At 59.0% G+C, this 230,686-nt stretch carries 160 protein-coding genes, 2 tRNA genes and 3 pseudogenes (1 of these 165 cut by a window edge); 80 read left to right on the top strand and 85 right to left on the bottom strand.

From position 1 onward, the window contains the following. Nucleotides 1-383: 383 nt before the first annotated feature. Both JFU11_RS22580 and JFU11_RS22585 read right to left on the bottom strand, forming a co-directional pair. Nucleotides 384-457 (bottom strand) — tRNA-Cys (locus tag JFU11_RS22580). Nucleotides 458-751: 294 nt separating this feature from the next. Continuing rightward, nucleotides 752-1,656: pseudogene (locus JFU11_RS22585) on the bottom strand (AraC family transcriptional regulator). Between the two features lie 324 nt (nucleotides 1,657-1,980). Here JFU11_RS22585 and JFU11_RS22590 point away from each other — a divergent pair. Both JFU11_RS22590 and JFU11_RS22595 read left to right on the top strand, forming a co-directional pair. Further along, nucleotides 1,981-3,291 carry a sugar ABC transporter substrate-binding protein gene (locus JFU11_RS22590; protein ID WP_201062141.1) on the top strand — a complete coding sequence of 437 codons (1,311 nt, stop codon included), beginning with the start codon at nucleotides 1,981-1,983 and terminating at the stop codon, nucleotides 3,289-3,291. Nucleotides 3,292-3,480: 189 nt separating this feature from the next. Continuing rightward, nucleotides 3,481-4,254: an L-iditol 2-dehydrogenase gene (locus tag JFU11_RS22595; RefSeq protein WP_201062142.1), complete on the top strand. Its 774-nt coding sequence runs from the start codon at nucleotides 3,481-3,483 to the stop codon at nucleotides 4,252-4,254. Between the two features lie 98 nt (nucleotides 4,255-4,352). Here JFU11_RS22595 and JFU11_RS22600 read toward each other — a convergent pair whose 3' ends face one another. The 4 genes from JFU11_RS22600 to nirB form a co-directional block, all read right to left on the bottom strand. Beyond that, entirely contained in the window at nucleotides 4,353-5,966 is a 1,614-nt protein-coding gene (locus tag JFU11_RS22600) for a methyl-accepting chemotaxis protein (protein ID WP_201062143.1), read from the bottom strand. A 166-nt stretch (nucleotides 5,967-6,132) separates the two neighbouring features. Further along, nucleotides 6,133-6,573, bottom strand: coding sequence for a CBS domain-containing protein (locus JFU11_RS22605; protein ID WP_008071340.1), 441 nt, complete (start codon nucleotides 6,571-6,573; stop codon nucleotides 6,133-6,135). A gap of 31 nt (nucleotides 6,574-6,604) precedes the next feature. Then, a complete protein-coding gene (gene nirD, locus JFU11_RS22610) occupies nucleotides 6,605-6,991 on the bottom strand; it encodes a nitrite reductase small subunit NirD (RefSeq protein ID WP_123721826.1) in 387 nt (128 codons plus the stop codon). Beyond that, nucleotides 6,991-9,552: a nitrite reductase large subunit NirB gene (nirB, locus tag JFU11_RS22615; protein ID WP_201121370.1), complete on the bottom strand. Its 2,562-nt coding sequence runs from the start codon at nucleotides 9,550-9,552 to the stop codon at nucleotides 6,991-6,993. Before nirB ends, nirD begins: the two co-directional genes overlap by 1 nt. A 644-nt stretch (nucleotides 9,553-10,196) precedes the next feature. Here nirB and JFU11_RS22620 point away from each other — a divergent pair. Then, nucleotides 10,197-11,168, top strand: a complete 972-nt coding sequence (locus JFU11_RS22620) for a TerC family protein (RefSeq protein ID WP_274610051.1) — start codon at nucleotides 10,197-10,199, stop codon at nucleotides 11,166-11,168. A 143-nt stretch (nucleotides 11,169-11,311) separates the two neighbouring features. Further along, nucleotides 11,312-12,238: a bifunctional methylenetetrahydrofolate dehydrogenase/methenyltetrahydrofolate cyclohydrolase FolD gene (gene folD / locus JFU11_RS22625; RefSeq protein WP_187326457.1), complete on the top strand. Its 927-nt coding sequence runs from the start codon at nucleotides 11,312-11,314 to the stop codon at nucleotides 12,236-12,238. 186 nt (nucleotides 12,239-12,424) lie between these two features. Here folD and JFU11_RS22630 read toward each other — a convergent pair whose 3' ends face one another. Further along, a complete protein-coding gene (locus JFU11_RS22630; RefSeq protein WP_123721822.1) occupies nucleotides 12,425-12,946 on the bottom strand; it encodes an SgcJ/EcaC family oxidoreductase in 522 nt (173 codons plus the stop codon). Nucleotides 12,947-13,116: 170 nt separating this feature from the next. Here JFU11_RS22630 and JFU11_RS22635 point away from each other — a divergent pair, with 170 nt between their 5' ends. From JFU11_RS22635 to JFU11_RS22650, 4 genes are read left to right on the top strand one after another with little or no spacing between them, the layout of a single operon-like run. Then, nucleotides 13,117-14,301: a sensor histidine kinase gene (locus JFU11_RS22635; RefSeq protein ID WP_123721821.1), complete on the top strand. Its 1,185-nt coding sequence runs from the start codon at nucleotides 13,117-13,119 to the stop codon at nucleotides 14,299-14,301. Next, a complete protein-coding gene (locus JFU11_RS22640; RefSeq protein WP_123721820.1) occupies nucleotides 14,298-14,951 on the top strand; it encodes a response regulator transcription factor in 654 nt (217 codons plus the stop codon). Before JFU11_RS22635 ends, JFU11_RS22640 begins: the two co-directional genes overlap by 4 nt. Then, nucleotides 14,948-17,275, top strand: coding sequence for an ATP-binding protein (locus JFU11_RS22645; RefSeq protein ID WP_201062144.1), 2,328 nt, complete (start codon nucleotides 14,948-14,950; stop codon nucleotides 17,273-17,275). The genes JFU11_RS22640 and JFU11_RS22645 overlap by 4 nt, the downstream gene beginning before the upstream one ends. Further along, nucleotides 17,272-17,736, top strand: a complete 465-nt coding sequence (locus tag JFU11_RS22650) for a response regulator (RefSeq protein ID WP_007901111.1) — start codon at nucleotides 17,272-17,274, stop codon at nucleotides 17,734-17,736. The genes JFU11_RS22645 and JFU11_RS22650 overlap by 4 nt, the downstream gene beginning before the upstream one ends. On the opposite strand, the gene JFU11_RS22655 is transcribed toward JFU11_RS22650, so the two are convergent. Beyond that, the gene (locus tag JFU11_RS22655) at nucleotides 17,713-18,630 is read right to left on the bottom strand and encodes an alpha/beta hydrolase (protein ID WP_123721818.1); all 918 of its coding nucleotides are present in this window, start codon (nucleotides 18,628-18,630) and stop codon (nucleotides 17,713-17,715) included. The two genes, JFU11_RS22650 and JFU11_RS22655, sit on opposite strands and share 24 nt — an antisense overlap. A 275-nt stretch (nucleotides 18,631-18,905) precedes the next feature. Between JFU11_RS22655 and JFU11_RS22660 the strand changes: the two genes are divergently transcribed. Further along, complete coding sequence (locus JFU11_RS22660) at nucleotides 18,906-19,586, top strand: glutathione S-transferase family protein (protein WP_123721817.1); 681 nt, start codon at nucleotides 18,906-18,908, stop codon at nucleotides 19,584-19,586. Nucleotides 19,587-19,816: 230 nt separating this feature from the next. Here the strand turns inward: JFU11_RS22660 and JFU11_RS22665 are convergent, their stop codons facing one another. Beyond that, nucleotides 19,817-21,091 (bottom strand): glucarate dehydratase family protein, encoded by a 1,275-nt coding sequence (locus JFU11_RS22665; protein WP_201062145.1) that lies wholly within the window; start codon nucleotides 21,089-21,091, stop codon nucleotides 19,817-19,819. Continuing rightward, the gene (locus tag JFU11_RS22670) at nucleotides 21,088-22,485 is read right to left on the bottom strand and encodes an MFS transporter (protein WP_201062146.1); all 1,398 of its coding nucleotides are present in this window, start codon (nucleotides 22,483-22,485) and stop codon (nucleotides 21,088-21,090) included. The genes JFU11_RS22665 and JFU11_RS22670 overlap by 4 nt, the downstream gene beginning before the upstream one ends. A 106-nt stretch (nucleotides 22,486-22,591) precedes the next feature. On the opposite strand from JFU11_RS22670, the gene JFU11_RS22675 reads away from it, so the two are divergent. Continuing rightward, on the top strand, nucleotides 22,592-23,494 hold the full coding sequence (locus JFU11_RS22675) for a LysR substrate-binding domain-containing protein (protein ID WP_123721814.1): 903 nt from the start codon (nucleotides 22,592-22,594) through the stop codon (nucleotides 23,492-23,494). A gap of 149 nt (nucleotides 23,495-23,643) precedes the next feature. Here JFU11_RS22675 and JFU11_RS22680 read toward each other — a convergent pair whose 3' ends face one another. The 3 genes from JFU11_RS22680 to JFU11_RS22690 form a co-directional block, all read right to left on the bottom strand. Further along, on the bottom strand, nucleotides 23,644-23,973 hold the full coding sequence (locus tag JFU11_RS22680) for a hypothetical protein (RefSeq protein WP_201121371.1): 330 nt from the start codon (nucleotides 23,971-23,973) through the stop codon (nucleotides 23,644-23,646). A 75-nt stretch (nucleotides 23,974-24,048) separates the two neighbouring features. Then, on the bottom strand, nucleotides 24,049-24,726 hold the full coding sequence (locus JFU11_RS22685) for a phosphoribosyltransferase (protein WP_201062148.1): 678 nt from the start codon (nucleotides 24,724-24,726) through the stop codon (nucleotides 24,049-24,051). Between the two features lie 82 nt (nucleotides 24,727-24,808). Beyond that, nucleotides 24,809-25,696 carry a universal stress protein gene (locus JFU11_RS22690; protein WP_123721812.1) on the bottom strand — a complete coding sequence of 296 codons (888 nt, stop codon included), beginning with the start codon at nucleotides 25,694-25,696 and terminating at the stop codon, nucleotides 24,809-24,811. A gap of 367 nt (nucleotides 25,697-26,063) precedes the next feature. Between JFU11_RS22690 and JFU11_RS22695 the strand changes: the two genes are divergently transcribed. Together JFU11_RS22695 and JFU11_RS22700 are read left to right on the top strand one after the other, a co-directional pair. Continuing rightward, nucleotides 26,064-27,287 (top strand): DUF3422 domain-containing protein, encoded by a 1,224-nt coding sequence (locus tag JFU11_RS22695; protein WP_201062150.1) that lies wholly within the window; start codon nucleotides 26,064-26,066, stop codon nucleotides 27,285-27,287. Nucleotides 27,288-27,454: 167 nt separating this feature from the next. Continuing rightward, nucleotides 27,455-29,641, top strand: coding sequence for a TonB-dependent siderophore receptor (locus JFU11_RS22700; protein ID WP_201062151.1), 2,187 nt, complete (start codon nucleotides 27,455-27,457; stop codon nucleotides 29,639-29,641). Nucleotides 29,642-29,847: 206 nt separating this feature from the next. Here JFU11_RS22700 and JFU11_RS22705 read toward each other — a convergent pair whose 3' ends face one another. Further along, a complete protein-coding gene (locus JFU11_RS22705) occupies nucleotides 29,848-31,935 on the bottom strand; it encodes a TonB-dependent siderophore receptor (RefSeq protein WP_201121377.1) in 2,088 nt (695 codons plus the stop codon). A gap of 389 nt (nucleotides 31,936-32,324) precedes the next feature. Here JFU11_RS22705 and JFU11_RS22710 point away from each other — a divergent pair, with 389 nt between their 5' ends. Continuing rightward, nucleotides 32,325-33,371, top strand: a complete 1,047-nt coding sequence (locus tag JFU11_RS22710; RefSeq protein ID WP_201062153.1) for an aromatic ring-hydroxylating dioxygenase subunit alpha — start codon at nucleotides 32,325-32,327, stop codon at nucleotides 33,369-33,371. Next, nucleotides 33,368-34,318 carry a PDR/VanB family oxidoreductase gene (locus JFU11_RS22715; protein WP_201062154.1) on the top strand — a complete coding sequence of 317 codons (951 nt, stop codon included), beginning with the start codon at nucleotides 33,368-33,370 and terminating at the stop codon, nucleotides 34,316-34,318. The genes JFU11_RS22710 and JFU11_RS22715 overlap by 4 nt, the downstream gene beginning before the upstream one ends. An 11-nt stretch (nucleotides 34,319-34,329) precedes the next feature. Here JFU11_RS22715 and JFU11_RS22720 read toward each other — a convergent pair whose 3' ends face one another. From JFU11_RS22720 to JFU11_RS22740, 5 genes are all read right to left on the bottom strand, one after another. Continuing rightward, nucleotides 34,330-35,043, bottom strand: coding sequence for a GntR family transcriptional regulator (locus tag JFU11_RS22720; RefSeq protein WP_038983134.1), 714 nt, complete (start codon nucleotides 35,041-35,043; stop codon nucleotides 34,330-34,332). 80 nt (nucleotides 35,044-35,123) lie between these two features. Then, entirely contained in the window at nucleotides 35,124-36,365 is a 1,242-nt protein-coding gene (locus JFU11_RS22725; RefSeq protein ID WP_201062155.1) for a thiolase family protein, read from the bottom strand. Further along, the gene (locus tag JFU11_RS22730) at nucleotides 36,362-38,245 is read right to left on the bottom strand and encodes a feruloyl-CoA synthase (RefSeq protein ID WP_201062156.1); all 1,884 of its coding nucleotides are present in this window, start codon (nucleotides 38,243-38,245) and stop codon (nucleotides 36,362-36,364) included. The genes JFU11_RS22725 and JFU11_RS22730 overlap by 4 nt, the downstream gene beginning before the upstream one ends. 156 nt (nucleotides 38,246-38,401) lie before the next feature. Next, entirely contained in the window at nucleotides 38,402-39,850 is a 1,449-nt protein-coding gene (locus JFU11_RS22735; RefSeq protein ID WP_201062157.1) for an aldehyde dehydrogenase, read from the bottom strand. A 128-nt stretch (nucleotides 39,851-39,978) separates the two neighbouring features. Further along, nucleotides 39,979-40,809 (bottom strand): p-hydroxycinnamoyl CoA hydratase/lyase, encoded by an 831-nt coding sequence (locus JFU11_RS22740; RefSeq protein WP_007895816.1) that lies wholly within the window; start codon nucleotides 40,807-40,809, stop codon nucleotides 39,979-39,981. A 427-nt stretch (nucleotides 40,810-41,236) separates the two neighbouring features. Here JFU11_RS22740 and JFU11_RS22745 point away from each other — a divergent pair, with 427 nt between their 5' ends. Then, entirely contained in the window at nucleotides 41,237-41,725 is a 489-nt protein-coding gene (locus JFU11_RS22745) for a MarR family transcriptional regulator (RefSeq protein WP_052963799.1), read from the top strand. 59 nt (nucleotides 41,726-41,784) lie between these two features. On the opposite strand, the gene JFU11_RS22750 is transcribed toward JFU11_RS22745, so the two are convergent. Further along, complete coding sequence (locus JFU11_RS22750; RefSeq protein WP_201062158.1) at nucleotides 41,785-43,095, bottom strand: OprD family porin; 1,311 nt, start codon at nucleotides 43,093-43,095, stop codon at nucleotides 41,785-41,787. A gap of 335 nt (nucleotides 43,096-43,430) precedes the next feature. Between JFU11_RS22750 and mhpT the strand changes: the two genes are divergently transcribed. Further along, nucleotides 43,431-44,648: a 3-(3-hydroxy-phenyl)propionate transporter MhpT gene (gene mhpT / locus JFU11_RS22755; protein WP_201062159.1), complete on the top strand. Its 1,218-nt coding sequence runs from the start codon at nucleotides 43,431-43,433 to the stop codon at nucleotides 44,646-44,648. Nucleotides 44,649-44,873: 225 nt separating this feature from the next. Here mhpT and JFU11_RS22760 read toward each other — a convergent pair whose 3' ends face one another. The 6 genes from JFU11_RS22760 to JFU11_RS22785 form a co-directional block, all read right to left on the bottom strand. Continuing rightward, entirely contained in the window at nucleotides 44,874-47,297 is a 2,424-nt protein-coding gene (locus tag JFU11_RS22760; RefSeq protein ID WP_201062160.1) for an MMPL family transporter, read from the bottom strand. Nucleotides 47,298-47,349: 52 nt separating this feature from the next. Further along, entirely contained in the window at nucleotides 47,350-48,453 is a 1,104-nt protein-coding gene (locus JFU11_RS22765; protein ID WP_201062161.1) for a YCF48-related protein, read from the bottom strand. A gap of 69 nt (nucleotides 48,454-48,522) precedes the next feature. After that, nucleotides 48,523-49,884 carry a DUF1329 domain-containing protein gene (locus JFU11_RS22770; RefSeq protein WP_201062162.1) on the bottom strand — a complete coding sequence of 454 codons (1,362 nt, stop codon included), beginning with the start codon at nucleotides 49,882-49,884 and terminating at the stop codon, nucleotides 48,523-48,525. A 15-nt stretch (nucleotides 49,885-49,899) separates the two neighbouring features. Next, on the bottom strand, nucleotides 49,900-51,549 hold the full coding sequence (locus tag JFU11_RS22775; RefSeq protein WP_201062163.1) for a DUF1302 domain-containing protein: 1,650 nt from the start codon (nucleotides 51,547-51,549) through the stop codon (nucleotides 49,900-49,902). 101 nt (nucleotides 51,550-51,650) lie between these two features. Next, nucleotides 51,651-52,418 carry a coniferyl-alcohol dehydrogenase gene (locus tag JFU11_RS22780; RefSeq protein ID WP_123721798.1) on the bottom strand — a complete coding sequence of 256 codons (768 nt, stop codon included), beginning with the start codon at nucleotides 52,416-52,418 and terminating at the stop codon, nucleotides 51,651-51,653. Between the two features lie 59 nt (nucleotides 52,419-52,477). Then, the gene (locus JFU11_RS22785) at nucleotides 52,478-53,953 is read right to left on the bottom strand and encodes a benzaldehyde dehydrogenase (protein ID WP_123721797.1); all 1,476 of its coding nucleotides are present in this window, start codon (nucleotides 53,951-53,953) and stop codon (nucleotides 52,478-52,480) included. A gap of 287 nt (nucleotides 53,954-54,240) precedes the next feature. Between JFU11_RS22785 and JFU11_RS22790 the strand changes: the two genes are divergently transcribed. The 3 genes from JFU11_RS22790 to JFU11_RS22800 all read left to right on the top strand — a co-directional run bounded on the left by JFU11_RS22790 (nucleotide 54,241) and on the right by JFU11_RS22800 (nucleotide 58,016). After that, a complete protein-coding gene (locus JFU11_RS22790) occupies nucleotides 54,241-56,016 on the top strand; it encodes a sigma-54-dependent Fis family transcriptional regulator (protein ID WP_201062164.1) in 1,776 nt (591 codons plus the stop codon). Nucleotides 56,017-56,207: 191 nt separating this feature from the next. After that, nucleotides 56,208-57,116 (top strand): alpha/beta hydrolase, encoded by a 909-nt coding sequence (locus JFU11_RS22795; protein ID WP_201062165.1) that lies wholly within the window; start codon nucleotides 56,208-56,210, stop codon nucleotides 57,114-57,116. Between the two features lie 135 nt (nucleotides 57,117-57,251). Then, complete coding sequence (locus tag JFU11_RS22800) at nucleotides 57,252-58,016, top strand: ABC transporter substrate-binding protein (protein ID WP_201062166.1); 765 nt, start codon at nucleotides 57,252-57,254, stop codon at nucleotides 58,014-58,016. Nucleotides 58,017-58,069: 53 nt separating this feature from the next. Here JFU11_RS22800 and JFU11_RS22805 read toward each other — a convergent pair whose 3' ends face one another. The 4 genes from JFU11_RS22805 to JFU11_RS22820 are packed head-to-tail and all read right to left on the bottom strand — an operon-like array spanning nucleotide 58,070 to nucleotide 62,378. Next, nucleotides 58,070-59,605 carry an amino acid ABC transporter permease/ATP-binding protein gene (locus tag JFU11_RS22805; RefSeq protein ID WP_201062167.1) on the bottom strand — a complete coding sequence of 512 codons (1,536 nt, stop codon included), beginning with the start codon at nucleotides 59,603-59,605 and terminating at the stop codon, nucleotides 58,070-58,072. A gap of 49 nt (nucleotides 59,606-59,654) precedes the next feature. After that, entirely contained in the window at nucleotides 59,655-60,452 is a 798-nt protein-coding gene (locus tag JFU11_RS22810) for a transporter substrate-binding domain-containing protein (protein ID WP_123721792.1), read from the bottom strand. A 26-nt stretch (nucleotides 60,453-60,478) separates the two neighbouring features. Beyond that, nucleotides 60,479-61,528 (bottom strand): 2-oxoglutarate and iron-dependent oxygenase domain-containing protein, encoded by a 1,050-nt coding sequence (locus JFU11_RS22815; protein WP_123721791.1) that lies wholly within the window; start codon nucleotides 61,526-61,528, stop codon nucleotides 60,479-60,481. After that, on the bottom strand, nucleotides 61,521-62,378 hold the full coding sequence (locus tag JFU11_RS22820) for a TIM barrel protein (RefSeq protein WP_201062168.1): 858 nt from the start codon (nucleotides 62,376-62,378) through the stop codon (nucleotides 61,521-61,523). Before JFU11_RS22820 ends, JFU11_RS22815 begins: the two co-directional genes overlap by 8 nt. A 700-nt stretch (nucleotides 62,379-63,078) precedes the next feature. Between JFU11_RS22820 and JFU11_RS22825 the strand changes: the two genes are divergently transcribed. Further along, nucleotides 63,079-64,266, top strand: a complete 1,188-nt coding sequence (locus JFU11_RS22825) for a methyl-accepting chemotaxis protein (protein WP_201062169.1) — start codon at nucleotides 63,079-63,081, stop codon at nucleotides 64,264-64,266. Next, nucleotides 64,263-64,910, top strand: coding sequence for a hypothetical protein (locus JFU11_RS22830; RefSeq protein ID WP_201062170.1), 648 nt, complete (start codon nucleotides 64,263-64,265; stop codon nucleotides 64,908-64,910). Before JFU11_RS22825 ends, JFU11_RS22830 begins: the two co-directional genes overlap by 4 nt. Here JFU11_RS22830 and JFU11_RS22835 read toward each other — a convergent pair. Together JFU11_RS22835 and JFU11_RS22840 are read right to left on the bottom strand one after the other, a co-directional pair. Continuing rightward, a pseudogene (locus JFU11_RS22835) lies at nucleotides 64,888-65,259 on the bottom strand (TIM barrel protein); the annotation flags it as partial. The gene JFU11_RS22830 and the pseudogene JFU11_RS22835 sit on opposite strands and share 23 nt — an antisense overlap. Nucleotides 65,260-65,368: 109 nt before the next feature. Continuing rightward, the gene (locus JFU11_RS22840) at nucleotides 65,369-66,934 is read right to left on the bottom strand and encodes a carbohydrate porin (RefSeq protein WP_201062171.1); all 1,566 of its coding nucleotides are present in this window, start codon (nucleotides 66,932-66,934) and stop codon (nucleotides 65,369-65,371) included. A gap of 168 nt (nucleotides 66,935-67,102) precedes the next feature. Between JFU11_RS22840 and JFU11_RS22845 the strand changes: the two genes are divergently transcribed. The 20 genes from JFU11_RS22845 to JFU11_RS22940 all read left to right on the top strand — a co-directional run bounded on the left by JFU11_RS22845 (nucleotide 67,103) and on the right by JFU11_RS22940 (nucleotide 90,497). Then, the gene (locus JFU11_RS22845; RefSeq protein ID WP_201121379.1) at nucleotides 67,103-68,377 is read left to right on the top strand and encodes an ABC transporter substrate-binding protein; all 1,275 of its coding nucleotides are present in this window, start codon (nucleotides 67,103-67,105) and stop codon (nucleotides 68,375-68,377) included. A 21-nt stretch (nucleotides 68,378-68,398) separates the two neighbouring features. Continuing rightward, nucleotides 68,399-69,361, top strand: a complete 963-nt coding sequence (locus JFU11_RS22850) for a sugar ABC transporter permease (RefSeq protein ID WP_052963821.1) — start codon at nucleotides 68,399-68,401, stop codon at nucleotides 69,359-69,361. Continuing rightward, nucleotides 69,358-70,200, top strand: coding sequence for a carbohydrate ABC transporter permease (locus JFU11_RS22855; RefSeq protein WP_123721785.1), 843 nt, complete (start codon nucleotides 69,358-69,360; stop codon nucleotides 70,198-70,200). Before JFU11_RS22850 ends, JFU11_RS22855 begins: the two co-directional genes overlap by 4 nt. 27 nt (nucleotides 70,201-70,227) lie before the next feature. After that, nucleotides 70,228-71,373 (top strand): sn-glycerol-3-phosphate ABC transporter ATP-binding protein UgpC, encoded by a 1,146-nt coding sequence (gene ugpC / locus JFU11_RS22860; RefSeq protein ID WP_123721784.1) that lies wholly within the window; start codon nucleotides 70,228-70,230, stop codon nucleotides 71,371-71,373. Beyond that, the gene (locus JFU11_RS22865; protein WP_201121372.1) at nucleotides 71,370-72,872 is read left to right on the top strand and encodes a glycoside hydrolase family 32 protein; all 1,503 of its coding nucleotides are present in this window, start codon (nucleotides 71,370-71,372) and stop codon (nucleotides 72,870-72,872) included. The genes ugpC and JFU11_RS22865 overlap by 4 nt, the downstream gene beginning before the upstream one ends. Nucleotides 72,873-72,947: 75 nt before the next feature. After that, nucleotides 72,948-73,940 (top strand): LacI family DNA-binding transcriptional regulator, encoded by a 993-nt coding sequence (locus JFU11_RS22870; RefSeq protein WP_123721782.1) that lies wholly within the window; start codon nucleotides 72,948-72,950, stop codon nucleotides 73,938-73,940. 671 nt (nucleotides 73,941-74,611) lie between these two features. Continuing rightward, nucleotides 74,612-75,133, top strand: coding sequence for a transcription/translation regulatory transformer protein RfaH (gene rfaH, locus JFU11_RS22875; protein ID WP_123721781.1), 522 nt, complete (start codon nucleotides 74,612-74,614; stop codon nucleotides 75,131-75,133). 254 nt (nucleotides 75,134-75,387) lie between these two features. Then, nucleotides 75,388-76,542, top strand: coding sequence for an outer membrane beta-barrel protein (locus tag JFU11_RS22880; RefSeq protein ID WP_123721780.1), 1,155 nt, complete (start codon nucleotides 75,388-75,390; stop codon nucleotides 76,540-76,542). A 12-nt stretch (nucleotides 76,543-76,554) separates the two neighbouring features. Beyond that, nucleotides 76,555-77,088: a polysaccharide biosynthesis/export family protein gene (locus JFU11_RS22885; RefSeq protein ID WP_123721779.1), complete on the top strand. Its 534-nt coding sequence runs from the start codon at nucleotides 76,555-76,557 to the stop codon at nucleotides 77,086-77,088. 2 nt (nucleotides 77,089-77,090) lie between these two features. Beyond that, on the top strand, nucleotides 77,091-79,337 hold the full coding sequence (locus tag JFU11_RS22890; protein WP_201062175.1) for a polysaccharide biosynthesis tyrosine autokinase: 2,247 nt from the start codon (nucleotides 77,091-77,093) through the stop codon (nucleotides 79,335-79,337). Nucleotides 79,338-79,479: 142 nt separating this feature from the next. Continuing rightward, nucleotides 79,480-80,871: an undecaprenyl-phosphate glucose phosphotransferase gene (locus JFU11_RS22895; RefSeq protein ID WP_123721777.1), complete on the top strand. Its 1,392-nt coding sequence runs from the start codon at nucleotides 79,480-79,482 to the stop codon at nucleotides 80,869-80,871. Between the two features lie 11 nt (nucleotides 80,872-80,882). Next, nucleotides 80,883-81,590: a WecB/TagA/CpsF family glycosyltransferase gene (locus tag JFU11_RS22900; RefSeq protein ID WP_123721776.1), complete on the top strand. Its 708-nt coding sequence runs from the start codon at nucleotides 80,883-80,885 to the stop codon at nucleotides 81,588-81,590. A gap of 23 nt (nucleotides 81,591-81,613) precedes the next feature. Next, complete coding sequence (locus JFU11_RS22905; RefSeq protein ID WP_201062176.1) at nucleotides 81,614-82,693, top strand: glycosyltransferase; 1,080 nt, start codon at nucleotides 81,614-81,616, stop codon at nucleotides 82,691-82,693. After that, entirely contained in the window at nucleotides 82,690-83,802 is a 1,113-nt protein-coding gene (locus tag JFU11_RS22910) for a glycosyltransferase (protein ID WP_201062177.1), read from the top strand. The genes JFU11_RS22905 and JFU11_RS22910 overlap by 4 nt, the downstream gene beginning before the upstream one ends. Then, nucleotides 83,799-85,112 carry an O-antigen ligase family protein gene (locus JFU11_RS22915; protein WP_123721773.1) on the top strand — a complete coding sequence of 438 codons (1,314 nt, stop codon included), beginning with the start codon at nucleotides 83,799-83,801 and terminating at the stop codon, nucleotides 85,110-85,112. The genes JFU11_RS22910 and JFU11_RS22915 overlap by 4 nt, the downstream gene beginning before the upstream one ends. 17 nt (nucleotides 85,113-85,129) lie before the next feature. Continuing rightward, nucleotides 85,130-86,083: a glycosyltransferase family 2 protein gene (locus JFU11_RS22920; RefSeq protein ID WP_123721772.1), complete on the top strand. Its 954-nt coding sequence runs from the start codon at nucleotides 85,130-85,132 to the stop codon at nucleotides 86,081-86,083. 13 nt (nucleotides 86,084-86,096) lie between these two features. Then, entirely contained in the window at nucleotides 86,097-87,515 is a 1,419-nt protein-coding gene (locus JFU11_RS22925; protein WP_123721771.1) for an oligosaccharide flippase family protein, read from the top strand. Nucleotides 87,516-87,598: 83 nt separating this feature from the next. Next, complete coding sequence (galE, locus tag JFU11_RS22930) at nucleotides 87,599-88,663, top strand: UDP-glucose 4-epimerase GalE (RefSeq protein WP_201062178.1); 1,065 nt, start codon at nucleotides 87,599-87,601, stop codon at nucleotides 88,661-88,663. Then, complete coding sequence (locus JFU11_RS22935) at nucleotides 88,660-90,132, top strand: family 16 glycosylhydrolase (protein WP_201062179.1); 1,473 nt, start codon at nucleotides 88,660-88,662, stop codon at nucleotides 90,130-90,132. The genes galE and JFU11_RS22935 overlap by 4 nt, the downstream gene beginning before the upstream one ends. A gap of 71 nt (nucleotides 90,133-90,203) precedes the next feature. After that, nucleotides 90,204-90,497, top strand: coding sequence for a hypothetical protein (locus JFU11_RS22940; RefSeq protein WP_123721768.1), 294 nt, complete (start codon nucleotides 90,204-90,206; stop codon nucleotides 90,495-90,497). A 140-nt stretch (nucleotides 90,498-90,637) separates the two neighbouring features. Here JFU11_RS22940 and JFU11_RS22945 read toward each other — a convergent pair whose 3' ends face one another. The 11 genes from JFU11_RS22945 to JFU11_RS22995 form a co-directional block, all read right to left on the bottom strand. Continuing rightward, nucleotides 90,638-91,336 carry a lysophospholipid acyltransferase family protein gene (locus JFU11_RS22945; protein WP_123721767.1) on the bottom strand — a complete coding sequence of 233 codons (699 nt, stop codon included), beginning with the start codon at nucleotides 91,334-91,336 and terminating at the stop codon, nucleotides 90,638-90,640. Then, nucleotides 91,333-92,367, bottom strand: a complete 1,035-nt coding sequence (locus tag JFU11_RS22950; RefSeq protein ID WP_201062180.1) for a beta-ketoacyl synthase N-terminal-like domain-containing protein — start codon at nucleotides 92,365-92,367, stop codon at nucleotides 91,333-91,335. The genes JFU11_RS22945 and JFU11_RS22950 overlap by 4 nt, the downstream gene beginning before the upstream one ends. Then, nucleotides 92,364-93,575 carry a beta-ketoacyl-[acyl-carrier-protein] synthase family protein gene (locus JFU11_RS22955; protein ID WP_123721765.1) on the bottom strand — a complete coding sequence of 404 codons (1,212 nt, stop codon included), beginning with the start codon at nucleotides 93,573-93,575 and terminating at the stop codon, nucleotides 92,364-92,366. Before JFU11_RS22955 ends, JFU11_RS22950 begins: the two co-directional genes overlap by 4 nt. Continuing rightward, nucleotides 93,572-93,823 (bottom strand): acyl carrier protein, encoded by a 252-nt coding sequence (locus JFU11_RS22960; RefSeq protein WP_123721764.1) that lies wholly within the window; start codon nucleotides 93,821-93,823, stop codon nucleotides 93,572-93,574. The genes JFU11_RS22955 and JFU11_RS22960 overlap by 4 nt, the downstream gene beginning before the upstream one ends. Nucleotides 93,824-93,845: 22 nt before the next feature. Further along, a complete protein-coding gene (locus JFU11_RS22965) occupies nucleotides 93,846-94,460 on the bottom strand; it encodes an isoprenylcysteine carboxylmethyltransferase family protein (protein ID WP_148710206.1) in 615 nt (204 codons plus the stop codon). Further along, nucleotides 94,441-95,346, bottom strand: coding sequence for an NAD-dependent epimerase/dehydratase family protein (locus tag JFU11_RS22970; protein ID WP_201062181.1), 906 nt, complete (start codon nucleotides 95,344-95,346; stop codon nucleotides 94,441-94,443). The genes JFU11_RS22965 and JFU11_RS22970 overlap by 20 nt, the downstream gene beginning before the upstream one ends. Nucleotides 95,347-95,362: 16 nt before the next feature. Further along, complete coding sequence (locus tag JFU11_RS22975) at nucleotides 95,363-95,905, bottom strand: histidine phosphatase family protein (protein WP_187326456.1); 543 nt, start codon at nucleotides 95,903-95,905, stop codon at nucleotides 95,363-95,365. A 26-nt stretch (nucleotides 95,906-95,931) separates the two neighbouring features. Further along, a complete protein-coding gene (locus JFU11_RS22980; protein WP_123721760.1) occupies nucleotides 95,932-96,669 on the bottom strand; it encodes a hypothetical protein in 738 nt (245 codons plus the stop codon). Nucleotides 96,670-96,748: 79 nt separating this feature from the next. Beyond that, nucleotides 96,749-97,903, bottom strand: coding sequence for a pyridoxal phosphate-dependent aminotransferase family protein (locus JFU11_RS22985; protein WP_187326455.1), 1,155 nt, complete (start codon nucleotides 97,901-97,903; stop codon nucleotides 96,749-96,751). A gap of 7 nt (nucleotides 97,904-97,910) precedes the next feature. Beyond that, entirely contained in the window at nucleotides 97,911-98,957 is a 1,047-nt protein-coding gene (locus JFU11_RS22990; RefSeq protein ID WP_123721758.1) for a GNAT family N-acetyltransferase, read from the bottom strand. A gap of 33 nt (nucleotides 98,958-98,990) precedes the next feature. Continuing rightward, nucleotides 98,991-99,575, bottom strand: a complete 585-nt coding sequence (locus JFU11_RS22995; protein WP_201062182.1) for an acyl-homoserine-lactone synthase — start codon at nucleotides 99,573-99,575, stop codon at nucleotides 98,991-98,993. Nucleotides 99,576-100,016: 441 nt separating this feature from the next. On the opposite strand from JFU11_RS22995, the gene JFU11_RS23000 reads away from it, so the two are divergent. Beyond that, the gene (locus JFU11_RS23000) at nucleotides 100,017-100,730 is read left to right on the top strand and encodes an autoinducer binding domain-containing protein (protein WP_187326453.1); all 714 of its coding nucleotides are present in this window, start codon (nucleotides 100,017-100,019) and stop codon (nucleotides 100,728-100,730) included. Between the two features lie 272 nt (nucleotides 100,731-101,002). On the opposite strand, the gene JFU11_RS23005 is transcribed toward JFU11_RS23000, so the two are convergent. Continuing rightward, nucleotides 101,003-101,950, bottom strand: coding sequence for a proline iminopeptidase-family hydrolase (locus tag JFU11_RS23005; RefSeq protein ID WP_201062183.1), 948 nt, complete (start codon nucleotides 101,948-101,950; stop codon nucleotides 101,003-101,005). Nucleotides 101,951-102,043: 93 nt separating this feature from the next. Further along, nucleotides 102,044-102,802 (bottom strand): LuxR family transcriptional regulator, encoded by a 759-nt coding sequence (locus JFU11_RS23010; protein WP_123721755.1) that lies wholly within the window; start codon nucleotides 102,800-102,802, stop codon nucleotides 102,044-102,046. 180 nt (nucleotides 102,803-102,982) lie between these two features. Between JFU11_RS23010 and JFU11_RS23015 the strand changes: the two genes are divergently transcribed. Genes JFU11_RS23015 through JFU11_RS23040 form a run of 6 tightly spaced genes read left to right on the top strand, consistent with a single transcriptional unit; the run spans nucleotide 102,983 to nucleotide 109,171 of the window. Then, a complete protein-coding gene (locus JFU11_RS23015; protein ID WP_201062184.1) occupies nucleotides 102,983-103,870 on the top strand; it encodes a proline iminopeptidase-family hydrolase in 888 nt (295 codons plus the stop codon). 3 nt (nucleotides 103,871-103,873) lie between these two features. Beyond that, a complete protein-coding gene (locus tag JFU11_RS23020) occupies nucleotides 103,874-104,821 on the top strand; it encodes an ABC transporter permease (protein ID WP_123721753.1) in 948 nt (315 codons plus the stop codon). Beyond that, a complete protein-coding gene (locus JFU11_RS23025) occupies nucleotides 104,818-105,672 on the top strand; it encodes an ABC transporter permease (RefSeq protein ID WP_123721752.1) in 855 nt (284 codons plus the stop codon). Before JFU11_RS23020 ends, JFU11_RS23025 begins: the two co-directional genes overlap by 4 nt. After that, entirely contained in the window at nucleotides 105,669-106,655 is a 987-nt protein-coding gene (locus tag JFU11_RS23030; RefSeq protein WP_201062185.1) for an ABC transporter ATP-binding protein, read from the top strand. Before JFU11_RS23025 ends, JFU11_RS23030 begins: the two co-directional genes overlap by 4 nt. Then, nucleotides 106,652-107,623 carry an ABC transporter ATP-binding protein gene (locus tag JFU11_RS23035; RefSeq protein ID WP_123721750.1) on the top strand — a complete coding sequence of 324 codons (972 nt, stop codon included), beginning with the start codon at nucleotides 106,652-106,654 and terminating at the stop codon, nucleotides 107,621-107,623. Before JFU11_RS23030 ends, JFU11_RS23035 begins: the two co-directional genes overlap by 4 nt. 33 nt (nucleotides 107,624-107,656) lie before the next feature. Next, nucleotides 107,657-109,171 carry an ABC transporter substrate-binding protein gene (locus JFU11_RS23040; protein WP_123721749.1) on the top strand — a complete coding sequence of 505 codons (1,515 nt, stop codon included), beginning with the start codon at nucleotides 107,657-107,659 and terminating at the stop codon, nucleotides 109,169-109,171. Between the two features lie 144 nt (nucleotides 109,172-109,315). Here JFU11_RS23040 and JFU11_RS23045 read toward each other — a convergent pair whose 3' ends face one another. From JFU11_RS23045 to JFU11_RS23065, 5 genes are all read right to left on the bottom strand, one after another. Continuing rightward, entirely contained in the window at nucleotides 109,316-110,386 is a 1,071-nt protein-coding gene (locus tag JFU11_RS23045) for a 2,3-butanediol dehydrogenase (RefSeq protein WP_223570068.1), read from the bottom strand. A gap of 89 nt (nucleotides 110,387-110,475) precedes the next feature. Continuing rightward, complete coding sequence (locus JFU11_RS23050) at nucleotides 110,476-111,588, bottom strand: acetoin dehydrogenase dihydrolipoyllysine-residue acetyltransferase subunit (protein ID WP_201062186.1); 1,113 nt, start codon at nucleotides 111,586-111,588, stop codon at nucleotides 110,476-110,478. Then, on the bottom strand, nucleotides 111,585-112,604 hold the full coding sequence (locus tag JFU11_RS23055) for an alpha-ketoacid dehydrogenase subunit beta (protein WP_123721746.1): 1,020 nt from the start codon (nucleotides 112,602-112,604) through the stop codon (nucleotides 111,585-111,587). The genes JFU11_RS23050 and JFU11_RS23055 overlap by 4 nt, the downstream gene beginning before the upstream one ends. 32 nt (nucleotides 112,605-112,636) lie before the next feature. After that, entirely contained in the window at nucleotides 112,637-113,614 is a 978-nt protein-coding gene (locus JFU11_RS23060) for a thiamine pyrophosphate-dependent dehydrogenase E1 component subunit alpha (RefSeq protein ID WP_201062187.1), read from the bottom strand. Continuing rightward, nucleotides 113,592-114,692, bottom strand: a complete 1,101-nt coding sequence (locus JFU11_RS23065) for an NAD(+)/NADH kinase (RefSeq protein ID WP_201062188.1) — start codon at nucleotides 114,690-114,692, stop codon at nucleotides 113,592-113,594. The genes JFU11_RS23060 and JFU11_RS23065 overlap by 23 nt, the downstream gene beginning before the upstream one ends. Nucleotides 114,693-115,038: 346 nt before the next feature. Between JFU11_RS23065 and JFU11_RS23070 the strand changes: the two genes are divergently transcribed. Together JFU11_RS23070 and JFU11_RS23075 are read left to right on the top strand one after the other, a co-directional pair. Further along, a complete protein-coding gene (locus tag JFU11_RS23070; RefSeq protein WP_201062189.1) occupies nucleotides 115,039-116,925 on the top strand; it encodes a sigma-54-dependent Fis family transcriptional regulator in 1,887 nt (628 codons plus the stop codon). Nucleotides 116,926-117,035: 110 nt separating this feature from the next. After that, nucleotides 117,036-119,036: a U32 family peptidase gene (locus tag JFU11_RS23075; RefSeq protein WP_201062190.1), complete on the top strand. Its 2,001-nt coding sequence runs from the start codon at nucleotides 117,036-117,038 to the stop codon at nucleotides 119,034-119,036. Between the two features lie 187 nt (nucleotides 119,037-119,223). On the opposite strand, the gene JFU11_RS23080 is transcribed toward JFU11_RS23075, so the two are convergent. Next, a tRNA-Gln gene (locus tag JFU11_RS23080) sits at nucleotides 119,224-119,298 on the bottom strand. A gap of 177 nt (nucleotides 119,299-119,475) precedes the next feature. Here JFU11_RS23080 and JFU11_RS23085 point away from each other — a divergent pair. From JFU11_RS23085 to JFU11_RS23100, 4 genes are all read left to right on the top strand, one after another. Further along, complete coding sequence (locus JFU11_RS23085; RefSeq protein WP_201062191.1) at nucleotides 119,476-120,588, top strand: CapA family protein; 1,113 nt, start codon at nucleotides 119,476-119,478, stop codon at nucleotides 120,586-120,588. 86 nt (nucleotides 120,589-120,674) lie between these two features. Further along, nucleotides 120,675-122,414: a dipeptidase gene (locus JFU11_RS23090; protein ID WP_201062192.1), complete on the top strand. Its 1,740-nt coding sequence runs from the start codon at nucleotides 120,675-120,677 to the stop codon at nucleotides 122,412-122,414. 246 nt (nucleotides 122,415-122,660) lie between these two features. Further along, on the top strand, nucleotides 122,661-123,479 hold the full coding sequence (gene dapF / locus JFU11_RS23095) for a diaminopimelate epimerase (protein WP_201062193.1): 819 nt from the start codon (nucleotides 122,661-122,663) through the stop codon (nucleotides 123,477-123,479). A 97-nt stretch (nucleotides 123,480-123,576) separates the two neighbouring features. Beyond that, on the top strand, nucleotides 123,577-125,541 hold the full coding sequence (locus JFU11_RS23100; RefSeq protein ID WP_201121380.1) for a metallophosphoesterase: 1,965 nt from the start codon (nucleotides 123,577-123,579) through the stop codon (nucleotides 125,539-125,541). 80 nt (nucleotides 125,542-125,621) lie between these two features. On the opposite strand, the gene JFU11_RS23105 is transcribed toward JFU11_RS23100, so the two are convergent. After that, nucleotides 125,622-125,984, bottom strand: coding sequence for a DUF6124 family protein (locus JFU11_RS23105; RefSeq protein ID WP_123721737.1), 363 nt, complete (start codon nucleotides 125,982-125,984; stop codon nucleotides 125,622-125,624). Nucleotides 125,985-126,592: 608 nt separating this feature from the next. On the opposite strand from JFU11_RS23105, the gene JFU11_RS28180 reads away from it, so the two are divergent. The 3 genes from JFU11_RS28180 (at nucleotide 126,593) to JFU11_RS28185 (ending at nucleotide 140,139) form a co-directional block, all read left to right on the top strand. After that, entirely contained in the window at nucleotides 126,593-130,924 is a 4,332-nt protein-coding gene (locus JFU11_RS28180) for a DUF5801 repeats-in-toxin domain-containing protein (protein ID WP_201062195.1), read from the top strand. A gap of 303 nt (nucleotides 130,925-131,227) precedes the next feature. After that, on the top strand, nucleotides 131,228-133,936 hold the full coding sequence (locus JFU11_RS23115; RefSeq protein WP_201062196.1) for a hypothetical protein: 2,709 nt from the start codon (nucleotides 131,228-131,230) through the stop codon (nucleotides 133,934-133,936). Nucleotides 133,937-134,184: 248 nt separating this feature from the next. Next, the gene (locus JFU11_RS28185; protein WP_201062197.1) at nucleotides 134,185-140,139 is read left to right on the top strand and encodes a DUF5801 repeats-in-toxin domain-containing protein; all 5,955 of its coding nucleotides are present in this window, start codon (nucleotides 134,185-134,187) and stop codon (nucleotides 140,137-140,139) included. Between the two features lie 159 nt (nucleotides 140,140-140,298). On the opposite strand, the gene JFU11_RS23130 is transcribed toward JFU11_RS28185, so the two are convergent. The 7 genes from JFU11_RS23130 to JFU11_RS23155 form a co-directional block, all read right to left on the bottom strand. Next, nucleotides 140,299-141,042 carry a response regulator transcription factor gene (locus JFU11_RS23130; protein ID WP_201062198.1) on the bottom strand — a complete coding sequence of 248 codons (744 nt, stop codon included), beginning with the start codon at nucleotides 141,040-141,042 and terminating at the stop codon, nucleotides 140,299-140,301. A 118-nt stretch (nucleotides 141,043-141,160) separates the two neighbouring features. Next, a complete protein-coding gene (locus JFU11_RS28295) occupies nucleotides 141,161-141,283 on the bottom strand; it encodes a hypothetical protein (protein ID WP_261984293.1) in 123 nt (40 codons plus the stop codon). Nucleotides 141,284-141,755: 472 nt separating this feature from the next. Then, the gene (locus tag JFU11_RS23135; RefSeq protein WP_201062199.1) at nucleotides 141,756-143,135 is read right to left on the bottom strand and encodes a TolC family outer membrane protein; all 1,380 of its coding nucleotides are present in this window, start codon (nucleotides 143,133-143,135) and stop codon (nucleotides 141,756-141,758) included. Between the two features lie 2 nt (nucleotides 143,136-143,137). Beyond that, the gene (locus JFU11_RS23140; protein WP_123722441.1) at nucleotides 143,138-144,451 is read right to left on the bottom strand and encodes an HlyD family type I secretion periplasmic adaptor subunit; all 1,314 of its coding nucleotides are present in this window, start codon (nucleotides 144,449-144,451) and stop codon (nucleotides 143,138-143,140) included. Then, entirely contained in the window at nucleotides 144,432-146,216 is a 1,785-nt protein-coding gene (locus JFU11_RS23145) for a type I secretion system permease/ATPase (RefSeq protein ID WP_201062200.1), read from the bottom strand. Before JFU11_RS23145 ends, JFU11_RS23140 begins: the two co-directional genes overlap by 20 nt. 416 nt (nucleotides 146,217-146,632) lie before the next feature. After that, nucleotides 146,633-148,036: an MFS transporter gene (locus JFU11_RS23150; RefSeq protein ID WP_201062201.1), complete on the bottom strand. Its 1,404-nt coding sequence runs from the start codon at nucleotides 148,034-148,036 to the stop codon at nucleotides 146,633-146,635. Between the two features lie 256 nt (nucleotides 148,037-148,292). Then, nucleotides 148,293-148,556, bottom strand: coding sequence for a DUF2798 domain-containing protein (locus JFU11_RS23155; RefSeq protein WP_201062202.1), 264 nt, complete (start codon nucleotides 148,554-148,556; stop codon nucleotides 148,293-148,295). A 126-nt stretch (nucleotides 148,557-148,682) separates the two neighbouring features. Here JFU11_RS23155 and JFU11_RS23160 point away from each other — a divergent pair, with 126 nt between their 5' ends. Beyond that, nucleotides 148,683-149,609: a LysR family transcriptional regulator gene (locus tag JFU11_RS23160; RefSeq protein WP_201062203.1), complete on the top strand. Its 927-nt coding sequence runs from the start codon at nucleotides 148,683-148,685 to the stop codon at nucleotides 149,607-149,609. Between the two features lie 73 nt (nucleotides 149,610-149,682). On the opposite strand, the gene JFU11_RS23165 is transcribed toward JFU11_RS23160, so the two are convergent. Continuing rightward, a complete protein-coding gene (locus JFU11_RS23165) occupies nucleotides 149,683-150,690 on the bottom strand; it encodes an AraC family transcriptional regulator (protein WP_201062204.1) in 1,008 nt (335 codons plus the stop codon). Between the two features lie 131 nt (nucleotides 150,691-150,821). Here JFU11_RS23165 and JFU11_RS23170 point away from each other — a divergent pair, with 131 nt between their 5' ends. The 4 genes from JFU11_RS23170 (at nucleotide 150,822) to JFU11_RS23185 (ending at nucleotide 154,270) form a co-directional block, all read left to right on the top strand. Next, nucleotides 150,822-152,006, top strand: coding sequence for an acetyl-CoA C-acyltransferase family protein (locus JFU11_RS23170; protein WP_095053332.1), 1,185 nt, complete (start codon nucleotides 150,822-150,824; stop codon nucleotides 152,004-152,006). A 13-nt stretch (nucleotides 152,007-152,019) separates the two neighbouring features. Further along, nucleotides 152,020-152,871 carry a 3-hydroxybutyryl-CoA dehydrogenase gene (locus JFU11_RS23175; protein ID WP_123722434.1) on the top strand — a complete coding sequence of 284 codons (852 nt, stop codon included), beginning with the start codon at nucleotides 152,020-152,022 and terminating at the stop codon, nucleotides 152,869-152,871. Then, nucleotides 152,858-153,517: a TetR/AcrR family transcriptional regulator gene (locus JFU11_RS23180; RefSeq protein ID WP_201062205.1), complete on the top strand. Its 660-nt coding sequence runs from the start codon at nucleotides 152,858-152,860 to the stop codon at nucleotides 153,515-153,517. The genes JFU11_RS23175 and JFU11_RS23180 overlap by 14 nt, the downstream gene beginning before the upstream one ends. Nucleotides 153,518-153,589: 72 nt before the next feature. Beyond that, nucleotides 153,590-154,270 carry a class I SAM-dependent methyltransferase gene (locus JFU11_RS23185; protein WP_201062206.1) on the top strand — a complete coding sequence of 227 codons (681 nt, stop codon included), beginning with the start codon at nucleotides 153,590-153,592 and terminating at the stop codon, nucleotides 154,268-154,270. A gap of 144 nt (nucleotides 154,271-154,414) precedes the next feature. On the opposite strand, the gene JFU11_RS23190 is transcribed toward JFU11_RS23185, so the two are convergent. From JFU11_RS23190 to JFU11_RS23200, 3 genes are all read right to left on the bottom strand, one after another. After that, nucleotides 154,415-155,650, bottom strand: a complete 1,236-nt coding sequence (locus JFU11_RS23190) for a saccharopine dehydrogenase family protein (protein WP_123722431.1) — start codon at nucleotides 155,648-155,650, stop codon at nucleotides 154,415-154,417. Between the two features lie 27 nt (nucleotides 155,651-155,677). Further along, the gene (nspC, locus tag JFU11_RS23195) at nucleotides 155,678-156,775 is read right to left on the bottom strand and encodes a carboxynorspermidine decarboxylase (protein WP_048393627.1); all 1,098 of its coding nucleotides are present in this window, start codon (nucleotides 156,773-156,775) and stop codon (nucleotides 155,678-155,680) included. Between the two features lie 207 nt (nucleotides 156,776-156,982). Then, the gene (locus tag JFU11_RS23200; RefSeq protein ID WP_123722430.1) at nucleotides 156,983-157,180 is read right to left on the bottom strand and encodes a hypothetical protein; all 198 of its coding nucleotides are present in this window, start codon (nucleotides 157,178-157,180) and stop codon (nucleotides 156,983-156,985) included. A gap of 593 nt (nucleotides 157,181-157,773) precedes the next feature. On the opposite strand from JFU11_RS23200, the gene bcsQ reads away from it, so the two are divergent. Genes bcsQ through JFU11_RS23245 form a run of 9 tightly spaced genes read left to right on the top strand, consistent with a single transcriptional unit; the run spans nucleotide 157,774 to nucleotide 172,456 of the window. Beyond that, nucleotides 157,774-158,904, top strand: a complete 1,131-nt coding sequence (gene bcsQ / locus JFU11_RS23205; RefSeq protein ID WP_201062207.1) for a cellulose biosynthesis protein BcsQ — start codon at nucleotides 157,774-157,776, stop codon at nucleotides 158,902-158,904. Further along, nucleotides 158,901-161,132, top strand: a complete 2,232-nt coding sequence (gene bcsA / locus JFU11_RS23210) for a UDP-forming cellulose synthase catalytic subunit (RefSeq protein ID WP_123722428.1) — start codon at nucleotides 158,901-158,903, stop codon at nucleotides 161,130-161,132. Before bcsQ ends, bcsA begins: the two co-directional genes overlap by 4 nt. 41 nt (nucleotides 161,133-161,173) lie before the next feature. Continuing rightward, entirely contained in the window at nucleotides 161,174-163,432 is a 2,259-nt protein-coding gene (gene bcsB, locus JFU11_RS23215) for a cellulose biosynthesis cyclic di-GMP-binding regulatory protein BcsB (RefSeq protein WP_201121373.1), read from the top strand. Between the two features lie 7 nt (nucleotides 163,433-163,439). Further along, complete coding sequence (gene bcsZ / locus JFU11_RS23220) at nucleotides 163,440-164,681, top strand: cellulose synthase complex periplasmic endoglucanase BcsZ (protein WP_201062209.1); 1,242 nt, start codon at nucleotides 163,440-163,442, stop codon at nucleotides 164,679-164,681. Then, entirely contained in the window at nucleotides 164,657-168,520 is a 3,864-nt protein-coding gene (locus JFU11_RS23225; RefSeq protein ID WP_201062210.1) for a cellulose biosynthesis protein BcsC, read from the top strand. The genes bcsZ and JFU11_RS23225 overlap by 25 nt, the downstream gene beginning before the upstream one ends. A gap of 17 nt (nucleotides 168,521-168,537) precedes the next feature. Next, complete coding sequence (locus tag JFU11_RS23230) at nucleotides 168,538-169,206, top strand: SGNH/GDSL hydrolase family protein (RefSeq protein WP_201121374.1); 669 nt, start codon at nucleotides 168,538-168,540, stop codon at nucleotides 169,204-169,206. Next, on the top strand, nucleotides 169,203-169,877 hold the full coding sequence (locus tag JFU11_RS23235) for an alginate O-acetyltransferase AlgF (RefSeq protein WP_201062212.1): 675 nt from the start codon (nucleotides 169,203-169,205) through the stop codon (nucleotides 169,875-169,877). The genes JFU11_RS23230 and JFU11_RS23235 overlap by 4 nt, the downstream gene beginning before the upstream one ends. Nucleotides 169,878-169,895: 18 nt before the next feature. After that, nucleotides 169,896-171,305 carry an MBOAT family protein gene (locus JFU11_RS23240; RefSeq protein ID WP_201062213.1) on the top strand — a complete coding sequence of 470 codons (1,410 nt, stop codon included), beginning with the start codon at nucleotides 169,896-169,898 and terminating at the stop codon, nucleotides 171,303-171,305. Continuing rightward, nucleotides 171,305-172,456 carry a cell division protein FtsQ gene (locus JFU11_RS23245; protein ID WP_201121375.1) on the top strand — a complete coding sequence of 384 codons (1,152 nt, stop codon included), beginning with the start codon at nucleotides 171,305-171,307 and terminating at the stop codon, nucleotides 172,454-172,456. The genes JFU11_RS23240 and JFU11_RS23245 overlap by 1 nt, the downstream gene beginning before the upstream one ends. Before the next feature lie 115 nt (nucleotides 172,457-172,571). Here JFU11_RS23245 and glyA read toward each other — a convergent pair whose 3' ends face one another. Beyond that, nucleotides 172,572-173,810 (bottom strand): serine hydroxymethyltransferase, encoded by a 1,239-nt coding sequence (gene glyA / locus JFU11_RS23250; RefSeq protein WP_201062215.1) that lies wholly within the window; start codon nucleotides 173,808-173,810, stop codon nucleotides 172,572-172,574. Then, entirely contained in the window at nucleotides 173,807-175,012 is a 1,206-nt protein-coding gene (locus tag JFU11_RS23255) for a benzoate/H(+) symporter BenE family transporter (protein WP_201062216.1), read from the bottom strand. Before JFU11_RS23255 ends, glyA begins: the two co-directional genes overlap by 4 nt. Before the next feature lie 349 nt (nucleotides 175,013-175,361). Between JFU11_RS23255 and JFU11_RS23260 the strand changes: the two genes are divergently transcribed. Both JFU11_RS23260 and JFU11_RS28190 read left to right on the top strand, forming a co-directional pair. Then, nucleotides 175,362-176,750, top strand: coding sequence for a PLP-dependent aminotransferase family protein (locus tag JFU11_RS23260; protein ID WP_123722418.1), 1,389 nt, complete (start codon nucleotides 175,362-175,364; stop codon nucleotides 176,748-176,750). Between the two features lie 11 nt (nucleotides 176,751-176,761). Then, nucleotides 176,762-176,878: pseudogene (locus JFU11_RS28190) on the top strand (LysR family transcriptional regulator); the annotation flags it as partial. Here the strand turns inward: JFU11_RS28190 and JFU11_RS23265 are convergent. The 7 genes from JFU11_RS23265 to JFU11_RS23295 form a co-directional block, all read right to left on the bottom strand. Further along, nucleotides 176,853-179,852 (bottom strand): EAL domain-containing protein, encoded by a 3,000-nt coding sequence (locus tag JFU11_RS23265; protein ID WP_201121376.1) that lies wholly within the window; start codon nucleotides 179,850-179,852, stop codon nucleotides 176,853-176,855. The pseudogene JFU11_RS28190 and the gene JFU11_RS23265 sit on opposite strands and share 26 nt — an antisense overlap. Further along, on the bottom strand, nucleotides 179,840-180,859 hold the full coding sequence (locus JFU11_RS23270; RefSeq protein WP_201121383.1) for a substrate-binding domain-containing protein: 1,020 nt from the start codon (nucleotides 180,857-180,859) through the stop codon (nucleotides 179,840-179,842). Before JFU11_RS23270 ends, JFU11_RS23265 begins: the two co-directional genes overlap by 13 nt. 344 nt (nucleotides 180,860-181,203) lie before the next feature. Continuing rightward, nucleotides 181,204-183,327, bottom strand: coding sequence for a TonB-dependent siderophore receptor (locus tag JFU11_RS23275; protein WP_201062219.1), 2,124 nt, complete (start codon nucleotides 183,325-183,327; stop codon nucleotides 181,204-181,206). A 256-nt stretch (nucleotides 183,328-183,583) separates the two neighbouring features. Continuing rightward, nucleotides 183,584-184,687, bottom strand: a complete 1,104-nt coding sequence (locus JFU11_RS23280) for a GlxA family transcriptional regulator (RefSeq protein WP_123722414.1) — start codon at nucleotides 184,685-184,687, stop codon at nucleotides 183,584-183,586. A gap of 426 nt (nucleotides 184,688-185,113) precedes the next feature. Continuing rightward, entirely contained in the window at nucleotides 185,114-186,211 is a 1,098-nt protein-coding gene (locus tag JFU11_RS23285) for a GlxA family transcriptional regulator (RefSeq protein WP_123722413.1), read from the bottom strand. Between the two features lie 113 nt (nucleotides 186,212-186,324). Continuing rightward, on the bottom strand, nucleotides 186,325-187,731 hold the full coding sequence (gene gabP / locus JFU11_RS23290; protein WP_201062220.1) for a GABA permease: 1,407 nt from the start codon (nucleotides 187,729-187,731) through the stop codon (nucleotides 186,325-186,327). Nucleotides 187,732-188,176: 445 nt separating this feature from the next. After that, nucleotides 188,177-189,295 carry an NADH:flavin oxidoreductase gene (locus JFU11_RS23295; RefSeq protein WP_201062221.1) on the bottom strand — a complete coding sequence of 373 codons (1,119 nt, stop codon included), beginning with the start codon at nucleotides 189,293-189,295 and terminating at the stop codon, nucleotides 188,177-188,179. A 102-nt stretch (nucleotides 189,296-189,397) separates the two neighbouring features. On the opposite strand from JFU11_RS23295, the gene JFU11_RS23300 reads away from it, so the two are divergent. Next, nucleotides 189,398-189,781: a helix-turn-helix domain-containing protein gene (locus JFU11_RS23300; RefSeq protein ID WP_201062222.1), complete on the top strand. Its 384-nt coding sequence runs from the start codon at nucleotides 189,398-189,400 to the stop codon at nucleotides 189,779-189,781. 87 nt (nucleotides 189,782-189,868) lie between these two features. Here the strand turns inward: JFU11_RS23300 and JFU11_RS23305 are convergent, their stop codons facing one another. From JFU11_RS23305 to JFU11_RS23340, 8 genes are all read right to left on the bottom strand, one after another. Further along, nucleotides 189,869-191,281 carry an aldehyde dehydrogenase family protein gene (locus tag JFU11_RS23305; protein WP_201087474.1) on the bottom strand — a complete coding sequence of 471 codons (1,413 nt, stop codon included), beginning with the start codon at nucleotides 191,279-191,281 and terminating at the stop codon, nucleotides 189,869-189,871. A 10-nt stretch (nucleotides 191,282-191,291) separates the two neighbouring features. After that, nucleotides 191,292-192,335: a homoserine dehydrogenase gene (locus JFU11_RS23310; RefSeq protein ID WP_201062224.1), complete on the bottom strand. Its 1,044-nt coding sequence runs from the start codon at nucleotides 192,333-192,335 to the stop codon at nucleotides 191,292-191,294. 176 nt (nucleotides 192,336-192,511) lie between these two features. Beyond that, nucleotides 192,512-192,949, bottom strand: a complete 438-nt coding sequence (locus JFU11_RS23315; RefSeq protein ID WP_201062225.1) for an Lrp/AsnC family transcriptional regulator — start codon at nucleotides 192,947-192,949, stop codon at nucleotides 192,512-192,514. Between the two features lie 22 nt (nucleotides 192,950-192,971). Then, on the bottom strand, nucleotides 192,972-194,351 hold the full coding sequence (gene thrC, locus JFU11_RS23320) for a threonine synthase (RefSeq protein WP_201062226.1): 1,380 nt from the start codon (nucleotides 194,349-194,351) through the stop codon (nucleotides 192,972-192,974). A gap of 17 nt (nucleotides 194,352-194,368) precedes the next feature. Further along, nucleotides 194,369-195,259, bottom strand: coding sequence for a LysR substrate-binding domain-containing protein (locus JFU11_RS23325; RefSeq protein WP_201062227.1), 891 nt, complete (start codon nucleotides 195,257-195,259; stop codon nucleotides 194,369-194,371). A 60-nt stretch (nucleotides 195,260-195,319) separates the two neighbouring features. Then, nucleotides 195,320-196,750 (bottom strand): amino acid permease, encoded by a 1,431-nt coding sequence (locus JFU11_RS23330; RefSeq protein ID WP_201062228.1) that lies wholly within the window; start codon nucleotides 196,748-196,750, stop codon nucleotides 195,320-195,322. Between the two features lie 151 nt (nucleotides 196,751-196,901). Continuing rightward, entirely contained in the window at nucleotides 196,902-198,179 is a 1,278-nt protein-coding gene (locus JFU11_RS23335; protein WP_201062229.1) for a cystathionine gamma-synthase family protein, read from the bottom strand. A 226-nt stretch (nucleotides 198,180-198,405) separates the two neighbouring features. Then, nucleotides 198,406-199,338, bottom strand: a complete 933-nt coding sequence (locus JFU11_RS23340) for an AraC family transcriptional regulator (protein ID WP_201062230.1) — start codon at nucleotides 199,336-199,338, stop codon at nucleotides 198,406-198,408. A gap of 585 nt (nucleotides 199,339-199,923) precedes the next feature. On the opposite strand from JFU11_RS23340, the gene JFU11_RS23345 reads away from it, so the two are divergent. The 5 genes from JFU11_RS23345 (at nucleotide 199,924) to JFU11_RS28195 (ending at nucleotide 204,363) form a co-directional block, all read left to right on the top strand. Next, on the top strand, nucleotides 199,924-201,273 hold the full coding sequence (locus JFU11_RS23345; protein ID WP_123356819.1) for an MFS transporter: 1,350 nt from the start codon (nucleotides 199,924-199,926) through the stop codon (nucleotides 201,271-201,273). Between the two features lie 98 nt (nucleotides 201,274-201,371). Continuing rightward, nucleotides 201,372-202,064 carry a fumarylacetoacetate hydrolase family protein gene (locus JFU11_RS23350; RefSeq protein WP_201062231.1) on the top strand — a complete coding sequence of 231 codons (693 nt, stop codon included), beginning with the start codon at nucleotides 201,372-201,374 and terminating at the stop codon, nucleotides 202,062-202,064. Between the two features lie 41 nt (nucleotides 202,065-202,105). Beyond that, on the top strand, nucleotides 202,106-202,864 hold the full coding sequence (locus JFU11_RS23355) for an SDR family oxidoreductase (RefSeq protein ID WP_201062232.1): 759 nt from the start codon (nucleotides 202,106-202,108) through the stop codon (nucleotides 202,862-202,864). 32 nt (nucleotides 202,865-202,896) lie between these two features. After that, nucleotides 202,897-203,853: a 2-hydroxyacid dehydrogenase gene (locus JFU11_RS23360; RefSeq protein WP_201062233.1), complete on the top strand. Its 957-nt coding sequence runs from the start codon at nucleotides 202,897-202,899 to the stop codon at nucleotides 203,851-203,853. Nucleotides 203,854-204,063: 210 nt separating this feature from the next. After that, a complete protein-coding gene (locus JFU11_RS28195; protein ID WP_242483631.1) occupies nucleotides 204,064-204,363 on the top strand; it encodes a methyl-accepting chemotaxis protein in 300 nt (99 codons plus the stop codon). Between the two features lie 621 nt (nucleotides 204,364-204,984). Here JFU11_RS28195 and JFU11_RS23370 read toward each other — a convergent pair. The 3 genes from JFU11_RS23370 to fabD all read right to left on the bottom strand — a co-directional run bounded on the left by JFU11_RS23370 (nucleotide 204,985) and on the right by fabD (nucleotide 214,774). Then, nucleotides 204,985-205,392 carry a DUF3224 domain-containing protein gene (locus tag JFU11_RS23370; protein ID WP_201062234.1) on the bottom strand — a complete coding sequence of 136 codons (408 nt, stop codon included), beginning with the start codon at nucleotides 205,390-205,392 and terminating at the stop codon, nucleotides 204,985-204,987. Nucleotides 205,393-205,790: 398 nt separating this feature from the next. Next, a complete protein-coding gene (locus tag JFU11_RS23375) occupies nucleotides 205,791-212,750 on the bottom strand; it encodes a beta-ketoacyl synthase N-terminal-like domain-containing protein (protein ID WP_201062235.1) in 6,960 nt (2,319 codons plus the stop codon). Nucleotides 212,751-212,776: 26 nt separating this feature from the next. After that, on the bottom strand, nucleotides 212,777-214,774 hold the full coding sequence (gene fabD, locus JFU11_RS23380) for an ACP S-malonyltransferase (protein ID WP_201062236.1): 1,998 nt from the start codon (nucleotides 214,772-214,774) through the stop codon (nucleotides 212,777-212,779). Between the two features lie 202 nt (nucleotides 214,775-214,976). Here fabD and JFU11_RS23385 point away from each other — a divergent pair, with 202 nt between their 5' ends. Further along, nucleotides 214,977-215,843, top strand: a complete 867-nt coding sequence (locus JFU11_RS23385; RefSeq protein ID WP_201062237.1) for a class I SAM-dependent methyltransferase — start codon at nucleotides 214,977-214,979, stop codon at nucleotides 215,841-215,843. A gap of 37 nt (nucleotides 215,844-215,880) precedes the next feature. Here the strand turns inward: JFU11_RS23385 and JFU11_RS23390 are convergent, their stop codons facing one another. Then, complete coding sequence (locus JFU11_RS23390; RefSeq protein WP_201062238.1) at nucleotides 215,881-223,467, bottom strand: type I polyketide synthase; 7,587 nt, start codon at nucleotides 223,465-223,467, stop codon at nucleotides 215,881-215,883. A gap of 80 nt (nucleotides 223,468-223,547) precedes the next feature. Continuing rightward, nucleotides 223,548-230,686, bottom strand: partial view of an SDR family NAD(P)-dependent oxidoreductase gene (locus JFU11_RS23395; RefSeq protein ID WP_201062239.1) — the 3' portion only. 5,206 nt of this gene lie beyond the right edge of the window; 7,139 of the gene's 12,345 nt are visible here — the last part of the coding sequence; the start codon falls outside the window, past its right edge — the gene reads right to left on this strand; the stop codon is at nucleotides 223,548-223,550.

The raw sequence follows: 230,686 nt of genomic DNA on the forward strand, positions 1-230,686 counted from the left end.
AAGAGCTACACTATCGCAGTTTTTTTCAGACAATGTACAACTAGCGAATGTAACATTCTCCCGCGTAATGTATCGCTTTCTTATAAGGTCACTACACATTGTCAATTCAGTATCTAACGCACCGTCCGGAGAAAAATTTAAATTAATAATTCCATCACATCTCATAACTTCACCGCCTTCCATGTGTGAAATAAAGCCGTTTTGAAATGCGCCAATACGTTAACTGAGCATAGACCAAATCTTCATTTCTGCTGGGAACCGAAGCATTTGTATCGAACGGCAGCATAGGTAGTTGCGGAACACCTGACAAAATTGCGGAACACCACACTTTTTCGCAGACAAGAAAAAACCCCGTAGATCGTTGATCTACGGGGCTTTTATAGTGGAGGCCGAAGTCGGAATCGAACCGGCGTAGGTGGATTTGCAATCCACTGCATAACCATTTTGCTATTCGGCCTCAAACATCTGATGTCAGTAGCACAACACCAAACGTGTAAACTCGTATCTGGAAACAAGATTCTAATCTAGCTTCCAACCCTTTGAAATCTAAGGGGTTTTCGTGTTCCCTAAGCAGGAATGGACGCAATTCTGGACTGGTTCGAAAGGCATGTCAAGAACTGGAGGAAAAAAATTCGAGATGCGCGATCGCCAGTACCCGGTCGCTTTCGAGCCTAACACTTCAGCGCCACAAAAAACGCTACCTATCGCAAGATGAGTGTCAGCTTTTGTGCCCCATAAAGATCGCTGCCTTTTAATGACTGACCGCCACCACCCGTTGCAACCGCTGTCGATACTGACTGGGCGTCTCCTGCATTTCATGTCGGAAGTGTCGATTGAAATTCGACAGGTTGGCATACCCCACTTCAAAGCAGATATCTGCAACACTGAAGCTGCTTTGCGCCAGCAAACGGCAGGCACGCTGGACGCGCAGTTTGCGCGTCAGGTCGACGAAGGTATGGCCGGTGGCGCGTTTGAAAAATTTGGAAAGGCCGGTTCGTTCATGTCCAGGCGCTGAGCAATGACGGACATCCGCAACTCATCCGCGAGATCGTTGAGGATGTAGTCGAAGACAATACTCATGCGCTGGGCCGTCAATGCGTCGAGCATCGGCGCATATTGCAGGCTGGCGAGCGTCTGTCTTTCGCTTTCGGGAGCCGATGCCAGCAACTGCAGCAACGACAGGAACAGGCACAATCTCTGCAATCCTTCGCACTGGCCCATGTCTTCCAGCAGCCGGGCCGCTTTCTTGCGGGTAACGCCATGAAACTGGATGCCCTGGGCCGCTTGGCGAAACAGGCTTTGCAATTCGCTGAGTTCAGGGACCTTGTCGCGCAGTTGCATCAGCATCTGACCATCGAATTGCAACACGACGTCGCGGCCGGCAATCACCTCCCCTTTGCCTAGATCGCTGATCCAGTCGTGAGGCAGGCCAGGGCCGATCAGGGCGACATGGCCGGCCTCGAACAGGCCGATGTAGTCACCCGCCAATAGCCGGCCACTGCCTTCGCGAATCAGGTGGATCTCGAATTCCGGATGATGGTTCCAGCGAGCAAGGTCGAAGGGATAGTCATGCTCATACCAACGAAAGCTGTGCTGGGGCTCGTTTAGAATGACTTCAAGCGCTGGCGGCTTGTCTGCAGTTACATGATGGTTCATCACCCTGGCGATTCCATTTTTGTTGGTTTTATCAAGGCTACCGCGAAGCCCGGGACGAGTCGAAGCTGATTCGAAACGCTACGGCGCTGTTATCAGACTCGCCCTAAACGGACAGTAAGCCTAGCGCGCTGTATGGCGGCCACTGATACTTTTTTTCCATGGTCCTGCGCGGTTAAAAAAGTATCAGTGGCGCGTATGCCGTTCATTTGTTCACCGCTTGGGTTGCTGTAATCCTGTGGTCATCCCGTTGCGGCGATGACTCGCACAGTGGACTACAACAACAATAAGAGCCTCTGCCGCCCAAGGCGCAGAGCGGAGAACACGATGAAGATCATTCCAAGCGCGTTTTTTCTGTCCGCCGGCCTGTCCTCTGCCCTGCTCTGCCAGGCTGCCGAAACGGTGACCATCGCCACCGTGAACAACAGCGACATGATCCGCATGCAGCGGCTGTCCAAAACATTCGAACAGCAGCACCCGGACGTGAAGCTCAATTGGGTGGTACTCGAAGAGAACGTGTTGCGTCAGCGCCTGACCACTGACATTGCCACTCAGGGTGGTCAATTCGACGTGCTCACCATCGGCACTTACGAAACACCGCTGTGGGGCGCCAAGCATTGGCTGGAACCGATGAAAGATCTCCCCGCCAGCTATGACCTCGAGGATATTTTCCCCTCGGTTCGTCAGGGACTGTCAGTCAACGACACGCTCTATGCCCTGCCGTTCTATGGCGAAAGCACCATCACCTATTACCGTACCGATCTGTTCAAGAACGCCGGCCTGACCATGCCCGAGCACCCGACCTGGACGCAGCTCGGCGAGTTCGCCGGCAAGCTGCATCAGCCGGATAAAGAGCAGTATGGAATGTGCCTGCGTGGCAAGGCCGGTTGGGGTGAAAACATGGCCCTGCTGACCACCATGTCCAACGCTTTTGGCGCGCGCTGGTTCAACGAGCAGTGGCAGCCGCAACTCACCGGGCCGGAATGGACCGCTGCGGCCAACTTCTACGTCAACACCCTCAAGCAGTACGGCCCGCCGGGTGTTTCAAGCAATGGTTTCAACGAGACGCTGGCCCTGTTCAACAGCGGCAAATGCGCGATCTGGGTCGATGCCAGCGTCGCCGGTTCCTTCATCACCGACAAAACCCAAAGCAAAGTGGCTGACAACGTCGGCTTCGTCGCGGCGCCCACGCAAGTCACCGACAAGGGCTCGTCCTGGCTCTATGCCTGGTCGCTGGCTATTCCTGCGACGTCCAAGCACAAGGAAGCGGCCAAAGCCTTTGTGACTTGGGCGACCTCCAAGGAATACATCCAACTGGTCGCCGAGAAGGATGGCATCACCAACGTACCGCCGGGCACACGGATGTCCACCTACAGCGACGCCTACTTGCAGGCCGCGCCCTTCGCAAATGTCACGCTGAAAATGATGCAGCACGCCGACCCTGCGCACCCCTCAGTCCAACCGGTGCCCTACGTCGGTATCCAGTACGTGACCATTCCTGAGTTTCAGGCCATCGGCACGTCGGTCGGCAAGCTGCTGTCCGCGGCGCTCACCGGGCAGATGCCGGTGGAGCAGGCCCTGGCATCGGCCCAGCAAACCACCGAACGCGAGATGAAACGCGCTGGTTATCCCAAGTAGCAACGGCTTGGTGCAATCCCTGTGGGAGCGGGCTTGCCCGCGAAGAGGCCGGCACATTCAACATTGATGTCGTCTGACACGCCGCCTTCGCGGGCAAGCCCGCTCCCACAGGGTTCTTCGCAGACTGACGACCGCCTTTAGTGCCCTCAACGGGGGCGTCTCTATAGCTCTAATGAATGGATGGAAAAAATGAAACGTCTGGAAGGAAAAAGCGCCCTTATCACCGGTTCTGCCAGAGGCATCGGGAGAACGTTCGCGCAAGCCTATATCCGCGAAGGCGCGACGGTCGCGATCGCAGACATCAACCTGGAACGCGCGCAAGCCACCGCTGCCGAACTGGGGCCGAATGCCTATGCGGTCGAGATGGACGTGACCGATCAGCAATCAATCGACGGCGCCATCGCCGCGGTCATCGCCACCGCAGGCAAGCTCGATATCCTGATCAACAACGCGGCACTGTTTGATCTCGCGCCGATTACGGAGATTTCTCGCGACAGCTACGAACGGCTGTTCTCGATCAATGTGTCCGGCACCCTGTTTACGCTGCAGGCCGCGGCCAAGCAGATGATCAGCCAGGGCCACGGCGGCAAGATCATCAACATGGCCAGTCAGGCCGGTCGGCGCGGTGAAGCGCTTGTCGCGGTGTATTGCGCGACCAAAGCCGCGGTGATCAGCCTCACGCAATCGGCCGGTCTCAATCTCATTCCCCACAAGATCAATGTGAATGCCATCGCACCGGGTGTGGTGGACGGTGAGCATTGGGATGGCGTCGATGCGCTGTTCGCCAAATATGAAAACCGGCCGCTCGGGGAAAAGAAAAAGCTGGCGGGTCAGGAAGTCCCGTACGGACGCATGGGCACGGCACACGATCTTGTCGGTATGGCGATCTTTTTGGCATCGGCCGAGAGCGAGTACATCGTGGCGCAGACTTATAACGTCGATGGCGGCAACTGGATGAGCTGACGGGCATTGAACCCGACTTAAAGTCTGTACCGAAAAGGCCATGTCTACTGCACCGTAGACATGGCCTTCTTACGCTCAATCCAGGGTCAGCCCATGCCTCAAAGGCGAAACCGATCCACCGACTGCGAAAGCTGGCCCGCCAAAGTGGACAGCTCATCGGTGGTCGAGGCGGTCTGGTTGATGACCTTGCTGTTGCCTTCGGACATGCCGGCAATCATTTCCACCTGATGAGCGATTTCGTTACTGGCCAGGCTCTGTTCGCCGATCGTGCGGCTGATGTCATTGACCAGTTCAGTGGTGCTGAGCGTGGCCTGGAGAATTTCGCGAATGGCGCGCTCGACGTCGGCGGTTACCGCCATGCCTTTGTCGACCTGTGCAACGCCCGCCTCCATGCTGGTGACCGCCTCACGGGTGCTTTGCTGGATGCGCGCGACCATGGCGGCGATTTCCTGGGTGGAGGCGCTGGTGCGGCCCGCCAGGCTGCGCACCTCATCGGCCACCACGGCAAAACCACGACCCTGTTCACCAGCGCGAGCGGCCTCGATGGCGGCGTTAAGTGCCAACAGGTTGGTTTGATCGGCGATGCCCTTGATCACCTGAATGATGCTGAAAATCCCCTCGGACTCCTTGTCCAGGGTGCGGATCACCTGGGCCGACTGCTGCGCCGAACGTGCAATACCGTCCATGTCGCTGACCACCTGATGGATCACCCGACCGCCGTCTTTGGCCAGTTCCTCAGCCTGGTTGGCCATGTCCAGTGCACGCTCGGCATGCCGGGTGATTTCTTCGATGCTCGCGGTCATCTCACTGGCGGCCGCGGCCATGGTGCTGGCGGCGACGCTTTGCTGCTGGCTGCTGCCCGCGACCTGATGGCAGCCGCGGCTCAATTGCTGGCTCATGCCACTGACGCCGTGGGCGTTGCTGCGAACCACCTCGATCATGCCGCGCAGGTCGCGTTGCATGGTCGCCAGGCTGCGAATCAAGGTGCTGGCTTCGTCTTTGCGGGTGGGCTCAATAATAGGTTCGCTCAAGTTGCCATGGGCGATGCTTTCGGCAATACGACTGGCAATCTGCAACGGCCCCATGATGCTCAGGATGACCCAGCGCCCTTGGGCAAGCAGCAGTAACAAACTGGCGATGAGGACCGTGCCGAGAGTGAAATTGGCACTGCTGATAGCTTGCTGAGTGCCCGCACTGGTCTGTTGGGTGTTGGTTTCGATCAGCTCGCTGAGAGTGCCCATCTGGTCTTCCAGTTGGCTGAACGCGGTATTGAACGTGCCGAGTTGCTGCTGTGCGGTATCCGGATTTTCCAGCGCCAGCGCGACAATGCGTTCGGCGGCACTGATGTACGTATCAAGGCTAGGCTTGAGCTTGTCCAGTGCGGCCTTGAGGGTGGCGTTGACCGGCAACTTGAGGTTGTCACCGAGCACCTCACGAAAACGCGCCGCATGTTCATTGATGGAGCTGCGCGCCTCGGTTTTGCTGCTGTCGCTTTTACCCAGCCCGACCAGCATTGCCGAAAGCACATCCGCGCGCAGCGCATCGTGCATCATGTCGGCTTCGAGATGGTTGCGCAGCGCGGTCATGCTGACCTCGTTGTCACTCACCGCTTCAGCCATCCGGGTATTTCCCAGATAGCTGACCAGGCTCACGATCAGGGCGGTGAGCAAACTGGTGCCGATCAACAAAAACAAACGCAACTTTATGGACATTTGATAATTCCCCTGGCGGCATCTGCATGGTCGGCTGACTTGCTTTGCTCTTGGGGTTATCGACTGTTCCAATCGGTTACTTAGGCTTATTTCCATTTGAGCCGGTTTTTACGACCTGCGGTATGCCCTGTCGCGTTTGATCTTGTGATTGGCCGACGCAGCGTCCTCAGTGCCCGCGAATGTAATGCTCCAGTTGCCGAATCAAATCGGCCTGCTCGACGATGGCTTCCTTGACCAGATCGCCGATCGACAGCAGCCCGATCAGTTCGCCGCTCTCCAGCACGGGCAGATGGCGCAAATGACTGTCGGTCATGACTGCCATGCAGCGCTCGATGCTCTGCTGACTGTCGGCGGTCACCACCGGCGCGCTCATGATCTCGCGCACTGGCGTACCGACCGAAGAACGGCCCTGTAGAACCACCTTACGCGCATAGTCGCGCTCGCTGATGACGCCGACCACCTGCCCGTCTTCGATGACAGGCAACGCGCCGACGTTCTTCTCGGCCATCATTTTCAGGGCGTCGAGGACCATCTGGTCCGGCGCAATGCTGTGCACCTGCTGGTTTTGCACGACTTTCAGTTTCAGCAACTGTGCGGCTGTCTTCATCAACGTTCTCCGATACGGTTCAGGGCAGCAATCAAGCCGCCGCGACTTCCACGACGCCGGCGTTCAGGCGCACCGGCCATACGCGCAGGCGCTGCTCCGGGTACTCCAGGCAACTGCCGTCTTCAAGACGGAAATGCTGCTTGTAGATCGGCGACGCCACCACCAGATCACCTTTGAGGCTGCCGATCAGTCCGCGGCCGATGACGTTCGCGCCGGATTGCGGATCATGGTTGTCGATGGCGTAGAGAGTGCGACCTTCGGCCTGCGGCAGGTAGAACAGCGCCACCTGCGCGCCGTCGAGCCAGACGACGACGCCGGAGTTGCTGACCAGATCCTGCTGGCTGCACACCGCCTGCCAGGCTTGAGCATTGGCCGCCGTGACAAGGGCGTTGACACGCTGGGTATTGGACTGACTCATCAGGCATTCTCCTCGGTGACAGGGATAAGGTTGAGTTCGGCGGCCATGATCGGCCGGCGTTGACCGCGTTCCTGAACAAAATGGATGTCCGGGTCCGGGCGTTTATCGTTGACGAAGGTGCGGAAGCGCTTGAGTTTTTCCGGGTCTTTGAGGGCGCTGGCCCATTCGCATTCGTAGCGGTTGACCACCAGTTGCATCTGCGATTCGAGTTCTGCGCCGAGCCCTAGACTGTCGTTGATGATCACGTCCTTGAGGTAATCCAGGCCACCCTCCAGGCTTTCGCGCCAGACCGAGGTGCGCTGCAATTTGTCGGCGGTGCGGATGTAGAACATCAAGAACCGGTCGATGTAACGGATCAGGGTTTCATCGTCCAGGTCGGTGGCGAACAGCTCGGCGTGGCGTGGGCGCATGCCGCCATTACCGGCCACATAGAGGTTCCAGCCGTTCTCGGTGGCGATCACGCCCACGTCTTTGCTTTGCGCCTCGGCACATTCACGGGTGCAACCGGAGACCGCGAACTTGAGCTTGTGCGGCGAGCGCAGGCCTTTGTAGCGATCCTCGAGGGTCAGGGCCATTTTCACGCTGTCCTGCACGCCGTAACGGCACCAGGTGCTGCCCACGCAAGACTTCACCGTACGGGTCGATTTGCCATAGGCATGCCCGGTTTCGAAACCGGCCTCAATCAGCTCGGACCAGATGTCCGGCAACTGATGCAACTGCGCGCCGAACAGGTCGATCCGCTGGCCGCCGGTGATTTTGGTGTAGAGGTCGTATTTCTTCGCCACCACGCCGATCGCGATCAGTTTGTCGGCGGTGATCTCGCCCCCGGCGATGCGCGGCACTACCGAATAGGTACCGTTTTTCTGCATGTTGGCCATGAACGTGTCGTTGGTGTCCTGCAACGGCACCAGCGAGGCGTCCATGATCGGCTGGTTCCAGCACGAGGCGAGGATCGAGCCCACCGCCGGTTTGCACACGTCGCAACCGGTGTGGCCACGGCCGTGTTTGGCCAGCAGTTCTTCGAAGGTGATCACCCCTTCTACCCGCACCAGCGCGTAAAGCTCCTGACGGGTGTAGGCGAAGTGTTCGCACAGGCTCTTGTCGACACTGACGCCACGGGCAATCAATTCATGCTCGAACACTTGCTTGAGCAGCCCGGCACAACCACCGCAACCGGTGCAGGCCTTGGTCTGCGACTTGAGCAGGCCCAGGTCGGTGCAGCCACCGTCGATGGCCGAGCAGATCGAGCCCTTGGTGACGTTATGGCAAGAACACACCGTCGCCGCCTCAGGCAGCGCGCCCGGGCCCAAGGTTGGCGCACCGGTGGACGATGGCAGAATCAGGCTGGCAGGTTCCGACGGCAAGGCAATGCCGTTCTGCATGTATTGCAGCAAGGTGTCGTAATAGCTGTTGTCGCCGACCAGCACCGCGCCGAGCACGCGTTTGCTGTCAGCATCCACCACCAGGCGACGGTAGCTGGCCGTGGCTTCATCGATGAACTGATAGCTGCGCGCACCCGGCGTCTGGGCGTGAGCATCACCGATGGAGCCGACATCGACGCCGAGCAGTTTGAGCTTGGTCGACATGTCGGCGCCCTGGAACGGCTCCGCCACTTGATTACACAGCAGCGTCGCGACGCCACGGGCCATCTGATAACCGGGGGCGACCAGACCGAAGAGGCTGCCATTCCAAGCAGCGCACTCACCAATCGCATAGATATTCGGATCGCTGGTCAGGCACTGATCGTCAATCACCACGCCACCACGCGGACCGATGTCCAGCGCACATTGGCGGGCCAGCGCGTCTTGCGCGCGGATGCCGGCGGAGAACACGATCAGGTCGGCTTCGAGAAATTCGTCATTGGCAAAATTCATCCGGTAGCGGTACTGCTCGCCGGCACTGATCGACTGCGTGCCACGGGACAGATGCACACCCACGCCGAGCCGCTCGATTTGCGCTTTCAACGCCAAGCCACCCTGCTCGTCCAGCTGCACCGGCATCAGGCGTGGGGCAAATTCCACCACATGCGCTTCCAGGCCCAGGCTTTTCAGGGCATTGGCCGCTTCCAGACCGAGCAGACCACCGCCGACCACCACGCCACGCCGGGCATTGGCCGCCGCGGCACGAATCGCGTCGAGGTCTTCAAGGGTGCGATAGACCAGGCGCGAGTCGCCTTCTGCACCTTCAATAGGTGGCACGAAAGGATAAGAGCCGGTGGCCAGAACCAGTTTGTCGTACGAGACACAACCTTGTGCGGTGATCACCTGACGTCGCGCCCGGTCGATTTCCAGCACGGGCACGCCCAAATGCAGGGTGACGCCCGGCGTCTGATACAGAGAGGCTTCGCCCAGGGCCAGCGACTCGGCATCGCGACCGCCGAAATACTCGGACAGATGCACCCGGTCGTAGGCGCGCATCGGCTCTTCGCTGAAGACATGCAGGCGGTAATGGTCGAGGGCGCCGCGCTCGATGAGCTGCTCGACACAATGATGTCCGACCATGCCATTGCCGATCACGATCAGTGTTTGCAGTTTGTTCAACGCGGCAACATTGGAATTCATAGTAAGCACCCAGCCAAAGCCAATCACGGTTAAAAAAGCAAAAAAAACGCCTGAAACCTCTCGGTTTCAGGCGTCTTTGCCTGTTCTTCGCGGTGTTCGACCTGGCGCCTTCGCCTGATCCACCGATGTTGCCCACGACCTGCTCGGCCGGTCGATCTCCGTTGATCGAGTGGGCTGCCCATCTTTTTCAGATGTTGCTGAAGGGAGAATGCAGCCTTTGTGCCAGACTGCGGTGTATGACTTCCTCAGTTCGGGAAAACCGACCTCTGAACGATGGGAGAAGGTGATAAACACCGCGCCCCAGGCGGGTCTCATCAGGCGCGAGTCAACTTTGCAGGCCCCCGCGAGCGGGTGGGCAGACGTTGGAACAAAAGGAAGGAGTAGCTCAGGAAACCGCTTCGCACTGGTGCAAGTTGTCAGGCATGGCTCTTTAAAAGTGCATGCGGCGGTCAGCGCTCGCGGCGAGTTTGCCCCCAGCAGCCTCGCAACTTTTCCGCCAACAGAGCTGCATCGCGCTGAGAATCATCAGCGACACTTCGTAATTAACGAATTATTGGTAAGGAATATTCGATTTTTCTTCGCTGCAATCTCCCCGTTAGCATGACTCCGTCGGCTCCAGAACACCTCCAGACAGGGAGAACGACATGCAACCCCTGAACATTGGTGAACCCTGGATGTGGGTCGCCTTCATCTTCTTCGTCGTCGCCATGCTGGCTTTGGATCTGTTTGTCTTCGGCGGGCGGAAGGCGCATCGGGTATCGGTGCGCGAGGCGACGTGCTGGGTGATTGCATGGTGCGCGCTAACGCTAACCTTCGCAGGATTGCTCTGGTGGTACTTGAATGACGAGTTCGGGCCCGAGATCGCCCAGCGCAAAATCTTCGAATTTCTCACGGGCTATCTGATCGAGCAGTCGCTGTCGATCGACAACATGTTCATCTTCGTGATGATTTTCAGCTACTTCGCCGTACCGCCAGAGTTGCAGCGCCGAGTGTTGCTGTACGGTGTGCTTGGGGCAATCGTGATGCGGGGGGCGATGATTCTCGCCGGCGTGTGGCTGGTGTCGCAGTTCGCGTGGCTGCTGTATGTGTTCGGTGTGTTCCTGATCATCACCGGGATCAAAATGCTGACATTCGCCCATCAGCAGCCAGACCTCGATAAAAACCCTTTATTACGCTGGATACGCAGCCATCTGCGCGTCACCAATGAGTTTCATGGCGAACGTTTTTTTGTGGTGCAAGACGGTCGGCACTGGGTGACGCCGATGTTTCTGGTGCTGGTGCTGATCGAGGCCAGCGACCTGATGTTTGCGGTCGACAGCATCCCGGCGATCTTCGCCATCACCACCGATCCGTTCATTGTGTTCACGTCGAACATCTTCGCGATCATGGGCCTGCGTGCCCTGTACTTCCTGCTGGCCGACATGGCTGACCGCTTCCACCTGGTCAAATACGGTTTGGCGATCGTGCTGGTGTTCATTGGCGCCAAGATGACGCTGATGCCGTGGCTTCACATGCCGGTTGAATGGTCGCTGGCCGTTGTTGGCGGGATCATTCTGACTTCCGTGCTGTTGAGTCTGATCTTGACCCGCAAGGAGGATCAAATGCGATCCCTGTAGCGGCCGAATGCGATCTTTTGTCGTATTCGCCTGCCCTCACCTGATAATCTGAGCCCCCTTGCCTGCATGTCTCTGATGGATCATCGGCGCGCGAAGACGCGGTGATCACTTCACCCCTTTCAATCAAGACAACGGTGACTCTTTTGATCAGCAGCACCCCTGCATTTGCCCGCGATATCGACGGCAAAGCCATTTCTGCCCAGGTTCTCGACGAGGTCCGGGAAGAGGTTCTGGCCTTGGCCGGCCAGCAGATCTATCCCGCCCTGGCGGTCCTGTTGGTCGGCGACGACCCGGCCAGCCACGTTTATGTGCGCAACAAACTGCTGCGTGCCAAGGAAGTCGGCATCCGTTCCCTTGAATACCGTCTGCCGGAAACCGCCAGCCAGGCCCAGGTGCTGGAATTGATTGCGCAACTCAATGCCGATCCCACGGTGAATGGCATCCTGGTGCAACTGCCCTTGCCGGATGCTATCGATGAACAAGCAGTGATTCATGCCATCGACCCGATCAAGGACGTGGATGGTTTTCATCGGGAAAACGTCGGCGGGCTGGTGCAAGGCTTCGAGGTTCTGACCCCGTGCACGCCCAGCGGCTGCATGCGCCTGCTGCGCGAAACCTGCGGTGCTGACTTGAGCGGTTTGCACGCGGTGGTTATCGGCCGTTCGAACATTGTCGGTAAACCGATGGCGACCTTGCTGTTGCAGGCCAATTGCTCGGTTAGCGTGGTGCACTCGCGTAGCGTTGATGCCCCGGCGTTGTGCCGGTTGGCAGATATCGTGGTCGCGGCGGTGGGCCGGCCAGAATTGATCGACGCCAGTTGGCTCAAGCCCGGCGCGGTGGTGATCGATGTCGGCATCAACCGCATCGCCAGCGAGTCCGGCAACCGCCTGGTGGGCGATGTCGATTACGCCAGCGCCCGGACCGTCGCCCGTGCGATCACCCCGGTGCCCGGCGGCGTCGGGCCGATGACCATTGCCTACCTGCTGAAAAACACCCTGATCGCCAGCCACTTGCAACGCGCCGCGCTGGCCCGCGGGCAGCAGCCTGTGGACGACCTGGCGTTGAACTGAGCACACAATCAATTAAGACACGGACCCTGTGGGAGCGGGCTCGCCCGCGATGAGGGCGAGTCAGTCGATATCAATGTTGACTGATGCACCGCAATCGCGGGCAAGCCCGCTCCCACAGGGATCGTGCTTGACTGACATTGGGCTGTGTCTTGCACATTTTTTTGCGATTGGCCGTCGAAGACGCCGTTACTTCCCGGCGTGCAGCACTTGCGCTTGCGGCATCGCCGAAGAGTGGTGGTTGAGAATCTTCCACTGACCGCCCACTTGTTCATAGACGAACGTGTAACGGGCCTGCACCTGCCGGGTCTTGCCATCGGCCTCGGTCAGGAAAAAGGTGTAGACGCCGCTGTCCATCGCCACATTGGCGCCCAATGGACGGATCTCACGGTAGTTGATCTGCCCCACCGGCTTGAGCGCCATGAAGTGATCGAAGTAGTCCTTGATCTGCGCCGGGGTGGTGCGCACCTTATTGGAAACCGTTGGCTGCAGCACCGCGTTCGGCGCGTACAGGTCGACCACGCTCTGAACATTGCCGCTCTTCAACGCGCTATTCCATTGATCAAACAGTGCGGCGATTTCACGATCCTTCACGTTACCGGGCTGTTCGGCCACGCTGCTGTAAACGTAAGGCACTGCCTCCAACGCCTGGGCCAACGGGGCGGCCAGGGCGAACAACAGGGCAGCGATGGTTGAGGTCTTGAATTTCATTGCACTATTCCAATGGTGGTCGATGGCCATACTGTGCCGCTCGAAACGCCGCCCGCCATCGGCCAACCGGAGTCATTTGCCTATGCCATTCGGCAGATAGCGCCCTGCCCCGTTAACAAGGTTTAATGACGCCCCTGCCCGAACGGGCGTGCCTGCGCCGGAACCCGCCCATGCAAATTCCTGATCATGACCCCGGCAGCGCCCTGGCCATTCGCACCCAGTATCGGCAATCGCAAAGTCGCGCCGCGCGGCTGCGGCTGCTGGTGGATACCGGCCAGGAACTGACGCAACTGGCCCCCGAAGCGATGCGCCAACGCGTGCTGCAACGGGCCTGTGCCTTCCTCGCGATGGACCACGCGCTGTTGCTGGAATGGGACGAGGATGCGCAGGTCAGGACCACCGCCAGTCACGGCAACCGTGATCGTTTAAACAGCCTCGAACACCTGGCCAATACCGCGATGCGCACTCCGCAATGGCAGGAGCAGCCGAGCGCGATCCTGCCCAATGTGCTGCGGGTGCCTTTGCGCGGTGGCGATGGCACGGCCTTCGGTGCGTTGGTGCTGGCCAACAGTGTCAGCATCAGTGCGCCGGACACCGAGGACATCGAATCCCTGCAATTGCTCGCCACCCTGCTGGCCGCACACCTGGAAAACCAGCGTCTGCTGGATGCACTGGTCGCTCGCGAACGCACCATGTCCGATCTGGTGCATCGGCTGTTCAGGGCACAGGAAGACGAACGCAAACGCATGGCCTACGACCTGCACGACGGCCTGGCGCAAACCCTCGCCGGGTTGCATCAGCGCCTGCAAGGTTTTGCCGGTCGCTGCCCGCCACTGCCCGAGGAACTCGGTGCGGACTTACAGACGATTCTTGCGTTGGCCCAGCATTGTGTCGGTGAAGGCCGGCAATTGATCAGCGGCCTGCGCCCGACCGTGCTCGACGACTTTGGCTTGCTGAAGGCGGTCGACAAAGAAGCGGATCGCCTGCGTGACGCCGGGATCAAAGTGAACTGGAGTGCGCGTTGCGAAGCACGCTTGCCCAGCCAGGTGGAGATCGCCCTGTTCCGGATTGCTCAGGAAGGCATCAACAATATTCTCAAACATGCACAGGCCAGCCACGTGGTCTTGGCGCTGGAGTTGCACGAAGGACTGGCCTCGCTACGGGTGGACGATAACGGCAAAGGCTTTGCCATGGAACAACGACTCGACACCTGCGGCGCCCGGCACCTTGGGCTCGCCGCGATGCAGGAGCGTGCGAGCCTGCTGGAAGGTGATTTCACCTGCGTCAGCCATGCGCACCGCGGAACACAACTGCGCGCCACCGTGCCCTCCGACCTCAATGGAACAGCTCAATGACTGAAGTTTTACGTCTGGTTCTGGCGGACGATCATGAGGTCACCCGAACCGGCTTCGTCGCGCTGCTGGCGGGCCATCCGCAATTCGAAGTGGTCGGCCAGGCCCGCGATGGCCAGGAAGCAGTAGACGCGTGCGAGCGCCTGCTGCCCGACATCGTCATCCTCGACATTCGCATGCCCGTGCTCAACGGGTTGGGCGCGGCGCGGATTCTTCAGCAGCGGCTGCCGGCCCTGAAAGTGGTGATCTTCACCATGGACGACAGCCCGGATCACCTGGAAGCGGCGATGAATGCCGGTGCCGTGGGTTACCTGCTCAAAGACGCCAGTCGCGATGAAGTGATCAACGCCCTGCAACGCGTCGCCGCGGGTGAGGAAGCCCTCAATAGCGCCGTGAGCGCCCGTCTGCTACGGCGCATGACCGAACGCAACGCCAGTGGCGCCGCCCCTGCCGAAACCTTGACTGCCCGCGAACGCCAGGTCCTCGGATTGGTGGCCAGCGGTTTCAGCAACCGTGAAATCGGTGAAGAGCTCGGCATCACCACGGGAACGGCCAAGGCCCACGTGGAACGGGTCATCGGTAAACTCGGCGCCGCCGACCGAACCCAGGCCGCTGTCCGTGGCATCGCCTTGGGCCTGGTGACCCAGTCATGAAAGTTTCAAGCGCTCGACGCTGGGCCGACCTGCCGTTACGCGGCAAAGCCCTCGTGGTGATTTCTCTGCCGTTGGTGATCCTGTTGCTCTCGCTGGTGCTGATCTACATCACCGAGCGTCAGACCGCACGCGCGGAAGAGGACGTGCGCCGAGTGCTGCTGGTGCAAGGCGACATTCAGGCGGTGCACACCCTGCTCGCCGAGGCCGCCGCCAGCGTGCGCGGTTATCTGCTGACCCGCCGCGAGGATTTCCTGCCGGGTTATCGGCAAGCCAAGCCCTTGATCGAATCGGCCCTGCGCCGGCTCGACAGCAACGTTCGCGATGAGCGAGTGCGTAAACATCTGGAGGCGATCACGCCGCTGATCGACACCAAGGTCGAGGGTCTGGTTGAACTGCTCGATGATCGCAGCGCCACACCCGAGTCGATCACCACGATCCTGATCAACAACAAGCACATCCTCGACGAATTGCGCGAACGCATCAGCGCTATGCGCACCCTTGAAGACACGCTGCTGGCCGAACGTACTGCGGCGGCCGCCTCCACTCGACAACGCCTGTTGTTCTCTACCCTGCTGGCCGCCGCTTGCGGGCTGTTTGGCGCCATTGTGGCGGTACTGTTTCTGTCCAAGGGCATCGTTGCCCGGGTCAAACAGGTCCAGGGCAACGCACAGCGGCTGGCACTCGGTCAGCCGTTGCTGCCGCAACCGCCAGAGAATGATGAGATTGGTCAACTGGGCACTCGTCTGGTCGAAGCCGGGCTGTTGCTGGCCGAACGTGAACGGGCGTTGCGCGACAACGAAGAACGCCTGCGGCTGATCATCGACGGGGTGAAGGACTACGGTATTTTCGCCCTCGACACGCGGGGCTTCGTTACCAGTTGGAATGCGGGCGCCGAACGGATCAAGGGTTACACGGAGCAAGAAATCGTCGGCCAGCATTTCTCGGTGTTTTATCTGTCGCAAGAATGCCCGCAGCATCCCGACATGGCGCTACGCGAGGCCACTCGCGACGGTCATTACATGGAAGAGGCGTGGCGTTGTCGCAAAGATGGCAGCCGCTTCTGGGCCAGTGTGGTAATTACCGCGCAATACGACAGCAGTGGCGCCCTGCGCGGTTTTTCCAAGATCACCCGCGACATCACCGATCGCCGTGCGGCCGAGATCGCGCTGAGCACCGCACGGGAAGAAGCCGAGCGTGCCAGCCGCGCCAAAAGTGAATTTCTGTCGCGCATGAGCCACGAACTGCGTACCCCGCTCAACTCTATTCTCGGCTTCGCGCAACTGCTGGACATGGACTCGCCCAAGGGACAGCGGGCGCAGATCGGTCACATCCTGAGGGCCGGGCAACACCTGCTGACCTTGATCAACGAGGTGCTGGACATCGCCAAGATCGAGGCCGGGCGCCTGCCACTCAACGTTGAAGCCGTGCCCTTGGCGGTGGTGCTGCAAGAAGCCCTGACACTGGTGTCCCCAATGGCCTGCGACGCCGGCATTCAGCTGGTTGAGCTGCCGATGCTGGCCGCCGACAGCGGAATCGTCGCTGATCGGCAACGCCTGGTTCAGGTGCTGCTCAACCTGTTGTCCAACGCGATCAAATACAACCGGCCCCAGGGCCAGGTGCACATCGAAGTCAGGGTTATTCAACAGCGAATTGCCGTGTCGGTCTGCGATACCGGCAAGGGCATTGCGGCCGAGCGACTGGAGCAACTGTTCAAGCCGTTCGAGCGCCTGGAGACTGATCCGAACGTGGAAGGCACCGGCCTGGGCCTGGCCTTGAGCAAGAGTCTGCTGGAAATGATGAACGGCAGCCTGACCGTCAAAAGCCAGCCCGGCGCAGGCTCCAGCTTCACTCTGGAACTGCCCTTCGTGCGCCTGCAGCCAGCCATCGAACCGCCAGCGGCACGCATCAGCCACCCAACGGTTACGGCCGCCCTCACCGCCCCCGATTACCAGGGCAAAGTGCTGTGCATCGAAGACAATCTTTCGAGCCTGGCCCTGATCGAAACCCTGCTGCAACGACGACCGCACATCCAGTTGCTTTCAAGTATGCAGGGGCAAATGGGTCTGGACCTGGCTCGTCAACATGCGCCGCAGCTGATTTTGCTCGACGTGGCGCTGCCGGATCTTGATGGTTTCAATGTTCTGCATCGCTTGCGCCAGTCTTCAATCACCCGTGCCATTCCAGTGCTGATGATCACCGCCGATGCCAGCGACCTCACTCATCTGGCGTTGCTGGAAGCGGGAGCGACGGCGGTGCTGACCAAGCCGATTAACATCCCTTCATTCCTCGCCCATCTTGACCAGCATCTACCGGAGCCCGTGTGAACACTGACCTGCGCATTCTGATCATCGACGACCAACGGCCCAACCTCGATTTGATGGAGCAGCTGCTTGTCCGCGAAGGGCTGACCAATGTACTGAGCAGCACCCAGCCGCTGCGAACCCTGGACCTGTTCAACAGCTTCGAGCCTGACCTGGTGATTCTTGACCTGCACATGCCGGAGTTCGACGGCTTTGCCGTACTGGAACAACTCAACCGGCGCATCCCGACCGGCGAATACCTGCCGATCCTCGTGCTCACCGCTGACGCCACCCGCGATACCCGACTACGCGCGCTGGCCCTGGGCGCCAAAGACTTCATCAGCAAGCCACTGGATGCCCTGGAAACCATGCTGCGCGTCTGGAACCTGCTTGAAACCCGCGCGCTGTATAAAGCCTTGCGCACCCTGGTCCCGGCAGATCAGATCGAGTTGCTGCGCCAGTTAAAGCCGCACCCAGTTAGCTGACTGAAGGGGCGGAATCACTGACGCTTTGCTACTGAATGTCAGGTCACGGGGCTGGCTCGGTATTTTGGCGACCGGTTGCAGAAAGCCCAGCAAGGCCTGCTGGGTGTCATTCCAGGCCGTCGGGTGTTCCATATCGAGGAAGTGCCCGGCGTTCTTGATGGTCTGAAACTGAGCATGACGGCTATGAGCTGCAAAAAGACGGGCGTCTTCCACCGAGGTGTACTCATCCCGTTCGCCGTTGATAAACAGCAGCGGAACTTCGATGGCATCGGCACAGGAAACGTAGCAGTGAGTGTCCTGGGTCAGCACCTCATTGACGTGAAAATGCATCTGTTGGTATTCGTGTTCGTCCAGGCTACTGACATGGCGCTCATTGAAACGCTTGAACAGCGACGGCAGATGCTTGCCGATAGTGCTGTTGATCAAGCGCCCAACATTGCGCCGATCGCACGCCTGGAGAAAATCCCGGCCGCTCTCCAGATAATCGCGCATCGGTGTGTTGATCCGCGCAGCGAATGAACTGATCACCGCCTTTTCGATTCGTTGTGGGCGCTGCGCCAGCGCCAGCAAAGTCGCCGCCCCGCCCCAGGAAAAGGACAGTACATGCTGCACGCGAAAGTGCTCGATCAACTCCAGCAGGATTGCGGCCTCGTCTTCCTTGCGGATCGGCTGGTCATGCTGGTTGTGTTGTTTCGATTGCCCGGCGTAGGGCTGATCGTAGAGGACCACATTGAAACGTGGCCGCAGGTAACGCACCGTTTGAGCAAAGGATGCGGTCGTTGCCAGCGAGCCGTTGACCAGAATGATGGTCTTTTCGGCGGCGGAGTTGAGATAGTGCTCGGTATAAACCTTGTACTTCTTACCGATCTCGACGATGGCAGTCTTCAGCATCATTTCATTCTCTTCCTTGAACAAATTGGATCAACACCCAGCGTGAATGACTATCCGGCTTCCTCCGGGCAAGCCTGACAGCAAGAACCAGCGACAACGGTACAAGGGCGCTGAGATGAACGCCATGACCAACAAGTCACAAACCGACCAGTGGTTCACAGTTAAGCAGGGATTTTCCCGTCTGCAAGTACGCAGGCTTGAAAGTGGCGGCGCTGACGCCCTACCGACATCCGTCTATGATTGTTCATTACCCCCTCAATCCACCGAGGAGTTGAAAGATGTCGCTGACGCTTTACTACCATCCGCTGGCGTCGTTCTGCCACAAAGTGCTCATCGCGCTCTACGAAAACGGCACCGAATTCGAGAGAAGAATCATCGATCTCGGGGACGCTGCCGACAGCGCAGAACTTCGGGCATTGTGGCCAATCGGAAAGTTCCCGATTATTCGCGACCATGTTCACCAGCGGAATCTGCCGGAGTCCAGCATCATCATCGAGTACCTGGATCGACGGTATCCAGGCAAGCACAGACTGGTTCCAGACGATTGGGATAGCGCGCTGGAGGTCCGCTTATGGGATCGTTTCTTCGACCATTATGTACAAGTGCCGATGCAACAGATTGTCAGTGATCGACTACACGCGACCAACGGTGATTTGAGCAGAGAGCGGTCCACACTGGAAACGGCGTACGGCATGCTCGATCGCCGGATGGCGTCCAGAATCTGGGTGGCCAGCCCGGAGTTCAGCATGGCCGATTGCGCCGCCGCCCCGGCACTTTTCTATGCCAGCACGCTCGTGCCGTTCCCCGACGACTACGGCCACTTGAACGCCTATTTCGACAGGTTGGTACAGAGACCGTCATTTCAGCGGGTGATCGACGAAGCCAGGCCCTGGTTTTCGTTGTACCCGTTTGCGGATGCCATCGAGCAACGGTTTCGTGAGGCGCCGGACAATGCATGACCAGCAATTGGTTGTAATGCGATCCGTAGCAACTGCCAAAGCCTGCTTCGGCCTTGTAGCAGCTGGCGAAGCCTGCGTTCGGCTGCGAAGCAGTCGCAAAATCAGGCATTGCGGTCCATCAGGCACACTGTGCACTCAGGGTTTACGACTGCTACGCAGCCGAACGCAGGCTTCGCCAGCTGCTACAAGAAGTGGGTTGCGGCCGAAATGACTTAACTGACTATGCGAAATCAAAAACGCGGTTTGATCGTCTTCCAGTCCGGCTTGTAACGCTGCATCTGCTTCACGTCATCGCGCTGACGAATGCCGCAGGTCAGGTATTGATCATGCAGCTTGCCCAATTGATCGTGATCCAGCTCAAGGCCCAACCCTGGCGCACGGGTGATTTTCACGCAGCCATCGACGATGGGTAGCTTGCCGCCCTTGATCACCTCTTCGTCCGGTTCCTGCCAGGGGTAATGAGTGTCGCAGGCGTAATCGAGGTTGGGCACCGAGGCGGCGACATGCGCCATGGCCATCAGGCTGATGCCCAGGTGCGAATTGGAATGCATGGACACGCCAAGGCCGAAGGTGTCGCACATTTTCGCCAACGCCTGAGTGTCGCGCAGGCCACCCCAGTAATGATGGTCGGCGAGCACGATCTGCACGCTGTTCAGGGCCACGCTGCGGCGGAACTCATCAAAGTCAGTGACTACCATATTGGTCGCCAGCGGCAGACCGGTGCGTTTGTGCAACTCGGCCATGCCGTCGAGGCCCGGTGTCGGGTCTTCGTAATACTGCAGGTCATCACCCAGCAGTTCTGCCATGCGAATCGAGGTTTCCAGCGACCAGTTGCCGTTCGGGTCGATGCGCAGCGGGTAACCTGGAAAAGCTTTTTTCAGCGCCTTGATGCACGACACTTCGTGCTCCGGCGGCAGTGCCCCGGCCTTGAGCTTGATGCTCTTGAAACCGTAGGCCTCGATCATGCGCCGAGCCTGGGCGACGATCTGCTCTTCGTTCAGCGCCTCGCCCCAGCTGTCTGGTTTGTACGGTGAATCGATGTGTTGCGCGTACTTGAAGAACAGATAGGCGCTGAACGGCACCTCATCACGAATCGCCCCGCCCAGCAGGTCCACCAGCGGCACATTCAGGGAATGCGCCTGTAGATCGAGAAACGCCACTTCGAACGCCGAATATGCGTTGCTTACTGCTTTGCTGGCGTGAGAACCGGGCGCCAGTTCCGCACCGGCGATGCTCGGGGTTTTGTTTGCCGCCACGGTGGCCTGCACGATGGCGCGCAACTGGTTGAGGTTGAACGGGTCGAGACCGATCAACTGATTTTGCAATTGCTGTTGAATCGCCAGCGCCGGGGCGTCGCCGTAGCTTTCGCCCAGGCCGATGTAGCCATTGTCGCTCTCGATCTCGATGATCGAGCGCAGCGCGAAGGGTTCGTGAATACCGCTGGCATTGAGCAGCGGCGGATCACGGAAGGCGATGGGGGTGACGGTGACGCGTTTGATTTTCAAGAGGCAGCTCCCTTTGGCTCGGTATTCAAGGCTTGATGACTGACAGGTTTTTTCGGTGCCGCGGCGTCGACCGGTTCACCGGTGAGCGAACTGCGCGTGTCGCCACGCGGTGCAGTGCGGGCAAAAAAGATCACCACGGCCGCGACCAGCGAAGTGGCCGCCAGGCCGTACAAACCGCCTTCGATAGAACCGGTGGTCTGTTCCAGGAACCCGAACGCGGTTGGCGCCACAAAGCCGCCGAGATTGCCGATGGAGTTGATCAAAGCGATTACTGCCGCAGCGATGCGCGCATCCAGATAGCCTTGGGGAATCGGCCAGAACAATGCTGAAGCCGCCTTGAAACCAATGGCCGCAAAACAGATGGCGACGAAGGCGAAGATCGGCCCGCCGGTGGTCGACATGAACATGCCGAACGCAGCAATCACCAGCGTCACCGCCACCCAGGCTTGCTGGTATTTCCATTTACTGGCCATGGCGGCGAAGCCATACATCGCTAGGATAGAGATGATCCACGGGATCGAATTGAACAGGCCGACCTGGAAGTCGCCCAGGTTACCCATCTTCTTGATCATGCTGGGCAGCCAGAACGTGGCGCCATAAATCGTCAGGGCGATGGAAAAGTAAATAAAGCAGAACAGGGCAATCTGCCGGTCGGCCAGCAATTTGAACATCGACGGTTTGACCGTCTGCACGGCTTCGCGAGCCTGCTGTTCCAGGGCAATGGCGCTTACCAGTGCGTCCTTTTCTTCGACGCTCAGCCATTTCGCCTCGCGTGGATGGGATTGCAGCCAGAACCAGACAAACCCACAGAGCACGATGGAAGCAAAGCCTTCAATCAGGAACATCCACTGCCAGCCATGCAGGCTGAGACCGCTGACGTGCAGCAGCGCACCGGACACCGGACCAGAAATCACCGAGGCAATGGCCGAACCACTGAGGAAAATCGCCATGGCCTTGCCCCGCTCGGTCGACGGTAGCCATTGGGTGAAGTAATAAATGATGCCGGGGAAAAACCCCGCCTCGGCGGCGCCGAGAATGAAGCGCAGTACATAGAAGCTGGTTTCGCCGCGCACGAAGGCCATGGCCATCGCCGCCGCGCCCCAGGTGAACATGATGCGCGTCAGCCAGGCGCGAGCACCGTAGCGTTGCAGCAACATATTGGACGGTACTTCGAAGATCGCGTAACCGATGAAAAACAGCCCGGCGCCCAAGCCATAGGCCGCGGCGCCAATGCCCAGGTCGGTTTCCAGGTGACTGCGCACGAAGCCGATGTTGACCCGGTCGATGTAGTTGACGATGAACATCACCACAAACAGCGGCAGCACATGGCGCTTGACCTTGGCCGCTGCTCGGGCGAGGACTGTCGGGTCCGGCGGACTCTGATGGGTACTCAAGGGGCGACTCCCGTTCATTGTTTTTTTAGGGGAGAAACGATCATGGACGCGCCTATTGATCCCGTCTAATCTAACTTGGCACTCGATTGATACCCGGATTAGATCAATGTTCGAACTGACGCAACTGCGCTGCTTCACCACCGTGGCCACCGAACTCAACTTTCGCCGAGCCGCCGAACGGTTGAACATGACCCAACCGCCTCTTAGTCGCCAGATTCAATTGTTGGAGCACCACCTGGGCGTCGAGTTGTTCACCCGCAGCACGCGCAGCGTCGCCTTGACCGCCGCCGGTCGCGCCTTCTTCATCGAAGCGCAGAACCTGCTGGAGCGCGCTCAGCAAGCCGCCGTGACTGCCCGGCGTTTCGCCGAAGGCGACATCGGTACGGTCAACATCAGCTTCGTCGGCAGCGCCGTTTACGAGTTCCTGCCCAAGGTCATCGCTGAAGCGCGGCTCAAACAGCCTCAGGTCAAAATCGATCTGTCGGAGATGAACACCTACCAGCAACATGAAGCCCTTCGCGCCCGCCGGATCGACCTGGGCATCGTTCGCGCGCCGTTGCTGGAGCCGGGCTATGCCACCGAATGCCTGGTGCGTGAACCCTTCGTATTGGCCGTCCCCCACAATCATCGGCTGGCCAGCGCCGAAACCGTGTCCGTCAAAGACCTGGACGCACAACCCTTCCTCATGTACTCCCATGCGGCTTACCCGCCGTTCAACGAACTGCTGACCGGCATGCTTCGCTCGGCCCGCGTCGCCCCGGAATATGTGCAGTGGCTCGGCTCGTCCCTGACCATCCTGGCTCTGGTCAACGCCGGAATGGGCCTGGCGCTGGTGCCGCGTTGCGCCACCAGTGTCGTGTTCAAGAACGTGGTGTTTCGCGACATCGATCTGGGGGAAGGCGTGCAGAGTGAGCTGCACTTGATCTGGCGCGAGAACAACGACAACCCGGCGTTTGCGATGTTGCTGGAGGGGATTCGAAAGGCTGTCAGAGAGGGATGGGGGTTGTGAGTTGTCGGCGTATGTTACGAGCCCCCCGTAGGAGCTGCCGCAGGCTGCGATCTTTTGATCTTTCCAACGGGCGACTCGTTGTCTGAACAGACGCCAAAGGCAAAAGATCGCAGCCTTCGGCAGCTCCTACAAATTAGCCGCCCTCCAGGCTACCGTTGCGCCAGTTCATGCTTGATGCATTGCTCGTAATACGTTTGCTTGATGTCGGAAGGCTTGAGGCGTGAGGGACTGTTATAGGTTTGTTCCGTGATCCCCATGGCTGTCATGCGCATCCACGGCCGGGGAAATTTGCGCGCTTGCAGTTTCCTGCGCGCCCCGTAAAGCGTGAGCCCGGAAAGCTTTGACGCTTGTGCGCCGGCAGCTATGTCCGAGCCCCAGCTGCAGACGAAACGACTGTTCTTGCCCAGGTCTTTTGCCTGAGCCTCAAGCGAGAGAGTCACCAGGACAAACGTTGCAGCCATCCATACCAAAGTCCGCATATCGCCAATGCCTAACCTTCTGAAAAGAAAGCAAGTTTGACAACGAAACGGACATCGGGGGGCCAGCAGTTCGCCTCATTTCATCGCTGGCTCTCTTTGCCACGCCCGGTGCAGAAGATCGATGACTTCTTCGTCCGATGTCTGCGAAAAATCCTTGTACCAATGGCCGATCGAAATCAGCCAATCAGGGATCAGCGGGCAAATCAGCTCGTCCACTTCATCGCGCAGCGCCTCTGCCGTCTCAAGAGGTGCCACCGGCACGGCAACGACGATGCGAGAAGGCGCTTGCAGACGCACGGCCTGTATCGCGGCCATCATCGTGGCGCCTGTCGCCAGGCCGTCATCGATCAGAATCACCACCTGATCCTTGAGCGCCACAGGTGCGCGCGATGCCCGGTATATACGCTCGCGACGCAATAATTCCTGGGTTTCTCGTGCAGTAACGCCATCGAGCGTGCGTTGATCGATACCGTTCGCCCTCAGTACATCGTCATTGACAATTCGTATGTCGCCGCTGGCAATCGCGCCCATGGCGAGTTCCTGATGAGACGGTACTCCCAGCTTGCGCACCAGCATCAGGTCCAGGCGAACCTCCAGGGCCGTGGCCACTTCATAGGCGACCGGAACGCCGCCACGGGGCAAGGCAAGGACGATGACGTCGGCTCTTTTAGCGTATTTAAGCAACGGTTCCACCAGGCCTCGGCCGGCATCAACCCGGTCATGCAAGATGGTTTGCAATGAAGGACTAGTCATTTGAAAACCTCCCTGGGGCGGGAGCCCCAAAAAACGGGCGTTCGTTTGACGGCGGCCATCATTCCAATAGGGACGTGCGCCCCTAGACCGCCAGAATGCTGCAAGGCACCTGGTACAGAATATGTTCCGTCGTGCTGCCAAGCAGCCGCTCCAGACCACGGTATTGAGCTCTGCCCATCACGATCACATCCACTTGATGCTCATTGGTGAATTCGCTCAGTACTGATACAGGGTTCCCCATGATGAAATGCCGACAGTCAGCGGTCACACCGAACCGAGCGGCCAACTGGAGAAAAGACTTTTCCAGGTCGCTGCGCAACTCCCGGGTAAGCTCCGCGAGCGTCAGACCGCCGTCCATATCCGCCAGAAAGGCAGCCGAAATGTCACACGCGTACAGCAGATGCAGCTCGGCATTGCACTGCAGCGCAAGGCTCGACGCCTGCAGGATGATCCGGTCATTGAGTTCATTGTTCGAAGGCTCGGTGTCTGACACGTCAACCGCGGCCACCACCTTCTGCGGCAAGGCATGGCATTCACCCCCCACCAGATAAACCGGGACCGGGCAATGGCGCAACAAACGCCAATCCAGCGGCGTGAAGAACGCGCGCTTGAGCACGGGTTCATGCTGCACTTGCTTGATCAACAGATCGGGCTGCATTTGCGTGACATGGTCAAGGATGTCCTGACGCATGTTATCGGCCCATGCGACTTCGGTTGTCACCTCGATCCCCCGGCCTCGCATCTTTTCCGCCTGCTCATCGAGCCAGTCGCGGTGCTCCTGCAGGTAGGTCGCCCGGGCCATTTTGCGGTCGCCTTCTTCGAGCAGCGACAGAATGTCCAACGAGGGAATCAGGCCGGCAATGTGCAAGCTCGCCCCGCTGGCCTTGGCCAGGGCGGCGCCATGGTTTATCGCAGGCGAATGGCGCAGCAGCGGGTTGATGATCAGTAATAACCGTTGATACTGGCTCATGATCTGACTCCAGACAGGTTGATCCTCGACGCCGGCTCGAGAATCCAGCATCAGGCCCAGACTCCGCCATTAAAGCCTCTTAAGCGTTGATTTATATCAATTCCTTGAATGAGGCATTGCAGGGGCCACTTGAGAAGAATAGTTCACAACGGTGCTGTGCATCTCATGCCGGACTCATCCGTGATGGCCGTTCGCCTGAAAAGGTAGCACCGCTGATGTAGGCGGATACTCCGCCTTCGCGGGCAAGCCCGCTCCCACAGGTTCCGTGCTTGGCTGATTGGCATTGGGCACCGCCAGGTTTTGTTTGTGACTCGGGTATTCGTCATCCTGTCCCAAGAACAAACAACTCCAACATGGCCCAAACAGCATGCATCCGCAAAGACTGATCCTGCACAACGAGTTGCACGCGCGCCCTTCTCTGTATTTCGACGAGCCCGCCCATGTATTTCATATGGCGTTTCTGGCGAATGACGGGCAGTGCGACACTCTGCTGAGTCGCTGCTGCCCCGGCCCGGTCGACCCGGATGCGGCCCAGGGCATCACCGAACTGGAGGGCCATGCCTTAAAGTGGGAGCGGCACGCGGAGTTCCTGACGCTGACGCTGGTGGTACCCTCCTCCAGTCACGAGCCATGCTGGAGCCCGCCACCCAAAGCCTTGATGGACCGGGTCGAACCCTTCATGCAGCACATGATCAACGCTGTGCAGATTGTGGTGCGCACCGATACATCCTTCTCTGGCGATCTGTCTGTTTATGGATTCAAAGATCCTAGCGGCTCTTGCATCGGCGGTGGCGATGCGACGGTCTGGAGCGATTTTCGCCTGAGCGCCGACGGCACCAACCGTTTCCTGTTCATTAATAAACGCCTGAATGCGTATCGGCTGGGACGGATGATCCGCCGCCTGCTGGAAATCGAAACCTACCGAATGATGGCTTCGCTTTCACTCATCACCGCGAAAGCCTTGAGTACTCAGCTCAACGTCTTCGACAAGACCCTGGTAAACCTTTCGGAACGTAACGCCGGCCCCGATACCGGGAATGCGAAAGCGTTGCTGACCGACATTGCCAACCTGTCAGCGCAGGTGGTCAGCAGCAGCGCAAAAACCCGACACCGCTTCAGCGCCACCCAAGCCTATGCACAACTGGTTTTCGAACGTTTGGGCGAACTGCGCGAAAGCCACGTGGGTGATTGCCAGCGACTGGGTATCTTCATCGAAAGACGCTTTAAACCCACGGTCAGATACTGCGCCGTCACCGAACAACGCCTGGAGCAACTGGCCGAAAGCGTGGCCAACCTCGGGGACTTGTTGCAGGCCCGTGTGCAGGTCGAAATGGAAGAGCAGAACTCGGAAATCCTGAAGAGCCTGAACGCCCGCGCCGATACTCAAATCAAAATCCAGCGCGCGGTCGAAGGCTTGTCGATTATCGCCATCACCTATTACTTGTTGAGCCTGTTCAAGCTGCTCTACTCGGGATTGCACGTCATGGGCGCGGACATTTCCGCGAGAGACGCCATGCTGGCCATGACCCCGATCGCGCTCTGTGTCCTGCTGTTTATTTTGATCAGGATCAGGAAAGCCAAAGAACATTGACCCACCGTAAAGCGCCCCTGCGCGATAATTGCCGTATGCGCCAGGGGCCATGCACTACCAGCCCTCAGGGCACACATCGCCTTTTCCAGTTTTAACCGACTCTTTCCTGAAGCGCACCCGGGCATCTGTGCCCGCTAGCCCGGGAGCGCAGTCGTCGAGGAGTTTTCATGGATATGCTTTACCGGACCTCCCGCGAGGGAGTGACCGCCCCGCGGTTCGCGTTCAATCCCCTGAACCTGGGCCTGCTGCTGGCCAGCGCGATGCCTTCGGCCTGGGCCGCCACCGAACTGCCGGCGGTGACCGTCACCGGCGAAGACACCTCCGGTTATCAGGCCGAAAGCGCTTGGGTCGGTGGTTTCGAAGCGGCGCCATTGCTCGATACGCCGGCCTCGATTTCGGTGGTGAACGAAGCCTTGATCAAGGATCAGCAAGCCCGCCTGCTCAGCGAAGTGCTGCGCAACGACGCCTCGGTGGGTGAAAGCTACGCGCCGGTCGGTTACTACGAAAACTTCGTGGTGCGCGGTTTTTCCCTCAACTCCGCCAGCAGCTACAAGATCAACGGCCGCACCATCACCGGCGAGCAGAACGTCGGGCTGGAAAACAAACAGCAGGTGGAGTTGCTCAAGGGCCTTTCCGGTCTGCAAAGCGGCGTCAGCGAACCCGGCGGACTGGTCAACTATGTGACCAAGCGACCTGCCGATGTGCGTTCGGTCACCGTCTCCACCGATGATCGCGGCAGCGGTTACCTGGCCACCGACGTCGGTGGCTGGTTCGGCAGCGAACAGCAGTTCGGCCTGCGCGCAAACGTGGCCCATGAAGACCTTCACTCCTACGTCGAACACACCAACGGCCAGCGCGATTTCGCCTCGCTGGCCTTCGACTGGAACATCAGCCCCGATGCGCTGCTGCAACTGGATGCCGAGTACCAGACCAAGGAACAGCGCTCGGCACCGGGTTATCAATTGCTCGGCGGTTCCAGCCTGCCGCACCATGCCTCGCCGAAGAAGCTGCTGGCACACCAGAGCGGTTCGGAGCCGGTTACCACCGACGCGCTGAACCTCAACGGCAACTTCGAATACCGCTTCAGCGACCAGTGGAAAGGCAACCTCAGCGCTTCGCGCAGCCGGGTGGTGATCGATGACTACAGTTCGTTCGCCTGGGGCTGCTACGGCTCCGCCAGTTGCGCCAGCGCGGCAGTGCCGAACTACTTCAGCCCCGAGGGCGACTACGACATTTACGATTTCCGCAGCCCCGACGATACCCGCCGCAACGACGAGGTGCAGGCCACCCTCAGCGGCCGCTTCGAAACCGCCGGACTGGGCCACGAACTGAGCATCGGGACTAGCGCGTTCCGCCGCGTGGTGGACAAACGTGATGCCATCAACCAGATGATCGGCAGTGCCAACATCTATAGCGAGCCGGCTGATTTTGCTCGCTACGACGGGCCGCTCAACGATTCCTATCGACGCTTGGACAGCCGTCAGTACGGGTTGTTTTTCAATGACCGGATCAGCTTCAACGAGCAATGGCAGACCGTGCTCGGCGGGCGCGAAGTGGGCCTGGATGAAGAGACCTTCGACAGCCAGGGCGATACTACCCGGCACACCCAGCGCTATGTGTTCCTGCCCCAGGCCGCACTGATCTACAAGCCGCTGCAAAACCTGTCGCTGTACACCCGCTACAGCAAGGGCCTGTCCCTGGGCGGCGAAGCGGCGTGGTTCACCACCAATGCCTTTGAAATCCTCGCGCCCACCGTGTCGCGACAAATCGAGGCCGGCATCAAATACGACTGGCAGCGCATCAGCCTGGCCGCGGCGCTGTTCCAGATCCGTCAGGCCTATCAGTACTCACGACCGAATGACGACGGCACGTTCACGTTCACCCAACAGGGCGAACAGAAGAACACCGGGCTGGAGCTCTCGGCCAATGGCTGGGCCAGCCAGCGCCTGCAAATTTCTGCCAGTGTCGCGGCGATCCGCGCGCGGGTCACCGACAGCGGCACGCCAGCTTATGAAGGCCATCAGGCGATCAACGTTCCGACCCTGCGCGCCAACCTCTACGGCGACTACGCCCTGCCCTGGTTCGACGGCCTGGCGCTGCTCGGCGGAGTGCAGTACAGCGGCAGCAAGTACGCCAACCGCCAGGGAGAAGTGCAGACCGGTGCCTACGCCATTTTCAACATCGGCAGCCGCTACAGCACGCGCATCGACGGTTACGACACGGTGTTCCGCCTGACCGTGGACAATCTGTTCGACAAACGCTACTGGCGTGATGCCGGTGAGTACATGGGCGATGGCTACCTGTTCCAGGGCGCGCCATTGACCGCGCGGCTGAGCGCCTCGATCAACTTCTGAGTCACCGGAACGAAAGAAGCGGTCGAAGCCTGATGGTACGGAACCTGTGGGATCGGGCTTGCTCGCGAAAGCGTCAGGTCAGCCAACACTGATGTGTGACTGACACATCGCCTTCGCGAGCAAGCCCGCTCCCACATTTTGAATTGGGTTGCGCCGGCTACTTGGGCTCGACACACAGCCCAAGCATCGCCGTCAATGCACAGGGGTCAGAATGTCACACTGGCGCTGAGTCGTGCCGTGCGCGGCTCGCCGACATTAACCTGCAACTGGCTGCCGGTGGAGGACGGGTAGTACTGTTTGTCGAACAGGTTGTCGACGTTGAATTGCAGCGAAGTCTTGTACCCGAACATCGGCGATTCCCAACGCACGAAGGCATCGGCCACGGTGTAGCTGCTCAACCAGAAATCGTTGGCGTTGTTCGCCGCACGCTCGCCGACGTAACGCGCGCCAGCACCGGTATGCCAGGCCCCGAATTCCGCAGGGATGTTCAGGTGATGCGTGAGGTACAGGCTCGCGGTGTGCTTCGGTGCATTGGCGAGGCGGTGACCTTCGTCATCCGGATCGTCGAGAATTTCCGTGTGAGTGTAAGCGTAGGTGCCGATCAGGTCCCAGCGCTCAGCCACACGCCCGGTGATGTCCAATTCCAGACCCTGCGAACCGACCTTGCCCGCCGCCTCCGAGAGGCTGACGCCATTGATCGTCTGGCTGGTCACGACGTTTTTCTTGACGATGTCGAACAGCGCCAGGTTGATGTTCAGCCCCGGCAGCGGGTCGTACTTCGCGCCGACCTCGTAGCTGCGCCCCTCCTCCGGATCGAAGGTGTGGCCGGCATCGTCGACATCGGTATTGGGCTTGAACGAACGGCTGTAGTTGCCATAGAGCGACAAGGTATCGGTGGCTTTGTAGACCAGGCCCAAAAACGGCACGAAGGCATCGCCGTTATCGTCGCGGTTGACGGTGTAGCTGCTGCCGCGGCCCTGATCGCTGTACTGATCGTAATGCTGCTGGCGACCACCGAGGACCAGGATCCAGCGGTCATCGAGGTGCCAGTTATCCTTGAAGTACACCGAGCTGGAGGTCAGCTGGTTGCTCAAGTCGCTTTGGGCAGCACTGACGAGACTGGGCTCGGCCAGACGACCATAAACCGGTGACGTAATGTCGAAGCCTGCCCGTGCTGTATTACGGTAGGTTTTGCCGCGGAATTGGTCGGACGCTTCAGTATCCGCGCCGACCAGCAGGTCATGGCGTTGGCCGAACAGTTCCTGCTGGCCAATGAAATCCCAACTGGCGTAGCGGGTCTCATCGTCGTAGTGAGCGCCGTTGGCAGCACGTCGCAGATTGTTGCCGGTCAACGAACTCGGCTGGGCAATCGAGAGGCTGTAGCGGTCGTTGTTCCAGCCGTAGGTAACTCGGGTTTTCCAATCGTCATTCAACTGATACTCGAATCGCGCGGTGGCCACTTCACGGATACCGACGCTTTTGGCCCATTTTTCATCGAGGCGCTTGTCGTAGTCGATGTCCGCCGGATGACCGTTGGTGAACACGGTGCCGCGGTCGAAGGGATTGGAGTATTCGTTGTACTCGTAGCTCAGCGTCAAGCTGGCGCGGTCGCCGGTCCAGGTCAGCGACGGTGCGACCAACGTGCTCTCATTCACGCCGTAGTTGCGCCAGTAATCTTCATGGCCACGTTCAGCAATCAGGCGATAGGCCAGGCCCGTATCTCCCATCGGTCCGGTGGTATCCACTGCCATGGTGCCGCCGCCTTCGCTATAGGCCGAACCACTCAGGGTTGTGCTCTGGGTGTATTCAGGCTTCTTGCTGATCACATTGATCAATCCACCGGGCTCCAGCGCGCCGTACAGCATCGAAGCAGGCCCTTTGAGCACTTCGACACGATCCGTCGTCGCGCTGAAGTTGTGCCCCAGATTGGAACGCACGCCATCGCGCAGGATCGAGCCGTCATCGTTGGTGCCAAAACCGCGCTTGACCAGCGAATCCCGGGAGCCGCCCAGAGTGTTGCCCTGGCTGACGCCGCTGACGAACTTCATGGCGTCGGCCAGCGAGCGCACCTGATAGTCGGCCAGGGTTTGTTGGGTGACCACATTGATCGATTGCGCCTCTTCCTTGATCGGCACATTGCTTTTGCTCGCCGTGCTGGCTTGGGAGGTGGTGTAGCTCGTGTCTTGGCTGACGCGGCTCGCCTGAATATCAGTGGTCGGCAGTTCGATGGCTTGCTGTGCCCATAAAGGACTGGCAAACATAACGCAGGAGAGTGTCGGCAACGCGTGTTTCATGAAGACCTTGCGGCGGGCAAAGGGGTGAGGATGGCTCAAGACGTCGCGCTCAATGAGTTAGTAGTAATGATTCTCATTGTATGATGCGACGTATTTCCAGTAAATACCCTCAGTACTATTAACTAACGAGTTATTAATCCGCCGCGTAGATGATGGTTTGTGAGTCACCAACCGTCAGCATCAACTCAAGCCCGGAGCGTTTTTCGACAAGGCCCGTGCCGAAAAAAACAACCTTCCTCTGCGGTGGCCATCTGATCGACCGATAAATCGTCACAAGCCGACCAATGGATCCACTAAATCGTTAACAAACAGAATCAGTTTGACAAACACCCCATAAATCAACATTAATGGATCCACTAAATAACAACAAACAGCCTTGGAGAATCTCCATGTACCCCAAGAACACCTGGTACGTCGCCTGTACACCCGATGAAATCGCCGACAAGCCGCTAGGCCGTCAGATCTGTGGTGAAAAGATGGTTTTTTACCGCGGGCATGAAGGCAAGGTGGCAGCTGTCGAGGACTTCTGCCCCCATCGCGGCGCACCGCTGTCTTTGGGCTATGTGGAAAACGGCAATCTGGTGTGTGGCTATCACGGCCTGGTGATGGGCTGCGACGGCAAGACCGTGGAAATGCCCGGGCAACGGGTTCGCGGCTTTCCGTGCAACAAGACATTCGCCGTGGTCGAGCGTTACGGATTTATCTGGGTCTGGCCCGGCGATCAGGCGTTGGCCGACCCGGCGCTGATCCATCACCTGGAATGGGCGGTCAGCGATGAGTGGGCCTACGGCGGCGGTCTGTTCCACATCCAGTGCGACTATCGCCTGATGATCGACAACCTGATGGACCTGACTCACGAAACCTACGTTCACGCGTCCAGCATCGGCCAAAAGGAAATCGACGAAGCACCGCCGGTGACCACGGTCGACGGCGACGAGGTGGTCACTGCCCGCCACATGGAAAACATCATGGCCCCGCCCTTCTGGCGCATGGCCCTGCGCGGCAACAATCTGGCCGCCGATGTACCAGTGGATCGCTGGCAGATCTGCCGCTTCACCCCGCCCAGTCATGTGCTGATCGAAGTCGGTGTGGCCCATGCCGGAAAAGGTGGTTATCACGCTCCCCAACAGTTCAAGGCGTCGAGCATCGTCGTCGACTTCATCACCCCGGAAACCGAAACCTCGATCTGGTACTTCTGGGGCATGGCGCGCAATTTCAACCCGCAGGATGAAGCCTTGACCGCGAGCATTCGCGAGGGTCAGGGCAAGATTTTCAGCGAGGACCTGGAGATGCTCGAACGCCAGCAACAAAACCTGCTCAGCCACCCCCAGCGCAACTTGCTCAAGCTCAATATCGACGCCGGCGGCGTGCAGTCGCGCCGTGTTCTGGAGCGCCTTATCGCCCAGGAACAAACGCCGCAGGAGTCAATGCCATGATCGAAGTGCTGGTGGTATCCCGCAACAACGAAGCCCAGGACATCTGCAGCTACGAGCTGGCCAGTGTCGATGATCGACCGCTACCGACCTTCAGCGCCGGCGCGCATATCGATGTGCATCTGCCTGGCGGCTTGATCCGGCAATATTCCCTGTGCAACCACCCCGAGGAACGCCATCGCTACCTGATCGGCGTACTCAAGGACCCGACCTCTCGCGGTGGCTCACTGGCCATGCACCAGCAGATCCACCCCGGCACGCGGCTGTCTATCAGTGAGCCGCGCAACCTGTTTCCGTTGGCCCATGAAGCCACGCGCAGCCTGCTCTTCGCCGGCGGTATCGGCATTACCCCAATCCTCTGTATGGCCGAGCGCCTGGCCCACAGCGGCGCGGATTTCGAGCTGCACTACTGCGCCCGTTCGAGGGAGCGAGCGGCCTTTGTCGAACGCCTGCAACACTCGGCTTTTGCCGACCGGGTGTTCCTGCACTTCGATCAGGAACCCGACACTGCGCTGGACGCGGCCAAGGTCCTGGCCACGCCACACAATGACGTTCATTTGTATGTGTGTGGCCCCGGCGGTTTTATGCAGCATGTGCTGGACACGGCCAAGGCCAAAGGCTGGCAGGAGCAATGCCTGCATCGCGAGTACTTCGCGGCCAACCCTGTCGACACAGGCGCCGATGGCAGCTTCTCGATCAAGGTCGCCAGCAGCGGCCAGGTTTTCGAGGTGCCGGCCGACAAGAGCGTGGTGCAGGTGCTGCAAAACCAGGGCATCGAGATCGCCATTTCCTGCGAACAGGGCATTTGCGGCACCTGCCTGACTCGGGTTCTGGAGGGCGTGCCCGAACACCGTGACCTGTTCCTCACCGAGGATGAACAGGCCTGCAACGACCAATTCACCCCTTGCTGCTCGCGCTCGAAAACGCCGCTTCTGGTGCTGGATATCTGAAAGAGTCGCGCCTATTCCGAGCGGAGAATGACCTTCATCCGCTCTTCGGCCGTCGCCGAGCCGAAGATCTCGGCATAACGCAACGTGGCGTTGGCGTGCTCGCGCATGATGGCTTCGGCACGCGCGCCCTGGCGGTTGACCAGGGCATCGAACACCGAATGATGCTGCATGTGGGCGTAGTTGAAGCGTCGGTATTCCCGGACCATGTCGTTGCGGTCCACTGCCAGGGCTGTTACCGAAGCGAAGGGTAAATGATCATTGCGCGCCAGTGCGTCGGCGATCGCCGGGTTGTGGCTGCCTTCGACAATCACTTCGTGAAAACGCATGTTGAGATCGTGATAGACCTCCAGGTCCTCGATGGTCACAAACCCCTTGTCGAACAGCTGATCACCTTGCATCAGGCACTGTTCAAGGGTCGCGCGGGCCTCGTCCGATAGCCCGCGCTCGGCGGTCTGACGCGCCGCCAGACCTTCGAGTACACCTCGCACTTCAACCGCACCGGCAATGTCATCGGGGCTGACCGAACGCACCTGAAACCCGCGCCCGCCAAAACGCACCAGCAAGCCTTCCTGCTCCAGCGTGCGGAACGCCATGCGCACCGGCATTCGCGAAACACCGAACAATTGCGCCGTGGGAATTTCCATCAAGCGCTCGCCAGCCGCCAGCTCGCCCGAGGCGATCATCTTGCGCAACGCGACCAGCACCGTTTGACCGGGCTTACTCATCCAGGCAACTTCCAGAAAAGGTGGGTCTGCATAGTAACGCAAGACAGTGATGCAAGGATTGGGCTGACTGCAGTTCTACTTCAGCCTTGATACGCCGGGTTTTCGATCAGCAGAGCCATGCCCTGCCCGCCACCGACACACGCGGCCGCGATGCCATAACGCAGATTACCCTCACGCAATTGCCTGGCCAGGGTCAGCACCAGGCGCAAACCCGTGGCGGCCAAAGGATGCCCCAAAGCAATCGAGCCGCCGCGCCGGTTGAGCCGGTCACCGTCCAATTCCAGCACCTGAGCCACAGCCAGCACCTGAGCGGCCTGAGCCTCATTGATTTCCAGCAAGCCGATTTCACCAAGGGCCAAACCGCTACGTTGCAGCAGCAACTGGATGGCTGGCGCCGGCCCTATCCCCATGAATTCCGGTGCCACGCCCACCACGGCGCTGGCCAGCAAATGGGCCAACGCCGGACGCCGGGCGGCAGATGCTCGCCCTACCAGCGCAGCCGCCGCGCCATCAACCACCGCGCAACTGTTGCCGGCGGTTTGCACACCGCCGACATGCACAGCCCGCAACCGACCCAAGGCGTCCAGATCGGTGGGTCGCGGATGACTATCGCAAGTCACGCGGTCTACGCCCCGTGGCAACTGGATACTGCGTGGCTGATAGCCGGCCAGTTCAAAGCGCTCATTGCCGAGCGCTACCAGCTCCGGTTCAAACCAGCCATCGGCTTGGGCCTGCAGCGCCAATTGATGGCTGTCGAGGGCGAAGCGATCCACCTCTTCGCGGCTCAGGCCATGCCGCCGGGCCAGATTCTCGGCGGTGGCGATCATGTCTACGCCCGGGGCCGGGTCGTAGAGGGCTTCCCAGAGAAAGTCCTTGAATTCCACCCCCGCACCGAGCCGGAAACCACCTCGGTGGGTGTAGGCGGCAATCGGGTTGCGCGACATGGATTCGGCCGCCACGCACAGGGCCAACTGCACGCCATCATCCAGCTGCCTGGCGGCCTGCCGCAAGAGTTCGAAACCGGTGGCGCAGATGCGCTGTATCCCCAGCGCCGGAACCCCTTGCGGCACGCCACTGTAAAGGCCGATATGCCGAGGCAGCAGGTAAGCATCAAAACTGGCCTGAGCCATGGAGCCGGCCAATACGCTATCGACCAAAGATGGATCGATAGCGGCGCGGGCCAGCACCTCGCGCCCGACCTTGATCCCCAGGTCGATCGGCGAAACCTGGGCCAAGGCCCCGCCGAGATCGACCCAAGGCGTGCGCAGTGCTTCGAAAATGGCTACATCGCCAAAGCTCGAATACTGCCCCGCACCGCTCACGGCAGAGGTCCGGCACGCAAGATGGAAGGTTCTTCGCCGCGATACAGCGCCTCGACCTTGTCGGCGCGCCACTGCAGTACCGCGCGCTGGTTGATCGAGCCCTTGTCGGTGATTTCACCGCGGTCGATGGAGGCGGGTTCGTCGAGCAGCGCGATCCATTCCAGGCGGCTGGCATTCCCGGTGGCGTCGCGGTTGAGCCGTTGCAGCCAATCGCCGAACCACTGACGCACCGGTGTGCTGGCCAGGACTTCGACATCGCTGGCGTCCGCACTCAAACCGGCCAGACGTCGGCATTCGTAAAGACGGGGAAAGACCAGCGCACCCAGGCACTCGCGGTCCGGCGCGGCCACCACCAAGTCCTGAACATAGGGCGAACCTTCGAGCACCGCGCGATTGCGCAACGGGCCGACGCTGACAAACACACCGGAGCTCAGTTTGAAGTCCTCGGCGATGCGCCCGTCGAACATCAGCCCCAGTTGCGGATCGCGGGCGTCGGCCAGTTTCAACGCGTCGCCGGAACAGTAGAAGCCCTGCTCGTCGAACACTTCGGCGGTCTGCTGTGGCGCACGCCAGTAACCCGGCATGATGTGCGGCCCGCGAAAACGCCCCTCCAGTTTGCCGTCCACCGGCACCAGCCGCACTTCGCAACCGGGTGCCGGCAGGCCGATGTAGCCGGCCATGGACAATGGCCCGGTGGTGAACGTGCAGGACGGTGCAGCCTCGGTCATGCCGAGCCCGGCCATCATGCGAATGCGTTCGCCACAATGCTGTTCGGCGACCCGGTCCAGGCGATCCCAAACGCGTTGGGACAAACCGGCGGCGGCGAAAAAGAACAGTTTCATGCGCGAGAAGAAACGTTCGCGCAACTCGCCGTCCTGCTCCAGCGCGTTGACCAGTTCTTCCCAGCCTTTGGGCACGGTGAGGTACGCGGTGGGCGATATTTCCTTGAGGTTGCGCAGTGTTTCGGCAAAGCCCTGGACGGTCGGCTTGCCGTCGTCCAGGTAAAAGGTGCCGCCGTTGTATAGCACGATGCCGACGTTGTGGCTGCCGCCGAAGGTGTGATTCCACGGCAGCCAGTCCACCAGCACCGGAGGCTCTTCGCCGAACACCGGGAAGGTCTGCAACAGCATTTGCTGGTTGGCGCAGAGCATGCGCTGGGTGGTGATCACTGCCTTGGGCAACTTGGTGGAGCCTGAGGTAAACAGGAACTTGGCGATGCTGTCCGGCCCGGTAGCCGTGAAAGCGCAATCGGCCTCGGCACTGCCGGGTTGTTCCAGCAGACTGGCAAAGCTCACCTGATGGCGGCCAGGAATTTGACCGCGCACGGTGATCAGCGGTGTTTCGGCCGGCAGCACCGCATCGATCGCCCGCTGATAAGCCGCAGCGTCGCTGACAAACACCAGGCCCGGTTGCAGCAGATTGCAGACATGCCGCAGCTTGGCGAAATCCTGGGACAACAATGAATAGGCCGGAGAAACCGGGCAGTAAGGAATGCCGGCATACATCGCGCCCAAGGCAATCTGTAAATGCTCGATGTCATTGCCCGAGAGGATCGCCAGCGGTCGTTCAGCCGAAAGCCCATAACTGAGCAGGCCTTGGGCAATGGCACGGACGCTGGTCAGCATCTCGGCGTAACTCACCCGGCGCCAGTCGCCGCCGTTCTGGCGAGCAGCGATAAAGGTCTGTTGCGGGCGCACATGGGCCCAATGCACCAGGCGATCCAGCAAACGTACAGGCAACTTGGCCAAGGGTTCCAGGGAGCGCATATGCAGGATGCCCTGCTCTTCGCTGACCTCGACCGCAGGATGACCGATGGACACCTGGCGATAGCGCGGCGCACTGGCTTCGGTCTGGGGTGGCGATCTGAATTCGGAACTCACGTGCTTGTCCTCCATCAAGGCACGCCACCGGCTCGCAGCGATGCGTGCAACCGGGGCATGGCAGCCTGTGGCTGCAGCCTTGTTATTGTTATGTCTGGCCTGCACGCGGGCGGCAATCACTCTCAAGCGTTCGTCGCCCGACGGTGCGGCGGATGCTCAGATCGGGTAGTGCCGCGGTCCGTTCTGCAAGGTCACCCAGCGTAACTGGGTGAAGTGCTCGATGGACGCCTTGCCGCCAAAACTGCCATAGCCGCTGGACTTGACCCCGCCGAAGGGCATCTGCGCCTCGTCGTGCACGGTCGGGCCGTTGATATGGCAGATGCCCGACTCGACCCGCTGGGCCAAGGCCAGAGCGCGGCCGGTGTCGCGGCTGAAGATCGCCGCCGACAGACCGAACTCGGAATCGTTGGCCAGGCGCAACAGTGCTTCATCGCCCTCGCCACGCAGCACTACAGCCACCGGGCCGAAGGACTCTTCGCGGTACAGGCGCATGGCATCGGTGACGCCGTCGAGCAAGGTCGGCTGCAAAATGCTGCCCTCCAGCTGGCCACCCGTGACCAGGGTTGCACCCTTGTCGAGGGCATCGTCGATCAACAGTTTGATGCGTTCACCGGCGCTACTGTCAACCAGTGAACCGAGCACCGAACCTTCGGCGTTGGGGTTGCCGGCGGGCAAGGTGGCGATCTTCGCCGCGAGTCTGGCGACAAAGGCATCGGCCACTTTGGCATCGACGATCAGGCGCTCGGTAGACATGCAGATCTGCCCCTGATTAAAGAAGGCGCCGAAGGCTGCAGCCTCCACCGCTGCATCCAGGTCGGCATCCTCCAACACCAGGAACGGCGCCTTGCCTCCCAGTTCCAGCAACGCCGGTTTGAGATGACGTGCCGACAGTTCACCGACGATACGCCCGACATGGGTGGAGCCGGTGAAGTTGACCCGACGCACCGCCGGATTGGCGATCAGCCGCTCGACAATCGCCGCGGCATCCTGGGGCGCATTGCTGATGACATTGACCACGCCGTTCCCGAGGCCTGCGTCCTGCAACACCTGGCCGATCAGCCGGTGCACCGCCGGGCTCAATTCCGACGCCTTGAGCACCACGGTGTTGCCGCAGGCCAACGGCATGGCGATGGCGCGGGTGGCGAGGATCACCGGGGCGTTCCAGGGCGCGATACCCAGCACCACGCCGCAGGGTTGACGCAAGGCCATGGCGAAGCTGCCGGGCACATCGGAGGGAATGACTTCGCCGGTGATCTGAGTGGTCATGCACGCGGCTTCGCGCAGCATGTTGGACGCCAGATGCACATTGAAACCGTACCAGTTGGCCATGGCGCCGGTCTCACCGGCCGCCGCGATGAATTCCGCGCTGCGGGCCTGCAACTGCTCGGCCGCACGCAGCAACCGGGTGCGTCGTTCATTGGGGGCCAGGGCCGCCCAGGCGGGGAATGCCGCTTTGGCCGCGGCCACGGCGGCGTCGGCATCTTCCAGGGTGGCGGCGGCAACCCGCGACACAACTTCGCCGGTCACCGGATTACGCCGTTCGAAGGTTCGTCCGTCTCGGGCAGGGCACGACTGGCCGCCGATCAGCAGGGGCACGTCCAGCATGGTGATTCCTCTTTATTGTCTTTATCGGGAATACGTTCGAGGGGTTCACAGTAGCGCCTGGGCGCCGGGGCGAACAGCTGGCGGACGCTCGATCGCCCGGCCAGCTCGCCCTGATTCAATGCCGGGGTTCAGCGTTTGTAAGCCTGCAAACCGGGCTTGATGCTCTTGTCATCGAGGAACTGCTTCATGCCCTGCTCGCGGCCACCTTCGGTGTCCAGCAGGCGCGACTGATCGAGCTTGGCGTAGAGGTAATCTTCGTTCTGCTCCCAAGTCAGTTCGCGGCAACGCTTGAAGCCGTGCTTGGCCGCCCGCAGCACCACCGGGTTTTTCTCCAGCAGGTTACGCGCCAGCTCGATTGTCACTTCACGCAGTTGTGCCAAGGGTACGCTCTCGTTGACCAGACCCATCTCGGCGGCTTTCTGCCCGCCAAAGGTCTTGCCGGTCATGATGTAGTACAGCGACTGCCGATGGCCCACGGTGTCGGCCATGGCCTTGCTCACCAGGTTGCCTGGCGGGATGCCCCAGTTGATTTCCGACAGGCCGAAGGTCGCTTCATCGGCGCAGATCGCCAGGTCGCAGGCCACCAGCGGGCTGAAACCGCCACCGAAGCACCAACCGTTGACCATGGCGATGGTTGGCTTGGCGTACATGCGCAGCAGTTTCCATTGCCATTGAGAGGCTTCGCGGCGAATTTTTTCCTGAAGGATTTCCGGGCCGGCGTCCACTTCGCGGAAGTATTCCTTGAGGTCCATGCCGGCGGTCCAGGCTTCGCCCGCACCGGTCAGTACCAGCACACCGGCGTCTGGATCCTGCTCCAGGGTTTCCAGAACGTCGATCATTTCGCGGTTCAATGTCGGGCTCATGGCGTTGCGTTTTTCTGGGCGATTGAGGATGACCCAGGCAATGCCTTCCTCGATTTCCACTTTGACCGTTGTCCAGCGACCTTCGTAGTTGCTCATGGCGATGCTCTCTTGTTCTTGGCTTGACGATGGGTAAAAACTAAACCCCAATATTAGTTATGTCAATTAACTATTAATCTAATTAACCAAATATTTTTCGGTCCTGGAAACAGGCACAATCCCAATGCCAATCAGTTAAGCCGCATTGGGATCTGTAGCAGCTGGCGAAGCCTGCGTTCGGCTGCGTAGCAGTCGTAAAATCAGAACCTGCGGTGCGTCAGGCAGGCCACGTCAACCGGACTCACGACTGCTTCTCAGCCGAACGCAGCCTCGCGGGCTCGGCAGCTGCTACAAAGAGTACGTCGCGGCTGAAATGGCTGACTGGCATTAGCCCCCCCCAGAGATCTGAAAGAGGTCATGGCTATCCCCGGCCAACCTCGGCAAACTAGATAGTCTTCTTAACCGCCAGCCGAGGATTCACCCTGTAATGGCCAAGTCTTCCAAGATTGCTGCCGCCCCCGAGGCCCCTGCCGACAGCGCCGAAACCCAGGCGCCGCTGGATTCCGCCCTGGACGATCTGATCGGTTACGCCATGCGCCGGGCGCAGCTGAAACTGTTCCAGAACCTCATTGGTCGGCTCTCGGCCCACGACTTGCGACCGGCCCAGTTCTCGGCGCTGGCGATCATCGACCAGAACCCCGGCCTGATGCAGGCCGACCTGGCCAAGGCCTTGACCATCGAGCCACCGCAAGTGGTGCCGCTGCTGAACAAACTGGAAAGCCGGGCGTTGGCGGTGCGGGTGCGCTGCAAACCGGACAAGCGCTCCTATGGGATTTTTCTCAGCAAGACCGGCGAGGCCCTGCTCAAAGAGCTGAAGCTGATCGCTGCCGAGAGCGACATGGATGCAACGTCCAACCTCGACAGCCAGGAACGCGAAGACCTGCTCAGGCTGCTGAAGAAGGTCTACCAGGCCTGAAACGCCGACACCGGCGCGTTCCTGGGGAACGCGCCGGCCTCATGACAGGTAAAACGGACTTACCAGATCGGTACGGTGTAGAGCACCAGAAAGCGGGTCTGGTTTTCATCGCGAAATGCCGCGCCGGCGGGGAAGTCATTGCGATAGATCGACTTGCGCGCCATCAGCCCGACGTTCTTCAGCGGGCCACTCTGGATCACATACCCCAGCTCCATCTGGAATTCTCGCTCCTTGCGGTCGTCGGCATTCAGCGCCGTCAGCTCGATATGATCACCGCGCACATAACGCAGCCGGCTCTTCAGCCCGGGCACCCCGACGGCGGTGAAGTCATAGTCGTACATCGCTTGCCAGGTCCGTTCCTTGGCATTGAGGAAGTCCGAACTCATGGTCAGCTCACTCATGCCCATCAACTCGGTACCCGACACATAAGGTGTCGCTGTATCTCCACTGGCGTGCATATAGCCCAGGCTCAGGCGATGGCCGCCAAAGCGATAGCCGAACAGCGCCGACAGGTTGCGGTTGTCCACCTTGCCGGCCTTGCCGCTGCCATCTTCGTCGCTGAAAAAACTGCGCAGATCGGTGGTCAGCGTGCCCTCGCCCACCTGCAGATTGTGCAGCAAGGCCAGGGTGTTCTGCTGGTACAGGTCCGCCACTTCGGCGTGATAGGCACGCAGACTGAGGTCTTTGTTCACCTGATAATCGCCGCCAACATAGGCCATGTGCGATGACGTGGCCGCGCCATTGAAACGCCGGTTCGGCGAGGCGATGCTCATCGGCTGGTAGTCGGTGGAATCACGCTTGTTGATGCGATCGATGTAACCGGTGTTGAGGGTCAGCCCGTCGATGTCCTTGGAACTGAGGGTGGTGCCGCGAAAAGTCTGCGGCAACAGCCGCGACGGGCTGGCGAAAGCGAACGGCAGGAAGATCGACACATCACCGGTCTTCACCGTGGTCTGGGCAAAACGCATCTTGGCGGTCATGGCCAGGCGCGAATATTCGTCCGCCGCGCGCTTGTCGCTGCTGGACACCGGCAGCAACTCAGTGCCGCTACGGTCCGGCGACGAGTCCAGCTTCACCCCCATCAGCCCGCGGGCATCCAGGCCGAAGCCGACAGTCCCCGGGGTAAAGCCCGACTCCACATTCATGATGAAACCCTGAGCCCATTCCCTGGCCGCGGTTTTCGCCCCGTCATCCTTATAGTCGCGATCCAGGTAGTAATTGCGCAAGGTCAAGGTGCCGTGGCTGTCGTCGATGAAGCCTTCGGCCAGCGCCGGGGTGGCAATCACACTCAAGCCCAACAGGACCAGGCAAGGTGCGCGAACAGGTAAGGCTGAAGTCGCCGCAAGGGCGTTCCAAGGGTGCGTTGGCATGTTCGATGTCCACTTATTGTTGTTGTTTTTTGAACGGGATCGCCAGGGTTGTTCCAGGGATCTCAGGCCAGAGAATGGAAACAGCCGAGGGGTGGCGTCAATCCACAATGACCGATAACCGAACATTAATATTATTATCTATTTTTTAGATCCATCTTACTCAATGCATCATGACGTTGATTTTAATGAGATTAATGCCATTTTTTGGCCAACAACCTTGGTCGTTCATTTTTTAGTTATCTTTGTTAATCTTAATTCCAGCCTGTCATCGCTTGAGGCGAGCAGGCTCGCGCTCACCCGTCAGCACACCAACAAAAACAATAATGAGGTTCGCCATGGACACACCATCACGTCGTACGACGCTGACCATCGCCCTGTGTTTTATCGTTGCATTGATTGAAGGCTTCGACCTGCAAGCTGCCGGCACTGCCGCCGCGGGCCTGCGCCAGACCTTTGCCCTGGACCCGAAAATGATGGGCTGGGTGTTCAGTGCCGGCATCATCGGCTTGCTGCCCGGCGCCTTCTTCGGCGGCTGGATTGCCGATCGCATCGGTCGCAAAAAAATCCTCATCGGCGCCGTGTTGCTGTTCGGCGTGTTCTCGCTCAGCACTGCCTATGTCAGCACTTTCTCCAGCCTGCTGCTGGCGCGCTTCATGACCGGCCTGGGCCTGGGCGCCGCCCTGCCCAACCTGATTGCCCTGTGCGCCGAAGCCGTGGGTGAACAACGCCGTGGTACCGCCATCAGCATCATGTATGCCGGCGTGCCGTTGGGTGGAGCACTGGCGGCGGTGGTCGCCATGCTGTTCACCGATCATTGGCAGGCGACCTTCATCATCGGCGGTCTCGCACCGTTGCTGGTGGTGCCGCTGATGATCCTGTTGTTGCCCGAGTCCAGCGCCTTTCGCCAGCAACAAGGGACTGTCAATGTGGCGCGCGCTTCAACCGGCCAGGCACTGTTCGGCGAAGGCCGGGCTCGCGTTACCCTGGCGTTGTGGCTGAGTTACTTCTTCACCCTGACCGTGATGTACATGTTGCTCAACTGGCTGCCATCACTGCTGCTGGAACAGGGTTTCAGCAAACCCCAGGCGGGCCTGGTGCAGATGCTGTTCAATATCGGCGGCGCCCTCGGCTCCTTGCTCGGCGGACTGCTGCTGGATCGCTGCAACGGCATCAAGGTGGTGCTGTTTGTCTATGCCGGGTTGCTGGTGGCGCTGGCCGGAGTCGGCCTGTCGGTGGGCATTGTTCCTATGGGCATCGCCGGGTTTGCCGCGGGGTTGTTTGTGATGGCTGCGCAACTGGTGCTTTACGCGCTGGCACCGCCGTCGTACCCGACTTCGGTACGTGCCACCGGCGTCGGCGCAGCGGTAGCCATCGGTCGCCTGGGGTCAGTCGCCGGGCCCTTGGCTGCGGGGCAGATTCTGGCAGCCGGAGCCGGCACCACCGGGGTATTGCTGGCGACCTCCCCCGGGTTGGTGATTGCAGCACTGACCATCATCAGCGTGATTGCCCGTTCGGCCCCGCTGACTGTATCGATGGAAAAGGCCAAGGCTTGATTCCCGTCAGTTAAAACGCGAGACCTGCGGGAGCGGGCTTATGTGGCGAGGGGGCTTGTCGGAACGCCGCATCGCCCCGTTCGATTGCGAAGCAGTCGTAAAACCAGTCACCGCTTTCCAATTCAAGATCGCGATGACTGGGTTTAGGGGCGCTTCGCTCCCCAACGGGGGCAAGCCCCCTCGCCACATAAGCCCGCTCCCACAGGGTCCAACGTGCCGAGCCCTTCAGCCCTCCTTGACCCACTGCACAAGCACGCTCGCCTCAGCCTTTTTTGCGAAGACCTTCTGCGGCAGCAGCAGCCAGGCCAGAGCCGGCAGCAGGATCAAGGCGCCAAGCATGTTCACCAGGAACATGAAGGCCAGCAGGATGCCCATGTCGGCCTGGAATTTGATCGGCGAAAAGGCCCAGGTCGATACCGCGACCGCCAGTGTCATGCCTGTCAGCAGAACCACTTTGCCGGTGAACAACAGCGCCTGGTAATAGGCTTGGGCCAGAGTGTCACCGGCACGCATTCGAGCCAGGATCACGCTCAACACGTAGAGCGCATAGTCGATGCCAATGCCCACACCCAGTGCAATCACCGGCAGTGTCGCCACTTTTACTCCCATGCCCAGTCCCACCATCAGCGCCTCGCAAAGAATCGAGGTGAGCATCAGCGGCAGCATCGCGCAAAGGGTTGCACGCCAGCTACGGAAGGTCAGCAGGCATAGCAGGCTGACTGCGCCGTAGACCCAGAACAGCATCTCGTGCATGGATTTTTTCACCACGATATTGGTCGCGGCTTCGATGCCGGCGCTGCCGGCGGCCAGCATGAATTTGACCTCTGGCACCTGATGCGCAGCGATGAAGGCCTCGCTCGCCTCCACCACCCGATTCAAGGTATCGGCCTTGTGATCGGACAGGTAAACGTACAGCGACAGCATCGAACAGCCCTGATTGAACAGCTCCCGCGGTGCCCGGGTCTGCACGGAGCCCAGCGCGCCGTCATTGGGGATCAGCTCATACCACTTGAAGTTGCCTTCGTTGTAACCGGCCGTGGCGATCTTGCTCATCGCCGCCATTGAAGTGGTCGACTCCACACCAGGCAATTGCTCCAGTTGCCAGGCCAACGCATCCACCGCAGACAGGCTGGCGTAGCGCGTGCACTGATCTTCCGGCGTCTTGATCATGATCACGAAGATATCCGAACTGGCCGCATAGTTTTGGGTCATGAACAGCGCGTCGCGGTTGTAGCGCGAGTCGGCCCGCAACTCCGGGGCGCCGGGATCGAGATCACCAATCTTCAAGTTCAGGCTCACGGCAAAACCGAACGCCGCCAGCAGCAGGCCGCCCAGCATCGCGCCAATGGCCCAGCGCCGCTGGGTGAACAAATCGAGCACACGCCACAACGGATGCTTGATCTGTGCTTGCAGCTCGGCGGTTTCCGAACTCAGGCTGCGTTGCGCCGCTGCCGGGCTGACACCGATATAGCTGAGCAGGATCGACAGCAGAATCAGGTTGGTGAAAATCAGCACCGCCACGCCGAGGCTGGCGGTGATCGCCAGGTCCTGAATCACCCGGATATTGATCAGCAGCAACACGGCGAAGCCCACCGCATCACAGAGCAAAGCGGTCATGCCGGCGGCGAACAGTCGGCGGAAGGTATAACGCGCGGCCACTACCCGATGGGTGCCACGACCGACGTCCTGCATGATGCCGTTCATCTTTTGCGCGCCATGGCTCATGCCGATGGCAAACACCAGAAACGGCACCAGCGCCGAGTACGGGTCCAGCTCATACCCAAGTATCGCGAGCAGGCCCATCTGCCAGAGCACCGCCACCAACGAACAAGTCACCACCACCAGGGTGCTGCGCGCGCAGCGGGTGTAACCGTAAAGCACCACCACGGTCACCAACACCGCCATCACGAAGAACAACAAGACCTGGGTCAGCCCCTCGATCAGATCGCCGACGATTTTGGTGAAACCGGTGATGTGGATTCGCAGTTCATCGGTCTGGTACTTGTCCCGTAGCGCCTCCAGCTGCCGGGAGAACTCACCGTAGTCCAGGGCTTTGCCAGTCTGCGGACTGACTTCGAGCAACGGCACGAAGATCACGCTGGACTTGAAGTTGCCGGCGACCAATTGGCCGACCTCACCAGAACGCGCGACGTTGGTTCGCACCTGCTCGATGCTGGTCGCCGAACCGTTGTAGTCATCGGGGATCACGGTGCCGCCATCGAGTCCCTCCTCGGTCACTGCGGTCCAGCGCGTGGTCGGGGTCCATAACGACTTCATGTAGGGGCGGTCGACACCCGGCAGCAGATAAAGCTCGTCGTTGAGCCTGGCCAGGGTGTCGAGGTAATCCTTGGTGAAGATGCTGCCCTGTTTGACCTCCACGGCGATTCGCAACGAGTTGCCCAGACCGCTCAACTCGCTGCGGTTCTCCAGGAAGTTGGCGACATAGGGGTGACCCGTAGGGATGGTCTTCTCATAGCTGGCGTTGATACCGATGCGCGTGGCTTGCCAACCGAGCACCAGCGTCACCAGCAGACACAGCAGGATCACCAGCGGTCGATGGTTGAAGATCATTCGCTCGGCGAAATTGCCCGACGCCTGGTCGAAGTCTTCCAGGCGGCCGATCACGGTTTGGGTTTTGTCGTCTTTCAAGTCTGACTCCTGTTGCACGGGCCAAGGCCCGATAGCGCTACACCGTGAAGTTTCAAGGTTTGGCAGAGGCCCGCGGATCCTGGTCAGTGGCCACGCCACTCAAACCGACGCTGGCCAGACCGCCGTCGGCTGCCTGTTGCACGGCAGCGACCGTCCCGCCGCTGCGGCTCTGACGCTTGTCGAAGCTGTGCCCCTGGTCATGGCTGAACAAAAGCTCACCGCTCTGGCTGGCCAACAGCAAGCTTCCGTCACGCAGCTCGATGGCTGTCGCCAGTGTTGATTCGATGCCGGTGTCGAGGCGTCGCCAACTGCTGCCACGGTCCTCGGACCACCAGGCGTTGCCGCGCAATCCATAGGCAATCAACGCTCCGCTGCGGGTGCCGAGCAGACCGAAAAAGCTACCTTCATAAGGTGATTTCAAAGGCTGGAACGAATACCCGGCATCGGTCGAACGCAACAGTAAGCCGCGCTCGCCCACCAGCAGCAGGTCGTTACCCGAAGCGCGGATCCCATACAGGTTCAGGCCCTGCGGATTGTCCACATGCTGCATCCACGGCCGCCAGCTTCGCCCGCCGTCGTCGGTGCGATAGATCTGGTTGTAGGCGCCAACGATGTAGCCATGCAGGCGGTCACTGAAGTACAGGTCGAGAAACGGTTTATCCGGCCCGTCGTCCACCATCTGCCGTGCCTGCGCAAGGTTGCTGGCACCGCCCGGCTGATCGGCATTGCGCTCCGCGGCCTGCACCGCCAGCGCGGCGGCACGCTCACCGTCGAGTTGCTTGTGCCAGGTTTCGCCACCGTCCTCGGTGTGCAACACCACGCCCAGATGACCGACCGCCCAGCCCTGCTCCGCGTCGACGAATTGCACTGCGGTCAGGCTGACGCTGACCGGCACACGGGCCTGGCGCCAGGTCATTCCAGAGTCATCCGAGAGCAGCACGATGCCGCGTTCGCCGACCGCCACCAGGCGTTCGCCAGCCCGGGCCAACCCGAGCAATACCGCGCGCGCGGCCTTGGCGGTCGGCAGTGCCGGCTGCTGCAGCACAGCAAACGTCGCGGCCTGCGCAGTCATGGACGTGCTCGCCAACAGACACAACACCAGCGCGCAGGCACTCCATCGCAGACCGAAACTCGCAAAGATTTTTTCAACGTTCATGTCTTTATCCCGCCTGGAAAATCCCTAGCGACCGCGACGAGCTTTTCGCTCGTCACGGTGCTCCATGGTTCAACGCATGTTTTCGTTGGCCATGGCATCCGGTGTGTAATAGGAAGCCGAAGGTTTTGCGATCGTCTGGTACTGGACCGCCAGATCGTTGCTCGAAGAGTTAAGGAAGTAGGCACCGGTATCGAGGTTGTAGCTGCCCCACATGACTTGCGCAGTGAGCGCCGGCAGGTCTGGCGCCAGCAGCGTCAGCGAATACATCTGCCGTCCCAGTTTGCCCTGGGCGTCATACCCGTCGACCATCAGGATCTGCCAGGAGTCCTCGTCGACGTAGTAGGTCCGATGCGGCACCACATGGCGCTTGCCGGATTTGAGCGTGGCCTCGACCACCCAGACCCGATGCTTCTCCCAGCGCACCAGATCAGGATTGAGAAAGTTCGGTTTGACCAGGTCGTCGCTCTTGGCCAGGCCGGCGCGGTTATTGTTGTAGGGGACGATCAGTTCTTTCTTGCCCGCAAGCTTGAGATCGTAGCGGTCGGTAGGCCCGAACAGCATGAACGCTTCGTCAAACAGACCGACGCCAGAGGTGACGAAGTCCGGGGTGTCGTAGGCGATGTTCGGCGCTCGGCGTACCCGGCGCTGGCCGACCAGATACTGCCAGGCCGCACGGTTGGACGGGTCCATGTCCCAATGGGTCATCAAGCCTTCGCCGGCCTTGGATGACGGCAGTTCGGTCAGCAGCTTGCCAACCTGGTACTTGCCGGCAAAATTTTCCAGGCTGCCACTTTCCGAGTAGTAGGGAAACTGATAGCTGAACAGGGCTCGGGTCGCCTGGACCTTCTTGCCACCGGCGGTCATCAGCCAGGTATCGAACGGCGAGCTGATGGTCTCGCCGCCCTGCCAGGACAACCGGTAGTTCCACAGTACTTGCGCGCCGTTGTCCGGGATCGGGAACGGGATGCCGCCATAGGCGCTGGCGACTTTTTCGGTTTTCACATCCAGCGTGGCACGGGTGGCATTCTTGCCGGTGTTGTCATACACCCATTGCGGGGCTGCTGCCGAGCGATGGGTCGGGTATATGTCCAGGCGATAGTCCGGGTATTTCTTCAACAGAACCTTGGTGCCTTCGGCCAGCACGTTGGCGTACTGCTCCATGTTCGAGGCCTTGATCGAATACAGCGGTTTCTCACCGGCGAATGGATCGGCACGTTTGTCACCCGGTTTGTAGCCCGGCGCGACCTTGGTGTAACCGCCGTCCCAGGCCGGGATGCTGCCATCGGCATTGCCGGCGCGCTCGCCGCCAAGAGGCGTCAGTTCAGACTTCAAACGTGCAGCCTGTTCAGGCGACACCGCTGCCTGCGCCAGGCTGATGCCAGCCAGGGCCAGGGTAAGGACGCAAGTGTTCAGGAAAGCGTTGTTCTGCATGGCGAATCCACCTTATTAGAATGAGGTTTTCACGTAGAGCGAGACAAAGTCACGGTCGGCCAGCGACTGCCCGTAACTGAAATTGCCGTCCTCGCGCAGCCCGGCTTTCGGGGCCCCGAAGAAGTTCACGTAGTTCAGGCCGACATCCCAGCGCTGCAGGTAGGTCGCCTTGAGCCCGACACTCCAATCGCCGGAATGGGAATTGCCGAAGCCCGACTTGTTGACGGCCGAAGAACGCCCATCGAGCACCACGCCCATGCCGATCGGCACGGTCAGGTCGATCCCGTCGACAATCTGGAAGTACGCAGGCTCCACCAATACCCGCAACGCAGTGGCATCGCGGGTGGTGTTGGAATCCAGGGCCGCGGCGTTCTCGGTGACGCTCAGGGTGCGGTTCCACGCCAGCTCGGCCAGTGCCGAGCCGCCATCCCAAAAAGCAGTAGGCGATAGCAGGTAAATCGCCGACAGGTTGGCGTGAGCGGTTTTGCCCCGGGCAAACAGTGCGTCATCGCCGCCATCGGCCTCCGTGCCTGGGGTCACCACTTGCAGGTTGCTCACCAGCGGCGCATTCCAGCGCACAGAGGTTTCACCGGCAAAGTTGAACGGCCCATAGGCAGTGGAGAAGCTGACGCCGGCAGTCTTGATATCTTCGGCGTAGACCTGACGATAGGAACTCAGGATCGGCAGCCCGGTGGCTGCCGCGGCTGCACCGTCGAGGTAGGCGTACAGGCCGATCGGGGCTTTGTCGTGATACTGCGCGGCGTAGAAACCCAGCTCCAGTTCGGTCCCGGTCGGTTTGAAGCGAATCTGCATGCCGCCCTGCCCCGAGTTCCTCGGTTTCAGATCGCCGCCATTCACGGTGTCGTTGCCAAACACTTCGCGCAGCGAACCGCTGCCGTAACCGATGGCATCGACATCGCTCAGGTAGCTGCCGGCACCGGGCAGATTGGAACGTTCCCACTCGAACTGGTAGTAAGCGCCCACCGACAACTGCGGGTTGATCTGCAACTGCCCGGAGATCTGATTGACCGGACGCAGGATTTCCTTGAACTGGGTTCCCGGCACGCTGAGCAACTTGACCACATCGGTCGGGCCCTGGGCATTGGCAATGCCGTTGCCGCCGTAGAACAGGCTTTCACCGTAGATCAGGCTGTGTCGGCCCAGACGCGCCACGCCCTGGGAGTCTTCGCCGAGGTCACCGCGCAGAAACACGAAGGCGTCGAGAATTTCCGCATCGCGACCGTGGAGCTTGCGGGTTTCGCTGAGGAAATGCGGTTGCTCGCTGCTGTCGGTGTCCTGGTTGTAAATATCGTCGTACCAGGCCGCGCCGCTCACACGCAGCCCATAGTTTTGCCGGCTGAGGTCCATTTCGGAAAACAGATCCAGACGGTTGGAGACCAGACCGCGGCTGAAGTTTTTATCGCCCTGACTCTGGATCGAGGGGTACAGGCCATTGGCGGTCGGTGCGTTGACCAATCGGCTGTCCTGACCTTGCAGACGCCAGGCCTGGCTGTACTTGATGGTGTTGTCCCAACGCAGTTTCCAATCCGAGTCCCCCAGGTCCATTTGCATGGCCTCGGCCCTTTCGACCATCACACCTGCACTGCATAACGCCAGAAACAGGGCGCAATGCTTGAAACGAAAGCAACGTTTAACGTTGTCCATGGACGCTCCTCATTATTTTTATTTTTGGCATGGCTTTGCACGCATGGCACCAGCCAGCATGCTCAGGTAGCGGCTTGCACCGCTGTCTATAGGTGTGCGTTTCAGATGTAGGTGGAGGCCAATCCGCCATCGACTGCCAGGTTGACGCCGTTGATCCAGCGCGACTCATCGGCACACAGGAAAGCGATCACCGCCGCCACCTCATCGGCATAACCGGGGCGTTTCATGCGATGGGCATCGGCCTGGGTTCGTGCTTCACCGAGCATGCTCACGAAGTCGCCGAGGATAGGCGTGAAGACCGGGCCCGGCGCCACGCTGTTCATACGCACTGAATGTTCGAGAAACCAGGGCTGCGCCTGCAGGTAGTTCCAGACGATCAAGGCTTCCTTGAAATACTGGTAGCAGGTTTCGTCTGGTACCGGGTGCTCCGCCAGCCAGGCTTGCGCGGCGGCGAAACCTTCGATGCGTGCCAGCGCCTTGTGCTGTTCCAGGCGTAACGGCCACTCGGCGCCGAGGATCGAGGCGATATTGACGATGCTGCCGCCAGCGGTGATTCGCGGCAGCAATGCCTGGCTCAGGTGACGCAGCCCCAGGTAGTTGACCTGCGCCAGCAATTGCGGGTTTGCAGTGCCCGGCACCCCGGCGATATTGCACAGGCTGTCGATCCGTGCCGGTAACTGCGGCAACAGTCGGTCGATGTTCTCGGCACTGCTCAGATCGCCCTGGACAAAACCGTCCAGGGTCATGTGCGGCGCCTTCAGATCGACGCCAATCACGTGGGCGCCGTGGGCGCGCAGCAGGCTTGCAGTAGCAGCGCCGATACCCGAGGAGACCCCGGTCACCAGCACAATCTTGTTGTCGAGTTTCATGTTGAGTCCTCTTATTATTTTTGTGTACTCGCCCGACCTCGTCGGTCTGGTCCTGTCCGTCAGAACGGATAGCGTGGCGCCTTATCCTTGATCGTCACCCATTGCCATTGGGTGTATTCGTCCCAGTCGGCCGGACCGCCAACGCTGCCGCCATTGCCCGAGTTGCCGCGCCCACCGAACGGGTTGATGCATTCGTCGGCCACCGTCTGATCGTTGATGTGCAGCAGACCGCAATTGAGTTGCTCGCCAATCGCCATCGCGTGCCCGACCGAAGGCGAAATGATCCCTGCGGACAAGCCATACTCGGTGCGGTTGGCCAGGTCGATGGCCTCATCGTCGCTGGTAAAACTCACCACCGTGGCGACCGGGCCGAAGATCTCCTCGTCAAATGCGCGCATGCCCGGGCGCACGCCGGAAAGCACCGTGGGTTGGTAGAACAGCCGTTCAAACTCGCCGCCGGCTTGCAGTGTTGCCCCGGCAGTCACACTCTCCGTGACGATTTCATGCACGCGTTGCAACTGTCGTTTGTTAATCAAAGGACCCAATACCGCCTCACCGCGAGCGGCATTGCCGACCGTGATTGCCCGGGCTTTCTCTGCCAGCCGGCGGACCAGTTCTTCAGCGATTGATTCGTGGGCCAGGATGCGTCCGGTGGCCATGCAGATTTGCCCCTGATGCAGCCAGGCACCCCAGGCGGCATTGCTCGCCGCCAACTCAAGATCGGCATCTTCGAGCACGATCAACGAGTTCTTGCCGCCCAGTTCCAGAGCGACTTTTTTCAGATGACGCCCAGCCACCTCCGCAACCTTGCGCCCGGCTGCGGTAGAACCGGTGAACGCGATCATCCGGACATGCGGATCGCGGCACAGGGCCTCACCGGCCACTGCTGCGCCCGGTAAAACCTGCAGCAACCCTTTTGGCAAACCGGCCGCCTCGAACAACCGGGCAATGATGAAACCGCCACTGACCGGGGTTTGCGGATCGGGTTTGAGCACCACCGCGTTGCCGGCCGCCAGCGCCGGTGCCACCGAACGCAGGGAGAGCACCAGGGGAAAGTTGAACGGCGAGATCACCCCGACCACGCCATGGGGCAACCGGCGCGCATAGGACAAACGCCCCGCTTCGCTTGGGAGGACCAGACCATGGGGTTGCGACAGCAGACCGGCAGCCTGATGCAACAAGACGATCGCCTCGCGAACCTCATGTTCACCCTTGAACAGGCTGCCGCCACTTTCCCGGGCGATGTACAGCGCCAGTTCGGCAAAATGTTGCTGGGCCAGGGCTGCGGCTTTGCGAAAGATCTCTGCGCGTTCCCGTGGCCCCAATGCCGCCCAGGCCGGTTGAACACGGGCAGCGGTCAGGCTGGCAAACGCGATGTCCGCCGCATCGGCTAATCCTGTGACGGTCAGTACCTCGCCGGTGGCCGGCTCGATGACTCTGTTGACGCCGCCCAATGGACGTATCCAGTCGCCATTGAAGATGCGTTCGCACCACAGTGCGTCCCGCAGAAAATCAGATGGTTCACTTACCGACATTTCGGTCTCCCGGCTCTTGTGTTTGTAATTGCCTGACGCGGCCTCGCGAAAACGATGCAGCGTCGTGAAAGCACTAGAGCAAGGGCTGTGCCGACTTCTTCCGTTGCCACGCGCTTTAGGTGGCGAAGGCTCTGGCCTGAAGGTTTGAGAAGAGCACTGATGAATAGGGCAAGGCGTTTGGCGCTCGGTCGACAACCGGCCACTTGTCCAAATGATAAAGTTATGTTTAATAACTGTTTTGCTAATTGATCATTTCGATCAGTCGACTCGCTCAGGGGCATATAACAATGAATAATCCCCATTCGCTGCTTCCTCATCTCGCGTTGCAGGAGGAACATTTCTCGCCCCGGGGAGACAGCACTCAACTGACCGAGGGCAACTCACCGACCCTGGCCGAGTTAGCCGAATGCCTGTTCTTTTCCCCGGTTGACGGACGTATCTGGCTCAACGACCAGCGCATGCTGCTATTGCACAGTTCATCCTTCGGCGCGCTGCGGCGGGAGATTATCGAGCGCCAGGGACTGGAACAGACTCGCGGTCTGTTTACCCGCACCGGCTATTTGTCCGGCGCACGTGATGCGCGATTGATCCGCGAGCGCTGGCCAGACGCCGATGCCGCGGCGGTTTTCTCGGCCGGCACGCGCCTGCACACACTCGAAGGCATGACCAAGGTCGAACCCCTGCACTTCAAATTCGACGCCGACTCGGGCTTCTATGAAGGTGAATTCCTCTGGCACCACTCCTGTGAGGCCGACGAACATATCGCCGCCCACGGGATCGGCCAGGATCCGGTGTGCTGGACCGAACTGGGCTACGCCATCGGTTATGTCAGCGGTTTGTTTGGTCGTCTGGTGATCTTCCGTGAGACCGAATGCCGGGGCATGGGCCATGAGTGCTGCCGGGTGATCGGCAAGACCGCCGAGCAATGGGGCGATGTCGAACAGGACCTGAGTTATCTCACCGCCACGCCATCCAGCGTCGCCCCCAAGCAGCGCCCGGCCCCGGCGCCGGCGCCCCAGGACGATGACAGCGAATTACCCGGCGGGCAAAAACCCATTGGCGCCAGCGCCGCCTTCAACGCCGCGACCCTCGCCTTGCAGCGCGTTGCGCCGACGCCTGCCACGGTGCTGTTCAGCGGCGAGTCCGGCGTCGGCAAGGAATTGTTCGCCCGTCAGTTGCATCAGTTCAGCCCACGCCATCAAGCACCTTTCGTGGCCCTCAACTGCGCCGCGATCCCGGACAATCTGATTGAGGCCGAACTGTTCGGTGTCGAACGCGGCGCCTATACCGGCGCGACCCATTCGCGTCCTGGACGCTTCGAACGGGCTCACGGTGGCACCCTGTTTCTCGATGAAATCGCCAGCCTCAGCCTGCCGGGCCAAGGCAAGCTGCTGCGTGCATTGCAAGAGCGTGAGATCGAGCGCATCGGTGCAAGCCAGCCGATCAAGGTCGATGTCCGGGTGGTGGCGGCAACCAATGTCGACTTGCGCAAAGCCGTGGCGGCCGGAGACTTTCGCGAGGACCTGTTCTACCGCCTCAACGTCTACCCCATCACGTTGCCGCCATTGCGCGAACGTCGTGACGACATCCCGTTGCTGGTCAATGCGTTCCTGCGGCGCTTCTGTCAGGCCTACGCCCGCAAGCCCGCCGGGCTGACCATGCGCGCGCTCAAAGTGCTGTTGCGCTATGACTTTCCCGGCAACGTGCGGGAATTGCAGAACCTGGTCGAGCGCGGCCTGATCGCCAGCGAAGACGGTCAAGCCATCGATCTGGTCCACCTGTTTCGCAACGAACCCATGCCGCAGGAGGCGTACTCTCTGGACGGCAATGGCAGCCTCGCGGCCACTGACCCGAGCCCCGCCAGCACGCAGCCTCGTCCAGCCTTGCTGGAAACCCTGGCTCGCCTGGAACACGGCTTCTCCATTGAAGGTCTGGAGTCGCGTTTGATCGACGAAGCGCTGCAAAAGAGCGAAGGCAACCTCGCCGCCGCCGCGCGACTGCTGGGGTTAAGTCGTGCGCAGTTTGCCTACCGACTGAAGAAGTACCGACAGGCATCGGCCTGACTCAGGCTGAGTCAATGCAGGCCCACCTCAATAGGAGCAGCCCTGCTCTTGTTGAGGCACGGAGGTTAGCGTAGCAACGACGACCCGTCGTAGATGAGGATGAAACGAAATTATCTTGCCAATATAGTTATGACAATTAACTATGTTTGAAGTTAACTTGTTTTCCCCATAACACGCGCCCCGGAGTCCACATGCCCAATAACAACAACATCGACGGCATCATAGAACAACTCGCCCAACTACCTCCCCTCAGCGCGCTGACTGTCGATCAGCAGCGTCAACAGGCCGAACAACTCTTCGGTGCCGGCTCCTGTGCCGAGGGCGTGACCTTTGAGGCCGCCAATCTGGCCAGCGTCAGCGGGCTTTGGGCGATTCCCACAGATGCCCGGCCTGACTTCGTGTTGCTGTATCTGCATGGCGGAGGCTACTCATTCGGCAGTGCCCGGGCCTATCGCCCGCTCACCAGCCAATTGGCAGCCCGCAGCCGGATTCGTACCCTGTGCATCGATTACCGCCTGGCCCCGGAACACCCTTTCCCGGCCGCCGTAGAGGACGCTCTGGATGTCTACCGCGCACTAATCGAAAACGGTGTGAACGCCGAGCACCTGGTGCTGGCCGGCGACAGTGCCGGCGGCGGTCTGTGCATGGCGCTGATGTTGGCTGCCAAGGCCGCTGGTTTGCCGCTGCCCGCGGCTGCGGTAGTGATGTCGCCTTGGGTGGACATGGCTCAGACAGGAGAGTCCTGGAATTTGCAGAAGGCTCGAGATCCATTGCTCGGCCCGCTTGCTGGCAAAACCCTTATGGCCGACACCTATCTGCAGGGCGCCGAGCCACTGAATCCGCTGGCCTCCCCCCTGTACGGTGACCTTCGGAGTCTACCGCCAGTGCTGATCCAGGTGGGCAGCCGGGAATGCCTGCTGGACGATTCAACCCGGCTCGCCAGCCGCCTGGCCAGCGCCGAAGTGGCGGTACACCTGGACGTCTGGCCGGGAATGATTCATGTCTTCCAGACCATGAGCGATCAACTCGAAGAAGCCCGCCGGGCACTGGACCAGATCAGCGCCTTCCTCCTTCGGCACCTGAGGGAAGATGTGTCCTGACCTCAAGTTTGCGTAGAATGCCGTGTCGATACCGGATTCAATAACAAAAAACGGTCGGCAAACTCATCATTTCTGTGATCAACACCACTGGTGACTTGTGGCGCCCTTCTACGTTCAATGCCTGACCTATCAACCATGAGCGAGAGCTCATGGGTATTAATTGCCAATACAAAAGCGCTTTGCAGGTTTTGTCTTTCGGTATCGTTGCTTATTGCCGGTAACGCCTCAGGCGCGCCATTGCCGCTTGAGTTGTATATCCCTGACGCGCCGCCACTGACCTTTATCGATGGCTCCAAAGGCCACGGAATGGTCGGAGAAGCCGTCCTGGCGGCCATTGCCAACGCTGGCTATGTCGCTCATGTCCATGGGCTTCCCTGGGCCAGAGCGCAGAAATACGTCAGCGAGAAGCAGGATCTTCTGATAACCCCCTTGTCTCGCACGCCTGAACGCGAAGATCACTTCACCTGGATCGCGTCGATCATGCCCATGGAGCGCGCTTTTTTCAGCCTTGACCGGCCGGTGAGCAGCTTCGCGCAAGCGAAAAAAACCTACCGGGTGATCGGCGTCGGCCTCGGCAGTGCGCAGGAGGAAATCCTGCGCACACAAGGCTTCAGCGACGAGCAGATCTACCCCCTGACCATTGGCGACAACCCCGCGCAGATGCTTTTGAAAGGTCGCATTGATGCCTGGTTCAACGGTGTTCCCGAGAGTCAATACATCTGGCCGAAAATGTCTGAACGCAAGCTGTTCATGAGCCCCGTCATGAACAGAGCGGAGCTCTATCTGGCTTGCTCCAGGCTTTGCTCCGCTCAACTGGTGCAAGACCTGCGCGAGGCGGTTGAAAAGCTTCGCGATGACGGCACTCTGGCGCGTATACAGAAGAGCTATTTGTCGCAATAACGGAACCGACAAGCGCCGCTCATTCTGCGTATTGCCGGGGCGGCTAAACCCATTCAAGACAGGCATCTCTCCTCCGCTGGCTCCTGCAACCCCATGAACCGCCGCACTCGATGAGCCTCAGGCTCCTCGCGGATCTCCTGTGGCGAGGCATCCAGCTGAATGTGGCCATTTTCCATGAAGATCACCCGGTCAGAGATCGACAGCGCAAAGTCCATCTCGTGGGTGACGATCAGCAGGGTCATGCCTTCCCGGGCCAGATTGCCTATGACCGTGAGCACCTCGCCGACCAGCTCCGGATCCAGCGCCGAGGTGGGCTCGTCGAATAACAGGATGTCCGGGTCCATGGCCATGGCTCGGGCAATCGCCACGCGCTGTTGCTGGCCCCCGGACAGTTGATGCGGATATTTGTGGACGTGGGCCAACAGGCCGACCTTGTCGAGTAGCTGGCAGGCGCGTTGTTCGCTCAGTGCGCGGCTGACGCCATGATAACGGGGAGCGAGGCTGATGTTGTCCAGCAGCGTCCGGTGAGGGAACAGGTTGAAGTTCTGGAACACCATGCCGATGCGCCGTACGCCCTGACGAATCCGACGGCTATCCGGTTTGTCCTCGGCATTGATGAAGCTCTCCCCGAACAACAGGATTTCGCCTTGATCGATGCGCTCCAGGCCATTGACCGTCCGAATCAGCGAGGTCTTGCCGGAGCCCGACGGGCCGATGATAGAAATCACTTGGCCACTTTGTACCTTCAGGTCGATGCCCTTGAGCACATGATGATCGCCGTAGCGTTTGTGCACGCCCTGAAGTTGCAGGGCCGGGGCGGCGCCTTTGGCCGGGGGTTTGAACTTGCTCGTTGCTACAGGCGCCAGACTGTCACGCAGCACTTTCGCCGAGGCGCTATCGAGGGTTTGCGGTGTCCGCAGGTTGAGGTCCAGGTAGCATTCCAGGCGTTGCAGGGCGAAGCCGAACACAGTGACGATCAGCACGTAATACACACCCACCGCCGCCAGGGTTTCCATCACCAGGAAGTTCTGGGCATACAGGCGCTGGCCGACGGTCAACAGTTCGGTCAGTGAAATCACCGAGATCAACGAGGTCAGTTTGACCACTGTGATGTATTCGTTGATCAACGTTGGCAGTGAGATGCGAAACGCCTGGGGAATCACAATCAGCCTTTGCAGGCCGAACAGGCCGATACCCAGAGCACGGCCGGCTTCCTTCTGCCCCTTGGCGACCGAGATCAGTCCGCCACGATGAATTTCAGCCATGTAGGCGGCCTCAGTGACCACCAGCGCCAACAGGCCGGAATAGAACGGCACCGACAGCACCGGCCCGGCACCGGGCAGCAGCTGCGGCAGGTTGTAGATGAAGACCACCAGCACCAGCAGCGGAATGCTGCGAAAGAACCAGATGTAGAGTGACGCCGGCATGCGCAGCCAGGGTAAGCTGGACAACTTGGCTGATGCCAGAACAAAGCCCAGCAACATCCCCAGGAACCAGGCCAGGGCACTCAGTTCGATGACGGTCAGGCTCGCCGCCCAGAAGTCAGTCTTGGAGAACAGCGAAATAAAGTAAGACCAGTCGAATTGCATAGACACCTCGTGCGAGCCGCGCCCTCGACCGAGGGCGCGGTTTCAGCCATTACTCGGAGACCGGTTCCAGATCATATTTTTTGAGAATGGTGGCGTACTCACCGCTGGCTTTACTGTCGGCCAGGGCCTTGACCAGCGCCTGATAAGTAGCATCGGCGTCTTTCTTCACGTAGATGCCCAAGGTCTGCGGGTACACCAGCTTCTGCGAGCTGACCACTACCCGCCCGTTGGTACGCTCGGCGATCATGTGCGCGGCGCCAGCAATTTCCACCTGAGCCTGGATGTTCTTCGAGAGCAGCGCCTGTGTCACTTCGGGAGCCGAGGGGTACTCGTTGACGGTGATGGCGCCTTTGTTGTTCGGTACGCAGTAGTCGCTGGACAACTGGGTGAACTTGCCAACCCAGGTGGTGCCCTGCTCCAGGCCGATCTTCAGGCCGCACAAGTCTTCAGGAACCTGAGGGGTCAACTCACTGCCCTTGGGCACCATGATCGCGGCGCCGGTATTGGCGTAGGCGATGGTGCGGGCCTGGAGCTGGCGTTCGGGAGTGATGTACATGCCGGAAATGATCGCGTCGTAATGCCCGGCGTTGAGGCCGTTGATCAGATTGGGAAACTTGGTATCGACGAAGTTAGCCTTGACGTCCATCGCCTTGGCCAGGGAGTGGGCCAACTCAGGGTCGGAGCCGACCACATTCTTGTCTGCGTCGTAGGACTCGAACGGCGGGTAGGTGATTTCCATACCGACCTTCAACACACCGGGGGTCGCGGTGCTGGCGAAGGCGGTACTGGCGCAGAACAGGCCAGCGGCGAGCAGGCTCAGTTTGGTCAGGGCGTAGTGGCTTTTCATCGTGGGAAGCTCCGTTGGTTGTTTTTTTAGGAATGAGTGGTGGTGTTCTTCAGGCGGCCGAAGCTCGATGGCTTTCGAGCCCGGGACGGCAGCTCAAGCTCGCCGTTTTCCACGCGTTTGCGCAGGTACTGGTAGGTCTGCAGCGCCTGGCTCCACATGTGCTCGCCAATCGCCAGTGCCTCGTAATCCCCGGCATCCTTGGCGAAAGCCGGCAGCGGTTTGATCAGCGTGTGATAGTCGCAGGCGTAGAACAGCGGGAAGCTGTAGCGCTCCTGAGCGACCTTGCGCACCCGGTGGGCAGTGGCGACAAAGGCCCCTGCGGTCATGACTTCCAGCATGTCGCCGATGTTCACCACGAACGCACCGGGCATTGGCGGTGCGTCGATCCATTGATCCTGATCGTTAAGCACCTCCAGCCCCGGTTGATCGGCATGCAAGATGGTGAAGCACTCGTAGTCGGTATGTGCGCCAATACCCGGGGCATCCACGGCTTCGGCGTCGAAGGGGTAATGGATCAGTCGCAGCTTGGAGGGTGGGCGAGTCACCAGCGCGTCGAAGTAGCCCTCCTTCAACCCCAGGGCCAAGGCGAAGCCATCGAACAGTCGGCGACCTAGAGAGAACACCGCCTGATAGTAGTTTTGTACCGCGCCCTGGAAGCCCGGCACGTCAGGCCAGTGGTTCGGCCCCAGCAGCGGCGTACGGTTGAGGAACAGAGGGTCATCCACAGGCACTTCGAAGCCGATATCGAAGGCCTCTTTATGATCCGGCTTGCCCTTGGAATACACCTCCTCACCTTCGGGCACGAAACCTTTATGGCTTTGCGAGGCGCCGATGTAGTGGCGCATCTTGGCTTCCAGCGGCTGTGCAAAATAATCCCTGGCCGCCTGGCGCAGGCCCTCGATCAGCGACGGATCGATGCCATGCCCGGTGATATACAGAAAGCCCACATCGCTGGCGGCGCGACCCAGTTGCTCGGCCACTGCCAGGCGGTGCTCCAGTTCAATACTGAAGAGTCCGGCGATGTTCACCACCGGGATGCTGTTGAAGTTGGCCTGGGTTGACGAGGTATTACTCATGGCGGGCTCCTTCACGCGTGAAACGATCGAAGTGTTCGCGCTCGGTGCGGGCCATCCACTGGTTCAAGGTCCAGAGGTCGGCCACCGGCATATTGGTGAAGGGCAAGTGATGCAGATAACCGTCGGCACCGAACTCCGGCGTCAGGGTGCTGACCGAATAGCCGCGCTGAAGCTGAGAGGTCCAGACGGCCTCCCAGTGACGCTGATGAAAAGCCAGTTCACGGGCATATTCCGGAGCGGCGGGATGGGGGACTTGCGGGCCCTGGTCATAGCCGACCCGGGCCTGAATGTGATGCACACGCTCGACGAAGGTCGAAAGATCGTCGGCCGGGTCGTCCAGCAATCGCTCGCAGCACACCACCCAATGACTGATGTCACTGGTGAAACGCAGTCCCGGCAGTTGGCGGATCAGTTCCAGGGTCACCCAAGGGCTGTATAGGGAACGGGCGCGGTGAGTCTCGAAACTGCAGAACACCCCATGCCTGGCGGCCAGTTCCATGGCCTGGCCGAAGAACTCGACCTGCAATGCCTGCGGCCAGCGGTCGTTGCCTGCCAGCAGATTGACGAAACGTGGGGTCAGCTCCGTGGCCCAACCCAGCTTGCGATCAATGTCGGCCAAGTGTTGGGCGGGTGTGGCGTTCTGGTCGGGCAATACATCGTAAGCACTGAACAGCGTGCAGATATAGGGAACCCTATTGCTGCGCAGGAAAGCGCCGAACTCGCCACGCTCATCGGCCTGCAGCGGCAGACGTGCTTCGATGCCATCGAAGCCGGCGGCGAGCAATTCATCCAGGGCCTGTGCCTTGCTGGCGGTATAGCCCCACAACGTGCGGAAAATCTCTAGCTTCATGCATTCCTCTCGGCTGCGTCGGGCCACTAGCGGATTGGGCTGGTGGCGTTTACTGGGCAGTCGAAAGGGGATGCTGCGGGCTGCTGCTCTGATGGCGTCAGTCCCGTGGGGAGGATCCTAAGACCCTATCGGCAAATGATTGAATAGGCTGCAGCAAATAGTTAGTTCAGAAATTCATGAACTAACCATGCCGGGTTTTCTTGCACTCTGTAAGCCGCAATGCGATCCGTAGCAGCTGTCGAGCCTGCGAGGCTGCGTTCGGCTGCGCAGCAGTCGTAAAACCAGAACTCGCGATGTGTCAGGCAGACCGCATCAGCCGGACTCACGACTGCTTCGCAGCCGAACGCAGCCTCGCAGGCTCGGCAGCTGCTACAAAGAGTGCGACCAGTGCTGATGCGCACGAACCAGAACAGAGCACTGCGGCTCAGCCATTCCCGCGACTGGTGCGTTGATCGCATTTTCTGCCTTCGTAGCCCTGGCCATCGAAATGGAATCTCCCCTTCACTGCAGGGGCGACAGGCTGACGCGCTGGCGACCGCAAAGGCTGGCAAACAACTTGCTTAGGCTTTTGATCAGGCTTGAGCCATCAATGACGATGGCTTCGCAAAGAATCACGGGCAACGGCGTCCGCTCCCTTCCACATGGTGGAAGGTGGGCGTACGCCGTTTTTGCTTTCATCCCGGTACAAAAGGAAATCCTCATGTCTGCTCAAGGAATACTCCCCTCGGGTCATGCCATCGCCGCTCTGCACAGCGGCGGCAAATCGCGTCCCGCCGGCACAGCCCTCAGAGCATTGTTCAAACCCGGTATGGCCCTGCTCGAACGCAGTAGAACCGGTTTCTGGTTACCGCTTGGATTGGCCCTCGGCGCCTGCGGTCTCGTGCTGGCCGAACAACCCACAAGCGCACTGACCCTGATACCTGGCGTCCTTTACCTGGGCTGCGCCTGGCAACTTCGCGAGCGCCATCAACGCCATCTGCAGACATTCTGGGACGCTGAACTGGCACGGCTGCTACACGGCTCCCAGAATGCAGACCCAGCGACGCTACTGGTGGCAGCCAGCATGCAACTGCGCAACAACGAACGCTTGCGCAGCGAGGTACAGTTCGCCAGCCGTGCCCTGGAGCACATGGCCCAACAGGCCCGCGACCAGGGTGAGGAACAAAGCCAGCGAATCGCCATGATCGCGGCCGCCAGCGAGCAGATCGATCAGACCCTGCACAGCATCGATGCCTTGGCCCAAGGTGCGCTGGCGGCCTTCGCCAACGCCCATGCCCAGAGCGAATCCGGTTGTCTGGAGGCGCGCTCAGTGGGTGGCAGCATGCTCACCATTCAGCACAGCCTGGGCAATACCGCTCACGCCGTGGAAGCATTGCTGCAGCGCACTACCGCAGTGGAAAGCACCGTCACTAGCATCCAGGCACTGGCCAGGCAGACCCAGTTGCTGGCGCTCAATGCCTCCATCGAGGCTGCCCGCGCGGGTGAGCACGGCCGCGGTTTTGCCGTGGTCGCCGATGAGGTCCGCAGCCTGGCCCAGGCCACCGACCGGGCGACCAACGAAATCACCACGGCCGCGACGGCGATCGCCACAGCCGTGCGCCAGGTGGACGGCGAGGTCAAAGAACACCGTGCTTTGCTGGAATCAGGCAGCCAACAGAGCGAGCACCTCGCCGCCAACCTCGACGACCTGGCTCGACGAAGCCAGACCAATCTGCAACACCTCGGCGCCATGCAACTGGCGCTCAGCGAGCACCAGCAAGCCAATCATGCCCTCAGCGAACAGTTGCAACAGGTCAATGGGGCGGTGCAGGAGCAGAGCATGCAAACCCATGCGTTGCATGATCTGACCCGTTATCTCAACCAGCTCACCGTCGGAAGCCGCCCATGAACCTACAACTCGGCGCAACACTCGATGCTGGGCAATCTCGACGAATCCGTCTGCCACAGGTTGACACCGGACTGAAACAGGCTCTCTTGCTGGGCCTCGACCTGCTGCAAGGTCTGCAGCAGCATCGCGGCCTCGGTGGACAGATCACCCGCGAGGCGCAACAGCGTTGCCAGGCACTCGGTCACGCGCTCGACCAACGCTGGAGGGAGTGGCCGTTTTCCGCACAATGCCAGTCCTGGAACTCATTACGCCGCGACCCTACGGATTTCGATGGCCATTGCCGGTTGCTGCAAGACCTGCTCGGCGCCATCCAGCACCTCGAACTGCAACGCTGTGCGCTCAATCTTCAGCCCCCGAGCATCGCCGAGCGCTGTTGGGAGCTGGAAGACCTGGGGCGGCTGCGCGGCCTGTCGGTACGCGCCGCCGCCCATCAGCGTTGCCCATTGGAAATGCTTGTGCAATTGCAGTACCTGCATGAGCGCTTGCTCAGGCATGCCCCCCGTTCGCTGCACGACGCTCTCGAACGACTTCAAAGTTGCCTGATCGGTACAAAGACCGTGTCTATCACCCCGGCGGAGTGCTACGCCCTGCTCACCCCTTTGCTCGACGAACGCCTCGACGCTATCCGCCGGGATCTGGACTGAGGCAGATAACCATTCGACTTCGCAGCGGTGCCGAGGACGCGCTGCTGTTACCACGCGGCCGGTATTCACACCCTACCCAGCCGTCATAACCCAACTGGTCGATCAATTCGAACAGATACGGGTAATTGACTTCTCCCAGGTCCGGCTCATGTCGATCCGGCACGCCGGCGATCTGGATATGACCGATGCCGTCGAAGTCCCGACGCAGTTTAGTGGCCAGGTCGCCTTCGACGATCTGGCAGTGGTAGCAGTCGAACTGAACCTTCAAGTTACTGGCGCCCACTTCCTTGCAGATGGCTTGGGCCTGATCCTGGCGGTTGAGGAAAAAGCCCGCCCCGCGCATGTCCCTGATGATTAATGTTCCAGGACAGCACTACCGTGCTGCGGGCCAAAAAAAATGGATCTCTTTTCAGGGATCCATTTTTTAATGCGTGGAGCGGGTAGTGATGAAGCAGATATCAGAACCAGGTTTCCATCTGTATGCCGTACTGCCATACACCGCCGGCGTTGAAGTCCGTCTTGCCGAAGTTGTCTGTGGAACTGTATCTGTCCAGGTCCGAAGACCAGTTCATGAGACTTGCGAACACTCGCAATTCGGGGCGTGTGAGAAGGTCTCCAAAGTCAGGCTTGAATGTCGGAGCGACCGTGAATTTCCAGAAGTTACCGTCGACTGCATTACGTTGCATGTAGCCCTTGGGGTCGAGGTCCATGGTTTGCCAGCTCATTTCGTAGGCCATCTCGAAATTGCTGTTGATTTCATTGGCCAACCGCACGTTCAGGGTCATCCAGCGGTAGTCGTCACCCTTGACGTATCTATCCTTGCTTTGTTCAGCCAACAAGCTGGGGCCGATGCGCCAGCCGGGTGCAATGGGTGTCTCGCCATAAAGCGCCAGACGCAGCGCGCGAGCATCATCGATCAGTTCGCCGTCCGAACCGATGTTCTTGACCTCTGCCCCCAGACCTTGCCCATAGAGCAGCGCCGTTTTGAAGAAGCCTTCCCTGCCGAAAAAGTTTTTCTGGTGATTGACCAGCATGCTGTGCAAACCGGAATCCGCAGGCGTCAGGCCCGCTTCATTGGTGCGAGTGCCAAAGTCGTTTTTCTTTGAGCCAATGCCATTGAACATCCACTGCCACTGACCATTATCGAAGAACTGGTTGGAGGTGAGGATGTAGCTTTCCACATCGGCATTGACACCGCCCTCACTGAAATCCCCGTAGTTGCGCCCGATCAAGGAGTAATTCGAGCGCCAGTTCTTGTTCATCTGCACATCGTAGATACCACCCCCGGTGCCGGCCAGAAAGACGACGTCCGAGTCCAGCCAGTGGATATCGAAATTGTCCCTGTCGAATCGTTTGCCTGCCCACAGGGTGGAATTTTCGAACACTGAGTTGCCCTTGAAGGCGGCGAGATGATCGAGTTCGGTAAATACCTGACGCACGTTGAGGTTGCTCTCCTCGGCCGTCCAGTCATTGGAACTCTCCACTCCATCGGCGATGGACACCGTGAATTTGGAACGGGTGCCGTTCTGCGCGTAGGCTTCTTTCGACAGGTCTATGCGCATGTAGGTGTCGTCTTCGTTGCCGAGTCGCCCGACGGCACCACCGACTGAACCGGCAGGCGTTGTATAAGGGCCACCACGACCACCACCCAGCCCATCGTTGATCAGCAATCCGGAGCGGGCGTAACCCTTGAAGCTGAAGCCATCAGTCAGGTGCCCGCTACTGTCCTGCTTTTCCATGCTTTGCTGACGGGCTTCGAGTTTTGCCAATCGGGTGTCCAAAGCAGGTGCCGACATGGCTGCTGCAGTTGACGCGGCGGGCTGCAAGGCGGGAGTGGACAGTTTGATTTGCTGCAACTCCCTGGCGAGTGCCTGGGTTTGCTGTTCGGCTGCGGCGGCGCGTTTTTCCGCTGCGCTGGCACGGGCTTCAAACGCGGCCATGCGCTCTTCCAGAGTCGCGGCCTGAGAGGTTGCCACCGAGGTGCCGAGCACACCTGCGAGAAGCCAGCTTGATGCTTTCTGCATGTGAATTTCCTTGTTTTGTTTTTATTTTTCTGTTCCCGCGACCGACCTTTTTCCGTGAATTGTGAATTGTCAAAATCGACGAAAAAAAGGATGCCTCATCGCAAATACGCTGCTACATTTGGCGATGTTAACGTTAACTTTTCTAAAAACAAAAATAAAGAGGGCTTTATGAAACAGCTGAAATCTCTCCTTCCAGCAGCACTGCTCACCCTTTTTGCCGGGCTTCCTTCCCTCTCGAGCGCAGCCGATTTAACGATCTCGTGTGGGGCGGTAGGTGCGGAGTTACAACTCTGCAAAGAGGCTGTCGAGGCGTGGTCGAAACAGACCGGCAACCACGTCGAAGTGGTTTCCACGCCTAACTCGGCGACCGAGCGGTTGTCGTTCTACCAACAGATCCTCAGTGCGCAATCCAGCGACATCGACATCATTCAAATCGATATGGTGTGGCCGGGGATGCTGGCCAAACATCTGCTGGATCTGCGCGAGGTGCTTCCCGCCAACGCGACCCAGGGCTACTTCCAGGCACAGGTGGATAACGCCACGGTGAACGGACGGCTGGTGACGATGCCGTGGTTCACCGACTCGGGTCTGCTGTATTACCGCAAGGACTTGCTTGAGAAGTACAACCAGCAGGTTCCCCAGACGTGGGAGGAAATGACCGCTACCGCCAGGAATATTCAACAGGCCGAGCGCACTGCCGGGAATCCCAATGCGTGGGGTTACATCTTTCAAGGGCGCGCCTATGAGGGCCTGACGTGTAATGCGCTGGAGTGGATCAGCAGCCAGCCGGAAGGCGGACTGGTCAATCCACGAGGCGACATCGTGGTCAACAGTCAGGCATCAAGAACGGCTTTGACCCTGGCAAAAAGCTGGGTGGGAGACATCTCCCCGCGGGGCGTACTCAATTACACCGAGGAAGAAGGCCGTGGCGTATTCCAGTCGGGAAATGCGCTGTTCATGCGTAACTGGCCGTATGTCTGGGCCCTGGTACAAAGCAAGGACAGCGCCGTAAAAGACAAGGTCGGGGTCGCTCCCCTGCCCCGCGGCGGCGAGGCCGGCAGCCATGCATCCACCCTCGGTGGCTGGGGCCTGGCGGTATCGCGTTACAGCGCCCATCCAAAACTTGCCGCAGAGCTGGTGAGTTACCTGACCACTGCCCAAGAGCAAAAACGGCGTGCCCTGATAGGCGCCTATAACCCGGTTATCGAGTCGCTGTATCAAGATCCTGAACTGCTCGCGGCAATGCCTTATTACGCTCAGCTGCACAGCATTCTCAACGATGGGGTGATGCGCCCCGCCTCAATCACTGCCGATCGCTATCCACGGGTCTCCAATGCGTTCTTCGATCGAGTGCATGGCGTGCTGGCGGGCGAGTTGCCTGTCGATCAGGCGCTGGCCGAACTGGAAAGCGAACTCACGCGCATCAAACGCCGGAACTGGTAAGCCACAAGGAAGAAAATCACCATGTCTGTCTCTACTACCCATGTCCCCTGTGACGAGCTTCTGCTCACCAGGGAAACGCCCGTACAACGTCGCCGAGTACGCGCTGCCTGGCTGTTTCTGACGCCGATGCTGTTGTGTCTGGCCCTGGTGGCAGCCTGGCCGCTACTGCGCACATTCTGGTTCAGCCTGACCGACGCCAGTCTGTCGGACACCGGTGGCGGATCCTTCGTTGGCCTGAGCAATTATCTGTTCCACAACGGCTCCAGCTGGTCGGGCATCCTGGTCGATCCGCAATGGTGGAACGCGGTGCGCAACACCTTGCATTTCACCGTGGTGTCGGTGGGACTGGAAGTCGTACTGGGACTGTTGGTGGCGTTGCTGCTCAACATCAAGTTCACCGGCCGTTCCCTCGTGCGTGCGATGATTCTGATTCCCTGGGCGATTCCGACCATTGTCTCGGCAAAGATCTGGTCATGGATGCTTAACGACCAGTTCGGCATCATCAATCACATGATGCTGAGCGTCGGCCTGATTGATGCCCCCCTGGCCTGGACGGCAGATGCTGATCTGTCGATGTGGGCGGTGATCCTCGTCGACGTCTGGAAGACCGTGCCGTTTGTCACGTTGCTGATGCTGGCGGCCTTGCAGATGTTGCCGAGCGATTGCTACGAAGCCGCGAGGGTCGATGGCATTCATCCGCTGAAAGTGTTCTGGCGTGTCACCCTTCCCCTATTGATGCCTGCACTGTTGGTGGCGGCGATCTTCCGCATCCTCGACTCGCTGCGGGTATTCGACGTGATCTATGTGCTGACCTCGAACTCGTCGAGCACCATGAGCATGTCGGTGTATGCCCGTCAGCACCTGGTGGAATTCCAGGACGTCGGTTACGGCAGCGCGGCCTCGACGCTGCTGTTTCTGGTGGTTGCGGTCATCGCCATGCTTTATCTCTACCTCGGACGCCGTCAACTGGAGGTCCGGTCATGAACCTGCGCCTACTGAAAAAAGCACTGTTGCGCCTCGGATTCTGGTGCCTGATCGGGGTATTGCTGCTGTATGCGGTTTTCCCTTTCTACTACGCCATCGTGACTTCACTGAAGCCGTCCAGCGCCTTGTTCGAGGTGAGCTACTGGATCAACAACCCCGACTTCTCCAACTACGCGGCGGTACTCCATCAAGCCTCATTCCTGCGGGCCATCGGTAACTCGCTGGTGGTTGCGCTTAGCGTGGTGACGCTGGCGTTGTTCCTCAGCGTGACCGCCGCCTATGCCTTGGGCCGGGTGAAGTTCCGTGGGCGTGGCACGGTGTTGATGATGGTGCTGGGTGTGTCGATGTTTCCTCAGGTCGCTGTGCTGTCGGGGCTGTTCGAAGTGATCCGCGCCCTGGGTCTGTACAACACATCCTGGGCGTTGATCCTGAGCTACACGATTTTCACCCTGCCCTTCACCGTCTGGGTGCTGACCACGTTCATGGGGCAACTGCCTCATGAACTGGAAGAAGCGGCCATCATGGATGGCGCGTCCCCATGGGTCACGCTGACCCGCGTGCTGTTGCCGCTGCTCTGGCCCGCACTGGTCACCACGGGCTTATTGGCCTTCATCGCCGCATGGAACGAGTTCCTGTTTGCCCTGACCTTCACCCTCACCGACACGCAACGCACGGTACCGGTCGCCATCGCCTTGATTTCCGGCGGGAGTCCTCATGAGCTGCCTTGGGGGCTGTTGATGGCCGCATCGGTGGTGGTCACCGTCCCACTGGTGATTCTGGTGCTGATCTTCCAGCGCCGAATCGTTTCCGGTCTCACTGCCGGCGCGCTAAAGGGTTGATGCCCGACAACTATAAGGAACAGCATCGTGATCAAGTTGAAACTAGACAACGTGAACAAACAATTGGGCGGCGCGCGGATTCTTCGCGACGTCAACCTGGAGATCGCCGCGGGTGAATTCGTGGTGTTCGTTGGCCCTTCGGGCTGCGGAAAGTCGACCCTGCTGCGACTGATCGCCGGGCTGGATTCGATCTGCGGCGGCGACCTGCTGATCGACGGGCGTCGGGTCAACGACCTGGAGCCGCGCGAGCGTGGCGTCGGCATGGTGTTTCAGTCCTATGCCCTGTACCCGCACATGAGCGTCTACGACAACATCAGTTTTGGCCTAAAACTGGCCAAGACTGAAAAGACCAGCCTGCGCGAACGCGTATTGAAAACTGCGCAAATCCTGCAGTTGGACAAGCTGTTGCAACGCAAGCCAAAGGAACTGTCCGGCGGGCAGCGTCAGCGTGTAGCCATGGGCAGAGCCATGGCGCGGGAACCGGACATTTTGTTGTTCGATGAGCCGCTCTCCAACCTGGATGCCTCCTTGCGGGTGCAGATGCGCAACGAAATCGCCCGGCTGCATGCCCGACTGGGCTCGACCATGATCTACGTCACCCACGATCAGGTTGAAGCGATGACCCTGGCCGACAAAATTGTCGTGCTCAATGGCGGTCGCGTAGAACAGGTCGGCTCACCGCGCGAACTCTATGAACGCCCGGCCAGCCGCTTTGTCGCCGGTTTCCTGGGTTCGCCCAGAATGAATTTTCTGCCCGCGCGCCTGCAGACACCAGGTGAAACCAGCCTGGTCGATACCCTCGTATGGGGTCACACGCCCCTGCCCTTCGACAGCTCGAACCTGCCGGCAGGCACGCAGCTGACCCTGGGGATTCGCCCGGAGCACCTGTCGCTCAAGGCGGCGGAGGGAACCGCTGGCATCGTTGTGACCGCGGTCGAATACCTGGGCAGCGAAACCTATGTGCACCTTGAGACAGGTCAGGACGAGCCATTGATCTGTCGTTGTGAAGTCAGCGCCGGATGGAAGGCAGGCGATCGGGTTGAGCTGCAGCTGGACATCGACAACCTGCACCTGTTCAACGCCGACGGCGCGGCCTTGAGCCGTCATCCACACGCCATTGAAACCCTGCCGGATGGCGTTTCTCTACGCCCGGTACGAGCAAGCGCCCTATGACTGTGTCTTTGAATTCCATGAGTGTTCCAATGTCCGCTGCCCTTGATATTGCGCACCATGCGCTGCGTGATGCTCTGTCTCGCGTCATCGATGATTATCGCCCCGGTTATCATCTTGCCCCACCAGCGGGCTGGATGAACGACCCCAACGGGGTGGTGTACTTTCTTGGCGAATACCACGTGTTCTATCAGCACCATCCCTTCGACGCGAAATGGGGCCCGATGTATTGGGGGCATGCCAAGAGTGCCGATCTGGTCCATTGGCAGCATCTGCCCATTGCATTGGCGCCCGGCGACGATTTCGACCGCGACGGTTGTTTTTCCGGTAGCGCGGTGGTGTGTGGCGATACCCTGGCACTGATCTACACCGGGCACACCTGGCTGGGGGAAGTGGGTGACGAGCGCTCGATCCGTCAAGTTCAGTGCCTGGCCACCAGCACCGACGGCATCCGGTTCGTCAAGCATGGCGCCGTCATTGAAACCGCGCCGCAAGACTCGATCATGCACTTTCGTGACCCCAAGGTATGGCAGGAGGATGACGGCTGGTACCTGATTGCCGGCGCACGTCTGGGCGATGTGCCGTTGCTCCCGCTGTACCGTTCCACGGATCTGCACACCTGGGAATTCCTCGACTATGTGTCCAGCGGCAGCGAGGGCGATGGTTACATGTGGGAGTGCCCGGATCTGTTTCGCCTGAACGGACGCGATGTGCTGCTCTACTCCCCTCAAGGCATGCAACCCGAGGGTTACGAACGGCTGAACAAGTACCAGACCGGTTATCGAGTGGGCCAACTCGACAGCGAATGGCACTTCACCGGCGGGCCTTTTATCGAGCTGGATAACGGCCACGATTTCTATGCCGCGCAAACGCTCCTAGCCGCCGACGGTCGGCGCCTTGTGTGGGCGTGGCTCGACATGTGGGAAAGCCCGATGCCGAGCCAGGCCCATCACTGGTGCGGCATGCTCGGTTTACCGCGCGAACTTGAACTGCACGCCGATCGCCTTTGCGTATATCCGGCACAGGAGCTCACCGCTCTGCGCAAGGCGCCATTGCCGGGCACGCCTTGGTGGGATGAATCGGGAACCCTGTGCGTGCCGCAAGTGAATGGCGACATGCTCGAAATCCATGTGCATCTGGATTTGCTCGGTTGCACCGATGGCCACCTCGGAATCGCCTTGCGTTGCAGCGACGATGACCATGAAGAAACCCTGCTTTACTACGATGCATTGCTGCGGCGTCTGGTGCTGGATCGCAGCCGCTCGGGTGCGCAAGTCACCGGTCAGCGCAGCGTGTCGATAGACCCGACACAAGAGCGACTGGAATTGCGCGTGTTTCTCGATCGCTCGTCCATTGAGGTGTTCGACGAAAACGGCCGCTTCAGCCTCAGCAGTCGCCTTTATCCGCGGCCCGACAGTCTGGGGGTCAAGCTGTTTGCCAGCGGAAGTGGCGGGCGTGTCTCGATTCCCAAGGCATGGTCTCTCGACTCTGGATGGCTATGAGCGGCGTCATTCGAGTCGCGAGAAACCCGGCCCCTGTGTCATGATCCTGCGTCAACCTGACCGGCCTCGCCTCGCATGACTTCAGTGAAAGACGTTGCACAGCTGGCCGGCGTGTCCTTGATGACGGTTTCTCGAGCGCTCAACAATCCGGAAAAACTGAGCCCCGAAACCCTTCAGCGGGTGCGTCGCGCCATTGACGAACTGCAATTCGTACCGAGCCTGTCGGCGCGCAAGATGCGCGGCGACAACCTCCAGTCGCGCACCATCGGTGTGTTCGCACTGGACACCGCGACCACACCGTTCGCCGTCGAGTTGCTGCTGTCCATCGAACAGACCGCGCAGCAGGCGGGCTGGAATGTGTTCATCCTTAACCTGTTGAGCAACCCGCCCACCGACCAGAACATCGACCTGATGTTGTCGCACCGTCCCGACGGGTTGATCTTCAGTGCCATGGGTTTTCGCCAGGTGTGCATTCCCGAGCGCTTGAAGAGCAAACCGCTGGTACTCGCCAATTGCCTGGCGGATGACAGTCGCCTGGTCAGTTATGTGCCAGACGACGAAACGGGGCAGTATCGCGCCGTACATCACGCGTTGAGCCAGGGCTATCGGCGCCCTCTGTGTATCAATCTGCCAAAACAGAGTCTGGCCTGGGACCTGCGACAAAAAGGCTTGCTGCGTGCCTGTCAGGCATTTGGCCTTGCGCCTGACGCACTCCTGCAATACGACCTTTCCGATCATGATGCCTATGGTGAAACCGCAGCCATCCTCGACCGGCACATCATTGAAGGTCGTCCCCAGTTTGACATTCTGATCTGTGGCAACGACCGCATTGCCTTTTGTGCTTATCAGCTGTTGTTGGGCCGTGGCCTGAAAATCCCCGACGATGTCGCCGTGCTTGGTTACGACAACATGATCGGCATCGCCGAACTGTTCATCCCGCCGCTGACCACCGTGCAATTGCCGTACTACGAGATCGGTCGCAATGCGGCCCTGCACCTGATCGAGGCCCTCGAGGAATCGGGAGCTCAGCCAGTCGATTGTCCATTGGTGGTCAGGGCGTCGCTATGAAGCGATTGACGCATTCCATTCGTAACCTGAGGCGCTTACGCTCTGGAGGCAACGCGGTAATGGGCAATCCCCTTGCCCTTTACCAAATCGCGCGCCAATTCAGCTTCAATAAAATACTTTAAAAACAATAGATTGAAGTCATCGAGTGGATTATTGGACAGAAGGCTATATTTTTGACTAGTGACATTTGACAGGCCGTCTGGAGTGGTCGATACCTAAGTGGGTCGACGTACAACAAAAGATCTAACTCTATTAATAGATATACGCTACCTCCTGCGTTTAAGTTCACGATCGAAAGTGCTTGTTTTTCAAAGGACCGTGCGTTCGGACCCTGCGGTAGCTTTGGCCATCGCAAAAGAACACCCTTCCTCTGATGACACGACGATATCACTTATAGCGTTAAGTAACGCTTACACTTTCTATCAAGAGTTTTGATTGAGCGCAGTCCCGGCAAGAGAATCTTCCCGCACCAGGCAGCGCATACGCCAGATTATTGACTCAACCTTTATTGTCATCGTTACTTGTGCATTACATGCTTCATTATTGATACACCTGTTCCAGTGACTTAACACCTTCGCGATGCCACATTCTCTATAGAGTTCATTGGAAGCGCAGTGGCATTGCTGAAGCGCGAACAGGCATGCTTAACCAATATTTCGGAGCTTGCCAGAATGCTGACGAGTACCCAAGGTTCCAACTGGTATCTTTTGCAGTGCAAGCCGCGTCAGGACGAACGGGCACAAATCAATTTATTGCGACAAAACTACGTCATATTTTGCCCGCAAATCATTAGCGAGCGCCTGATTCATGGCAAACCCCATCAATCGCTTGAGTCTCTGTTCCCCGGGTATCTTTTCATTCAACTGAGCCGTGACGACAAATGGGCGCCGTTGCGTTCTACCCGTGGGGTCAGCCGCATCGTCGATTTCAATCATGGCCCGGCAACGGTCCCGGACGACGTCATCGAGCATCTGCGTATCCGGTGTTTCAAACCACCAGAATTGCACACACCCCAACTGTTCAAGCCTGGGGAAACGCTGCAAATAACCCGAGGACCATTATCGACACTTGAAGGTATTTTCCTGAGCATGTTAGGTGACGAACGCGTCATGATTCTTCTTCACTTCTTGAATAGAGAACATCAAGTTCGTATTCCATTGACTGACATTGGACGACTACGACCGCAGCTATAAACTTAATCTTTACTCTTCTGCAGCGGCGCACTTTACAACCAAACAGGCAAATTTCTCATCCGTTAAACTTTCATTTACACCCAACCTGTTATTGCCAGCTGCCTTCTTGATTTCCTGCCATTTGGCAGGCAACTACTTAAACTTACAACCTTCACCCAATAAAACAATACTGATAGCGCCGCGTATTACACCGAGCACATTGACCACTATTTTTCCGGTCTATAGTCATTGAACTCACCCCCAGGAGCAATAATATGACTCTCAAGACCCGTGGCCCTTTCGCACTGTTCATGATCTATTTGTGTCCCGGAACAGCCTGGAGTCTTGATCCCCAGTCCATTAATATTTATGGGTTCGACTTCACTCCTACCCTGCTGTTTTCAGAAAGTTATGATGATAATTTCCGCGAACTGGAGCGGGCGCAGTCTTCCGTGGTGACAAAAGTAGCGCCCACTTTCGAACTCAAGGCGGAAGACCGCAACAGTGCCACCCGACTTATCTGGCAGCCCACCCGGTACATTTATCATGACGATTCGGATGCCTCGAATACGGCACAACGCATGCGCCTGAACAGCATCATGGAATTCACCGATCGCCATCGACTGAAACTTGAAGCGGAAGCACGTAAATACGAGCGTACGACGTCGACCGCAGTCGATGGCATCAATGACAAGATTCGCAGTAACCGCGTCAATGGTCTCTATACCTACGGCGCCAGGAGCGCTGCCAATCAGATCGATCTGGGCGCCAGTTACGCTCAACTTCGCTACGACAATTCAGGCGGCATCAACGACGACAAAGAGCGCGATACCACTGGCCTGACCAGCACCTGGTACCACCGCATCGGCAGCAACACACGTGGATTGCTGGAATACGACCATACCGACTTTGATTACCGGTCCAACAACCGTCTCAACAGCACATCCGATGCGGTCCTCGCCGGTGCCGAATGGGATTTCACCGCACGCACCTCCGGCAAAGTCCGTGTGGGTTATGAGCGCAAGAACTTCGATGACAGCAGTGTCGATGACCTCAGTAACCCGACCTGGCGGGTGGATCTGCGATGGAAACCACGAACCTATTCGACCTTCTCGTTTGTTGCCCGCCAAGCCATGGCCGAGGGCGACGACGGTGCTGATGCCGTCAAAACCACCTCGGCCCTGGTCGGCTGGCGTCATGGCTGGACCGAACGCATCACCACGGTGGCCGAAGTCGGGCTGGCCCGCTATGAGTACGAAGGGCAGGAGCGCACCGATGACCTTCGTGACTACAACCTCGCCGTGGAATACGCAATGCGCCGCTGGCTGGATATCGAACTGGCCTATCGCTACCGCAACGATGACTCCGATACGGACAATCAGAGTTTTGAACGCAACATCTTCCTGCTCAGCTTCAACGTAAGTCTCTAAGAGGTTTTCCCCATGAACTCGCGAATGCTTGGCTTGTTGTTCGTGCCGTGGCTGTTGCCCGTGACTTTTGCAGCAGACACCGGTGCCCAGTACAAACTGGCAGCCGGCGATGTATTGCGCATCACCGTGTTCGGTGAGCGGGATCTGAGCTTCGAGAAAATCCGCCTCAACGATGCCGGAATGTTTTCCTATCCATTTCTGGGTGATATTGCCGCCAAGGGGCTCACCCCCAATCAGGTGGAAAAGATCATCGTCGACGGGCTAAAGCAAGGGTACCTGGTCGACCCCAAGGTCAGCCTCAACCTGATTGCCTACCGCTCGTTCTACATCAATGGAGAGGTACAGAAACCCGGCAGCTATCCGTTCGAACCCGGGCTGACACTGGAGAAAGCCATCGCCCTGGGCGGCGGCCTGACCGAGCGAGCCTCGATCAAGCGGGTGACCATCGTGCGCGGCGATGGCTCCCCACCACTGACCGACACGGTCACTCGCAGCACCGCCATCGCCCCCGGTGACACCATTTCCATTGCACAAGGCTTTTTCTAATCATGGACAACAGCCCTAGCCTATATGTCGAACGTCCACTCCAGCCGCATGTGCCGCAGCATCAGCCGTACAGCGAGGAAAAGGACACCATAGACCTGCTCAAATACTGGAGGGTGATCTGGCGCGCCCATTGGAAAATCGGCTGGTTGATAGTGCTTGGCTGTGCGCTGGCGATGGCCACGCTATCGTTCATCCCCCCGCAATACATCGGCAGCACCACCCTTCTGATCAAAGAAAAAACGCCACCGCTGTTGTCCTTCCAGCAAGTCACGGATTCGAGCTCCGGTACCGTCGATTACTTGCAGACGCAACTGGCGCTCTTGCAATCGCGGGACCTGGCCGAACGAGCGGTCAAAAAGCTGAACCTCACCACCCACCCGGTGACCGATCCGCGCCAGCAACCGGAGTCGTGGTTCACGCCGCGCAAGTGGTTGGCAACGCTTGAGCTTGGCCAATGGCTGCCCGTACTGGGCCGTTTGACCCCCGTGGAGGTAATGCCCTCTGAAGCCGATATCTTCAATCAAGTCACGCAGGACCTCATGCGGCATACCAGCGTCAAATTCGTCGGCAAGAGCCAGCTGATTAAAATAGAAGTGGAGCTGCCCGACCCTGGTTTGGCTGCCGCTACCGCCAATGCGATTGCCCAAGGCTTCATCGATAGCCAGCTCGACAACAGCCTTAAGTCCTCGCAGACCAGCACCAGCTGGATGAACTCACGCCTGATCGAGTTGCGCAATAATCTGCGCAATGCCGAAGACAAGCTGCAGGGCTATCGGGAAGCACAAGGCCTGGTCGATGTCGGCGGTGTCGCCACCATCAGCGCCAATGAACTGGAAATGACCGGCAATCGCATGATCGATGCCCGCCGTAATCTGGCAGAAGCCGAGAGCCAGTTCCGCCAGGTGCAGTCTTTGAGTAATGGCAACTTGAGCAACCTCTCCAGTGTGCCGGCCGTCCTGAGTAATCCTTTGGTGCAGAAGTTCCAGGCGCAACAGGCCAAGGCCCAAGCCAAGGTCGAAGAGTTGTCGGGGCGCTACGGCCCAAAACATCCGACCCTTGTCGCCGCTCGCGCCGAGCTGCGTATGGCCACCGACAGTTTGCGTCTGCAGGTTCAGCAAGTGGTTGCCGGCATTGAACATGAGTACCAGCTGTCCCGGGCCAATGAAAACTCACTGCGTAAGTCATTCAACAGCAATAAGGCGCAGCTACAGGATATTTCGCGCAAGGAGTTCCAGCTGCGTGAGTTCCAGCGTGAAGTCGACAGCAGCCGCGCGCTGTATGAAACCTTCGTCACCCGTTTAAAGGAAACCGCTGCCACCTCAGACATGGACTCCACCAAAGCGCGCATCGTCGACCCTGCGATTGTTCCTCTGGATCCGAGCAAGCCTCGTAAAACACTGATTATGGCGATTGTCGCCATCGTGGCTGCAGTGATCGGTGTAGCGATGGCATTGCTGTCCGAAACCCTGAACAAAACCTTCAAGACCGACGAAGCAATCGAAAGCACGCTTGATGTCCCCCTGCTCAGCGTGGTGCCGCTGGTCACGAAGAGAAGCCGCCGGCAACTCGCGCGACTGTTCGACGACAACGACCATCCGCGTTTTTGCGAGACCATTCGCAATCTGCGCACCTGGTTGATGTTGCACGGCGGCGACATGCCGTCACAGGTGGTACTCGTTGCCTCGACCATGGCCGAAGAAGGAAAAAGCACGATCGCCAACAACCTGGCGTACTCACTCGCCAAGCTAGAGCGTGTCCTGTTGATCGACGCCGACATGCGCAGACCCAGCCTTTCGCTCAACTTCGATTTTCCGGCAGATGCCCCGGGGTTGGCCAATGTCCTGGCGGGCACTGCGCGGCTCGAGGACTGTATCCGGACTGTCGGCGATCTCGACATGTTGCCGGCCGGGAAGCTGTCGCCGCCACCGCTGGACCTGCTCAGTTCGCCGCGCCTGACCCCGATGCTCAAGGTGCTGAAATCGCGGTACCAACGCATCATCATCGACTCACCGCCTGCGCAAATGGTCAGCGATGCACTGTTGCTGGCCCAGCATTCGGACGCGGTGATCTACGTGATCAAGGCCGAAAGCACGCCTGTCAGCCAGGTACAGAAGTGCCTTGCGATACTGCAGCAGAGTCATGCGCCGGTGTTCGGTGTGGTGCTCAACCAGGTTGACCTGAGCAAGGCCCGCAAACAGGGCTACAGCCATTCCGATACGTTCCAGAACTACGACTACATGTCCCGGTAAAACCTTGCGTCTGCCTCATCCGTAGTTCCCTCCAAACATCTACCAAAAGCTGCTTCATCCCAGTCGAGCTATACCAGCGTGCGGGAACGAGGGCGTGCAGTATTCGGCGCCGATGTCCAACCCATGCCCGGAGGTTGCGCCGATGACATCGCTCTACACCGCTCAAATGACGCACCGCCGGGGTCTGACCTTCTGGGGCCAATGGCTGTGCGCGCTCAGTCTGGCCAACCTGCTGCTGATGTTGCTCGTGTATTGGCGCGTCGGCAGCCTGACCAGTGAATACCGCGTTCTGATGATTCTCACGGTTCTCGGTTCGGTGCCGATCTACAGCGTCATGCAGGTTTACCACAAGCGTCATGAGTGGTTGTCCGGGCTCGCTCGGCTGCTGGCGGCCTGGATGATTTTGCTGGCCGTGCTGATCAGCATTGCCTTCCTCACCCAGACCAGCGTGATTTTCTCGCGCCAGGTGATCATCGTCTGGGCGGTATTGGGCTATCTGGTCCAGGCGGCGAGCTTTTTGCCACTGCATTACCTGGCCCGACTGCATTCGCACAAGCTTTGCAACGAGCGCCGCGCGGTGATCATCGGGACGTGTCCGACCGCACATACGCTGGCGAGAAAACTGTCCAGGCGCAATCGCGTACCGCTGCTGGGTTTTATTGCAACCGCCGAACATACCGGCCCGGCCCCGAGCATTCTGCCGCTGCTGGGGCGCATCGACGAGGTTCGCGAAATCATCACCCGCCTGCACGTGCGCCGCGTCTATATCGTTTTGCCGATGGCACAAGCCGCCATCATCGAAGCGCTGTACATCGATCTTCTGGACATGAATGTCGACGTGGTCTGGATCCCCGATTTCGGCAGCATGGTGTTGCTCAATCAGTCGATCTCGGAAATAGAGCGAATGCCGGCCATCTACCTCAATGAAAGCCTCATCAGTTCGCACCCCGGCAGCCTGCTCTGCAAAGAGCTGTTCGAACGTAGCCTGGCCGCCGTGGGCATTATTGTGCTCAGCCCCTTGCTGCTGATCGTGGCGGTAGCCATCAAACTTTCCTCGCCCGGCCCGGTGTTGTTCAAACAAAATCGCTACGGCTGTAACGCTGAGGTGATCAAGGTCTGGAAGTTCCGGTCGATGCGTTTGCACGACGACAACGAAGTCCGTCAGGCCACCCGCGAGGACGACCGCATCACCCCGCTTGGGCGTTTTTTGCGCCGTAGTTCCATCGACGAACTACCGCAACTGTTCAACGTGCTCTGCGGTGAAATGGCCCTGGTCGGCCCGCGACCGCACGCGGTCACGCACAACATTTATTACACCGGCAAGGTTCGCGCCTACATGGCCCGTCATCGCCTCAAACCCGGGATCACAGGGTTGGCCCAGATCACCGGGCATCGAGGTGAAACCCAGACGCTGGAAAAAATGCAGCAGCGCGTCGCCCAGGACCTCAACTACATCAACCAATGGTCGCTGTGGCTCGACATCAAAATTCTGGTCAAGACCCCTTTTACATTGTTTTCAAAAGACACCTATTGAGGAGTCAGGCAATGATCGACCTGGAATTAATCGGGCATTACGCACCCAATCTGCTGGACGCCAACAAGGCATTTTCCTTCATCAATTTTGCCTCCGTCGGCAGTCTGTTCGACCGAAACCCGACTTCCATCGCCTATTTTTGCGACGGTATGCTGATGTCTACCTTCATGTCGCGCATCACTGGCTGCACGATCGGCCGGGTCAGCTTCGACTTCACGTCCATCGCCGACTCTGTGTTCAGTTGCGCCGAGAAACAAGGCAAGCGCATTTACTTTGTCGGTGCCCGGCAAGCCGAACTGGACCTGTTCCTCAATAAGATCAAGGCTCGCTACCCGGCGCTGATTATCGCCGGTCATCACAACGGCTTTTTCGATGCACCGCAGGCCGCATGCATTCAAACAGACATCTGCCGCAGTGAAGCGAACATCCTGATCGTAGGCCTGGGCGCCGGGCTTCAGGAGCAGTTCGAGCAGGATGCCCTGCGTGCCGGCTTCACCGGTGTGGCATTCACCTGTGGCGGTTTCATTCGCCAAGAAGCCACGGCCATTCATCATTTTTACCCTGAGCTGATCAACCGCCTGCATCTGCGCGCGTTCTATCGGATGTACCGCGAACCGCACACCATCAAACGCTACCTGATCGACTACCCGACCAATTTTGTTCATCTATTGGTGAAGATCGTTCGGCGGGAAGTGACCATCAATATCACCTATCCCTGAGCATCCAGCACCGAGCAACGACCATGCATATCCTGTTCACCCTCAAGGACTTCAAGCCCGATGGTGGCCTCGAGCGTGTCCAGCAACGCCTGGCCAGGCAGTTTCTCAAGGATGGCCAGCGTGTCAGTTATTTCGTCATGAACGGCGACACGCCGGACGATGAAGGAGCTGCCACGCTCAATGGCGGCGGCAATGGAATCGTCGGTCTGATCAAGTCCATCGTATTGCTGCGTCGGATTATTCGTCGCGAACAGGTGACCCACCTCATCGCCGCCAAGGAACAAGCCAACCTCTGCACCTGGTTTGCCACCTTGGGTAGCCCATGCAAGGTCATCTATACCCGCCACGCGGCACTCGATTGCAGCGAACAAAAAATCAGTCCCGCCACCCTGCGCTTGCTCTATGCGTTGTACCTCTGTGGCAACGGCCGGGTAGTGGCGGTTTCCAAGGGTTTGCGTCAGTCCATCGCCGAACTGGTGCCCTGGGGTCGCGAGCGCATCCGTTATTGCCCCAATGCGGTGGTCACCGAACAACTGCTCAGTGCCGCACAGACGCCCATGCTCACCGGTTTGCCGTCCGCGTTCTGGTTAGCGGTGGGCCGGCTGGTGGAACCGAAGGGTTTCGACCTGCTGCTCGACGCCTATGCCGTGGCCTTACGCAGTGCCGCGCTGCCGGATCTGGTGATCATTGGCGATGGCCCACAACTCGCCGCGCTGACCTTACAGGCCAGCCGCTTGGGCATCGAGGACCGAGTGCATTTCACCGGTTTTCTGAGCAATCCATACCCTTTGATCAGGCAGGCACGACTGCTGATCTTGAGCTCGTTTCATGAGGGCTTGCCGACCGTACTGATCGAAGCATTGGCGTTGGGCACACCGGTGTTGGCCTGCGACTGCGAAACCGGGCCCAGGGAACTGCTTGATAACGGCCGTCTCGGCGATCTGGTCAAGGTCAATGACGTACCGGCGCTGGCCGAAGGGATGCTGCGCAGCGTGACCTCGCAACGCCATGCTGCGCCAAGCGGCCAAGTGGCCGCTGACGCCGTCCGACAGTACACCAGCCAATACGCCGCGCAGGCGTACTACCAGGTATGGAATCAATGAAAAGGCTGCTGATTATCCTGCAGGACTTGCGCGGGGGTGGCGCCGAAAAAATGATGGTGCGCCTCGCCAGTGCGCTGACTGATGCAGGCAATGACGTGACCTTACTGATGCTCACCGATACAGGTGTGAACTCGGTGTGCATCGACCCACGGGTCAAGCGCGTCGAGTTGCACAGTGCGCGCAGCTCCAGGGCGGTGCCTGCGCTGGCACGCTTTCTTCGCCAAAACAGCTTTGACGCGCTACTGGCTGCCCTCACCCACGTCAACGTGGTAGCCATCGCCGCTGCCATGCTGTCCGGTACTCTGGCGCGCCTGCATGTCAGTGAGCGCAATGCGTTTTCTCATGACAAACACGTCAACCCCGCGTTGGCGGTGCGCACCGCGTATCTGTTGGCTCCGCTGCTGTATCGACTCATTCCCAATCCGGTGATCTGCGTCTCGCGCGGCGTCGCCCAGGACCTGGTCGATACCACCATCACCCGTGCGCAGGATGTCACCATCGCCGACAACCCGGTGCTCGACAACGATTTTCGCGACAAGGCGCCGGGACGTCCAAAGCACCGCTGGCTGTCGAAAAAAAACACCCCGGTGATTGTCGCCGTAGGTCGTCTGGCACGGCAAAAAGGCTTTGATGTATTGATCGATGCCTTTGCCCGATTAGCCGATCCCAGTGCCCGATTGATCATTTTCGGCGAAGGCGCGCTCAGAACCGAGTTGCTCGAGCAAGCAGTCGCCTTGGGCGTGGCCGACCGCTTCGATCTGCCGGGCTATACCAGCGACCCATTGGCGGAAGTGGCGGCGGCCGATTGCTTTGTGCTGTCGTCGCGTTTCGAGGGCAGCCCCAACGCACTGGTGGAGGCCATGTCCACGGGCACCCCGGTGGTATCGACCCACTGCCCCTATGGCCCGCAAGAGATTCTCGACAATGGCGCGATCGCCCCGCTGGTGGCGGTCGACGACCCTGACGCACTGGCACAGGCCATCACTGTAGAACTGACGTTGTCGCGTGATGCAAACCGTCAGGCGCGCATCGATGCGGCTGCCCATTATGTGAATGCCTGCGCGGCGAAGACCTATCTCGACGCATTGCTAGGGGGCCAATCGTCATGAACAAACTGGAAGTCAGGTACACCACCCTGCGCGACGCCTTCACGTTGTTCGGCGTGCTGTTCTATATCCAGGTCATCGGATTTTTTTTCGGGTTGGCTGATGCGTCGAATCTGGACGCGGCTGAAAAAGATCTCGAAGGCAATGTGGTCAACCAGATCTGCGGCCTGATCACCCTGCTGGTTCCGCTGTTCTTCTTCATCCGCAACAAGGTCTTCATCAGCAAAAGCTTTTACAGGAACAATGCCTTCCTGCTGATATTCATGCTCGGCCTGGCCGTATCGATCAGTTGGTCCTACGACCCGATGTTAAGTTTCAAACGTTTTGTGGCGTTGATCAGCTTGGTGTTCTTTGCAGGTTTCATCGCCTACAACTATAGCCTCGAGAAAATCGCCTTCATGCTCGGCTGCACCATCGGCGCCGCCGCGTTTTTCGGCTTGATATTCGCCCTGCTCCGGCCTGACATCGCCTTCATTGACGGCGGTATTCGCGATGGTGCATTCAAGGGAATCTTCCCGGAAAAAAATGCCGGCGCCCGGCTCAACGCGATCGCCATTCTGTTACTGCTGCCGATGATCCGTCAGCGCAATCCCTGGGCCATCATCTGCTCGTTGTTCTCGCTGATCGCGATTGCGCTGGCCCAATCTGCCACAGCAGTAGCGCTGATCGTTGCTGGCGCAGTGAGCTATTGGTACTTCCTCACGCTGATCCGCTTGCACATCAACCGCTCACTGACAGCATTCCTCGGTATCACAATCGTCTATTTGCTGATCTGCCTGTTTCTATACGGCAATTACACGCTGCTGCTGGAGCTGATCGGTCGTGACGCGTCACTCACCGATCGCACGCTGATCTGGGACTTGCTCACACCGCTGATCAATGCCGAATTCCTCAAGGGTTACGGCTTCGGTGCTTTCTGGTCCAGCCCGGGCGCCGAGACATTCATCAACCGCTGGGGTTACATCGGCAATGCCCACAGCGGCTACATGGAGACCTTGCTCAACGGCGGTGTCATTCAGCTGACGGCGCTGATCCTGATGCTGATCGAGGCGTTGATCAAACACTACCGGGCCGTGGTGGCGGATCAGTCGGCACGGTTTCACGCCTGCGCGATGGTCATCATCGGATCGTTCATGTTCACCAACTATGTGGCGTATGTCATTCCCAATTACCGCTCGGCAGAGTTCATGGTGTTCTGCGTCCTGGCCCTGTCCTTCCGGCATCACCACGTGACATCCCCCCAGTTGTCACCGGCAACCCTGCGTCAACGTCCGCCTGGCAAGGCATTACCACGCGACTCGGCCAAGGCGTAACAAAAGGAGAACTAACCGTGCCAGACCAAGCCCCCCCTTCACTCCATTCAGTGTGCGTCATAATCGCGATGTACAACGGCGCCGACAGCATTGAGCAAACACTGGCGTCCGTGGCCGGGCAAACGCGACTGCCCGATCACGTCATCGTCATCGACGATGGTTCCACCGATGATGGCCCCCAACGGGTCAAGGACTTCGCGGCGCCGTTTCGCCTGACGCTGTTGCACCAAGCCAACGAAGGCCAGGCCAGCGCCCGCAACCACGGGCTGCAGCACTCTGAAGAGACTTTTGTGGCGTTTCTCGATGCCGATGACAGATGGTATCCACAAAAACTGGAGCAACAAGTGGCACTGTTTGACGAGCTGAGTCGTCAGGGACGGCCGGTGGGGCTGATAGATTGCTACGTGCATAACGATTACAGCGACGGCAAGCGAATACTGGAAAACCGGCAAAAAAACGGTAGGCATTTCGACGATTTCATCCGCGCCAACGTCCTCAATGGCGTGTCCTCCGCGATGGTCAGACGCGACGTGATCATGCAACTCGGCGGCTTCAATGCCAGCCTGCGTTACTCCGAAGACCGCTTCATGTGGACCCGCATCGCCGAACACTGGGAGATCCACACGGTGCCAGAGGTGCTGCTGCAGCGCATGGTCAATAGCGCCAACATGACTGCGCAACCGACAAGGTACTACCCGTACAAGATCAGGTTCATCGAAGCGTTCCTCGCCCTCTATGGCGCGCAGCTCAGTAAGCAGCAACGGATCGATTTCGTGCTGGGCAGCCACTCCGACTTTCTCGAACTGTTTTCCCGCAGAGGCGAGCATGCCCAGGTGATCGGTGTGTACCGGCGAATGCTGGAGTACTCCTGGCAAACGCTGATCTTCAGGAACGGCAAACCGACATTGCGCTTCCTCTATGCATGCGTCCAATCATTGCGCAAGGCAGCTGCGTCAACCACCGCTCATTGAGCCGGTATCCGCCATGGCCAATCACCGTCTGGTTAAATTGATCTGGATTTTCACCGAGAAATTCGGCCTGATTCTCCTGTCGATGATTACCTTTGTCGCATATGCCAGGCTGCTGTCGCCCACAGAGTTGGGTGTGGGCACGGTCATCATTGCCATCGTCGAGTTGATCGGCATGATTTATTCCTCGGTGCTGGAAGACCCGCTGGTACGACTCGAGCGGCTGGAAGACAAACACATCGCCACAGCCTTCTGGGCGTCGGTACTCGTCAGCCTGGCGTCCATCGTCGTCATCTCGGGCGCAGCGATTCTGTACGCGCCCGACCCGATGCTGCAATGGATGACGGCGGTGGCCTCGGTAAAAATCCTGTTCACCATGATGGCGCGGGTCTATGTGGCACAAATGCGCCGTAGCGGCAACTTCAGGATGCTGGCGTCGCGCACGCTGCTGGGCAAGGTGTGTGGTGGCGTGGGCGGCATCGCTGTCGCGCTCTGGGGATTGGGCGCCTGGGCGGTCATTGCCCAGGCACTGATCATGGAGTTCGTGTCCATTATCGTATTGATGCGCGCAGACCCGCGCCGCATTGCCTTTTACATTGACGGCCCGCTCTTGCGCGAACTGCTGAAAGCCGGCGCACCGGTTGCCGTCAACGCGCTGAGTTCGCAAACGCTACAGCGCGGGGTCACCGTCATCCTGGGCATGACGGCCGGCACCAACGCGGTTGGCATGTTCAACATGGCGATGCGCATCATCGATCTGCCGCGCACGGCGATCTATCACGGCCTGATCAGCTATGCGCTGCCGGTGTTTGCCCGTCGCAGCGCCGATCCATCGCGGTTGCGCGCGATCATCAGCGATTCGACCGCCGTCAGCTGCTTCCTGCTGACGCCCCTGTTCATCGGCATCGCACTCACGGCGCACGACTTGATCCTGTTGATCTTCGGCGCCAAATGGGCCGAGGCCATTCCCCTGCTGCAAGTGCTTGCGTGCACGGCAGCCATCGGTAATACCGCCATGTACGCCACGACCGCACTGGTCGCGGTCAATTGCAGCCACCTGACCATCAAGGCCGAAGTGGCAACCACCGTATTGGCACTGGCGCTGGTCTATGGCTTCGGCAGCCTCTATGGCGGCATGGCCGCCGCCCTCGCCCTGCTGGCCCGGATGGCGATCATCACGCCACTGCAAATCCGCGGGTTGAACAGTGCAATCGGCTATGGCTGGCGGCGATTTTTCGAAACCAACTATCGCAGCGTGATTGCTTCGTTCGTCATGGCAGCGATCGTCCTGATGGTTTCTTCCCGCCTGGGTGTTCAGGGCTACTTGCACCTGATCTGCAGCATCGTGGTTGGCGCGCTGAGTTATGCCGTGGCGTATAGCGTGATGCATCCGCGCTGGCCGCAAGAATTCAAATCGGTATTCACCACCCGCTGAGAGGACGCACCCGACAATCTTTTCCCTTCCCGGACCACATTCTCCTGACTCGTGCAATTTCCTTGTGACAGGAACGCCTCATCATGCACAAAACCACGTTGATTACCGGCGGGGCCGGATACATCGGCTCCCATACCACCCTGGCCCTGATTGACGCCGGTCGACAGGTGCTGGTCCTCGATAACCTGTGTAACAGCTGCCGCGAGTCGCTCGCGCGCCTGAAGTATCTGACTCGCAAGCGAGTCGATTTCATTGAAGGCGATATTCGCGATAGCCACCTGCTCGACGATATCTTCAGCCGCTACGACATCGATGCCGTGGTGCACTTTGCCGGTCTCAAATCCGTGGAGGAAAGCGTTCGAAAGCCGCTGGATTATTACGCCAACAATGTGGTCGGCACGCTCAATCTCTGCCATGCAATGGCCCGACACGAAGTCTTCAAACTGGTGTTCAGCTCATCGGCCACCGTGTATGGCGCCCCCCGGCAGATACCTCTCATCGAAGACCTGGGCGCAGGCAAACCGATCAATCCCTATGGCCGCACCAAGCTGCTGATCGAAGAGTTGCTCACCGACCTGTGCCTGTCCGATCCGCAATGGAGCATTGCGGTGTTGCGCTACTTCAACCCGATTGGTGCTCACGCAAGCGGGCTGATCGGAGAAAACCCCAATGGCAAGCCCAACAACTTGCTGCCTTGCCTGACACGGGTCGCGATGAGGCAAGTGCCCGTACTCATGGTGTACGGCAGCGACTATCCCACTGTCGACGGAACGTGCGTGCGCGATTACGTCCATGTGGTCGACCTTGCCGATGGCCATCTCAAAGCGTTGCGGGCGTTGCAGAACACAAACGGCATCCACGTCTGGAACTTGGGAACAGGCATTGGCCACAGCGTGCTGCAGATCATCCACAGCTTCGAGGACATTACCGGTATTACCATCCCCTTCCGGTTCGCACCGCGCCGCGACGGTGATATCGCCGAATGCTGGGCCGACCCCACCAAGGCAGGGCGTGATCTAGGCTGGTACGCACAGCGCGACCTGATGCAAATGATCATCGACACCTGGCGATGGCAATTGTGTAATCCGCAAGGGTACCGCTCCCAACCCGGATTGGCGGCATCGATTGCGTTAAAGCAATGGGTATGAGCAGGTTCATTCTTTTGGCGGCCCTGCTTTCGGTCGTTTGCAATGCGTCGGGGGGCTCTCCCCCACCGCTGGCCAACGGCCTGGTGCTGTGGCTCGACGCCGCCGACGCGTCGAAAATGACCCTCGATGCCCAGAACCACCTCCTGCGGTGGCACGACAAGTCCGGCGAAGCCAATGACGTTGCCGTAGACGATGCAGCAAGCGCCTCGCTGCCGCTGCGCGTGGAACACGCCATGAATGGCCACGCGGTGGTGCGTTTCAGTGGTTCTTCGGCGTTCCTCGGCAAGACGATTCGCGCTGCAAAAGGCCCCGTTACCCTATTGATCGTGTCACGCAGACTGACCGAACAAAGCGGCGGTGAGACCTGGCAGCGATTGTTCAGTTCGCGCCCGATAATCGCCGATAACGATAACGTGCCGCCGAACTTCGCGATCAGCGTGCAACAGACCACCGCCTACGATCCGACCCTGTTTTTTCTGGAACTCAACGACGTGCCCATCGGCCCCTATGCAGTGGGGCGGAACGTGGTCGGCAGCGTCGAAGACCTGCGCGGCGACATCGCCGAAGTACTGGTGTACGACCGCCACCTGGCCTCCCTGGAGGAACGGCAGCGTGTATTTCAATATCTGGCGAACAAGTGGTCCGTCGCCCTCCCCAAGGCTGCCAATTCCTGGACCCGCGTCGGCCCGCTGGGAACGGTACCGGAACGGACCAACGCCAATCTGCCGCTGTCCGATCAGGACAATGCCGGCCAGTGGATGCCGGACACACGATTTTCTGACGACTTCGATGGCGCGACCCTTAACGCCAGTCGCTGGCACGTCAACAATGCCACGGGCACCGAGTCGCTCGGGCGTAAGCCGGCGTTGTTCACGCCGGACAATGCCTACCTGAGCGATGGCCATCTGAACATCGTTTTCCGCAAGGAAACCTTGCCGCAAAAATACGTACGACTCGGATATGAAGGTTATAGCTCGGCGATGGTCCGCACGATCGAGCGCAGTCTTTACGGCTACTACGAAACCCGCGCCAAACCGATGGATTCGGCAGGCTCCAGCGCCTTCTGGCTAGCGTGGACGGGGCTTGCCGACAATGCCACGGAAATCGATATTTTCGAAATCGGCGGCAAGACCAAAAACGCCTCCTTCGACCGTCGGTACAACATGAACGCCCACGTTTGGGCCACGCCGCAAAGCACCGAGCATTTGAGCGATGGCAGCAGCTGGATCAGCCCCTGGCGGCTGGCCAGCGCATTCCATGTCTACGGTTTTGACTGGCAACCCGAAACTTTGCGCTGGTACGTAGACGGCGTACTGGTGCGCGAGGCAAAGAACACCCACTGGTTCTTCCCCATGCAGATCCTCTTTGACAGCGAGGCCATGTGGAATTGGTTCGGCGTTGTCGACGACGCCGACCTGCCCTCCACCTTCAGCGTGGACTACCTCAAGGTGTGGCGTCGCGGTAAATAACCGCAACTCGATCAGTTTTTCTTGAAAAGGCCCCAACCGCTTTTCACACCCCCATAAAAGAGGTCGCAGCAATGAACGGTACGATGACTTCCGATCAAGCGATAGCCTGTCTAAACCTGGCGCTTGAACGTAACAAACAACTGTTCAGCGACGCCTATCACTTGAGCCACGCCGCCCTTGATCTTCTCGATCAGCCCAACATGGACGCGGAAAAGTTCACGCAGTACCAGAAGAAAAGACGACAGGCCGATCTTAAATACCTGGAAGCCATCGAGCACTTGCGATTAATCATGGCGCAGTACCCTGTCCATCTCTTGCCAGATGAGCACTCAACACATCAGCCGCAGGTTTCGTCCGAAGAGTGATGAGGAAATTTGACCTCAGCGGGTCGCTGACTCACCGAGGATAAACACCATCTACCTGCGACTGCATCGACCCTCATAGGAGCTGTCGCAAGTTTTGCGGGCCAAAAAAATGGACCTCTTTTCAGAGGTCCATTTTTTTACTAGATAATCGGAAGCCCGTTGTTGATGATCTCACGCGTGTAGCTCGCCAGCTCTTTGGTACTCATGTTCGCGACCACATCCGCCTCGATGGGGCGATGGGCTACGATACTGACTTCTGTAGAGCGCAATGAGTTGTAAGCCACGTCCCCAACAGCAGGACTGATCGTTACTGGAACAATACCCACCCCCATGTCCTTGGCAACCCGGAAGGCTCCCGACTTGAAAGGCAGCATATCCCCGCCTTTGTTTCGGGTGCCTTCAGGAAAGATCCAGAGGGAAGTATTGTCAGCAACAACGCTCTTGGAGATCTTGCGCAGACTCTGGATCGACGCCCGGGGGCTGTTCCTGTCAATGAACAGGCTGCCCGTCAGCCAATATAACTGCCCGACCAGAGGCAACCACTTAAGTGATTTTTTGCCGACAATAACCGTACCTGGTTTAAGCGCCTCAGCAACAATCAGAACATCGTAATTACACTGGTGGTTTGCCACATAGATATAAGGTTGGGCGGTGGAGATAGTGTCGAATCCACTGACAGCGACGCGAACCGAGAATATTTTATTGATCACTGTGTATGACCGGCAGGCCACATGCAGGTTTTTGTTCTTTGAAGGATTGACTAACATGAACAAGCATAAAAAGGGAAAACTCAGAACAATGAACAGCAACACCAACAGCCACCGCACAAAAAAAATCATAACTTACCCACCTTGCCTAAATCACTTGAGCCACTGAAAAAACCGCCTCGAACATCAGTACGTTCAATCAGCGCGACACCATAAAAGCCTTCATCATCAACACACACCATCAATCCAAAACTGTGGGCCAGGACGCCATTCGCCAGTTCAGCCAATTGATAGCCCCCCACCAGAGACAGACTCAAAGCCTTTGCCCGATCCAGAATCTCGAGCCTCTCCCCGAGGATCAGATTCAGACCGCTCAACGACATCCGCCAGGAATCCGGAACAGCGAGATTTACCCGACTGAGCCCATCAAGCTCAACTCCGTGCCCTGCCATAAACGTGAGTATCAGGTCGCTCAGACCGGCCGCGCTTGAGGGAAAGAGACGTCCTGTAATGCAGGACCTGACGATCAGCCCCGGCACCTTCAGGTCAGTACATGTCTGGAAGCTGAAAACTGCTGCCGTATCGAGTCGTTTTTCAACAGGGAGATCAATGCTTTGTGCATAGAGCGTTCCGAACTCACCGCTAAACGTTTCAATCGCCGTCATGTAGATATAATCAGACTCACCTCGCCTGGCAAATCTTAAACCTTGTACCAATGCGTTATAGAAGCTCAACTCTTTCGCGCACAGAGAAACGTTCGGTCCTTTAATGCCATATTTTATCGCCAGCTGGCCCGCTGAGGAGTTTATGACGGTATTGGGAATTTGTGCCGGATTCACCTGAAATGCAAAACGACTATCGTTCGACTCTTTAATCAATTGAATAACAGTGTCGATGGAACCATTGGACGTCGCACCAATAATGGCCGAGCGCGCCAGGGAGTCACCATGATTGCCATCCTCAATCAACGACATCGCTGCCAGTAGCAACAGGGATTGTCGATCCAGATTTTTCAGCTCCCGGCTTGGCACCAGTTCGCTGGACATCAGGTCCCACGCGGGTGTTTTCCCCCGATGTAACTCCACTCCTCCTTGCTCGAATAAGCCAGGCATCTGCAACATGACCCAATCGCTTACGACCAGTGCAACAGCGTCATCCGTCATTTGAGATTACCGAATACCAAAATTGAATTATTCCCGCCAAAAGCGAAAGCATTATTGACCACCACATCGACCTTTCCGACTCTGAAGCCCTCCGCTACGACGTCGATGGGTATTTCAGGATCCTGCTCGGACACATTGATCGTAGGAGGCAACCCCTCGCTGAGCGCAAGCATGCAGGCAATGGCCCCAAAACCCGCCGCCGCCCCCATGCTGTGTCCCATCATTGACTTGATGGAACTAACCGGTGGTGGCGAATGACCAAAAACCGCCTCGATTGCCTTGTACTCATTACTGTCATTGGCAACCGTACCGGTACCGTGAGCGCAAATATAACCAACCGCCCCAGGCGTGACCGACGCGTTTTCAAGTGCCGACTTCATGCAATCGCCAACACTATGATGATTCAGTCTCACCATATGATCAGCATCACAGTTCATCGAAAACCCAAGCACTTCGGCATAGATATGCGCCCCGCGACGCATTGCCTGATCATAGTCCTCGAGGACTAGTGCACTACCGCCTTCTGCGGTCAAAACGCCTTTACGGCCCGAATTGAAAGGCGTGCAGTTTTTGTCGGTCATGCTGCCCAATCGATGGAATGTCGCAAACGTCGCCTTGTAGACCGCATCGCTTCCACCGCAAATGGCAAGTTCGCAGTCCCCCGCCTTGATGGCCTCGTAGCCGAATATCAACGCGGTATTACTGGCCGAACACGCGTTGCCAATCGTAACTGCCTCGCCGGTCGAACCTATCGATCTCAAGACATCGCGGCTTATTTCAGACGCAAACGTATGCTGCACCGACGCTTGCAGGCCAGGCCGGGACTCAGCCATTGCCGTCACCATGTTGTCGATCAGGTTGGATTCACCATAAGTCGTGCCGAAGTAACAATTGACTCGTTTACCTGAAATCGCTGACCGCTTGATTCCGGCATCAGCGAGCGCCAGCCCGGTGGCAGCAAGGGCAAAATGACTGGGAGTCCCGGAACGAACGAAAGAACTGAAGTCTGGAATCAATGTGCTGACGGTGGATTTCACCTCACACCCATACTTTCTTTCAAACCGGTCCGTGTTGACTTTGGAAAGCAGCCCCGTGCCATTTACCCCTGTCTTCAGGGCATGAAAAAATGCGGCTTTTCCAACCCCGATCGGGCTGACCGGCCCCAAGCCAGTGACGACGACCCTTCTGCCCTTGTCGGAGCTCTTCATGCACACTCAACCTCGAGGGTCTGATCGATAAACGAGAGAATCGAATCCACGCTGGTAATCCGTGGAATGTAGGCCTCATCGACTCGAACTTGAAAAGCGCCCTCGATACCAGCCAGGATTTCTATGCCTGACATCGAATCAGCACCGTAAGCCTCTACAAAGTTTTTATTATTCTGGATTTCTCCGGCATTGACGCCCAAGACTCGAGAAACAATCTCCTTGATTTTTGCTTCGTGAACATGAGTCATAAAACCTCCTGGAATGACGCGATCAGATGATAAAAGGAATTACTTTGAAACTGTCGAATTGGTAGTGAATGTATTTTTCACCAAAATATTCAACCAACATTTTCTCTTCATTGCCGACTCGTTTTAGAATCAGTAAAAGTGCAACAAAGAAGACAATCAGGGCAGCATAAATACTGGTATATAGACCAAACCCTGTGACAATGAGAAGCGTGCCGAAATACGCCGGATGCCTGATATACCTGAAGGCTCCGTCCTTGACCAACTCATGATCGGCCAACACTCTCAGCGAGTGCGAAAAGTGTCGACCCAATATGATTTTCCCGTGAGCCCTCAGACCGACTCCAGATAAAATCATGAAAGAACCGATCACTTGAAACAAGACATCACTGCGTATCAACAACTGTAACAGCATGACAATCGATATAGCGCACGACACCAGAAACCCACTCTTGATGCCTTTATCGAAAGAGCTGTCACTGTCTGTTTCCTGTAAAAAATACAGTTCTGCAAATAGCAAAATGCTCGCCATGATGATCGGTTGAAGCAACGCAAAACCCGTGCAATAAAGCAGTACTGCGGAAGCGCATGATACTGGCACCAGCAAACTGGCGGCTACGTCAATCCTGAATGCTTTCAAAATATGCCCCTACCAATACCGATAACTTCGCCGGCGTCATGATCACCCTGACATTTTTTTCGATATGCCACGGATAGATAAATAGATCATTGAAACGCGCCCAAGGAAATAATTTTCGCTGGCGCCTGAAGGCATCCACAAAAGACAGCACTTTGTAAATCCTGAACAGTGTGCGCACTTTCACTCTTCGCAACATGGCAACATCCTCAACCACCTGGAGCCTGGCGTACACTTCGCCTACCAGATCGTTATAGGTCACCGTGTCATCGCTAAGCAGGTAATACGTCTGCAGTGTCTGGTCAGGGCGGCGTGCCAGCCATTGAATAATGCACTGCGCAATACTGTCCACGCCAATAACATGCAATGCCGGGAGCTGATTCGTCACCAATGGCAGCAACTTCAACTTGCACAGTGAAATCATCGGCAGCAGATTTTTGTCATGACGCCCCAGTACCGTCGGCACCCGCAAAATGACACCTTGCACTTTGTGGCTATTTAAATGGATAACTTTCTCTGCCGCCCACTTATCGTCGGCGTACGCATCCCGTCTTTTTTCAGGGTTGTGAGCCTTGACGCTGCTCAAATGAAGAAAATTCTTCTTGGCAGTCACATCGAGGGGAATCGACGCCAGTATCTGCTCCGTGAGCATTTCGTTACTGTCGGTGCTCGCCCCCAAACGACTGAGTCCGATCCCCGTACAATTGACAACAAAGTCACTGTCACTAACTAAGTCGATAAACTCCCTGGAGCCGAATTCGCAAACGTCATAACCAGCCCTCGGCGAACGTGAGTGGCGAATGACCTGGACATCTTTCACCTGGCTGAGGATCTCGTAGACGCCCTGCCCGATAAAACCACTGGCCCCTAAAAGCAGTAACTTCTTCACGTATACAAAATCCTTTTCATGGTGTTAAAGACTCGACCGTGAAACACCCTGAGCGATAAACCGTACGAGCCTGCATGCCCTGTTTTTGCAAGGTTTTCCTGACGGTTCTGAGAAACATACCGTGGGATATGACGATCGTTGTCTCCCCTGTCTCGGAGCAGGATTTGTAAAGCTCATCGGCAACACCTACAGCCCGAAGGTATTCCTTTTTTCGGGGGATGGCGCCCAACGAAACTCCGAGCAACCACAGAATTCTGTGCAGTGCGAACCATTGTCTTAACCCCATTCTCAGGAAGGGAATGGCGCTTAACCGCAGGTCGTACTCTTGTAATCGACTATCCTGTTGAACACGCGCAGCCTCGAACAACCTGCACGCCGTTGCATAGGCTCTGTTGACCGGTGAAGAAATGACGTTGGCCTCAGACGCTAAAAGTGGCTGGGACAAGTCCGGCTGGCTCAAGAACCCAGCAATTTCATCCTCATCGATAATCGAGGTCTGGTTATATACATCCAGAAGCAATTTAGCCGAGACGGCACCGCAACGCTTGTAATTGACCAACGGCGAGGCGTGACGTATTAAGTAAATCACAGCAAATAGACCCCCGTTACAATGGCATTACCGACAATAAACAAAAACGGTGTATCCCAGGTGTGAGGGGACTTTGCTTCTGTCAGGGTAAGAGCAAGAGGAAAAACAGCACACAGCAATACAAATTGATGCCACTCAAAGTAATCCTTGAACAACACGCAAAACAACATTGACATCACGAATACAGTTGCAGATCCCTCCAGGGTTCTTTTGAATTTTTTATCAACAAAAAAACCTTTCGTGACATATTCGTGCTTTCCAAATCGGATACCGACAGGCTCTGCCAAACCGTCACCAAAGGTAGTGGCTAAAATAGTGATATAAAGCAACTCAATCGGCACACCGATTAACAGCCAGAAGTATTGCGTTACCCACAGTACCAACAACCCCACTACGGTTTGACTCACCAACCAGGAAAGCGTATTGGGTGAGTCTTCAGGCCGATCAATACTCGCAAACATATGCTGGGAAATCAGATAACGACGACGCGACCATCCGCACATGGCCAAGAACAGAATAGTGGTGGATACCGCAGACAGCAGTAATCGCTCATGAGTACTCTGAATATTGAACAACGCGAAAAACAGACTGGGCAGTAGAAACATCGCAAAATGCCCGACTTTTCTCGTGTAATTTACCCGCACCCCCTTATTGATGACTAAAAGCCCCAGCCCCTTGCACAGCATAAAATAGAAAAGAACAATACTTAACAGAGCTGAACCAACCTGGACCATTTAACTATCACCCCATTGACGTCATAAAAAGATAGGCAGATCTGCACACCGTTACCCCCGCCGGATAAACACAGTCTGTTCAGATAATCTTTCGTAATGAATCAATGCAGTAATCCACATCGGCCATCGTGTGGTTGTATGTCAGACACAACCTGATCCTGGATTGGTGATTGGGTACAAATGGAGGTACGAACAGTGACCCCATGATACCTTTGCCGACCAACTCGGCATTGACCCGGGCAGCCTCCATCGGATCCTTGAAGACCACCGGGATCACGGCAGTCCTGGAATGGAGCTTATCGACGCCAAGTGATTCAATTTGCTCATGTGTATAGCGGGTGAGTTCTGCAAGTTGAGCCCGACGCGCGCCCCCTTCCGAAGCGTTGATCTCCAGGGCCGTGCAAGAGGCGGAGGCGACACCCGGTGAAACTGACCGGGAAGCGTTATAGGTGGGGCATCGGAACCTGACTCTTTCAGCGAACGCCTCATCCTTGAATACAACGAACCCACCGGATGAGCCAAAAGCTTTACTCATGGTGCCAACAATGTAATCGATCTCCGAGACCACTCCGGCCGCTTCGCAAGCCCCTTGGCCAGAACCACCTAACATACCGACACCGTGGGCATCATCAATATAGATTTCCAGGCCCGGATGGAAGCGTTTCAAGCGGACTATCCTTCCAAGATCAGCTATATCGCCGTCTGCCGAAAAAACGCCATCGGTGATGATCAAAATTTTCTTATCTTGATTCAACTGGACCAGCTGCTCCAACATTTCGATATCGGCATGACTGTAGGCCCTGAATGGACAACCCGATAACTTCACGCCGTCCCAGATCGAGACATGTGACAGCTTGTCCAGCAAAATCAGATCGGCACGCTCAGCCGCCAATGGGATAACGCCAAAATTCGCCTGATAGGAGGTGGTAAACATCAGCGATGTTCGCCCTGCATACAAATCGCTATAGCTTTGTTGCAGACGCTCATGGTATTCGGTGAAGCCACTGAAGATCATGGGGCCACCGATGTTTGAGCCGTACTTCCGGATGGCAGCAATCGCCGACTCTTTCATGCGTTCGTGATTTGAAAGCCCTAAATAATCGCACGAAGCAAAGTTCAGCATTTTCCGACCATCAATGAGCGTCATATCCCGACCACAGGCTGAACGCACTTGAGGAAAGTAAGTGTAATAACCCAACTCTTTCGATTTTAACGCAACATCATCAATACGCATAAGACTCTCATTCAACCGATGCGGTATATCTATAGATTCGATAAGCTCTTTCATGGCAAATGCCGTCCCGGGTGAGGTGACGCATCGTTCGAAGAACCATGACATTATCCTCCAGCATCCAGGACAGACTGATTTTGCTACGACCGACCTTGTTCAACGCGATGGCGGATAACTTCAAAGTGAGCGCTACCGACAACCCTTTTCGTTGATACTCAGGAGCGACCCCCGTAAAAAAAGCGCGACCGTACAATCCCTGGTCATTCATCGCGGGGGCAAACATAGTAAAGCCGACAACTTTAGCATCGCGTTCGGCGACAAGCGCCGATATGTTTTTAATGTTGCGCGAAGCAATTTCAAACTGCTCTCTGGACGCGGGACTGTATCCCCAGTTTCGTTCCCAGGATCGATTGTAACAATCTGCCAACAATTGACTTTTGGCAACCAGTTCATCTTGCCCGTAATGATGAAATTCAATATCGGCCAATCGCTGAGTGAGCTTTTCTTCCAGAGCGTGCTGTTGATATCCCTGAGACGGCGGTTGAAAGACAATTTCAATCAAGTCTTTTTCCTTTCGACATCCTGCTTGCGTCAGGGCATGCGTCAACTCAATCGTGTTTGACGGCAACGAAAACACATTGAAATCAGACTCAAACGTGCGCAATCCTCGCTCAATCAAGAACGAACTGTGGAGAGGGCCTACCAAGTCAGACACCCGCTCAGGTAGCAACCGCGTGCTGTTTATATACTCAACTGAAGTACGCATCAGCTGTTGCAGGACGCTCGCCACTGGTAGCGCTATCAGCGTCGAAAAGTACGCATTATCCAGTCCATTGACCCTGATCTCTTTGTCAAAATGCACGATGCAGAAAGCGACTATCTCGCCACTCTCGTCCTTCCATGCTACTGGTACATTATGCTCAGTTGCGGAGTACTCACACGCTGCGGTTACTCGCTGTGCAAGCTGCTCTTGCGTGCGGCCCACCACCGAAACACGCTTATCCAAACACATCAGGGCATACCAATCGCATGCCGCCAAACCTGTGACCCTACTCATCGGTACTCTCGACCATCATTCACTGCAAAGTTTCTAGGCGGCCAGACACAAAGCCCTGGTGGTTTTGTCGTCGATTTCGATCCAGAAGGGAACGATACTTTTGTTATCAATAAGCCGCGGCGGAGAAATCCTTTGCGTATTGACCCCCATCCGTTTCAGCAGGCGCTCATTCCCAACAGCAGTAAACGCGATCAATCGAAACGCCCCCTTTGAGCGTGCAACATCAATCACTTCCTTCACTAACTTCACCGTGTTTTTCCAGGCTTGCTCAGCACTCAATACCTGGCCTTTCGGCTTGCTGATGGCGAAACGGGAAAGTTCCCATATGTCTGGAGAGAACGGCAGCGGGCTGCCTTCCATTAGATGAGGGAATACATCGCCTAACAGGTAGGGACGATTAGTAGGAATTAACCGGGCACAACCAAATATCTCATGGTTATTATCACAGGCCAGAACATACACCGTATCAGGACGATCAAAAGCGTCTAACTCAACACCGTTTTCACAGCGTAAAGGCCAGCCTAACTCTTTAACGAATACCTCATACCTATATTTAGCGAGCGCGAATGCCATCCCTGGCAAAAGATCACTAACAGTCCCTGTTACAGCAGTCAGCATAACAACCACCTAGCAAATGTTATTTCGCCAGTACAACAAACCGAGACCTATGTTAGTAGCTGCCCGAATGGGCAGGTAATTAAAGTGACATCCCATGACGAGCAGCACTGATCGCTAAATGATGATTAACCTGCCCCCACCGATGAGTTGAAAATGGTGACATCTTTGTATCGAAGGTAAAAAACACCAGACGCTTCAAATCCCCGCCTTTCTAGCACTTTCGTACCAAAAAACATATGAAACAACTGATCTTTTCTCACAGACTTGACACTCCGGCGCCCTTGCGAGGCATTCACCTGTGCAACGGCACCTTAACGGGCGTGGTGTTGCCATTGTATTAACGAAATTACAATTCAGGCGATCCTTCCGGCAGCGCTTCGATCCTGTATGATAAGCCCCCGCTCTTCTCACTAAGAGCGCTGACCACGGAAGGTAATGTTGGTGAATGACTGGCGCGAAGATTTCATGGATTTGGTTTCTGGCTGCACTTCTGCAAATGAATTATTCAACAAACTGATTAAAATAACTTTAAACTTGGGTTTCGAGTTTTGTTCCTATGGACTAAAAACTCACTCACCGTTAGCCCCTACGCAATATTTTCTACTTTCAAACTACCCCAGCGCCTGGGAGAAAAAATACGTAGCCGAAGATTATTTTTCTCAAGACCCTACCGTTGAACACGGGCTGACGCGCTCCATTCCCATGCGCTGGTCCGCGGAACAACAAAGTCAAAGGCTGGCATTCTGGGAAGAAGCGCGACATTACAACCTAAATCATGGTTGGTGCCTTTCTTCGCAACGCGAATACAACACTATTGGCTTACTCTCTGTTTCCCGCTCCGGTGAACATATCTCCACCGCAGAGCTGGAGAGCAAAGAGACCAAATTAATGTGGTTGACTCAGTTAGCGCATGAGTCCATGACGCGTTTTTTTGCTGACAGCCCCATACCTGAAAAGTACAAGCCACTGACCGCACGCGAAAAAGAAACCCTGAAATGGACGGCCATGGGAAAAACTTATGTCGAAATCAGCATTATTCTCAATATCGACACGCGAACCGTGAAATTTCATCTGGTCAATTCCATGCGCAAACTCCAAGCCTCGAACAAAGCCGAAGCAGCGGTCAAAGCATCCTTGATGGGTTTGCTGTTCTAAGCCAGTCGTTCCGGCCGGTGCGATTGCATTGAGGCGCGAGGGGCTGGGGCGCCGTGATCGACTTGATCCTGACAGAGGAATCCATCGATCGTAGTATGCTCGTTGCCCCGTTCGGCCAACCGTTGAAGACCAGAGCGGTCTATGCGTTATGCCCGCAACTCTCGGCCACTTCGCATCTGGAATGCTTGCCGATCATGCAATGGTTCGCCCGGCAGGCCGAACAGGGCACAGTTAGCCCCATGAGGCCGCCCCAGCAGCAGGAAGGAAGCGGGTCAGAGCAGCAGTTCTTCACGCTTGAGATCGCCAATCATCGCCCTCTCCTCCAAACACTCATCCAGGAAACTCACCACCGTCCCCATGCAGGCGACCCGCTCCTCGACATGAGGCATGTGGCTGGAGTTCTGGAACAACGCCCAACGCACGTTCGGGATCTGCTCCAGATAGGGTTTGACCACCGTCGGTGTCGCTTCATCGTAGCGACCGGAGATCACTAGCGTCGGCACGTTGATATGCCGCAAGCGGTCGACAATGGTCCAGTCTTTCAGGCTGCCTATCACATGAAATTCCGTCGGCCCGCTCATGGCATGGTAAACGGTGGGATCGGCATCGACCTGGGCAAAAGTACGTGCCACCTCATCAGGCCAGGGAAGGACGCGACACACATGGTTGTCGTAAAAAACCCTCGAAGCGTCCTGATAGGCGACCGCTTGAAAATCCCCTGCCCGTTCGTGTTCAAGCAATGTTTCATGTACGCCGGCAGGCAGTAACTGACGTAAACGGTTGGCTTCCTCAACCCAGACGCGCATATCCGAAGGCGAATTGGCGGCGATCAAGGCCCGTAGCCCCGCAGGTTGCCGTACGGCGTGCTCACTGGCGAGCATGCCGCCCCAGGATTGCCCCAGCAGCGCGTAGTTGTCGCTGATTTCCAGATGATCCAGCAGGTTGTCCAGTTCATCGAGAAACAGCGCTACGTTCCAGAACGAGGCATCTTTTTCCGGCAGGTGGGTCGAGCGACCGTTACCCAGTTGATCGTAATGAACCACTGGATAGCCACTCGCGGCGATGTCCTTGAAAGCGTCGACGTAATCATGCGTGCAGCCCGGGCCGCCATGCAGAATCACCAGCGGCGTGTTTTTACCGTCGAAGTGACCCGTGACGCGGTACCAGGTCTGATAAGGACCAAAAGGTGCGAAGCCTTCGCGTATTCCGATAGATTCCATTTCTGTTTGCCGCCCCTGAAAAACTGTACGGCACACGATACCGGGATCAGATTTTCGAAATAACTAGAGAAACAAATAGGTTTCTGCCCTATTTCAGCTATCGAGCAATCGATAGTGGGTAGCCCGAACCACGGCCTGGACCCGATTTTTGGCCCCGAGTTTATGCATGGCCGAGGTCAGGTGGAGGCTGATGGTGGCCAATGAGCGATTCAGTTGGCTGGCAATCTCGGCGGCGGTCAGGCCCTCTGCCGCCCATTTAAGGCACTCGCGTTCACGTTTGGTCAGGTGAATGGGAGGCGTGTGAGCCTCTTTGCCAAGCAACGGATAGGCCGCTTCCTGCAAGGCATGGGAAATCAGGCTGAAATCCGCCAGGGTCCGCCGGGCATCGCACAGGACACTGCTGCTGGCGGTACGCAGCCCGGTCAAGGAGGCAAAGCCGCCTCTGGGCAGATGAATCGGGACCGACACACCACAAGTCATCTGCGCGTCTTCCAGATAATTCACCACTGGCGCATGGCACTGACTGATGACCGGCTCCAGCACGGTGTCAGTCCCGGGTTTGTAAGACCAGACAAAGGGTGAAACACAATTGAGTGCTACCTGCTGGACAGGGTCGATCTGGTAGTAACCCTCTGCACACCAACGCGCATGCCAATCGGCTGGAGTCTTGCGCAGTTTGAGCACCGCGGGCGTGATCAACTTGCCTTCATGGTCCATCGGCACCGGGCTGTAGTCGTACACCAAGGCATCAAAGCCCAGCTCCTCGGCCAACAGCAAGGCGTTGTCCATCAGCTCATCCAGGCTCTTGCCCGACACCAGACGGGGATTGAGGTCTGATAGCTTCGTCTGCATCCATTGCCCTCCCTAATTAATTTCAATCCTGAAATTCAGCACGTAGAATGCCACGCCTCGGCGAGGGACTGCCAGACCAAACCTATAACAAATACTAGCTTTTGGGCACATGACTTACTCAGTAAGGTAGGCCATTTAGTTTGCCTGCGAACCGGTCAGCATCATAAAGGGAGAGTTGCGATGTGGCGTGAAATCGAGCCGGACCAGCACTATAACGTCGAGGTCGATGGCCACAATCTGGTGGTTTATAGCTTTGGCGAGGGCGATGAGGTCCTGCTGTGCCTCAATGGAGGCCCGGGGCTTCCCTGCGATTATCTGCGTGACGCCCATGGCTGGCTCAAGGACAAGGGGTTGCGCGTTGTCGCCTTCGACCAACTTGGCACCGGGGCGTCTGACAGACCCGAAGACCCATCTCTGTGGGACATCACCCGTTATGTCGCTGAGGTGGAAACCGTCCGTCAGGCCCTCAACCTGGGCCGGGTGCACTTGCTGGGGCACTCCTGGGGCGGCTGGCTGGCGATCGAATACGCCATTTACCACCCTCACGCACTCAAAACCCTGATTCTGGAAAACACGGTAGGCGATATCCCCCACCTGTCTCAGGAACTGGAGCGTCTGCGTGGCGCACTGGGCAGCGAAACCGTGGCCATGATGCAACGCCATGAAGCCACGGGCACCCTCGATCACCCGCAATACCAAGCGGCGATCACCCTCCTCAACTATCGCCACGTCTGCCGCCTGGACGAGTGGCCGGCACCGGTCACGCGCTCTCTGGGCGACTGGAACATGGGGCCCTACACAACCATGCAGGGGCCGAATGAGTTTCTCTACGTCGGCAACCTGAAAAACTGGAACCGTCTGCAGGAAATGGCCGACTTCACCATGCCGGTATTGATTACCACCGGCCAACACGACGAACTGACGCCGGCCTGTGCAATGCGCATGAAAATGGCGCTCAAGGATGCTGCACTGCATGTGTTCCCCAACAGCAGCCATATGCCCTTCTACGAAGAACCTCACGCCTACTTTCCGGTGTTGCTGGATTTCCTCCAGCGGCATCGAGGTTAGTCGATGAATCTGTCGCGTTACCGTTTCATCCTGTCACGGCCCCTGCAACTGCTGCCGGTGCTGTTCGGCATCAGTCTCATCACGTTTGTGCTGGTACGCTCGATTCCCGGCGACCCGGCGCGCGCCCTGCTCGGCTCGCGCAGTACGCCGGAGGGGCTGCTCAGGGTTCGCGCTCAGTTCGGCCTCGATCAGCCGCTGTGGATGCAATACTTCTACTTCCTGAAAAACCTGTTCAACGGCGATCTCGGCCAGTCATTGCTGTACAAGGTCGACGCCTTGAAGCTGATCAGCACACGCATCGAGCCCACGTTGTTTCTGGTGCTAGGCAGTGTGCTGCTGGCAATGTTGATCGCGGTGCCGCTGGCCACCGTTGCGGCCCGTAACAAGGGCGGCTGGGGCGACAACCTGATCCGCCTGTTCACCACAGCCGGGCTCGGCATGCCGGCGTTCTGGCTGGGGATCATGTTGATCCTGCTATTCAGTGTGCAACTGGGCTGGTTCCCGGTTTCCGGCTACGGCCGCTCCTGGCTGGACAAACTGCACCACATGGTCCTGCCCTGCCTGACCATTGCCCTGGCGTTATCGGCAGTGTTGGTACGCAATCTGCGGGCAAGCATGTTGATGGAGTTGCAAGCCGACCATGTCACGGCAGCCCGGGCTCGCGGCCTGCCTGAGGACGCGGTGTTTCGTCGCCATGTACTGCCCAACTCGCTCGTACCCGCCGTCAACCTGCTGGCGGTGAACATCGGCTGGCTGATCAGCGGCACAGTGGTCATCGAGAGTCTGTTCGCCATTCCCGGGATCGGCCAGCTATTGGTCCGGGGCATCTTCACCCGTGACTATATGGTGGTCCAGGGCGTGGCAATGGTGCTGGCCTGCGCCACCGTGGCGGTAAACTTCCTCGCTGATGTGATCACGGTAGCCATCGATCCACGGGTGAAAATCCGATGAGCAGTCAGGCAACGACGGCCCCCCGACTGAACCTGCGCCTGGGTTTGCGCAACCCTCGATTGGCAATGGGATTGGGCCTGGCAATCCTGCTCGGCTGGCTGGTGCTGGCGATCTTCGCGCCCTGGATCGCGCCCTTTGATCCAATCGCCCAGAACACTGATATTCGCCTGCTGGCCCCGCATCTGGCCCACCCGTTCGGCACCGACAATTTTGGCCGAGACGTCTTGTCTCGAGTGATCTGGTCGGCCCGCATCGATTTGCAGCTGGCAGTGATCGGGGTCATTTTTCCGTTTCTGATCGGCACCTGTGTCGGGGCCTTGTCCGGCTATATCGGCGGGCGTTTCGATACGTTCTGCATGCGCCTGATCGATATCATCCTGGCCTTCCCGTTCCTGGTGTTGATGCTGGCGATCATGGCAATCCTCGGCCCCGGCCTAATGAGTTTTTATATCGCCATGGCCCTGGTGGGCTGGGTGTCCTACGCACGGTTGATCCGCTCGCAGATCCTGATACTCAAGGAAAGTGATTTTGCCCTGGCCGCCAAAAGCCTCGGCTTCGGTCATGGGCGCATCCTGTTTAGGCACTTGCTGCCGAACGCGATGTTCGGCTCGATCGTGTTTTCCATGTCCGATGCGGTGCTGGTACTGCTCAACGGCGCAGCGGTCAGTTACCTCGGCCTCGGGGTTCAACCACCGACTGCCGAGTGGGGCACGATGGTCGCCGAAGGCCAGAGTTTCATTACTTCCGCCTGGTGGATCTGCACCTTTCCGGGATTGGCGATCGTCACCCTGGCCATGGGCTTCAGCCTACTGGCCGACGCTGTTGCCGAACACTTGGGTGAACGCTCATGAGTGCGCCCGTGCTGAAGGTCGAAGAGCTCAGCGTCATCGCCCGTAAGGGTGAGCACGAGGTAACTCTGGTGGATCGCTTGTCCTTTGACCTGGCCGAGGGTGAAGTGCTCGGACTGGTGGGGGAAAGCGGCTCCGGCAAAACCATGGCTTGTCGCGGTTTGATGAGGCTGCTGCCGTCGCCGAACCTGCGAGTCGAAGGCACAACCGTGCAACTGGCCGGGGAAAATCTGTTGCATCTGGACGAGGCTGGCATGCGCCGCATGCGTGGGCGTCAGCTGGGAATGATTTTCCAGAACCCCAGCAGCCATCTCGACCCGTTGATGCGCATCGGCGAGCAGATTGGCGAAGGTATTCGTCTGCACCAGGGTGCCAGTAAGCGCGAAGCCCGCGCCCAGGCCATCGACGTACTTCGACAAGTAGGCATTCCCGATCCGCAGCGGCGAGTCGACAGTTACCCTCACGAATTTTCCGGCGGCATGCGTCAGCGAGCGATGATCGCCGTGGCGCTGGGTTGCAACCCGAACGTGCTGATCGCCGACGAACCAACCACCGCCCTCGATGTCACGGTGCAAGCGCAAATCCTGCGCCTGCTGTTGGATCTTCGTGACCAGCGTGGCCTGTCAATCATCTTGATCACCCATGACCTGGGGGTGGTTGCCCAGACCTGCGACTCGATTGCCGTGATGTACGCCGGACGCTTGTGCGAGCACGGCAACAAACACGAGGTGCTGGCGTATCCACGCCACCCTTACACCTCTGGGTTGATCGACTGTCAGCCGGCCACCAGTCACGGTCACGCATTGCTCAAAACCATCGCCGGGCAACCGCCCCTGCTCGACGCCCTGCCCCAGGGATGTCGCTTCAATCCGCGCTGCCAGCAAACCGGCAACCAATGCACATCACTGATGCCGAGTTTGCAGCCCGTCAGCCATGGACACCGCATCGCTTGCCATTACCCCTTGGCCGTCGGAGACCCCTCATGACCCTGCTCGAGGTCAAGGATCTGCACGTGCGCTTCGCCGCTCCGGGCACTGGTTTGCTGGGCATGAACCGGCAATGGCTGACAGCGGTCAACGGCGTTTCGCTGACCCTCTCGGCCGGAGAAACGCTCGGGCTGGTCGGCGAGTCAGGCAGTGGCAAAAGCAGCTTGGGGCGGGCGATCCTGCACCTTAACGAGATTTACGCCGGACAGGTGCTGTTCGATGGCGTCGACATGGCCCATGCCGGGAAGATCGATATCGAGCGGCTGCGTCATGAGACGGCGATGGTTTTTCAAGACCCTTACGCCGCCCTCAACCCACGCCTGAGCATCGGCCAGACCCTGGCGGAAGTGCTCCGGGTACAACGCAAGGTTCCGGAGCCACTGATTGCCGCCCGAGTCGATGAACTGCTGACCCTGGTCGGTCTGCGCCCCGAATTGGCCGCCCGCAAACCGCACGCCTTGAGCGGCGGCCAATGCCAGCGTGTCGGGATCGCCCGCGCGCTGGCCGTGGAGCCGCGCCTGATCGTCGCCGATGAATGCGTGGCCGCGCTGGACGTGTCCATCCAGGGGCAGATCATCAACCTGCTACTGGAGCTGCGCCAGCGCATGAATCTGGCGATTGTGTTCATTGCCCATGATCTGGCGATCGTTCGCCGGCTCTGTGATCGGGTGGCGGTGATGTACCTGGGCAAGATCGTCGAAGAAGGCCCCGTGGAGGAAGTATTTCGCGCCCCGCGACATCCTTATACCGCCGCGCTGATCCAGTCGATTCCGGAAATCGACCCGGCCCGGGCGCTACCCGTTGACCCTTTGCCCGGTGAACCGCCCAGCCCTTTGCAGCTGCCATCCGGTTGCGCTTTTCACCCGCGCTGTCGCTACGTTCGTCCCACTTGTAGCCAAGTGGCGCCCCCTACCCGTCAACTCGACGCTCGCCGTTATGACTGCGTGCTCGAGGAGCCTCTGTTTTAAAAAACCACGTACTCATCAAGAAGGAGTTTGACCATGAGATCCAGGCATTTGAAATTGCTCGCCGCCGCCACATTGACCGCTTGCACCCTTGCCAGCGGTATTGCTCAGGCGGCGGGTGTACTCACCATCGGTTGCCGTGAAGAAAGCACCACGTTCGACCCGATCAAGAGTGCGCAAAACCGCGATACCTGGGTGTTTTCCAATGTCTACGACACACTGATCCGGGTCGACAAGGCCGGTAGCAAGATGGAACCCGGCCTGGCTGAAAGCTGGAAAGTCTCCGACGATGGCCTGACCTACACCTTCAAAATGCGCGCGGCGAAGTTCTCCGATGGCTCGCCGATCACGGCCGATGATGCGGCATTCAGTCTGTTGCGCACTCGCGATAACAAGGCCTCGCTGTGGAGCGATGCCTACAAACTGATCGACACGGCGAAAGCGGCCGACCCGCGTACCCTGGTCGTCACCCTGACCACCCCATCGGTACCGTTCCTCTCGCAACTGGCCTCGCCGACCGTGTCGGTTCTCTCGCAGAAGGCCATGACCCGCATGGGCGAAGATGCCTATGCGCAAGAGCCTGTGGTCTCAGGGGCATTTTTTGTCAAAGAGTGGCTGCGCGGCGACCGCGTGAAGCTGGAGAAGAACCCGCATTTCTGGCAGGCCGACAAAGTCAGCCTGGATGGCGTGGAGTGGATTTCCATCCCTGACGACAATACCCGGATGCTCAAGGTGCAGGCAGGTGAGCTGGACTCAGCGATCTTCGTACCGTTTTCGCGAGTCGACGCGCTGCGCAAGGATCCCAACCTGACTATCCACTCCGACCCTTCCACTCGGGAAGATCACCTGTTGATCAACCATGAGCACGGTCTGCTGAGCAAGCCTGAAGTACGTCAGGCACTGGACATGGCGATCAACAAAAAATCGGTGGTCGATACCGTCACCTTTGGCCATGGCCAGGAGGCTTACTCCTACATTCCCAAGGGCTCGCTTTACCACTACGCCGACAACTTGAAGCGTCCATTCGACCCGGCCAAAGCCAAGCAGATGCTGAGCGATGCCGGCGCAGCGGGCATGAAGCTGAACTATGTGGTCAACGCTGGCAACGAAGCCGATGAGCAGATTGCCGTGCTGGTTCAGCAGCAACTGGCGGCCGTCGGTGTGACCGCCACCCTGCAAAAGGTCGACCCCACCCAGAGCTGGCAGATGTTGGTCGACGGTGACTACGACCTGTCCGTGATGTACTGGACCAACGACATCCTCGACCCGGACCAGAAGACCACCTTCGTTCTGGGCCACGACACCAACATGAACTACATGACCCGCTACAAGAACGATAAGGTCAAGAATCTGGTGTCGGCTGCCCGGATCGAAGCGGACCCGATCAAGCGTGAACAGATGTACGTCGACTTGCAGAAGGTCGCCAAACAGGACGTCAACTGGATCGACCTTTACTACAGCCCGTACATCAACATTTCACGCAAGAACATAGAAAACTTCCAGCAAAACCCACTGGGGCGCTTCTCTCTTGAGGAAACGGTGAAGAACTGAGCAATCGTTGTGCTGAAGTGATCCAGGAATGGCCCGAAAGGACTTTTTTGGCAAAAAAATGGAGCTCTTTTCAGAGCTCCATTTTTAATGCCTGGAGCAGGTACTAGAAACCCACATCCAGCACCTTGTTCAGATCCACAGAAATCATGGCAAGGGTCGAGCAGGTGACACGATAATTTTCACGTTGTGTTCCTTGTTGTTGACCAATTCCTCAAAGCCCTGCCCGACGATCTGCTCCAGCTGAATACGCCCGGTTACCAGCGGCGTGATGTCTAGCCGGCCGTCGGCAATAAAGGCGATCACATCGGCGAACTCACCGTTGTAGGCGAGCGCACCCAGCACCTGTTTTTCGGTGGCGACCAGTTCGAAGAAGTTGAACTCACTGGGTTCCTCGAAGATGCCCACCAGCACACACATGCCGGCCTTGCGGATGAGGTCGATAGCGAGCTTGGCCGTGTGTTTGTTGCCGATGCATTCGAAGCTGACATCCGCCCCAAGTCCGCCGGTCAGCCGCCGCACCTCTGCCAGAGCGTCGCATTCATTGGGGTCTAGCACATGGCTCGCCCCTACCTCCAGAGCCTTGGCCTTGCGCGCTCCTGACATTTCCAGGGCGATGACCTGCGCCGCTCCAGCAGCCTTGGCACACATGATGGTGCACAGGCCGATAGTGCCCGCGCCAACCACCACCACATTTTTCCCCAGCAAACTTCCGGCCTTTTTCACCGCGTGCATGCCCACTGCCAACGGTTCAATCAACGCCCCGGCTTCAGCGGGAAAGTTGGCCGGCAACTTGTAAAGCAGATTGGCCGGCACGTTGACCAACTCAGCGAACGCACCGTTGTTCATCAGCCCGGTGAAGGCCAGGTTCTCGCAAATGTTGTACAACCCATGGGTGCAGTAATAACACGTGCCACAGTGCTGACAGGCATCGGCTGCCACCGGTTCGCCAACGTTGAACCCCTGGACACCGGCTCCGATTTCGACGATCTCGCCACAGAACTCGTGACCGAGAATGCACTGCCCCTTGATCCCGGTCAGCGGGTGCGGCGCATCCACCGGGATGAACACCGGCCCGGCCACGTATTCATGCAGGTCGGAGCCGCAAATACCGCACCATTGCACACGAATCTGGACCCAGCCCGCGGGTGGCGACACGGGCAACGGAACGTCTTCGACACGGATATCGTGACGGCCATGCCAGACAGCGGCACGCATGCTGCGGGTCGGGTTAATTAAAAGGCTCATGCTGGAATCTCCTTGAAGTCGTTGGCCTTGGCGACCTGCAAATGGTCGCCAAGGGAGCATTAGTGTTGTTGCACAAAGTCCAGGATCAACCGATTGACCTGCTCGGCCGCTTCCATCTGCACCATGTGCGCCTGGCCCGGCAGGATTTCGATTTGGGCTGTCAGGCCAACGCTATGGGTCGCAGGAATGATCGCGTCGTCACTGCCCCAGATCAGCAACACCGGCTGCCGGCCGTCTTGCACCACGCCGCGCAGATCGAGCTGTTGCCGCCCTTCTTTGAACAACCCCGAAACCAGCTGGCGCAGGGCTGTGTCCACCCCTTCCAGGCGCTTGTACTTGAGCATGTCTTCGAGCATCTGCCGATTGACCAGTTCGGGGTCGGAGAACAGTTGCACCAGCTGTGGTTTGAGGGCATTGCGGCTGGCTGCATCGACAAAACCTTGCAGGTAATCGCCGTTGATTTCCGCGCCCAGACCAGCGCTGCCGATCAAGCTCAGGGAACGCACCCGATGGGGCGCCAGACGCGTGGTGTTCAGCACCACCGCACCGCCCATGGAATGACCTGCCAGATGCGCCACGGGAACATCCAGATGATCGAGCAGCGCCAGCAACACCCCGCTCAGCTCATCCAGATCTGCCCGCTCCAGCTGTTTGGTCGACTCGCCATGGCCCGGCAGATCCAGAGCTATCACCCGGCGTTCGGCGGCCAACGCTTCATGATTGAACATCCAATTGTTCAGGTCACCGCCAAATCCGTGAACCAGCACCAACGGCACCCCGCCTTCGCCGCGCTCGAAGTAACGGATCAGCCGCCCGTCCAGTTCGACCTTCTGCGGCTTCGGCCCACTGTCTTCCTCAGCGCCCTCACCCGGCACGAACGCAGCCTGGAACTGCTCGATCACCGCATCGATTTCGGCCTCACTGGCTTCGCCGTCAACCACGATGCCGAGCAACGCACCGACCGCGAGGGTTTCATCCTGGCGCGCGATCTGTCGACGCAGCACACCGGAAAACGGCGCTTCGACGCTGCTGGAAATTTTGTCGGTTTCTACGTCGAGTACTTCATCGCCCTTGGCGATCGCCTGGCCCTCCTCCTTGAGCCAGACATCGACCCGGCCTTCAGTCATGGACAAGCCCCACTTGGGCATGGTCAGGGTATGGATCTGGCTCATGAACGCTTGCTCCACTCGATCAACTTGAGAACGGCGTTTTCGATCTTCGCCGCGTCAGGGATATAGAGGTCTTCCAGGGCGTCGGAGAATGGCACCGGCGTGTGCGGCGCAGTGACCATCTCGATGGGCGCCTTGAGCGAGGCGAACGCTTTTTGCGCCACCAGGGCCGAGATGTCGGTGGCCATGGAACAGCGCGGGTTGGCTTCGTCGATCACCACCAGGCGCCCGGTCTTTTCAACGCTTTCGAGAATGCTGTCTTCGTCCAGCGGGCTGGTAGTGCGCAGGTCGATGACCTCGCAATCAATGCCTCGCCCTGCCAGGCTGCGGGCTGCGTCCATCGCTGTATTGACCATGCGCCCGTAGGAGACCAGGGTCACGTCCTTGCCATCGCGCAGGAAGTTGGCTTCACCGAACGGGATGGTATAGAGCTCTTCCGGCACCTCGCCCTGCATGCTGTAGAGCAGCTTGTGTTCGCAGAAAATCACCGGGTCGTTGTCGCGGATAGCCTGGATCAACAGGCCCTTGGCGTCATAAGGTGACGACGGGCAGACGACTTTCAGCCCGGGAATGTGGGTCCACAACGATGTGAGCATTTGCGAGTGTTGGGCGGCTGCCCGCAAGCCCGCGCCGACCATGGTGCGAATCACCAACGGGGTGGAGGCCTTGCCACCGAACATGTAGCGAAACTTGGCCGCCTGATTGAGGATCTGGTCCAGACAGCAACCGGCAAAGTCGACAAACATCAATTCACACACCGGGCGTACGCCACAGGTCGCTGCGCCGACGGCGGCACCGACATAACCCAACTCCGACAGCGGCGTGTCCAGCACGCGTCCGGGAAATTGGTGATAGAGGCCCTTGGTCACGCCCAGCACGCCGCCCCAGGCGTCGTTTTCACCGGGAGCACCGGCACCGCCGGCGACGTCTTCCCCCATGATGAACACGCTGGGGTCGCGACGCATTTCCTGGGCCAGGGCTTCGTTGATTGCCTGCTGATAACTGATTTTTCTCGCCATGATAAAGGTCTCGATTCTTGTTATAGGGGCGTTCAGGGATAGGAAACGTAGACGTCGGTGAGCAGGTCGACCGCGCTCGGCTTGGGGTCGGACTTGGCCTTGCGCACGGCATTTTCGATCAGCAGGTCCACTTCGCTATCGATCTGGTCCAACTGGCTGGCATCAATCAAACCAGTGCGCGTGGTACGTTCGCGAAACTGCATCAGGCAGTCGTTGTGCTCGCGGAAATACTTGACCTCGTCCGGTGCCCGATAGGTCTGGGCGTCGCCCTCGAAGTGGCCGTAGTAGCGGGTCAGCTTGACCTCGATCAGCGACGGTCCTTCACCGGCGCGGGCCCGCTCCACTGCGGCACCGGCGGCTTCGTGAACAGCAAAAAAGTCAAAGCCGTCGACGGTGACCCCGGGCATACCGAAGCCGGCTGCGCGGTCGGCGATGTGATCGCAAGCCACGGACCAGTTGGAGGCCGTGGCCTCGGCGTAGCCGTTATTCTCGGCAATGAACAGGCATGGCAGGTTCCACACCGAGGCCATGTTCATCGCTTCAAACACGGCCCCTTCGTTGGAGCCGCCATCGCCGAAGAACACCACGGCGACACCGTCGGTCCCTTTGAGCTTGGCTGCCAGGGCCGCCCCGACCACCAGTGGTGCCCCGGCACCGACGATGCCGTTGGCGCCGAGCATGCCCTTCTCGAAATCGGCAATGTGCATGGAGCCGCCCTTGCCCTGACAGACCCCGGTTTTCTTGCCATAGATCTCGGCCATCATCCCGTACACATCAACGCCCTTGGCGATGCAATGACCGTGGCCACGGTGATTGGAGGCAATGCAATCATCATCCCCCAGGTGAGCCATGACACCGGCGGCCGAGGCCTCTTCACCGGCATAGAGATGGACGAAACCGGGAATCTCGCCGGTGGCGAACTCCACGTGCAAGCGCTCTTCAAAAACACGGATGGTGCGCATCACCCGATAGGCATGCAGCAATTGATCAGCGGTCAGCTGTGTCGACATTTTTATTCTCCAGGGTGTCTTGAGACTCAAGGTTCAAAGGGTGTTGCGGATGTTCACGGCCGATGGCCAGCAGCCGCTCTTGCGCTGCATAGGCCAGCGCCGCATTGACATCGATGCTCAGCGGACCGCCGGCATCGACGGTAACGGTGGGTAAGTCATGGGCGTTGAATTCGATTTCCCGCTCGCCATCCAGGGCCAGGGTGCCGCTGCTCAGGCACAGACGATGGGCAACGCCGGGTTCAAGGCTAGCGGCGGCGAGCACGCCGCAGCCTTGCAACAGGCCGGGCGCCAGTGGCACCAGCAGGGCTTCGGGGGATTGCGGGTCAAGGCGCATCCAGGCGCCGTTGGGGGCTTGACGCGACACCGGAAACCACAAGCCACAGAGGGCCGAGATGCCAATGGACTGAGGCTCGGCGAAGGTCACAAACACCTCCGCCAGATCGATCCCACGGCTGATTGCACGGGCGCCGATAAAGGGCAACGAGGACACCGCCACGTCCACCAAAGCCACTTCGTACAGATCGCGGCTCGGGATCTGTACCAGCAGGCGTTTGTTGCGGCGCAAGGCAATTTCGGGCGGGATTCGGCCGCTGGCGAATAGTCCGCCGGCCAGGCCGGCACTGGTGGCTTCACGCAGTTCCGGGAAGGCATTGTTGGTCCCCGTTGACAGGGTTAGCAGTGGAATGTCGCCGACTTCTGCGGCCACCGCTTTGTGGGTGCCGTCACCGCCGAGCACGGCGATCAGCGACACGCCGCGTTCAGCCATCCAGCGCGCGGCCTGGCGAGTGTCCGCCACGCTCTGGCGCAAGGTAAGGTCCAGGAACTCCAGGGTTGGCCAGTGGCTGTCACGCGCCTGGCGGCCACGACTGTTCTTCAACACCGCAGCGGCGATGCCGGTCATGTCGGTGGGCATCAGCACCCGCTCGACACCGGTGGCGCCAAAAGCCGCCAGCAACCGTTGGATCACCGAGACCTTGTCGGTACTGGAAAATAGCCCGGCATTCGCCGTCAGGCGCCGTACGTCCCGGCCGGACGCCGGGTTGGCAATGATGCCGACGGTCAGGGGCAAACGACTCATGTCACCCCCACAGGTAGAACAAGGAAAAGGCCTCGGCAGGAGAACATAGGGCACCTCTTTTTATTATCGGGTTGCCAGTCGCACTGGTTGCAGGGGCTAGAGCAAGGCCGGTGCCAGATCCGCACAAAAGCGCCAGAACGCCTGTTCCAGAGCGGCCATGACCTGAGCCTATGAGGGTCGGAATTACGCTCGATTGAGACGTTTCATGTCAGCCTGCACGGGTTTGTGGTGAGACCTTGAGACGTCGCGTCTCACCTTCGCCGTGAGTGAATCGACGCTTGTCGACCATCGATGAACGGCGCTTAATAGCCGCACAACTAAAAGAAGATCGAACCGGAGACCTTAAATGCTTTCCGCACACTCGAAGGCGCACGTGGATTGCGTCAGCCGTGTTTTGAAGAACGCAGCGCACCTGCCGCAACTGCCTGTGTCGGATTTGATATTGGACTCCTGGCGTCGCTCCATGGAGCAACACCACCTGGACCCCGGCTCATTACAAGGGCCACGGATCCTTTCGCAGAATGTGCTGCAGGAGTGTCGAGAACGCTCCGAACTGTTCCTGCGCATCGCCAGCGAAGAAGTCGCCCGCCTCCACGGTCGCGTGCGCGATGCCGACTACTGCGTGTTGCTCACCGATGCCCAGGGCCAGACCATCGACTACCGCGTGGAAACCTCGATCCGCAATGACTGCCGCAAAGCCGGTCTGTACCTGGGCACCTGCTGGTCTGAAGGCGAGGAAGGCACCTGTGGGGTGGCCGCGGTGCTGACCGCACGAACACCGGTCACGGTGCATAAGCGAGATCACTTCCGCGCCGCCTTTATCGGACTCACCTGCTCTGCAGCGCCAGTCTTCGACCCTCGGGGCGAACTGCTCGGGGTGCTCGATGTGTCCGCGGTGCGCGCTCCGGACGACCGTCGTTCGCAACACCTGATCCGGCAGATGGTGGTGCAGAGCGCACGGGAAATAGAACAAGCGTTTTTCATGAGCAGTGCCCAGGGTTACTGGGTGCTGCGGGCCCACAACAGCCCGGGCTATGTCGACAGCCAACCCGATTACCTGCTCGCCTGGGACGATGACGGAAGACTGCAGGCGCTGAACCCCGCGGCGCGGCAGTGGCTCTTGCAAAGCTTTGGCCAACTGCCGGAACACATCGACCAAGTGTTCGATCAGCAGTTATTGCATCGGGCCAGGGACGAATCGCTCTGCCTGCTTCACGGCCAAGGTGGCCGTCATGCCTTGCATGGACGACTCAGCGCGCCACGGCGGGTCAAACGCAACCCTGCGCGCCGGGTGCTGTCACCCGTCGAACTCGACCCGCGACTGGAAGAAAGCCTGCGCCTTGCGGTGCGGGTCAAAGACCGCAATTTACCAGTGCTGATCCAGGGTGAAACCGGTTCTGGCAAGGAAGTCTTCGCCCGCCAGTTGCATCAGGCCAGTCTGCGCCGTGAGCGACCTTTTATCGCGGTGAACTGCGCAGCGATTCCCGAAAACCTGATCGAAAGCGAGCTGTTCGGTTATGTGGCCGGCGCCTTCACCGGTGCATCGAATAAAGGTATGCGAGGTTTGCTGGAACAGGCCGATGGCGGCACTCTGTTTCTCGATGAAATCGGCGATATGCCCCTGCCCCTGCAAACCCGTCTACTGCGGGTTTTAGCCGAGGGCGAAGTGGCCCCCCTGGGAGCGTCACGAAGCAAAGCGATCGACATTCAGGTCGTCTGCGCAAGCCACCGCGATCTGGAAGCACGGGTGACCTCTGGCGAGTTTCGCGAGGACCTGTACTTTCGCCTCAGTGGCGCGCGATTCCAATTACCGCCGTTGCGCGAACGCAGTGATCGACTGGCCTTGATCAACCGGATACTCGAAGAAGAATCGTCGACCTGCGCAATGGAGATGCAACTGGGAAGCTCCGCACTGGAATGCCTGCTCGGCTATCGCTGGCCGGGAAATGTGCGCGAACTGCGGCACGTGCTGCGTTACGCCTGCGCGGTGTGCGAAACCCATTTGATTCTATTGAGTGACTTGCCTGAGCAACTGCTTGGCCATCGACTCAGTGATCCGGCTTCAGCTGACACCGTGGAACACTGCGCCAGCCCGGAACGCCAGGCACTCATCGATGCCCTCGTGCGTCATCGCTGGAAACCCACCGCCGCGGCGAAGGCTTTGGGCATCTCCCGGGCAACGCTGTATCGACGGGTGCATCAACATGACATCGACATGCCTGGCAGAAGCTAACCACAGCTTCATCCGGCGGCCCCGCTCGCCATCGGGCACCACACGGGTGCCGGTCAAACGTTTCGCCGCTACAATGCGCACCTTGACCGTGACAAGCCAGACTAAAAAAAATGTCCCTACCCAAACATCACTTGGAACTGCTCAGCCCCGCCCGTGACGTGGCCATCGCCCGCGAGGCCATCCTGCATGGCGCCGACGCCGTGTACATCGGGGGCCCGAGCTTCGGCGCCCGCCACAACGCCTGTAACGAGGTAAGCGATATCGCCCAATTGGTGGAATTCGCCCGTCGCTACCACGCCCGGGTGTTCACCACCATCAACACGATCCTGCACGACAACGAGCTGGAGCCGGCGCGCAAGCTGATCCACCAACTGTACGATGCCGGCGTCGACGCGCTGATCGTCCAGGACCTGGGCGTGATGGAACTGGACATCCCACCGATCGAGCTGCACGCCAGCACCCAGACCGACATCCGCACCCTGGCGCGGGCGAAGTTCCTCGACCAGGCCGGCTTCTCGCAACTGGTACTGGCCCGCGAGCTGAACCTCAAAGAGATCCGCACCATTGCCGACGAGACCGACGCGGCCATCGAGTTTTTCATCCATGGCGCGCTGTGCGTGGCGTTCTCCGGTCAGTGCAACATCTCCCATGCGCAGACCGGTCGAAGCGCCAATCGCGGTGACTGCTCCCAGGCTTGCCGCCTGCCGTACACCCTCAAGGACGAAAAAGGCGGTGTGATCGCTTACGAAAAACACTTGCTGTCCATGAAGGACAACAACCAGAGCGCCAACATCCGCGCGCTGGTGGAAGCCGGCGTGCGCTCGTTCAAGATCGAGGGTCGCTACAAAGACATGGGCTATGTGAAGAACATCACCGCCTACTATCGCCAGCGCCTGGACGACGTGCTCGAAGACCGCCCGGACCTGGCCCGCGCGTCCAGCGGCCGCACCGCGCACTTCTTCCTGCCTGACCCGGAAAAGACCTTCCACCGCGGCAGCACCGACTACTTCGTCAGCGACCGCAAGATCGATATCGGCGCCTTCGACACACCCACCTTCACCGGCCTGCCGGTGGGCGTGGTGGAGAAAGTCGGCAAACGCGATCTGCTGGTGGTCACCCACGAACCGCTGTCCAACGGCGACGGCCTCAATGTGCTGGTCAAGCGTGAAGTGGTGGGCTGGCGCACCAACATCGCCGAGCCGAAGGACGAGTTCGAAGAGGACGGTGAAAAGCGCTACCGCTATCGTGTGGAACCCAATGAGATGCCGAAGGGGTTGCACCAGCTGCGACCGAATCACCCGCTGAGCCGCAACCTCGACCACAACTGGCAGCAGGCCCTGCTCAAGACCTCCGCCGAGCGCCGGGTGGGTCTTGCCTGGGTCGCTCGTCTGCGTGAGGATCGCCTGGAGCTGACCGCCACCAGCGAGGAAGGTGTCAGCGCCAGTGTTGCCCTGGACGGTCCATTCGGTCTGGCCAACAAGCCGGAACAAGCCCTGGAACAGCTGCACGATCTGCTCGGCCAACTGGGCACCACGCAGTACCACGCCACGGCGATCGAGCTGGATGCACCGCAGACGTATTTCATCCCCAACTCGCAGCTCAAGGCCTTGCGCCGCGAAGTCATCGAAGCGCTGACCGCGGCCCGCATCAAAGCCCATCCACGGGGTGGTCGCAAGGCCGAGACCGATCCGCCACCGGTGTACCCGGAGTCGCACCTGTCGTTCCTGGCCAACGTCTACAACCAGAAAGCCCGCGACTTCTATCACCGTCACGGCGTCAAGCTGATCGACGCGGCCTATGAGGCTCATGAAGAGACCGGCGAGGTGCCGGTGATGATCACCAAGCACTGCCTGCGTTTCTCCTTCAACCTCTGCCCCAAGCAGGCCAAGGGCGTCACCGGCGTGCGCACCAAGGTCGCGCCGATGCAACTGGTGCACGGTGACGAGGTGCTGACGCTGAAGTTCGACTGCAAGCCTTGCGAGATGCATGTGATCGGCAAGATGAAGGGACACATCCTTGACCTGCCGCAACCGGGCAGCGTGGTGCAGCCAGTCGTCGGCCACATCAGCCCTGAAGACCTGCTCAAGACCATCCCTCGCGCACCGCACTGAGTGACTTGCGAGCGCACCGCTACGGCGCTGCGCTCGCAAGACGGCTGAATGTTAAAGGTGTGACCAAGAGGGATTTACAGGCATAAAAAAACGCCGGATCGGCGTTGGCGTTTTCTGTAAAGACAATCATCCGGGACTTCCGCACTACCTGCCGGCGGAGGCCATACTTGGATGAGTATAAGGAAAATGGCAGGGGCGGCTGGATTCGAACCAACGCATGGCAGGATCAAAACCTGCTGCCTTACCGCTTGGCGACGCCCCTGTATCTGTTGCGGCGAGTGCTCGGCACTCTCTTTCTGATTTGTCCTTGCGGACAAGCCCTGTAAGGACCTCTGCAAGAACGGGCGGTAATTTATCAACTTTTGCTTCGTCTGGGAAGGCCAACACAAAAATATATTTGTTTTAAAACAGATGCTTACTCCTGATCCTGGAGGGTGCCATGGCAGCTGTTACCGATACACTGAAGCTGTTTCTCGCCGGCGATGTCATGACCGCCCGCGGCATCGATTCCGTACTGCCGCATCCTGGCGATCCGCGGCTTTACGAAGACTACGTAAAGAATGCCGGCGTTTACGTCCGGCTGGCGGAAAGACTCAATGGCCCGATTCCCCTCCCCGTCGACTTCACTTATGTCTGGGGCGCTGCGCTGGATGAGTTTGAACTTCGCCAGCCACACGCACGCATCATCAATCTGGAAACTGCGGTGTCCCGCCGTGGACGACCGGAGCCAAAGGGCATCAATTACCGCATGACCCCGGAGAACTTCCCGGCCATCAGCGCAGCCGGCATCGATTGCTGCGTGCTGGCCAACAACCATGTGCTGGACTGGGGGGCAACCGGCCTGGCCGATACGCTGGACACCTTGTCGAGCAACGGCATGTGCAGCGCCGGCGCCGGCCACAACCGCCAATCTGCCGAAGCACCCGCCGTGCTGCCACAGCCTGGCGGGCGGCGCTTGCTGGTGTTTGGCCTCGGCGCGCCCGACAGCGGCATTCCGTCCGACTGGGCCGCCACGGATCGTCGCGCGGGTGTCGCGCGTCTGGAAGATCTGTCGATGCAAAGCCTGCGCCCTGTAGCCGAACGGATTCTCGAGGGCAAAAAACCGGGGGATCTGGTGGTCGCCTCCATTCATTGGGGCGGCAACTGGGGGTTCGATATCCCGCGCGAGCAAATCCGGTTCGCCCATGCCTTGATCGACGAGGCCGGCGTCGACTTGGTGCACGGGCATTCCTCACACCACGTCAAGGGCATTGAGGTGTATCGCGAACATCTGATTCTTTATGGCTGCGGTGATCTGCTGAACGATTACGAAGGCATCGAGGGCCATACAGACTTTCGCGGCGACCTGGGGCTTCTGTACTTTGCCTCGCTGGAACCGAGCGGGCATTTGCAGTCGCTGGACCTGATACCCACCCGCCTCTGTCGCTTTCGCATCTGTCGCGCCGAAGGGGATGACCGTCAATGGCTGCACGACACCCTTTCTCGCGAGTGCGCACGCTTGGGCAGCAGCATCCAGCCGGGCGCGAAAAATGCCTTCGTGTTGCGTTGGTAGGTGCCTCTGGGCATGTTAATTTGGAAACATTTCTGACTAATCGACCAGAAATTTCTCACAAACCGCCTGCAAAGGAATGCCCAACAATGGATTTATCACTCAAGCACCTGGCCGCGACAACCCTGATGCTGGCCAGCCTTTCGTCGTTCACCACGTCAGCGCACGCCAACATCACCCCGCAACAGAGCGCCACCATTCTCAAGACCTTCAGTGACGCATCGGTAACGGATTTCAGGCAGTTCCTGGGACGCCTGGCCAAGAGCGACCTTGCCAAAACCAACGACCTCGGCCCGGCAATCAGTGCCTTCCAGAGCAACAAGACCCTTACCCCTGAACAGCAGAACGAGATCCATCGCCTGCTTGGCCTCTATGCACGGGTGAAATACGGCAGTGCTGCCACTGAGACCCTGCGCGAACTGGTGGCAATCCCGACCTTCCGCGTGGACGGCGTTGCACAGCACGACAATCCCGAATTCATCAAGATCGCCGACAAGCTCAAGGGCCTCGCCCAAGCTTTCAACCTGAACTTTCGCAACATCGATAACCGTGTCTATGAAATCTCCCTCGCAGGCAACGGCGATGAAGTCGTAGGCATTCACGCGCATGCGGATGTGGTGCCCGTGACGCCAGAGAACTGGGTCCTGAAAGACGGCACCCGACTCGATCCATTCAAGGTCACCCTGGTCGGCGACCGCATGTATGGTCGGGGTACCGAGGATGACAAGAACGGCATTGTGGTGGCGCTCTACGCCATGAAGATCATCAAGGAAGAGAAGCTGCCACTAGCCAGGAATTTCAAGCTGCTGGTAGACACCACTGAAGAAACCACGGGCGACGCCATCCCCTATTACTTCGAACACAACCCGACACCCAACTACAACCTAGCGCTGGATGGCGGCTACCCGGTGGTGATTGCCGAAAAAGGCTACGGCACTGTCATGGCGAACTTTGCCCGGCGTAACGCACAGGGTAAGGGCGCCGAAATCATCTCAATGACCGGCGGCCTGGCAACCAACCAGATTCCATCGACTTCCGTCGCCACTTTGTTGAGCGACAAGCCCGCCGATTTGGCCGCCAGCCTGCAGAAAGCCGGTACTGATTATGCCAAGCGCAATGGCGGCAACTTCGAGGTGATCGCCAAGGTCGTCGGCAAGGACGTCTTGCTGACGGTCACCGGCGTTTCTGCCCACTCCTCCGAGCCCGAGTCAGGCGTCAACCCGGTGGCAAGGATGCTGGACTTCATCAACAGCCTCGACGGGAAGGTCGCGCTCAAGCACAACCACATTACCGACGCCGCCCGCTACGCCACCGACAACTGGGGGCTGGACTATCTGGGTGGCAAATTGGGGGTCGGTTTTTCCGATGACTTCATGGGACCGCTGACCACATCCCTGACCTATGTCGGGATGGATGAAAAAGCCTTCAAGCTCGCGGTGAACCTGCGCGTGCCGAAGGGCAAATCCCCAGAAGCGCTCAAGACCGAAATCGCCGAAAAGATTGGTGCCTGGAGCAACAAGACCCACATTGCGGCTTCCTTTGACTACTCGATCGCCGAGCCAATGCACCGCAACCCTGAGGGTGAATGGGTCAAGGCCCTGCTAGCCGTGTCCAGCGAAAACCTTGGCATGGAACACAAGTTTGGCACCTCTGCCGGCGCCACTTCGGTCCATGAGTTGCCCAATGGCGTGCAGTTTGGCCTGGCCAGGCCCGAGCTCAAGTACACCGGTCACAACGACAACGAGTTCAAGACCGTCGACCAGTTCCTGCTGGACTTGCAGATCGTGACCGAAATGTTCGGGCGCATCGGGCAGTTGCCGAAACTCTGATCTCCCCCTTTTGGACCCGCTATTCTGGCGGGTCTGTCAGTCAGTCAAGACGTAATGTTATCCGTAGCAGCTGCCGAGCCTGCGAGGCTGCGTTCGGCTGCGAAGCAGTCGTAAAATCAGCAATTGTTGGTATCCGGCAGACCGTGCCTGCCGGACTCACGACTGCTACGCAGCCTCGCAGGCTCGGCAGCTGCTACATAGAGTGCGTCGCGGCTGAAATTGCCTGGAATTCAGTGGGATCAATTTATGCCGCTAAGTTTTCATAAAATGCACGCCAATGGCGATGACTTCGTTGTTGTGGACTTGCGAAACTCGGCCAATCCAATGACAAGCACCTTGGCTCGGCGATTGGGTGATCGGAACCGAGGAATCGGATTCAATCAACTCGTCGTAGTGCTCGATTGCGATGATGCAGTGGCGCGCTTGATGTTCTGGAATGCAGATGGCTCCACGCTGGATGTTTGTGGCAGCGCAACGCGCGGTGCCGCGGATATGCTGATGCGCGAATCAAATATGACTTCGATAGCGCTGCGAACCAATCGTGGTCTACTCACGTGTGAGCGAACCTCGACCGGCGCGATTTCCGTCAACATGGGGGAACCGCTTTTCGGCTGGTCGGACATTCCCCTGGCGCTGGAACTGGATACTGCTGTTTTACCACTGGCGGGTGACCCAGCAGCTACCAGCATGGGCAATCCGCACTGCACCTATTTTGTCGATGATCTGAACGCCGTTGATATAGCGACCATCGGACCGATCATTGAAACCAACCCTCTATTCCCCCTCAAGACGAACGTGCATTTCGTCCAGATCATTAACCGAAAGCACATTCGATTGCGCATTTGGGAGCGCGGGGGTGGTATTGCGCTCGGTTCCGGTTCCTGCTCGTGTGGCGCCGCTGTTAACGGAATTCGTCGTGGTTTGTTAGACCCTCGCGTTGAGGTTGAATGTGATGGCGGAACCGTAACGGTTCAATGGGATGGCGTGGGGCCTGTCTTTCTCATCGGGCCGGTAGAGACAACGTTTTCGGGAACTGTTCACGACAGCCTCTCCTTCAGGCTATGAACCGGCGGCCAGCGCCTAACTGACCTATTCTGAATCGACCGACAAAAGATCACCCTTTTGAGGTACCTGAACTCGTTACAGCAATGGAGGCTGGATGATGAAGGAGCAATCGATTGAGTTTCGCGCTGGAGAGGCGCCTACGCCGCACTCTGCGCCCCTCGCCATAACCCGTCCCACCCCTTCTCCCACGCTCAATAGCCGCATCGAGCTTTATACCCAGGAGGCAATGGTCAACTGGCTAGGCCCGCTGCAGCTAATGCGCACGGGCTTACAAACGGCTGTCGCCACCACGATGGGTGCCTTCGCGGACCCACGTGAGGTGCTGGCCATGCTCAACCCTCGGGACTCTAACCCGCCTATCCAGGTGGTTGCCGACGGTGACGTGTGGATCGACTATCTGGCCGATACCGGCGATGGCTGGGACTCCACCTACTCGATGGCGCTGTGCGTCAGCCATGCTGTCGAGTTGCCGGAACACCAGCTCTCGTTGCCGCGCGGCGACGTGCTGCTGCTCGGCGGCGATCAGGTCTATCCCACACCGGCCCGCAACGGCTATCGCACCCGTTTCCTGGACCCCTTCCGCGCCGCATTTCCCGCGCCGGTACCCAAGGAGCGCCCTAATGACCAGGACCAGCCCGTGCGGCAGCCGGGTGCACCGTGGATATTGGCGACGCCCGGCAACCACGATTGGTATGACGGTCTGCGCGGTTTCTCCCAACTGTTTTGCGAGCAGAAGCCCATCGGCGCTTGGGAAACCCGCCAGCGCACCGGTTACTACGTGCTGCAGTTGCCCAATGGCTGGTGGATCTGGGGCCTGGATCTGCAGTTTGAATCCATGATCGACCGACAGCAGAAGCAATACTTCGAGCAGATGCACGCCAAATTGCAGCCAGGCGATCGCGTGATCCTCTGCACGCCCGAGCCGAGTTGGGTGGACGAAGCCGAACGGCTAGCACGCGAGGAGAGCAAGGCCTTGCCCTCGATCGAAACCCAGACGCCGCGCTTTCGCAGCCTGCGCGAGATCGAGGAACTCCTGGGTGACCACCTCGCGGTAGTCTTGGCCGGAGACTCGCACCACTACGCGCGCTACCAGCCAAAAGCTGGCACCCAGGCGCCGCAGCGCATCACCTGCGGAGGCGGTGGCGCCTTCTTGAATGCCACACATCAGCTTCCCGATCCGCCCAAGCCGATCAACGTTGGCGGCACCCGGCAGCACTACGAACTGGCGGCGGTCTACCCGGACAAACAGACCTCCAAGCAACTGCGTAATCGGGCATGGCGGCTACCTACCCGCAATCGCTCGTTCTGCGGCATGCTGGCCATTTTGTACCTGCTGTTCGACTGGATGGTACAAAGCGCCAGCACGGTGCCCCACCCGGCACGAGGCAACCGCAGCCTGATGGACGTGTTGTCTGACCTCCAAGCGTCTATTTCCAACATCAGCGAAGTTTGGCGACACCTGCTCCTGGTCCTGTCACACAGTCCTTCGTCGGTGATGTTCGCCGTGATCATTGTGCTGGGTTGCGCAGTGTTCTCAGCCGCCGGGGTCAAGCGCACCCGAAAGCTCGCCTATGCCATTGGAGCGGCTCACGGGGTACTTCATCTGGGACTGGCAATCGGACTGCTGTGGCTGATGGGCCGTGTCAACATCCACTACTTGCAGCTCGAGGTAGAAAACCTGCACCAGGTTTTGTTGTTCCTGGCGGAGACGCTGGTGCTCGGCGGCAGTTTGGGAGGCCTGTTGTTCGGCGCATGGATGGTGATGGGCAACACTTTTTGGGGGCTACATAGCGAGGCGGTTTTTTCCTCGCAGTGCATCGCCGACCACAAATGCTTCCTGCGCATGCACTTCAAAGGCGACCAACTCACCCTTTACCCGCTCAAATTGGAGAAGGTCTGCCGGCGCTGGTCCGTGGCATCAGGAGTCGCCAAACTGGCGAAGGTGCAGCGTACCTGGAGATTGCGGGCAACGCCTGAAAGCACTGGCCCGCGCTTCGTGCCAGCCTCGGGTGCGCTCGAACCGCAGTTGATCGAGCCGCCCATCGAGATTCTGCGTAAGTAAACCGCTTTTCGTAGGAGCCAGCGGTGCGGTAAGTCGGATCGCCGCACCGCTGGCTCCTACAGGTCCGATTTGCTGAGTGATTACTTGGGCGGAACGAAGTTATCCAGCATTCGATTCACCGCCAGTTCCCCCAGCATGATGACCTGCTGAAGCGCCAGCAGGGTATTGCGGTGGGTGCCCTCCACCAATGCAGCAATGTCGCTGGCCATGACACTGGCCGACGCCAGGTTCTCGCATGTTTGCACCAGCAAGGCTTCATGGTCGACATCCGGCGCAACCATATACAGGGTGCTGGGTTTGCGTGGGGTGTTGTTCATGATCGCTGCCGGGTTGAGGTAAAAATTGAGGGCGCGCTCGGCGGCTTCGTTGAGCTTTTTTGAATCGAGGGATTCGTACGGGGATGCCGGATCGGTGTCCGGTGGGTTGGGCGTAACTTTGAACATAAATCAAACTCCTGATACGAGTTTATTAAAAAGAGCCATCACACTCGCTACCAAACGAAGGTGGTGGCCATACGCGGGTTGGTAGACCGGTCGTATCAGTTCCCGGCGCCCTCGAAAGGACCCCGCGCATGACCACCATAATAGGTGACGCGATGCGCCGTGATACGAAACCGGGCTACCAAACCCGATCACTGATTTCAGTGACAGGGAAACGATAGAGCCCGGGCCATCGGCGCACAAGCCGGCGGATTCTGTCTTAACCGTAGGTAACGACGCAAGGTCTTGTAGCCCTTCGGGAAGTAACACGGAGTGTCTTTAAACACGCATCATTAAACGCGAGAAGACCACTCCGCCAGGGACGGTTACAGGGCTATACGTGCCTGTTCGGTGACCGCTTGTTCGTTGGGATTTATCTCAGGCCTGAACAATTTAAAAACGGAATATGACACTCCCTCCTTCGCGCCGTTCCATCTCCCCCTCCCAAGTAGTCTGAAACTCCCACCCCACTTGGGAGTATCGGTCGATGCGCAAACCCCGGCGTTTATCCATAGTTGCGACCAAAGGTCAACGGTCAGGCCTAGATGACCGCAACAGCCCAGGAAAAAGTCATGACTATTGAGCAAAATTCATCGATTACGGCCAGCGCTATGAGCGTCGTGGCGAGCGGCGCGAACGTTTCGCTGGACGAAACGGCCGGATTGCAGAATGCCACCGCCACTTCAACCCCTGCAGGCGACGCTGACGACAACGACATTCTGGTGACCTCCCTGCCCTCGACCTTCGCTACCCGTTTGACCGCACTGGGGGCAGGTACCGCAACGGGTGCAGCGTTGAGTGGTTATACCGGTGCCGTGGGCAACACAGGCAGCAATGCGTTCACCGTCACCGCTGACCCCGGCGCCACCATTACCAATATCAGCTTCGTCGACAGCACTGGCGCACCGCTCAATGGACTGGACAGCGGACTGGATACCCTCAACGGCACCAGCATCTTGCTCTATACGGATGCGAACAACGACAACATCGTTCTGGGCCGGGCCGGTGGCTCGACCGGCGCGATCGTGTTCGCTGCCTATATCGAAGAAACCGGATCGCCGGTTTCGGGCGGCAAAATCTGGACCGTCGAGTACCAACCGCTCTCGCATCCAGTGACTACGAACGCCGATGATTCGCTCAATCTGCTGAATAAGGTATACATCGGAGCCAGTCAGGACCTGGAATTCAGTCTGGCCGGTGTGCCCTCCGGTGCGAACCTCTTCCTGATGTTCACGAAGGCGAACCCGACAGTTGTCGACGTCGGTGGTGTTATGCGGATCACGGATCCCACCATCATCGCCACCGGTAAGGACCCCGCAGACGAGTCAAGCGGCGCCAATATAAACACTGGCGACACAATCATTACCAGCCAGGCGGCTAACCCGACCACCTTCGGCACCAACAATCAGATGATTACGGAACAGGACGGTATCCGCTTTTCGTTCGTCACGGGTGCCAGGCAGGATGTGACCATTCCCAACCTTAGTCAGAACGAAGCAGATCTTGAATCCAATATCGACTTTACCGACGTCTTCAACGCGAAGATGGCCAGCTTCGACGTCGTGCAGTTGCAAAGCGGCAAGAGTGCCGTCGTAAAAATCAGCGCATTCAGTACCGTTGCTGAACCTGGCGTGAATTTCATCAACGGCTATGTGGGTGATACGTCAGTTGCCATCACCAATGTTCGCGTCTTCAACAGCGCCGGGGTGGTGATCGAGAATTCAAACGGATCGGTGAATGATCCGGCCATCGGCATCACCTTGTCTGGTGGGGTTGCAACCATCACCGGTGTTTTGGCCGGCTACCAGATTGAATACACCACGACGGCGGATCACAACCGTGTGCTCGTCGAGAACGGAGCGGCCCTCGACGCCAGGGGCAATAACCACGCCGATTTTGATATCGGTGGTTTCACGCTGGTCCAAGCCTCTGTTTCGACAACCGAAATCGGCTCCAAGATGATCTTCGACGACGACGGGCCAAGTGCAGACGTGGCCGATGGCGGCGGCGCGGTGACGATCGACGAGACGGCCGGCAACCAGGATAACGACAGCGACTTGGCGGCGGTTCTGGCGCTGTTCGACACGGAAGTGACGAACAAGGGCACGGACTTGAATCCAGCAGAGTTCGCAATCAGCACCACGCCTTTGGCCACCACGACGCTCAGCAGCTTTGGCCAGGACGCGGCGGGTGCGACGAAAGTGCTGTCGCTGGCGATTGTGGGCGGTGACGGCACCGACTCGCTGCTCGATACCACTGATGGCAAGAACATCATGCTGTTCAAGGAAGGCGATCTGATTGTCGGCCGCTATGACGTGGCCAATGGCACGGTCACGGCCGACGATCCGGCGGCGTTCGCGATTGCGCTGCAGCAAGACGGCAACGTGGCGGTCGCGCAGTATGTCTCGCTCAAGCACCCCACCGCCGGCAGCTCGGCGGCGGCCTATGACGACCGGATCGATCTGGCGGGCCTGATCAACGCGGTGGTGACAGTGACCGACGGCGACGGCGACACCAGCACCGACAGTGTGGGCATCGGCGACGACATCAACTTTGACGACGACGGGCCGAGCGCGGATGTGGCCGATGGCGGCGGCGCGGTGACGATCGACGAGACGGCCGGCAACCAGGATAACGACAGCGACGCGGCGGCGGTTCTGGCACTGTTCGACACGGAAGTGGTGAACAAGGGCACGGACTTGAATCCAACGGAGTACGCGATCAGTACCACGTCGTTGGTCTCCACGGCGCTCAGCAGCTTTGGCCAGGACCAGGAGGGTGCAACGAAAGTGCTGTCGCTGGCGATTGTCGGCGGCGACGGCACCGACTCGCTGCTCGACACCACCGATGGCAAGGACATCAAACTGTTCAAGGAAGGCGATCTGATTGTCGGCCGGTATGACGTGGCCAATGGCACGGTCACGGTTGACGATCCGGCGGCGTTCGCGATTGCGCTGCAGCAGGATGGCAATGTGGCGGTGGCGCAATATGTCTCGCTCAAGCACCCCACCGCCGGCAGCTCGGCGGCAGCCTACGACGACCGCGTTGATCTGGCGGGCCTGATCAACGCGGTGGTGACGGTGACCGACGGCGACGGCGACACCAGCACCGACAGCGTCGGCATCGGCGACGACATCAACTTCGACGACGACGGACCGGGGGTGTTAGCCAACAGCACGGTGCTGCTCGACGACGATGCGCTCTCGGGTGGCAATCCTGGCGGCACGGACGACGATGTAGACTCGGCTAACCTAAGCGGCACTCTGGGCCACGACTTTGGGCAGGACGGGGCCGGCACGGTGGCCTATCTGACCAGCGGAGCACCCACAGGCTTCACCTATGTGGCCGACGGCGCCAATCTGTTGGTCAAACAGGGCACGACCACGGTGCTGACGCTGACCATGGTTGCGGCAACGGGCGCCTACTCGGTAGTGCAAAACAGCCCGATCCTCCATGCGGCAGGCCTGACCGAGAACAACCAGGCGTTCACCATCAACTACCGGGTGACCGATGGTGATGGCGATACGGCCGATGGCACGCTGGGGATCAACGTCGACGACGATACGCCCGTTATAGGGACAGCCCCTGTGCAGGATGTCGATCCCGATTTGGGTGCGACGTCATGGACCTTTTCGGGTGACTTCGCCTACTCGATAGGTGCGGACAAGCGCGGGCCGACCTACTCTTCGGCAGCGGACAGTGATTTTGCCGAACTCGCCCTCTCTGGTTCGGCGAACGATGTTGCGATCGTTGATCCAACGGTCACCTGGGATTCAGAGAGTCTCGACGCTGCCACGTTTAACGTGTCGTTCAAATACGATCACGATCGGAATGCTGCCACCACGCCTGAACTGGTGGAAGGCACGCTGGTGTTTGACAAAGTCAATGACACCTATACCTTCGAGATGGATCCGCTGCAAACGACGCAAGACGTCACGCTGGGCGAAGGCACTGGATACGAAACGTATGACGTGGATGGTACGAGCCCTTCCAGTGGCCCATCACCTGTGGCCACCGGGAAGCTTGGGGAAGGTTTCTACATCCAGATCACGGGCTTCGAGGCACCACTGAGTGCCGGCGGCAATACTGTTGTGACGGCGGGTGAGCTTGTGAGCGGCACGCAGGCCGCTGTAACCTTGTCCAGCACTGCTCTGGGCGTCTCCGGAAATACGATCCAGGCAGGTGAAGCAGCCAACATCAATTTCTTCCAGACTGATCCGAAAGGAGATCTGGGCGCCGACAATTTTAGTTACGCGACCGATTTCTTTATCAAGTTCGACGGATACGAGACTGAAAGCGATGATCTTTTGCTTATCGTCAGTCTTGCTGATGCAAATGATCCTTCCATCACTACAACACGTGCCATCTACGTCGACCAGGGCGATGTGTACGAGAACGATACGGTCAATACAGATCTTGTTGGAACCAAGTACGAGGCCCTTATCGTCAACGACCCAGCCGATCCGAACGACCCGTTCCTGGACAATAATGATGCTCTATTGATTGTTGAAAGTAATGATTTCAACATTCAGACCGGTGATAACTGGCTCATCAAGGGTATTCAGATTCTTTCGAATGATGCTGGCCTTACGGGCAGCGCGATAAATCTGAATCGCGATGTCGGTGCCGATGGCGCAAGCAGCACTTCCGCACAGCCGGTCAGTGGTCTCGTCGGGCCTGGAAACACGATTGCGGAGGATACGAGTACGAATCCGCTGAAGATCATCGATGCTGGCTTCTCCACCACCACGACTACACCAGCTACCCTTGATTTAACGCTGGATTTCAAGGTCGTCGATAGCGATAGCGATTTCACCGCTGTCCAGACGATTGATATCGAAAATCCTGTCGTGGTCGAACTGGTGGGAGTTACTAACCTTGCACCGACAGATTTGGTGCTTTGATCCGCTAAGAAGAGTAAACGCGCGCGACAGGACGGCTTGGCTCCCACAAGGGGCCAGGCCGTTTTTTATTGGGCCAGTGCGGTCCCTGAGCCAAGGCCAGACGAGCCTTGCGGCATGTCCTCATTCACAAACGGAATAGGCGGCACCATTCCTTCACGCCCTCGTGCTGTTCCCCCATCCAAGTAGGCTGAAACTCCCATTCCGCTTGGGAGTATCGGCCGATGCGCAATCCCCGGGGCTTATCCATAGTGACGGCCAAGGTCAACGGTCAGGCCTCGATGACCGCATGCTCAGGAGAAAATCATGGCTATTGGAATCACTGGCGTGGACGTTTCGCTGGACGAAACGGCCGGGTTACAGAACGCCACCGCCACTCCAGCCCCTGCAGGCGACGCTGACGACAACGACATTCTGGTGGCGTCCCTGCCCTCTTCCTTCTCTACCCGTTTGACCGCACTTGCGGCAGGTACCGCAACAGGTGCGGCCTTGAGTGGCTATAACGGTGCCCTGGGCGACACAGGCAGCGATGCGTTCACCGTCACCAACGGAGAAAGCATTACCGATATCAGCTTCGTCGACAGCGCTGGCGCACCGCTTGATGGCGCGGACAGCGGACTGTTTACCCTCGATGGCACCAGCATCCTTCTCTATACAGATACGAACAACAACATTCTCCTGGGCCGAGCCGGGAGCGCAACCGGCGCGATCGTGTTCGCGGCCTATATCGAAGAAACCGGATCACCGGTCTCCGGCGGCAAGATCTGGACCGTGGAGTACCAACCGCTCCAGCATCCAGATGATACGAACCCCGATGATGCGCTCAATCTGCTGGATAAGGTGTTCATCGGAACCAGTCAGGACCTGGAATTCAGTCTGGCCGGTGTGCCCTCCGGTGCGAACCTCTTCCTGATGTTCACGAAGGAGAACCCGACAGTTGTCGATGACGCTGGTGTCTTGCGGATCACGGACCCCACCATCATAGCCACCGGTAAGGACCCCGCAGACGAGTCAAGCGGCGCCAATATAAACACTGGCGACACGATCATTACCAGCCAGGCGGCTAACCCGACCACCTTCGGCACCAACAGTCAGATGATTACGGAACAGGATGGCATCCGCTTTTCGTTCGTCACGGGTGCCAGGCAGGATGTGACCATTCCCAACCTTAGTCCGACCGAAGCAGATGTTGAGTCCAACATCGACTTTACCGACGTCGTCAATGCGAAAAAGGCCAGCTTCGACGTCGTGCAGTTGCAAAGCGGCAAGAGTGCAGTGGTAAAAATCAGCGCATTCAGCACCGCTGCTGAACCTGGCGTGAACTTCATCAACGGCTATGCGAACGATACGCCGGTTGCCATCACCAACGTTCGCGTCTTCAACAGCGCCGGGGTGGTGATCGAGAATTCAGACGGATCGGTGAATGATCCGGCCATTGGCATCACCTTTTCCGGTGGGGTTGCTACCATCACCGGCGTTTTGGCCGGCTACCAGATTGAATACACCACAGCCTCGGATCACAACCGCGTGCTCGTCGAGAACGGGGCGGCCCTCGACGCCAGGGGCAATACCCACGCCGATTTTGACATCGGTGGTTTCACACTGCTCCAAACTGCTGTTACGACCGCCGAAATCGGCTCCAAGATCATCTTCGAAGATGACGGCCCGGCACTCGCCTTCGGCAACCTGATCGGGACCGGTAGCGTCCTGCCGCAAACCGGCTACTGGAGTCATTCGGCCGGCGCCGACGGGCTGGATACGAACGGTCTGGATATTTCGGTGAATAACCCGTTCACCCTCGTCAGACCAGACAACACCACCACGACCGGGACCGCCACCCTCACCGAGCAATCGCCCTCACCGGACGGCAATGGCGCGTACCAATTCGCCGGGACGTTGACCGGCGATTTCGACAACAACGCCGACACGGCGGATACCACCATCGACTACACGCTGAGCGCCTTTGACGATGGCAGCTATGTACTGGATCTGGTGCAAGGTTTCAGTTCGACGGTCGTGCTCAGCAGTGCCGATGGCTCGCTCGCTGCCGGCGGTCCGGACCCGGTGCGCACATTGTTAATTCCAGATACGAATGACCCGACTATTCCTTCGGCATCTGAGGAGGTTGTGTTCTTTTCCGCGAAGGCGCTTGCGTCGACTACGGACATCCTGACCGGTATCGGGCTTGGAGCACCCGACCCCACCGAAGCCGAACTACAGACCAACCCCCTGCCCGCGTACATCGACCCGAGGGCCATGAACGTCAGCACGTCCGGTATCGGCGTCGCCAATAACGTCCTCCAGGGAGACAATCTGGTGGCAATCGGCGCTACCGATGAAAGTTTCGTCATCAATCCGGAAACCCTGGTGACGGCCATGAAGGTCTTCATCGACAACTCTGTAGCGGGTTACAACACAGCGACCGAGGACCTGTACTACAGGATCTACTACGAGGATGGCTCGTTTTCGGACCTCATCGAGGTGAATACCCTGACTCCAGAGCCCCGTGGACAGGTGTCCTTCCTCATTGAGCAGGAAGGCACGGCGCTGATCGACGCTGTTCAGCTCACGATGGGCCGAGGCGACATCAAGATCCCGGTGATCCAGTTCATTCAGGAAACCGCGAGTCTGGCCAGCGATATCCAGCTGTCGTTCAACGCGACGGTGACGGACGGAGATGGGGACTCGGCATCAAGTACGTTTGACGCCAACCTGTTCGCCAACGACTTGGCCGGCGCCTTCGACTACACGCTGGTGGGCACGGGCGGTGAGCTCGATGCCTTCAACGTCGACTTGTCATTCGATGAGAACCTGTACCAGGTCACCGGCTTCGATGCGGACGCAAACCTGCGAGACACCTTGGTACTCAACGGCGACCAGAACGCCGCTGTCCAGCTCGACACCAGCGGCGCAGACAGCATCGTGACGGTTACCGAAACGGGCGGACAGGTCACGACCATCACCTTGGTCGGGGTCGATCTTCTGACTAGCGACATCGTTATTGGCAGCGTCTGAGGCGTCGCGCGCGTGAAAAAATGCGAGGGTGACGCAAGCCACCCTCGCATTTTTTTGCACTTCCAATAGGCGATCCGCACGCTCGCATTAACCTGGGCACCCTGCGACAGACCACCTGGGAGTACGACTAGGCCGAAACTCCCATCCCGCTTGGGAGTATCGGCCGATGCGCAATTCCCGGCGCCTAGTCATAGTTGTAGAGGTCAATGGTCAGGCCTCAATGACCGTAATTGCTCGGGAGAAAAATCATGGCTATTGCAATCACCGGCGAGGACGTTGTGCTGGACGAAACGGCCGGGTTACAGAACGCCACCGCCACGCCAACCCCTGCAGGAGACGCTGACGACAACGACATTCTGGTGGCATCCCTGCCCTCTTCCTTTTCTACCCGTTTGACCGCACTTGGAGCAGGTACCGCAACGGGTGCGGCCTTGAGTGGCTACACCGGTGCCGCGGGCAACACGGGCAGCAATGCGTTCACCATCAACGGCGGCGGAAGCATTACCGATATCCGCTTCGTCGACAGCGCTGGCGCCCCCCTCAATGGCGTGGACAGCGGACTGGACACTCTTGATGGCACCAGCATCCTTCTCTATACGGACACGAACAACAACATCCTTCTGGGCCGAGCCGGGGGCGCAGATGGCGCGATCGTGTTCGCTGCCTACATTGAAGAAACCGGATCGCCTGTCACGGGCGGCAAGATCTGGACCGTGGAGTACCAACCACTCAAGCACCCAGATGCTACGAACCCCGATGATTCGCTCAATCTGCTGGATAAGGTGTTCATCGGAGCCACTCAGGACCTGGATTTCAGTCTTGCCGGTGCGCCCTCCGGTCAGAACCTGTTCCTGATGTTCACGAAAGCGAACCCAGCAACTGAAACTGTCGGTGGTGTCGTGCGGATCACGGATCCCACCATCATCGCCACCGGTAAGGACCCCGCAGACCAGTCAAGTGGCGCCAATATAAATACTGGCGACACGATCAATACTAGCCAGGGGGGTGGCTCAACCACCATCGGCACCAACAATCAGATGATTGTGGAACAGGAAGGCATCCGCTTTTCGTTCGTCACGGGCGCCAGGCAGGATGTGACCGTTCCCAACCTTAGTCAGACCGAAGCAGATGTTGAGTCCAACATCGACTTTACCAGCGTCTATAATACGACCTCGGCCAATTTCGACGTCGTGCAGTTGCAAAGCGGCAAGAGTGCTGTGGTAAAAATCAGCGCATTCAGTACCGCTGCTGAACCTGGCGTGAACTTCATCAACGGCTATGCGAACGATACGCCGGTTGCCATCACCAATGTTCGCGTCATCAACAATAGCACCGGGCTGGTGATCGAGAATTCAGACGGAACAGTGAATGATCCGGCGATTACCATCAGCTTTTCTGCTGCCGGGGTTGCAACCATCACCGGCGTCTTGGCCGGTTACCAGATTGAATACACCACAACGTCGGACCACAACCGCGTGCTCATTGAGAACGGGGCGGCCCGCGACGCCAGGGGCAATGACCACGCCGATTTTGATATCGGCGGCTTCACGCTGCGCCAAGCCTCTACTTCGATCGCCGAAATCGGCTCCAAGATGATCTTCGAGGACGACGGCCCGAGCATCAGCGCCACCGGTACCGAGCCGGCGCTGACGGTAGACGAAACATTCCTGGCGACCGACGCCACCCAGAACTTTGCCGCCAACTTCAGCTCGGCGTTTGGCGCTGATGGCCCAGGTACGCTGACCTATGCGCTGGGCGTGGTAGCGGGTGCCTCCGGGCTTACCGACACGGCCACGGGCGAGGCAGTCAACCTGTCGCTCAACGGCACAGTGGTCGAAGGCCGCACGGCCACGACCGGCCTGCTGGTGTTCACGGTTAGCGTGGCCGCCAATGGCGACGTTACGCTCGATCAGATTCGGGCGGTGGTGCATCCCGATGCCACCAATCCCGATGATTCGACGAGCCTGACCTCGGACACCCTGGTGACACTGACCGCGACCACCACCGATGGCGACGGCGACAGCGTTCAGGCAACGCTCAACATCGGACAAAACCTGGTGTTCAAGGATGACGGCCCAAGCATCACCGCCAGTGGCGAGGAGCCAACGCTGACGGTAGACGAAACGGTACTGACCACCGACGCCACACAGAACTTTGCCGCCAACTTCAACTCGGCGTTTGGCGCTGATGGCCCAGGTACGCTGACCTATGCGCTGGGCGTGGTAGCGGGGGCCTCCGGGCTCACCGACACGGCCACGGGCGAGGCGGTCAACCTGTCGCTCAACGGCACAGTGGTCGAAGGCCGCACCGCCACGACCGGCCTGCTGGTGTTCACGGCCAGCGTCGCCGCTAATGGTGACGTCACGCTCGACCAGCTCCGCGCAGTAGTGCATCCCGATGCCACCGATCCCGATGATTCGACGACGCTGTCGGCGGACAATCTGGTGACGCTGACGGCAACCGTGACCGACAAGGACGGCGATAGCGTTCAGGCGACCCTCAACATCGGGCAAAACCTGGTGTTCAAGGACGACGGCCCGAGCATCAGCACCACCGGCGAGGAGCCAACGCTGACGGTAGACGAAACGGTACTGGCGACCGACGCCACCCAGAACTTTGCCGCCAACTTTAGCTCGGCGTTTGGCGCTGATGGCGCGGGTACGCTGACCTATGCGCTGGGCGTGGTAGCGGGGGCCTCCGGGCTCACCGACACGGCCACCGGCGAAGCGGTCAACCTGTCGCTCAACGGCACAGTGGTCGAAGGCCGCACCGCCACGACCGGCCTGCTGGTGTTTACGGCCAGCGTCGCCGCCAATGGTGACGTCACGCTCGACCAGCTTCGCGCAGTGGTGCATCCCGACGCCACCGATCCCGATGATTCGACGACGCTGTCGGCGGATAACCTGGTGACACTGACGGCGACCGTGACCGACAAGGACGGCGATAGCGTTCAGGCGACCCTCAACATCGGGCAAAACCTGGTGTTCAAGGATGACGGCCCGAGCATCACCACCACCGGCGAGGAGCCGACGCTGACGGTAGACGAAACAGTCCTGGCGACCGACGCCACGCAGAACTTTGCCGCCAACTTCAACTCGGCGTTTGGCGCTGATGGCGCGGGTACGCTGACCTATGCGCTGGGCGTGGTAGCGGGGGCCTCCGGGCTCACCGACACGGCCACGGGCGAAGCGGTCAACCTGTCGCTCAATGGCACAGTGGTCGAAGGCCGCACGGCCACGACCAACCTACTGGTGTTCACGGCCAGCGTCGCCGCCAATGGTGACGTCACGCTCGACCAGCTTCGCGCAGTGGTGCATCCCGATGCCACCGATCCCGATGATTCGACGACGCTGTCGGCGGACAATCTGGTGACGCTGACGGCAACCGTGACCGACAAGGACGGCGACAGCGTTCAGGCAACGCTCAACATCGGACAAAACCTGGTGTTCAAGGACGACGGGCCAAGCATCAGCGCCAGTGGCGAGGAGCCAACGCTGACGGTAGACGAAACGGTACTGGCGACCGACGCCACGCAGAACTTTGCCGCCAACTTCAACTCGGCGTTTGGCGCTGATGGCGCGGGTACGCTGACCTATGCGCTGGGCGTGGTAGCGGGGGCCTCCGGGCTCACCGACACGGCCACGGGCGAAGCGGTCAACCTGTCGCTCAATGGCACAGTGGTCGAAGGCCGCACGGCCACGACCAACCTACTGGTGTTCACGGCCAGCGTCGCCGCCAATGGTGACGTCACGCTCGACCAGCTCCGCGCAGTAGTGCATCCCGACGCCACCGATCCCGATGATTCGACGACGCTGTCGGCGGACAATCTGGTGACGCTGACGGCAACCGTGACCGACAAGGACGGCGATAGCGTTCAGGCGACCCTCAACATCGGGCAAAACCTGGTGTTCAAGGATGACGGCCCGAGCATCACCACCACCGGCGAGGAGCCGACGCTGACGGTAGACGAAACGGTACTGGCGACCGACGCCACGCAGAACTTTGCCGCCAACTTTAGCTCGGCGTTTGGCGCTGATGGCCCAGGTACGCTGACCTATGCGCTGGGCGTGGTGCCGGGGGCCTCCGGGCTAACCGACACGGCCACGGGCGAGGCAGTCAATCTTTCGCTCAATGGTGGCGTGGTGGAAGGCCGCACGGCCACCTCCAACCTGCTGGTGTTCACGGCCAGCGTCGCCGCTAATGGTGACGTCACGCTCGACCAGCTCCGCGCAGTGGTACATCCCGATGCCACCGATCCAGATGATTCGACGACGCTGTCGGCGGACAATCTGGTGACGCTGACGGCAACCGTGACCGACAAGGACGGCGACAGCGTCCAGGCGACCCTCAACATTGGCCAGAATCTGGTGTTCAAGGATGACGGCCCGAGCATCACCGCCAGTGGCGAGGAGCCAACGCTGACGGTAGACGAAACGGTACTGGCGACCGACGCCACCCAGAACTTTGCCGCCAACTTCAACTCGGCGTTTGGCGCTGATGGCGCGGGTACGCTGACCTATGCGCTGGGCGTGGTAGCGGGGGCCTCCGGGCTCACCGACACGGCCACCGGCGAAGCGGTCAACCTGTCGCTCAACGGCACAGTGGTCGAAGGCCGCACCGCCACGACCGGCCTGCTGGTGTTCACGGCCAGCGTCGCCGCCAATGGTGACGTCACGCTCGACCAGCTCCGCGCAGTGGTGCATCCCGACGCCACCAATCCAGATGATTCGACGACGCTGTCGGCGGACAACCTGGTGACGCTGATAGGGACCGCAACCGACAAGGACGGCGATAGCGTCCAGGCGACCCTCAACATCGGACAGAACCTGATATTCAAGGACGACGGTCCATCGCTTGCGTTCGGTAACCTGATCGGCACCGGTAGCGTCCTGCCGCAATTCGGGTTCTGGGACAATTCGGCGGGCGCCGACGGGTTGGGTGCGGCTGGTCTGGATATCTCTGTGAATAGCCAGTTCACCCTCGTCAGGCCAGACAACACGACCACCACCGGGACCGCCACGCTCACCGAGCAGTCGCCCTCACCGGACGGCAACGGCGCGTACCAATTCGCAGGGACGTTGACGGGTGATTTCGACAACAACGCCGCAACCGCGGATACCAGCGTCGACTACACGCTGACCGCCTATGCCGATGGCCGCTATGCACTGGATCTGGTGCAAGGCTTCCGTTCGGAGATCGTGCTCAGCACTGCCGACGGCGCGCTCGGTGCCGGCGGCCCGGATCCCGTGCGCACCTTGTTAATTCCGGAGCAGGATCCGCCGACTATTCCTTCGCCATCTGAGGAGGTTGTCTTCTTCTCCGCGAAGGCGCTTGCGTCCACTTCGGACATCCTGACCGGTATCGGGCTCGGAGAACCCGACCCCACCGAAGCCACGCTACAAACCGACCCCCTGCCCTCGTACATCGACCCGTCGGCCATGAACGTCAGCACGGCCGGCATCGGCGTCGCCAATAACCTGTTCCAGGGAGACAACCTGGCGGCAATCGGCGTTGACGACGAAAGTTTCGTCATCAATCCAGAGAGCCTGCTGACGGGCATGAGGGTCTTTATCGACAACTCCGTGGGAGGTTACAACACGGCGACCGAGGACCTGTACTACAGGGCCTACTACGAGGACGGCACGTTCTCGAACCTCATCGAAGTGAACACCCTGACTCCGGAGGCAGGCGGACAGGTATCCTTCCTCATTGAGAGCGATGGCACGAATCTGATCGACGCTGTTCAGCTCACGATGGCCCGAGGCGAGATCAAGATCCCGACGATCCAGTTCATTCAGGAGAGTGAGAGCCTGGCCAGCGATGTCCAGCTGACGTTCAACGCGACACTGACGGACAAGGATGGGGACTCGGCGACGAGTACCTTCGACGCCAACCTGTTCGCCAACGACTCGGAGGATGCCCTCTTCGACTTCTCGCTGGTGGGCACAGGCGGTGAGCGTGATGCCTTCAACATCGATTTGTCAGTCGATGAGAACCTGTACCAGGTCACTGGCTTCGATGCGAGCGCAAACCTGCGAGACGCCCTGGTGCTCAACGGCGACCAGAGCGCGGTTGTCCAATCGATCGACATCAGCGGTGCAGACAGCATCGTGACGGTTGCCGAAACGGGCGGACAAGTCACGACCATCACCTTGGTCGGGGTCGATCTTCTGTCTAGCGACATTGTTTACGGCAGCGCCTGAGAAACGCGCGTAAAAAGATGCGAGGGTGGCGCAAGCCACCCTCGCATTTTTTTTGCAGTTCCAATAGGAGATCCGCACGCTCGCATCAACCTGGGTACCCAGTGGCAAGCCACCGACAAGGACGGCGATACAGTGTCGGCCCAGGCGCGCCAGAGGATGTCAGAGCGTCTTTTTTTGACGTGAAACCAAATCCAGTTCCACCCACGAGGACTCGGGTGGCTTTTCGTTGTTGGTGAGCCCGTGCTTCAGCGCATACATCAGCAAATCGATACGGTTGATCAGATTAAGCTTTTGATAAATGTTGCTGAGGTGGTTGTGCACGGTGTGTTCACTGATGCCCAGGCGCCCGGCGATGCTCATGTATTTGGCGGACGGATCCCCCACAATGGCGCGAATAAGTTCCCTCTCGCGCAGCGTCAGCCGCGCCTGTTTCGCCTGCTCCAGATTGCATTTCAAGTGTATATGCTCAGTCGCGGAATAGCCGGAAAGCCCACCGGCCCAGGCTCTATCCTTTCCGGTGTCGCGGTGGTGGACCGTGATGATGGCCTGGATGATCGATTCCGTCGGATCTTCCGCCAGCACGATACCCCGTGCGCCCGCCTCTATTGCCTCGGCAACGGGGACGGCTTCGTACAGACCCTTGAGCACCAGCACTTTCATTTCGGCGTTGCGGGTGAGCCCCGCAACGACCTCCAGCGGGTTCAGCGCATCTGGAAAGAAACTGAAAAAAATCACATTGGGACGCAACTGATCGGCAAGATCCAGCGCATTGGTATAGGTGGTGGCCTGGCCGCTCACTTCCATCTGAGGCTTCCTGGCATTGATCAAATCTTGAAGGCCCATGAGAACGAGGGGACGACAATCGATCAGCATCACGCGTATTGTTTTTCTGTGGGTCGTCATTACTTTCCTGACTCCCTTGAAGAATTAACTCTGACCTCCCTCCCTTGGCCTTCCTGGGTCAGCAGCTCGCTCACCTGACCACCGTGATCGAAGGACAGATGCGAACGCTGGCAGGCCTTCACCGTGCCCACTCGGGCAACACTTCCACTGGCTTCACCGACAGAGACTGCAGGCGTTTCCAAAAACCGGGGAAAGCCATCGAGGCAACATAAATAGGAATAATCATCAATAGCTTGCGCATGATTGATGTGCTCCCTCGAGCTGTTCAACTGAGTCTAGGCCACACCAGCACACTGCCAGCACGCCCATCCGCCAGTCGTCGACTCAAGCCACCTGCGAGTAGCCCGACTGACGTTACCAAGGCCCCCCCTTCTCTAGAAAATCAAGGTCTTAGGCTCACCGCGGGCGACTTGCGACCCAAGTCCGACTCCGATCAAAATCGTCAATTAACCGACGAATGGTGCGCGCACAAGGATGGCCGTAACGCTGACGTCAATTTATCGGCGAAAATTGCCTCGCTCGAGCCATGGGAATGCTCCCAGTCTGAGTCTCGCCACTGGTTTTTCCTTCCGGCGCGCTGGGGTAATAGCATGACTGCGGTGCTCGAGTTTTTTGCGATTACACCACAGCAACCACCGCCTGAACTGCTGGAGGTTGTGGCTCAAATTGGCGCCCAGTGGGGACGGGGAATACGCAGCGATATTGCGGCAGGATCAGTGGGATGTGAGGCTTTGGCTAGAGCTGCCGGGGCTCAACCAGGCATTAACGCTTTCGACCCCCTCCGCAGGCGGCTTTCCCGCCCAGCGATTGAGGGTAAGGACATTAGTGACGAACTCGTATTGCGCCTTGAGCAGGTCACGACGAGCCCGGAATTCGTTGCGTACGCTGGTCAGTACATCGACGGCATTGACCATTCCGTAATCGAGGGCTTTCTCTGCCGCCACTCTGGACAGCTGTGCCGAGGCCAGGGCATTGCGGCTCGCATTGATTTTTTCTCCGCTTGAATTGGCGGTCAGGTAAGCGCTGGTGATCTCCTTGACCACCCGGCGCCGGATCGCTTCCAGCTCCTGCTCAGCGGTAATCTGATCCTGGTAGAGCCCACGGACCCGCGCCGAGGTCGAGCCGCCGCTGTACAGCGGCACCTGCACGCCGATACCGGCGACATAACTGTCGGTGCGCGGCTGCAGGGTATTGTTGTAGCCCTCGTTGGTCTGCTGCGCGCTCAGCGTAAGGCTCAGGGTCGGATAGTGCCCGCCCTTGCCGCTGCGTAACGCTGCACCCGCGGCTTCCACACTGCTCTCGTTGGCCTTGAGCGCCGGGTTTAGCGCTATACCGTCGCGGACCCAGGTTTCCAGGCTCTGCGCTGAAACCCGCAGTTGCACGTCATCGCGAATCCGGTTGAGCTTTTCCTTGACCGGCCGGCCGACGATCTCCGCCAGTGCCTCGCGACTGATACTGGCCTGGTTCTGGGCATCCAGCTCCTGCGCCGCCAGCAAATCTACCCGGGCCTTGAGGTCGAGCTGATCAGTAATCATTGCCAGCTGCTTTTCGTACAACGCATTGACTCGGTCCAGACTCTTTTGCGTGGTTCGACGCTCCGCTTTCACCAACTCCAGTTCATCTTCGGCCGCCAACGCGGTGAAGTAACGCTGCGCCAAGTCCACCGTGGCCTCGGCCTGGGCGTCCAGCGCTTGCGATTCGGACTGCTTGGCCAGACTTTTGAATTTTTGGTAGTTCTCCCACGCGGCCTTGTTGTAGAGGTACTGACGCAGCACCAGGCTGTAGTTTTCGCTGTCGTAACTGCGCTGCACCAAGTCGCTCTCCTGATGAATCCGATTGTTCCCGGCGTTGAGCGATACTTGCGGGAACAGCGCACCCATAGCCTCGCGCTGATGTTCCTTACCCGCCTGCGCTTGCGCATAGGAGGCCAACACCCGCGGATCCTCCAGCCGTGACTCACGATACAACTGCATGAGGTCGGTGGAAAACGTCGAGGCGCTGACCCCGGTTGGCGTGGCTGCAGGGGTTTGCGCCAGGGCGGTTCCCGCTGCAAGCATGAACGCACCGCCCAGCAGAACTGCCGATGCGTTCATGGTTATTCCTCGATCATCGATTGAGCCATGGCATCGCGAGCCGGCTGCATCAAGTACTGCAACAACGTGCGTTGCCCGGTGATGATCAATACGTCCGCCGGCATCCCCGGCAACAACTTGCGCTCACCCAAGGTGCGCGCACCCTCCTCGGTTACCCGCACCCGCGCCAGGTAGTAGGCCGTCCCGGCCTTTTCGTTGACCAGCCGGTCAGCCGATACGCTGCTGACCTCGCCTTCGATCACCGGAGTGGTCGAGCTATTGAACGCGCCGAAACGGATATCGGCACGCTTGCCGATGGCGACACGATCAATATCCACCGGCGCCACCTGGGCCTCTATGACCAGCTCGGAAACCGAGGGCACGATATCCAGCAGCGGCGTCGCCGGGCTCACGACCCCCCCAATGGTGTGCACTGTCATGCCAATCACCATGCCCGCGTCGGGTGCGCGGATGACGATACGACTGAGCCGGTCTTCCAGGGAGGAGGTTTTCTCTTGCAGGTCGTACATCCTGGTCTGAACCTCGGCCAGCTCCTTGACCACCTCGGTACTGAAATCCTTGTCGATTTGCAGAATCTGCAGCTGTGTTTCGTTGATCTGCAGACGAGTCTTGTTAATAGCGGAACGGTGATCAGCCACCTCCGACCTGAGCATCCCCAGCTTGCGTTCCTGCTCGAGCAGACGTTGTTTGTCAACGAACCCTTGCTTGAGCAGGTCGGTCAATTCAACGATTTCACCGCTGTAGGATTTCTCCAGTTGAACCTTGGCAGCAATCATCGATTCCAGTCCCTTGATCTGTTGATTCAACTGGCCAATGCGCTCGCGCAACACCGATATCTGGCCCAGTCGCGAGCCCTGCCGGGCGTTGAATACCTGGGTCTCGCCCTGGCGCGCTTCCACTCCTCGCAGACTCTCGGAATCGGCTATCTCCCCAAAGCTGATCGCCGACAGTGTGTCGCGCTCGGCTCTGAGCCTTGCCTCCATGGCTCTGGTCGCGACCAACTGGCCTCGGGTAATCTCGTATTCGAAGCGCAACTGGGCATCATCAAGGATGATCAGCGGATCACCACCCTTGACGATGTCACCGTCATGGACCAGTACCGCTTTGACGATGCCCCCTTCAGGGTGCTGGACCGTTTTGCGGTAAGTCTGCACGGTGACCACTCCCGGCGCGAAAGCGGCACCGTCGAGGGGCGCGAGCGCCGCCCAGGTACCGAACAGGCCGAAGGTCACTCCTACAATACCAATGCCCAGGCGGCGTGCTTTACGATCAGATATCGGCAGGCCGGCGAAGCTTTCAATTTGACGACTGGGCATCGTAGGGTTCATCGGCATCGCCCTTGCTGGTTTTGACCGAAGCCATGCTGGCGCCTGCCGACATGGCGTGCTTTTGTGCCTGCTGTCTCTGCGCGTTGAGTTCGGCGAGCACCTGCTCGCGTGGTCCGTAGAGACTGATAACCCCTGCGTTCATCACCATGAGTCGGTCAAGTTGCGACACGATGTTGGTTCGGTGGGTAATGACAAACAGGGTCGCGCCGGTCTGCTTGAGCTGCTGGATGGCAGCCACCAGGGCGCGATCACCGACTTCGTCAAGATTGGAATTGGGCTCGTCGAGAATAATCAGCCGCGGGTTGCCATACAGGGCACGGGCCAGCCCGATGCGCTGGCGCTGCCCTCCCGACAGCATGAGGCCCTCACTGCCAATGACGGTGTCGTAGCCATCGGGCAACTGCAAAATCATTTCGTGAACGCCAGCGGTCCTGGCAGCCTGAATGACTTTCGCCGAGTCGACCTCGGTGAAGCGGGCAATGTTCTCGCTGATACTGCCTTCGAACAGTTCAATGTCCTGGGGCAAGTAACCTATATGCGGCCCAAGTTCATGTTTGTCCCACGCGCTGATGTCCGCGCCATCGAGCCGGACCACACCATGCAGCGGCACCCATACCCCCATCAGTGCCCTGGCCAGGGTGGACTTGCCCGCGGCACTTGGACCGATGATTCCGACAACGCAGCCGGCAGGTACGCTGAAACTTATGTTGTTGATGATCGGCGTTTTCGAGCCAGGTGCCGCAACAACCAGACTCTCCACCTGCACGTGCCCCTGAGGCGCCGGCAATGACATACGCTCGGGCTGAGCCTGTTGTTTGTCGAGGATGTCGTTGAGACGGCGGTATTGCGAGCGGGCCGCAATAAAGCCCCGCCAACTGCCGATGATCAGATCGATGGGGGCCAATGCGCGCCCTAGCAGCACGGCCCCGGCAAACACCAGGCCAGCCCCCACTTGATGGTCCACGGCCAGGTACGCCCCCAGGCCAAGGATCAGTGATTGCACCAGGATCCGGAAGGTCTTGGAAAGCGTGCTGATTATGGCGCCTCTGTCGCTCGCCTCGGCCTGCAGCAACAGAACGTTTCTTTGACGAAGTCCCCATCGGTCCATAAGGGTTTCAAGCATGCCCATGGATTCGATGACTTCAGCGTTGCGCAGATTTTTCGTGGTGTAGAGCGTCGCGCCAATATGTTCCTTGTTCGCTTGGGCCAGCGCCGGCCCCGTCAACCTCTCATTGATAAACGCGAGCAATAACAACAGCAGCGCACTGCCCGTCGCTACCCAGCCAAACCAGGGATGAAACATGAACATCACGGCGATATAGATAGGCAACCAGGGCGCATCGAAGAAGGCGAACAAACCGTTACCGGAGAGAAATTGCCTCAAGCCCGTCAAGTCGTTGAGCGACTGGGCCGAGGCATCCATGCCGCCACTGTCCAGAGCCCGTTTGAAACTGGCCTTATAGACTTGGCGACTCAGCAACACATCCAGTCGGGTACTGACCCGAACCATGATGCGCGAACGAATCCACTCCAGGGAACCGAGCGTGATAATCAGCCCGGTCATGATAAGCGTCAGCATTGCCAGGGTTGTCAGGCTTCCGCTGGCCATCACTCGCCCATACACCTGAAGCATGTAGAAGGTAGGCACGAGCATGAGCGCGTTGATGAAAAAGCTGAAAAAACCAACAGAAATAAAACTATCTCTACAGGCTTTCAACGCATTTTTCAGGCTGTTTTCAGGTGTGCTTCGCATTGAAACCCCTGCTCGCAAAAACCATCTTTTGGAGCTTAGATCATGCCGAACGACTGTGTGGAGCCATCGGCCGGATCACCTCCCCCTGCAACGACCCGGCGGTGAGGAGCGCCAAGCTATCGGCGACGAGGCCAGGATGCGCTATGACGAGATGTCGCCCCTATCGCGGGCTGATGAGAGGTTTCTGGTTCAGGGTTACCGGCCAAACAGCAGGATTTCCAGGCAAGCGCTGCTTTGGTCGTGCGCCCTCCTTCACTTATGGCAATCCGATGGTCGGCACCGACAGGCCGTACTTCATCGACCAAATCAACATGTTCACCGGGTTGCGGAGGCTCAGAGGAAGGCAGTCAAGCCCAAGCACTGCGACAAAATCCATCGCAGTGCGTAGCGCTCGCTGGCTTACGGGTGCCAGCCGATTACAGATCGGTGATCTCCTTATGGCGTGGTACCAGCGCCTTCATGACGCTCCATGCCACCAGATAGGCCAACGCACAGATGGCAAACATGATCATGTAGCCGGTATGAATATCACCGATCAGTTTGTAGTGATCAATCACCCAACCACCGATCTTGGTCATCACTACGCCGCCCAAGCCGCCGGCCAAACCGCCAATACCGACCACCGAAGCGATGGATTTTTGCGGAAACATGTCCGACACGGTGGTGAAAATGTTGCACGACCATGCCTGGTGCGCCGATGCGCCTACGCCAATCAGCAGCACTGGCACCCAGAAACTGATGTAACCCAATGGCTGCGCCAGCAACACCAGCAGCGGGAAGAAAGCGATCACCAGCATGGCTTTCATGCGACCGTCATACGGCGCGTCGCCGCGTGACATGAAATAGCTGGGGAACCAGCCGCCGCCGATGCTGCCGACCATGGTCATGCTGTACAACACGGCCAGCGGCATCACGATGGCCTCGCCTTTCATTCCGTATTGCGCCGATAGATAGGTGGGAAGCCAGAACAGGAAGAACCACCACACACCGTCGGTCATGAATTTACCGAAAGCAAAAGCCCAAGTCTGACGGTAGGTCAGCAATTTGAACCACGATACTTTCTTATCGGCGACACCCGGTACCGGGCGGGTGACCACCTGCACGACCTGATCGCTGCGGATGTAGGCCAGTTCCTGCGCCGAGAGGCGTTTTTGCTGCTCCGGTTTCTCGTACAGCGCAATCCATACGCCCACCCAAACGAAGCCCAACATACCGATCACGATGAAAGCCGCTTCCCAGCCCCATAGGCTGGCAATCAGCGGCACGCAGATCGGCGCCAGGATCGCGCCCACATTGGCACCGGAATTGAAAATGCCGGTGGCGAAGGAACGCTCCTTCTTCGGGAAATATTCTGCGGTGGCCTTGATTGCAATCGGGAAGTTGCCCGCTTCGCCTATCGCCAGCACGGCGCGCGACACCATGAAGCCTGCGATGGAAACCGGAATCATGGCAATGCCGAACGCGCTGCTCACGGCACCAATCCCCTCACCCATCGGCACCGCAAAGGCGTGCATGATCGCGCCGGTCGACCAGATGCTGATCGCTACCACATAGGCAGTCTTGGTGCCGATCTTGTCGACCACCCGGCCGGCAAACAGCATGGAAATCGCGTAGACAAACTGAAAGACCGAAGCGATGTTGGCGTAATCGCTATTACTCCAGCCAAATTGCGTCGATAGGTCCGGCGCCAACAGACTCAATACTTGGCGGTCGAGGTAATTGACGGTGGTGGCAAAAAACAACAGCGCGCAGATCGTCCAGCGATATTTACCGACGGCCTGGCCGACTCGCTGAGCATTGATGGGCTCGTTCAGATTCATGGCATCACTTTATTGTTGGATTAGGGTGATGATTGCCGACGAATTGTCTGTCGTCGTACAACTTGGCTTTTTATATCGAGTCCCCTACCACCCTGTCAATCTGAAAAATGGCCGTCTGTCTCAAAGACATGTAGGCCCATATCCCGCAAGAGACGCGGGAAATACTGGCCGATAGCCCTTCAGTTTTCCCAGTATGACGACGACAACGTGTTCAACCATAGTCATACGATCACTGCGCGTTCCCCCTCTTTTTCTCTCAGTGGGCTTGCACGGTCCATGCCACAAGTCGGGCAACGATTGGACGCACCAGGAGCACGCAGACGAACGCCGAAGGCATTGCCACTCGATACGCATTCATCACATTTTCCATGTAATGTTCACCTATTCCGAATTCAGCGATTGTGATGACGAGACACATGAGAAACGCCATGATAGTGGCCATGTAAAGCGCAAAGACGTAAGGCGTCGCGTGTTTAGGCAAGCGAAAACGTGCAGTATTTCTAGTTGTTCTATCGGTCATCGATTTGAGCCTTGTCGATCTTGAGTGGCGAGAGCGGCTAACCTAACAAGCTGTCGCACACGCCGGTAGACGCGTTACGCTTGAATCACTCTTAAGAAAAATCAACGAATCGAGCACGGGGACCCGATGGATATTCTTGGTTTGATCAATACCTATATCCGTGTGGTAGAAAACGGCAGCATCGCGGCGGCGGCCCGTGCCCAAGGCATGAGCGCCGCGGCGGTCAGCCAGAGCATCACGCGGCTCGAAGCCCACTTGGGCGTGCGTCTGCTCTCTCGTACAACCCGGAGCATGGCGCTCACCGAAAGCGGCACTCGCTATTTCGAGAAAGTGCGCCACATTCCGGGCGATATTGATCTCGCCTCGCAAGCTGCCACGGTCGAAACCAAGCCGCATGGGCCGCTTTTCATCGCCACCACCGCGGCATTTGGTCGGCATGTACTCGCGCCATTAATGCCCGCATTCAAGGACGCCTACCCGCGCATCAACATCGAACTGATCAGTACGGATCGCAGCGTCGATCATCGGCTGGAGGGCGTCGACGTCAGCATCCGTATTGAAGCGCAGCTGAACGATCAGCTCATCGCCCGGCGTATCGCCTCGCGTCCTTTCGTGTTCTGCGCGTCACCCGCGTATCTCGACCGCGCGGGCATGCCGACAACACCAGAGGAGCTGAAGCAACACACTTGCCTTGTCTTTCGCTATCCAACTGATGGTCGTTTTCTGCCCTGGACCTTTGTACTCAATGGCAGCCGTTTCGAAGCCAAAGTCAATCCGGGCTTCATCTGCGATGATATTGATACGATCGCGCAGATTGCTGTAAACGGTGGCGGGATCGCACGCCTCGCCAGCTTCGTTGCTCAGCCATTGATCGACAGCGGCCGACTACTGCCATTGTTCGAGTCGGGCAATCGCAATGCAGCTTGCGCAGAGCCTGAACCGATGCACATCTATGCCTGCGTCACCGAGCGATCGGCTTTGAATGCGAAGGTGCGCGCGTTCATCGATTTTCTTGAACGAGAGATGCAAAGCCAGTCGCATGTACTCGCATAAGCGCTCTTTCCTTGCGCAGTTCGGCACTCAAAAACAGACCTTTAAAGCCTTGCCGTGACCCAACGAGCAGGGCTCATTCCTGAAACCGCGCCCGATACCGCCCCGGGCTCTCCCCCGTCCACTTCTTGAACGCGCGATGAAACGCACTCGGCTCCTGAAATCCCAACTGTTCGGCAATATCGCTGATGCTCGCCTTGCTCTGGCGCAACCGTTCAAACGCCACCGCGCGCCGCACTTCATCCTTGATTTCCTGATACGAACAGCCTTCACGCCCCAGTTTCCGGCGAAAGGTGCTTGCGCTCAGGTGTTGCTCCAGGGCGAAGGCCTGCAAGGTTGGCCATTCGCTGTAATGGCTGTGGCGCAGGCGCTGATGAACCAGCGACGCCATCCCATGCTGGTTGCGGAAACGGATCACCAGCCATTGCGGGGCGGTGCGTAAAAACACTTTCAGCGAGGCAAGGTCTTGAACCACCGGCAGCCGCAGATAGTGACTGGCGAATTCGATTTCGGTGCGTTCGGTGCCGAAGGTCAGGTTGGGCCCCCAGAGCAAGGCATCATCACGCAGCGACAAACGCTGATGACGAAAGTCCGCACGATCGATAGAAATACGCCGCCCGCCCAGCCAGCACAGCAGACTGATCATCAACACCAGAAACGTTTCTTCGCCCAACCGGCTGACCTCACTGTTCTGCGAACAGGTCTGCAAGCTGATGACCGCACGCTTGCCACGCACACTCAACGTGCCGCGAAAATCACGCAGGAACAGGGCGAAATTGGCCAGGCACTGACGCATGGCTTTTTCCAGCGTCGGCTCCTGAATCAATGCCCGACAGATCAAGGCAAAACTGCCCGGCGGCATGCCATGGGAGTCCAACTGGAAAAATTCGTCGTTCAACTCACGAATCTGCACCAGCCACAACGCGGCGAAAGCCGTGGCCGGCACCCGTGCCGTCGGCTGATCCATCAGTGCCGGATCAATTCCCACCTGCTCAAGTACTGCCCGCAGGCGCTGCGGTTCCTCACGTAGCGCATGGATCATGGGGTACATGAAGTAAACCGCCACCGAATCCGTTTCCCGCATTTGAATGCCTCTCTCGTCACATCTGAATATGGCAAAAAACGCCATCATCCTTGAACAGTTTTGGCATAGGCCTGTGGCGCTGCTGATTCTAGACTCGTGCCCAACAAAAAAGACCTATTCAGAGAGCCAACATGAACCATTCCGATATTTTTGTAGTGAGCGCCGTCCGTTCTGCCATCGGCAGCTTTGGCGGTTCACTCAAGGATGTGCCGCCTATTCAGTTGGCAACCGACGTTTGCCGCGCCGCTATCGAACGATCAGGCCTGGCGCCCGAGCACATCGGCCATGCGGTGATGGGACATGTCATCCCGACCGAGGCACGCGATGCCTACATCTCCCGGGTCGTAGCGATGAATGCAGGCCTTACGAAAGAGACTCCCGCCTTCAACGTCAACCGTCTTTGTGGTTCGGGTTTGCAGGCGATTGTCAGTGCCGCGCAAAGTTTGATGCTGGGGGATGCGGGCGCTGCGCTGGCCGGTGGCGTCGAGTCCATGAGCCGAGGCGCGTACTTGTTGCCGCAGGCGCGCTGGGGCGCACGAATGGGCGACATGCAGGCCGTCGACTACATGCTTGGGGCACTGCAAGACCCGTTTGCCGGTTTCCATATGGGTATCACCGCAGAAAATATCGCCGAGCACTATGGCATCACGCGCCAGACCCAGGATGAATTGGCGCTTCTCAGCCAGCAGCGTGCTGCCCGAGCGATTGCCGAAGGGCGTTTTGCCGGGCAGATCGTGCCGATCGAAATAGCGACCCGCAAAGGGACGGTTTCGTTTGCGACGGATGAGCATGTACGGGCCGAGGTCAACGCCGAGCAATTGAGCCGCATGAAACCCGCCTTCAAAAAGGACGGTAGCGTCACCGCCGGCAATGCATCCGGCCTCAATGATGGGGCCGGCGCACTGATCATGGCCACGGGCCAAACTGTTCAGGAACAAGGCCTCAAGCCAATGGCCCGACTGGTGGGTTATGCCCACGCCGGCGTGGAACCTTCGATGATGGGACTGGGACCGATTCCCGCCACCCGTCTGGTGCTCAAGCGCGCCGGCCTGACCGTTGCCGATCTTGATGTGATCGAGTCCAACGAAGCCTTCGCAGCCCAAGCCTGTGCCGTAGCGCAAGAGCTGGGCTTCGATCCACAGAAGGTCAACCCCAACGGCTCGGGCATCTCGCTGGGCCATCCAGTGGGCGCCACTGGCGCGATCATCGCCACCAAAGCGATTCACGAACTGCATCGCTGCCAAGGCCGTTATGCCCTGGCAACCATGTGCATCGGCGGCGGCCAAGGCATCGCCGTGTTGTTCGAGCGGGTTTGATAAGGACATGCGCATGAACCTACAGAACATTGGCGTCATCGGCGCCGGCACCATGGGCAATGGCATCGCGCAAGTCTGCGCCCTGGCCGGCATCAATGTGACTTTGATCGACATCTGCGAGAGTGCCTTGCAAAAGGCAATCGCGACCGTCGATAAAAACCTCGATCGGCAGGTCGCCAAAAACACGCTGACGCACGAGCAAAAGCTCGCTGCCCTCGACAAGATTCGCACCAGTACCGATTACAACAGCCTGCAAAACGTGCAAATGGTGATCGAAGCCGCCACCGAAAACCTCGACCTGAAACTGCGCGTGCTGCAACAAATCGCCGCGCAGGTCAGCGCCGACTGTGTGATTGCCTCGAACACGTCGTCGCTGTCCATTACTCAACTCGCTGCCAGTGTCAGTCAGCCTGAGCGCTTCATCGGTCTGCATTTCTTCAACCCGGTGCCGGTCATGGGCCTGATCGAAGTGATTCGTGGCCTGCAAACCAGCGATGCTACCCACGCCTTGGCGCTGGACATGGCGACCACACTCGGCAAAACCGCAATCACCGCGGGCAACCGTCCGGGTTTCGTGGTCAACCGGATTCTGGTGCCGATGATCAATGAAGCGATCCTGGTGTTTCAGGAAGGCCTGGCCAGCGCCGAAGACATCGACGCAGGCATGCGCCTGGGCTGCAACCAGCCGATCGGCCCGCTGGCGTTGGCGGACCTGATCGGCCTGGACACCGTGCTGGCAATCCTTGAAGCCTTCTACGACGGCTTCAACGACAGCAAATACCGCCCCGCTCCACTGCTCAAGGAAATGGTCGCCGCCGGTTACCTGGGACGCAAAACGGGGCGTGGCTTCCATGCCTACGCCTGAGCGTTGCTCGCGCTTCGCCGAATACCGGGACAAGGTGCTGGAGCTCTTTGCCAGCAAGGGTTTCGGTCAGGTAGGCATGCGTGAGCTCGCGACCTGCCTGGGGCTCGCCCCGGGCTCGCTGTATCACCATTACCCCAGCAAGCAGCACATGCTGCTCGACCTGATCGAGGAGTTCTACGAAGAGCTGCTGGCCACCCTGGGGCGCATCGAACACGCGGCCCCGGCAAAACGCGACAGACTCAACCAATTGATCCGCGCGCACCTGAATCTGTATCGGGAGATGCCCTGGCATTTTCGCTTGGTGGAGCGCGACAGCGGCTGCCTGAATGAAGAGCAGCAGGAACGGGTCCGGCAACTGCGCGAGCAGTACGAACGCAAGTTGCTGCTGATGCTCGGCGTCCGCCCCCGATTCAGTGAACAGGGCCGGATGGCCGCCGGTCATGCCATTGCCGCCTTGCTCAACGGCGCGCCCAGTTGGCTGACGCACTATTCACTGGATGAACAAGAGCGCGATAATCTGATGGAAAACATGGTGAGTGGCGCCATCGAGCGGTTGCTGGCGCCAAAACGCACACATGACACGATAAGCCTCGCCCCGTCTCTAGAAAAAATATCTAGAAAAATCCAGACACCCGCCGCGTTATAAAGCGTTACAAGAAGGTCTGCCCACCCGCATTTGTCCTATCCTTTCATCCACCCAACAACTCCGGACATCGAAATGCCTGCCCCCGAATCCACCCTCCTCCAGAGCTGGCACCACAACGCCCCATCCTGGATCGAGGCTATCCGCACCGGCACCATCGAAAGCCGCCTCAAGGTCACCGACCAGGCAATACTGCTGGCGGTACTAGGCCGCCAACCCGAGCGTGTGCTCGACCTGGGCTGCGGCGAGGGTTGGCTGTTGCGTGCGCTGGCTGAACGGGCCATCGAGGCGGTCGGTGTGGATGGCGATGCGACGCTGGTGGAGGCGGCGCGGGCGGCGGGCTCTTCGCGGGTGCATTTGGCGAGCTATGAGGAGTTGGTGGAGGCGAAGGTGGATATCGGCAGCGACTACGACCTGATCTGCGCCAACTTCGCCCTGCTGCACCAGGACATCATCCCCCTGCTCGCCGCCATGAACGCCCTGCTCGCCCCCGGCGGCGCGCTGGTGATCCAGACGCTGCATCCGTGGACCGTGGCGGCGGGCGACTATCAGGATGGTTGGCGGGAGGAGACCTTCACTGGGTTCAAGGGGCAGTGGCAACCCATGCCGTGGTACTTCCGCACGCTGTCCAGTTGGCTCAATGCGCTGGACATGGCCGGTTTTCGGCTGGCTGGCCTGCAGGAACCGCAGCACCCGCAAAGTCCTGTGCCGCAGTCGTTGCTGTTGGTGGCTGAGCAACGGAGTGATTGCGACTGACCTGGGGCAAAAGTAGCCATCTTGATCCAGTCCTCAACAAATCCGACAAATGACGCACAAACAAAAACGCCGCTCAAAGAGCGGCGTTTTTGCGTTTGGAGCGCAATACAAGATTCACCTGTATTTTGCGCGCCTCAGGGCGTTTCAGCTCCAGGGACGGTCTCCATTCTCGTCCTTGATGCGGGTCGGCAGACCCATCACATCCAGCGCCTTGAGGAACGGCTCGGCCGGCAGTTCCTCGACGTTGGCCATGCGCTGCACATCCCACTCCCCGCGTGCGACCAGCAGGGCTGCCGCCACAGGTGGCACGCCAGCGGTATAGGAAATGCCCTGGCTGTCGGTTTCTGCGTAAGCTTCTTCGTGGTCGGCCACGTTGTAGATGAACACTTCGCGCGGCTGGCCATCCTTGGTGCCTTTTACCAGGTCGCCGATACAGGTCTTGCCGGTGTAGCCAGGCGCCAGCGAGCTCGGATCAGGGAGCACGGCCTTGACCACTTTCAGCGGCACGACTTCCAGGCCTTCAGCGGTTTTGACCGGTTGCTCGGAGAGCAGGCCGAGGTTCCTGAGTACGGTGAACACATTGATGTAGTGCTCGCCAAAGCTCATCCAGAAACGCACGTTGGGCACGTCGAGGTTCTTCGACAGCGAGTGCACTTCATCGTGGCCGGTCAGGTACAGATTCTGCGCCCCTACAACCGGCAGGTCGTCGGTGCGTTTGACTTCGAACATTGTGTTGCTGGTCCACTGACTGTTCTGCCAGCTCCACACTTGTCCGGTGAATTCGCGGAAGTTGATTTCCGGATCGAAATTAGTGGCGAAATACTTGCCATGGGAACCGGCATTGACGTCGAGAATGTCGATCGAATCAATACGGTCGAAATACTGTTGTTGCGCCAACGCTGCATAGGCGTTGACCACACCTGGGTCGAAGCCCACACCGAGGATGGCGGTGATGTTCTTCTCTTTGCATTCCTCGAGGTGCTTCCACTCGTAGTTGCCATACCAGGGCGGCGTCTCGCAGATTTTGCCCGGCTCTTCGTGAATCGCGGTGTCCAGGTAGGCCACGCCGGTATCGATGCAGGCACGCAGCACCGACATGTTGAGGAAGGCAGAACCGACGTTGATGACGATCTGCGATCCGGTTTCGCGGATCAGCGCCTTGGTCGCTTCGACATCCATAGCGTTGAGCGAGAAGGCTTTTATATCGGCGGGCTCTTTGAGGCTGCCCTTGGCCTTGACGCTGTCGATGATGGCCTGGCATTTGGAGATGTTGCGCGACGCGATAGCAATACGACCGAGTTCATCGTTGTGCTGCGCGCACTTGTGGGCCACCACCTTGGCGACACCTCCTGCACCAATGATAAGTACGTTCTTCTTCAATTTTTCTCTCTCTCCTTCTCTGCCAGCTTACGAAAGGCTGGACATGTAGTCGTTGTAACCAAACTCACGAACCACCTCGACACTACCGTCGAGTTGTTTCACTACGATGGACGGCATTTTCAGGCCGTTGAACCAGTTCTTCTTGACCATGGTGTAACCCGCTGCGTCGATGAACGACAGCCGATCGCCGATGGCCAGAGGACGATCAAATTGATACTCACCGAAAATGTCGCCGGCCAGGCAGGATTTGCCGCACACCATGTAGGTGTGTTCGCCTTCGCTGGGCGCCAGCTTGGCATTCAGGCGATAGATCAGCAGATCGAGCATGTGCGCCTCGATGGAGCTGTCCACGACGGCCAGGTGCTTGCCGTTGTAAAGGGTGTCGAGCACGGTGACTTCCAGCGATGCGCTCTGAGTGATGGCGGCTTCGCCCGGCTCCAGGTAGACCTGCACGCCGTATTTTTGCGAAAAGGCCTTGAGCCGCGCGCAGAACTCGTCGATCGCGTAGCCTTCACCGGTGAAGTGAATGCCGCCGCCCAGGCTGACCCACTCGACCTTGTGCAGCAGGTGGCCGAACCGCTCTTCGATGGTGCACAGCATCTGGTCGAACAGGCCGAAATCGGCGTTCTCGCAGTTGTTGTGGAACATGAAGCCCGAGATCTGCTCGATGACCTGCTCGATCTTCACCGGATCCCACTCGCCCAGACGGCTGAATGGCCGCGCCGGATCGGCTAGCAGGTAATCCGAGCTGCTCACCTGCGGATTGACCCGCAGACCGCGCACCTTGCCCGCTGAAGCTTCAGTGTAGCGCTGCAACTGGCCAATGGAGTTGAAGATGATCTTGTCGCAGTTGTCGAGCATCTCCTCGATCTCGTCGTCGGCCCAGGCCACGCTGTAGGCATGGGTCTCGCCAGCGAACTTCTGTCGACCGAGCTTGAGCTCATAGAGCGACGACGACGTAGTGCCGTCCATGTATTGCTGCATCAGATCGAACACCGACCAGGTGGCGAAGCACTTGAGTGCCAGCAGGGCCTTCGCCCCGGACTGTTCGCGCACATAAGCGATCTTCTGCATGTTCGCCAGCAGCTTTTGTTTGTCAATGAGGTAGTACGGCGTCTTGATCATTTCGAGGCCTCCGGTAAGGCCAGCCAAAAAAAGGATGCGCATTGTGCCTTCACTGGCTACATATCGAAAGAGCAGAGAGCGCAGATCGCTGAGTCGCCCTAACTGGATCCAAAGAGGCAACGCCACCGGCGGCTTAAACGGCCGTCAGTCAGTGCTGCCCAGAATGATGCATAGCGGGGCGCCGCGCCATCGGATGCTGCCTGGTCCTCACGGTGACGAAATGCCGTCTTCGATGCATAAAAATTCGTCATCGTTTTGTAACCTTCCAATAGCAATACTCAGGCTGCTCAACGCCTGCTGTTTTTTCTGCTGCCACTTTAGGCGGCTTTTTTTTTGCTTGATGATTTTGGCATCAGCTTTGCCCGCTTCGGTCAGCCCGGCGGGCTGGGTGATGTCGCACTCCACATGCGCGCGCCGTCATGATGGGAAGGCAGTGGACTGGAGGGAAAAGGCGTCCTTAAGAGCGCCTTCGTCGGCAAGTCTGGCTCCTACGAAAAGCGGTTTACTCGCTTAACTGACTGACCAGGTTTTCAACGGCCAGAGCCAGTCTGCATGTAACGCCTGCCTGGCATCTCTTAAACAGCTTGCCTTATACGAAAAAGTCTCTTTTAAACCACCACCACTTCTTCAAATACATCAGTCAACTTCTTTTAAGACATAACCCAGCATCAAATCATCGAAGGCGATCCGCACTCACACTTCATCGCGCCGGAAGTTATCCCCCTCAACAAATAAACCCATCACCTATCAGCACACTGCACCTGATTGGACAGTCATTATCTTGACGCATTCAACTAACACTTTCCACGAATAACATAAGGCTTTAATAACACTCAAATTAACATTAACAAGCCTTGCTGACTTTTTATAACAACCATTGACACCCAGAGGCCGGCACCCTAGATTAATGGCACTCTGCCAACGCCAAAACGACACATCAACTTTGTCAAGTTAATGGAATGTTGAGTTTCTAAGTTATTTCATTCCCGGTACAACGCATGAAATATGTAGACGATATTACGAAACTCTTTACACGTTTTGGCGCTAATGCGGAGAACTATCAGGAAATACAACCGAACTATAAAGCTTTCAAAGACGCCCCGGTTACACCTGTACTGGTTGAGCCAGAACCGTCGGTAGCCTTGCCTCCCCCAACACCAACACCAACGCCCCCTGTGTTTTTACTGGACGAGCCACAGCCTTCTTTATTGATTGGCGCGCCCAAACTCCCTCCCCTGACCGAGCCACCTGCCAGTTCTGCTACGGGTGATCGTCAGCGATTGAGCGACCTGTTGCGTGAACTCAATCAGGTTCGTCGAGACGGTCTGCCAGAAACGACTCGCAAGCGGACCAAAGCGAAGGTCATTGCTATCGTTTCGGCGAATGGTGGTGTGGGTAAAAGCACCGTCGCCGCTGGCCTCGCAAAAACACTTCGACGCCCCGGTGGGCGAACCATCGCGATTGATCTGGACCCTCAGAACGCGCTGTCCAGCCACTTGGGTATCAACAGGCAGGTTCCCGGGCTGATCCAGCTCAAAGAGCAGGACGCAGACTGGGGCGCTCATCGCCTGCCGGGCTATAGCGACAGTGAGTGCCTGCCCTTCGGCACTGGCGAGGTGAACGATCGCCGATTGCTCAAGCAATTGATGCTCGAAGATTCTGACTGGTTGAATCAGCACCTTGCGTCAATGGACCTCAGCGAAAACGATACCGTGATCCTGGACACTCCTTCGGGTGCGACCGTCTATTCGCAACAGGCACTCGACGCCGCCGATCTGGTGCTGGTGATGACGGTGGCCGACGCGGCTTCCTACCTGGCACTGGATACCATGACCCAGTGGCTGGAAACCACCCAACGACGCGCGCAGCGGCATCGGTATGTGCTCAACCAACGGGATGACTCGCGCTCGTTCAGCAGGGACATGGGCGTGCTGTTTCTGCGGCGGCTCGGCGCTGACCTGATCGGGACGATTCGCCTCGATCACCAGTTCAACGAGTCGCTGGCCTATGGTCGGGACCTCCTCCAGTACGCACCTGAGAGCATTGGCTGCCAGGACATTCTTTCGCTGTCCGGCGCGGTCCATGCCCTGCTTTTCGCGGATACTTCCAGCCAGCAGGGCACGCCATGACCGCCCAGCTGAATCAGCTACCTGCAAAAACGTGGTGGTTGCAGGGGCTACTGGATACTTTCCAGGCTCGCGTCAGTCGATGGCCCCTGCGTTGGCGCCAAGTCCTGAAGATCTCAGCCGGGCTGATCGCAGCATTGTTGGTGCTGGGTATCCTCACTGCGCCGCTGAATCTGTATTCCCAGGCCGCGTTTGCCGCCGTCTGTTTTGCCGCCAGCCTGATCATCCGCAAGCAAGCCGGACGTCTGGCGATCCTGACCCTGATCACCCTCTCGCTGATCGCTTCGTTGCGTTACATGTACTGGCGCCTGTCCGACACCCTGAACTTCGACAACTGGCAGGATGCCGTATTTGGCTACGGGCTGGTGCTGGCCGAACTGTATGCCTTGCTCGTCCTGGTGTTCGGCTATGTACAGACCGCCTGGCCATTGCACCGCAAACCGCAGTTTCTGCAACAGCCGCCCGCAGAATGGCCGACGGTAGACGTCTTCATTCCTACCTATAACGAATCATTGGGTATCGTCAAACTGGTGGTGCTCGCTGCTCAGGCCATTGACTGGCCCGAGGGTAAACTGCGGGTGCACATGCTCGATGACGGACGCCGGGAGGAATTCAAGGTTTTCTGTCAGCAGATTGGTGTCAACTACATCACCCGCGACAACAATCAACATGCCAAGGCCGGCAACCTCAACGAGGCACTCAAAGTCACCGATGGCGAGTTCATTGCCATATTCGACGCCGACCACGTGCCCACCCGCTCCTTCCTGCAGATCACCATGGGCTGGTTTTTAAAGGACCCGAACCTGGCGTTGCTGCAAACGCCGCACTTTTTCTATTCACCCGATCCGTTCGAAAAAAACCTCGATACCTTTCGCTCGGTACCCAATGAAGGTGAGCTGTTCTACGGCCTGGTGCAGGACGGCAACGACCTGTGGAACGCGGCATTCTTCTGTGGCTCGTGCGCGGTCATCCGGCGGACTCATTTGCTGGAAGTCGGCGGCATCGCCACCGAAACCGTGACGGAGGATGCGCACACGGCACTCAAGCTCAATCGCCGTGGTTTCAATACCGCTTACCTCGCCGTGCCACAAGCGGCGGGACTGGCTACCGAAAGCCTTTCCCGACACATCAGCCAGCGCATACGCTGGGCGCGGGGCATGGCGCAGATTTTTCGGACCGACAATCCGTTGTTTGGCAAAGGACTGAACCTGGGGCAGCGCATCTGCTACCTCAACGCCATGATGCACTTTTTCTACAGCCTGCCCCGCCTGGTGTTCTTGACCGCACCCTTGGCCTACCTGTTTTTCGACGCGCAGATTTTCCATGCCTCGGCGTTGATGGTCACGGTCTATGTACTGCCGCATATTTTCCATTCCAGCCTGACCAACTCCAGCATCCAGGGACGCTTCCGCCATTCCTTCTGGAACGAAGTGTATGAGTCGGTATTGGCCTGGTACATCATGCGACCGGTGCTGTTGGCCCTGATCAGCCCTTCGCTGGGCAAATTCAACGTGACCGACAAGGGCGGCACCATTGAAAAGGACTATTTCAACTGGAAGCTCGCGCGGCCTTATATCGTCCTGCTGACCTTGAACATGATCGGTCTGGCGATCGGCGTGGTGAAACTGATCGGGAGTGATTCTGCCGAGGCCACTACCCTGCTGATCAACCTGGCCTGGACCGTGTACAACATCGTCATCGTCAGCACCGCTGTGGCGGTGGCCACTGAATCCTCTCAGGTGCGCAACGAACCCAGGGTGCCCGCGGATCTGCCCGTGCGCGTCTATCGCGAAGACGGCACCTGGTTCGATTGCATAACCCGGGACTTCTCACAAAACGGCGTGGGTCTGGCACTGCCACCGCAGGTTCTGCTCAGCGTCAATGAGAAGCTGCGGCTGTGCATTCTGCGCACACCTCCCTCAAGCCTCTTTCCTGCAAAAACGGTCTTCAGCAACGACAACGTGGCGGGCGTGCAATTCGAGGCTTTGACCCTGCGCCAGCAAAGTGAGCTGGTGCGACTGACCTTTTCACGGGCCGACACCTGGGCCAACACCTGGGGTAACGGCCGCCTCGACGCGCCCATGTCGGCGTTGCGCGAGGTCAGCAGCATTGGCTTTCGCGCCATCCTGCGCTTGTTCATTGCAACCCTAAAGGACAGCCAGGCGCTGCTGCGCAAACGCCCGGACACTCCATCACCTATCGACTCCACCGCGGACACGCAACGATCTTGAAGCCTTCCATTCGCCGGACCTTTCTTCCTCGTCGCTCACTCATGCTGATCACCTGCTCTCTAGTGGGCTGGAGCGGCTGGGCATTGAGTGCTGCCGCCCAAATCACCGCCACAGAGCCGGCGATGATGCCGGTCGCAGCGTTGCCCGGGACCGATGCCCCGGGCAACAGCTATACCCGCACCCTCAAGGAGCTGGGCAAAAGCTATTCGATGACCCTTAAAGGCGTGGAGGCTACCGACAGCGTGAACTTCGATGTGCGCGCCGATGAAGTCGTCACGGCGGCGCAGGTCACGCTGCAGTACAGCTACTCACCGGCGCTGCTGGCCGACCTTTCGCAGATCAATGTGCTGGTCAACGATCAAGTGGCCGCCAGCCTGCCCCTCCCGAAGGAAGAGGCCGGTAAATTGCAGACCCGGACCGTGCAGATTCCGCCGCAGACCATCACCGAATTCAACCGGCTCAGCCTGCAGTTCATCGGTCACTACACGATGCAATGTGAAGACCCTTTGCACTCCAGCCTGTGGGCCCGGATCGGCAACGAGAGCCAGCTGAGCCTCCAGGTGTCCTCGATCAAACAGCCCAACGACCTGTCCGCTCTGCCGCTGCCCTTGTTCGATCGTCGAGACGCCTCGCCCCTGAAGTTGCCCTTCGTGTTCGCCGGACGCCCTGGCGGCCCTGAGCTTGAGGCCGCCGGTATCCTGTCGTCCTGGTTTGGCGCCCTGGCCAGCTACCGCGGCGCAACCTTCCCCGCCAGCCTCACCAGCCTGCCGGCCAAAGGCAACGCCGTGGTGTTTGTCAGCGGCAGCGAATCAACGGCCTTGAGTGGCTTACCCATCAAAGAGGCCACGGGGCCGACATTGACACTCGTGAGCAACCCGAATGATGTTCAGGGCAAACTGTTGATCGTCTCCGGGCGCGATGGCGCCGATCTCAAGGTCGCCGCGACAGCGCTGGCTCTCGGTGGCTCGGCCTTCTCCGGGCAGAGCGTAGTGATCGACCGGATCGACTCGCTCAAGCCACGCCGACCGTACGACGCGCCTAACTGGCTGCCCTCCGATCGCCCGGTTCGCCTGGGTGAACTGGCGAAGCCCGCTGAACTCAATGTGTCGGGTTATAACCCGGGGCAAATGACGGTTGCGCTGCGCTTGCCACCCGACCTGTTCAACTGGCGTGAGCCCGGTGCGCAACTTGACCTGAAATACCGCTATACACCGCAACCGGTCTCTACCAACTCCTCGTTGCTGGTCAACTTCAACGACACTTTCATCAAGTCGATCGATCTGCCCTCGATCGAGAAACTCGGCAGCAGCGACAGCCTGCTGGCGATGCTCAAAACCGACGACAGCCTGGCCCGCACGTCGCGCATGCTGTTGCCGCTCAATTCCGTAGCGCTGCAATCGCGCCTGCAATTTCGCTTCATGTATGACTACATCAAACAGGGCGAATGCCGCGACATCATCATCGACAACATGCGCGGTGTGATCGACCCGGACTCGACCCTGGACCTCAGTCAATACGAACATTTCATGGCCATGCCCAACCTTGGGGTGTTCAAGGACAGTGGCTTCCCGTTCACCCGCATGGCCGACCTTTCTGAAACATCGGTGATCCTGCCCGACGAGCCAGGCCCAGCCGATCTGGGCGCCTACCTGACCCTGCTGGGCCGCTTCGGCGACTCCACCGGTTATCCGGCCACCGGCGTGAAGGTGGTTCACGCCGACCAGGTGGCCGAGCAACGCGACCGGGATTTGCTGGTGCTCGCCTCGGGCAACAATCAGCCGCTGCTGGAGCAATGGCGAAACCTTCTGCCTGCCAAGGGCGAAGATGCTGCGCAGTACTTTGAACTGTCTGACCTGCCCTTGCGTCTGCGCAACTGGATCAGCCCGGATACGAAAACCAATCTGCGTGAAGCGCGCAGCAGCTTCAGGTTTACCGCTGACGACGGCAGTGCATATCTGACTGGATTCGAATCGCCGCTCAAGAGTGGGCGCAGTGTGGTGTTTATCGCCAGCGCAAGGCCCAACGGCTTGGCCGACGTAACCAACGCCCTGCTCAGCAGCGAAGAAAACGCCCGCGAGTTGCAAGGCAGTCTGGTGGTGGTCAGGGGCAAGCATGTCGAATCGCTGGTCGCCGAGCAGGATTATTACGTCGGGAGCTTGGGCCCATTGCGCTATCTGCAGTGGTACCTCTCGCAAAACGTAATGGCGCTCATGCTGTTCACTCTCCTCGGGATCCTGCTGCTTGCTTCGATGGCCTACCTGGCCCTGCGCGTACGAGCCAAACGTCGTCTTGGTCAATGAGCCACGCATGCCTGTGTCGTCCATGAGCAGCCGGGGTGTTTCACTTCGCCAGTGCCTGCGCGGTAACACGCGCAGGTTGAGCGCTGTGCTTGCGCTTGCCCTGCTGGCGCCTGCGATAGCGGCCGGGAAATCCTGTGAGTCGCCAGCCTGGCCACTGTGGCAAACCTATGCAACGCGCTTCGTCCAGGCCGACGGCCGGGTTCTGGAATCGAGCCTGGAGAACAATCACAGCACCTCTGAAGGGCAGTCCTACGGCATGCTCTTCGCACTGATCGGCAACGATCAGCCACGCTTTGACAAACTCTGGCGCTGGACCTCAGCCAACCTCGCAGGCTCCGCTACCGCCACACGCCTGCCGGGCTGGTTATGGGGGCAAGGCACGGACGGTCAGTGGCGCCTGCAAGACGCCAATTCGGCCGCCGACGCCGACCTGTGGATTGCCTACGCCTTGCTCGAAGCCGCACGCCTGTGGCATCGGCCGGACTATCACCAGGACGCCCTGCACCTGATGGCGACGATTGAAGCGCAATTGGTCGTCAAGCTGCCCGGGCTGGGCCCGATGGTGTTGCCTGGACCACAGGGCTTCGTCCAGCCGGACGCTCTCTGGCGCCTGAACCCCAGCTACCTGCCACTGCCACTGTTACGACGGTTGGCCAAGGAAGCACCCGCCGGGCCCTGGCAAGCGATTGCCAACAACACCGCGACGATGATTGCCCAATCGAGCCACCACGGTTTCGTCGCTGACTGGGTCGGTTATCAAGGCACTTCAGCGCAATCGGGTGCCTTCGTAAACGACCCGATCCACGGCGACACGGGCAGCTACGATGCCATTCGCGTGTACCTCTGGCTGGGCATGAGTGATACCTCCGAACCGCTGGCAGCGCTCCTGCTCAAACGGCTGGACGGCATGGCCCGCAGCACGGTCGCGACGGGTTCCCCCCCGGAAACCGTCCAGGTTCTCCACGGCAGTGTTCAGGGTCAGAGCCCGTTCGGATTCCGGGCTGCACTGATTCCCTACCTTCAGGCCAAGGGCCAACCCAAGTTGGCCGATCAGCAGCAACGCCGCGTGGAACTCGCCTTGCACGAGGCGCTGGCCAGGCCTGATGCCGATGTCGGTCCGCCGCGTTACTACAACTTCATGCTCAGCCTGTTCGCCCTCGGATGGGCAGATAAACATTACCGATTCCGGGAAGACGGAACGCTGAAACTCTCCTGGGAGACCGCATGCACGCGCACCACCGCACGCTAGCCATCGCCGTCATGAGCGCATGGACGGCCGCTGCTGCCCACGCTCAAAGTCCGACGCCACAGACATTACTCGTCGAGCAAGGGCAGTACTGGCAGCAGCACAACAACCCCCAACGCGCTGCGGAAGTCTGGCTGAAAGTCCTGCTGCTGGATCCGGTCCAGGCTGACGCACTGTATGGCCTGGGCTTGATCGGCGTGCAACAGGGCAAGCCACAACAGGCGCAGCAATACCTCGCCCGCTTGCAGGCCATCCAGCCACCGCCTCGGCAGGCACTGCAATTGGCGCAGGACATCAGTGTGGCCCAACCGCAGAACCAGCAGCGTCTGGAAGAGGCTCGGCGCCTCGTCGATGCCGGTGAGCGTGACAAGGCGACCGCCGTGTTTCGCTCGCTGTTCGATGGCCGTCCACCTCAAGGTACGATCGGCCGCGAGTATTACAACAACCTTGCCTTCAATCAGGCTGACTGGGCTGAGGCACGCAGCGGACTTCAGCGCCTGCAACGCGAGATGCCCAACGACTCGATCGTCGCGCTGTTTTACGCCAAGCATCTGATCCGCCGAGAAGACAGCCGTGCCGAGGGCATCCGCGCCCTGGCCGCGCTGACCCAGCGTGCCGACATTGCTGGTGATGCCGACGAAAGCTGGCGCCTGGCGCTGACCTGGATCGGTCCGCCCAATCCGGCACAAGTGCCGTTGTTCGAGGCGTACCTCAAGACGCATCCGGATGACGTGGAAATCCGGGCGCAGATGAACAAGGGCAAGCAACAGGTGGCAACGACGGCCAGCAAGGAATGGCAACCGCCCGCCGACGTCGCGCGCGGCCTGAAGGCGCTCAAAGAAGGCGATCAGGCCACCGCCGAACAGGCTTTTCAAGCGCGCTTGAAAACCCGGCCCGAGGATGCTGACGCGCTGGGCGGCCTTGGGGTTATTCGCCAGCAGCAACACCGACTGGCCGAAGCGGAAAAGCTCTTGAGTCAGGCCACGCGACAAAGCGACGGCAGCCGCTGGCAAGTTGCGCTGAACGAAGTGCGCTACTGGTCTGCATTGCAGCAGGCCCGCGACGCCCAAGCCAAAGGCCAGACAGCCCAGGCACAGGTCTTGGTCAACCAGGCGCTGCGGCTGAATCCAAACGGGGTAGATGCTCGCCTCGCCCTGGCGGATATTCAGGCCAGCGCGGGCCAGTTTGATGACGCTCAGCGCAACTATCGGCAGATTTTGAACCAGCGCCGCGACGACCCTCAAGCACAGGAAGGGCTGGTCAATGTGCTGCTCAAGAGCGGCAAGAACGATGAAGCCCTGCAACTGATCAACAGCCTGCCCGCCACCGGACAGGCAAAGATCGGCCAGTCCGCGCGCCTGCAAGCCTTGCGCGCGACGCAACTGGCCGCCCTCGCCGAACAACGCAACGACCTGCCCGCTGCGCGCAACGCCTTGCAAGACGCGCTGCGCGTTGAGCCGGACAACATCTGGACTCGTTTCGCCCTGGCCCGCCTGAACCTGGCGATGGGCGAACCGCAAAAGGCTCGGGACCTGATCAACGCCATGCTCCAGGCCCGCCCCGACAATGCCGATGCGCTTTACGTCAGCGCCTTGCTGTCGGTCCAGATGGGTGAGTGGAAAGCCGCCCAGACAACGTTGGGACGCTTGCGCCCTGACCAGCGCACCCCGGACATGGACGCGCTGGCCGCTGATGTCAGCCTCAACTTGCAACTCAGCCAGGCGATCGAGTTGGGCAAGCGCGGACAGCGCCAGGAAGCCCTGACCTTGCTCGATCGTATCCAGCCGATGGCCAACAACAGTCCAGATCGCACGGCGAGCCTGGCCTCGGCCTATGTCGACATCGGCGAGCCAACCCGTGCGCTGGCCCTCATGCGCGGCCAGTTGCAAAACACCACGACGCCCTCGGCGGACTTCATCCTGCAATACGCCGCTGTCTTGCTTAAAACCGGAGAAGACGTAGAGGTCAACGAGATTCTGCGCGACCTTCAGAACAGGCCCTTGAACGCGCCGGCTCGCAAGCGTTTCGACGACCTGCTCTATCTCTATCGCATCCGCCAGGCTGACCAGCTGCGTGAACGAGGCAATCTGGCCAGCGCTTATGACACGCTAGCGCCCGCCCTGGCGCAACGCCCCGGTGACAGCGCTGCCGTCGCGGCACTGGCGCGGATGTACTCGGCCAATGGCGACACGGCAAAAGCCCTCGAACTCTATAAACCGCTGTTACAACGTCAGCCAAACGACCCGCAACTGCTGTTGGGTGCCGCCGACGCGGCGGTGTTGGCACATGACACTGCCTTTGCCGAACAGGCACTGCAACAGCTGCTCAAGACTGAATCCGGCAACCCTCAAACGCTGACAGAGGCCGCCCGCCTCTACCAGAACATGGGCAAGACCGGCACAGCGACCGATCTGCTGCGCAAAGCGGTGGCCATTGAACAGAACGAGAAACGCAGAAGCCAGAGCGGCCAACTGGCCGGTTCGACGATGGCACCCAACCCTTTTGCGGGGGTGTCGGGTCCACGTAGCGAGGTCAGTCGCGATAGCTTGCTGGCAGCGATCCCGCCACCGGTTCAGGAGATGCCGGGCAGCGTGAGGTCTCACACCCCTTTTGGCATCGACGTCCCGCCAAGACCGCAGCAGGCAAGCAATCGATTCGAGTCGCAGCTGCCGCGCGCAGCACTGGTGATCGAGGACATCAGCCCCGCGCAACTGGCGTTGAATAAAATCCTTCAGGAGCGCAGTGCCTACGTCACCCAGGGCGTGAGCATTCGCAGCAACAACAGTGAGTCGGGGCTAAGCAAACTGACTGATATTGAGACACCGCTGGAAATCAATATCCCGCTGGATGAAAGCCGCGTCGCCCTGCGCGTGACGCCGGTCTCGCTGAACGCCGGCAGTGTCAACGGCGAGGCGCTGTCGCGTTTCGGTAACGGTGCGCAAAGTGGCAACGTCGGCTCGCAAAAAGCCGAGGGTGTCGGTCTTTCCGTCGCCATTCAACGGCCCGCGGATGGGCTCAAAGCCGATCTCGGCACCACCCCGCTCGGCTTCAAGTACACCACCGCCACCGGCGGCATCAGCATTGATCGCCCGGTGAGCGACACCTCTAACGTCCGTTACGGCGTGAGCGTTTCCCGGCGTCCGGTGACTGACAGCGTCACCTCGTTTGCCGGCACCACGGACAAACGCAGCGGGCAGTCCTGGGGCGGCGTGACCGCCAACGGCGGGCGTGGCCAGTTGAGCTTTGACGACAACGAAGTCGGCGTCTATGGCTACGCCTCCTGGCACCAGCTATTGGGCAACCATGTCGCGTCCAATAGCCGTGGTGAGCTGGGCAGCGGTGTCTACTGGTACCTGCAAAATGCAACGGACAGCAAGCTGACCGTCGGCCTGAACATGACCGGCATCAGCTACGCCAACAATCAGGACTATTTCACTTATGGCCACGGCGGCTATTTCAGCCCGCAGACGTTCTTCGCCCTGGGCGTGCCAGTGACCTGGGCACAACGCACCGGACGCTTGACGTATCAAGTCAAGGGCTCGGTCGGCGTGCAGCATTTCGAGCAGGACAGCGCCGACTATTTCCCCAACGACAAAGCCATGCAAGCGGCCTCGGGCCTGCGCTACGAAGGGCAAAACAAAACCGGGATCGGCTACAGCATCGCTGCGGCGGCTGAATACAAGGTCGCTTCGAACTTCCTGCTGGGCGCCAATCTGGGCCTGGACAACGCCCATGACTACCAACAACTCAGCGGTGCCCTGTCTTTGCGCTACCAGTTCGAAGACATCAGCGGCCCCATGAGCCTGCCGGTCAGCCCGTACACCTCGCCTTATTCCAACTGATCATTCTGGAGCTTTCGATGCCCACTTCTGCCCTTGCCGGCCTGTCCCTCCTTGTTCTTGGGGAGAGCCATATGAGCCTCGCGGACCATTTGCTGGAGCCACTGCACGACAACCTGACTCGCCAAGGTGCCCAGGTTCATTCCATCGGTGCCTGCGGTGCCAGCGCCGGCGATTGGCTGATCAGTAAAAAGGTCGACTGCGGCGCCGAACGCAAAGGCAACGACAAGATCGTGATCAAAGGGCGCGAGGCAACCACCACACCGATCCAGGACCTGATCGCCGCCGACAAACCCGATCTGGTGGTACTGGTCATCGGCGACACGATGGCGTCCTATGACAAGCCAGTGTTTCCGAAGGCCTGGGCATGGCAAAGCGTCACCGGTCTGGCCAAGGCCATCGCGGCCACCGGCACCCGTTGCGCCTGGGTGGGCCCGGCCTGGGGCAAAGCCGGTGGCATGTACCAAAAAAATGATCTGCGCACCCATTTGATGTCCCAATTTCTGGCCGCCAACGTGGCGCCTTGCACCTACATCGATTCGCTGACGTTCTCCAAACCCGGGCAGTGGATCACCACCGACGGGCAGCACTTCACCGTCGCCGGTTATCAAGCATGGGGCACTGCGATTGGTGGTGCATTGGCCAAATTGCCCGCCGACCGCGTCACCAGCGCAGGAGCCGGCAAATGATCCGATCCGCATGTAGCTGGGCGCTGTTCGCGCCCTTGATGCTGAGCCTGCACGCCCAGGCCGCCGACATTGCCCTGTACCCGACGGGCCCGGATCAGGACTCGGCCTTCCTGCGCTTTATCAACGCCGCCGACCGCCCCTTGCAGCTGCTGGCCGAAGGCTCGCGGGCCAGCCTCAGACTGGAAGGCTCGAATGCCGTCTCCGACTACCTGCCCGTGCCCGCCAACCAGCCGATCAAGGGCACCCTGGAACGCAATGGCAAAAGCCAGCCGCTGGACATCCAGGTGGCAGCAGGCGAATTCGCCAGCGTGATCGCTTTGCCAGACAGCGCTCAAGGTATCCGCCAGGTCGTCATCCGTGAGCAACCCGACGACTTCAATAGCCTGAAGGCTTCGCTGGCGTTTATCAGCGCCGATCCTGCGTGCACCCAGGCCGGTTTGCGCGCAGCGGGGAAGAACGCCAACCTGTTCAAGGAGGTGGCCGACGGCAGCGTGCAACGCCGAACGATCAACCCGGTCAGCCTGTCGGTTCAATTGGTTTGCGCCCAAACCAACGTCGGTGCCCCGCTTGACCTGGGCCAGCTCAAGGCCGGCGAACGCTACAGCGTTGTGCTGCTACCTGGCGCAAATGGTCCATACCTGTTGCTCGCGACTGACGTCCTGGCCCACTGATCGGATCGCGCCACTACCATGGTTTTTGCCTCTCTCGAGTTTCTGACGTTGTTCCTGCCGCTGTTCTTGTGCACTTATGCCGTGTGCCCAGCCGCCTGGCGTAACGTCACGCTACTGATCGGCAGCTGGCTGTTCTATGGCTGGTTGAGCCCCCGGTTCCTTGCAGTGCATGTGGTACTGACGATCACTGCGTGGGCCGGCGGCTTGCTGATTGACGCCTTGCGGGAAGAAGGCAAGGGTCGCGTGCGACTACTCGCGACATTGATAGTGCTCAACACGGCGGTGCTGTGCTGGTACAAGTACGCCAACATTGTCGCTGGGACGTTGATCGATGCCGTCACTTGGTATGGCGCCATGCCGCTGGACTGGCAGCGGGTCATCATGCCGGCCGGGCTATCGTTTATCGTATTGCAGGCGATTTCCTATCTGGTGGATGTACACCGCCGCACCGTGCCGGTCGAACGCAGCTTCATTAATTACGCCACCTATATTTCGATGTTCGGCCATTCGGTCGCCGGCCCCATCATTCGCTATGACTGGGTCCGGCGTGAGCTGAATCAGCGTTACTTCAACCTGCAGAATTTCTCGCTGGGCGCACGCCGGTTCATGGTCGGGATGTGCATGAAGGTGCTGGTGGCCGACACCCTGTCGCCGGTGGTCGATGTGGCGTTCAGTTTGCCCAACCCCAGCTTCTCCGACGCCTGGATCGGCTGCCTGGCCTACTCCCTGCAACTGTTCTTCGACTTCGCCGGCTACAGCGCCATGGCCATTGGGCTGGGACTGATGCTGGGCTTTCACTTTCCCGAAAACTTCGACCGTCCGTATCTGGCCAACAGCATCCAGGACTTCTGGCGTCGTTGGCACATGTCGCTGTCCAGCTGGTTACGTGACTATCTGTATATTTCGCTGGGTGGCAATCGCAATGGCACCTGGAAAACCTATCGCAACCTGTTCCTGATCATGGCCATCGCCGGCCTCTGGCACGGTGGCGATAGCTGGAATTATCTGCTGTGGGGCAGCGCTCATGGCATTGCGTTGTGTGTGAATCGTGCCTGGAACAGCTCTACCCTGCCCCCGGTACCGCCGGTGCTTTCCCATGGGCTGACACTGCTGTTCGTTTGCCTGGCCTGGACACTGTTCCGCGCCCCTGACTTTCACAGCGCGCTACGCCTGTATGCCGGACAGTTCGGCCTGCAGGGCATCGCCCTCGGTGATGAACTGTCCGCAACCCTGCGCCCGGTACACGGCCTTGCGGGCTTGCTCGGTGTATTCGGTGTCATCGTACCGCTGCTGCGCCCTTACTGTGAGAAACAACTGGGCGGCCTTTTTCTCTACACCGCCGCCCTTTGGCCCATCGCCGGTTTCATGCTGTCGTTCGCACTGATCGCCAGTCGCGAAACCGTACCCTTCCTGTACTTCCAATTCTGATGACGACCCCAAAGCACACCCCGCCCCCCACTCCGCCAGATGATCTGGCAATACGCAGCAGTCGGTTGGCAGGCGTGGCGCTGCTGATATTCCTGTTCATCGGACTGCTGTCCTCTGGCCGTCTGATTGTCTCAGGGCAAATCTCGCTGCCCGATAAAGTGCTGCCCCCGCAGATTCTTGACGGCGATATCACGCATCGGATCGCCAAGGAACTGTCGAACGCTCAACTCCCCACGACCTTTGCCGAGCTGGAGCGCGGTGTCAGTTGGCTGCTCCTCGGTGACACCGGGCCGAGGGTTCGCTCGGGTTGTCCTGACTGGTTGTTTTTGGCCGATGAGCTCAAGGTCAATCATCAAGCGCAGCGCAATGCCGATGCCAAAGTCCAGGCAGTGATTGATCTGAAGCAGCAGCTCTCCCAACGTGACATCAGCCTGCTGGTGGTCATCGTTCCAGACAAGAGCCGCATTGCTGCTGAGCAGCGTTGTGCACTGCACCGCCCAGCCGTTCTTGAAGGGCGCATCCGGGCCTGGACCTCGAAGCTGGATGTGGCTGGCGTGTCGAATCTGGACCTCACCGGTGCGCTGATGCCACTGGGGGCCAGTGCCTGGTTGCGCACTGATACCCACTGGAGCGAATCCGGTGCGAAGGCGGCGGCCGCTGCCATCGCACAGCGCCTGAAGACCCTGGGCATCAGCGCAACGCCACGCAGGTCGTTCAACGAAAGTCATGCCCCGCTCGCGGTGCGACCTGGCGATCTGGTCCATCTGGCCGGCATCGACTGGCTGCCGCTCAAATGGCAACCCGCGCCCGAAATGGTCGCCCAAACCAGCACCCATGAACTTCCCGTTGCGTCAGCCGACAGCCCTGATTCTGAGGCAGACCTCTTTGGCGATGCCGACCTCCCCAACACCGTGCTCATCGGCACTTCATTCTCACGCAACTCCAACTTCGCAGGGTTTCTGCAGCAGGCACTAGGCGCCCCCGTGGGTAACTTCGCCAAAGACGGCGGAGCGTTCTCTGGCGCGGCAAACAGCTACCTCAACAACCCGGCCTCCAAAGAAACGCCACCAAAGCAAATCATCTGGGAGATCCCGGAGCGGGACCTGCAGTCGGCTTACATCGACCCCATTGCCTATCGCTCGTTGCGGTAGGCCAATCGCGGGGCGCTTCAGGCCCTCCCAGACGTAGTGCGGCGATCAAGGCACCCATGAGCGTTTTTTACACGCTCCGGGCCAAAAGCTGACGGGTTAATTGTTCCTCCAGCAATCAAACCTGCAGATACACCGGAAAGCATTCACACAAATGCATCACCCGGCACCGGATGTTATCCAGCAGCGCCGCGTTGTTCGGTTGTTCCAACAGGTCGGCGATCAGGTTCGCCACTTCCGCGCATTCCGCTTCACCGAAACCACGGGTGGTCAACGCCGGCGTGCCGATGCGAATGCCACTGGTGATCGCCGGTTTCTGCGGATCGTCGGGGATCGCATTTTTGTTCAGCGTGATGTGAGCACTTTCCAGCAGCGCTTCGGCATCTTTGCCGGTGATGTTCATCGAACGCAGATCAAGCAGGAACATATGGCAATCAGTGCCGCCGGACACCACCCGCAAACCCCGCCGAGTGAGAATGTCGGCCATGGTCCTGGCGTTGCTGATCACCCGTTGCTGGTAATGCTTGAATCCATCGCTCAAGGCTTCGTTGAACGCCACGGCCTTCGCGGCGATGACGTGCATCAGCGGCCCACCCTGGTAAACCGGGAAAATCGTCTTATCGAGTAGCGCTGTGTATTGCGCCTTGGCCAGGATCAAACCGCCGCGTGGGCCCCGCAGGGTTTTGTGGGTGGTGGAGGTGATGAAGTCAGCAATGCCGACCGGCGACGGGTACACGCCCGCCGCGATCAGCCCGGCATAGTGCGCCATGTCGACCATCAGGTAAGCGCCGATCTCATCGCAGATATTGCGAAATCGCTGGAAGTCGATGGTCCGGGAATACGCCGAGGCCCCGGCGATGATCATTTTCGGTCGGTGTTCCCGGGCCAGCGCTTCCATTTCGGCGTAGTCGAGGGTTTCGGTTTCTTTCTCCAGCCCGTAGGAAAACGCCCGGTAAAACTTGCCGGAAAAATTCACCGAGGCACCGTGGGTCAGGTGCCCGCCGTGGGCCAGGGACATCCCCAGAATCGTGTCGCCGGGTTCGAGCACCGCCAGAAAAACTGCTTGGTTGGCCTGGGATCCGGAGTGCGGCTGGACGTTGACGTATTCGCAGTTGAACAGTTTGCGTGCGCGTTGGATGGCCAGGTTTTCGATCTCATCGACGACCTTGCAGCCGCCGTAATAGCGCTTGCCCGGATAGCCTTCGGCGTACTTGTTGGTGAGCACCGACCCCTGGGCCTGGAGCACCTCTTCGCTGACATAGTTTTCTGAAGCGATCAGCTCCAGATGGGTTTCCTGGCGATTGCGTTCGCGGTCGATCAGGCGGGCAATGGCGGGGTCGAAATTTTGCAGGCTCATGGTCGGCTGCCCTCAGCCAGGGCAGCGGCTTTGCTTTCCCGGGTGTAGGTCAGTACGAAGTGCGCCGCGAGGCCGAAGATCAAGCCCCAGAATGCAGCGGCCAAACCGAGGAAGCTCATACCCGAGGCCGTCACCAGGAAGGTAATCAACGCCGCTTCCCGTTGTTTCTCGTCCGCCATGGCACCGGTCAGCCCGGCGCTGATTGCACCGAACAAGGCCAGGCCGGCAAGGGAGGCAATCAACTCTTTTGGCAAGGCGGAAAACACCGAGGCCAGGGTCGCGCCGAAAGTGCCCATAAGTATGTAGAACACCCCGCAGGCGATCCCGGCGATGTAGCGTTTGTCGCGGTCTTCGTGGGCTTCGCGGCCGGTGCAGATCGCCGCTGTAATCGCTGCCAGGTTCAAGCCATGGGAGCCGAACGGCGCCATCAGGATCGAGCCGATCGCGGTGACCGAAATGATCGAGCGCGCCGGGGTGTTGTAACCCGAGGTGCGCAGTACCGCCATGCCCGGCACGTACTGGCCGGTCAGAGTCACCAGCGCCAGTGGCAGGCCAATGTTGATGATCGCGTGCCAGCTCCACTCGGGGGTGATGAAGACCGGATGGGCCACGGCGATGGTGATCGAGCCGCTGTTGAGCTCGCCGAACGAGGCGGCCACAGCACAGCCAACAATCAGTACCGACAGAATCGCGTAGCGCGGCGAAAAGCGTTTGAAGATCAGGTAGACCGCGATCATCGCCAGCACCAGTTCCGGTTGCAGCTTGATCGAAGTGAACAGCTCGGCACCGAAGCGGAACAGAATGCCCGCGAGCATGGCGGCGGCGATGGCTTTGGGCAGGCGACTCATCAGTTTGTCGAACGCCCCGGACAAACCGACCACGGCAATGATCACCGATGCCACCAGATAGGCGCCGATGGCTTGAGGCAGAGTAACAGTGGGCAGCATCGACACCAGCAACGCCGCACCCGGCGTCGACCACGCGGTGATCACCGGAACTCGCAGGCGCCAGCTCAGGAGCAGGCCGGTAATACCGCTGCCAATGGAAATGGCCCAGATCCACGAAGACACCACATCGTTGGGCAGGTGCGCTTCCTTGGCTGCCTGAAACACGATGACCAAGGGGCCGGCGTAGGAAATGATTACGGCAATAAAGCCCGCAATGACGGCTGACAGGGATAGATCCTTTCTGAGTGTGTCCATGATATCTCGACTTGGCGCGGCAGAGTCGCGCGGTGACCCGGGGGAGATTGAGTCGATTGACTCGATTCGACATGAGTGTATTTGAATGAATTGAATTGATTCAATAGGTGGTGAGGTTGTTACGAGATGTTTTTTTGCTATCAGTGCCTGCTTTTCGGTGATTATTCATTTATTTATGTGATTTATAAGGAAATTAATTTCGTGAAAAAAATCATATTCGAACAATTGATATCGACTCAATGACCAAATCAATCGAATCAATTCATAGATTGGGTCGATTTATTAGATGCCTAACCTCCATGTGATATGCTCGGATATTCATCATTTCTACGATGGGCAGTGATCATCCATGTGGGTTCCCCAGCTAAGCGAGTTCAGCCAGCCGATGTACTTGTCGATTGCCGATGCGTTGGCGCGCGATATCAGTAACGGCGTGTTGAATGAAGGCGATCGCCTGCCGACCCTGCGGGAGCTGGCCACGACCCTGAATGTCACGCCGGGCACCATTAGCCGGGCCTATAGCGAAGCCCATCGGCGTCGCCTGGTGCAGGGGGAAGTGGGGCGTGGTACTTATGTGCTCAACCAGAAGCAGCTGGAACTGCCGGCGAGCAACAGCGCCGCGCCGCTGAATCTGGGGCAATCCGAGTTACTCGATCTTTCGATCATCAAGCCCTACAGCGAAACCCTGGAGTACTGGTTACGCGACGCCCTGGTGGGGATGGCCAAAAGCACCGATTTCACCCGAGCCCTGGATTACGCACCGGACGGCGGTCACCCGGCGCATCGCGAGGCGGGCGCGCAGTGGTTGCGCCATTCGTTGCCCGATGCGCAATGGCAGCAAGTGGTGATCACTGCCGGGGCCCAGCATGGCTTGATGGTCGCGATGAGCGCTCTGACCAACGCCGGTGACCTGGTGCTCTGCGAAGCGCTTTGCTACCCCGGCATTATTTCCCTGGCCCATGGCCTTGAGCGCCGCCTGCGTGGCGTACCGATGGACGACGAAGGGATCATTCCCGAAGCGTTGCGCGAACTGTGCGAGCGAGAGAAACCGGCGATGCTGGTGTGCGTGGCAACCTGCCAGAACCCGACGGCGGCGATCATGTCGCAAAAGCGCCGGGCCCAAATCGCGGCATTGGCCGAAGAGTTCGACTTCATCATCCTCGACGATGACATCTATGGCTTCCTCGCCACCGATCCGTCGATCAAGCCGCTGTCGGCGTTTGCGCCAGACCGTTCGGTGTACCTGACCAGCCTGTCGAAGTCGGTGATGCCGGCACTGCGCGTCGGTTACATCTATAGCCCGCCGAAACTGCTGTCACGCCTGACCTCGATGGTGCGCAGCAGCGTCTGGATGCCGTCGCCGTTGACAGCGCAACTGGCCAGCAATGTGATTACCGAAGGCCTGGACAAAAAACTGATCCGCATCCAGCGCAATGAAGCGGCCGGGCGGCAAGCGATTGCCCAGGAAATCTTTGCCAATTTCGAGCTCAAGACTCAACCCTATTCGTATCACGTCTGGTTGACGCTGCCCGAGCCATGGACCAGCGACGAGTTCACCATGCTCGCCCGAGCCAACGGTGTGCTCGTACTCAGTGGCACCCAGTTCCAGGCTGAACGCTCCGGAACTACCCGTTGTGTGCGGCTGGTATTGATGTCACCCACGAGCCAGGACGAACTGCGCTTCGCCTTGACCAAACTGGCCAGCCTGATCGATTCCGACCCGCGACTGCACTATTGAGTCACCGCAGGGCAACAGTGCCCGAACGATTCGCCATCAGTTGCGAACAGCCCTTCGGGCTCGCTGTTCTACCGCCGTCCCTGGAGTTGCTGAAAATCGAGATCAATCTGTTCTGGCATGCCGGGTACGCCTTACCGAGCCAGGGCTCGCAATGTGGCTCGATTGAGGCAACCGGGGCGTACGCAGTAACAGACTGATTTCATCGCAGCTGACCGCGCAGCTGAACAAATGGCCCTGAATTTCATCGCAGCCGTTTTCACGCAGGAAGGTTTGCTGCTCTTCGGTTTCGACACCTTCGGCAATGACCTTGAGGTTCAGTTTGTGCCCCAACGAAATCACTGCGGTGGCGATGGCTTTGTCGTTCTCGTTGTCGGGCAGATCGCGCACGAAAGACTGGTCGATCTTGAGTCTCGCGATCGGGAAGCTTTTCAATGCTGCGAGGCTGGAGTAGCCGGTGCCGAAGTCGTCGATCGAGAGACTGATCCCCATTGATTGCAGTTCTTTCATTTTGCTGATGGCTTGCTGAAGGTCTTGCATGATCAGACTTTCGGTCAGCTCCAGCTCAAGGTACTTCGGGTCCAGTCCGGTTTCTTGCAAGGCATGCCTCACCCGGTCGATCAGGTCCCTTTCGATGAACTGGCGTGCTGAAATATTCACCGACATGGTGATCGGCGGCCAGCCCGCATCCTGCCTGGCCTTGTTCTGTTTGCACGCGGTATGAATCACCCAGTCGCCGATGGGCACGATCAACCCGGTCTCTTCGGCCTGCGGAATGAATTTGATTGGAGACACCATGCCGAGCTCGGGGTGCTGCCAGCGGATCAATGCCTCTACGCCGATAATCTGACCTGACTGCAAATCCACCTGTGGCTGGTACAGCAGCAGGAACTCGTCATGGTTGAGTGCGTTTCGAAGCCCGTCTTGCATGGCGAGCTTGCCCTGATCCTTGTTATTCATCTCGCTCGTATAGAACTGGTAACTGTTGCGACCCAGCTCCTTGGCCCGGTACATGGCGGCGTCCGCATTGCTGAGCAACGTTTCGGTATCGCTGCCGTCGGCAGGGTAAGTGGCCAACCCCATGCTGCAGGTGACGTGGAGTGTATGTCCGCTGAGCTGAATCGGTCGCAGGATGGCTTCCTGGATTTTGTGCAGGGCTGGAGTAACGCCGTCGAGGTCTGAGGGCTGGTCGAACAGGATGATCACAAACTCGTCGCCACCCAGCCGCACGACGGTGTCGGTGCGGCGTACACATGCCAGCATGCGCTGGGCGACGGTTTTCAGCAGTTCGTCTCCAGCACTGTGCCCAAGGCTGTCATTCACCAGTTTGAATTTGTCCAGATCGAGAAACACCACCGTCACCAGCCGGCTGTAGCGCTGAGCATAAAGTATTGCCTGTTTGAGACGGTCTTCGAGCAGTGTGCGATTCGGCAGCCCGGTCAGTGCGTCATGGTCACCCATATAGCGAATGCGCTTTTCGGTCAGTTGGCGTTCTATCGCAATGCCGGCAAGAGGTGTCGCCATGTTGATCAGTCGCGTCTCGATCGAGCTAGGGCTGCGTACGGTGCTGGAATACAAGGCAAACGTACCCAATACTTTTCGCTCATGGGACAGAATCGGCGTCGACCAGCAGGCGCGAAATCCATAGGGCGCAGCGACTGAACGGTACTCTTCCCACAGCGGATCCAGCTCGATATCGGTGACGATGACCGGTTCTCGTCGATACACCGCGGTGCCGCATGAACCGACGTTCGGACCGATCGCAATCCCGTCAATGAGCTGGTTATAGGCTTTCGGCAAGCTGGGCGCAGCCCCGTGCAGCAGGTGCTTGCCCTCCTCATCCAGCACCAGGATGGACACCACCATCCCCTCCAGTTGGGACTCGACCAGGTGAGCCAGGCTTTCGAGGACTTCGGCAAGCTCGGTGCTCCTGGCTATCAGCTCCAGGACATGACCTTGCCCGGCACGGATGACGGCTTCTTGCTCTAATCGGCTGTTTTGCACGGCGAGCCGCTCTGTGGCGATACTCAATTGGACCGTTCTTTTTTCCAGCTGAAGTCGGTCTTTGAGGAATTGATTCACCGCGCGAGCCATGTTGCCGATCTCGTCCTTGCCATGTTCCGTCATCATCACATGCGTTTTGTCAGTGTGTTCCTGACGCAATTGCCGGCTTATTTCATTCAGGCGCACGAGCACATGACGGCCCATGAAGACCCGGGTTACAAACCAGGCGAACACCAGGCTGGCGCCCAACATGATCAGCACCCATTGCTGGCTACGATTTGAGGCCTCGACCAGGCGCTGCACGGCTTCGCGATAGTCTTCGGTGTAAGCACTGGATTGCGCACGGGCCACCGCAACCAGAACCCCGGCCTCATTCTTCAGTTCCTCATTGAAGCGCTGTATGACGTTGTACTGATTGATGAGCCTCAGGCGCAGGGAGAAGAGATCGGGCGTCTGCACATCAGCGTCGGGTAACTTGCCTTCGGTACGTGACAGGCGCTCATATCGGGTCCGCAGTTCTTGCACGGCATCACTGTCAACAGCCTGCGGCAGATCGAAAAGTAACACTGCCAGTTCCAGGCTGGCCCGGGTCTGGGTCGCGGTTAACCGGGCGGTGTGATCCTCCAGGGTTTGCTCGAAGGTGACCTCGGTTTGCAGCAGGCTTTCTCGCAGCTGCGCAACGATGTTGGCGGTATTGCGGAACATCTGACTCGACTGATGCATGTCGAGTATCGCCACGCCACTGTTCGCGGCAGTCAGCTGCTGCACCAGTTGATCAAGGGCTTCAAGCTGTTGGACGGTCGCCGCATAGCTTGAACGCAGGGTGTCGGGCGAGCGAGTTGTCAGAAGCTGATCGGTCTGGCGTTCGATCAGCAAGGTACGCTGCAGCATGTCTTGCCCATTTTGCATGCGGACCAGTCGTTCATCCGTCAGCTGGCGGGTGGCGCTGTTTGACGTGCGCAACGCGTAGACCGCAGTGGCACCACCCGCCAGGATCAGCAGTGCCAGCGTCAGAAACGCCAGTGTGAACTGTGCGCGTAGCGATTGCGGCAATAGTCGGCGTCCGAGCCGGGAAGTAACGTCCAATATCAGGGATTCCATTGGTGGCGATAGATGTCTCGATAGCCATTGTCAGGGTCGTACTGAAATTTCTTACCGCCGTCGAAGGCGATATTGTCGGCATTGACCAAGTGAATCGGCGCTACGAAGCCGCTCACCGGCTGACCTGCAATCAGCCGGTTCAATTCATCCATCACTTGCCAGCCATGCAGGTTGAGCGGCTCGGCCACGGTGACGGTCTGGTAGGTTTTTGCCTGTATGCGCAAGAAAGCCGAAGCGCTGCCATCACCGGCAGACAACAGACTGATGCCGTCACTGGGTATTGCGGCGTTGGTCAATGAGGTAATCGAGTAGTCGAAATAGATATCGTTGATGGCCAGCGTGTGGGTCCAGCGCTTGCCATAGCGCTGAAGCAGATCCTTGGTGATCGCCGGCATTTTCTCGCCACTTTCGGAGATCGCGACATCGCGCACTTCCAGCAACGTACATTCCCGACAGGCCCGAATGACGTTTTCCATGGCCTTGGCTTTCGCCATGGCGATGCTGTACTTGGAGTCGGTCAGGATGACCACGCCGGCGCGTCCGTTTGACTGTGCCACTGCCGCCATGGCCGTGAGGCGAGCCACTTCGAGTGGATCGGTCGTGACGTTCATGGCCACCGGCGTGCCGTCAATCGGCCCGGGGCGTGCCCCGGCGTGCCAGCCAACCACTGGCACATCCCTGTTGGCGAAGAGGATCAGCGCGGCATTGTTCTCAAGGGCATCGGAGCCGCACAGAATGAGGCCGTCGGGTTTCGCTGCCAGGGCATCGGAAAAGGCCTTTGCGCGACCGGCCGATGATCCGGCGCCATCGAATATCTTCAGCGTCCAGCCCATCGCCTTGGCTGCCTCGCGAGCACCCTGCGCGACACCGACAATTCCTCCGTTACGCAGGTCTTCTGCGACAAGGGCGATGTTCTTGCCCCGCAGAGCTCGCGGGCCGGATTCAGGGCCGCTCCAGCGAACGGCTTCGAGGGTGGCCCTGGAAACGATTTCCTGCGCTTGAATCACCGTAACCGTGGCGCTTTCGACAGCGTATCCGGGCGTTGCCGTGAAAAGACAGAAAGCCGTAATTGAAGCCATCCCGAGTAGCCAGGGCCTGAGTAACCAGGGCCTGATCAGACGGGTTCGATCACCGCATGTGATGCCGGGTCTGGAGCCGATGGCGCGATCATAGTCTGGCATGGTGTCCCTTTTTGCCAAGAGTGCAGCGTTCACTATCTGAAAGGATAGTCGGTTCTGCTGTCATCAGGTCTTTTGTGGGTAAAGTGCGCGAACTTTAGTCCTGGATCTGCAACGTCGCGCCGGAGACCCGCACAGGCCGATTGATCGTGCGGGCGCTTCCTGTCTACCAGTTACAACGTGTACGAGAAACCCATTTGTACCGTTCTCGGCGCGCCCGGATAGGCGTAAACGTTGCCAAAGGCGCCTTCATCATAGTGGCTGTCGAACACATTCTTCAGGTCAAGGTTAAGCCGCAGGTGCTCGTTGACTTTGTAAAAGCTGAGCAGGTCGAACACCTCGTAGCTATCCATGGAAAAGGCATTGGCTGCGGTCTGGCCGGCGCGCTCGTCGACATACTTGGCTCCCACCCCCAGGCCCAGTCCTTTGAGGCCACCGTCCTGAAACTCGTAGACGTTCAGCAGGCTGAAACTGTTGCGCGGAATGTTCACCAGGCGGGTGCCTGACTTCAGCAGGTTGTCCTGGGTGACTTCGGCATCCACGTAGGCGTAGCCACCGATCATCCGCCACTCTGGCGTGAGGTTACCGGCCACATTCAGATCAAAGCCACGGCTACGAACTTCACCCGCCGCAACGCTGAAGGTCGAGTCCACCGGGTCTGTCGTCAGAACGTTGCGTTTTTCGATCTGATACACCGCGGCATCCACGCTTAACTGACGATCAAGGGCCTGCCACTTGACGCCCACCTCGTAGGATTTGCCTTCTTCGGGTTTGAAACCGCCGCCCGTTCGACTGGCACCGCTGTTGGGTTTGAAGGACCGCGCCGTGTCGGCATAGATCGCCACGGTCGGGGTCAAATCGTAGATCAGCCCCAGGCGCGGAGTGACTGCGTTGTCACTGTTGGTCCAGCTCGGACCGTTGACGATGTAGTTGTCGTAATCCTGCTCGAAGCGTTCGAAACGCACGCCAGCCAAAGCTTTCAAACCCTCGGCCAGGGTCACCTGGTCTTGCACGAAAGCGGCATAGGTCTTGAGGTTTTCCTGATCATTGGTGGTGGTGCGAGTCAACGCCGGACGCGGCTGGCCGTAGACCGGATTGAAAATGTCGATGGGGTAGGCACTCACCGCCCCACTGGAGCGACGGATAATCGACTTGTAATCGTAATCCTCATACTCGATGCCCGTGAGCAACGTGTGGTCGAATCCACCGGTGGAAAAATGGCCGGTCAGATTCAACTGCACATCAAGGTCACGCCACTCCAGCTTGCGGTAGTTGAAGTTGCGCCCTAGCGTTCGGCCGTCGGCAGCGACACCGTTGGCTTCGATGGCATTGCCTTGCAGACTGCCGTCGAGATATTGCGTGCCACCGCCCAAGGTCCAGTTGTCGTTCAGGAAATGCTCGAAACGCAGTTGCGCCATGTTGTTGTCGTTGTGCAGCTTTCCGACATCCTTCTCACCGAAAAAAGTATCCCGCGACGCGACGCCGATCTGATTGCGATAGCGGGTCACACCCCGATCGAGCGGCGCGTTGTTGCGCATGAAATCGCCTTCGAAGGTGATACGGGTGGTGTCGTTGACCTGCCAACCGAGGACCGGCGCCACACCGTAACGCTCGTTTTCGACGTGATCACGGAAGGTGTCACCACCCTCGCCTATCACGTTCAGACGATAGGCCAGTCGCCCTTCATCATCCAGCGGTCCTGAGGCATCCAGCGTTCCGCGACGCATGCCCTGATCATTGAGCTGACTGCCCAGGGTCACAGTGCGCTCGGCCAGGGGTTGTTTGGACACCACGTTGAAGGTGCCGCCCGGGTCGCCACGGCCATAGAGCGTGGTGGCTGGCCCGCGCAGGACCTCCAGACGCTCGATGGTATTGGCATCGGGCATGTTCGGATAACCGCGGTTGATCGGGAAACCGTTGCGGTAGAACTCACCGGTGGTAAAGCCACGCACGGTGAAAGTGGTCAGGCCCTGCCCGCCGAAATTGTTCGCACGGCCCACGCCTCCGGCGTAATCGAGAGCGTCTTGCAGGCGGGTGGCGCCGAGGTCTTCCACGACATCCCGGGTGACCACGCTGATGGATTGTGGGGTTTCATGAATCGGAGTGTCGGTGCGCGTCGCACTGGCCGAACGGGTCGCCCGATACCCCTGGACCGGGCCTTGGGCCGGCTCTTCGAATGTGCCGTTGATGTCGATCGCTTGTAACTCTATTGACGCAGGATCAGTCGGTGCCTGGTCAGCCCAGGTGGTCTGGGAAATGGCTTGGATCACACACAGAGAAACGAGAGTTCGACGCATCGACATACAACCTTGAGAAGATGCCGGGCACTTCAGGAGCTCGGCGAGAATTGACAACGAATAATATCAATTCCCATTATCAGTCGATACTTTTTTATCTCGCCAAAGTAGTGCAAAAGTTGCGAAATCAACTCGTATGATCAACGTGGCCAGGTACATCAGTGATGCAATAGCCTCATAAAGCCTCTCATCGCATAGGCTTTGAAAGGCCGCAAAATCCTGAGTAATGAGCTCAAAAGTCCATCGCGATATAGCTTTATATCCTGACGCTGGCAAAGGTTGATTCGTTGCGAGCTTGGCCGAGCGCCGACGACGGGTCGGACAATGGAGACAGCCCCAGCGCTTGCGGCAGCGGTATCATTGCCACTTGTTGCGTGGTGTTGGAACCCACACGCTCGTCGCGTGGTGGAATGCCGTAGTACTCGCGGTAGCACTTGGAGAAGTGCGGCGTGGACACGAAGCCACACACCGACGCCACTTCGATGATCGACATGGGTGTTTGCTTGAGCAGTTGTCGGGCGCGAATCAGGCGCAGTTTCAAGTAATAGCGGGACGGTGAGCAGTGCAGATATTTCTGAAACAACCGCTCCAGCTGACGCCGCGACACGGAGACAAAAACTGCCAGCTCGTCGAGGTCGATCGGTTCTTCGAGGTTGGCGTCCATCAGCGCCACGATTTCCTGCAACTTCGGCTGGTTGGTGCCAAGCATGTGCTTGAGCGGAACACGCTGGTGATCCTGCTCATTACGGATGCGTTCGTAGACAAACATTTCCGAGATCGCCGCCGACAGTTCACGGCCGTGATCGCGGCTGATCAAGTGCAGCATCATGTCCAGCGGCGCGGTGCCACCGGAGCTGGTGAAACGGTTACGGTCCAGGGTGAACAGTCGCGTACTTATAACCACTCGCGGGAAGGCTTCCTGCATGGACGCCAGAAACTCCCAGTGAACACTGCAATCGTAACCATCCAGCAGACCGGCGCACGCCAGGGCCCAGCTGCCGGTGCACACCGCGCCCAGGCGCTTGGACTGACGCGCCTGACTTTGTAGCCACGATACATGCGCGCGGGTTACGGAGCGTTGAATACCGACACCGCCGCAGACAAAGATGGTGTCCATGGCAGGCGCGTTCTGCATCGAGGTGTCAGGGGTGATCTGCAAGCCGTCGCTGGCCAAGACCTTGTTTCCGTCGGCAGTGAGGGTCGTCCAGCGATACAGTTCGCGACCGGACAATTGGTTAGCCATGCGCAGAGGCTCCACCGCGGAAGCCAGAGAAATCAGTGTGAAATTGTCCAACAGCAAAAAGCCGATGGATTGAGGCGCACGGTTCTGGGGCTTCGCCCCGGAGTTGAACGTCGTCATTGCAGTAACTCCTCACACCAAGCAGGTATTGGCCTCAGACACAGGCTCTTTTTATTGCCCGTCCAAATACGCCGGGCTATTTGTAATTTCAAGTGCAAAAGTCACGCCGTAATTGAATAGACTTCCAATCAATTCAAAAAACGACGCGACGGTGCCTCTATATGAAGGGTCGCAATGGCGCAGATCAAAAGCGAAAAGGGTCGATCTGGTAAGCCTGCTTATAAACTGCGAGCAATTAGGTAGCAGGTATGGGAAGGATGCCTGGCAACGACAACTTGCTTGTTACCGACAAGCACAGGTCGTTTTTTTTGAATAACGTAACGCCACTCACAACTAAACTTCATAACGACGAAAAACCGGGAAACAGAGAAGCTTCCGGGTTTTATCGTTGACCGTTTGGAGTGATGAATTGATCACCCTGATTGTTCAGGATTTCAAAATTTTGATACTGGCGAATGTTGACTCATCACGTGCCTGATCCAGCAAACTCATCGGCCTTGCCAAGGGCAACGCCTGTGCAATCGATCTTGCTGTCACTTGCGGTTGCGTTAGCGTTTGCGCCGCCAAGCGCTCGTCGCTGGGTGGGATGCCGAAATACTCGCGATAGCACTTTGAGAAATGGGGGGTGGACACAAAGCCACACACCACCGACAACTCTACAATCGAAATCGGCGTTTGCTTGAGCAACTGACGCGCGCGGATCAGACGCAGCTTGAGGTAGTAGCGCGAGGGTGAGGAATGCAGGTACTTCTGGAATAACCGCTCCAGCTGTCGACGGGACAAACCAACATAATTCGCCAGTTCGTCGAGATCGATCGGCTCTTCCAGATTGGCCTCCATCAAGGCGACGATTTCCTGCAACTTCGGTTGGTTGGTACCGAGCATGTGCTTGAGGGGCACTCGTTGGTGATCCTGCTCGTTGCGGATTCGCTCGTAGACGAACATGTCGGAGATGGCCGCTGACAGTTCATGACCATGATCGCGACTGATCAGGTGCAGCATCATGTCCATTGGCGCGGTTCCGCCCGAGCTGGTGAAGCGGTCTCGGTCAAGGGTGAACAGACTGGAGCTGAGGTTCACTCGTGGAAAAGCTTCCTGCATGGCCGCCAGAAATTCCCAGTGCACGCTGCAGTCGAAGCCATCGAGCAAGCCTGCCTGAGCCAAGGCCCAACTACCTGTGCAAACACCCCCCATCCGCTTCGCGCGCCGCGCCTGGGCTCGCAACCAGGTAATGTGCTCACGGGTCACCGCGCTTTGAATGCCAATGCCACCGCAGACGATCACGGTATCAAGTATCGGTGCGTTATTGATCGCCCAATCCGGAGTGATCGGCATGCCATCGCTTGCCCACACCCGCTCGCCCCCCAAGCTGAAAGTGTGCCAACGGTACAGCTCTTGACCGGTCAACTGATTGGCCATTCGCAGAGGCTCTATGGCAGATGCCAGAGAGATCAAAGTGAATTGGTCCAGCAGCAAAAAGCCAATGGTTTGGGGAAGAGCGGCCTTGGAGGTGTCGTATGCCATCGAAGTTTTTTCTCGCAGTGAGCGGTAATGGCCCGTGGCGCCGGCGGTGTTAACCGCCCCGCCACTGCTGGCGCACTGATAAGATCGCAAGCAGGTTTACGCTGATATGGCTGCTATGCACTTTCCGCCGACACCGCACTTTGCGGTTGCCCATGCTGACGCGCGGTCACAAGGCCGAGAAAGGAAATCACCAGCGCCAGGCCGATGGTCGAAGAAACTTCCATACGGTGCTCGGGCGTCACCATCATCACCGCCAACGCTGCGCAGATGAAGGCGATGACCAACCAGGTAAGCCAAGGGAACAACCACATCTTGAAGCTCAGCTCGACGTTCTGCCGACGCAGAATCTTGCGCATGCGCAGTTGCGACACTGCGATAACCAGGTACACCAGCAAGGCAATGGCGCCGGAGCTGGCGAGCAGAAACTGGAACAGTCCGGCGGGCATGAAGTAGCTGAACAAGGTCACACCGGCACCCAGCACGGTGCTGGCGATCACCGCAGCCCTCGGCACGCCCGCCGACGACGTCACCTTCAGCGGCTTCGGTGCATCACCGCGCTTGCCCAGCGAAAACAACATGCGCGAGGCAATATAGATCGACGAGTTCATGCAGCTGGCCACGGCAATCAACACCACCACATCTACCATGAACTTGGCGTGGGGAATGTTCATCAGTTCCAGCGCGCGCTGGTAAGAGCCCACCGACGCCAGCAATGGATCATTCCAGGGCACCACGGAAATGACCACGAAAATGGACAGCAGGTAGAACACCCCGATGCGCCAGATCACCGAGCGTGTGGCTTTGGCAATGTTCTGCGCAGGATTGCTGGATTCGGCCGCAGCGATGGTCACCGCTTCCGTACCGATGAAGCTGAACATGATGGTGATGAATGCCCCTACAACCGCTGACAAGCCGTTGGGCGCAAAACCGCCATGTTCCTCAATGAGTCGACTCAATCCGCTGGCTTCGCGCTCTGGAATCCACCCCATCAACACCGCAAAACCCAGGCCGATGAATCCAATGATCGCCACGACTTTGGCCATCGCAAACCAGAATTCGAACTCACCGTATTTGGACACACTGAACAGGTTGGTCACGACCAACAGAATGATCGACAGCAAGGCAAACAACCAGGCATCGATCTGCGGGAACCATTGATTCAATACATGCCCGGCCGCGAGCGCCTCGATCGGTATCACCAGCACCCAGAACCACCAATACAGCCAGCCGATGGTGAAGCCTGCCCAACGCCCGATTGCCTGGTCGGCGTAGGTAGAGAAAGATCCGGTGTCCGGGTTGGCAACCGCCATTTCACCCAGCATGCGCATGACCAGAACGACCAACAGGCCGGAAAACAGATAAGCCAGTAATACCGCCGGCCCCGCCGCAGCGATGGCATGTCCCGAGCCAACAAACAAACCTGCGCCGATAATCCCCGCGATAGAAAGCATTGTGACGTGACGCGGCTTGAAACCCTGCGCCAACTGACCATTCGAATCTTTGGAGTTCAGGCTATTCATTGTTTTTTTTGTTCTCTGGTGATCGACGTTAGGGCGTACTGACTGAGGGTCAGGCGATCATCATTTCTCCCTGTTGCCGCGTTTCGAACGCAGCGCACCTCAAACGCTCCCGAGTTTCTAAATCAGGCATCACAGCTGCACACGGCCATGAAGTGACGCGTCACCTTACGCGTCTTGTCTTGAAAGCCAGTAGCCCGAGTGCGCCACCGACGAGTCTGATTTCGACACGCGTTGCGCGTATCGCGTGTGGTGCATTAACCCAAAACCACTCAGCTTTCGTGGACTGAACGGTCTTGGGGCTGTCTTGCGACAACTCGTTCAGGGCTGTGCCTCTAGCTCACGGACACAAGGGCGCGCCGGGTTCGCGCTGACCGATGAGGGCAGCGAGGTTCTCTTCAGACTAAAACCTTTGTAACATCACACTTTCCATACTCCGTAATAAGGCTCAAACCAATTCGGCTAAAGACGCCGGATTGAAGCCCTTCAGATCCGCGTAATCGCCTTGTTCCACTTTGGCGACCCAATCCTTGTCACTCAGCAGAACACGCCCTACAGCGATCAGATCAAACTCTTCGCGCTCCATACGCTCGACGAGTCGATCCAGACTCGCAGGGGTTGATCCCTTGCCGGCGAATGCGTGAGTAACATCGTTATCCAGCCCGACCGAACCGACGCTAATGGTTGTGGCCCCAGTGACTTTCTTCGCCCAGCCCGCGCAGTTCAGCCCGTTCTCACCATCAATTTCGGGAAACTCAGGGTCCCAGAAGCGTCGCTGCGAGCAATGCAGAACATCAACACCCGCTTCGACCAACGGCAGCAGCCAGTCTTCCATTAATGCAGGGGTCTCGGCGAGGCGCACCCCAAAGTCCTGCGGCTTCCACTGGCTAACGCGCATGATGATAGGGAATTCGGGGCCGACCGCATGACGAACGGCAGACACGATCTCAGCGGCAAAGCGCGAGCGCTCTTTGATCGTCGGTCCGCCATAACGATCGGTGCGTTGATTGGTGCCGGCCCAGAAGAACTGATCGATCAAATAACCATGAGCCCCATGAATCTCAACGGTGTCGAAACCCAGGCGTTTGGCATCCGCGGCTGCCTTGGCAAAGGCAACAACTGTATCTGCAATATCCTCTTCGCTCATCGCCACACCGCGCGGATCGTTTGGCGAATCGAGGCCAGATGGGCTTTCAACTGGCGCATCAGGCTCCCAGCCGCTGACGTCACGCACTGCACCGGTGTGCCAGAGTTGCGGCCCCATACGGCCACCCGCATTGTGGACAGAATCGATCACGTTCTTCCATCCGGCCAGCGCTGCTTCACCGTGGAAAAAAGGAATGCCGGAACCGTTACGTGAAGCGGGACGATCGATGACGGTCCCTTCTGACAAAATTAATCCGGCCCGACCTTCAGCGCGCCGCCGGTAGTATGCAGCGCTCCCTTCGCCGGGGATGCCCTCTGGCGAAAATTGCCTAGTCATCGGCGCCATGACAATCCGGTTTTTCAGCTCAAGCGACCCGATGGAAAAAGGACGGAATAAAATGCTGGTATCAAGGTTTGACATTGGATGGACTCCATTTGCTTTCGGAAGCCATATAAGTATATTTTGTAAACCAAATGTCAATTAGGCACTTAGAGTCGCCTAGGTATACATGAGGAAACTTCGATGCTGGAATTAAAGCCGCAATGTTTTTCGTCGGAGTGCCCAAGCCGGGCGCTGTTCGACCAAATCGCAGACAAGTGGTCAATGATGGTTCTGGCGGTGCTTGATGACGGACCGCATCGCTTTAATGCCATCAGACGCCGCCTGGAGGGCGTCACTCAGAAGGCACTGACACAGTGCCTGCGACGGCTGGAACGAAATGGTCTTGTCTCGCGCAAGGTCATTTCGTTCTCGCCTGTAGCAGTCCAGTATGAGATCACCCAACTGGGTCGAACATTGCAGCAGCCATTTCGCGAATTGCATAAATGGACGCTCGATAAATTGCCCGAGGTTGAAGCGGCCCGGTTGAAGTTTGACGAGGCTGCGCAGGTAAGCCCGACGGAATGATTTTGCTAACGCCAGAAAAAAATGCATTGGGCGGGTGACCAGACCTTCCCAATGCAAAACGACCTGATTAGATGTTCCTCGAATCGATTAACCCAGCGTGTTCAGGCACACCACCTTGGGTTGGGTCATTTCCTCATAGGCGAAGCGCACCCCTTCCCGGCCCAGGCTGCCGTACTTGGAGCCGCCAAACGGCATCGCATCGAAGCGGTAGTCGGAGGAGTCGTTGATCATCACACCCCCGGCTTCGATTCTTCGTGCGGCGCTCATGGCCGTGGCCAGATCATTGGTGAAAATCCCCGCATGCAGGCTGTATTCGGGCTCGTTGGCCAATGCGATGGCCTCATCGAAGGTTTCGAAAGGCTGCAAAACCACCACCGGCGCGAAGACTTCGGTGCGCCACAGCCGACTGCAATGATCGACGTTTTCCAATACCGTAGCGGCGTAGCACGAGCCTTGGCGCCGATGGCCGCAGAGCAATGTCGCGCCCTCTTGCAACGCGTCGTTCACCACTTGCTCGGCATTCTGCGCGGCTTGCGGGGTAATCATCGGGCCGATATCAGTGTCGGCACGCATAGGGTCGCCGTTCACAAGCGCCTTGGCCTGGCTGACGAAACGCTCACGGAACGCTTCATAAATCGGTGCCTGAATCAGCAGGCGCTGAGTACCTATGCAATTCTGCCCCGCAGCCCAAAAGGCTCCCGACAGGCAACTTTCGACGGCAGACTCAAGGTCGCAGTCGCCCATGACGATCACCGGCGCATTGCCGCCTAAGTCCATGGCAAGTTTCTTCAGGCCCGCGGTGCGTGCGATCTGCTCCCCGGTGACGAAGCCGCCCGTAAAGGAAATCATCCGCACCTCACGGGATGCGACTAAGGCCTTGCCCAGTTCCGCCCCCCCGGTGGCGACCGTGACCACCGATTCGGGCAACCCTGCCATGACCAGATACGACACCAATTTAATGGCCGACAACGGCGCCAGCTCAGACGGTTTGAGAATCACCGCGTTGCCGCCGGCAATGGCAGGACCGAGCTTGTGCGCCACCAGATTCAGCGGATCGTTGTACGGGGTAATCGCGACGATCAGGCCCAGGGGTTCGCGGGAAAACCAGCCCTGGCGCGACTCAGAACCCTCATAGGCGTCGAAAGGCACCACTTCCCCGGCATTACGCCTGGCCTCTTCGGCAGAAAGCTTGAGGGTGTTGACGCAGCGTTTGACTTCTTTTTCTGCCTGCTTGAGGGTCTTCCCGGCTTCGTCGACGATCAGCCGGGCAAACGCTTGGGCATCAAGCTCGATGTTCAATGCAGCCTGCTCGAGAATGCGTGCCCGACGATGACGCGGTAACCCGGCACACACCCGCGCACCGCTGCGCCCGGTCTCCAGCAGCTGCGGCACTTGCGACGCACAGACATCCGCGACGGTCCCGATGACGGTGCCGTCAAAGGGGTTAAAGACTTCGATTTGCGGCTCCACAACAGCCAGGGACAGACGTGATAGGTTCACAGGCTTTCTCCTAGTTGCGCGCAACAGACTGGTGGATGCTGATGATGTCCGACAGCAGCGCAAACGCTGTTTCCATGCGCCCTGCCCCCGGCCCCGAAACCGTCACCGCGCCGAGCAGATTGGTGGTAAACGACACGGCATTGGTGGCACCGGAAATACCGGCCAGCGGATGATCGTGTTTCAACAGACGCGGTTCGACACTGGCACTGATCGCCCCATCGGCATGACGCATGGCTGCGCCGATTAGCTTCCAGCGAGCCCCGTCCTGCCGGGCTTTTTCAATGTCGCCAAGGTCGAGTGAGGAAATACCGCTGCACCTGACATCGCTGACGTTCAGCTTGGCGTCCAGCAGTTCATTGGCCAGGATCACCACCTTGAGGCGCACGTCATGCCCCTCGACATCCGCCGTCGGATCGGCTTCGGCATACCCCAGGTCCTGTGCTTTGCTGACCGCTTCGGCAAACCCCAGGCCGCCTTCCATGCAGGTGAGAACGAAGTTGGACGTGCCGTTGAGAATCCCCTCGAAACCGACTATCGAACTGCCTGCCAACGACTGCTTGGCTAGGCGAATAACCGGCGTGCCACTCATCACCGAACCTTCGTATTCAAAGGCGACGTTATTGCGTCGGGCCAGTTCTTTCAGCTCGGCGCCGTGCAAGGCAATGGGTCCCTTGTTAGTGGTGACGACATGTTTGCCGCGTTCCAGCGCCCAACGGCAGAACGAGGTGGCCGGCTCGCCGTCTACCGGATTGGTGAAGGTGGCTTCGACAATGATGTCTGCGCCGCAGTCCTTGATCACCGCTTCGTTGAGGGCATCTGCTTCGCCACCCGGAAGCTGCGCCAATGCACCTTTGACTGCCGGCAGCTTGGCCAGCAACGCGGCGTCCAGCCCTTCGCGGCCAATCACCGAACCAAGAAACAGGTCGGTAACGCCAACGATTTTCAGAGTGAAACCCAATTCGGTTTTCCAGTTTTCGTTACGTTCGGCAATCAGCTGAGCCAATGCCCGGTTCACACCGCCGAAGCCGACAAGCGCCAGTTTGTATTCAGTCATTTTTTTATGCCCTTGATCCGGGTGATGGGTTGTTGGGTTCTAGGTTAGGGGCGCGGCCAGGGCAGTGAAATAGGCCAATTTGCTCTATTTTGTGGGCGTTTTGACCAGCACCCGGGCAAAACGCCAGGCATAAAAAAAGCCAACACAGGTTGGCTTTTTTCAGAACGATAAAGGGGTTAGACGACGGACGACAGCACGAATGAGGTCACGGTGTTTTCCACCCCGGGCAACGCAGAGATTTCATTCCAGACCTTATGCACCCGCTCCGGACTGGCAGCGCCGACCCGCAGCATCAGATCGAACTCGCCACTCATCACATCGCACTGAATGACTTCCGGTATTGCCCGCAGGGCCTGCAGCACTTCCGCGCCGCGCATGCGGTCGTAGCGGTAGACGAAAATCACCGCATTGATGTTCGAAGAAGCTTGTCGCCCCTCCCCCGTGCGTACCGTATAACCCTGTATCGCCCCGTCGCGCTCAAGCCGTTCAATGCGCTGGCGCACGGCATTGCGCGACAGGTTGACCTTCGTCGCCAGCTCGGCGTGGGCAGCCCGGCCATTGAGCCGCAGTTCCGCGATGATGCGTTCATCGAGAGGGTCCAGAATTCGCTTCACTTGGCCTCCTGTTGCCGCGCCTTCACAGCGCGCCGAGCAGCTGATGGATGGTGTCGAGGTCGTCCGGCTTAATCCGGTAAAGCTGCGCCGGCCCTTGCTTCGCGACTGGGCTGTGTTGCGCCGGCGTGCTGATCCCCAGCTCGCCGAGCAGTACCGCCGATTTGGCCGGCGAGATTTCCCCCAGGGTAACCATCGGCGCCACCAGGCTTCGGCGATACAACCTGGCCGCGAGGACACCGGTGGCGGTATGCGGGTCGATGACGTAACCGGTGTCGCGATACAGCGAGGTGATTTCCTTCAGCGTCTCCTCATCACTGACCGCGTAAGAGTCGATGATCATCCGCGCCTGCAACCAGAACTCGTTGGCGATGCTCATCTCGCCGCTGGATTCGAATGCTGCCATCAGCGCGCTCACAGCCTGATCGTCATGCCCGTAGAGCTCCCAGAGAAAACGTTCCAGGTTAGAAAAAATCGACAGGTCCATGGCCGGCGACAAGGTCTTGTTGGCTCGCAACCGGGAGTAGTGGTTCTTCAGAAACAACTGATGCAACGCGTCATTCTGATTGGTCGCAACGATCATCTGGGTGATCGGCAAGCCCATTTTCTGCGCGATGTAACCGGCATAGACCTCGGCAAAACTCGCGGCTGGCACGCTGAAACCGATCGGACGCTGCCCCCCTCCCAGTTGCAGCACGGCGTGGAAGTAAAACACCAGTTGCGCCAACACACTGACCCAGTTGCTGGAGTTGAAACTGATCGCCTCATGTTGAGTGCACGGCCACTGCCGGAACAGCCGAGTGACGATGGTCTGGCACTCGTCGAAGCTGCCATTCACTGCGAACTGGTGAACCTTGGGATGCGCCACCGCTTGCAGGTGCTGGAGTTGGTCTTGCGGTACACCTGCCTCCGGGTAAAACACCACCACGACTGTTTCGTCGCAGTGTTTGAATGCCTCGATGGCCGCCAGCCCGGTATCGCCGTTGGTGGCACCGATCACTACCCCGCGACGCCCGCGTTTGCGCAGAAAGTATTGCACCAGCCGAGCCTGCAACTGAGCGGCAAAATCCTTCGAAGAGCGGGTCGGTCCATGGAACAGCTCCAACACCCATTCGTTGCGATCTACCTGATGCAAAGGTGCCAGGGACCGATGGCTGAATTGGCTGCCAGCTTCCTTGAGCAAGCATTTGAGGTCCGCCTCGGGGATCGTCTCGCCAACAAACGGACTCATCACTCGATAGGCCAGTTCGTCATAGGGCAACGTCGACCAGTTGGCGATGTCCTGCGGTTCGAACAGTGGCAATTCGAGCGGCACGAACAACCCACCGTCCTCGGCAATCCCTGACAACACGACCCTTTCGAAATCGACCTGAACGGCCGAATTTCGGGTACTTACATAGCGCATGGTTGGCTCCCGGCCATTCATTTGAAACGATGTGCCTGCTCGACCAGCCAGGTGGAAAACATGACCGCGTCGGGGTGCTGGTCGGCCCCGGAACCGCGTACGAGGTAAAACGACTCGCTGGCTTCGATGCGCTGGTCGAAGGGCTCGATCAGTCGCCCGTCCTGAAGCATTTCATCAACCATCGAGGACCGGGCCAGGGCAATCCCCTGTCCCAACTCAGCCATGCGCAAGGTGGAAATCAGTGTGTCGAACTGCATGCCGGTCGACGAATCGACGGTATCCGCACCGACCATGTTCAACCAGTAACCCCAACCCTCTTCGTAACCCAGGACATGCAACAACGGATGGTGCGCCACGTCCGCCGGCACCGTCAGCGGCGAACTCGCCATCAGGGCTGGCGAGCAGACCGGAAACAAGGTGTCCCAAGTCAGGCGCTGCGACACCAGGCCGGGCCATTGACCATGGCCCCAGCGAATTTCCATGTCGTCCTCACCATCCAGTTCCTTGACCCAGATGTTGCTGATGTAGCGGATGTCGACCTGTGGATGGGCCTGGCGAAAGCCCACCAGCTTGGGCGCCAGCCAATGCACGAAAAACGCCAGACTGCCGCGCACCTTGATCGGCCGGCGTTTGTGCTGGCCAAAAATTTCGTTGGTCCCCACCGCCAGTCGAGTGATCGCATCCTGCACAACCGGCAGATAGGCCTGTCCTTCCTCGGTCAGCCCCAGGCCACGGGGCAAGCGCTTGAACAGCGCCACCCCCAGATGGCTTTCCAATTGGCGGATCTGCTGGCTTACCGCACCCTGGGTCAAAAACAGTTCTTCGGCGGCGTGGGTGAAGTTCAGGCAACGGGCGGACACCTCGAATGCCCGCAACCAGTTCAATGGGGGTAACGTCTTTTGCTTCATGGTCTGAACCTCAATGACGCCCCCTCCACCGAGCACGCTTGCCCACCCCGTCGACAGTGCCTAGTACGCATCGGAAGGTTGTGCCAAGGGGGTAACCGACAAGCGTCGCTCGCGGCTTTTGCGGGTAATGTAATACACGAAATAGCACCAGGCGATGAATGGCAAACCGAAGTACAGAGCTACCCGCTGTTCAGGGTCGAAAGCAATCCCGACACACGCCAGGCTGCAGCAGACCAGCGCCCCCAGTGGCACCCACGGATAACCCCGGACGCGGAACTTAAGATCGCGGACATCGCCTCCATTGGCGACATAGTGACGGCGAAAGGCAATCTGGCTCGCGGCAATGCTCATCCACACCACCACCACCGCCAACCCGGAGATCGACACCAGTGCCAGATAGATGGTATCGGCGGCAAATACGCTACTGAGCAACGATGCGGCGCCACCGGCCATGCTGACGATAATGGCGTTGAGTGGTGTGCCCATGCGGGTCAGGGCCGAGAACTGCTTGGGCAGGTGACCTTGGTCACTCAGGGTCCAGAGCATCCGCGAAGCAGCGTACAAACCGGAGTTGGCAGCCGACAACAAAGCACTGATGATCACGAAGTTCATGATGTCTGCGGAGTACGGAATCCCGATGTAGGTGAACACGGTGACGAATGGACTCTCTACGAGACCGGCCTGTTCACGGGGTAACAAAGTCGCCAGGACAAAAATGGTCCCCACGAAAAAGATTGCCAGGCGTAGCACTGTAGTGCGAATGGCACGCGGCACATTACGCTGGGGGTCCTTGGTTTCACCCGCGGCGATGCCGATCAGTTCAGTGCCGGAGAACGCAAAGGAAACCGCCAGTAACGTCATGGCAATCGGCATGAAACCGGTAGGGAAAAGCCCCTCGCGAGTGAAGTTGCTCAGCCCGATACTGTGAGCCTGATCGATATGCAGCAGGCCGAGAATCGCGCCACCACCGATTAGCAGAAACACCACCACGGTCACTACTTTGACCAGTGATAACCAGAATTCGGTCTCAGCGAACAAGCGCACCGATATCACGTTGGTCAGAAACACCAAGCCTGCGAACAGCGCACTCCAAATCCATACCGGTGTATCCGGAAACCAACGCGCCATCAAAATACCGGCGGCGGTAAATTCAGAGCCGATTGCCACAGTCCAGGTCAGCCAATACAACCACGCCACGGTGTAGCCGGTGCCGGGTCCGAGAAAACGCGTAGCGTAGGTGCTGAACGAACCCGTTTCCGGCATCTGCACCGCCAATTCGCCCAAGCACATCATGACCATGTAAACCATGAGTGCGCCGATGATGTAAGCGATGACCGCACCCAACGGACCGGCCTGGTTAACGGTGTACCCGGACGTGAGAAACAGCCCGGTACCAATGACGCCACCCAATGCCAACATGACAATATGGCGCGTCTGCATTTCCTGTTTAAAACCGGTATGTGTGTTGAGTTGTTCTTCTTTTATGGACATGGTTGCTCTCATGAAAGTTGTTAGGGCGCGCATTAACGTCTGCGATGAGTTACGGGGCAGAGTCAAAACAGGTCGCCACTAGTTTTATTATTATTTCCACTTCATGAACGCCTCACTAACGGCCTTGTCGTGAGGTACCAACGTTAAAACTTCAGCTTGCTGCCTCGATGCACGTTTTGTTGTTTGAGTGCTGTGTGTTTGCCTGTGCCAGCTCATCGCGCGAACACCTGACAAAAGCGAACGCCTGCTTCAAATCGTCGAGCAGATCGTCAGTGTCTTCAATGCCGACCGAGACCCGCACCAGTCCTTCGGAGATACCCAGAGCCAGTCGTTCCTCCAGCGTGTTCTCGACATGGCTGGTGGTCCGGGCCGGGCCGTAAATGGTTTCCACTGCACCGAGATTGCCCGCGCAGTGGGCGAATCGCAGACGTGGCAAGAGCACCTTGACCGTGTCCATCCCACCGGCCAGAACAAAACTGACGATGGCGCCGAAGCCGGACATTTGCGTGCACGCCACAGCGTGGTTCGGATGACCGGGCAAGCCGGGATAATTGACCGACTCCACCAACGGTTCGGTGCAGAGGAACTCCGCCAGAGCACAGGCACTGCGTTGCTGTTGACGCATGCGCAGCACCAGCGTTTTCATACCCCGGATGATCATGTAGGCCGAGAACGGGTCGAGTGTCGCACCGTTGATTTCCCGATAATGACGAACCTTGGCCATCAAGGATTCGCTGCCGCACACCAGGCCGCCAAGCACGTCGCCATGACCGCTGAGGAACTTGGTCGCGCTGTGGATGACCACGTCCACCCCTAACGCCAAGGGGTTCTGATTCAGCGGCGTGGCAAAGGTGTTGTCCGCCACCACCACGGCACCGACGCGCTTGGCCGCAGCCACCAAACGCTGGATATCGAGTATTTTCAGGGTCGGGTTAGTCGGCGTTTCCAGGTACACCAACTGGCAGCCTTTGGCAATTTCACGCTCGATCTCCTCGTGATCGAACGTCTCGCACAAGGTCACCTCAACGCCCGTGCGCGGCAGGAATTCTTCGAAAATCTTGTTGGTGCCACCGTAGCTGTCCTTGGTCGACACCACACGATCGCCATTGGCCAGGAAGGTGAAAAGTACACTGCTGATCGCCGCCATTCCGCTGCTGAAGGCCACGGCGGACTCGGCCATTTCCAACTCGCGAATTTTTGCTTCGAGGGTCTCGACCGTCGGGTTGCTCATGCGGCTGTAGATAAAGCCCGGCGTCTTGCCTAACGCAACGTCGTACCAGACGTCGATGTCGTCATAACCGTAAGCGGCGCTGACCACGATCGGTGTTTGAGTGGCGTTGTAGGGGTGCCTGACTTGCTCCCCACCCCAGACCGCTCGGGTCCCCGCTCCGGCGTTATCCAGCCCTGCTTTGTCAGGTTTGTTGTTCATTAAGACTACTCGCACTGAGGGTGGTGAGTGTTTAGTCATTCACCAGATCTGGCGACCAATATATTGAAAAGCGGTAAGCCCGAGAAACGATGTTATCGGTGCCAAAGGGCTGCTTTTTTTAATGGCTGAACGTATTAAGCGATGGCGAAGAATTTTTTCAGGGCTGCTTTTTCGGTCTTTGTCGACCGCGACCCGCGGCATGCGCCACATCACCTACAACTGTCGATCACGTGTTGGACGGTGACTGCGGAGTATCGGGATTGAGTTGCTGACGCCTGAATTGCCCGGGTGGCTGGCCATGTATCTGGCGAAAGCGTCGGGAGAAATAAGCCTCGTCAGCGAAACCGCACAACCTCGCCACCTCCCCCACCGGTCGTGTCCCATTGAGCAAATAATTGCGTGCCGCGTGCATCCTGCGTTCGAGCACCAGCTCAGTGAAAGTCTTGCCGATTTCCTTGCGCAACCAGTGCGTCAGATACGTCGGTGACAGGTAGGTCGCAGCAGCCACCTTGATCAGGTTGAGATCGGGGTCGGCAATATTCTTGCGCAAGTATTCGGACATCCTGCTCAGCGCGTCGCGCCGGCTTACTTCGGCGGCATTCTCTTCGGCCAATCGTTTGAGCGGCTCGGCATACAAGGCACAAACGCTCCCCACCAGTTGCAGCAACAACCCCTTGAGCATCTCGCGAGTGCCAAATTGACGGTTCTCATCCAGGACTCGCATCTGTTCGATCAGGGCACAGACTTTGCTGAAATCTTCATCGACCAGAATGAAATCCAGATGCTCCTGAAAGCGAAACGGCGACAACTCCGGCGCCAGCAGAATCGAGACCTCCTCCAGATCCATCGGGTCGCACTGCAAATGTGGCAGCAGGAAGGTCTGGGAAAAATTGATCACCATGAAATTGCTGTCTTCCGGATGCGGAATCACGTGCACGCGATGCGGCAGGATGAAGGCCAGCGTATTGCGCGGAAACGGGCGTTCGACATTGCCAATGTGCTGCACGGTATCACCACCGAGGTTGACCTGGATCTGGAAATACTCATGGCGATGCGGGCTGGTTTCGGCGCGCCTGCCCTTTTTGTCGCGGATGTAAAAGTCCGTCAATTCGCTGCGTTGCTGCATGACGTAAGTGGGTACTCGACTCGGTGACGACATCGCCTGAGGATCCTCGACAGGTACATGGGCAGGTTGTCGTCGCGCCGCGATGCAGGCGGCGACCGCGGTGATTGTGAAGGCAGACACCGCTGGCTTCAACATGTCATAGGATGACAATGAAATACAGAGAACTAATTTTATCCATGTGTGTTGTGTCGTCTGTCCAAAAAACAACGCGCACACAAAAATAATTAAGCGATTAAAAACAATAACTTATGAACAATATGAGGCAGAACCAAGGAAATGAGCTGATTTTATTTTTCTTGGACACCTGCATTATTCGCCTTTTTCAGGAGAAAAAACGATCTAACGCCTCCGTTGATTTTGAGAGGTTGTACGACCACTGTGACAATCAATGCAGCCCGACCCTTCCAAAAACAATCAAAAGGTGCGCTCGTGATGAACCTGTTTTTTTCCCTCGCCAACCCTCCCCCGATCCAGCCAGTCCGAAGGCGTATCTGAGCGCCTGACAGCGGCTGTCCGCGCCTCTCATTCAAGTAGCGATTGCTCTGCCCCGGGACTGGGGGCATCGGCTTCGGCTGCGCGCCAACATCTCGATTCTTCTAACAATAAAGAGGTCTACTCATGTCGAACTCGCAAACCTCCCCGTCCACCGCGCCGTCGGTGAGTGCCGGCATCCAGGACGCTCTGCTGCCTCAGCGACTGCCGACGCGTCGGCGCTGGTTCATGCTGTCGTTGTTGCTGATTGCGACCATCATCAACTACATCGACCGCGTAAACATCTCGATTGCCGCACCGTTCATGGCCAAGGATCTGGGCCTGGACAAGATCGAAATGGGCCTGATTTTTTCCGCGTTTGCCTGGACCTACGCACTCGCCTTGGTCCCCGCCGGATTCATCGCCGATCGCTTCGGTTCCCGGTTCACTTACGGGGTGTCGCTGATCAGTTGGTCGACAGTCACCGTGTGCCAGGGCTTTGCCACTGGGTTCGCTTCGCTGTTCGGTCTGCGTCTGGCCGTCGGCGCCATGGAGGCTCCAGCGTTTCCGGCCAACAGCCGAGCGGTCACGGTGTGGTTCCCGGCCCGCGAACGGGGCCTGGCCAGCAGCATTTACGTGTGCGGCCAATATCTGGGCACGGCACTGTTTACCGGCGTGTTGTTATGGCTGGCCACGACCTATGACTGGCGCCATGTGTTCTACAGCACCGGGATACTCGGCATTGTGTTCGGTGTGATCTGGCTCTACGTGTACCGCGATCCGCTGAGCTGCAAGAACGTCAGCCAGGAAGAACTGAAGTACATCGAAGCCGGGGGTGGACTGGTCAAGAGCAGTCAGGAGCGCACCCGGTTCAACTGGCGGCAGATCGCCGAGCTGTTCAGCTATCGGCAGATCTGGGCGATTTGCATCGGCAAGTTCGCCAGCACCTCGGCGTTGTACTTCTTCCTGACCTGGTTCCCGACGTACCTGATCGAAGAACGCAAGCTGACCATGATCAAGGCCGGGATCTTCGCCGTGCTGCCGTTCGTGGGTGCAACGGTCGGCATTCTGCTGGCCGGCATCGTCTCCGACCTGCTGATACGCCGTGGTTACTCAATGTCCTTCGCTCGCAAGTTGCCATTGGTGGTCGGATCGATGCTGGGTATGTCGATCGTGCTGGTGAATTTCACCGACTCGAACGTGATTTGCATTGCCGTGTTGACCATCGCTTTTTTCGCCCAGGGAATCGCTTCGTCGTCGTGGGCGGCCGTATCGGAAGTCGCGCCCAAGGAACTGATCGGCCTGACCGGCGGGGTCACCAGCCTGGCCGCCAACATCGGCGGGATCGTCACCCCGATTGTGATTGGCGGCATCGTCCACGCGACAGGTTCGTTTGCCTACGCCTTCTGGTTCATCGGCGGCGTGGCGCTAGTCGGTACCTTGTCCTATTCGTTGCTGCTCGGTCGCTTGTATCGCATCGAACTCAAGGCGCGCTGAGCCAAGACACCGTTTTTCTCCAACACGAGGCGGCATTCGTCCAACTTCGCAAAAGATTGCCGCCGTACGCTGACGCTTCTAACAGGACGACTACAAAAATGACGATGACCGAGTACGTGTTTACCCCGGATCTGCCCGTGACCTTGCCGGTTGCCGGCAGCCAGCAGCGCTTTCCCGTTGGCCGGGTATTTTGCGTCGGCCGTAACTACCCCTGGCCAGATACCCAAGGCCAGTCCCGCCAGCCGCCAGTGTTCTTTATGAAACCGGCGAGCAACGTGGTGGATGCGACGGGTGAAGTGACTTTCCCGCCGTTGACCGAAGAGTTTGTCCACGAAATCGAATTGGTCGTGGCCATCGGTGAAGGTGGCGCCAATATTCCGGAGAGTCAGGCGCTGGCCTATGTCTGGGGCTATGCCGTCGGTCTTGATCTGACCCGTCGGGATGTCCAGCGTGCGGCCAAAAGCAATGGTTTGCCGTGGGAAGGTGCCAAGGTGTTCGACGGTGCCGCGCCGATGACCGCCATCGTGCCGGTGACTCGAGCGGGACACCCGGACGGCGATTTGTGGCTGAACGTCAACGGCGAAGAGCGCCAGCGCGACAGCCTCGACAGCCAGATCTGGTCGGTCAGTGAAATCATCAGCCGCATCTCGCAGTCGGTAGCGCTCCGGGCCGGTGACCTGATCATGACCGGCAGCCCGGCAGGCGTCGATGTGCTGCAACCGGGCGACATCATCAACGCCGGGATCGACGGCATCGGCCAACTGGAAATGCGCGTCGGTCAGCGACCTTGAACCGGCACACGCCCTCGTGAATTGAAAAAAGAGATAACAACATGAACAGTCCTCTGAAAGTGGCCCTGGTCACCGGCGCCGGTAGCGGAATCGGCCGCGCTGTGGCCCTGGGCCTGATGGCCGACGGATTCACCCTGGTGTTGGCCGGACGCCGGCCGGAGCCGTTGCAGGCCTTGGTCGAATGGGCGGTCAGCGAGGGACACGAAGCCTTGGCGGTGCCCACTGATGTGCGCGACCCGGCCAGTGTCGATGCGCTGTTTGCCACCATCACGGAGGTATACGGACGCCTCGACGTGGTGTTCAACAACGCCGGGGTCAACGCCCCTGCCGTGCCACTCGATGAGCTGACGTTCGAGCAGTGGCGAAACGTGATCGACACCAACCTCAACGGCGTTTTCCTCTGCGCCCGTGGAGCTTTCGGACTGATGCGCCGGCAACAGCCACAGGGCGGACGCATCATCAATAACGGCTCGATCTCGGCCCATACCCCACGACCGTTCAGCAGCGCCTACACCGCCAGTAAACACGCGGTACTGGGACTGACCAAATCCGTGGCCCTGGACGGGCGCGAATTCAACATCGTCTGCAGCCAGATCGACATCGGCAACGCCTTGACCGACATGTCGGTGCGCATGACCAAAGGCGTTCGCCAGGCCAACGGCACCATCGCCGTGGAGCCGATGGTGGACGTCAAGCATGTGGCCGATGCCGTGCGCTACATCGCCGGCCTGCCGCTGGAGGCGAACGTCCTGAACATGACCGTCATGGCCAGTGCCATGCCGTTTGCCGGTCGCGGTTAAACCGGCCTTTTATTCCGTTACGCGAGGTTTACATGAAGCCAGAAGTCTTGCAGCTCAGCCCGATCCTGATCCCTGAAATCAACGCGCGGCTCGATGAGCTGTTCACCATCAGACGTTACTTCCAGCAGGCCGACAAGCAGGCTTATTTGCAGGCACACGGCGCGAACATTCGCGGGGTGATCACCGGCGGGCATACCGGCATCAGCCAGGCGCTGATGGCGCAATTACCCAAACTGGAAGTGGTGGCAGTCAATGGCGTCGGTACCGATGCGGTGGACCTGGCTTACGCCCGGGATCGCGGGATCCGCGTGACCGCGACTATCGGCGCGCTGACAGAGGATGTCGCCGACCTGGCCATCGGATTATTGATTGCCGTGTGCCGGGGTCTGTGCACCAGTGATCGTTACGTGCGTTCGGGCCAATGGCCCCATAGTCCGACACCGTTGGCACCGTTGCCGTTGGCGCGTCAGGTGTCGGGCATGCGCATCGGGATCGTCGGCATGGGCCGGGTCGGCCGTGCAGTGGCAACTCGAGCCGCGGCGTTCGGCTGCCCGATCAGCTACACCGATCTGCAACCAATGAGCGACGTGAACCACACCTTCATCGCCGACTTGAACCAACTGGCCCGCGACAGTGATGCACTGATTCTCGCGGCCGCCGCCGACAAGGCTGAAGCCATCATCAATGCCGAGGTGCTGCAGGCGCTGGGCAAGGACGGGTATCTGATCAACGTGGCGCGGGGCAAGCTGGTCAATGAGGTCGATCTGGTGGCGGCGCTTGCCGCTGGTGAGATCGCGGGTGCGGCGCTGGATGTGTTTGTCGATGAACCGAACGTCCCCGAGACACTGTTCGGCAACGAGAACGTGGTGCTGCAGCCCCATCGCGCGAGTGCGACGCTGCAGACCCGCACGCGAATGGGAGAGATGGTGGTGGCGAGCCTGGTGGACAGTTTCGCCGGGAGAATACCGCAGGGGTCTGTGACTGACTGAACGTTGGCCGCCGAGGAGACGTTGCGTCCCCTTGGCGGCCCGGTGTCAGGTAAACAGATCGACGCCCAACTGGAAGGCGACCCACAGTGCGAGGCCTGTAGCAAAGGGCGGAGTAATCTTCGGGCGGAAAAAGGCGCGACGCATGGAGGTCGGGAGTTGGCTCATTCCGACCTCCATGGTTTGGCGGTCATCCATAAAACGTAGCGCAGTTTGCCTGTCGTTGACGTGATCAAAGGAATCGCCGATCAGACAAATCTGCTGGCACTGAATGCCGCCATCGAAGCCCTGTCATGCCTTCGTCACACCCACCAAGCACAATGCGGTCAGCCAAAAGGATTTGGCCCCATCGACAGTGAGCCCGGCTACGTGCAGGTTTTTTTCGTTCCAGCGACATGCTTTTCACGAAGTGCTCACAGAACGAAGCGCAGATTGAACGGACAAAAGGATTTGACCCCATACAGAGAGCCCGCCATCCGCGGGCTTTTTGTTGTCAGACATTCCCGCTGCTAAGCTCCCCACTCTCTCGAGTGGAGTCGAAGCTATGCCCTCCCCCGAATACTCCCTCCGATGTTCTTGAACGCCTGCATCACAACCAACTAGCCCTAGAGGCTGCGCTGTTGGAACTGACCTTATTGGTTGAGAGCCAAGACGTCCCGCCTGCAACACCCTTTTTTAGACTCTGTGCACATGCAGTCCAGAGCCTGCACGCGCTGTTCGGCATTAGTGGGGCTGGATCTGAGTGTTTTCGGGGGGAGGCGCAGCAAAAATCAAAGAAGGACTTTTCTTTGGACGAAAAAAATGGACCTCTTTTCAGAGATCCATTTTTTAATGCTTGGAGCGGGAAACGAGACTCGCATCTAGCGTCCGACCCATTGAAATCTAAGGGGTTTATTTTCTTGCCGAAGCAGGAAAGGACTCAATTCTGGACTTGCTCGAAGGGTAGATCAAGAACAGAAAAAATAACTCCAATCCAAGCCGTGCTACCGAGTGCTCTCTACAGCTACTCGGAGAAGCAACCATAAAGCCGCTGTTGTGGAGGGCCGCTCCGGATCGAGGCCTCTGTTTTTTAAATGCCACCTCGATCCAGGGCAATGGTGTCCTCAGCGGCATTACCTCAAAACTATTTCTGACCTATTCGAGTTGGTAATTCAACCAAATATGGTGCGTGCCATCGGTGTCGATTTTGATCCCTCCTGATCCCGATATCCCTCTCAAATCACCTGTACCACTGCCTCCGACTATGCAGAAAAATTCATCTGCCCGATCAGTGCCGGTTGTGGAGGCAGAGTGGATGAAATTGAAGGCGCCTTCTTTTCCATTCACCGCACCTTTCAAGCTCTCAATTGCGATGTAACTGCCCGTCCTGGTCGTCTGGTCGAACGCCGCAGTAAAAACTGTTGAGGAAACACCGTCGATAGCACCCGAGTAGCATTTCTCCATGGTGCTGATAGACACTGGCAAGAAGGTAGCAATCTCGGGGGTTGGGCTCAAGCCTGTTGGTTTGAAATTCTTAGTAGAAAAAGTGGCTAACGCTTCCATTCACATCCGCCTCTATCCAAATGAGTGAGGTTCTCACTCTACTCCGTACAGCACGCACAGAGCCAAATGTAGTGATCAACTAATCCCAGACACGACGTTAAATTTTTCTTCGGCCCGAGCTGGCGCCAGTCCGCCGTTGAATTGATGGGGCCTTGGAAAACGAAAACGAGCGACGTACGGACTTCTACTACGACCCGGTCGGGCGCCTGCTGGATGAGACCGGTTTCGATGGCCGCACCACCCGTTATCAGGAAGCCATCGAGTAAGTGAAGATCGAGACTTAAACCGGTCGCCCTGAATGGACGCCCGGTTTGCCTGATTTACCAGGTAGTGCCGGGAACCCTATTTCAGCTACCCCCTTCCAGAAATACCTCTATAAGAAAGATCCATACAAGCACTTAGTATGTTTTATTCTCCTGATCCCATGTTCCTTCGTCGGCAGCCAAACCCTCTAGCAAGCGACAGTAGTCGGCAAACATTGCGTCAACCAGCGTCGAAGTCAGGCGGTTAGCCGCGAAATCCCAGTGGATCAACAAACCTTCTGCCTGCTCGATACTCAGATTGTCCAGCGCCACACCGTGAGTGCGACTCGCACTTTTAACGAGTGTTACTCCCTCGGGCAGGTCCAGTGGACCTTGTGGGTTGAGTCGGGTAAACACCACAGGGAAATCAAGTTTGCGTGGTCGTTGTTTATCCGTCGCCACCTTACGAAGTGCTTGCAGGCCATTGGTCATGCTGTGCTGTTGATCCTCGGTGAAGATCCGTTCGCAACGCCGAGCCTGCTCTATAAAAGTCATAGGTTCATTGTTGAAATCGATCCAGCTCAACGTAGTGAAGTCGCCGACCAGCGCGTCGATCTGCGGGTGTACTGCAGGCCTCTTCCAACCAGGGGCCACCAGAGTAAAGGCCGGCTGGGCGCAGTGTTTCTTAATGCTCCAGGCATAGGCAGAAATCAGTACCGCGTCGGCAGAGATTCCTGTTCGTGCGATACGATCACGCAGCGCTGGCCAACAATCAAGGTAGTGCTCATATTCCAGGTACAGGCCATTGATATCCCTTTCGTCATTCACCTGCGGCCCTTGAGGCAGCAGTCGGAATTTTTCCTGCCAGTAAAGGGCTGCGTTTTGCGCCGCTGATGTGCGGTTGTACTGTCCGAGAGCCTTCATATAACTACCGAAATTGATGACCAACGGCGTCTGCGGTAGACCATGGTAGAGATTCAGTAGTTGATGGATCAACAGATCTCGACTGGGAAGGTCGACGAGCAGCAGGTCCACCGCCAAATGCACCAGGCTGCGTTGTTCATCCAGTGTACTGACCCGCAGTTCAGCATAAGGCCACTCTCCCAGCGCCGTCACCCGGCCAAGCATCTCTTCGACGATCCGCGGTCCACTGATATTCTTCTCGACCGTTTCGAGTTTCATCAATAGCGGTGCTTCCATGATCTGCTGGGTGCCATTGGGCAGAATCCGCGTCCGCAGCATCGGATGGTGCGCCACCAACTGCTGCCAGGCCTTTTCCAGTCGAGCAATATCCAGCGTTTCGATAGCAACAGCCATATAGAGATGTGAACTACCCTGCCCCCGGTGCAAAGAACGGTTGAAAGCGTAGGCCTGCTGCTGATCAGTCAATGCAAAAGGTATCTTTGGCGGCGCATCGGGCGCCAACTCAAAAGGCGCCGCATGAACCAGCGTTGATGTTTTGAGCGCCGACCAGTCGTTATCACCGTTCGCCAACGTGACCAGCAACTGGCAATAGTCGCCAAACAGCTGATCGATCATGCCGACGGGATAGCAGTCGATGGCGACGTCCCAGCTGAAACTCAACGCCCCGCCACGCTCGCGCAATTGGTGATCGAGGTTGATCTGTGGCGTCTGGGTGACGCAGTAGTGTTGGGCGTCGCCAAAGCTCGGCGCGCCGTCGATTACCGGGTTGTTGAGCATCGAGGTGAAGACCACCTCGCCACCGTTGAACAGCCTCGATTTGTCGCCACGCTGACGGACTTCGCGAAGTGCAGAGATGCCACTGACGCTGGCGTGATCAAGGTCCGCCAGCAACTGGCGCTGCACCTGTTGCGCCAGTTCGGCCAGGGTTTGTTCCGCCGCGCCGGCAAAGACAAAGAACTGCGTGGAGATCAGCGGCCCGACCAGCCGATCAATGTCCGGGTGCACCGGGAGTCGGCCATAACTGGTCGAGATCAACGAAAAGGCCTTGTCGGCATTGGCCTGTTGCAGGATCAACCCGAACAGACTCAACAGCAGTGCAGTGCCTGAAACCTGCAAAGCATCGCCCCGCGCTTTCAATCGCTGCCAGCAGCTCTGCTCAAGGGTTGAGGTCAATCGACGACGCTCGCGGCCAGCAGGTCGCGATGCCTTGGGCAAGGACAAGCCAGTCGGTGCCTGCGCCAGCTTGTCGACCCAGTACTGCAAATCACGCTGGTAGCGTGGCGACTGTTTGAAAGCCTCCAGCGACAGCTGATAATCACGCAACGACACGCCCTGATCCGGCAACTCGGTGGCAGACTGCTGATAAATCATCAGCCATTGCTGCAACAGCACCTCCAAAGAAGTGGCATCGACAATCAATTCGTCAATGCTCAGGTGAACCCGGTTGACTTGGTGATCCAGCAGCGAAACGACTATTTCAAACAGCGTTTCCTGGCCGCTCAGATAAACCTTGTGCGACATCGATGCGCGAAGGGCTACCAGCGAATGCTCGCGTTCGGCGGGTTCGCTGCGGCGCAAGTCGCGGGTCTTGAAACGATAAGGCATCGGTTCGCCGACCTGCTGGCGACCGTCCGCCAGCAACCTGAGCCGTAGCGCATCGTGGCGAATCATCAGCTGATTCCACGCCTGATTCAGCCGGTAGACGTCCAGCTCCGGCCAGTCGAATTCCAGATAGATATGGCAGCCGACCCGCTCAGCCTCGGCCAACAGCGTACGACCTGACAAAAACGATTGCTGGATATCATTGAGGGCAAAAGGCAGATGGCGGGCGTCGGGCGCCACCTGCAACGCCGGCACCAGTTGATCGTCGCGCTGCCGTTCCTGCACCGCCAAATTGGCTTCGACTTCACCGAGACTCAAGTACGGGCTCAGCTGTGCCAGCGATACCGACCGTTGCAGTTGCTGTTCCAGCCTGGCCTTGAGGCCCACGGCGCCCAGAGAGCTGAGGCCGAGGCTGGCCAGGCTGCGCGTTTCGCACCCCGTCAGTGCCTGCGGCTCACACCCCAGCAGTTCGGCGAGGATCTGGCGCACATTTTTTTGGCACGGCGTTTCGCCCTCACTTGGGTGGCTCAGGGGTTCAGCCCGCTGCGGTGCCAGCCAGTGCCGCGATTGCGCAAAGGCGTAGCCCGGCAATCCAATTCGCTGTGGTTCACCGAGACGCGGCATTTTGCGCCAATCCGGTTCCACGCCCTGGCGCCAGTAATCGGCCAGCGCTGGCAAGTCTCGCTTCGCCAGTGCCTGAGTGATCGCGTCGGCATCTGCATCCAACTGCTCATCGGCCAGCACGATGTCATCGCGCATGCCTCGGGCAAGCTCGTCCAGTTGCAGTTGCAGGGACGCAATGCTGTCCGCCACACGCGCCCAGCGGCAAGCCATCGCCGTTCGGCCCACTTGCAGCGTATAGGCGATGTCGGCCAGACACAGGTCCGGGCGTTGGCAAATGGCACGGCTCAGTCGTGCAGCCTGCTCCTTCAGCCTGTCAGCATCGTGTGCCGACAACAGGATCAGTTGCGGCCCGATATCAGCCGCAGTTACACGCTGGTGATCAACAAATTCCTCCACCACCAGATGGGCATTGACACCGCCAAAACCATAACTGTTGATGCTCGCCCGACGTGGCAGTTCGTTGCCGTCGGCATCCTGCACCGCCGGCCATGGCCGGTTCCCGGACGCGAGCGACAGTTGTTGCGGATCGAGCGTGATCGCCGGGCTGAGTTGTTGATACCCAGGTATGCCCGGCAGTTGCTGCTGCTTCACCGCATCAATCACCTTGAACAACGCCGCCATGCCGGACGCCAACTCACAATGTCCGATCAGCGGCTTCAAGGTGCTGAGGTTCCACGCAGCGCCGGGTTTGTCATCGCCATTCAATTGCGTGCGCGCGGCCTGAATCGCGTCGATTTCGATGGCATCGCCCATCGCCGAACCCGTGCCATGGGCTTCCAGGTAACTGACAGTGTGCGGCGCAACCCCGGCGCTGCGGTAAGCGTCCACCATCGCCGCCTGCATGCTCTCGTGATCGGGGGCGGTCAGTGAAATCCCTCGACCGCCATGCCCGACACCGCTGCCCTTGATCTTCAAATGAATCCGGTCACCGTCGCGCAGGGCATCGGCCAAAGGCTTGAGCAACAGCACGCCCACCCCTTCGGAGCGCACATAACCATCAGCGCCAGGCTGGAAAGAACGGGTGTGCATCTGTTCGCTGAGAAACCCCATCTGCCGGTAGCCGGCCGTTTCAGCAGGCGACAGCAACAGATTGACCGCGCCGATCAGCGCCTGTTGACACTCGCCGGCCCTGATCGCCTGCATGGCTCGATGCAGCGCAACCAGCACCGATGAGCAGGCGGTGTTGCAATACTCGCTGGGCCCCCGCAGGTCGAGGAACCAGGAAATCCGGTTGGCGTACATGCAGGGCGAAGAAGACGTCAGCAAAAACGGGCTGTCGCGGGGGACCTCAATAATGTCGCGGTACTCACTCGGCGCGGCGGCGACAAACACGCCGGTTTGGCGGCAGGCAAACGCTGCGGCAGGAATCGCGGCATCGTCGAGTGCCCACCAGGCATGCTGCAACAGCAGCCGCTGCTGCGGGTCCATCAGCGCCGCTTCCGCTGCCGAAATGCCAAAAAACTGATGATCGAAATACTCGATCCCGTCAATGTAGCCGCCCGCAGGTCCAGCCGTTGCGCGCTCCTTTGGCACTTCGCGTATCAGACTGGCACCGTGGCGAACAGCAGCCCAAAATCCCTCCAGTTCGCCACCGGGGAAACAGCCACTGATGCCGATGACGGCGAAATCATCCTCTTCTTTGACTGGAGTCGATGGCGGTCTTGCCGCCTGAATCTCTTTCGGCGGCGGCATTTGCCTTCCGAGGCGCTCTTGCAACGCCACGACGATTTTTTCGACGCTGTTGTAGCGAAAGAAAAAGCTCGGTTCCAGCGCCAGACCGAACGTCATTCCCAGCTGTTCGCTGAGAGCGAGAAGATCAGCCGAGTCCAGTCCCAGCTCCATCAGGCTATGACGTGATGACACTCGGCTGTCTTGCGCTTGTCCCAGGCAGCGATTGACGCCCTGGCGCACCGCGTCGTCGATGGAGATCACCGGTTGCTCAACCATTGCCGTGGCCAGCTGAATTTCCTGGCGCTGACGGCGGGCCAGGTCATAACGCACCAGAACGCCGTACCCTGCATTGTCGGCATCGGCGGGACGATAACCGGGCACCAGCCGCTCGATTCGCGCGCCGTGCAATTCGTGGAAACGCAACACTGGGTCCAGCAGCACGCCCCGCTCGTCACGGCTATGAATGTAGTCCGCCTGGGCGATGTCGCGGTACTTCGGATAGTCCTTGCAACGAGTCACGCCGACCACCGTGTCGACGCCGTTGAGCAGCGTGCAATATTGCAGCATGAACTCCAGCAACTGATCGCCGTAACCGCTGTACTGATGCGCCGGCAGGATGTTCAAACTCTGGATTTGTACGGTGCTGCCGTCGCCATGAAACAGCTGATCGACCGTGGCGAAATTGACCCCGAACAGCGCTTCGATCCGGGTGATCCGCTGGGAATAGATGACACCGACCACTTCGCCCTTGAACTCCAGCGCCAGTTGACCGGCCGGGTCCTGGCCCAAACGGCGGCGCAGAATGTGTTCATCCACCCGGCCGCCTTCGGGCCAGCAGGCCTGTTCCAGCGTCAACAGCGCGGGCATGTCCGCCAGCGTCACATGCCGGACGCGGTATTCACGCGCCCGGTAACAACCGCTGGTGGCCGCGCAGTCGATGCCGTCTAGCGGCAGCCTGTGCAGCATCCCCGGATCGGCAAACAGCCCGGCACCGGCCAGCGCCATCAGGTAGTGCGCTGCTTCAACCGGGTAATGACAGGCAAAGTGATCCACCTTGGGACCGTCGGGGCGCCAGTGACTTTCGCTGAGCACTATCGGTTGCTCGCCGATCAGCGCTGCCAGCGCTTTTGCCGAGGTCTGCAGACTGCCAAGCACGCTGGCGCCTTCCGCCGCCAGGCCGTCGGGCCGCAAGTAATAACGCTGCGGCGCTTGTAAGGCTGATTGCTGCGGCGCCGTCCCCGGCGGTTGCAGATTCTGCTGGCCGATGCCCAGCCACAACACTCGATGACCGGCACCAACACCCGCGTCCCGAATCCGCTGGCGCAGCGCCGCCGGATCGCTCACTGCTGCGTCAAGCACCAGCAATTGCAGGGGTTTGCTGTCCAGTACCTGGCCCCGGGCCGTATGGTGTCGCACCCATTGCCCCAGCTCGCTCAATGAAACGCCGGGATGGCTGCCCAACTCGACGATCCAGTCCGGTTGCGTGGACAACGGCTGCGCGTCGAAAACCTTGCCCAGCAGCTGTTCAAGCGCGGGTCGGTCACCTGACCAGACGTGTTGTTCACCTGCACCCTTCAGCCATTGCAATACGTCTGCCCACTGCTCGCCCTTGCCGAACAACAGGCCATCTAGGGTCGTGGGCAAACTGGCGTAGTACGCCAGAAAAGGCTCGCTCAGACGTTCCGAGAGGAGCGCGCGCCGCTCGGGATTGAACACCAGGTGCCGTTCTTCGCGGCGAATCCACTGCTGAGTGCGCAGAAAATCGCTCAGCAGCCGAGTTTGCTCATGGCCGGTCTGGCCGTCGTCGATGCGCCGCGTATCCACCTGGCCAGTGTCAGTATTGATTGCCCCGTTCAGTTGCAATCGGCGCAACAGCACCAGCGACAACAACTCGTTCAGGCCACGGATAAACGCCGGACAGTGCAGATTCCAGTCCAGCGCCGACAGCTCGAGCCAGCGCCACAGGTGCGGTATATCCTGCGCGTCCGGCAATCGCTGCGGCGCCAACCACGAAAACAGTTCGGCCATCTGCGTGGGCAATGTGTCGATTGCCGAGGCCCGAGCCGTGAAGAAATACTCGTCGCTGCTCGACTGATTCAGCCAGCCAAACGCCTTGAGTCCATCGAAGGCTACCCGTAACGGGCCAGGATTGATCGAAGCTGCGGCGGCAAACCGCTCAAACCCGAACGGCTGGTTGATCCGGTTACCGGAGATCAGCTGACGACTTTCCAGGCTCAGCACACTGGCAATGAAAAACAACTGATCGGTCAATGTGGCGTTCATTGTCTTTTCCATGACAAGGCATCCATTCGACTGTGCTGTCACGAAAAGGCGGCAGCGTTTCGCACGGTTTTGACGAGTTTTGTCAGCACCTCGCCCGGCCCGAGTTCCTCGAATTCGAATGACCCTTGGCGCATCAGGTACTGTACGGTATCGAGCCAGCGCACCGAGCCGCAGATCTGCCGGGTCAGGTTATCGACCAACTGATCATCGCGGTAAGGCGCGGCGTCGATGTTGGCGATCACCGGGGTGTGCAGCGGCGAATACTCGAACGTGACCAGGTACTCGCCGAATGCCCCCATCGCGCCTTTCATGTAGCGGGAATGGAATGGCGCGCTGACTGGCAGCGCTACAAAGGTAATGTCCATCGCCTGGAAAATCTCCTTCGCCTCGCTGAGTGCCTCGACCGGACCGGCAAGCACCACCTGGGAGGGTGAGTTGTAGTTGGCAACGTCCAGCGCACCGAGGCCGTGACGGGCCAGCAGCTCGTTGACTTCGTCAGGACTGCGACCGATAACAGCGGCCATGCTGCCGCCAGTGGCCAGGGCCATCAGCTCGCCGCGTTTTTTCACCAGTTTCAGCCCTGTCTCGAAGGAGAACGCACCCGCGGCAAACAGCGCGCAGTACTCGCCCAGGCTGTGACCGGCGAGAAAGTCGGCTTTACGCGGGTCCGCCTGCTGTTTGGCGAGGAACGCCAAGGCACTGACGGTGTACAGCGCCGGCTGGGTAAACCGGGTGTTGGACAGCTGTTGATCGGGGTCTTCCAGGCACAGTGTTTTCAGCGAATAGCCGAGGATTTTGTCGGCCTCGGCCAGATGCTCGGGGAACTGTTCGAACAACGCCGCCCCCATGCCCAGTCGCTGCGAACCCTGCCCCGGAAACCCATAGACGCGTTTCGGCCCGGACGGCATTGGCGTCGATGGGCGCTGTACCAGGCGGGTCGGCTGCTGGACCTGAAATGTCGCGGGCGGCGCGGTCACCTGAGCCGGTGCTGCTGTCGGCGGTGTTGTCAGCGCAGATTTCGCCGGCAGCGGCTGCAAGGCACGACCGAGGGTCAGCACCTCGTCGAATTTCTCCAGGTCGCGGCCGAACGGGCTGAGCACCGGGAAAATCGGCGGCAACGCACGGTCACGAATATTCTGTTTGATCAGATTGGCCAGCGTGCCGCTCGGGCCAAGGTCGAGGTAGATCATCGATTCGCCGCGCTCAGCGGCTTCACGCTCGATTCGCGCCAGGGTTTGGGAAAAACGGATCGGCTGGCGGATGGTCTGCCAGAAGTGATCGGCGTCGAGCTGCTGCAAGGTTTCGGTGTTGTGGCACGAGATCACCGGGATCTGCGCCTTGTGCAGGCGGGTCTGGCGCAGCAGTGCCTCGACCTCCGGCCTGAGAAAATCGATATGGCGCGAATGAAAGGCCTGATTGACCGGCAGACGCTGGAACACGATGTCCCGAGCGCTGAGGTGGCGTTCGGCATCGGCAACCGCGCTGCTCGGACCGGCGACGACGATCAGCGAAGGCGCGTTGTGGGCCGCGATATCGCAGTGCTCGCGCAGCAACGGCGTCTGCTGATACAGCGACTCTTCGGCCAGGATCGCCAGCATTGCACCCTCGCCTGCCGGTGACTGGCGCTGGTGAAACAGTTGCCCCTGGCGCACCACAAGCCGAATGGCGTCGGGCAGCGAAATGACGTCTGCCAGCGCTGCGGCAGCAAGTTCGCCCAAGCTGGTGCCCAGCAGATAATCAGGGGCGATGCGGTGCTCGATTAGTGTCTTGCCGAGGGCGTACTCGATCATGAAGATCGCCGGATGGCTCAGGCGAATATCGTCGAAAGCCTTTGAACGCGGGTTGTTGTCGTGGTAAATCCCGGCGATCACCGACTGCCCCAGTTCGGCGTGGATCAGTGTGTCGAGTTCGTTCATCCAGCGGTGGAACACTGAGTTGTTCTGATAGAGCTCGCGGCCCATCTGATAGAACTGGCAACCCTGACCGGGAAACATGAACACCACGCAAGACGTCTGTCCCTGAAAAAGATACGGCATAAATTTCGTCCTGAAATGGATAGCTGACGTTACGGCTCGCAGTATAGGAGCCGATCTGGATCGGTCTGCGACATCGATAAAAAAATCTTCGGAGCCTTCGCCCACGACCGCTATGCTCCTCAGGCGGCCGCATCAGCGCCATGCAATTGCCGCCGTTGGCAGAGCAATGCAAACCCAGCAATTTTTCGACACGGAGGTAGACATGACGACCCAAGGACAAGAAACCGTATCGCCGATCAGTCAGTGGTACGACATGATGACCCGGATGTTTCCCGACAAACGTCTGACCTTCCTCAACTACGGCTACCTGGCCAAAGACAGCCATTTCGACTGGATCAATGACGAAGATCTGGAGCAGAAATGCTCGGCGAACCTGATCCGCACCCTGTTGGGCGATACCGATCTGCGCGGCAAGAAGGTCCTCGAAATCGGCTCGGGACGCGGCGGCAACTGCTCCTACCTCGCCCGCTATACCGGCGCCGCTTCTGTAACCGGACTGGATTTCTGTCCGGCGCATATCGAGTTGTGCAACCGGGTACACCGTATTGAAGGGCTGACCTTCGTTGGCGGCGACGCGATGGCACTGCCCTTTGCCGATAACGAATTCGATGTTGTGATCAATATCGAGTCGTCCCACTGCTACCCCGACCTCAACACGTTTGGTGAAGAGGTGCAGCGTGTGTTGAAAAAGGATGGCTTGTTTTTTTATGCCGACACCATGAAAGGCGACAACACCAGTGCCCTGTCCGAGCGTGACAGCATTGGTGTCGACTTCTTCACCAACGTGCTGGAGCAGCACCAGGCAATGATTCGCCACACAGGCTTCAAGGTTGAGGAACATGCCGACATTTCCGAAGGCGTGATCAGGGCGTTTGAAAGCGAGCAAGGTCACCTCAAACACCTGCTCAAGAGCCTGGTGGACGAGAAAAAACAGCACAGTGATTCGCTGCCACCCGAGGTCTGGCACGCGTTCGACACCATGTTCCATTTTTTCGACGATAGCGGCGTCAAGGCCTATAAAAACGGCCATCTGGCATACAAGTTCTGGCGCCTGAAACAGGCCGCCTAGCCCCTTCGGGCCGTGGGTGGGGACGCCGCTTTGGGTATTATCCAACGGCATTCTCCACCCGCTTTTCGCCATAGAGGGACGCACAGAACTGCGCGATCACCCTGAACACTTCCGGCTGGGTCAACAACGTCATGTGGTTGGCCGACGCCACCTCGATCATCTCGAAATTCGGCAATTGTCGCTGCCACTCCTGCCAGTAATCGGCGTGGTTGAAAGCGGCGAACTCCTGGCTGTCGGTGGAGAAAAACGGCTCCAGTTCGCCCATCCACAAACCGCTGGCGTTGCGAAAGTAATAGCAGGCGACGTCCGAGGCTTTGGGCAATGGCTGGATTCGATAATGCTGGACCTGATACGCCTGTTGGATCTGCGTCACCTGCGCCATCAGTTGCTGCAAACGCTCGTCGCTGGTCTTCATGCCCCGCTGCCGGGCCAGTGCCGTCAATTGCTGCCGGTAGTCCGCTGGCGCCAGCGACAGATCGACTTCATCGCGATGGATCAACACCTCGGCGAAGCGCTCCGGGGTCTGGCCGATGGTCATCTGCAAGGACATGTTGACGGTCTGCAACAGGCGGGTCTTGTCGCACAGGCGTGCGGTGCGTTCGCCGGTCACGTCCGGTGAATCGAGCATCACCAGGCTGGTGACGGTTTCCCCCAGTTCCTGCAACTGCCGGGTCACTTCGTACGCCAGCATGCCGCCCAGCGAATAGCCGCCCAGATCGTACGGGCCCTGCTGCTGAACCGACTGGATGACCTGGACGTAATAGGCCGCCATCGCCTGAATCCCCTGCAACGGCGCGCGATCGGTCATCCAGCCTCTGGCCTGAAGCCCGAAGAACGGGCGTCGAATATGCTGGGCCAGGCCCTGATAGATTTCACTGCCGCCCAAGGCACCATGGAACCAGAACACCGGCCTGCCATGTTGCACCTGATTGAGTCGTTGCAGCTCAGGGAAGCGCGTCGTCGAACCGCTCAACAGGCCGATGATTTCCGGAGGCAGCACCGGCTTTTTGAAACTGGCAGATGCGCTCAGCAATTGAAGGACATCACCGAGGGTCAGGCACTGCTGGATGTCGGCCAGGGTAAGTCCGGGATCAATCTGCGCTTGCACCTGCATGGCCCACTGCAGCATGACGATGGAGTCGGCGCCGTAGGCGTTGAGTGGCTTGGCAGGCGACAAGTCTTTGGGTTGCATGCCCAGCAAGTCGGCCAGCAGACGCAGGCCCTGTTCGACAGCGGTGTGGTGTTTGCCCACTGCCGGGCTGACCGGGCTCGCGTCCGTGACCTCCTCACGCAACGCCTTGTTTGACTGTTCCAGCCAGTAACGCTGCTTGTCGAAGCCATAGGTGGGCAAGGCGATAAGGCGTGCACCGTTATTTCGCGCGAGCCTGTCCCAGGCAATCTCGCCGCCCTGGGTCCAGAGCAGTGCCAGTTGTTTCCGGTCATCAGCCTCGATCAGGCCGTTGCTCAGCGCCACGGCACCCGCACCGGACAGCAAGCTGGCCAGTGCCGCCGACACTTCGTCGACATTGCCGAAGGCCAGTGGCAAATCGAGTGTTTCCAGTACGGTCATCGGTTCGCCCTGCTCCAGTGGCCGCAGGATATCGGCCAACACCGTGCGCAATTCGCCGGTGCTGCTTACTTGTAACGCCAGCCGCAGCGGCATCGCTTCCCGGCCGGTTTGCAGAGTGTGGGCCAGATCCTTGAGCCGAAGATCCGGATGGGCATCCAGATGCCGCGCCAACCTGGCCACCGCCTGCTGCAACGAACCGCTGCTGTTGGCTGACAACGGCACGATATGCACAACACCGTCTTCTGGCGGCACTACGTCGGGCGCGGACGCTGTCGGATATTCCTCGATAATCAGATGGGCATTGGAGCCCCCGGCACCAAACGCGCTGAGTGATGCCCGGCGCGGAACGGATTGCCACACGCCATCGATCTCGACCACCGGCTGAGGCCAATCGGCCAGGGTACGTTGCAGCACGAACGGCGAGTGTTCGAAATCCAGCTTGGGATTCAGTGGCCCCAGCACCAGCGACGGCGCCAGCTGCCGGTGTTGCAGTTGCAGCACCAGCTTGCTGAGCGCGGCCATGCCCGAAGCCGCTTCGGCATGGCCGATGTTGGATTTGACCGAGCCAATGGCGCAGGACTGACTGGCAACCCCCGCTTCGTTAAAAATGCGGCTCAGCGCGCTCAGCTCGATGGCGTCGCCCATCGCCGAACCATTGGCCGCCGACTCGACGTAACTGACGGTGCACGGGTCAATCCCCGCGCGCTTGAAGTTGCGGTCGATCAGCGCCGCCTGCACCTTGGCGCTCGGCACCGAGAAGCCATGGGTGTGGCCGCCGTGGTTGGTGGCGGTCGACTTGATCACCGCCAGGATGTGGTCGCCATCGCGCTCGGCGTCAGCCAGGGTCTTGAGCAACACCGCCCCGACGCCCTCTGCCGGCAGATAACCGTCGCCGTCGGCAAAGCTGCGGCTGCCGGCATGACTGCCGAGCACCTGGCCGACGCTCAGGCCAATGTACTTTTTCGGATGCAGGGTCAGGTTGACGCCGCCGGCAATCGCCAGCCGACAGTCGCCATTGCGCAGCGCTTCGCCAGCGGCATGGATCGCCGAGATCGACGAGGAACACATGGTGTCGATCGCCAGGCTTGGCCCCTGAAAGTCAAAGAAATAGGACACTCGGTTGGCAATCGCGCTGTAGGACGTCACCGACACCAGCGACTCCCGGACCAGATCCGACTCGAACGCCTGGTACTGCTGGTACATCACACCGACAAACACACCCACCTGTTGTTGATAGCGTTGCTTGATCTGTTGCCGGGTGATCCCGGCGCTTTCCAGCAGGTTCCAGCAGGTTTCCAGGAACAGCCGGTCGTTGGGGTTGATGATTTGCGCCTCTCGGGGCGAGAGGTTGAAAAACAGCGGATCGAAATCCTCGACCCCGTCGAGAAAGCCGCCCCACTTGCAGTACGTCTTGTCGAAGCGGTCGCGCGCCTCGTCAAAGTACGCCTGGTGATCCCAGCGCGCGGTCGGCACTTCGCTGATCAGGTCTTCACCGCCAGCAATTTTTTGCCAGAACGTTTCCAGGTCTTCGACACCGGGGTAGCGGCCACTGAGGCCGATGATCGCCAGATCGCGGTTGTTGCTGGCCGCTGGCACGGTTACTGGCGGTTGACGGCGGCTGTGCTGGCGCCGGGACTCTTGTGCCGTGGCTATTGGCGGCGCTTTTTCGGAGGGAATGCGGCGCCTGGCCGGCTCGGCCATCAGCAACTGCCGCATCATTTCGGGGTGCTGCCGGATGAAGTAGTCGCTCAGTTCGCGCACGGTCTGGTGTTCGTACAACAGGGTGTTTGGCAGCGAGCCAAAGGTGCGTTCCAGTTGAGTGGTCAGCTCGGTAAGCATGATCGAGTCGACCCCGTAACGCTCGAACGAGCCGTCACTGTCGATCTTATCCAATGGCCGCTTGAGGGTTTTCGACAATAGTTGCTTGAAATGCCGGATCGCCAGCGCGTTCAGGTCGCCCTCCACGGTTTGCGCCAAGGGTGCCGCCTCGACCGGCGCTTGGGTGATTGGCGCAGCTGGCGGCTCCTGCCACTGCCCGGCGATAAACGTCTTGATCCTGGCGATATCCCCTTCCAGCACCATCCAGCGTTCGGCGCCCTGAGCATCGGCCAAAGCCCTGCGTAAAAAGTCCAGGCCGCCACTGTCGCTCAAGGGTTGAATCCCGGTCTGCTCGACCATCTGTTGCTCGCGTTGAGCATCGATCTGCATCCCGCCGTTGCGCCACAGCGGCCAGTTGATCGCCAGGGTGCGGCCCCGACGGCGACCAGCCTGGGTCTCGCGATTACGCCAGCCGGCCCACTCGTCCATGAACGCGTTGGCCAGCGCATAGTCGCCCTGCCCCGGATTGCCGATCACGGTGCTGACCGATGAGAACAGCACAAAACAGTCCAGCGGCAGATGCGCGCTGGCGCGATCCAGGTTGAGTACGCCCGCCACCTTGGGTGCCAGCACCGCCGTCAGATCGGCCTCGCTTTTGTTCTTGAGCAAGCTGTCGCGGGTGATGCCGGCGCAGTGGAAAATCCCGTTGATCGTGCCGACCGCTTGCTCGCACCGTGCGATCAGCGCCTCGACTGCGCGTGGGTCGGCGACGTCCAGCGCTTCAACTTGCACCTCGGCACCCAGTGCCTTGATCGCCTCGATTCGTCCGCTGACTTCGGCTGAACGTTGACTGGCCGAACGGCTGGCCAGGACCAGCCTCACGCCCCGTGCCTGCCGGGCGATGCTTTCGGCCAGCAACAAGCCCAGGCCGCCTGTGCCACCGGTCAGCAGGTAGACCCCGCCATCGCGCCATGGCGTGGCGTCAGCATCCGGCAGCAACGTCTCCTGCCAGGATGCCACCTGACGGCGACCGCCCTGGTAACGCACCCGCTCATCGTCCTGCTGGCCATTGTCGATCAGCCACTGCGGCGAGAGGCTACCGCGCACTTCGATTGATTGGGCGGCAGCGATCAGTCCTTCGTTTTTTGCGGTCTTCAGCAGCGCCGACAGCGAGGCGAAGACCGGGGCGGTTTCATCAAGGTCGGCAAGAACCAGTTGCACCAGCGTGTCCGCAGGGCAGGTTTTCAAAAGGTTGATCAGGAAACCCGCCAGTAATGGCAGCGCGACTGCGGGGTCATCCGACAGCACGGGCAGCCGTTCGATATCGATCTGCCGACTGTCACCCACCAGCGCCCGACAGCGATCCACCAACTGGTCCAGCGCAACGGGTTGATCACCGGCCAACACCATCACCTGCCGGGTGAAGTTTCGATGAGCCGTATGGACGAATTCTTTATCGCGCCAGACCGGTGTCATGGTCAGCACGGGCGTGGCTGCCGGTTCAAGTCTTCTCGACGAAAAACCTTGCAGGCGCAGTGCGATGCGGCCCTGCTCATCGCAAATATCCACGTCCAGCTTGTTGATACGCCCCGGCTGGTGGCTGGCGCTGTAGCGCACCCACGCATGGCAGGGCTGGTTGAGCAGGTTCAGGTCGCCAAAAATCACCGAGTCCAGCGCAAACGGCACCAGCGGTTGGCGCTGCTGGTCCGGCGGAGTCGGCTCCAGTAGCGCCAGCCCTAATGCCGCCTGCAATGCAGAATCGAGCAGGCCGGGAGACAGGCCGCGCTCAGTGCCTTCGTCCGCCAATACCAGCCTGGCCAACACTTGGCCGTTGCCCGCCTGCAACGCGCCGATCTGGCGAAAGTGATCGCCGTATTCCAGTCCCATGTCGCCGAAAATCTCGTAGCACTGCGCGGGCGCCAGTCGTTGCTCGGTCGTGGCGGCAGCGATGGCTTGCAGGTCCAGCGGCGCCAGACTCTCGGCGGCTCCGACCGTCGCCACACCGACGCAATAGCTCGGGCCGTCGGCCGGCGTGCCACGAATTTCAAAACGAATCTCGCCGTTGTCCTGCTCCGCCAACTCGATGTCGATGGCCAGCTCGCCGCCGTCATGGCGCATGGGTTGGCGCCAGGCGATGTTCTTCAGGCGAACCACTGCGCGCTCATTGGCCAGCGACAGTTCAAGCGCCACCCTGGCGATTTCCAGATAAGCCACACCCGGCAGGATCTTCAAACCACTGACCCGATGTTCGGCAAAAAACCATTCATTGCCGTCAAACCGGCTGCTGAAACGTTGTCCTGCCAGATCCGACGTATTGCGCTGTACCAGTGGATGCAGCCACGCCTCGCCCGTGCGCTCGAGCGCAGGAGATTCGCTGATCCAGTACCGCTCGCGGCTGAAGGGGTAAGTCGGCAGCGAGATTCGGCGCGGCTGGCTTTGTTGATACAGCTGACGCCAGTCCACGGTTGCGCCCCGGCGCCACAGCGTCAGCACGCTGTCGATATTTTGTTGTTGCAGGGCCCGAAGCACCTCGTCCGGCGCAATCTTGCTGGCAGGCTTACCGCCTTCGCCGGGGCCGCTGGCATGCAGTTGGCTCAACAGACTGTCGCGGCTGTTCGCCACAATCACCAGTCGGTATTCCATCGCCTCGCGACCCAGTTGCAGGCTGGCGGCCAGATCCGCAAGAACCACCTGAGGCTGGCGTTGCAGAAAATCGATCAACTGCTCAACCCGCGACTGCAGCGCTTCGAGGGTTTTGGCAGACAGCGGAAATATCGTCGCGGCGACCCCGTGTTCCGTCAGCGCAGGAACAAGTTCAACCGCCTCCAGCACAACATGAGCATTGGCCCCGCCAAACCCGAACGAGCTGACACCCGCCCGGCGCGGCGCCTTGTTGCCCTGGCTGTCGGATAATTGCGGCCACTCCCGGCCAGCCTGCAGGACCTCGAACGGACTGCCGGCCAGATCGATATACGGATTGAGCTGTTCGCTGTGCAGGCTCTTGGGCAGATAACCCTGCTTTAGCGCCAACAGCGTCTTGATTACCCCGGCAATGCCGGCGGCGGATTCGAGGTGGCCGATATTGGTTTTCACCGAGCCGAGATAACAGCGCTGCCCAGCACTGGCGCCCAGTTCGGCAAAGGCCTGCTTGAGGCCACTGATCTCGATCGGATCGCCCAGGCGCGTGCCGGTGCCGTGGACTTCGATGTAACCGAGGCTGTTGATGTCGATGCCCCGGCAGGCCTGTTTGATCAGGTCGGCCTGGGCCTTGGGATTGGGTGCTGTCAGCGAGTTGGCGTGGCCGCCATGGTTTTCTGCCGAGCCGATAATCGTCGCGACAATGTTGTCGGCATCGGCCAGTGCCTGCTGATAGTCCTTGAGGATCAACACCCCGACGCCTTCACCGCGCACATAACCGTCGGCATCGGCGGCAAAGGCCTTGCAGCGCCCGGTGGGGCTGAGCATACCGGCCTTGAGCGCACCGATGAACACCATCGGCTCAAAGCACAGATTGACCCCACCGGCGACCGCCACCATGCAGTCACCGTTGAGGATCGACTGCGCAGCCTTGTGTATTGCCACCAGCGAGCTGGAACAGGCGGTATCGATGGGCGCGCTGGGGCCATGGAAATCGAACAGGTAGGAAATGCGATTGGCGATGATCGAATGCGCATTGCCCGTGGCGTCGTGCGCGCCGGCTTCGGAACGGGCCAACAGACCGTTGTAGTCGGCGGAAGAGACGCCGATAAACACCGAGGTGTTACTGCCACGCAGGTTGTGCGGGCAGATAGCGGCGTCTTCGAAAGCGGCCCAGGTCTGCTCCAGCACCAGACGGTGCTGTGGGTCCATGGCCTCGGCTTCGCGGGCGGATATCTTGAAGAAGTCGGCATCGAACGCGGTCGGGTCATTGATGAAACCGCCCGGGCAGGTGAATGTCTCGCGCAGGTGAGCACGCTCGGCAATGCCCGGCAGATGCCAATACGGCAGCTCGCTGATCTGCGAGCGCTCCTCCATCAGCAGTTGCCAGAATTGTTCGGCGTTGTCGGCACCGGGAAAACGCCCGGAAAAACCGACAATCGCCACCCTGGCAGTCGGCGCTGGCGATGGCGCGCTGCCTTGTGTTGGTTCACCGATCTGCCGCCGGGTGCGTGGCGCCGGCGTGGTCGGGTGTTGTTGAGTGGGCCGCTGATTAGGCAGGCGGATGTCATGTGCATCGTTCGACGTAGTGTTGTTCATTGTTCTGAATGCCCTTACCGTCCTGGTTTACCCGGCGGCATCGCCTGCCAGGTCAACTCTTCAGATCAATTGAATGGTTTCTAGACGGCTTGCAGCTTTGCCGCCAGCTCGCCCAGTTGCTGCTTTTCATAAAACAGGTCTGGCATCAGTTTGGTGCCGAAGCGTTTGTTCACGCTGTCCGTCAGTTGCACCACCATGATCGAGTCCAGCCCCAGGTCATGAACCTGCGCCGACTCGCCAATCTCCTGCGGCGCAAACCCCAGCTTGTGCTGCAACTCTTGCTGGATAAACGCGAGAATCCGCTCGCCGAGGGCGGATTCGCCATCACCGTCCTGCGCTGGCAAACGGGCGCTGACAGGCTGCGTCGTCGGCTCAGACAATGGCCGAACGACCGCTGCAACGGTCCCTGCCAGCCAGTGGTGATCGTGGCGGATATTGGCCAGTTCCTGCGCGCCAAGATGCAGGCTGACCCGATCAGCCTTGAGGCAAATCCGCGCCTGCTCATCCAGCACCAGCACGCTGAACGCCAATGCATCAGCGTTGAGCCCGATCCGCGTCAGGATCACCGAGAATTGGCCGGCGGGCTGTTCGTAGCAACACAACTGCTCGATATTGCGCACGATGACCCGGCCTTGTGGCAGCCCCAGCTCTTCGAGCAACAGGTAAAACGCCTTGTCGAGGGTGGTCGCCAGATACGGCGACAGTTGAAGAGTGTCGGCATGGTGATTGTGCCGATTGACCGGTGGCCGGCCTTCCAGCAACAGGCCGCTGCGGCTGATGACCAACTCGCCCTGGTTGTCGAGGTACGGCGAAAAATCGTAACCGGCTTGTGCCAGTCGCTGGCTGACATCGGCGGCCCCCCTGTGCCCCGACCGGCCATTCAACAGCTCACTGGCCGCGTCCAGCAACGACTGCGCCAGTGCCGGTTCGTTGCCGGTCAACGGGTTGATCAGGGCAAAGCCCAGGTTGACCGACTGCTCGCCCTGGCGCCACACATCGAACTCCAGCTCCAGCTGCCCTTCATCAATTTCCAGCAAACGGTACGCCAGCCCGCTGACCGTCGCCCAGTCGGCGATAAAGTGCTCGAACGCGCAGGACACCGACAGCGTGCACCCGTCAAACCGCGACACCAGCGCCGGCATCGCCAGCGCGACGTCGGCAAAGTTGAAGGTGCTGATACGCTGCCCCTCTGGCGCCCGGTAAACGTAATCAAGCAATTGCGCCGGGACGAAGTCGGTGCGAAACAGCGCGCCCGGTTGGGTTGTCGAGCAGTTCTCGGCCACCAGTGGGTGCAGTTTTCGGGTGAATGACAGTGGATTGATGATTGCCGACTCGTAGCCTGGCTCGGTGTACCAGCAGCGGTTCTTTTCGAAGGCGTAGACCGGCAGGCTGATGCGCTGCGGCTGCTGGCCATACAGGCCTGCCCAATCGACATTATTGTCGCCGCTCAGCCACTGGCTCAGCAGCGGCGCCAATGGGCCGTCCGTGTCTGGCAGCTGTGCCGCATCGGTTTCCTGAAAGCGGTAGAACGTCGTGCTGCCGTACCGCCCATCGATACAGGCGGTCAGCGTGTCCAGCAGCGCCTGTCGGCTGTCGCAGCGGACGACCAAGCGGTTGCGCAGGTTGTTCTTGCCGACCTGCAGCGTATAGGCGATCTGCGCCAGCGACGCCTCGCTGCTCGCCAGCCAGTCCCTGAAGCAGGTCAGGTTTTCCACCAGCACCGAGAGCTTGTGCACCGAGAACACAAACGCCAGACGCTCGTCGGCAATCTGCCCGGCGCTGTCTGCTGGCTGCGGATATTCCTCGACGATCATGTGCGCGTTCATGCCGCCGGCGGCAATCGAGGTCAGCCCGGCACGACGTGGAAACTGTTGTTTTTCGCCGTTGATCACGCGCTCCGGGCGCCGCCATTGCGTCAACTGCTGCGGCACCATGAACGGCGTATCGGCGAAGTCGATGTCCTGATTGAGCAGGCCCGAATGGATCGACGGCGCAATCTGCCCGTGCTTGAGTTGCAACAGGGTCTTGGTCAACCCGGCCACGCCCGATGCGGCCAACAGGTGGCCGATGTTCGACTTGATCGAGCCGAGGTAACAGAACTGCTTGTCGTCGGTGTCGCGGCTGAACGCGTTATTGAGCCCCAGCACTTCGATCGGATCCCCCAGCCGCGTGCCCGAACCATGCCCTTCGACATAGGAAATCGACGACGGGTGCACCTTGGCCTGCTCCATCGCCTGACGGATTGCCAGGGTTTGCAGGTCCGGGTTGGGCACGTTGAAACCGTTGCGTTCACCGGCATTGGTGATGGCCGAGCCCTTGATCACGCCGTAGATCTGATCGCGATCGGCAATCGCCCGGTCCAGGCGCTTGAGCAGCACCGCCCCGACCCCTTCGCCGATCACCGTGCCGTCGGCGCCCACCCCATAGCTGTTGACCGACTCGGAGGTGATCGAGGTGAAGTTGCCCTGTGAGGTATTGACCGCCGTATAGGGGTGGTACATCAGGTTCAGGCCGCCGGCCAGCACCATCATGGTCTCGTCGTGGCGCAGCATCTGGAACGCGGTGTGGATGCAGGTCGAGGACGACGAGCACATAGTGTCGATAAACAGGCTCGGCCCGGTCAGGCCGTAGAAATAAGACACGGTCATCGGGATGGTGGCCATGCCCGAACCGGAGGCGATGGCGCCGCCGGACAAATTGTGCTCGAAGCCGTAGTAGTGATAGTCGTTGGTCATAGCGCCCAGCAACACGCCGACGTTGCCGCCATAACGGCTTTGCAGGGTTTCACGCGAATAGCCGGCGTCTTCGAAGGTGTGCACCGCCGCTTGAAGAAACAGCCTGACTTCCGGCGACATGTGATCGGCATAGACCTTGGGCATCTTGAAATAGCTGTAGTCGAACTTGTCCACGTCCTTGATGAAGGAGCCGTTGATGCAGGTGGTCTTGCCCAGCACGTCACGGTTCTTGTAGTAGAGCTTGCGGTGGTCCCAGCGCTCGGCAGGGAACTCGCTCATGCTGTCGACGCCGTTGGCGAGGTTCTGCCACAGTTGATCCATGTTGTCCGCGCCGGGGTAATAACCGCCCAAGCCGATCACGGCGACGTATTGCGCCAGGTCACTGTCCTCGACCTGTTCAACGGAGGCAGGCGTGGCAGGTGCGAAACGATTGAATACTGACTCACTTGAAGGCGCCGGGACGACCGCTGCCGGCTCCGGCTGCGGCTCATCACCGCCGAACATTGCGGCAAACCGCTCGCGATATTTCACTGCGAAATGATCGACCATGCCGGCAATGTTGACGTGCTCGAACAGCAGGGTCTTGGGCAGCGAGCCGAGGTGTTTTTCCAGCTCATTGGTCACTCCCACCGCCATGATCGAATCGAAGCCATAGACCTCGAATTTTTCCGCGGGATGGATTTTCGCCGCATCGATCTGGGTGACCTTGGCAATGATCCGGGTGACAAAGGTTTCGATGTGCTTTCGCAGTTCGCTGTCGCTGAGACTCGTCGTTGCGCTTGCCTGTTGCGACGCTGATTTTGCCGCAGGTTGAGCAGGCGTTATCTGGCCAATGCTCGCCAGCCGCGATGACTCCCCATACACCACCCACGCCTGCGCGCTGACCGAGTGCGTCAACAGTTGCCGCAGACTGCCGAGGCCTTCTTCCAGCGGCATGGGCACGATGCCGAACTGTTCGCGCATCTGCTGCTCGATCACCGCCGCCAGACGCATGCCACCATCGCGCCACAGCGGCCAGTTGATGCTCAGCGAGCGTCCCTTGCGCTTGCCGTCGGCGGCGAGGTTCTGCCGGTAGTGCATGAACGCGTCCATCCAGGCATTGGCGCAGGCATAGTCCGCCTGCCCCAGATTGCCCAGCGCCGCCTGGGAAGAACAGCACAGCAGAAAATCCAGTGGCCGCTCGCCGATGGCCCGGTCCAGCGCCTCGATACCGGCGACTTTCGCCGCCAGCACCTGTTCGAAGTCACTGGCGGACTTGTGGATGATCAGGCTGTCGCGGATCACCCCGGCGCTGTGGATCACCCCGTGCAGTTCGCCCTGCTCGGCATAAATGCCGTCAATCCACTGCCTGACCGCCGCTGTGTCGCTGACATCCAGTGGCTGGTAAAGCACACGGGCGCCGAGCGCTTCCAGTTGCTCGAACTTTTGTTGCGCAGGCGCGCTCAGGACCGAGCGTCCCGCCAGGTACAGCACGGGGTTGCGGCAACTGCTGGCGATCTGTTCAGCGAAGATCAGACCGAGACCACCGGCACCGCCCGTGATCGCATAGACACCGGCATCGCGAAATGGACCCGGCTCAGGGTGTGGCGCCGATTCTGCGGCCAGCTCGCGCCACTGACTGCCGTAGAGGCTGCCATTGGCGAAGATCCGCACCCGTTGCTGACAATGGAAGCGGCTCTGCTCGGCGATCACGAGACTCATCGCCGTGTCGCCCATGTCAGGGTCCACCGCCACCAGTCGGACCTTCAACTCGCAGTTTTCAATCATCGCGGTACTCAGCAACGCATCCAGTGCACTGAGGCGCAGGTCATCCTGGCCTTGGCCGACATACAGTTGCAGGTAGTCGCCCGCCTTGGCGTCCCGTTGCTGCAAGGACTTGAGCAGCGCCAGCGCCGCCGTCTGGTAAATCGCTGCACTGGTTTCGCCCGGCGCACCGGGCAAGACGCTGACCTGGCCGCCGAACTGCCGACGCAACTCGGTCACCACCGCATCCGGCAGTCCCAACAGCAACAGGTGTGGCCGAACATCAGCCGGCAGCGCTTCGCCGGGACTGTCGAGGGGCTGCCAGAACGGGGTGCGGATCAGGCGACCAAGGGCTTCGCCGGGCTGCGGCGTGACCTGGGCCGGTGTCTGTTCAGCGCCGGTCCGGCGCGAGCTGAAGCCCTCCAGTTGCAGCAGGCATTCGCCAGCGTGGTTGCAGATCTGCAGATCGATTTTCTCAATTGCCGCGCCGTCTGGCATTGCACGTCGAGTCGCGATTACCGTCAGCGGCCCGAGGCGCAGCGATTGTTCGACCGAGCCATACAGGCGCAGGCTTTCCAGGGCAAACGGCAGCGCCGGTTCGGTAGCAGCCTGTTGCCCGCTGCCCAGCGAGGCGGCGATGTGCAGCGCGCTGTCAAGGATGCCCGGAGGCAGCAGTACGCCGTCCATCTTCGGATCAAGCGCTGCGCCGGACAACTGGCCTAGTACCCGGTCGCGACCCATGTGGATCTGCCCGGCCGCGCGAAAGCTTTTGCCGTAATGCACGCCAATGGCATCGAAGTCGCGATACAGCGCCTCATGGCTGCGCTCGCCGAGGTTGCAGGCAGCCGCCAGTTGCGCCAGCTCTAGCGCTGGCGGCGTGGCGGCGGCAACGGTTGCCAGCAGCGCGTCGCCCTGGGCGTGCAGTTGCTGCGCAGTGCCATCAAAGCTGTAAATCCTGAAGGACAGGCTGTCACCGGCGCTGGGCGTCAACTCACAGAACAGCTCGACCTCGCGAGTATCGCCGGCCACCGCAAAGGCCAGTGGCCGCAACCAGACCATGTTGCGCAACGTGATGTGCTGCGCTGGCAGTTCACTGGCCCGGACAATCGCTTCGCGAGCCATTTCCAGATAAGCGGCGCCGGGGAAAATCAACTGCTCGCCGATCCGGTGATCGGCCAGAAACGTCTCGCGACCGCTGAAGCGGCTGACAAAACACTGACGTGCCAAGGTCGAGATATTGCGATGCAGCAACGGGTGCAGTCGCGCCACACCCGAGCCAGCATCGGGCTGTGAGCGCTGACGAACTTCGGGCCAATAACGCTCGCGGGCAAACGGATAACCCGGCAGCGATACACGCGGCGGCGTCGCCACAAACAGCCGCCGAGCGTCGATGTCATAGCCTTGGCGATAACAGTCCGCCAGCCCTGACAACAGCTCGCGCAGCTCGTTTTCATCGGCACTGAGGCTGTCGTCCAGCAACTGCTCGATATAACGCGCAACGGTTTTGCGCGGGGCAAATTCGCGCTCGACTTCGCCACCAAACAGGTTGGGGCGTTTTTCGCCGGCTAGATAACGTTGCAGGCCGTAGCGCGCTTCTTCCAGGTCCGCCGCCACCAAGGCCAGGCGATAACGGAAGTGGTGCCGGCCTTCGAGCAACGTATGGCTGATCGACGGCAACTGCTGATCAAGGTAACCGCCCTGCTCCAGCGCCACGTTCAATTGCGCGGCTTTTTCCTGCAAGGCTTCGGCGGTTTTGGCCGAGAGCACCAGCAGGTAGCAAGGCCGGCGCAGCGCCGCGCCAGCGTGCTGTGGGCTGTAGCTTTGCAACACCACATGGGCGTTGGTGCCGCTCATGCCGAAGGCACTGACCGCGCCGATCCGCTCACGATCGCGTCCTGCCTGCGGCCAGGCCTTGTTGGCCTTGTTGACGTAGAACGGGCTCTGTTGCCACTGGATATAGTCGTTTTCCTGCTCGCAATGCAGGCTCGCCGGAATAGTTTCGTGACGCAACGCCTGCAACAGGCTGATGACGCTGACCAGCCCCGAGGCGGCAAACGTGTGGCCCAGATTGGTCTTGGTCGAGGTCAGCGCGCAATGGCCCGCCGTATTGCCCCGGAACGCATCGTTGAGGGCGTTGATTTCTACCGGATCACCCAGTTGGGTGCCAGTGCCGTGGGTGACGATGTAGTCCACCGCCTGGGTGTCGATTCCGGCGCGGCGATAAACGTCTTCCAGCAGGCGTTGCTGGGAAACGCCGCTGGGCGCGGTGATGCCGTTGGTCTTGCCGTCGTAGTTGATGCCGCTGGCGCGCAAAACCCCGTAGATGTGGTCGCCATCGGCCTCGGCCCGGGACAGCGGCTTGAGCAACACGCAGCACACTGCCTCGCCCGGCACCATGCCGTTGGCCCGGTGATCGAAGGTGAAGCATTTGCCATCCGGCGAGAGCATTCCGGCCTGGGTCATGCCGATGAAGGCGTCTGGCGAGAAGATCAGATTGACGCCGGCGGCGATGACCATCTCGCATTCGTGGTTACGCAGGCTGGAGGCCGCCTGATGCAGCGCCACCAGCGCCGACGAGCAAGCAGTGTTGATCGCCATGGTCGGCCCGGTGAGATTCAGAAAATACGCCAGCCGCGACGCCAGAATACCGTTATGGCTGGAGGTCAGGCTCTCCTCACCAGCCAGTCGCTGGAAATCGCCCTCCTCGACGCCGACGAACATGCCGACCCGCTGCGCTGCCA

The organism is Pseudomonas sp. TH37, from assembly GCF_016650735.1.
Taxonomy (GTDB): domain Bacteria; phylum Pseudomonadota; class Gammaproteobacteria; order Pseudomonadales; family Pseudomonadaceae; genus Aquipseudomonas; species Aquipseudomonas farris.

Coding starts and splice junctions, on each gene's coding strand:
- JFU11_RS22590 (WP_201062141.1), top strand. CDS start 1,981: ATGAAGATCATTCCAAGCGCGTTTTTTCTGTCCGCCGGCCTGTCCTCT.
- JFU11_RS22595 (WP_201062142.1), top strand. CDS start 3,481: ATGAAACGTCTGGAAGGAAAAAGCGCCCTTATCACCGGTTCTGCCAGA.
- JFU11_RS22600 (WP_201062143.1), bottom strand. CDS start 5,966: ATGTCCATAAAGTTGCGTTTGTTTTTGTTGATCGGCACCAGTTTGCTC.
- JFU11_RS22605 (WP_008071340.1), bottom strand. CDS start 6,573: ATGAAGACAGCCGCACAGTTGCTGAAACTGAAAGTCGTGCAAAACCAG.
- nirD (WP_123721826.1), bottom strand. CDS start 6,991: ATGAGTCAGTCCAATACCCAGCGTGTCAACGCCCTTGTCACGGCGGCC.
- nirB (WP_201121370.1), bottom strand. CDS start 9,552: ATGAATTCCAATGTTGCCGCGTTGAACAAACTGCAAACACTGATCGTG.
- JFU11_RS22620 (WP_274610051.1), top strand. CDS start 10,197: ATGCAACCCCTGAACATTGGTGAACCCTGGATGTGGGTCGCCTTCATC.
- JFU11_RS22630 (WP_123721822.1), bottom strand. CDS start 12,946: ATGAAATTCAAGACCTCAACCATCGCTGCCCTGTTGTTCGCCCTGGCC.
- JFU11_RS22635 (WP_123721821.1), top strand. CDS start 13,117: ATGCAAATTCCTGATCATGACCCCGGCAGCGCCCTGGCCATTCGCACC.
- JFU11_RS22640 (WP_123721820.1), top strand. CDS start 14,298: ATGACTGAAGTTTTACGTCTGGTTCTGGCGGACGATCATGAGGTCACC.
- JFU11_RS22645 (WP_201062144.1), top strand. CDS start 14,948: ATGAAAGTTTCAAGCGCTCGACGCTGGGCCGACCTGCCGTTACGCGGC.
- JFU11_RS22655 (WP_123721818.1), bottom strand. CDS start 18,630: ATGATGCTGAAGACTGCCATCGTCGAGATCGGTAAGAAGTACAAGGTT.
- JFU11_RS22660 (WP_123721817.1), top strand. CDS start 18,906: ATGTCGCTGACGCTTTACTACCATCCGCTGGCGTCGTTCTGCCACAAA.
- JFU11_RS22675 (WP_123721814.1), top strand. CDS start 22,592: ATGTTCGAACTGACGCAACTGCGCTGCTTCACCACCGTGGCCACCGAA.
- JFU11_RS22680 (WP_201121371.1), bottom strand. CDS start 23,973: ATGCGGACTTTGGTATGGATGGCTGCAACGTTTGTCCTGGTGACTCTC.
- JFU11_RS22685 (WP_201062148.1), bottom strand. CDS start 24,726: ATGACTAGTCCTTCATTGCAAACCATCTTGCATGACCGGGTTGATGCC.
- JFU11_RS22690 (WP_123721812.1), bottom strand. CDS start 25,696: ATGAGCCAGTATCAACGGTTATTACTGATCATCAACCCGCTGCTGCGC.
- JFU11_RS22695 (WP_201062150.1), top strand. CDS start 26,064: ATGCATCCGCAAAGACTGATCCTGCACAACGAGTTGCACGCGCGCCCT.
- JFU11_RS22700 (WP_201062151.1), top strand. CDS start 27,455: ATGGATATGCTTTACCGGACCTCCCGCGAGGGAGTGACCGCCCCGCGG.
- JFU11_RS22705 (WP_201121377.1), bottom strand. CDS start 31,935: ATGAAACACGCGTTGCCGACACTCTCCTGCGTTATGTTTGCCAGTCCT.
- JFU11_RS22710 (WP_201062153.1), top strand. CDS start 32,325: ATGTACCCCAAGAACACCTGGTACGTCGCCTGTACACCCGATGAAATC.
- JFU11_RS22715 (WP_201062154.1), top strand. CDS start 33,368: ATGATCGAAGTGCTGGTGGTATCCCGCAACAACGAAGCCCAGGACATC.
- JFU11_RS22720 (WP_038983134.1), bottom strand. CDS start 35,043: ATGAGTAAGCCCGGTCAAACGGTGCTGGTCGCGTTGCGCAAGATGATC.
- JFU11_RS22735 (WP_201062157.1), bottom strand. CDS start 39,850: ATGCTGGACGTGCCCCTGCTGATCGGCGGCCAGTCGTGCCCTGCCCGA.
- JFU11_RS22740 (WP_007895816.1), bottom strand. CDS start 40,809: ATGAGCAACTACGAAGGTCGCTGGACAACGGTCAAAGTGGAAATCGAG.
- JFU11_RS22745 (WP_052963799.1), top strand. CDS start 41,237: ATGGCCAAGTCTTCCAAGATTGCTGCCGCCCCCGAGGCCCCTGCCGAC.
- JFU11_RS22750 (WP_201062158.1), bottom strand. CDS start 43,095: ATGCCAACGCACCCTTGGAACGCCCTTGCGGCGACTTCAGCCTTACCT.
- mhpT (WP_201062159.1), top strand. CDS start 43,431: ATGGACACACCATCACGTCGTACGACGCTGACCATCGCCCTGTGTTTT.
- JFU11_RS22765 (WP_201062161.1), bottom strand. CDS start 48,453: ATGAACGTTGAAAAAATCTTTGCGAGTTTCGGTCTGCGATGGAGTGCC.
- JFU11_RS22770 (WP_201062162.1), bottom strand. CDS start 49,884: ATGCAGAACAACGCTTTCCTGAACACTTGCGTCCTTACCCTGGCCCTG.
- JFU11_RS22775 (WP_201062163.1), bottom strand. CDS start 51,549: ATGGACAACGTTAAACGTTGCTTTCGTTTCAAGCATTGCGCCCTGTTT.
- JFU11_RS22780 (WP_123721798.1), bottom strand. CDS start 52,418: ATGAAACTCGACAACAAGATTGTGCTGGTGACCGGGGTCTCCTCGGGT.
- JFU11_RS22785 (WP_123721797.1), bottom strand. CDS start 53,953: ATGTCGGTAAGTGAACCATCTGATTTTCTGCGGGACGCACTGTGGTGC.
- JFU11_RS22790 (WP_201062164.1), top strand. CDS start 54,241: ATGAATAATCCCCATTCGCTGCTTCCTCATCTCGCGTTGCAGGAGGAA.
- JFU11_RS22795 (WP_201062165.1), top strand. CDS start 56,208: ATGCCCAATAACAACAACATCGACGGCATCATAGAACAACTCGCCCAA.
- JFU11_RS22800 (WP_201062166.1), top strand. CDS start 57,252: ATGAGCGAGAGCTCATGGGTATTAATTGCCAATACAAAAGCGCTTTGC.
- JFU11_RS22805 (WP_201062167.1), bottom strand. CDS start 59,605: ATGCAATTCGACTGGTCTTACTTTATTTCGCTGTTCTCCAAGACTGAC.
- JFU11_RS22810 (WP_123721792.1), bottom strand. CDS start 60,452: ATGAAAAGCCACTACGCCCTGACCAAACTGAGCCTGCTCGCCGCTGGC.
- JFU11_RS22815 (WP_123721791.1), bottom strand. CDS start 61,528: ATGAGTAATACCTCGTCAACCCAGGCCAACTTCAACAGCATCCCGGTG.
- JFU11_RS22820 (WP_201062168.1), bottom strand. CDS start 62,378: ATGAAGCTAGAGATTTTCCGCACGTTGTGGGGCTATACCGCCAGCAAG.
- JFU11_RS22825 (WP_201062169.1), top strand. CDS start 63,079: ATGTCTGCTCAAGGAATACTCCCCTCGGGTCATGCCATCGCCGCTCTG.
- JFU11_RS22830 (WP_201062170.1), top strand. CDS start 64,263: ATGAACCTACAACTCGGCGCAACACTCGATGCTGGGCAATCTCGACGA.
- JFU11_RS22840 (WP_201062171.1), bottom strand. CDS start 66,934: ATGCAGAAAGCATCAAGCTGGCTTCTCGCAGGTGTGCTCGGCACCTCG.
- JFU11_RS22845 (WP_201121379.1), top strand. CDS start 67,103: ATGAAACAGCTGAAATCTCTCCTTCCAGCAGCACTGCTCACCCTTTTT.
- JFU11_RS22850 (WP_052963821.1), top strand. CDS start 68,399: ATGTCTGTCTCTACTACCCATGTCCCCTGTGACGAGCTTCTGCTCACC.
- JFU11_RS22855 (WP_123721785.1), top strand. CDS start 69,358: ATGAACCTGCGCCTACTGAAAAAAGCACTGTTGCGCCTCGGATTCTGG.
- JFU11_RS22865 (WP_201121372.1), top strand. CDS start 71,370: ATGACTGTGTCTTTGAATTCCATGAGTGTTCCAATGTCCGCTGCCCTT.
- JFU11_RS22870 (WP_123721782.1), top strand. CDS start 72,948: ATGACTTCAGTGAAAGACGTTGCACAGCTGGCCGGCGTGTCCTTGATG.
- rfaH (WP_123721781.1), top strand. CDS start 74,612: ATGCTGACGAGTACCCAAGGTTCCAACTGGTATCTTTTGCAGTGCAAG.
- JFU11_RS22880 (WP_123721780.1), top strand. CDS start 75,388: ATGACTCTCAAGACCCGTGGCCCTTTCGCACTGTTCATGATCTATTTG.
- JFU11_RS22885 (WP_123721779.1), top strand. CDS start 76,555: ATGAACTCGCGAATGCTTGGCTTGTTGTTCGTGCCGTGGCTGTTGCCC.
- JFU11_RS22890 (WP_201062175.1), top strand. CDS start 77,091: ATGGACAACAGCCCTAGCCTATATGTCGAACGTCCACTCCAGCCGCAT.
- JFU11_RS22895 (WP_123721777.1), top strand. CDS start 79,480: ATGACATCGCTCTACACCGCTCAAATGACGCACCGCCGGGGTCTGACC.
- JFU11_RS22900 (WP_123721776.1), top strand. CDS start 80,883: ATGATCGACCTGGAATTAATCGGGCATTACGCACCCAATCTGCTGGAC.
- JFU11_RS22905 (WP_201062176.1), top strand. CDS start 81,614: ATGCATATCCTGTTCACCCTCAAGGACTTCAAGCCCGATGGTGGCCTC.
- JFU11_RS22910 (WP_201062177.1), top strand. CDS start 82,690: ATGAAAAGGCTGCTGATTATCCTGCAGGACTTGCGCGGGGGTGGCGCC.
- JFU11_RS22915 (WP_123721773.1), top strand. CDS start 83,799: ATGAACAAACTGGAAGTCAGGTACACCACCCTGCGCGACGCCTTCACG.
- JFU11_RS22925 (WP_123721771.1), top strand. CDS start 86,097: ATGGCCAATCACCGTCTGGTTAAATTGATCTGGATTTTCACCGAGAAA.
- galE (WP_201062178.1), top strand. CDS start 87,599: ATGCACAAAACCACGTTGATTACCGGCGGGGCCGGATACATCGGCTCC.
- JFU11_RS22935 (WP_201062179.1), top strand. CDS start 88,660: ATGAGCAGGTTCATTCTTTTGGCGGCCCTGCTTTCGGTCGTTTGCAAT.
- JFU11_RS22940 (WP_123721768.1), top strand. CDS start 90,204: ATGAACGGTACGATGACTTCCGATCAAGCGATAGCCTGTCTAAACCTG.
- JFU11_RS22945 (WP_123721767.1), bottom strand. CDS start 91,336: ATGATTTTTTTTGTGCGGTGGCTGTTGGTGTTGCTGTTCATTGTTCTG.
- JFU11_RS22950 (WP_201062180.1), bottom strand. CDS start 92,367: ATGACGGATGACGCTGTTGCACTGGTCGTAAGCGATTGGGTCATGTTG.
- JFU11_RS22955 (WP_123721765.1), bottom strand. CDS start 93,575: ATGAAGAGCTCCGACAAGGGCAGAAGGGTCGTCGTCACTGGCTTGGGG.
- JFU11_RS22960 (WP_123721764.1), bottom strand. CDS start 93,823: ATGACTCATGTTCACGAAGCAAAAATCAAGGAGATTGTTTCTCGAGTC.
- JFU11_RS22980 (WP_123721760.1), bottom strand. CDS start 96,669: ATGGTCCAGGTTGGTTCAGCTCTGTTAAGTATTGTTCTTTTCTATTTT.
- JFU11_RS22985 (WP_187326455.1), bottom strand. CDS start 97,903: ATGCGTATTGATGATGTTGCGTTAAAATCGAAAGAGTTGGGTTATTAC.
- JFU11_RS22990 (WP_123721758.1), bottom strand. CDS start 98,957: ATGAGTAGGGTCACAGGTTTGGCGGCATGCGATTGGTATGCCCTGATG.
- JFU11_RS22995 (WP_201062182.1), bottom strand. CDS start 99,575: ATGCTGACTGCTGTAACAGGGACTGTTAGTGATCTTTTGCCAGGGATG.
- JFU11_RS23005 (WP_201062183.1), bottom strand. CDS start 101,950: ATGGAATCTATCGGAATACGCGAAGGCTTCGCACCTTTTGGTCCTTAT.
- JFU11_RS23010 (WP_123721755.1), bottom strand. CDS start 102,802: ATGCAGACGAAGCTATCAGACCTCAATCCCCGTCTGGTGTCGGGCAAG.
- JFU11_RS23015 (WP_201062184.1), top strand. CDS start 102,983: ATGTGGCGTGAAATCGAGCCGGACCAGCACTATAACGTCGAGGTCGAT.
- JFU11_RS23020 (WP_123721753.1), top strand. CDS start 103,874: ATGAATCTGTCGCGTTACCGTTTCATCCTGTCACGGCCCCTGCAACTG.
- JFU11_RS23025 (WP_123721752.1), top strand. CDS start 104,818: ATGAGCAGTCAGGCAACGACGGCCCCCCGACTGAACCTGCGCCTGGGT.
- JFU11_RS23030 (WP_201062185.1), top strand. CDS start 105,669: ATGAGTGCGCCCGTGCTGAAGGTCGAAGAGCTCAGCGTCATCGCCCGT.
- JFU11_RS23035 (WP_123721750.1), top strand. CDS start 106,652: ATGACCCTGCTCGAGGTCAAGGATCTGCACGTGCGCTTCGCCGCTCCG.
- JFU11_RS23040 (WP_123721749.1), top strand. CDS start 107,657: ATGAGATCCAGGCATTTGAAATTGCTCGCCGCCGCCACATTGACCGCT.
- JFU11_RS23045 (WP_223570068.1), bottom strand. CDS start 110,386: ATGCGTGCCGCTGTCTGGCATGGCCGTCACGATATCCGTGTCGAAGAC.
- JFU11_RS23050 (WP_201062186.1), bottom strand. CDS start 111,588: ATGAGCCAGATCCATACCCTGACCATGCCCAAGTGGGGCTTGTCCATG.
- JFU11_RS23055 (WP_123721746.1), bottom strand. CDS start 112,604: ATGGCGAGAAAAATCAGTTATCAGCAGGCAATCAACGAAGCCCTGGCC.
- JFU11_RS23060 (WP_201062187.1), bottom strand. CDS start 113,614: ATGTCGACACAGCTGACCGCTGATCAATTGCTGCATGCCTATCGGGTG.
- JFU11_RS23065 (WP_201062188.1), bottom strand. CDS start 114,692: ATGAGTCGTTTGCCCCTGACCGTCGGCATCATTGCCAACCCGGCGTCC.
- JFU11_RS23070 (WP_201062189.1), top strand. CDS start 115,039: ATGCTTTCCGCACACTCGAAGGCGCACGTGGATTGCGTCAGCCGTGTT.
- JFU11_RS23075 (WP_201062190.1), top strand. CDS start 117,036: ATGTCCCTACCCAAACATCACTTGGAACTGCTCAGCCCCGCCCGTGAC.
- JFU11_RS23085 (WP_201062191.1), top strand. CDS start 119,476: ATGGCAGCTGTTACCGATACACTGAAGCTGTTTCTCGCCGGCGATGTC.
- JFU11_RS23090 (WP_201062192.1), top strand. CDS start 120,675: ATGGATTTATCACTCAAGCACCTGGCCGCGACAACCCTGATGCTGGCC.
- dapF (WP_201062193.1), top strand. CDS start 122,661: ATGCCGCTAAGTTTTCATAAAATGCACGCCAATGGCGATGACTTCGTT.
- JFU11_RS23100 (WP_201121380.1), top strand. CDS start 123,577: ATGAAGGAGCAATCGATTGAGTTTCGCGCTGGAGAGGCGCCTACGCCG.
- JFU11_RS23105 (WP_123721737.1), bottom strand. CDS start 125,984: ATGTTCAAAGTTACGCCCAACCCACCGGACACCGATCCGGCATCCCCG.
- JFU11_RS28180 (WP_201062195.1), top strand. CDS start 126,593: ATGACTATTGAGCAAAATTCATCGATTACGGCCAGCGCTATGAGCGTC.
- JFU11_RS23115 (WP_201062196.1), top strand. CDS start 131,228: ATGGCTATTGGAATCACTGGCGTGGACGTTTCGCTGGACGAAACGGCC.
- JFU11_RS28185 (WP_201062197.1), top strand. CDS start 134,185: ATGGCTATTGCAATCACCGGCGAGGACGTTGTGCTGGACGAAACGGCC.
- JFU11_RS23130 (WP_201062198.1), bottom strand. CDS start 141,042: ATGACGACCCACAGAAAAACAATACGCGTGATGCTGATCGATTGTCGT.
- JFU11_RS28295 (WP_261984293.1), bottom strand. CDS start 141,283: ATGCGCAAGCTATTGATGATTATTCCTATTTATGTTGCCTCGATGGCT.
- JFU11_RS23135 (WP_201062199.1), bottom strand. CDS start 143,135: ATGAACGCATCGGCAGTTCTGCTGGGCGGTGCGTTCATGCTTGCAGCG.
- JFU11_RS23140 (WP_123722441.1), bottom strand. CDS start 144,451: ATGCCCAGTCGTCAAATTGAAAGCTTCGCCGGCCTGCCGATATCTGAT.
- JFU11_RS23145 (WP_201062200.1), bottom strand. CDS start 146,216: ATGCGAAGCACACCTGAAAACAGCCTGAAAAATGCGTTGAAAGCCTGT.
- JFU11_RS23150 (WP_201062201.1), bottom strand. CDS start 148,036: ATGAATCTGAACGAGCCCATCAATGCTCAGCGAGTCGGCCAGGCCGTC.
- JFU11_RS23155 (WP_201062202.1), bottom strand. CDS start 148,556: ATGACCGATAGAACAACTAGAAATACTGCACGTTTTCGCTTGCCTAAA.
- JFU11_RS23160 (WP_201062203.1), top strand. CDS start 148,683: ATGGATATTCTTGGTTTGATCAATACCTATATCCGTGTGGTAGAAAAC.
- JFU11_RS23165 (WP_201062204.1), bottom strand. CDS start 150,690: ATGCGGGAAACGGATTCGGTGGCGGTTTACTTCATGTACCCCATGATC.
- JFU11_RS23170 (WP_095053332.1), top strand. CDS start 150,822: ATGAACCATTCCGATATTTTTGTAGTGAGCGCCGTCCGTTCTGCCATC.
- JFU11_RS23175 (WP_123722434.1), top strand. CDS start 152,020: ATGAACCTACAGAACATTGGCGTCATCGGCGCCGGCACCATGGGCAAT.
- JFU11_RS23180 (WP_201062205.1), top strand. CDS start 152,858: ATGCCTACGCCTGAGCGTTGCTCGCGCTTCGCCGAATACCGGGACAAG.
- JFU11_RS23185 (WP_201062206.1), top strand. CDS start 153,590: ATGCCTGCCCCCGAATCCACCCTCCTCCAGAGCTGGCACCACAACGCC.
- nspC (WP_048393627.1), bottom strand. CDS start 156,775: ATGATCAAGACGCCGTACTACCTCATTGACAAACAAAAGCTGCTGGCG.
- bcsQ (WP_201062207.1), top strand. CDS start 157,774: ATGAAATATGTAGACGATATTACGAAACTCTTTACACGTTTTGGCGCT.
- bcsA (WP_123722428.1), top strand. CDS start 158,901: ATGACCGCCCAGCTGAATCAGCTACCTGCAAAAACGTGGTGGTTGCAG.
- bcsB (WP_201121373.1), top strand. CDS start 161,174: ATGCTGATCACCTGCTCTCTAGTGGGCTGGAGCGGCTGGGCATTGAGT.
- bcsZ (WP_201062209.1), top strand. CDS start 163,440: ATGCCTGTGTCGTCCATGAGCAGCCGGGGTGTTTCACTTCGCCAGTGC.
- JFU11_RS23225 (WP_201062210.1), top strand. CDS start 164,657: ATGCACGCGCACCACCGCACGCTAGCCATCGCCGTCATGAGCGCATGG.
- JFU11_RS23230 (WP_201121374.1), top strand. CDS start 168,538: ATGCCCACTTCTGCCCTTGCCGGCCTGTCCCTCCTTGTTCTTGGGGAG.
- JFU11_RS23235 (WP_201062212.1), top strand. CDS start 169,203: ATGATCCGATCCGCATGTAGCTGGGCGCTGTTCGCGCCCTTGATGCTG.
- JFU11_RS23240 (WP_201062213.1), top strand. CDS start 169,896: ATGGTTTTTGCCTCTCTCGAGTTTCTGACGTTGTTCCTGCCGCTGTTC.
- JFU11_RS23245 (WP_201121375.1), top strand. CDS start 171,305: ATGACGACCCCAAAGCACACCCCGCCCCCCACTCCGCCAGATGATCTG.
- glyA (WP_201062215.1), bottom strand. CDS start 173,810: ATGAGCCTGCAAAATTTCGACCCCGCCATTGCCCGCCTGATCGACCGC.
- JFU11_RS23255 (WP_201062216.1), bottom strand. CDS start 175,012: ATGGACACACTCAGAAAGGATCTATCCCTGTCAGCCGTCATTGCGGGC.
- JFU11_RS23260 (WP_123722418.1), top strand. CDS start 175,362: ATGTGGGTTCCCCAGCTAAGCGAGTTCAGCCAGCCGATGTACTTGTCG.
- JFU11_RS23265 (WP_201121376.1), bottom strand. CDS start 179,852: ATGGAATCCCTGATATTGGACGTTACTTCCCGGCTCGGACGCCGACTA.
- JFU11_RS23275 (WP_201062219.1), bottom strand. CDS start 183,327: ATGCGTCGAACTCTCGTTTCTCTGTGTGTGATCCAAGCCATTTCCCAG.
- JFU11_RS23280 (WP_123722414.1), bottom strand. CDS start 184,687: ATGACGACGTTCAACTCCGGGGCGAAGCCCCAGAACCGTGCGCCTCAA.
- JFU11_RS23285 (WP_123722413.1), bottom strand. CDS start 186,211: ATGGCATACGACACCTCCAAGGCCGCTCTTCCCCAAACCATTGGCTTT.
- gabP (WP_201062220.1), bottom strand. CDS start 187,731: ATGAATAGCCTGAACTCCAAAGATTCGAATGGTCAGTTGGCGCAGGGT.
- JFU11_RS23295 (WP_201062221.1), bottom strand. CDS start 189,295: ATGTCAAACCTTGATACCAGCATTTTATTCCGTCCTTTTTCCATCGGG.
- JFU11_RS23300 (WP_201062222.1), top strand. CDS start 189,398: ATGCTGGAATTAAAGCCGCAATGTTTTTCGTCGGAGTGCCCAAGCCGG.
- JFU11_RS23310 (WP_201062224.1), bottom strand. CDS start 192,335: ATGACTGAATACAAACTGGCGCTTGTCGGCTTCGGCGGTGTGAACCGG.
- thrC (WP_201062226.1), bottom strand. CDS start 194,351: ATGCGCTATGTAAGTACCCGAAATTCGGCCGTTCAGGTCGATTTCGAA.
- JFU11_RS23325 (WP_201062227.1), bottom strand. CDS start 195,259: ATGAAGCAAAAGACGTTACCCCCATTGAACTGGTTGCGGGCATTCGAG.
- JFU11_RS23330 (WP_201062228.1), bottom strand. CDS start 196,750: ATGTCCATAAAAGAAGAACAACTCAACACACATACCGGTTTTAAACAG.
- JFU11_RS23335 (WP_201062229.1), bottom strand. CDS start 198,179: ATGAACAACAAACCTGACAAAGCAGGGCTGGATAACGCCGGAGCGGGG.
- JFU11_RS23340 (WP_201062230.1), bottom strand. CDS start 199,338: ATGTCGTCACCGAGTCGAGTACCCACTTACGTCATGCAGCAACGCAGC.
- JFU11_RS23345 (WP_123356819.1), top strand. CDS start 199,924: ATGTCGAACTCGCAAACCTCCCCGTCCACCGCGCCGTCGGTGAGTGCC.
- JFU11_RS23350 (WP_201062231.1), top strand. CDS start 201,372: ATGACGATGACCGAGTACGTGTTTACCCCGGATCTGCCCGTGACCTTG.
- JFU11_RS23355 (WP_201062232.1), top strand. CDS start 202,106: ATGAACAGTCCTCTGAAAGTGGCCCTGGTCACCGGCGCCGGTAGCGGA.
- JFU11_RS23360 (WP_201062233.1), top strand. CDS start 202,897: ATGAAGCCAGAAGTCTTGCAGCTCAGCCCGATCCTGATCCCTGAAATC.
- JFU11_RS23370 (WP_201062234.1), bottom strand. CDS start 205,392: ATGGAAGCGTTAGCCACTTTTTCTACTAAGAATTTCAAACCAACAGGC.
- JFU11_RS23375 (WP_201062235.1), bottom strand. CDS start 212,750: ATGGAAAAGACAATGAACGCCACATTGACCGATCAGTTGTTTTTCATT.
- fabD (WP_201062236.1), bottom strand. CDS start 214,774: ATGCCGTATCTTTTTCAGGGACAGACGTCTTGCGTGGTGTTCATGTTT.
- JFU11_RS23385 (WP_201062237.1), top strand. CDS start 214,977: ATGACGACCCAAGGACAAGAAACCGTATCGCCGATCAGTCAGTGGTAC.
- JFU11_RS23390 (WP_201062238.1), bottom strand. CDS start 223,467: ATGAACAACACTACGTCGAACGATGCACATGACATCCGCCTGCCTAAT.